We start from the raw sequence: 230,686 nt of genomic DNA, 5'->3' as shown, positions 1-230,686 counted from the left end.
CTGAGGGAAAGGAAATCCCTTATGCGGACAGAGATGGAAATATCCTAAGAAATGTATCGGAGAGATTTAAACCTGCCGATAGTCAAAAATTTTTCTTAAAAGGAGGAGGAATTGATAATCCAAAATATGACTACGAAGGTCCTGAAACCCTTCCATTTTCCGAAATGATTGAAGAAGGTTATAAATTGCCATTTTATGCCGATTTATCTACACTGCCGGAACTTGAAAGGAAAGTTATATGGGGCATGATGATAGGAGAAGAAGGAAAAACTAAAATACCCGTTTATAAAAATTATACTGATGCAGGATTCGATCCGAAAAAAGATGTGCTTCAGTGTTACGGTACCGGATGGACTTCAGCTGAATTTCTGCCTCAGGAGCGTCAGCTCTTTGGCCTTCCCGGAGGGTTCTTAAATGATTGGAATTTGAGAACCAATATAGAAGGGTTATACGTTGCCGGTGATGCTTTATTTGCATCAGACTGCTTTGGACATGCTGCAACTACAGGATATTATGCCGGAAGGCATGGAGCAAAATACGCTGAAACTGCAAGTATATCAGAAGTTAATCCAGTACAAATAGAAAAGGAAAAATTAAGAATATATTCTCCTATCAATAATGATCCTTATACAAGCATAGGATGGAAAGAATTAAACATGGGAATATCAAAAACAATGCAAAATTATTGCGGGGACATTAAAAGAGACGAACTTTTGAATATAGGATTAAAGCAATTGAAAGAATATGAAAAACAAGTTATTCCGAATACTTTTGCCTATAATCCTCATGAACTTGTAAGGCTTCTTGAAGTATTTGATATCCTTACCGTGTCTCAAATAATCATACAATCTTGTTTATCAAGAAAAACCAGTTCAAAGCCTCTCCATTTTAAAAGAGGCGATAATAATGGAGAAGACGAGAAAAGGTTTATTACATTGAAACAAGTTGATGATAAAGTGATAATAAATAAATTGCCTCTTAACTACTTCGGGGATTTAAAAGAGAATTACGAATTTCACAATAAAGATTATGTTGGGAGGAAAAAATAATGTATGAAATGCCTGCGGCAAATCCTATTATATATGAAAAAGAAAAATGTATAGGTTGTAACAGATGTGTGAATATATGCCAAGTAGATATTTTAATTCCAAATCCCGAAAAGGGTAAACCTCCCATTGTGTTATATCCGGGAGAATGCTGGTATTGCGGATGTTGTGTGATGGAATGTCCTGTGGAAGGAGCCATTACCCTTCGTCATCCTCTAATGAACCAAGCTCATTGGATAAAAAAAGATTGTTTAACAAATAAATTATAATAAAAATATAAGAAAGTGAGGGAAATTTATGCTTTTAAAAGAATTAACTCAATTATGTGGAGTAAGTGGATATGAAAAGGAAACAAGAGATTTTATCAAAAAAGCTGTTTCTGAATATGCTGATGAAATTTCAGTAGATGCTTTGGGTAATTTAATCGTGTTTAAAAAAGGTACAGGAAAAAATAAGAAGAAAATCATGTTAGCTGCCCATATGGATGAAATAGGAATCCAAGTAACAAAAATTGAAGAAAACGGAATGATCAAAATAAAATCATTAGGATTTCTCTGGCCTTATATGACATACATGAGCAGAGTCAAATTCAGAAATGGAATAACAGGTATAATATCCAGCACAGTTAAAGCAGAAGACATTAAAAATGATTTTACTAAACTATACGTAGATATCGGCGCCAAATCAAAAGAAGAAGCACTAAAACATGTAAAAGTGGGAGATGTCGCTTCCTATATCGGTGAATATGTCGAACTTAAGGATAATGACGTTACCGCAAAGGCAATGGACGACAGAGTAGGATGTTATATAATGATTGAATCATTAAAAAAGATAGATAACCCTAAAAATGATATTTATTTTGTGTTTACTGTACAGGAAGAAGTAGGCTGCAGAGGCTCGAAAGTTACTGCAGCAAGAATAAAGCCGGATTTGGGAATAGCTATTGATGTAACTCCCGCTCATGATTATCCGTGTGATTTGGAAGGAAGTAATACGGTAGGAGGAGGTACTGCCGTCAAGGTATCCGATACTTCTGTAATATGTGATGAATATCTTGTGGAAGAGATGGTTAAATGCTGTAAAGAAAATAACATAAAATACCAACTTGACGTTATTGCAGTTGGAGGAACCGATGCAAGTTCTATAAATCAGTCTAATTTTGGGGTAAAAGCAGCAGGTATATCCGTTGTAACAAGATATCCCCATGGCCCAAATTCATTGGTAAATATGAAAGATGTAGAATCTTCCATAGAATTACTTAGCAAATATGTAAATCGAGATTTTAATTTTGACTAAATAAAAAAAAGGGTGGTAAAATTTTTATTTACCATCCTTTTTATACAACTTTTATACAACGCTCTCTTATCTTTCTTCCATTTAAAAATATGTCAATACTTGTTCTTTTTAATCTTACTTATTGCTTCATATATGGCAATACCCATAAGAGATCCTGCACTATCAATCAACACATCTTTTATCTGAGCACCTCTGCCGGATACAAAAATCTGATGAAATTCATCGCTGATTGCATAAACAATGCAAAATGAGATAGAGATAATAAATATTTTAAATCTTCCCATCTTACTTTTTTTCATCAAATTTATTATCAATATTCCTAAAATTAAATAGGAAAAAAAATGAGCATTTTTCCGTATTAAGTGATTCGTTCTGTCAAAATCAAAATTTGAATTAGGTGCAGCTCTTTCTGCTGAATTTATAACGATTTCCGTTATCTTTTTGCTCAGAGCGTTAGACTTTGATACGGGTTGAGACGATAAAACAAAGATAATTGACAGCCAAAATAATATAACAACATAAAATATAATCCGTTTTTTGTTCTGATTCATTTTCATAATTCCCTCTATTGATTACTTTATTTATATATAATTTCATTTTATCATTAATTTGTCCTGATTCAAAGGAAAAGAACTGTTTTATTTGATTTACCGCTTGGTATAATATATGACATGAGTCCCTTCATTGTCTATATCTATGGAAGGATTGTTTTCTAAAGGTATTTCCGTTTCTATTTCATAACTGTCCCGGGATATTTTCAGACTCAATCCTCCGTTTTTCGGTTTAAAGAGTATGTCCGATAATGTAGCGATTGACTTTTCCTCCTCATTTTCCGGATATTTTGTTTTAATCAATTCGTCTCCGTCAATCTCAATAGAATAATACTCGTCTTTTCCGTTAATTTCCCCATCTTCGGGGACTTCGGAGGTAATAAAATCCGCTGTTCTGATTTCCTCCGTTACTTTATCCACGGCTATTCTTACATTTCCCTGCATACCCCTTTCATGTACAGATCTGTCGAAAATATTTTTTCCAAGAAAATATATATTGAAAACCAGCAGCAATACTACTGACAATAAGGCTAAGGATAATATCAATTCCACAAGAGTGAATCCCTTTTTCAATTTATTACATCCCCTATCCAATTTGTGCAAAACATAAAATCACTATCTACCTTTCTCATTTTATTGCGGAATATAAGTTGATATTGTATTTTTATTTTTATCATGTAAATTCACTTGAATTTTAATACCATCAGATTCACACTTAAAATCTTCTCCATTATCATCATGAAATTCTAACTTTAATGTATATTCCTCCCGATTCGAATCTTCTCCATTATTCTTAATTGCCTTTTCAATGTTTTCCTGAGCTTGAAAAATATACCGAGTTTTCTCCCCCGAAGAAAATATATTTTTCATATTTCCTGAAAGCACAGTTAAAAGTATAGCAGCAAGCATACCTACTATACCTATGGAAACCACTACTTCAATCAAAGTAAAACCCTTTCTCTCCAAGTGCATCATCTCCAATAAGCTATTTTATAGGCACTGCCGGAAGAACCATCTTCCTCTGAATCTGGCAGTGTTATTTTTATTTCTTTATTTGGTGAATCTATTCTGCAACCTCCTCCCAACACAATACTGCCTCCGACTATCCCCCCTGTAACCGATGCCCCGCCGCCGATGTCTATGGAAGCCTTCGGTGCATATATATTCATGGATCTTGCTCCTCCATTAATTGTAATTTTACTTCCCGCCGTAATCAAATCTCCATAAACACTTCCGCTTCCGCTGATATTTATTTCCCGGCTGTTTGAGTACAGGGATGCATATATTTGAGTTTCATTATCTACGTTAATTGTATTTGCGGAATTAGAATATATTTTAACATTATCCGTCTTCCCTTCTCTTTCATTTATTCCACCCTTAACTTTAAAATTATTATCCACATACAGATACAGCTTTCCGTCTCCGACAACTTCTATACGTCCTTGTTCTATATTTAAATTTCTTACTCTCAGCACTATGTCCCCATCACTTGTATCCACACGCAAAGTGGTATTTTGTATTATATTTATACTGTCATAATATCTGCTGCTTCCTATAACCGTGTTATTATTCTGCCAATATACTGTTAATATCCCATTCTCAGCGTGACTTTCAGGATTTTCTGTAGGCAACCCTTCGGACAAATCTTCGGGAAACTCAGGCAGTAAAGGAATAGGATAATTTTGCTTTTCAATGTACTCTACATCAGGCATCATTTGTTTTTTCCATTCGCTATTATCAACCTTAATCACATCATCATTTAAAGCCTCTATATTTCCCTCTATAGTAGGCCATCCTGAAATATGTATGGAACCCGGCTCCTCTGAATTACTTCCTATATTGCCTTTTACGGTTCCTCCCCGGATCTCAATGCTGCTGTTTCCAAATACCGCTGCAATTAACTCTACAGTTTGAGAATCTCCACTTTTATCTCCAGACATGACCAATTCCGCTTTTCTGTCTACAGTACTTTTATTATACGGAACTTTTCCCGTAGAAATTATATACAAATTATCTCCCGATTTAACTATACTTACCACAAATTCTCCTTCTCCGAATTTTACCGGCTCACTATAAAGAGGAAGGGATTCATTAAATTTCTTCAAAGCATCTCCGCTCATCTTTGATATCCAATCTGCAGTTCCTATCGCTCCGGATCTTGCTATATAGTAAGCTTTCACTTTTTTCTCTTGAATCAAAGTTTTGTTAAATTCTCCCCCAGCTACCGTAATCATAGTCAAACCAAATATTAAAATTATGCTTAATATCATTACAACCGAAAGAAGTATGTACCCCTTATCGTTTTTCATTGACATTTATTTAATCCCTTCATTTCTAATTATTATCATAATTTTATCACGGTTTTACTGCACTATCAACAACTTATGCATATTTGTATATTCTTTTCTCATAAGGGTAGCGTATATGCACCTTCGCTGGTTTAATATGTCTTTATACATTGTTTAAATATTTCACAATCAATCTGTCCAATTCCCTGCTTAATTTTAGTACCTCTTTACTGCTTGCATTACTGCCATCTTTCGGAATTTTTCTGTCCAATTCATTTTTCATCTTTTCAATATTTTGCTTTAGATTTTTTAAATCATTTACTTCTATCCGCTTTTCTTCTTGCTTTGTTCTCTTTTCTTTATATAAATCCTTATCTGCTGTTTTTATCATTTCTTTTAAATTATCAAAATATTCGGAACAAGCTATACCTGCACTGACATGAATATCAGCGTTAACTTCCATGGTGCTTTTATTAATCTCTTTTTCTATTCTTTGAATCACTTTATTCAAGCCTTTTTTGCCTTGCTTGTGTAGTAAAACTAAGAATTCGTCTCCACCATATCTTATTCCTAAGTCTTCTTTTCTTATACTCCTTTTAATTGCCTGTCCAACTATTTCTATTGCCTTATCTCCCGCTAAATGTCCGTAATTGTCATTAATTTTTTTTAAATTATCTATATCTATCAGTATTACGGAAATGTCTTTAAGCTCGGGATGACAAAAAAATTCACTATTCATTTGCTCCCAATAATTTCTATTATATAATCCTGTTGCAGTATCAATAAGGGCCTTATTGCAATTACAGCATTTATAGTTCTTTGGATTAATGACAATTATGTAATAAAGTTGGTCAGTAATATAAAATCCATCAATATTTACAAAATAGTTATCCGAAGTATACTGAATAGGTAAATCTACAGCTAAATTTTCTAAAATATTTAGTTCTTTAAGGTAGTCATAAGTCATCCGATATTCAATATTACTGTAACAAATCTTATGTTCCCGATTCATTACAATTTGAATTACCCCGTTGGTTTCAAAATTTCCCTCATGCATTACTGTTAACCTCCAAATTTACAATATGTTTTTTATTAGAACATATTATTCCATAATTTCGGATAAAATACAATTGTTCTAATAACGAACAGAGGTGATATATTATGAAATTAGTTTTAGATTCTAAAGAACACAATATCGCGGGCCCTAAAGTAAAAATCGCAAGGTTAAAAAGCAACATGACGCAAAAAGAGTTATCGATAAAACTCGAAACATTAGCTGTTTATATTGATAGAGCCAGCATTTCCAAACTCGAACACCAAAAAAGAATTATTACTGATATTGAATTAATGGCTTTATCTCAAATTCTAAATGTAAGTACCAACTATCTTTTGGGGTTAGAAGAATAATTTGTGTTCTAATAAAGAACATTATAACATTTATATTTCCTTTTGTGAACATAGCATTATATCTTTTTTCCTTCTATCAAAACAAAAAAGGCTTCTCTTAAAATATTGATAAATTAAGGAAGCCTCTTTTAAAACCTTTTTAACAAAACATGTTTCTTAACCTAATCTATGATTTAATAATCAAATATCTTTTCGTAACAATTAAAAATTCCTTTTCTAAACACAACCTGCCCTCTAAAAACATATCCGTTTCTTTTATAAAAATTAAGTGCAGAAAGATTCTCCGTAAAAGCATCAAGTCTAATAGATGAATATCTCTTCTTCATTATATAATCTTCCGCAGACAATAAAGTTTTATTGCCTATTCCCCGCCTTTGAAAAACAGGTTCTACACAAAACCTATGTATAACACATATTTTCCCTTTAGTGTTAGCCCAATTAACCGATTTATATTCTGGCTCCTGAGATTCATTAATTACTATCGAAGATATGGGAATATTATTTAATGTATCAAAAACTACAAATAAACTTTTTTCTTCTATATCATTCCTCAAGATTTCTTTAGTCGGATAAACTTCATCCCACTGATCTATATTCAGTTTTCTCAGGTGAAAAACAACATTTTGATATATTTTAAATATTTTATCTATATCATTCATTTCAGCCAATTTAAATATATAATTCATGTTTATCCCTTCTTCCTGATTTCTCTTTCAATAACTCATTTTGCATCTGTTATTTGAATATTATTTTTAATTTGATATTAAGAAAGGATTTCTTTCTTTTTACATCAAGACAAAAATAGTATAATAACATAAGATATTATATAAAATATAAAAGATCTATAAAACAAGGCAGGTGATCAATATCAATTCCTATTATACAGAAATATTAGAGGAATTAAACGAATGGAAAAAGAAAACAAGAAGGAAGCCTTCTATAATCAACAATGCTTCAAAGACTATACAAAATAAATTCAACAGCATTCTTCCAGAACCATATCATGAGGCTGTAACCGCAGCTATAAAGACCATGGTTAAAGCTGTACTTACAGGCTCCCAATTTTTAAGCAAAAAACCGTATCTCCAAATCTCTCTCCCCGAAAGGGAAAATTTAGTAAGAGAAAAAATAAACTTTTACAGAAAAACCGCAATGATAGAAGGAGCAGGTACAGGAGCAGGAGGCTTTTTAATAGCCCTTGCTGATTTTCCGTTGCTTTTAAGCATTAAAATAAAACTTCTCTATGATATTGCTGCTATTTATGGTTTTGACACGAATGATTACAAAGAAAGGCTATATATTCTTCACATTTTCCAACTTGCTTTCTCAAGTCAAGCCAAAACAAATCAGGTATTTTCAAAGATGGAAAACTGGGAGGAGTATTCAAAAACACTTCCTGATGATATAAATCTCTTTAATTGGAGAGACTTTCAGCAGGAATACAGGGATTATATAGACATTGCAAAACTCATGCAGATGCTTCCGGTAATAGGAGCATTGGTAGGCATGTCTGTAAACTCCAAACTTATAAATAAGCTGGGAAGCACCGCTATGAACTCCTACAGGATGAGAATATATGACTTATAAAGCAATAATCCCTATTGTTTTATATTTTTCTGCATAAGTACAGACAATGCAAGCTGTAACCTCCACACCTCCCCCTGTATTAATCATACTCCTCTTTTATTACAGTACATATCCTCTTAAGTCCCTCTTTAAGCAAACTCCTCGGGCATGCAAAATTTATTCTTAAAAATCCGTCTCCTCCATTTCCAAACCATGTCCCGCCATCTAAAGCAACCTTCCCTTTATGATAAACAAAATTTTCCAACTTCTTACCGCTTCTTTCGTATTCCCTAAAGTCCAGCCAACCTAAATATGTTGCTTGAGGATTAATGAGCTTAGCCTTTGGAAGGTTTTCAGCGAGATATTTATGTATAAAATCAATGTTTTCTTCAAGATAATTCAGCAGATGGTCCAACCAATCCTCAGATTTGTTGTATGCCGCTTCAAGAGCTACAATACTTAAGGGATTTTGATTCCCTATAGAATTTTTGTCCAAAACTTTTTTATATTTTCTCCTATATTCCGGGTTTGGTATGATAATATTGGAGATTTCCATTCCTGCTAAATTAAATGTCTTGCTTGGAGCAGTACATGTTATGGAATTCATTCTAAAATCTTCTCTAATGGAACCAAACATTATATGTTTATATCCGGAAAATACCAAATCATTATGGATTTCATCGGCTACTACGATTACATTATTTTTTAAGCAAATATCTCCTAATCTTATAAGTTCTTCTTTCGTCCAAACTCTGCCTATAGGATTATGAGGGCTGCAAAGTATAAACATTTTCACTTTAGGATCTCTTGATTTTTTCTCAAAATCTTCAAAATCAATTTCATAGTGATCATCATTAAATATTAATGTATTGTCTGCCACAGTACATCCGTTTTCCTTTATAGAATTTGAAAACGGATAATATACAGGATTCTGTATTATTACTTTGTCTCCCGGTTCACAAAAAGCTTGTATTAGATAATTAATTGCAGGAACCACCCCTGGAGTATATTCAATCCATTCCTTCTCAATAGTCCAACCATGGCGTCTCTTAATCCAATTGATTATTGCCTCAAAATAAGAATCCGGCCTGACACTATAGCCGTATATACCATGCTCGGCTCTTTTTACAATTTCATCGATAATAGGCTGAGCCGATTTAAAATCCATATCTGCTACCCAAAAAGGAATTGCGTCCGATTCACCAAATAAATGTTTTAAACTTTCTTGATCCCATTTTACGGAATTAGTTCCCGAACGGTCAATCACTTCATCAAAGTTATATTTCATTCACACTCACTCCCGCAAATTTATTATAATATAAATAATTTTGGTACTAATTGAGTCTCACAAGACTTAAGTCACGTGCTTTAATATTTATATATTATATACTAATATTAATACTTGTACAACAAATCAGGCATTAACTATTTATATCCCCGTATTTTTAAATCCCTTTCCTCTTACCTCTACGACATCGCTTGCTATAAAAAATGCTTTCGGATCTATTTCATCAATAATATGTTTTAATTTTACCGTTTCTCTGGAAGTAACCACACAATATATAACCTTTTTGCCCTCTTTTGTATAAGCACCTGAGCCTTCCAAAAAGGTAACCCCTCTGTTTAACTGCTTTAGTATGGTATCTGCCAATTCTTCAGGCTTATTTGATATTATGATTATTTTTTTCCTTACATTAAGCCCTGTTTGTACTTTGTCTAAAATCCTGTATCCTATATACATGGATATCAATGTATACATTGCGGATTTGTATCCAAATAACAAAGACGAAAAAGATATTACTATCGTATTGGCTGCCATCAATCCAGACCCGATATTTATATTATATTTGGATTTAAGTACGGCGGCTATTATGTCAAATCCCCCTTGACAAGTTCTGTGCCTAAACATAAGCCCCATACCTATTCCGTTAAATATACCGCCAAAAATTGCCCCCAGCAGTATATCCTTTACCGCTAAATATTGATTGATGTCCTTGGTTACAGTCAATAAAAAAGAAAAAACCAGCATGGAAATAAATCCAAATACAGCAAATTCTCTATCCACCAGTCTGCTTCCTATTAAAAAAATAGGAAGATTTAAAATGAATACCATAATACCTGCCGGCATACCTGTCAGGTACTGAATTAATATTCCAATGCCTCCTATACCGCCGCTTAGAAGTCTGTTAGGTACAAAAAATACATTAAACGCGACAGCACAAAAGAGATTACCCAACAGTATAAAAAACAATTTTCTTACTACATCTTTGGACTTATCATTTTTCAATTTTTCAATATAATTTGACATAGAATTTACTTATCCTTTCAGCACGAAATATTTTGTTTTTATAACTATATATTATTATAATATATATTGCCCACTAATTCACGGCTGAAGTCACGGATAAACATAAATATTTTTATTCAATCCAGGGCTTCGGAGGTAATAAAATAAGCTGTAACAAATTAGTTTTGCAACAGCTTATCTTACAAATGTACAATTCTATTTTGAGCTATCTTCCGGTATCCTAAGAGACAGGCAGGTAAGTCCGCCGTCCATCTTCTCAAATTCCGACATTTCAACTTCTACAATCTTAAAACCTGCATCAACTATGGCTTTCTTTGATTTTGAAAATCCCTTTGGAATTATAAGATGACCGTTCATTTTAACGCAGTTTGCAGAATAAGCTTCATCATCGTCTACTTTTATCATTTTAAATTTCTTAAATACATCATTATTCTTAAATTCACCGGCGGCAATAACTGTATTATTCCCTGCATAAATTACTCCCGTCTTAAGATGAAGTATTTGTTTTACCGGCACTGCTGAAGCGGTATACCCATATTTATTTAATATTGCCGTAAGCTGCCTTGCTCCTTCCGCATTCGTTCTCTTCGATTGTCCTATATAAAAGTGTTTGTCAATTCTCAGTATATCTCCTCCTTCAAGGCAGGCAGAACCCTCTAAATACTCGATATTGCTATAAAATTTCTTAAGAGTATCTATTATTTCCTTTTCTTCTCCCTTTCTTGAAGCAGCACCAGGTCTTGTAATTATGGCACACTTTTCAGTTACAACAGCTACATCCTCTACAAATGTGGAATCGGGATATCTTTCATCAGCTTCAAGTACAGTAACGGAACATCCGCATTCTTTTAGTGCTTCGATATAACCTTCATGTTGTTCTAATGCTTTTTCATAATCCGGTTTGCCGAGATCAGCGGTAGTTATACCATCAGCAAAATTTTTAGATGGCTTTCTCACTATTACATTTTTTATCATTCCAAACATCTCCTTTTATTTATAGAGCATATTTTTTAACTGTAATATTAATAAGCAAAATTCATGCCAATAATAAAATACCATAACAGAGCTACTTTTAATGAAAAACAAGGAAAATTTTTTTGCTTTTTAGCAAAATTTTTTTCTATTTCAAATTATATTTTAATAATTTATAATTAAGACTCTGTCTTGAAATTTTCAGAGTTTCCGCTGCTTCTGTAACATTTTTGGTATCTTTTAAAACTTTCTCAATAATACTTTTCTCATAGTTATCCACAAGCTCTGCCAGCGATTTTTCACCTGATTTAAAATCTGTATTAAGCCGATTATGTCCTCTTACGGAAAAAATATAATCCGGCAAATCCTCTACCATTATCATATCATTAGACGCTAAGTTAAAAGATGCTTCTATTACATTTTTCAATTCCCGTATATTTCCCGGCCAGGAATACGTTTTAAATATTTTCTTTACCGATTCGCTAAGACCTTTTATGGATTTACCCATCTTCTTATTATATTCTTTTATGAAAAAATCATATAAAACTTCAATATCATTTTCTCTATCCTTTAGATCCGGTAAATTGATTTGAACCACTCCTATTCTATAAAACAGATCTTCTCTAAGTTTATTTTCAGCAACCGATTCCAAAGGCGGCTCATTAACTGCAGATATTATTCTGACATCCACCTTTATACTATCTACAGAGCCAACTCTTCTTATTTCCTGATTTTCGATGGCTTTAAGCAGTTTGGCCTGCATAGACAATTCCATTGAATTTATTTCGTCAAGAAAAAGAGTTCCCCCGTTAGCGGCCTCGAACAATCCCCTTCTATTTTCCGCCCCTGTATAGCCGCCTTTTACCGTACCAAACAATATACTTTCAAAAAGAGTCGAAGGAATTGCCGCACAATTTTGTGATATAAAAGGTTTTGATACTCTCTTGCTGTTCTTGTGTATGGATTGAGCAACCATCTCTTTTCCTGTCCCCGTATGCCCGTAAATCAGAACCGGAGAATCCGTCTTGGCCGTTCTCAAAATAGTCTTCTTTATATTAATCATCTTCTCGTCATTAGTAACTATATCGTCTATATTATAATAATTATTTCTGTTCTCATCTATTTCCTTTAATTTTAATGATATACCCTTCCTTCGTTTGTCCGGATCAATATATAAAGAAACCTCAACAGCTCCTACTATCTTTTCTCCTGATTTTATGGGAAATGTAGAATTTACCGCATATATTTCAATTCCCTTATAATTAACAAGATGCTGTTCTTCATTTAAAATCGCATTACCCGTATTCAATACTCTCAGCATACTGCTGTTACGTTCATTTAATCCCGGATATATATCCCAAATGTATCTTCCCACAATCTCTTCATCGTAAAGGTTATATATATCCGTCCTATAGTTTCCAGAATACTCAATAATGCCTTTATCATTTATCATTACTATTGCATCAATATAATTGTACAAACTCAATATTTGTTTAATATAATTCTGCAACATTTGATCACCCTTTATTTTCACTTATACTTAAAATCCATCCTATATAAAGTATAAGATAATATACATAATATATCAACCAGTAAACATTATTCAAAAATTCCATAGTAAAACTTTCATTTAATATATTGGTTTTTTCTTGACAAATAATTAAATGATAACTATAATAATGACAGGGTGTCATATGACACCCTGTCATTATTATGAAGGGAGGATACAAATGCCTAAAACTACTTTTTATAATTTACCTCCTGAAAAAAAGAAAAGAATTTTTGAAGCAGCAAGAAAGGAATTCTCCAGAGTTCCTTATAATAAGGCATCTATTAACCAAATAATTCAGGATGCCAATATTTCAAGAGGGAGTTTCTATACTTATTTTGAAGATAAAAAAGATTTGGTTCAGTATATGATGGACGAATATGCTACAAAGTTGGTAATCCAAGGAAAGAAAACCTTAGAAAATTCTAACGGAGATATTTTTGCCACATTTACAGACTTATTCAATTTTACTCTTGAATACAGTATCGTAAGAGACGCTATGTCCATGTTCAAAAATATATTCGTAGGAATGCATACCAGTGGAGATTTTGCCATAAGTGAAACCTTTAATTTCAGAAATGAAATGGAAGATATTAAGGCTCTTATATCAAATATCAATACTGAAAATCTTTGTGTTGATAATAAAGAAGAGTTAAAGGACCTTTTGGAAATTCTCATTTGTATTATGAAATTTTCCATTTTACACGCTCCTACAACTTCGGAAAATTTACCTCAGGCAAAAGCTCATTTTTTAAATAAAATTAATATCATCAAATATGGCATATTGAAGGAGAGGAACTAATTAAATGTTAAGGATTTTTAAATATCTAAAGAAATCAATCATTCCAATCTTAGTAATAATAGTACTTTTGGCTATACAAGCAGTTACAGATCTGTCTTTGCCGGAATATACTTCAAGAATTGTAAACGTAGGAATCCAGCAAGGAGGCATTGATAATGCAGCTCCAACTATAATTCGAGAAAAAGAAATGAATAAAATTTTATTGTTTATGAATAATTCAGAAAAAGAGACGGTGCTAAAAAATTATACTCTGCTCAATCAAAAAAATTTAAGTAAAAATGATTTCAAGGAATATAAAGATGAATACCCTGCATTGAAATCTCAATCTTTATATAAGTTAAAAAACATAGATGAAAATACTTTGAAAAAATTGAATTCTACTATGAGTAAATCCATAATCATTGTCTCTCAATTAGAAACCAAATCGGATGAAGTCACCGCTTTAACCAAACAATTGATGAATGCTTTTCCTAAAGGAGCGCTGCCGAAAAATGCCGATATATTCGATATATTTTCACTTTTACCCCAAGAACAGCGTATCGAAATGTTGAAAAAGATAAACGATAAATTTGCCGGCATGTCGGATAGTATGATTGAGCAGGCAGCAACAGTCTATGTAAAAAACGAATATAAGGTTATCGGTATTAATACTGATAAAATGCAAAACCACTATATAACTTTTTCCGGTCTAAAAATGTTAATTTTGGCCTTAATAGGTGTAATAGCGTCTATTTTAGTTACACTTTTATCTTCCAGAGTTGCTGCAAAATTGAGCAAAAAGCTGAGAGAAGAAGTCTTCACCAAAGTAATTAATTTTTCCAATAACGAGTTTAATCGGTTCTCAACTGCATCATTGATTACACGAAGCACAAATGACATACAGCAAGTTCAAATGATGATGATGTTATTGTTCAGAATCGTAATCTATGCTCCCATTTTAGGCGTCGGCGCATTTGTCCGAGCAGGAAATGCCAATAGTTCTATGGAATGGGTCATAGGTATAGCCATACTTATAATTTTATTCTTAGTAATAGGATTATTCTCTATTGCTATGCCAAGATTTAAAAAACTGCAACAATTAATCGACAGGTTAAACCTGGTATCCCGTGAAATATTAACCGGTTTAACGGTTATTCGTGCCTTCGGCAATGAAAAACACGAGGAACAACGTTTTGATGATGTTAATCGTGACTTGACGCGAATCAGCCTGTTTGTAAACCGAATAATGACTATTATGATGCCTACTATGATGCTTATAATGAACGGAATTGCCGTATTGATCGTTTGGGTAGGTGCCGAAAAAATAAATGCCGGCTCCATGCAGGTAGGCGATTTGATGGCATTTATTCAATACACTATCCAGATAGTCATGGCATTTATAATGATTTCTATAATCTCCATAATTCTTCCCCGAGCTTCTGTTTCGGCAAAGCGTATTTTGGAAGTACTGGATACGGAAATTTCAATTAAAGATCCCGGAAATCCTCAACGTTTTGACGAATCCAAAAGAGGATACGTTGAGTTTAAAGATGTCTCTTTTAAATATCCTTATGCTAAGGAAGAAGTTTTAAGCCATATCAGTTTTACTGCAAATCCGGGAGAAACCACCGCTATTATTGGGAGTACCGGAAGCGGTAAATCTACGATTATTAATTTAATACCACGCTTTTTTGATGTAACTGAAGGTGAAGTATTGGTTAGCGGAGTAAACGTCAAAAATGTTAAACAGCATGACCTAAGAGACCAACTTGGATTTGTACCGCAAAAGGGAATTCTGTTCTCGGGAACCGTAGAATCTAACGTTAAATACGGTAAAAAGGATGCCTCTGCAGAAACAATAAAAAAAGCTGTCCGGATTGCACAAGCCACCGACTTCGTTGAAAGCAAACCGGATAAATACCAAAGCGAGATTTCACAAGGCGGAGACAATGTATCCGGAGGACAAAAGCAGCGATTGTCTATTGCAAGGGCGATTGCGAAAAACCCCGATATTTATGTATTCGATGATAGTTTTTCAGCCTTAGATTTTAAAACCGATGCTGCTCTTCGTCATGCTCTTAAAAAAGAAACCCAAAAATCTACCGTTATAATCGTTGCACAGAGAATAAGCACCGTCTTACACGCAGAACAGATTATAGTACTGGATGAAGGCAAAATTGTGGGAAAGGGCACTCATCATCAGCTCATGAAAGACTGTGAAATTTACAGACAAATTGCTTTATCACAACTTTCAAAGGAGGAACTTACAAATGAGTAATCAAAATAAACGTTATAATAAACGTCCCAGAAATATGATGAGCAGTGAAAAAGCTAATGATTTCAAAGGTACTTTGAAAACTTTGATTTCTTACTTATCAGTATACAAAGTCAGAATTGCCTTTGTCATTGTATTTGCAATAGGAAGCACTGTATTTTCCATTGTCGGTCCTAAAATTTTAGGTAATGCCACCACGGAAATCTTTAATGGACTTGTAAGTAAAATTTCAGGAGGCAAAGGAATCGATTTTAATAAAATCGGACAGATTTTAACGATGCTTATAGGATTATATATAGTTAGTGCACTTTTTTCCTATGTCCAGAGCTTTATCATGACAGACATCTCTCAAAAATTCACTTATAATCTCCGTAAAAGTTTATCGGAAAAGATTGATAAGATGCCCGTAGGTTATTTTGAGACTCAAACCCATGGTGAAGTTTTATCTAGGATTACAAACGATGTTGATACTTTGAGCCAAAGTTTAAATCAAAGTTTAATTCAGATTATCACATCCTTTTGTTCAATTATCGGATCATTAGTAATGATGTTGTCTATCAGTTGGCAAATGACTTTAGTCGCTGTTCTGATCCTGCCATTTTCAATGGCTATTATAAGTTTCGTCATTAAAAGATCCCAGGGATATTTTAAACAGCAGCAAAGTCATTTAGGCCATGTAAACGGTCAAGTAGAAGAAGTCTACGGAGGGCAAAATATCGTCAAAGTATTTAACGGAGAAGATGAAGCTATCAATAGCTTTTCAAAAGAAAACGAACAGTTGTATCAATCAGCATGGAAATCCCAATTTTTCTCCGGAATAATGCAGCCAATCATGTCTTTTGTAGGTAATATCGGATATGTGGGAGTATCAATTCTTGGAGGATATTTAGCAATTAAGGGAACTATTACAGTAGGTAATATCCAATCCTTTATTCAATATACCAGAAGTTTCACAATGCCTATCGGACAAATTGCTCAGGTATCAAATATGTTACAATCGGCAGTTGCCTCTGCAGAAAGAATATTTGAATTTTTATCCGAAAAAGAAGAGGTACAGACAGTTCCTAATCCTGTATCAATTAACGGGCTGAAAGGAAATGTGGAATTTAAAAACGTCAACTTCGGATATACACCGGATCGTACTATTATCAACAACTTCAATGCTAATATAAAAGACGGGCAGACTATTGCAATTGTTGGTCCTACAGGCGCCGGAAAAACTACAATAGTGAAACTCCTTATGCGGTTTTATGATGTGAACAATGGGGCTATTTTAGTAGACGGCCATAATATAAAGGACTTTAACAGAAGGGATCTTCGTAAAATGTTTGGCATGGTATTACAGGATACCTGGTTGTTTAACGGCACAATAATGGATAATATCCGTTACGGAAGATTAGATGCTACCGACGAAGAAGTAATTGCTGCCGCTAAAGCTGCCTATGTCCATCATTTTATACAAACCTTGCCAGAAGGTTATAATATGGTGCTTAACGAGGAATCAACCAATATTTCTCAAGGTCAGAAACAATTGTTAACTATAGCTCGTGCTATCCTGGCAAACCCTGAAATTTTAATCTTGGATGAGGCAACCAGTTCGGTAGATACTCGTACAGAACTGAGGATTCAAAAAGCAATGCAAAATCTCATGAAGGGCAGGACTACATTTGCTATTGCCCATAGACTGTCAACGATTAGGGACGCGGATTTGATTTTGGTAATGAATAACGGTGATATTGTGGAACAAGGTACTCATGAACAGCTATTAAAGGCCAACGGATTCTACACCAGCATTTATAATTCTCAATTTGAAAGTGCTGAGGTTATTTAATGATTGATAAATTAATGAAAGTATTCTACTATAGTAATAGCTGTATCATTTTAAAAAACATCTTTGCTTATACAATTATATAAGGGGGATAATAATATGAAACCGAAACTTATGGAACAAATTGAGGCTTTAAGAGGTATTAACGCAGTAAAAGTAAAAGAAGCAAGTGAGGCAGGTAAAAAAATAGTGGGAACTTATTGTATATTTTCGCCTCAGGAAATTGCCCTTGCGGCTGATGCAATTACGGTCAGCCTCTGCGGTACAAAACAAGAACCCATTGAAGATGCGGAAAGAGAACTGCCAAGAAACCTATGTCCTTTGATTAAATCCAGCTATGGTTTTGCTATTACAGATAAATGCCCTTATTTTCATTTTTCAGATGTACTAATAGCAGAAACGACTTGTGACGGGAAAAAGAAAATGTATGAATTAATGTCAAAATTAAAACCAATGTATATAATGAATTTACCGCAGACAGCTCAAGGGGAAGATGCTTTTGAACTTTGGAAAAAAGAAATGATACATTTGAGAAATTATTTGGAAGAACAATTCAATGTAGAAATCACGGATGAAAAATTGAGATCTGCTATAAAATTGATGAACAGAGAAAGAAAAGCAATGAAGAAGCTTCATCATTTAAATGCTCATAAACCGGCGCCAATGACGGGAACGGATATGATGCTGTCTCAATGGATAAAGGGATTTAATATAGATAAGGAATCGGGAATTGAATTAATAGAAGGCCTAATTGTCGAAGTTGAAGAACTCATGGAAAAAGGGATTTATGCTTTTGACGAAAATGCTGTTAGAATTCTTCTGACAGGTTGCCCTATAGGGAACGGATCTGAAAAAGTTTTAAAAATTCTTGAAGAGTCGGGTACCAGTGTAGTAGCTCTTGAAAACTGTTCAGGATATAAGGGCTTGGATACATTAGTTGATGAACAAAAAGATCCTATAGAGGCCTTGGCGGAAAAATACTTGTCTACCCCATGTTCTTGCATGACGCCAAACAACGGAAGGCTTGATTTAATTGAAAGATTGTCCGAAGAATATAAAGTCGATGGAGTTGTGGATTTGACATGGCAGGCCTGTCATACTTACAATATTGAGTCCTTTACTGTTAAAAATTTTGTTAAAGAAAAACTGAACCTTCCTTTTATACAAATTGAAACCGATTATTCCGATTCGGATATTGAACAATTAAGAGTAAGGATAGAGGCTTTTTTAGAAACCATAGGAAAAACTGCCTATAACTAATAGATAATGAAAATATGATATGAAATACAATGTATTTCATATCATATTTTGTTATAACCCAAAAGTTTTTTCTGCTAAATCAGTCTAAATACTTTAACCCATTTATTTTTTTAATTCCAAGACCAGGTTCATCATTTAAGGTAATCTTGGATTCTTCAAAAGTTGACCCACCTTCTATGGTATCTTCACTGCAAAGGAAAGGACCGTCTAAATCTATTTTTGTAATAACACTTTTGGCTGCTGCCAGATGTACTGCGGCATTTACACTTACCTTTGATTCCAGCATACATCCAATCATACATTCCGTTCCGTATATTTCCGCAATAGAGCAAATTTTAAGTGCATCATGAAGTCCCCCTGTTTTCATAAGTTTAATGTTTATAAGATCTGCCGCTCCCTGTTGAAGTATATATAAAGCATCTTTCGGGGAAAATACGCTTTCATCTGCCAAAACAGGTATAGAAACATTATCCCTTACAAATTTTAACCCCTCTACATCATGAGCCTCTACAGGTTGTTCCACAAATTCAATTTCCAGACCTTCATCTTCCATTTTTCTTAAAACCCTTACGGCTTCTTTTGGTTTCCAGCCTTGGTTAGCATCTATTCTAAGTTTTATATCATAGCCTACTGCCTTTCTTATAGTTTTCATTCTCTCTATATCAATCAGAGGATCCTTCCCTACCTTTATTTTTAAAGTTTTAAATCCTCTTTTAATAGCGTCCAAGCTGTCTTTGGCCATTTCTTCCGGTTCATTCACACTTATAGTTATATCCGTAGTTATTTCTTTTCTATGCCCTCCTAATAATTTATAGAGAGGAGCATTATACAATTGACCGTACAAATCATATAACGCTATATCTACGGCTGCCTTGGCGCTTGTATTTTTTACTATAGATCGATCAATTTTCTTCATTATCCCTTCAATGTTTTCTATATCCATTCCCATTATTGATTTTGAAATATAATCATTTATAGCTCCTACTATGGAACCTTTAGTATCTCCGGTTATAACTGCCGTAGGAGGAGCTTCTCCGTATCCTATATTGCCTGTATCCGTATGAACCTCTACAATTATATCTTCTATACTGGTTACAGTTCTTAACGCAGTCTTAAAAGGCACTTTAAGAGGAACTGAAATTTCTGCCACCCTAATATTTGTAATTTTCATATTCATTACCCCCATAATATTAAATTTATAACCCTGATAATTATACAAAAAACCAGCGAAAAACAAATCTTTTCGTTTTTCGCTGGTTTTCATTTACTCCGATATAGTTGTGCTATATCACATAAACAAAGCAGCTTTTCCTTTTAATATTTTACTTATAATATTTTTGTTTTACTTCCTGGTATTTTTTTAACGCATCCTTATAGGAAACCAAAATTGCTTTCTGGGATGTGCCATGATAGCGTTTTTTCAATTCCTGTTCTATATCGTCATCGTATTCATTTAATCTTTTTCCAATAAAAATTCCCCTTATAAAATTTTCAGTGATACTAAGAGTATGGGTACATCCTACATCTACTATCTCATCAGTTTCTACGTTCACTTCATAGGCCATATAAAATGAATGATATATTACACTAATGGCATTATCCATATTTGTCCTGGATTCACCTATAATATAAACCGTATTATCAGACATAACATCACCTTACATAATCGTCTTATATACTATAATCATCTACACCATATATAATATAATAACTTAAAGATTTTTTCAACAATTTTTCATAACACAAATCAAAAGGAGGAAAATAGATTTCCCCCTACATGATTCAAAAATTTTTATTTAACATTATTCTTGCCGCCGGTATCCAATCTCAGCATGCGTCGATCCATATCCTTATCCTTTTGGCGTTTCCATGAATGGAGTATTAATGCTGTGGTAACAACGCCGTAAGATATAAACATTCGGAAGTACTCTCCTATCATTGCCTGACCGGTAATATACTTACCTGCCATCGGCATAACAATAAACATCAAATGAAACAAAATCGTACCAATAATAGCATTTGGAATAGTAGCTCTGGCAACAGTCGCGCCTCCTACTAAAAGAGAAGCTGCCGCAAAAAGAGCTGCCTGATCCGCTCCATTATATGTGTTTAAAGTCCCAATGTTCTGAAGATAAATAATTTGTCCGTAACAAGCAAGAACCGTTGAAATTACTATTGATTGAATACGCGTTTTTTCTACATTGATGCCGGCAGAATCAGAAACATTCATTTCCAATCCTACTGCTCTCATATCATGACCAAGCTTCGTTTTTCTAAACCAGAAGGTAAAGAGACAAAGCAAGCCGATAATCATAAAAGTCCCGAGAGGTATATTCACGCCTTCACTTGCACTTCCTATGCGTATCATCCACAAATTATCAAAACCCTTAGCCGTAGCTAAATTTAAAGCATTACGCACGCCATATCCTCTTGAGAGCAGCATGCCGGGATTTTTGAAATTGATTAAAGAGCCGCATACATACAAAAGGAAGAACTGATAAATCCCCGAAATAAAAAGTCCCAACATCATGGAAGTAATCATTTCTCTTCCTTTAGCCCTATTTAATACTACTCCTCCAAAATACCCAAGAACAATGGCTATGGGCGTCGAAACAAGAGCCGCCAACATAAGGCCCCAAGCACCTCCTACACCCCAGTCATTTATAAATATCAGTCCAATCTGTCCTGCCATAGCTCCTAAAGTCATTCCAAAATTTATACCCATCCCTGCCATTATAGGAAGGAGCAACGATAAAACTAAGAAGGAATTCCTCACTAATCGTGTTACAATCTGGTCTGCCAAATAAATTCCGGAAAACTGCGAAAGCGGAATTGCTATTATACTGATGACCAAAAACAGTACCGGAACAGCGCTGCCGGTAAGCAGTCGGCCCATTTTTCTTTTATCATAGTTCATAATTTACCTCCTCCCCTTTCGAGTCAACGCATATACTATCATTCCATTAGAAACTATTATCCTGATAATTTCGGATATATCAATGTTAATGGCACTGTTGATTACTGACGGAGTCATTGTTAAAATACCTTGAAACAGAAGTGTTCCGATAATCACGTTACCAATTGACGCCTTATTAACAGAAGCTCCCCCCAGGAGAACTGCAGCAACTGACGGAAATGAAAAAGCCAGCGGAGAATTATACATTTGTATAAATCCAAAACTCTGTTCATAGACAATCATTCCAACAGCCGCTATCATAGTTGAAAGCATAACAGATATAATACGCATTTTATCAATACTTATCCCGGAGGCCCTTGCATAATCCGGATTAGACCCGACTGCAGTGATGGCAGTACCGGTCTTAGTTTTGAAAAATCCCCATACGATTAAAGACATAACAGCAAAAATTAAAATCATACCTGTAGGTATAGTTAAATAATTTGAAATATCAATTTTCAAAAAATTGCTAATCTGATGAAACCAGTAGTTCTCAACACTAATTGTTACACGAAGACCTTCCCCCTTAAATCCTTGAACACTCGCGGGATTTCTGAAGGGAAGAACCAGCCACATCATATTCATAAAAAATACGAAAGAAAATCCTACATAAGTGGCTATAATCATCTCATCACCTTTAACACGGTTTAAAAGCAATCCATAAAAAAATCCGAAAACAGCCGCAATAGCTATTCCTATAAGAAAGGCCATTAATATTCCTGCAAAACCTGCGAGATTAAGTTCAAGGCTGACTACAGCTCCAATCATTCCGGCTATTAATCCCACGGGAATACCAAAATTCAGTCCACACCCTGATTGAATCATAGGAACCATAGACAAAACCATAATTGCATTCATACCAAAACGCGTAATAACATCATTGAAAGAAGTATCAACTTCTTTGTTAGGCTCTTCTTTAATTCTTATTAATTCGTAATAACATCATTGAAAGAAGTATCAACCCTTACTCCAAAAAATGGAGCGATAACAAACAAAGACAGTAAAAAAAGTGCAATAATAATGCGGGGCCATCCAAATTTTTTTACGAATTCCTTTATCGCAACCATACTTTTTCACCTTCTTCATTAATCTGACATTCTCCGGACATTAAGAGTCCAAAATCAGTTGCATCAGCATCAGGCGGCAAAATTCCAAATACTTTTCCTTCACAAACGACAACAACCCTATCGCTTATAGAGCGAAGCTCTTCTAATTCAGAAGAAACTATAACTATAGTCGTTCCATTTTCTTTATTATATTTTCTTAGGGCATCCAGAACCAATTCTTTTGCTCCAACATCAATACCGCGAGTAGGTTCGGATACAAACAATAATTTGGGATTCATAGCAAAAGCTTTGGCAAGGCAAACTTTTTGTTGGTTACCTCCTGAAAGATTTCGTGCTAACTGACGTTCGCCGGTACATTTAATTTCCAATGCTTTAATATAATCCTGTGCACATTTTCTCATAGCCTTATCGTCTCTCCATTTAATAATTCCGCCTAAATAACTCTTAATAAACCTATTATGAACCTGCATTGCATTAAACCCGATATTCCAATCGATAGGCTCGTCCAAAAGCAAACCTACTCCTCGGCGATCTTCAGAAACAAAAGCTAAACCATTTTTAAGAACTTCAAATGTATTGTTCAGAGGGATTGGTTTATTTTCAAAATAAATCTCTCCGCCGGCTTCGAAAAGTCCCATTATTCCGTTAGGAATTCCCAACTTTCCCTGCCCGGCCAGTCCTCCAATACCAAGAATTTCTCCTCTGTAAACCTTCAAGGATAAATCCTTTACTACTTCTCCAGGCATATCCACCCAAAGGTTCTTTGTTTCAAAGATAACATCTTCTTTATTAATAGTATTAAAAGATTTAACAGCTTTATTTTCTTCTTTATCAACGTCTCTACCGACCATCCATTTGGCAATCTGATGCACGCTAACATCTTTCGTAGGCCTTTCCACCACCACCGCACCATCTCTTAATACAACAATACTATCACAAATGGATGTTATTTCACGAAGCCGGTGAGATATAAATATAATGGAAACACCCGAATCAGCCAATCTTCGCATAGATTTGAGAAGAATTTCAGCTTCCGATTCTGTTAAAACAGCAGTCGGTTCATCTAAAATAATAAGCTTAACTTTCTCTCTTCTGATTTCACGAGCTATTTCTATAAATTGCTTATAACCGACAGGTACCTCAGAAACTAAAGTATCTGTGCCCAATTGAACTCCCAACGTATCTATAACACTCGCTGCACTTTTTCGAATTTTGGGTAAATCTACGGTTTCAAGTCTCTTCCCCAAAATTTTGGAAATTACACTGCTTTTGGTTATTTCCATATTAAGCAATACATTTTCTGCAACTGTAAACCCGGGAATCAAAGAAAATTCCTGATGTACCATACCTATTCCCGCATTCAGTGCTTCAACGGGATTATCAAATTCAACTTTTTCTCCATTAAGATATATATTACCTTCATAGCCGCCGGTTTCAGCAATTACATTCATGCCAAAGAGTATATTCATTAAGGTAGATTTCCCGGCACCATTTTCTCCAACAAGACCTAATATTTTTCCTTCTTCAAGGGTAAAGCTTACATCTTTCAATACTTGGTTTCCGTTAAAATCTTTTCCGACATTTTCTAATCGAAGTAACTCATCTTTCATAGACAATAGATTCACCTCATCTTTGAATATAAATAATATTATTTTATAACCCATAGGAAAGTTTTATAAATGAGTTTTAAAAAAGGCTTCCTTAGTTTATTAATGCTTCGATAGAAGCCTTTTTTGTTATAATAATATTTAGAAACGGTCCTAAAGGACCGTTTCTAAATATTATTTTATATCCTTATATTTTTCAGGAACAACTTCTTTACTATTTCCTAAATATCCTTGGCCAAATACATAGGTGTCTTGATAAACAAGCACATGGTTTTTAATATCTTCTTTGTTAACACGATCATAGTACAGGGAACCATTCCAATCAGCTCCGGGAGTATATTCTCTGAAAGCATCGAGTACATCTTCAAGAGAACCTTTCTCCATTGTACCCTCCACTACATTTTTACCATATTCAACTAAAGCTTCCGTAGCTGTATATCCATAGGAGTAAGCCCATGTCCCCATTCTTTTAGCTCCGCCTTTTTCAACTACAACGTCCTCGACTTTTTTAAGAATAGCAGGCCAATCTCCCGCTTCTTCCTTCAGATCAATGCCAAACGCTCCCGGATATCCCATTATCGGTGAAGGAAGGTCAGGTTCAACAAATATGGCTCCCAGTTCTGCAACCCTCTTTAACAACGGCTCTGTCTGAGCATCATTTGTACAGAAGAAGGCGGTATCCTTGCCATATTTTTCAACCCATGCAGGCATCTTTTCAAGAATAAACTGTTGTGCGCCTGGAATTCCAACGTCACTCATTGGGTCCGGAGCTGTTTCAAATACAAACTTTAATCCTAAGTCTTTACAAGCTTGTTCCATGATATTTCTTCTTACTGACAATAGTTCTATACTCATATGTCTTGGAAAGGAAATGTGTACAAAAGTCTTTGCACCCATTTTCTTAGCGGCAAGAACTATAAGATACCCACGATTTATGTTGTCAGGGTCAACAACCAAATCTGCAGCCCCTTCAATCATCGCTGTATCTTCTTGAGAAGAATTCGCTAAAAGCAATATATCAGGTCTCTTCTCACGAATCTGCTGAAAAGCCGCAACAGTTCCGGGAACAGCTTGATTTACTACAATTGCTTTCATATCAGGATCATCGGAAAGACCTACAATCTGCGCAATAGTAGTTTCCTGCTCTTGCATAAAATTATCAGGATAGGTAACATGCTTTATCATTCCTCCCGAATCAGCATCTCCATACTTTTCAATCATGGCTTCAGCACCACGAAGCTCATCCTCACCTTGAGATACTGTTCCGGTAACGATACCAATATGCATTTTACTTTCTTCACCATCTGTGGAACCAGCCGGTGGTGTTTCTGATTTAGAGCATGCTATTAATCCAAATACCATAACAATGCTTAAACCAATTAACAATACTCTTTTAAACATTTATACTCCCCCTCACTATTTAGTTAAACCCATTTATAATACACGAATTCCACATTTTATAATTCCATTGTTAAGAAAAGACTAATTTTACGCAGAATTCAGTATTTTCTGTATTTTCGTTATCCTTGACCCACCATTTAAATTAATAATAAAACCATATAAACCCTTTATTATTTTTAATTTATTTTCATATTTGGAAATTATTTTAATAATACAATAAACATATATACATTGTCAAATAACAATATGAACAATTTCGCATAATATTAATGCCAATATCTGGTTTGAATTTAATTTTATACATCATATATTCATTTTTTTATATAAAAAGCAGTTTGTTAAGGTTCTGTTAAAATTTTATTACGAAATTATTAATATTTTATCACATTTATATTAAATATACAACCACTTTTATTCTCTATCTTCGTAAAAGAGCTTTCAATTAAAAAAACTGTTACACCCGGAACTATTTGGTTCGTTATGTAACAGCCTTTAATATTTTTTAAATAATCTTCTCAAATTCAATTTCATGAAGAATAGGGATATTATCAAAACCGTATAATGGTATTTGAGGTTTGAGTTTCCTTGATCTCTGTATTGCGTTTATATGTATTTCTTCCATATAAAAGCCTCTTTTCTGGTAGTATCTTATGGCCTTAGTATTATCATTAGTCGTTATAAGCCAGACCCTCCTGCATTTATTTTCTTTAGCTTTTTCGATTACCTTATTAATTAAATTTGATCCTATACCTTGGTTTTCCACTAAACTATCAAGAGACACTATCTCGCATTCACCATTTTCAATACTGTAAGTTATCACACCATCTATTTTCCCGTTTTCAACGGCTACATAACCTTCCAAGATATCTGCAAAATGTACTTTGCCTTTTGAAACTATTATTGGTGAACCCCAATTATCGGATATAAAATCAACCACATCTTTTCTTAATTCATCACAAATTGGAATGATTTCATACATAATTTATACCTTCTTTACATTTTTATATAACTCATACTTGAATTATTTAACATACTTTTCTACGGGGAAACGCAAAACCGTTTTTAATTTTTCAACCTTAGTCCTTCTCGGATCAGATATATATATTTCATGATGTTTATGGATATCATCCGTTATATCTCTAAGTTGATTATCGATAATAAACTCAGAGATTTTATCAATAGTACGGTTCTCGTCATCATATGCTCCGATATGCATCGCTTGTACACACAATCCCTCTGTAAATGTTTCGAATCTTGCCTTAGAAACATCTATAGATGGTTTCTTTCTTTTACATTCCTCAAGAGCCCATTCAAATATTTCTTGAGTTACAAATTCCGGCTGACGTATCATTGAAGTCCATAACCATTGAGACTTTGGCTTGTTCCAATCCAATTTTCCTCCATCACACCACCATAACCCTTCAAGAGGCGGTACCACATATTCAAAATATCCTTTTTTCTGTTTTCCGCTCATTTTAATAGTAAAAGTAAGAGAATACAGAATTTTAATACCCTCCTGATATTCTTGATCTTTCGGTTCTCCCTTTCCGTCAACCATGATAAAATTCATGGAAGGTATATTGACCAAAACCGGTTTTTCCTTTGGTAAGTATAAATCTTTGTATTCCCTTTTGTAATCCAACTTTTCAACAGCCATATTTATATCTCCCCTTTCAACAATATATACGTCTTTCGTGAAATGCCTGATTATATAGTATTTACTTCAATTATATCAAACAATTCTTGACATCTGTATGTCAGGAATTATTTAAAGTAACATTTTTAATATTCAAATATAAAATAATATTAAATATCATTAAAGGAAGTGGTTAACCCGTACATTATATAGAAGTTGAAAAAAATGTAAGAATTGCAATTCATGATTTAGATCCTAAAAGCAAAAAAACAATTATTTTGCCCTTATATTAAGCAAAGGAATAATAGGTTCCCAATTATATCCTTTCCAACATAGCGGTCACGGAATTTTTTATGATGAACGCGAATTGTTTAACTATATCTTTTTAGAATTTTTGCAAAAATAAATTAAATGTAAATTATATCAAAAACAACATTTTATGAATATCTGTAATAATCAAACCGGGTTTTAATTTTAAATCCACTTTTAATGTAAAGATTATATGCTCTGCCGTTATTACTGTCGACTTCGAGAGTTATATCTTTAATACCCATATTTATAAGTATCTTCAGTAACAGATTAAGCATCTCTTTCCCGTATCCTTTGCCTTGATATCTTTGAGAAATCCCCAATCCAAATATGGAAGCTTCCTCTTCTAAGTTGACATTACAAGTCCCAATAATTTCATCCCCTAAGATTGCCATATAGGAAATTATTTTAGGGGAATTTATTGAGTTGATTATCATACTTTTTTCATCCTCAAAACTGCCTCCGAATATGTCCGTATTCAAAGATATCATATCTTCTATTTTTTCTTGGGGAATTGGCTGCAAAGTTAATTTGGTATTTTGGTTTTTAAAGAACTCTCGATTATATACCATCAGATATTCCGAATACTCATATTTAGCATTTAATTTTTTCAAAACGCCCTTTGCATCATTGCCATTCGGCTCCTCAACAAAAAGTATCTCGGAAATTGAATATAATTTTAATTCTTCGATAGCTCTATTCAACAAAGTATCAAAATATCCCTTCCCTCTATGAGAAGGCAAGGTATATGCAGATATCTCCGCTTCTTTGGAAGTCGGAACAAACATAGTTAAACAACTTATCAATCTATCCTCATCGTATAATAAATAAAAACATTTTATTTCATGATTAAAATTTATTTCATTTGCTAAAAATAAGTCTCCCTTCAATTTTTCGTATTGTTGACAAATACGTTCAAGGTTTCTGATATCCTTTACTTGAGATTCATTTAAACATTCAAGTTCTAAAATTTTCATTATACATTTCCCCCGCTTCCAATCCAATATTATATCTTATATTTAATTATAAGATTCCGCTTTACTACAGATTAATATTCTTCTTTAATTAACTTAAAATCCTTATTTTCTACAGAAAAAAGTTTAGAAAGTTTTTTAGGTAAGATTATTTCTTTATCCTTTTTAATAAAAATACATTCAACCTCTTTGAAATTATTCAAAAATTTCTTTCCCTTTTCTGTTCCCAAAACAAAAATAGTCGTTGAAAGGGCATCGCAATCTATGGATTTATTTGATATAATGCTTACCGATGTAAGCTCATTGTTTACAGGGTACCCTGTTTTGGCATCAATAATATGATGATATTTGACTCCGTCTACTATAAAATACCTTTCATAATCTCCCGAAGTAACCACAGAGCTGTCTTCTACCTGAACTATCCCTGCATAACTTCCTGTTTCCCCAAAGGGATTTTGTAATCCTATCTTCCATTTAGTATTTTTCCCCTTATTTCCCACAGCATATATGTTTCCTCCCAAATCTATTATAGCCTTTTTTACACCATTGTCCTCAAGTATTTTTTTAACTTCGTCTGCCGCATAACCTTTAACTATACCTCCCAGATCCAATTTCATTCCTTTATCTTTTAAAAATACCTGATTATTATCAAGAAGCTCAAGTTTTTTATAATCTACCTTCTCCCTGGCAATTTCAATATCCTTTTTATCAGGTATACTGCTTCTTTCTATCTTTCCTTCTCCGTTTATGTTCCACAAATCAACCAAGGGCCCTATTGTTGGTTCATAAGCACCATTTGATAGTTCGGCATAATATTTCGCTTTTTTCAACACATAGTATACATCATTATGTACTTTTACAGGTACTATTCCCGCATTATTGTTTACCTTAGTTATATCGCTCGTCTTTATTGTATTGCTCATCCTGTTTTCAATTTCGGCTATCCTTTTAAATGCATTATCTAATGTTTTTTCATCTTTCTTATCATATATCTTAATGGTCATAACAGTATCCATCATAAATTCCGTTTTTTCTATACTCTTGTTCTCTTCCTTATGGCAGCCCGTAAATATCAAAGAAAAAGAAAGTATAATTATAGATAATTCTAATAAATATTTTTTATTCATATTGATTCCCTTTCTCACTATTTATTGAAAAAAGGCCCTAACTTATAGTCAGGACCTCATAATATTATTTGGCCTGTTTCAAAGCTTCTTTTGCTAATTCAATCATTGTATCTCTTGTACTTGTAGCACCTGATACTGCATCAAGTTTTAAATTTTCTACCCCATCATTATAAATTATCTGTTTTTGAAATTCCGTAATAGTATCAAATGCAGGAAGATGCTCATAATTTTCCGTAGATTTTATATCTCCTTTCTTAATTTTAACAGTCTCGGTTTTCTGCTTATTATCATCCCCGACTACAGGTTTCCCGTCCTTATCTAATACAGCCTTCGTTCCATCCATATCTTCTACGGCAACATCATGAAAATCAACCCCGGTAACAGTCCCATTTTTGACTACAATCTTGATCTGTGAAAGCCATCCGTGATTTGGTTCAGAAGCCTTTGCCTCATAAACTCCGTCTTTATAAACAGGACTATATGTTTCTCCCTTTTCAGCTTTTTCCAACAATTTTCCTACCGTATCTTTAAAACTACTTTTTGTACTTGTAGCACCTGATACTGCATCATAATCAATATTATCTAAATTTTTCTTATCTGTAAACTGCTGATTTAAATTTTTAATTACCTCCAAACCTTCCTTGTATTCATAATTATTTTCATTTTTAGCCTCTCCTGTCTGAGAAAAATATTCATTATAATCAAAGTCGGTTATTTTCCCATTTTCAACTTTCATGGTAGACAAGGAATAAATTCCATGATCATTAGCGGGCATTTTGATCAAATAATCGCCATCTTTTAATTCCTGTGTACTGCTGCTTTCTTTATTGGTATTCGCAGCTTGATTATCGGTAACCTTAGAACATCCGGAAAAAACTAATAATGCTAAAATTAAACTTAATGATATAAATTTTTTCATTTTCTCTCCCCTCTCTTATTGTCCCGGATGGAATTCATTCTCCATCAGTTATTTTTATTACCCTTATCATCTTCATTTAATCACCTCAAAACATCTTTATAAATATTCCCACAAAAATAATCGTCTCAAACAACAAATAACTTAATTATTATGCACTATCTTTGACTATTTAGATATTTTATACAAAATGGCAAAATATATGGTATAATTAAGACGTTAGTGAATTATTTTACTATAATTTATCTAATTAAGTAATATATGATCAAAATATTTAAGAAACTTTTATTATTTAATTCAATTGTAATATGAATAAAGAGGTGGAAAATGTGGAACTAAAAAATCGAACCTTTAAGGGCGGAATTCATATACCTCCTTTCAAGGAACAAACAGAATTACTCCCCTTAAAAAGAGCAAAGGAACCAAATTTTGTAGTTATCCCCCTTCAGCAACATATAGGTGCTCCTTGTGAACCTTTAGTAAAAATAGGAGAGAAAGTTAAAGCGGGACAAGTTATAGGCAGTTCACAGGAATTTGTTTCTGCAGTTGTACATTCAAGTATTTCAGGTACAGTTGCAGGAATTGAAACAAAATTAACTCCAACGGGAAACAAAGTAAAATCTATAATAATTGAAAATGATGGCACAAAGGAATCAGAAGGAAAGATAGTTTCTAATGCTTCTCTTGAAAATATGACTCCAAAGGAGATATTGGATATAATCAGAAAAGCCGGAATAACAGGTATGGGTGGAGCCGGATTTCCCACTCATGTAAAATTATCTCCTCCTCCGGACAAAAAAATAGATACAGTTATCTTAAATGGATCGGAATGTGAATCCTTCCTCACATCTGATGCCAGATTGATGATTGAAAAACCCGAAAATGTAGTCTTTGGATTAAAAGCAATAATGAAAGTATTGGGAGTCAAAAGAGGATATATCGGAATAGAAGACAATAAGACAGAAGCAATAAAATCCATTAAAAAAACCTGTGAAAAAGAAGAAAATATTGAGGTAGTACTTTTAAAAACCAAATATCCTCAAGGAGATGAAAAAAGGCTTATAAATGTAATTACAGGTAGAAAAGTACCTTCCGGAGGACTGCCAATGGATGTGGGTGTAATAGTGAATAATGCCGGAACATCAAACGCCATAGCCGAAGCAATTCTTGAAGGTAAGCCACTTTATGAGAGGATAATAACGGTAACGGGAAATGGAGTTAAGCAACCTCAAAATCTTATAGTAAAAATAGGAACATCTTTTAAAGACGTTATAAATCAATGCGGAGGTTACAATAAAAACCCGGGGAAAATAATAATGGGAGGTCCTATGATGGGAATAGCCCAAGTTACCGATGACGTTCCTGTAATAAAGGGAACTTCCGGAATATTAGTTTTAACCGAAGAAGAATCTAAACCGCAAGAGGTTTTGCCTTGCATAAAATGCGGAAAATGCTTGGAAGTTTGTCCCGTAAGATTGCAGCCCATTTATATAAGCAAGTATTCATTAAAAAAGCAATATGACAAGGCAGATGAATATCATGCCTTAGATTGTATTGAATGCGGATTGTGTTCTTATGTATGTCCGTCAAAGATACATTTAGTAGAGTCAATAAGATTAGCAAAAAAAGTAATTACCGGAAAAAGAAAAAAAGCAAGAAATGATGGGAGGAATTAGAAATGGACAATATTTTTAAAAATGAACTTACAGTGACATCATCTCCACACATATTGTCCAAAAATACGGTTCAAAAGACAATGTTGGATGTAATAATAGCACTGTTCCCAGCAGCAATAGGAAGTATATATTATTTTGGATTAGGAGCCCTCAAAATAATAACCGTATCAGTAATTTCGTCGGTATTCTTTGAAGCATTCTATCAAAAGATAGCTAAAAAACCAATTACCATAAATGATTGCAGTGCAATTGTTACAGGATTGCTTATTGCATTTAATTTGCCTTCAACGGCACCATGGTGGATACCTTTTATAGGTTCCGGATTTGCAATTATAATAGTAAAACAATTCTTTGGCGGTTTGGGTTCAAACTTTATGAATCCTGCATTAGCAGCAAGAGCAATGCTCTTAACATCTTGGCCTAATATTATGACTAACTTTGTATCGCCCGGTTCTGCAGATGGAATTGCTTCGGCAACTCCATTGGCGATAATGAAATACGGAGCAGCTGATGTAACAGCGTCGGCTACAGTGAAGGAAGCAGGAAATGCCCTTCCCAAATTGATGGATATGTTTCTCGGGAATACCGGAGGCTGCTTAGGAGAAACATCGGCTATTTTACTTCTTATAGGAGCTATATATTTATTGATAAAAAAAGTAATCGATTGGAGGATACCAGCATCATATATATTAAGCACTGCTGTATTCCTTCTGTTATTTGGAGTAGAAAGTCAAATGATACCATATCATATTCTCGGGGGCGGACTAATTTTAGGAGCTTTTTATATGGCAACGGATTATGTTTCATCGCCTGTTACTCCTATAGGACGTATTGTATTCGGAATAGGAGCAGGATTTCTAACAGCTTTAATCAGAACTAAAGGCGGATATCCCGAGGGTGTGTCTTATTCCATATTACTTATGAATATAGCTACCCCATTGATTGAAAAATTTACAAATCCTAAAGTTTTTGGGAGGGTTAACGGATGAAAGAAACGTTGAAACTTGGAATATCGCTTTTTTTGATAACAGCAATAAGTGCTATAGTCCTTGCAATAAGTAATAATATTACATCGGCAAAAATAGCGGAAGCCGACAAATTGGCTAACGATACGGCAAGGCAAGAAGCTCTTCCTCAGGGAGAAACCTTTAAATCCATAGAGAATAATAAATTAAAGGAAATAACAGAAAAAAATCCTGAAATATTAGAAATATTTGAAGGAAGAAAAGAAGACGGAAGTTTGGCAGGATACACCTTTAAAGTTTCAGTTTCAGGATACGGCGGAAAAATAGAGATGATAACAGGTATATCCTCTGAGGGAAAAATAACCGGAATAAAAATATTAAATCATGAAGAGACTCCGGGTCTTGGAGCCAATTCGACCAAACCCGAATTTCAAAACAGATTTAAAGATAAACCTACAGATAAAGAGTTAGTCGTAGTAAAAACTCAGCCCACATCTGACAATGAAGTGCAGGGAATAACAAGCGCTACCGTTACTTCAAAGGCAGTAGTGAAAGGTGCAAATACAGCAATAGATACATTCAATTCAAAATTTGCAGAATGATTCTTTAAGGAGGTGTACAGTTTGAGATTATCAAATATATTTTACAATGGAGTAATAAAGGAAAATCCGATATTCGTGCAACTTATCGGAATGTGTGCTACCTTGGCTATAACTACAAGTGCATTGAACGGATTGTCAATGGGATTGTCCGTTACAGGGGTATTGGTTTGTTCCAACTTTGTAATATCTTTGTTGAGAAATGTAATCCCCGATAAAGTTCGTATTCCCGCCTTCGTCGTAGTAATAGCAACTTTTGTAACTATGGTCGATATGTTTCTTAAAGCCTTTGCTCCGGCAATATACAGTGCATTGGGACTTTTCATCCCATTAATAGTAGTAAACTGTATAATATTTGCAAGGGCAGAGACTTTTGCCTCGAAAAACGGAGTAATAGAATCAATCGTTGACGGTCTCGGAATGGGAATAGGATATACAATAGCATTAGTAATATTGGGAAGTATAAGAGAAATATTGGGAGCCGGAAGTATATTCGGGATACCATTGTTCGGAGAAGGGTTTCAGCCTGCATTGATATTGATAATGCCGCCGGGAGCATTTATATTGTTGGGAACACTAATAGGAATTTTTAATTTGATAAGAAAGAAAAACGAAAATAAAAAAGACGTTAAACATAAAGAAGAATCCTACAATATTTAATATCATATACAGGAGGGAAATTCTATGAATTTGTTTACAATATTGATAAGTACTATATTCGTCAACAACTATGTTCTAGCCCGTTTTTTAGGAATATGTCCCTTTTTAGGTGTATCAAATAAAACGGAAACGGCAACGGGAATGGGAGTTGCGGTTACATTTGTAGTAACATTATCATCTATAATAACTTATTTCATACAAAAATTAATCTTAGATCCGTTGAAATTGGAATATTTACAGACAATAGTTTTTATACTTGTAATAGCTACATTAGTTCAATTTGTTGAAATGGTAATGAAAAAAACAAGTCCTACATTATACAAGGCCTTAGGTGTTTATCTTCCCTTGATAACAACTAATTGCATAGTTTTAGGAGTTGCAATATTAAATATTAAGGAAGGCTATAATTTAGTACAGACAATAGTTAATTCAATAGGCGCATCAGTAGGATTTGCTTTTGCCTTGATACTTATGGCATCTGTAAGAGAGAAGCTGGAACTTTCTGAAATCCCGGAAAGCCTTAAAGGTTTCCCCATAGCCCTTATTACCGCAGGACTTATGTCAATAGCATTTTTAGGATTTAAAGGATTAGTATAGGAGGTTATTTTAAATGAGTACAATATTATTGCCGGTAGCAGTATTGGGAAGTTTGGGCCTTATATTTGGCATCGGGTTGTCCTTGGCATCAAAGGCCTTCGAAGTAAAAATAGATCCGAGAATAGAAGCTATAAAGAAATGTTTACCGGGAGTCAATTGCGGAGCATGCGGATATCCCGGCTGTGAAGGATTGGCATCTGCTATCGTGGAAGAAAAAGCATCTATAGACGGATGCAAAGTGGGCGGAAAGCCCGTAGCCGAAAAAATTAAAAATATAATGGAAGGTTAACTATATAACTGTATAAAAGGAAGGAATAAATTTTATTCCTTCCTTTTATATGAACGTTAATAATTCTCAAAGAGTGTCAGCAGTCCGGAATCTCCAAACTTCTCTACCAACGTCTTCAGCCCCAATTCAATTTCATCTCTGCTATAATTATGAGATGCCAGGTATTCATCAGTTAAGTTATTTAACTTTGAATAAAAATCTAAACCTAATTCCAAATATTTTTTATTTTGTGGATCAAGTTTTTCATATAATAAATCCTCGGCTTCATTAATATCTCCCTGGTTTATCATATCTACCAACTGTTGATATAGATAATCCGTTTCTGTATATTCCCTCTCATCCGGCAACTGATAAGTAACCGAATCGCTGCCGAAAAAGAATTTTGCAATGGTTTTTATTAAATCTTTGATCATGCGTATAAGATAATCTTCCTTAATCATATATTAAAGCACCGCCTTATTTATCTTTACATATATTTTATTAAAAAATGGTTCTCATGATATTGACTTTATTTTACTATAACCATATATAATTGTCTATAATAAAATCAGTGATTGATGGATTTATCCATCAATCACTGATTTTATTGCTAAACATCTAAAATTCATCGTATACCATTTTAGATACTTTCCCTATTATCTCTCGCCCATCTTTATTGGTTTCGGTTTCATTGGTAAGGACACATATTATATATTCCCTATGAGGAAGGTATACTATTCCCACATCATGTTCAAGGCAGTCTAAATCCCCTGTCTTATGGGCTATTATAACATCTTCCGGCAAGTACAAGTCCAGTCTTCCCCTTACCTGCTGCCTTTTTAGAATATCCAGCATCATACGGCTGCATTCTTCATTTATGTTCTCGCCTCTGTATATAAGCTCTAAAATTAAACACAAATCATTAGCCGTTGTAAGGTTCTCCCTGCCTTCCTTTGCAGCCTGAGAATCCATCATTTTTCTCTGAAGCCTTGTATTTTTGAGTCCCATATCTTTTATTCTCTTATTTATATTATCCATGCCTAACAAATCAATTAATATGTTAGTAGCCATATTATCACTTATTATAATCATCAATGTCATTATTTCTTTTAATGTAAATTTATGACCTAATTCTAACTCTTTAAGGATACCGTCTCCGCCGGTTTTCATGTTCTCAGTCAATTCAACCTTATCATTTAAATTTAATGACCCTGCATTGACTCTATTGAAAAGTTCCGACATTATTGAAAGTTTAATTGTGCTTGCAGAAGGGAATACAAGATTTTCATTTATTTTTATTTCCTTCCCTGTTTTTAAATCCTTTATTGCAACGGCTACATTTCCTTTTTGATTTTTAATAAATTCTCTTATCTTGTTTTCCAGCATCTAAATCCTCTCCTTTAATCAAACAAAGCTCTAACCATAACAAGTATTACCGAACATGCTGTTACGGTTATACCATATTTAACCAAATTTTTCATATCCTTTGATCTTGCAAGTCCCATTTGTCCAATCATATCCGCTTCAGGATAAGCAAATGATGTAATCTGCCCCGATACAAGAAGTATCAATGCCCACAAAGAAGGTGATATGCTTAAATCCTTAACAAGAAGTTTAAACATATTATTCATTACTATATTGTCTGCGGTTGCAGCACCACCAACTCCAAAAATACCTGTCAAAGTAGTTACTAAAGAAAATATCACTTTATTTTGTGACTTAAGAAGAGGCTTTAATAATGAAACAAGAGCCTCAAAGGATCCTGCTTCGGCAATGAAGTTGATAAACGGGTTGAATAATATAAACATGATAAACAGCCACATCATACGGGAAGAACCTTTGATAAACGTCTCAATTAAATCATTAATCTTCAATTTCCCTACCAATCCCGTTATTATAGCCGATAAGACAATAACCAAGATTGCATATGAAGCCCCGCTTTGAAGGGTTATGCCATACACTATTAATGCAATCATAGATAAAATAAAGGCCAAAGTTGCTCTTTTGGTTTCTTGCTTAGCTTCATAATTTTCTTCTGCTTTTTCCACATTTTCATAGGCATAAATTCCTTTAGTTTTTTTCTGAATTCTGTTTGCAAATATATACGTTATCACCAATACAAGAATTGCCAGCGGAATCCCTACTTCCAATATATACTGTCCGTATCCTAAACCCGTAAGTCCCATAATTGTTACTACCTGCGGAGTATAAGGTCCTACAAACATTCCCGTAAGGCCTGCCCCTAAAAAAATCGTTGCAACAGTCGATGGAGTTATGCCAATTACTGCAACCAAAGGGATTATGATAGGAGCTATAATTGCATTTGCTCCTGCTAATGTACCAAGAAGTGATACAAGAACCATTGAACTTATCATTGTAGCCAATATCGCTTTTTTCTCATTGTTGACTCCTATTTTTTTCATAAGAGATTTAACTAAATATTCGGCTACACCTGTTTTTTGCAGAATTGCTCCAAGCCCTGAACCTAACATAATTATAAATCCTATCATACCTAAGAATGATCCCAGTGACTCAGCTAACACTCCTCCAAAAGATGAAAACGGCTGTTTTGTAAGAATAGCACTTAATATAACACTTATTGCCACATTTAATACAGGATTAATATCCTTAAATGATAAAATGATATAAATAACTAATGGTACTAAGCCAAAGATAGGTGATAAATTAAATATCATACTGTAACCCTCCCTAAAAATTTTTTAACAAAAAACCAGCGAAAAACAGGCTTACCTGTATTCGCTGGTTTTCATTTACTCCGATATGGTCTTTTTATTTACCATATCACATAAACAAAGCAGCACCATTTATTCATCACTTTAATATAATGAAAACATTTTCAATTCTATTTTACAACAATTTTGAATTTTTTTCAATATTATTTTTTTACAAAGAATAATGCATACTTTTTAGCATCGATATTTATAAATATAAAATTATATTATAAATATTAATTCTTTGACCGATTTTTATAAAACAAAAGTTAATAATTTTATTCTGTCAAAGCAATTTCAAAGATTTATGGGAATACTGACAACGTAGGGTTATTGCGAATATAAAAAAGATATATTATACTATCTCTGGTATCTAAAAATATTAGAAGGGTGTGTTAGAATATGAAAAAAAGAATAGCAGCAGTTATTATGGTAAGTATCATGATTTTGAGTTCCGCCACACAAGTCCTGGCTTGCACAGGAACAATCATCGGAAAAGATGTTTCTGCCGACGGAAGCACGCTTATAGGAAGAACCGAGGATATAGACAGCGCTCATACAAAACAGTTCGTTGTACATCCGAGGACTGAATATAAGTCAACAGACATATTTAAGGACCCTGTAACCGGCTTTAAATATCCTCAGCCTAAAGTATCTTATAAATATACAGCAGTACCAGATTCTGAAATAGAAGAGGACGGTATTTATGCAGAAGTGGGATCCAATGAATATGGAGTATGCATCGATGCGACCGTTTCCGCAAGTCCCAATGATACTGTCTTAAAATATGATCCATTAGTTGAAAACGGATTAAGAGAAGCTAATATTCCGACAATAGTACTGCCAAGAGTGAAAACCGCTAAAGAGGGAATAAAACTTGTAGCTTCAATAGTTGAAAAACAGGGCTCTGCAGAAGGAAATATACTTGTGATAGCTGATAAAAATGAAGTTTGGTATATGGAAATTCTCTCAGGACACAGATATGCGGCAATAAAGTTTCCTGAAAACGTTGCCGCGGTATTTCCAAATTGTTATATGTTAGGATATGTTAATTTGCAGGATAGTAAAAATGTAATTGCTTCAAAAGATCTTTTAACATTTGCAAAAAACCACGGATTTTATAAAGAATATAAAGGTAAATTTCATATTGCTCTATCCTACGGAGAACCTTTAGAGCAAGGAAACAGAGACAGACTCTGGGGAGCACAAAATTTGTTGGCTCCAAGCAAAAATATTTCTTATGATTCACAAGTATTTGATTTATTTATAACTCCGGATAAAAAAGTATCTTTAAAAGATCTAATGGAACTTCAAAGATACAGATATGAAGGAACTAAGATAGATGCAAATCTTCCCGAAAACAAAACAGTACGTCCTATAGGAACTGAAAGACAAGCAGAATGTCACATAATTCAACTAAAAGATAAATATCCTACAGAACTTGGAGGAATCATGTGGCTGGCAATGGGGAATGCCGAACATTCCGTGTATCTTCCTACTTACGGAAATATAAACGATACTCATAAAGCTTATAAAGTAAAAACAGCTAATTACAGTCCTGACTCAGCTTATTGGATATTCAGAAGTCTAAGTACATTATCAGAACTTGATAGGGATAAATACGGAAAATCCGTAAGAGAATACTGGAGTGATTATGAAGATAATCTTATTGCCGAGCAAGAAAAAACAGACAAAAAAGTGCTGGAAATCTATAATAAGGACAAAACCAAAGCCGCCGAATATACTACACAATTAGGTATAGACATTGCTGAAGATGCAATGTCAAAGGCTAAGACAATATATGAAGAACTTTTTACTTACGTATCAAGAGAAGCAGGCAGACCTAATAAGACACCTTTTGTGCCTTCCATTTCAGCTGTAGAACAAGACGTAGCAAAATAAAAGTCTAACCAATAATGGCACTGCTCTTTGCAGTGCCATTATTATAAAATCTTTAAGCTCTATTTACAGAACCAAATAGTACCATCTTTTCCTTTACTTTTGCCTTAATAGCCTCAAAGCCAGGTCCTAATAATTTACGGGGATCATAGCCCTTCCCTACTAAATCCTTACCATCTTCGATATATTTACGAGTAGCCTCTGCAAAAACTAATTGACATTCGGTATTTACATTAATTTTAGCAACTCCCAAAGAAATAGCCTTTTTTACCATATCATCCGGAATTCCTGTCCCTCCGTGTAATACTAAGGGAACATCTACGGTTATCTTTCTTATTTTAGCTAAAACATCAAAATTGAGTCCTTTCCAATTTGCAGGATATTTACCGTGAATATTTCCAATACCGGCAGCCAGCATTGTAACGCCTAAATCGGCTATTCTTTTACACTCAGCAGGATCAGCCAATTCTCCTTCACCAATTTTTCCGTCTTCTTCTCCTCCTATGGCACCGACTTCGGCCTCCAAGGAAATCCCTTTTTCCCTTGTGATCTTTATAAGTTCCTTTGTCTTCTCAATATTTTCTTCTATAGGATAGTGAGATCCGTCAAACATAACTGATGAAAAACCAGCTTCAATAGTTTTAAGGGCTCCTTCATAACTGCCATGATCCAAATGCAGAGCCACGGGTACCGTAATATTTAACTCTTCAAGTAATCCATTAACCATTCCGACTACGGTCTTATATCCTCCCATGTATTTCCCTGCACCTTCAGAAACTCCCAAAATTACAGGCGAATTGTTTTCTTGAGCCGTTAATAAGATCGCTTTGGTCCATTCCAAATTATTAATGTTAAAATGTCCCACGGCATATTTCTCTTTCATGGCCTTATTCAGCATTTCCTTAGCATTAACCAATACCATTTTATATTCCACCTCTCAAAATATTATTTAACAAAACTTTACACTTTAAAAAATCATAATATACTATAGCTCTATGTCTATTATAATTTATTATTAGTATATTTTACAGGCTTTATTGTAAAAATAAAAATTTTGTAATAATAAAACTACTACCCTGCTCTATTTTTCTGAATTATTAAATTCTTTAAATATTTTGGACAAAATCATATAACCTATATTAAAATAGAATTAGCGGAAACTAACATTATTAATAAATTTTTATTTAAAATTAGGAGGATGATGGCGTGGAAAACAAAACTATTGTAAAATCCGTAAGCAAAGAATCACTTCTTTTACTGATTGGAATTATTGTTTTTTTTGCTCTTTTTATAAGTATAATGGGTGCTACTAATACGTTTAAGACAATGATAGCTACTGCCCACGATCTTATCTTAAATACTTCATTTTTCATTATGGGGGTTGCAATACTGGCAAGTGCTTTTTCTGCCGTGTTATCCGAATTCGGAATTATTTCAATAATGAATAAAATTTTAAGTCCAATTATCAAACCTTTATTTGATCTGCCCGGAGTAGCCAGCCTTGGAATTATTACCACATACCTTTCCGATAATCCTGCAATTATTTCATTAGGCCGTGAAAACAATTTCAGAAAATATTTTAAAAAATACCAGCTTCCGGCTATTACAAACCTTGGGACAGCCTTCGGAATGGGATTGATTGTATCAACATTTATGATTTCTCAGGCAAAGGATGGAGAAAATTTTTTAGTTCCGGTTATTATAGGAAATATAAGTGCAGCCATAGGAAGCATAATAAGCGTAAGATTGATGATGAAACATACAAAAAGGATTTACGGTACCGAAGAATATGTAACATCAAAAGATGACAGTTCCTATGACATAATGGAATTCAGAGAAATAAGAAATGGAAGTGTATTTCAGAGATTTCTTGAGTCGTTGCTGGACGGCGGTAAAGAAGGTGTCAATCTGGGTTTATCAATTATTCCGGGAGTCGTAATCATCTGTACGTTTATAATGATGCTTACCAACGGTCCTTCTCCCGACGGAATGTATACAGGAGGAGCCTACGAAGGAATCAGGCTTCTTCCATATATAGGAGAAAAATTGAAGTTTATTTTAAATCCTCTCTTCGGATTTAAACACCCTGAGGCTATATCATTTCCAATTACGTCTTTGGGAGCCGTAGGTGCCGCTCTGGGCCTCGTACCAAAATTTTTAGAAGAAAACCTTATCGGTGAAAATGAAATAGCTGTATTTACTGCAATGGGAATGTGCTGGAGCGGATATTTGAGCACTCATGTAGCAATGATGGATGCCTTAAATATGAGGGAGCTGACGTCAAAAGCCATAATAAGCCATACCATCGCCGGATTGTGTGCCGGAATAATAGCTCATTTTATATACATAATATACGCTTTTATATTTTAGATATAATAGCCTCCAGTTTAACGTTATACACTTAATTGGATAAGTCATTTACTTTCAATAATAAATAATATTAAAAACGCTTATATCAATGTAACTTTTTTGAAGCCCATTTAAGTTAAGTATAAATTAATAAAAAATACTCATCTTCTTATAAATTGAAAAGAAAGATGAGTATTTTTATATCTTACATTCTCACTTTAAGGCTTCAATACCACTTTTATTGCTTCTCCGCTTCTTGTAAGCTCTACGGCTTTTTCTATTTCCTTCAGCGGCAGAACATGAGTTACAAACTTCTTTGCATCCAGCCTCCCAGACGTTATAAGAGAAAATGCCTTCCTTGCCTGTAAGTTACTGTATCCATAATGTCCTATCAATGTTAAGGTATTGTAATGTATAATATTTGTATCTATATTTGTCAATTTCCCCTTCGGCACTCCTCCGAAAAATATTACGGTACCTTTTTTACATGCCATCGATATAGCCTGATTTTGTGCATCGGTAGATGGGCAGGCTGATATTACTTTTTCTGCTCCCCATCCTCCTGTTATTTCTCTTACTTTGGCTACGGGATCTTCTTTTGACGAATTTATCAGATAATCTGCTCCAAATTCTTTTGATTTGTTTAACCTTTCTTCCGACTGCTCTATTGCTATTACCGCTTTCGCTCCTCTTATCTTTGCAAGAGCCGTATGAAGGCATCCTATCGGCCCCATTCCTATAATGGCCACAGTATCTCCTAAAGTTATGCTGCAGTTTTCCTGACATGCATAAACCGATGATAATGGCTCCGTGATAACTGCCTGTTCATATTCAAGTTCATCCGGAATACTAAGTACTACTCCATTTTTTAATACTTTTTCTTCAAGAAGCATATATTCTGCATAGTCTCCCTGGATTTCCGTACCTATAACAGTTAAATTCTCACATAATTCTTCGTATCCCAACCTGCATGCTTTACATTCATGACACGGTACTACAGGAGAAACATACAGCCTGTCTCCTGCTTTAAACTTCTTTACGTTCTTCCCTGTTTCAGCTACTTGTCCTGTTATTTCGTGCCCTATTATCTGAGGATATTTAACCTTATAATGTCCGTAAGTGATAGTTCTTATATCCGATCCACACAATCCTATAGCCTTAATTTGAAGTAAAACATCATTATCCCCGCATACTGGCTTATCTACTTCTTCATATCTTATATCTTTAGGTCCATAAAGAACCATAGCTTTCATTTTTTCTTTCATATTCAAGCCTCCTTACATTGTCTTAAATTTTACTTCTGAAGGATATTTCCACTTTTCAAGTTCTTCTTTGGGAAGAATATTAGGTTCTTTTAAGTTATTCAAAGTTAAAGTAATATAATAAATCTCCGCTATTTCTTCCAAATACTGAGCCTTCAGAAATGCATCCTCTATATCATTTCCCACTGCAATAGCTCCGTGGCTTTCCATAAGACACACGTCGCTATACTTCAATGTATCTGCAACATTTTGTGCCAGAACTTGAGTTCCAGGCCTTCCATAAGGTGCGACAGGTATCCTTCCGTTTTTACTACAGTTATTACATTCATATATTATCGGAGGTATTTCCTTCCCCAAAACGGAAAAAGCAGTCGCGAAGCGAGAATGAGTATGGGCCACTGCCATTACATCCTGTCTTGTCTTATAGATTTCAAGATGCATCAAAATTTCACTTGAAGGCTTATATTCCGTTTTCATTTCTATTACATTGTCATCCAAATCAACAACGGAAATATGTTCGGGAGCTAAAATCTCCCTTGAAACTCCTGAAGGGGTTATGACAACATATCCTGTCTTTTCATCTCTTATACTGAAGTTACCGGATTTATGTTTACACATGCCCGATTTATCCGCTTTCTTCGCTATTTTAACAACCTTCTCTTTTAATTCTTCAAGCATTTATTATCATTCCTTTCAAAATCAATTTAAATTTCATTTAGTCAAATATCCAATAATTTTTTCGCAAACTTCTTCCATTCCTATTTTAGTTACAAAAGCCGTACCTAAAACAACAGGTCTATTAACTTTAATATTATTAGGTCCTATTAAAACAATGACAGTGGGATCTAAAGCATTAAAGTCAGCCTCATATACGTTAACTCCTTTAACCTCCGCATCAATTTTTCTTTTTTTACAGTAGTCCTTTATAAAATCAACTGCAAATTCTGTTTTATGATGTGAAGTCCCTGTAGCAACTACTACCTTATTTTTCATACATATATCTCCTTTGAAATTAAAATTTACTAAACAAGGAAAGATGTCCGAATCTAACAATCAAGAACATCCGTCCTCGTCCAGGTTATTTCAATTTTCGCTGTATTGTTTATATTGCTTCTTTATATCATTTCTAGTCCATATCCACATGCCAGCATATATAATTAAAGCAATCAATCCTATTATAAATGTCTTGCTGCTAATCAATTTCAGCAATATCCATAATGTAACGTGGCAGCTCATATCAATTCCGGAAATCATTGTTGCGCCCTTCGGGAAAGCAAAATTTACTGCATGTCCTAAGGTTGTAGTTAATGCTCCCAAATCTGTTGCGATATAAAATACCCCGCACATCGTTATAATTGAATTTATCAGTCCTCTGAAAACATTCCCTTTGGTGGCTGCTACTGCCCAGATAACTGTAAAGGGAAGAACAGCCAAGTCTGCAAAAGGCAACATTTTATTATAAGGTAAAATAACCGATAATATTATGGTAATAGGTACCATCAGCAATGCTACGGCCATATTGGAAGGATTACCAATGACCACTGCGGCGTCTAAACCTATATAAACTTCTCTTCCCGGAAACTTTTTGGAAATAAAATTCCTGGCTCCTTCGGAAATTGGCATCAACCCTTCCATAAGAAGCCCTACCATTTTAGGCATCAGGACCATTACTGCTGCCATCTGAACTCCTAAGGTCAATGTTTTGGCTAAACTATACCTTCCCAAAGCTCCCAACAGTATTCCCAATACAAGCCCGATTGTAAGAGGCTCACCAAATATACCCATCTTTTCATTGATTGTTTTTTCATTAATTACTATTTTATTAAAAAATGGAATCTTATCTTCTATTTTATTTAAGGTATACATTATCGGGGCAAAGTTGACTGTTTCCCCATGAGGCAGAGAGATGCCGGGAAGCCCGAAATAATTTTCAACAACGGGTGCCGTCCAATCCGCAAGTTTAAATATAACTACGGTATTTATTAAAGTGGCTATTATGGCCAAAATCATATTATTATTTGTTGCATAATATACCATTGCTCCAGGAAATATCAAATGCCAATAATTCCAAATATCTACATCCATCGTTTTGGTGAAATTAAAATAAAGCAGAATCATATTAAATATAAAAATAATTGGAATCAAGATAGCCGCCAATGGTGTGGCAAAGGTTATAGCCGCTCCTACAGGCCATCCTACATCAATAATATTTAAATTAATTCCCAATGATTTAATTAAAGCCTGAGCCGCCTCTCCTACGGATTCACTCAATAATCCTATAACCAGATTTAATCCGACAAAACCTATTCCTATAGTTATTCCTGATTTAAAAGACTTTTTAAACCCTTGTCCCAAAATTAAGCCGAAAATAATCATAATAATCGGCAGCATAGTAGCTGCTCCTAAGTCAAGAATCCAATTAACACCTGCTTTTACAGCTTGTAAAAAATACATAATTTTACCTCCTTTTTTATTAGGGTATTATGGCATATTTAATGCCTTCCTGTCTGCCAATACTCTCCAGTGCATCAATTGTTTTTGATAATGGATATTCTCCCGTTATGAATTCACTTCCGTCAACCTGCCTTGTTGCAAGAATATCAAGAGCTTTTTTTATATGATAAGGGGTATGGTGATACATAGCTTTTATCTTTATTTCTTCATAATGAAACTTGACGCAATCAATTTTAAAATAAGTTCCCTTCTTCGTCCCTCCAAAAGTGAGTACCTGTCCACCCGGCCTTATCATATTTATTGCATTTTCCCAAGCTTCTGGATATCCAGTTGCCTCTATGGCCACGTCAACACCTTTTGATTCCTCCGTTATGTCTTTAATTCTTTGAGGATAATCTTTATAGGATGCATTTATTGTTTTTACTGCTCCAAATTTTTCGGCTTGTTTCAGCCTATATTCCGAAAAATCGGCAGCTATTACTCTTGCCCCCTTCAAAGAAGAAAGTTTTACAAACATCAATCCTATGGGGCCGCATCCTATAACTGATACTGTATCACCTAATTTAATATTGATTTCATCTATTCCGTGAAGTACGCAAGCAAGAGGTTCGACCAAAGCCGCTTCTTTATAATCAAGGTCATCGGGAATATGAAGATAGTTATATTTTAATATTTGACTCGGAATCACTATATACTCGGCATATGCCCCGTTTAAATACTGAAGATTCTCACATAAGCTATACTCTTTCCGTTTGCAAAAATAGCAGTGAAAACAAGGGACTGAATTAGCTCCAACGACTCTGTCTCCCACTTTAAAGTTTTTTACATTTTTACCTACTTCAACAACATCTCCTGAAAATTCGTGGCCAAATGTTGAAGGAACTTTTTGTATTATTGTCGGATGTCCTCTCCTATATGTTTTTAAATCCGTTCCACAAGTTGTAGCAGCTTTTATTTTTACAAGGATTTCATCATCACCCGGTCTCGGAACATCAATTTGTTCAAACCTTACGTCTTCTGGTTTATAAAATACTTGTGCCCACATCTTCTCTTTCATTTATAATTCCCCCATTCTATAATTCATTACAAATTTATCCACCATAGTTACTGCTTATCCATATTCCGCAAATATTCTGCAATCTTATTTATCAGTTCTTCCCTGCCAAATCCCGTTAAAAACGGAAGTCCACTGAATTTCTTTATACCTTTTATAACTTTATCGTTCAGAGGAGTAGTATAAACTATTACATCGGGTTTAAACATTTCAACATTTGTTTCAACCTCTATAACTTTACATTCCTTCACTTCAACGCCTAATCCCTTTTCTCTTAACATATCTCTGCAGCTCTCAGCAGCTACTGTTGATGTGGCAATGCCTGTCCCGCATACGGACAAAATCTTAAATTTTCTCACAGTCTCACCTCTTTTGGATAACACCTTCGAATTTTAACTATAAATTTTCGTTAATGATTTTCAATAATGCATCCACATTATTTGCTTTATAAATATCATTTAAAAGTTCGGTGTTTTGAATAATTTTCATCAATTTCTGAAGTAAATCTACTTGAGCATTGCCATCCTTCATGGCTAACATGAAAATTATCTTCACATCTACTTTATCCTTCTTTTCACCTCCCATCATATTAAATTCAACAGGATATTTAAGGGTTGCTACGGATATCATAGGGCTGTTAACATGCTCAACATCAGTATGGGGAATCGCTACCCCGAAGTCTCCTGATTGCAGTCCTGTAGGAAACACAGCCTCCCTTTTCAATACGTTATCTATAAATGATTTTTTCACATATCCTGCTTTTTCAAGTTTATCTGCCATCTCTTGAAGTATTACTGCTTTGTTCTTTTCTTTGACCTTTAATAATATAACTTTCCTATCAACTTTAAACTCAAATGCCACTTACTATAACCTCCTTAATTTCTGCCTTAGTCTTACATATTTGCAGTCTGTTAAATATTCTTTTATCATTTACCAATTTAAATAACCTCTTGAATTTTTCTCTGCCGTAATCATTAATGGCAAGCAGAAATATTATATTGATTTTTATATTTTCACACCATTCAATAGAATTTTGTAATTTTATTACTGCAATGGATTCTCTTTTTACTTCCGTTGGATCGCCGTGGGGTATTGCTACATACCTATTCAATAAAGTAGGAGATAAATTTTCACGTTCAAAAACCGACCATTTATATTCGGAAGTAACATATCCTTTTTGTTCCATGGAACAAAGTGCTTTATTCAATATTTCCTCCTTTGATTTAAAGCCTTTATCCACAAATATAAGATCATCCATAAAAAGTTCCTTTATAGAAACATCATTTATCTGACTTCTTTTATAATCAATTATGTCATCCTGTTTATCAATTATATTTTTAAGCAGTTTTACGCCCTTAAGGTTTACTATTTCTGTTGCTGAAATAAAAGGAATATTCCTTATATTTAAATCTATTGTTCCGACTATTGCAAGGATATTTTCATCATTAGAAAGTTGTTCCAAATCCTTGTATATATCATCAGTCAGGTATCCCTTACATATAAGATCTGCTTTTTTATCTAAATCAGGTAAACTATCCATTACACGTTTCTTTAATAATTTGGCCGCTCCATTTCCTGTAATGCAAATAAAAACAATTGCGGGCCTCAATTTACTATCTTCTTCCCCTGTAACTTCCAAATCATAATTGTGTTTTTCCTTTTCAATAGAATCTGCAATATTATCTAAAGTAGCCTCAGGAAGAACGGATCTTCTTATAGCTTCAATTACCATTAAGGTATTTACTCTTGAACAAGTCCTCACTGGTATACCTGTCTTTTCAGAAATTATTTTTCCGAAGCTCACAAGTGAACCCATATCCACAAGAAGAAGCACTCCTTTCCCTCTGTCTGCTTTTTTAACAATTGTTTCAGTTCTTTTAAGAGCTTCACTTGGGGATTCGTTAAAAGACATGTCCATAGAACATGCATGGTTTTCACCTATTAACTTAGTGGCAACATCAAGCATTGATCTTGCTACCTGGCCGTGAGAAAGTACAACTATTCCTATATAATTATCATTTAAAGTGTTCTTTTCGGAATATGCTTTTAAATACATGGCTATAAATGCCACTTCATCTTCAGGAATCTCTATATTAAGACACGAAGATGCTATTTCACACATTTCTTTAGCTTTACAATATTCTTCATGATATTTTTTTTTAATCTCCTTAAGTTGAGGATTATAAATAGTCTTATTATGAAGAATCCTTTCATAAGATGCGGCAAGGTGAGTTGCCAAGCAGTAATACAACGTTTCATCCTTATATTCGGGGCTGTCGTTTATGGTACTCATCATGCTGTCAACTGTATATATTATTTTGTGCCCTACTATTTGTTCCAAATCGTTTTTTATAATATTATGCCTGTTGCCCTTAACTTTTTGAACGAGCTGTTGGATATTTCTTTCAAGGTCATCTGCAATCAACTTGTTAATAATTTCTATACTTATATTTTGAGCTTTAAGTTTTTTATATCTGTCTTCTATTTCTCTGTATATATCAGCGGGAAGCGCATAAGAATTTTGTTCTGCTGCATCATTTCCCCATTCATTATTAGGAAATACTTCTAAATTCTTACTTATAAATTTGGATATATTCTTCCTATTTTTATTTATCTCTAATATTCCTTTAGCCACTTCACCGGACAGATGAGATATGTCTACGGTTACATATTTTGTTCTCTTTGAAATGTGTTCAAGAAATCCTCTTGCACATGCCACCTCTATATCCGATTTGAGTTGGCCTATATTACCTTTAGCATCATATAAAAGTAAAGCTTCAATTACATTTAACAAAACAACTATTTTAATATTGATTTTCATAGCTTCTTGTTTAAAAAAATTTATTATCATATTATATCTCTCTTCAAGAGGTCTGCTTTTTAAACCAGGAAGCTCTATAAACATAGGAATTCTTCTTCGAAATGTAGAAAGCAAATATGATTCAACATCTTCCGAAGTAGCAGCAATTATCATTATATTCACTTTTCTTGTCTCATCTACTTCTCCCATCCTTCTAAACCTGCCTTTGTCTATAATAGAAAATAATATTTCCTGACCTTCCGGAGGAAGCCTATGTATTTCATCCAAGAACAATATTCCTTTATCTGCTTTTTCTATAAGACCGATTTTATTAGTATCTGCACCTGTAAATGCCCCTTTGGTATATCCAAATAGCTGTGAGAGAAGAAGTTGGGGATTATCTACATAATCGGCACAGTTAAAAGAAATGAAAGGTGAATCTGCAGCTTTTATACCTGTCTCTATAGAAAATTTATACATACATTCTGCCAGTTCACTTTTTCCGACTCCTGTTTCTCCATAGATTAATGTATGTAATCCATTTGGCGGATACAGTATAGCAGCTTTAGCCAATTCAACCTGAGGCCTCAGACTTCCATTGGCCCCTATAAACGAATTGAAAGCCATATCCTTTTCTTCATTTCTTAGATTTATCCCATTTTTAGGGGAAGTTTTATTTACAACTTCTATTTTGTTTCTATTAATTTTAAATTTCTTTTCGTTCTTAATAAATTTCGATACGACATTTCTGCAAATTTTAAAACCTTTTTTGTTAAGTTGCAAAGTCAAGGCTCTTTCAGATATTGAAGGATCATCTTTTAATATTTCTTCTATGTTTTTTGTCAGTATTTCTCGTCTTCTTTCCCTACAATCTCCTATGCTGAGAGACTCTCTCATTTTCGATACCTTGGCTCTGCTGATGCCTAACATTTTTGCAATTTCGGAATCTGTCAATGGATTTCTTTTATCCTCTTCATTAATTAATTTGATTAAAAATTCCATCTTGTTCTCCTCTCCTATTTACATTATTTATAATAGCAATTACTATGCCATATAAGTGGTCATCTTTGATTAAAGACAGCATTATATTGGCAAACGTTTGTCCAAACTGGATTTGTAAAAATTTTTTTATTATTCAATATAACAGACTATTTCATTTAATGCCAATGTTATATAATTGTCTATTATATAAAAAATCTTTCGTAAACCTTATAAAACAAGTATAACGATGTAAAAAACCATGTTTTAAAATATTCATCTCATTTGCTTTATAAAACAAATGAGATGAATGGTCTTGATTGCATATTATCTTTAATGCATTTATCACCATTTTCTGACACCTATTAATCTTTTTTCTGACAGCCATATTGATTTTATTTGGCAGTCCAAATATCACAATATTAAGATTCCCAGCATAGTTGCAGTTTGTCAGTATTTTCGGAATATCTATGGTTTTTACATTGCTTTCTTTCTATTTATTGTTTATACTGGTATGGAATAAAAAAATGAGATTTAGCAGTTGAGTTATACAGTTCTAATCATATTTATATTGAGGGGGATAAAAATGGATTTTTCAAAAGTTAAAATAGAAATATATGTCCCGCAAGAATATATTGAAAGTTTAAGGGATGAGCTGACGAAAATCGGAGCTTGCCAAATCTGAAAATATGATCACGTTATTTCCTTTTCTAATGTACAAGGTTATTGGCACCCCTTGCTTGGAAGCAGTCCTTTTAACGGAGAAGTTGGTACCATAAATTTCGGTTCCGAATGTAAACTGGAAGTCCGCTGTCCAATTACGAAAGTTAAGGATGCAGTAGCTACAATTAAAAAAATTCATCCTTATGAGGAACCTGTAATCAATATTATTCCTCTGATAAATGATATGTTTGAAATTGAATAGCTTCATAAAATGAACAGAATATGGAATAAAGTATTTTAATCATTGAATTTTACTATATTTTGAGATAATATGTAATTAATCCATATTATAAAAGCGGAGGAGAAGAATATGGGAAATTCAACTATATTAGGTTCATTAGGCTTAGGGCTAAACATAGGTTGGGATTTAATAAAACTGGCCATTTTATATTTTGTAATAAAATATGCAGTTAAATCCGCTATAAATGAAAGTCAAATAAAAAGCAGGCAGTAAGTCAAACTGCCTACTTTTATTTTTTTATAACTTCTTTCCCGCCCATATACATTTGAAGAGGCTTAGGAATTGTAACGGAGCCATCTGCATTAAGGTTGTTTTCCAAAAATGCTATCAGCATACGGGGCGGTGCGACTACTGTATTATTAAGAGTATGTGCAAGATAGTTTCCCTTTTCTTTACTTCTAATACGAATACCAAGACGACGCGCTTGTGCATCTCCTAAATTTGAACAGCTTCCAACTTCAAAATATTTTTTCTGACGGGGTGACCAGGCTTCCACATCAATACTTTTTACTTTTAAATCTGCTAAATCACCTGAACAGCATTCTAAGGTACGTACGGGAATGTCCAAAGAACGGAAGAAGTCTACTGTAATATGATATAATTTTTCAAACCACTGAGGACTTTCTTCCGGTTTACAAACTACAATCATTTCTTCTTTCTCGAATTGATGGATACGGTATACTCCTCGTTCCTCAATGCCATGAGCACCTACTTCTTTTCGAAAACAGGGAGAATAACTGGTTAATGCTTGAGGAAGCTGTTCCTCATCTAAAATTGTGTCAATAAATTTTCCAATCATGGAATGTTCGCTTGTTCCGATTAGATATAAGTCTTCTCCTTCAATTTTATACATCATATTTTCCATTTCTGAAAAACTCATAACTCCGTTTACCACATTGCCGCGTATCATGAAAGGCGGAATATAATAGGTAAAACCTCTATCAATCATAAAATCCCGTGCATATGAAAGAATAGCGGAATGAAGACGGGCAATATCACCGCAAAGATAATAAAAACCGTTTCCACTGGTTTTTCTTGCACTATCAAGGTCTATTCCATTAAGTCTTTCCATAATATCAACATGGTATGGTACTTCAAAATCAGGAACAATGGGTTCTCCAAACCTTTCACGTTCAACATTTTCACTGTCGTCCTTTCCGATGGGTACGGACGGATCTATTATATTTGGAATAACCAACATTCTTTCCCGAATTTGACTCTCAATATTATCTTCTGACATTTTCAAATCAGCAAGTTCCTGTGCAACATCTTCAACTTGTTTTTTCTTTTTTTTAGCTTCTTCTTTTTGTCCTTTGGACATTAAAGCTCCAATCTCTTTGCTAATAGAATTCCTCTGACTCCTGAGAAAATCACTTCTTGTTTTTGATGCCCTAAATTGTTCATCTAATTTTATTACTTCATCTACCAATACAAGTTTTTCATCTTGAAATTTTTTTCTGATATTTTCTTTTACTATTTCAGGATTTGCCCGCAAAAATTTAATATCTAACATTTTTCTCCTCCTCATATACAGTATTTTAAATAAAAAAAACCTTCCAATCTCATATAATAAATATGGGACGGAAGGATCCGCGATGCCACCCAAATTGTCAGCACATAAGGCTGACCACCTCTAAAACGTGCAATAAAGGACACATTCCTTCGATTTTTCATCGACAGCTCTAAAAGTGGAAAGGCTTAAATTCTAACCGGTTCACAGCAAGCACCAGCTCTCTGAATAGATTTGTAAGCCGAAGTTTTTATCATCGCTCATATATATTTTTGTACTACTAAATTATATCTATTATATACAATTCGAAAATAATTTACAAGTAAAAAATCTTCTAAAACATGGTAATTGCTTTATCTCATCTTTAGTTCTTCTCTTCATTCTCCGCCTTTTTTAACATATCCCAGATTTCTTTAAATTTCTTCCGGAAATTAACCGGTTTCATCTCTTTGTTCACAAAAGCATGCTCGGTAAAACCTTCGGCTAACAATAAATTATCCTTCTTTCTTATAATATTATATTTTAAATTAAGCCTTACTCCTTCCATTTTTTCAATTTTAGTTTCAATAATGATTTCATCATCGAATTTAGCAGAATATATATATTTACATCCTGTTTCTATAACCGGAAGAAATATGCCCTGGGTCTCAAGGTATTCACAGGTATAACCCATCTCTCTAAAAAATTCGTTTCTTCCGACTTCAAACCATGTAAAATAATTTCCATAATAAACTACACCCATTTGATCCGTTTCTTTATATCTGACCCTTATGTTTGTACAATTTTTCACAAATAACCCGCCTCTCTTCATTCAGCATACAATCAATTAATAATACTCCGATGATATTATTATATCACTTCAATCTTTCTCAAACAATCAAATATATTTACTTGCTTCTTTAACACTAAGTTTCGATAGTTTATTATTCTGCAAAAAACTTCTTACCCATTCTTTATTAGTCTTTGAATATTCTCTTAATGACCATCCTATTGCTTTATTTACGAAAAACTCATCTGTATTGCAATTAACTAATATTGCCTTACTCAAAATATCAATATCAGTATTCTCTTTATATTTCAGTTGAAAATCGATAGCTACTCTTTTTAACCAAATGTTATCTGAATAAATCCATTTTAAAATAACGGATTTTTTTAGTTCAGGATATCTAAGGCACATATCTCCAACAATAGCATCGAGGCAATCTACACTATCCCACCAAGAATTTGTTACAATTAACTTTTCAATATTGTCAATATCTTTTGATATGAGTTTAGCTTTCAATAATAAAAGATAATCCAAAGCTAAATAATGAAATTCTCTTTCCGGCATGTTATAACACTTAAATACAAAAGACCAATCAATATACATATCTTTTTTGTGCTGCTTAAGAAAATCTTTACTTAATCTTGCTCGCTCTGGTTTTGGTATGCCAAGGAAATGAAATTTATCCTTCATATATGCAGACATTTTTATTGAATTTTCCGTATCATTGGAATTATAGAAGGTTTGAAAAATATCCATTTATAAACCTCTCTTTTCATCAAATTTACCTATATCATGAGTAAATTATCAATGTCCTTAAAATCATAATTATCTATTATTTCTTTATTTACAATATTATACTTATTTGTTATTTTGTATACTTTAGCATCTTCATCACTCTTTATGATTCTAAATTTATTATTTCTAACAACTAAAGCACAATTATTTTCTAATGCAATGCCAACTATATTTTGTGACTTCATCATATCATCAAAACCTTCCCTTCCTTCTTCATTATAATGGGGACAGTGAATCGCATTTATCAATCCTAAACCATTGGCACGAATATAATCCCAATGTCCCTCACTATTTCTAAAAGAATTACTATCGCTATGACCATATTTAAACCAGCATATTGAACCTGCATTAAGTCCGGTCCCCACCAACATAAATAATGTCTGCAGAAAAAATTTTTTTTGAATTTCTTTGTCTGCTATATCTGATGTTAAAAGTAATAGTGAATCAATCTTGCAGCCTAATTTATCACCATATACATAATTAAATATATCTTTAGGTTCATTCATTTGCTGTTGGTACAAACAAAGCCTTAGGGTTCTCCTTTCCTGCCAGTTTCACAATATATTCATCAATGAGAAAAGTTTCTAAATCCTTTAATTCCCCTCCACCAATTGCAACTATAGCTTCCATATTATAGTCATCCAAATAAATAGAATTTAGTTTCAAGCTTAATAACAAGGTTTTAATCAATCTATGACAATTTAATTAGAACAATATCAAATATCTTGATATTATTCAATGCATTCATCAAAATCAAAACAATTTATAAGGAAATTTATATAATTATTTACTTGAAAAAATTTCTGGAAAAGATCAGGTATTTGTGAGTATAACAATTAAGATTGCTACTTTTATTCCTCAATAGGTATTATAAATCTCTTTGAAAGAACTCTATTATCATGCGCTATGTGAAAGTTTCAATTCCTTATAGGTATTATAAATTTGGTTTTCGTGGTCATATTCCTGTTCTCTTTTATCAAGTTTCAATTCCTCATTAGGTATTATAAATCTGAATTTGAAAAATTGGAGGTGGAGTAGTGGAAAAGTTTCAATTCCTCATTAGGTATTATAAATACGATTGTATTCAAATATTTAAAAGCAAAAATATTATGTTTCAATTCCTCATATATATTCTAATTATTTACAATAATTCCACATCTTTATTATAAATAATATTATAAATTAATTCTAATTGTCAATGTACATTATACTATATTATAATATTATCTTATATAAAATTAATAAAAGTTTTACCTAATAAGTTGATCTTACATTATTACATATAATTGAAGCAAACTTTTAAATAAGACATCTATATTCTTAATGCCATTCATATGATTTTCTTATATACCTATATTACTTAAATATACAAAAATGTCATCAAACTTCAGTCTTCTATATCATTTGAAGTTGACGACAATTTTTGTATACATCAATATATATTTATTTCTAATATATTCCCTGTTCATTTAATTTGGATTTATATATCCCAACCAATTCATCCTCAGTAACATCCGTACTTGGTTTATCCAATATTATTTTTCCCCTATCAAGCATAATAATCCGATTGGAATAATTTATAGCATCTTTCATGTTATGGGAAATCATTACAGTAGTTATGGAACATTTTTTGATTAATTCTTTGGTCTTTTTCATTATAACTTTGGAAGTCTTTGGATCTAATGCTGCCGTATGTTCGTCAAGCAAAAGCAGTTTAGGATATTTCATGGTTGCCATTATAAGAGAAAGAGCCTGTCTCTGTCCTCCTGATAGAAATTTTACTTTTGTATTTAACTTATTCTCTAATCCCAAATCCAAATCTTTCAAAAGTTTTTTATATGAATTTATTTTATCCTTCTTTATTAATTTTTTTAAAGTAAATTTTTCTCCCTTTTTATCTGCTAAAGACATGTTTTCCAATATTGTAAGAGATGAGGCTACCCCCATAGATGGGTCCTGATATACTCTTCCTATATAAACGGATCTATCTTCTTCTTTTAAAGAAGATAAATTTATATCGTCCAGCATTATCTCACCGTTATCTGATAAAACACTGCCGCCTATCATATTGAGAAGAGTGCTTTTTCCGCAACCATTAGAGCCTATTATTGATACACATTCCTTTGACTCTATTTCTAAATTAAGCTTATCAAATATATTTATTTCATTTTCTGTTCCAATATTAAATGTTTTTGATAAATTACGTATTTTCAACACTTTTCTTCACCCCTCTCTTATTTCTTAAATCCGGTAAATGTACTGCAATATTATTATAAGCTATAAATATTATCACTATTATTGCATTTATCGCCCTGAGGGCATTAGGATCCAACCCCAAATCTATAGCAATTCCTCCTATAATTTTATATACTATGGCTCCCAATATAGCCCTTGTAGTATTTTTTACAGCATTTGAACTTTTCTTTATAGTATCTCCTATTATAATAGATGCAAGGGCAACTACAACAATTGAACTTCCCATTGTTATATCGGCAAATCCTTGAATCTGGGCCATTAAGCTTCCGCTCAATCCTACCAGTCCATTGGAAAGTACAAGTCCCATTGTTTTATATTTGTTACTATTTGCTCCAAGAGATCTTACGAGAATTTCGTTATCTCCCGTAGTTATTAGCAAATACCCGATTTCTGTCTTCAAAAACATATCCAATGAAACTTTTACCAGCAGCACTATAACTATCAGTACAAAAAGAGCTGGACCCATATCAAATATTGAACCGTATTTATACAGCGGAATATTTGATTTACCGTTTATTTTAAGATTCACAGAATACAATATGCTTAAAGTCAGTATCCCTGCTAATAAGGGCTTTATTTTTAACTTAATAAATAATATTGAAGTCAAAAGTCCTGCCGAGCATCCAAAGCAAAAAGACATGAAACTGCTTAATATAGGACTAACTCCCATAGAAATAAACTTCGCAAATATAAAAGCTCCCAATGGAAAAGTCCCTTCAACAGAAAGATCTGCAATGTCCAATACTTTATAAGTCAGTACCACTCCCATGGCTAAAACCGCAAATATCAATCCTTGTTCCAAAGATGTCAAAATCAGCGAATTCATTGTTTATCCTCCAGTTTCATCTCAAATTTATTTATCAACTATTACAGCATTTTTAAAAACTTTTAAATTCAAATCCAGGCCTAAGGCTTTTAGTGTTTTTTTGTTTACTTTTATTACGGTTTTATCTGCTGTGCCTACAGGTATAGATGATAAATCTTCTTTATCTACAAGTATTTTTTTTGCCATTTCTGCTGTCTGCTTTCCCAGTTCATAATAGTCAAGTCCATTTGTTGCAAGAATTCCATCATCTACTGCAGCCGCAAAGCTGGAAACGGAAATCATTTTATTTTCTATAAGAGACTTAGATACCAGCTCTATAGACGAAGCTACAGTATTATCTGTAATCAGATATAAGGCATCTACCTTTTTAACTATAGAATCTATTCCTTGTGGTAATTCATTTACATTGGTTACTCCAACGGTTACCACCTTTAATCCTGCTTCAGGAGCTAACTTTTTCACTTCTTCTATTTGTATTTCAGAATTCGTTTCACTTGTATTATACAATATACCTATGGTTTTTATATCAGGATCAATTTCTTTAAACATTTTCAATTGGGAGGCAATAGGAGCTGCATCAGATGTTCCCGTTATATTTCCCCCCACATTTTTCATATCATCAACTATTTCAGATTTCACCGGATCAGTTACCGCACTAAATAATATTGGAATATCGGAAGTTGCCTGCTTAGCACTCTGGGCTGCAGGAGTTGCTATAGCAAATATTAGATCTACTTTATCTTTTACAAATTTTTGAGCTATGGCAGATGATATTGGGATGTCCCCTTGAGCATTGCGGTAATCTATTTCTGCATTAACTCCAAGTTCTTTCAGACCATCTTCAAATCCCTTTCTCGTGTCATCCAAAGAAGGATGTTCAGATAACTGGCTTATTCCAATTTTAAATACTTTTTCTCCATTACTGCTCACTTCTTTACTGTCCTTACCACAACTTGTCATAACTAACGCGATAAGTAAAATCAATGTTACCAAACTTACTTTTTTCATTTAATATCCTCCTCTTATAATATTCGTTAGATCAAATTTATTCGGGCAATAAAAAAATCCTTCATTCCTATAAATACAGTCTTTAACTGTAATTATAGGGACGAAGGATTTAATTCCATTCCGCGGTACCACCCTTATTATGACAACACCGTCATCACTCAAATCGGACCTAACAGTCTTATCCCTTGTAACGATGGGCTTTCGGATTTGCCTAATAGAATTAATCGTTTAGCAAATCTGCTCAAGAGGGAATATTACATATCATCTTAATGTTGGCTTCCACCTTATCCAACTCTCTGTAAAAAAGATTAAATATCTTTCTCTCCATCACAGCATTTATTTATAATGAATATAATCATAATACTTTATCAATATGAAGTCAATACTTTCTAAACTTTTTTTAATAATTTCATAAATTTTTTTTAACAATGTAATAATTAAACATGGTTTCAATAACATTTAGACAAAAATTAAAAGAATATTAGGAAAGTTTCAACGTTAAAGTATCTTCTGCTATTTTAGAATAATGGTTGGTTTAACATTTGAAAAAACAATTCCGTTGTGCTATATTTACACTTATAAACAGATGATAATTAAAATAAAACAAGGAGGTTAATTATGAAAGAGAAAATTTCCTTTGAAAATTTAAAAGAGTTTAAAGACAATTTTGAAAGTGACAGAGCCAACAAAGTTGCAATGAATGCTGCAGCTACAAATGGAGTTATAAAGGCAGCAACAAATCCGCTGGTATTCAGTAATGTAAGACATAATTTTTCCATAAATTTGGAACAGGGAGACATTACCAATCAAAAACAAAGCGGAAGATGCTGGATGTTCTCTGCCCTCAACACTATGAGGTACAGAATTATAAAAAAATTAAATCTAAAGACATTCGAACTGTCTCAAAACTATCCTCTATTCTATGACAAACTTGAAAAATCCAATTATTTTTTGGAGAGCATACTGGAAACATTGGATGAAGAAACTAACGGAAGACTGATTTCATTCCTGCTGACAGCACCTTTAAATGATGGAGGACAGTGGGACATGTTTGTAAATTTGGTAAATAAATATGGTGTGGTGCCAAAATATGCAATGCCGGAAACCGCAAATTCCGAAAATACAAGAGAAATGGACGGTTATCTTACAAAACTTTTGCGACAGTATGCATGTAACATAAGAGAAGAATATAAAAAAGGCACGACGGTAGAAAACCTTCGTAAAGAAAAGAAGAAATACATGGAAAACATCTATAATATTTTGTGTATATGTCTCGGAGAACCTCCAAAGATTTTTGATTTTGAAGTAAGAGACGAAGATAAAAAATATATATGCGATAAAAACATTACCCCGGTAAAATTCTTTGAAAAATATGTAGGCATGAATCTTGACGATTATATAAGCCTTATAAATGCACCAACAGCAGACAAGCCTTATCATAAGACATATACAGTTTCCTATCTTGGAAATGTAAAAGAGGGAAGACCTGTAAAGTACTTAAACTTAGAAATTGATCAGCTTAAAAAGGCAGCAATTGCTCAGTTGAAAGATAATCTCCCGGTATGGTTCGGATGTGACGTTGGACAGAGCAGCCTTGGAAAACAAGGGATTCTTGATCTTGATGCTGTAAAAGTAGGTGAACTCTTCGGAACGGAATTCTCCATGACAAAAGCTCAGAAGTTAGATTATGGCGAAAGTCTAATGACCCACGCCATGGTGTTTATGGGCGTTGATCTTGACGAAAAAGGAAATCCCATACGATGGAGAGTTGAAAACAGTTGGGGAAAAGACGTTGGAAAAGACGGATATATGGTAATGAGTGACAAATGGTTTAATGAATATATGTATCAGGTAGTTGTAAATAAAAAATATCTTCCAAAAGAACTTCAAAAAGAGTGGGAACAGGAACCAGCTAAATTACAGCCATGGGATCCTATGGGCTCTTTGGCAGAATAACAAATCTAAAATTCTAAAAAGCATTAAAAAGATGATTACCTTGATTCAAAGGAATCATCTTTTTAATTTATGCCCAGCTTTTTGACCTTTCTACCGCCTTTTTCCAACCAGCGTACAGTTTTTCCCTCATTTTCGGAGTCATCATAGGCTTAAATTTTCTGTTTATGCCCCAATTCTGAACAATTTCTCCTTTTGATTTCCAAAAATCCACTGCCAGCCCCGCCAGATAAGCTACTCCTAATGCTGTTGTTTCCGTTACCTCTGGTATCTCAATATTAGCATTAAGTATATCAGATTGAAACTGCATCAGAAAATTATTGGAAGCTGCTCCCCCGTCTGCTCTAAGCGTCGTCAGGTTAATTTCCGAGTCGTTTATCATTGCATCTATAACATCTTTTGTCTGATATGCTATAGATTCAAGGGTTGCTCTTATTATGTGGTTTCTGTTGACTCCTCTTGTAAGTCCAACTATAATACCCCTTGCATGCATATCCCAATATGGCGCTCCAAGTCCAGTAAATGCCGGAACCAAATATACTCCGTTTGTATCATCTACTTTAGATGCAAAATAGTCAGAATCCGCCGCATCATGAATTATCTTCAACTCGTCTCTCAGCCACTGAACTGCAGCTCCTGCCGAAAATATAGAACCCTCAATGGCATACTCCACTTTGTTGTCTATTCCCCATGCTATTGTAGTTATAAGCCCACTTTGAGACTTGACTATTTTATCTCCCGTATTCATAAGCATAAAGCAGCCTGTTCCATAAGTATTTTTTACCATGCCCTCCTGAAAACAAAGCTGCCCAAAAAGTGCAGACTGTTGGTCTCCCGCTATACCTGATATCGGTATCTCTTCTCCAAACAATTCCTTATCGGTATTTCCATAAATTTCAGAAGACTGCCTTACCTCTGGAAGTATGGAAGAAGGAATATTTAGTTCTTTTAAAAGATTTTCATCCCATTTAAGGCTTTTAATATTAAAAAGCATTGTTCTTGAAGCGTTTGTATAGTCGGTTATATGAAGTTTTCCCCCTGTCAGTTTCCAGACAAGCCATGAATCAATATTCCCAAATAATATATCCCCTTTTTCCGCCCTTTGCCTCACTCCTTCTATATTATCCAAAATCCATTTTATTTTCGTTGCTGAAAAATAGGCATCAACTATAAGGCCTGTATTTTCCCTTATATAATCAGAAAGACCCGCTGCTTTTATTTTATCGCATAGATCTGCCGTTCGCCTGCATTGCCATACTATAGCATTATAAACGGACCTACCCGTATTTTTATCCCACAGAACTGTCGTTTCCCTTTGATTTGTAATACCTATGGAAGCAATATCTGAAGGACTCAACCCTACTTTTTGTATCGCCTCTTTTGCAGCTTCTATCTGGGTTTTCCATATTTCCTCAGGATTATGTTCAATCCAGCCGGGATGGGGATATATTTGAGTAAATTCTTTTTGAGACAAACTTATTATATTTCCCTTCTTATCAAAGAGAATGGCTCTCGAACTGGTAGTGCCCTGGTCTAATGCAAGTATATATCTTTTACTCATAACAAAATCTCCTCTGAATATCTAATCTTTTAAATTTATTTTTTTCAATCAATAACTTTTGTTTTCAAAAAATTTGCGATTACTTTGTCTAAACAAATACAGTACAAGCAATATTGTTGCAAATGTTATGACAGTTATAATCGTAAAAACATCTATATGCATCATATAATCAGAGATTCCATCGGGTAATAAATCTATCATCCACGCATAAATCTTGTCTCCAAAGAAAATGCCTAATCCAAAGAAGGTTTGATATACTCCCATTGTCATCTCACGAACATTCTTTGCATATGGTTCCATTACAACTCCAATCAAAATATTATAAGTCAATCCATATCCAAAACCGCTTAAAGCATGGGTAAAGAATATAACCCACTGATTTGTAGTAATAGTCAATGTTAATGAAAATATGCCACAAAGAGCAAGTCCAAGAATTAAGGTATTTCGAATACCTATCTTCTTTTTAAAATACAATCCTGCCAGAACGCCTGCAACTAATTGAAAACTGCTGTAAATAAAATCAATATATGCAATCAGAAAATCGCTCATTCCAATTTCTTTTAAGCGAACAAAAGCAACTAAATTACTACCGCTGGAACTGAATTTAATAAATGATACCAATATTCCCACTGCGCTTAGAATTAGCAAACGCTGATCACTAACTACTTTTTTGAATCTCTTTAGCGAAAAATTTCTTGTAGGTTCTTTATTATCTTTCACAAATAACAAAAATATTAATGTGATTAAAGATAAAACAGCACTTACTATCCACATTTCGCCATAATGCTTAATATTACCTTTAGTTGCTGTATATTGTATGGGGGACATAATAAATTCCGCCAATAATGGCGCAACCGACAAAATTGACACAGACATCATGGCTTGATTGCTGTCAAAAGTTTCGGCAAACAATACGTTAAACAAAGACAACATCGATGCGCTAATTCCCAATGCCAATGAAGACAATAATAATGAATAATAACCGGGTTTAAACACTACATAAACTGATGTAACCAGTACAGCACTAACCGCAAATAAAATCAGAGCTTTACGGGATTTAAAATAATCGCTCAGAGCAAATACAGGTAAGCGAATAAAAGTTGATATCAATCCATATGCAGCAGCAATATTGGCAGCCAATGTTCCTCCTAATGCCAGTCCTCCTATATCAACAGGTGCCATTGCATAAGCCTTACGATAAGAACGTACAATATTAACAGCAGACCAAAATAAAACCAATAAGATAAAAATCAAGCATTGATACCGTGTTAAATGATATTTTTTATACAAAAATATCGACAGTATAATCGTTGCTATAATAGTTATTCCATAAATTAAAATTTGATTGTCCATAATTCCTCTTTCCTCTTTATAAATTTTGTTAAAAAATAAATTTCAAGAAATCTTAGAGAATTAATTGTTATGTATAAAACAGCGTTCATATTAACGTTTTCCATAAGAACAAACATCTTCTCAAATATTTTTTTAACCCCATCCACAGCTGATATTACTATATTACTCGTCTCTTGTCAATTCAAAAAGGTTTAAGAGTCTTAAATTATTTCAGCTAAGATATTATTATGCTGTTACCACAATCTACTGAGAACATCTCATACTGACCTCCGCAATTATCTATTATTTGCTCAACTATCTGTTTTAAAGAATTTTCTCGGTATTCTTTACTTGTATTTGCATTTCCCTGAACAATTAGTATAACATTCTTTGTCTCCTCTGAAATCTTATATAGCTCTGAATCTCTAGCATCAAGATAAGCTAAAATATCATTCTCATCCCTATAAAGAAAATCACCTCTGACTGTTCTTTTTTCTCCTCCGCCTATGGGATAAAAAATTTCTTCACCTTCAGCAAAAGTAAAACATAATGTTTGTGAAATTTTATCATAATCATGAGCTCCGATAGATAAAAAATTTGAGATTACTTCCATATTGTAAATATCTACAATACTATTAATACGAGGCATATGTCCTCTATCCTTTATATTATTAATTAATGCTTCTGCCGTAGGCGGATATTTTTTTAAACTTCTGCCGGATTTTCTAATCATTGCCCTATATCCTTCCAATATCTTATTATTTTTTATTACAGTTTCATCATATTTTAAAGCTTTATTCTGTTGTTCTTGTATCCTCTGTTCAATTTTGGGAGATAAAACATTTTTTACGTTGACATTATGTAAAATTGCTCCCACAATATTCATTAATCCAAATAATAAATACCTTTTATCAACTTCAATCTTCATTTTTCAGTCATCCTCTCTCAAATGACAAATTTTCTTATGATAACTCCTTCTATTTGTTTCTCCGTAACCGTACACCAACAAGAACTGCAAAAAACAAAGCAGAAAACACAAATAAGATTAGTAACAAAGAAAAAGATGGTTTAATTAACTTAATATTAAGAAGAAAAATATGGGTTTCTACTACTACAAATAAATAAGTCAAAAATACAGTAAATGCACCTCCTATTTCCTCTTCCTTTAAACCCTTCATCCAAGAATTGTAGGAAAGCGAGCTCATTACAGTAAAAATCGGAAATACAAAAAACATCCATTTATTCATATTTCCATTTGGAATTCCATCGGCTGTCCAATGAATAACAATATCATTTCCAAGAAAAACTAAAGCAAGGACGGTCAAAATAATACTTATTAAAACTAAAACATCAGCAATATTTCTCCAAAATTTAATTGGTATTCTATTCTGCATATTGTCGCCCCTTGTCCACTTTTTATATATGTTATTATAACCTGGTAAATAATCTATTACTATTATATAATAATATTATAAAGAATATATAATCAAATAATGAGAGGATGAAAATTATGTGCGGTAGATTTTCATTGGATGTGGATATAGATTTTTTAATAGATAGATATAAAGTAATTAAAAAAATCGGTGAATTTAATTCTAAGGATGAAATTTTTCCAACGGATTTTTCTCCTGTGATAATAAACAGGGGGTATAATGAACTTAGAGTGTTAAAATGGGGATTTATGCCGAGCTTTGCTAAAAGACCTATAATTAACTCAAAAAGTGAAACTGTCGATATAAAGCCAACATTTAAAAATTCCTTCTATAACAAAAGATGTTTAATACCCGCAACAAGTTTTTTTGAATGGGAAAAATCCGGAGATAATAAAATAAAAAGGAGAATATATGTTAAAGGTGAGGATATTTTTTCTATGGCCGGATTATATAATATATTTAGAGATGATAATGGAGTTGAATATTATGCATTTACTATACTTACGACAGATTCAAACGAAGAAATGAAATCCATTCACTACAGAATGCCTGTTATATTGCCTAAAGATAAAGAAGATTTGTGGCTCAATATAAATATTAAGAATCCAGTGATTTTAAAAGAATTGCTGAAACCTTATGAGCAGAGCTTATTAATAAAATAAGCTCTGCTTATCATGATTTAGTATATCTACATAGCATCAGCAAAATATTTATGCAAACTTCCATTTATATTAATTCCATATTTTTTAAATGTTTCATCCAATGCCTTTAAAGTTATATAAACCTTTTCTTCATAGCAATTTTCTCCCATATGCCCTATCCTAATAACCTTATCCTTCAGACAATCAAAGTCTCCTCCTATCATTATATTGTGTTCTTCCACCATATGATTATATATATCGGAAAATGTAATTCCTTTAGGGATTAAAATTGCGGTAACCGTATTTGAATATCCGTCTATAGGATAAAGTTCCAATCCGGATTTCATTATAGCTTCTCTAACTGCAGTACCTATTTTTTTATGTCTTTCTATATAGTCTCCCTTTTTAAAAACTCTATCCAATGCACAATTTAGCCCATATATATCACTTATAGGAGGAGTATAAGGAAAGTATTTTTCTTCATACCAGTTTTTCCATATTGCCAGATTGCAATAGAAAGATGCAATGGGTGTTTTTCTGTTGAGGATAATATCCCAAGCTTTTTTACTGATACTTAAAAAAGTCAATCCAGGTGATGCGGATATACATTTTTGGCTTCCTCCGAGGACTACGTCTATTTGCCATTTATCCACCTTTAATGGTTCTCCTCCAATGCCTGAAACTGAATCCACCACAGTAATTATCCCATATTTTTTTAATAGCGGGCATATTTTGCTTACAGGGTTTGTAAGACCAGAAGGTGTCTCACAATGGACTAAAGTTGCCAATTTAAAGTCATTATCTTTTTCTAAAAAGTTTTCTAGTTCCTTTAAGTCAATGGATCTTCTATAATTTCCCTTAAAATATGTAATCTCTGCTCCGTATATCTTAGCAAAATCTCCGAAACCCTTCCCAAATATGCCATTATCTATACATAGTACTTTATCTCCAGGTTCAATTAAAGATGCACAGGCTGCTTCAAGCCCCAGTATTCCTTCGCCATCTAATATAAGTACATCCTCTTTAGTATTTAAAAGTTTCTTCAGCTTACCACAGGTTTCCTTGTAATATTCAAAAAAATTCACATCCAAATCCGGATTAGTTATACTCTGGGCCATTGCTCTTCTCACATCTTCATGAACCTCCGTTGGCCCAGGAGTCATTATTAAAGATTTTTTCAAAATAATACCTCCCAAAACTTATTAAACGTATCGTATCGCTTTAAAATTGTATTGTTTATAAATTTATAGTATCACTACAGTTTTGCTGTGTCAATAAAATTAACTATAGTGTAAATATTATATTGGGGAAAGTAAAGTTTGGGGATAGGATATCTATTTTAAACATGAAGAAACGGTAAAGTTTCAATTCCTCATTAGGTATTATAAATATTTATAACCCCGATGGACAAGTACAATATTTTATAATAAACTCTAAGCAAGGGAAGGATATTTCTAAATATAACCCGGAAGAGCAAGAAGTTTTATATCAAAGAGGTTCAATATTTAGAATATCAGACATTGTTGAAAATAATAGTAAATATTATATTATGATGGAGGAATATCATGAATAATAAAAAATTAACCTTTGAAGAGTTTATGAAATTGCCAGAGCAAGAGAAAGGAGAAGCTTATAAAAAACTTTCAGATGAAGATAAATTTAAAGCAAGATTAGGACAAAATCCAGGAGGAACAACTATAGGCTACAAACCTTTAAAGGAGGGAGAAAAAGAAAAATATCATAAAGAATTCATTCAATTTTTAAAAGAAAAGCATGGGATAGACATTTAGAAAGAAATAAGCACTCACTATTTTTATTTAGTAAGTGCTTTTATTATGCTTAATTTTCAGGAGGTGATTAGTGTGGCCGCAAGTGTACAGAGTTTCAATTCCTCATTAGGTATTATAAATCGCAGGTATTTTAAACGGCCATAGAGCTCTCCCGAAGTTTCAATTCCTCATTAGGTATTATAAATAACAAAGAAGGGAAAGAAACAAGGAAGAAGAAAGAAGTTTCAATTCCTCATTAGGTATTATAAATTTTTAATTTGATTGAAATGCTTGTAATATATTCCCAGTTTCAATTCCTCATTAGGTATTATAAATAATTCATGTTAAAAATAATTATGATATGCTATGGTAGTTTCAATTCCTCATTAGGTATTATAAATGCTTCTAAAAAGCTAAGTAATAGTTTTATATAGCTGGTTTCAATTCCTCATTAGGTATTATAAATTTTAAACCTCCTTTTAATAATGGCTATCTTAATTAGTTTCAATTCCTCATTAGGTATTATAAATCAGGAAACATCGAGCGAAATACGGCTATCAGATTGTTTCAATTCCTCATTAGGTATTATAAATCCATATTTTTAGCTTAGGTATTATAAATCCATATTTTTAGCTAAAGTTAGCCATTCATATTATTGCAATATATAAATATTTGTTAAATGAAATTATTTGTTATTTGCTATTAATCTGTATTTATCAGCCTTTTTATTATAAATTTTCAAATGTCGATCCCCCGATGTTTTTACCTTATTATAGGTCGACATTAGAAAAATATCGTAGGTTTATTTTTTTCACAGCCGATTATTTCCTTATTGGAATATTTGTTATTACTTAAGGTATATATAATTAATGAATCCTCATTCTTATCCATTTTGTTCTCAAGTTCAATTTTTAGTTTTTTTAAATCTCCTTCAGTAATTTCACCTTCAAATACTGAATTTTGAACCCAAGTTAAATATTTTCTACATGTTTTTAATGCTTTAGCTACTCTTTTTTCTCCAAAATCGTATACTAAAATAATATACATAATCTCACATCCCTTACCATTTAGCTATAAATGGTAGATATTGTTCATCTTCGGTTATAAATTTCTGCAATTTGTATGCTTCAAGGCGTATCAATCTTTTATAGCTTACACGATTAGGGAGATTCGGGTACTTTATTGTTGTTTCGAGCTTTTCATTAAATTCCTTAATAAATTTCATTCGTCCCTCATCACTAAGTATAATGCTTCCCAAATCTTTGTTAAAGTCTTTTTTAGTTATTATTTTCTTATTAATTACAGAAAATATTGTCCTATCAACTATTATAGGTTTAAAAATTTCTGCTACATCAAGGTTAAGTGAAAATCTTCTGTCATTTGTACTGTGCAGATATCCAATACGAGGATCCAATTGAGTCTGATACAGTTGGGATAAAACCAAAGTATAAAGCATAGAATTTCCAAAACTTATCAGAGAATTAATTCTATCTTTAGGAGGCCTTTTTGTCCTGGAAGTAAATGTAAAGTCTTCATCATCCAAAATTTTATTAAAACTTTTATAGTAGACCTGTCTTACATTGCCTTCAATTGCCATGATAGTTTCTATTGTACTCTGGAGCTGCAATGTATCAAGAAGATTTGTTATTTCTTCTATTTCCCCTTCTAGGTTAGAATTTCTCCTCTCATAATACTTCAAAACCTGCAGTATGTTTTTTATAGCACCATCGATGAATGTCTTAGCTATAATAACCCTTTTCTCATAATTTAAGTATGCCTCGCTTTGCTTTAAAATTACATAGCCGGAATTTAAATACTCTCTTGGATAAAAAGTACCCACATAATATTCATAGTAATTGAAAAGATGGATTGTAATTTTATTTGAGCATGCAAATTCAAGAAAGCTTTTATTTACATCAACTTCTCCAAAAATATAAATTGACTCTACGTTATTCACTGGAATATACTTTTTTCCTTCTTCTCCTTCGAACATTAATGTATTATCCTTTCGGCACAACCTGCCATTATTAAAAATAAACATATCCTTCTTCACTATTCCGACCTCCTTAAGAATAACAATATTCATTGTATCCACAATTATGGCAAAATTTACATTTTTCAACTTTAGGTGGAATTTCCTTTTGTATAATATCAACAATACTATTCTTCATTACCTCAAGTTCTTGCAAAGTCTCTTCATTTAAAATAACTTCTGTTCTCTTTTTTTCTTCAGGATAAAGCAACGCTCCTTCAGCATCTATTCCCGCATCTTTTAATACCTTAAGATAATAAAGTAACTGCCATTTCGATGCCTGACTGTACTTTGAAGTTTTTTTGGTTTCTCCTATTACAAGTTTTTCTTTAGTATTTAATATAACATCAAATTTGACATTACCAAATGCTATCTCCTTCTTATTCCTTTTATACGTTTGCTCATGGAGAAATCTTCCAAAATCTATGTTTTCATCATTTTGATCCGGAACAATATTTCTCGACATGAGCCACACTTCTCTTTTGCATATATTGTAATACCAGATTAAAGTACCGTTTACCTCCATAATATCACCTGAATCCTTAAAAAATTAATTATTAAACATGCAAAATTTGAATAAATATATTAGAAAAAGAACATACTGTCATCTTCTTCTCTTTTATAGCCTGTCATGTCATCATAATAACTACCTATTCCACTCCTCGGTATATAAAGTATTTCATATTCCGGAGTAACGGTAAATTTATCAAGTGTCCTCCAATACTTCTCCGGCATCGATATAAAATACTGCTGCATCTCCTTTCTAATAGGAATAAGTTTTTTCTGCCTTTCATTTATATCCTGTATTTCATAGCAGTTTTTATATTCTTTAAGCAAATTTTCAGCCTTTTCATCATACTCTATAAATACATCCAAATATCCTCTGTTTTCTTCTATTAAAGAAAAATGCCCTACTTCCCATTTGTCATTTTCGTCAAAATTCATTTCCTGTATCGATTTAATGAAATTCTTTGAAGGCTGCTGGGATTTTATATCGCTTATTTTTTTATAGTATTCATTTATAAGTTGCAAGTAATCTTTTTCTTCAACTTTTTCATACGGCCCCAAAATCTCGTCAACTACATTGATAGTATCCAATCCATAAATTTTTTCTCCGAAAGTCCTTCCGTCTTCTCCTACCATTTTTATTAGGTTTACATTTCCTATAAATCCTCGGTTATTTCTATTGCATCTTCCCGCACATTGTATTATTGAATCAAGAGGAGCAATGTCTCTATACACTTCATCAAAGTCTAAATTAACCCCTGCTTCTACTACTTGGGTAGTAACTAAAATGACTTTTTCTTTATGATCTAATTTATCCTTAACTGTAGCTATCCTCTCCACACGATGCTTAGGAATCAAATTTGTAGACAGATAATAAAGTTGATGTCCGTATTCATTATTAGACTTAAGCATTTTATTTATCAAATTATACAATTTAAGAGACTGATTAATTGTATTCACCACTATCATATATGACTTGTCCCCTATATTTTCGCCGAAATAATCGCAAAATCCCTCTAAAGTCATGTCTTCATCTAACTTGCATACAATTTGGGTTCTGTTAAACATATGAAAATAATCTTCGTAATTATCCAAAAGTTCAAAGGCTTTCGGGAAAAACAGAGGTTTTGTTGCTGTCATTATTATAATATGACAGTTTAGGTCCTCTGACAATTTATCAAAAACATAATTCAGCAGTTCAAAATATTTTATATTTACAGCTTGAACTTCATCCATTAGTACAATGGAATCCTTAAGGGCATAAAATTTTTTCAGCATTTTATTTCTTGCCCCTACAGCGGTTTCTAAAAACTGTACAAATGTGGTAACGATAACCCCACTCTCCCAATTTTCCATAAAAGTTTGATAATCCGCCGCATTGTAGATCTCATCATCCCGATCTTTTTCATAATTGCTCAGATGATGATGTTTCATAATATAATGATATTCATTATTCTTTACATTCTCATCAGCAATATATAAATCCCTGATGTCATTATAATTTTGGTCTATAATTGAAGTATAAGGAAGAACATATATGATTTTTTTTAGTTCAGGATTCAACTCTTTCAATTTCAATGCCGCAAAAAAACCTGCCATGGTTTTTCCAGAACCCTCTCGTGTCAAGGGTATGACACAAACTTTTTTATAATTATTTTATTAGCCTAATCAATAATACCTATTTCCTATTATATAAGTCTTTTAATTTAGCCTATCTTCGATGTGTTCTTCTAACTATTTAATTTCTGATTTTCTAATCTATACTTGATTTTTATCTCCCCAATTTTAAGAATCTAATTAGTCCATTTAGGTATAATATATTCTGTTATTAATTTTCCGAACCATTAAAATGATTTTTAAAAACATCTATTATTATATTTGCTATATTATCTTTATCCTTGTTACTCTCGACCTTTTTAGTAATTTCTTTTAATATATCCATAAACTTAGAAGAAAAACTTGATTCCATTAATTTTTTCAACCAGTCAATATCTCTCATAGTTTTTTTGCCTAAATAAACCTGTTCAAAAGCATATATTGTGATTTGGCCAAGTGTCATAACAATACTTCCAGCAACAATAGCATTAATCACACTAGCTCCTAAATTAATTCCTGGCACACCTTTTAAATAGGATACCGCATTTTTCCCTATTAAACTCAAAACTCCCATCTCTAAGATATGATTAATAAAGATATCTGAATCCTCCATCTTATTTATCTCAAATATTTTTGCAAGTGTATTTACAGTAGCGAGTTCTATAGGAGCTAACAAACTTGCATCTGGAAAAGGAATAGGTATAGCCCCTATTACAACAGCACTTGTTGTTGAAATACCTACCAATCCGTGAGCTAGAAATTTCTTCTGATTAAGCTTAAATGCACTTATATCTGCCTTTCCAGCCTCTATACCTTCAGGCATCAATGAATTTGTTAGATCTATAAGTTCATCAATTCCTTCGGGTGCAACAAAAATTTCTTCATTAATCTGATAAGTATCAGCCACGACCGGAATAATTCCTTTCAAGTTTTTCGAAAAGTGCTTTTGTCTCTCAAAAGCCTCTTTTACCATTTTAATATTCTCTTCTTTCTCTATTTGAGAATAAGATTTTGTTATTACTATTATTATAGGTACAGTCTTCCATATACTTACTGACTTAGATAACCTCTTAATTGTTTCGATAAATAGTTTTTTTGATGTCCCATCTACACAAAACCATATAAGATTAACTTGATTGTTTTTATAACCTTCTTTTGCACTTTTTGCTGACCATTTTTTTATTTCATTTATAGTTTTTCTCTGTTTTAAATATGATGGCTCCAAACCTGCAGTATCAATTAATCGAAAGGGAATTCCTTCCTTTTCATAAACTCTTACATCCTTAGTTACACCTTCTATTCCAACTCCAGTATCAGCTAATCTCTCTCCTAAAATCGAGTTAATTAAAGTCGATTTCCCTACACCAGAATTACCAATCAATAATACATTCCCTTTTTCCACTGCTGCTCTCCTCCAATCATACTTGATAAATTATATTTTATTAAAATATAATTTTGATTTTCTTTCTCTGTATCTTATTTGTAGAATCTAAAACAGCCACCACTATTTCTCTGTATACTTCTATTCTTCTCATATTAGGATATTTTATAAAATATCTGTAATATATTTTATAAAGGAGACCCTACTATGGATCTCCTTCTATTGTACTATTGATATTCTATTCTTTCTATACCCTTTCCTGAAATATAAATTCTATCAATGTATTTCTCTACAATATCTTTAGTAAGACTGTCTATGCTCCCTGCTTGTTTAAGCTCTTCATCTATTGCTTGGATACGCTTTTTATTTTCTTCTTCTGAATCTTGTATTTGGTTTTTTATTTCCATAAAATCTTCTCTTGAGATTTTGCCAAACTTATAATTCTCAAACTCTAGCCTTTTCTTCTTCAGTAGTTGGTCATTCTTATCATAAAGTTCTTTTTGTTCAGCTAGAAGTTTTTCTTTTTCTGTCTTATCTATATGAAACTTACTTTTTAGATCTTCAAATACTTCCCTTTCCAGGTCCTTATGGTGGGGGAGTTTTTCTTCTTGTTCAAGCATTCTACAATGATGGCAGTAAACATTTATGCTAGTTAATTTCCCTCCATTTGTACTTTTAGAAAATCTGATTTTATAGCCACATTTGTTACATCTTACAAAAGATGCTAAAGGGCTATTTTCATACTTGCTTTTACCCCATTTAAACTTAATATTCTTTTTTCTTGACTTCAAAATTCTATTAGCCTCATCATAGATCTCTTTATCTACAATAGGCTCATGATTATCATATACCCTTACCCAATCCTTTTCTGGATGGTGAATTACCTTACCTCCATCCAACTTACTTTTGGTTGACTTATTAAAAACAAAAGTCCCAGTATAGGCTTCATTATTTACTATTCTTCTAACCATACCAGCAACCCAAATTGTTTGCTCTACTGTTGATTCATGTCTAGTAGCATAGGAGTCATAACCTTTAATTTCTTTTCTTCTAGCTCTTGCTGTAATAACACCCTCGTTATTAAGAATTTTAGCTGTTTCATTTAGGCTATGTCCTTCTATAATCAGTTGGAAGATGTACCTAACATTATCAGCAACCTTTCCATCTACTATAAGCTTATAATTGTCCTCTGGATCTTTTAAATAACCATAGGGTGGCACTCCAGATGTGTATTTACCCTGCTTTTTAGCAACAAGTAAGGCTGTTGTCATTTTCTCTGAAATATCCCTACTATAATAATCATTAAGAAGGTTTTTAAACTGTATATCCAGTTCAGTTCCATTTTGAACTTCATTACTACTATCATAGCCATCATTAATTGCTATAAATCTAACTCCCATAAAGGGAAAGATATTTTCAAGATAGTCACCCATTTCTATATAATTTCTCATAAATCTTGACATATCTTTTACAATAATACAATTTACCTTTCCTTGTTTTACCTTTAAAAGAAGCTTATCTAGGCCAGGTCTTGAAGTAGTGCTACCACTATAGCCCTCATCAATATACTCTTCTATATTTGCCTTTTTAAGTTCTGGGTCACCGAAGATAAAGCTTTTAATAATATTCCTTTGAGAATTTATAGTGTCATCTGTATGGCTTAAATTTTCTTTTTCCAGTACAGATATCCTCAAATAAATAGCAAGATTAATCACTTGACCTCATCTCCCTTCCACCTAGAAAGCCTTTTAAGCTAATTTCTATTCTTTCATTATCATAGACATCAATTCTTTCAATATATTTCTGAACAATACTTTCATCTAGCTTAAAATCTTTATTGGAAAAGAGACTATCAAATAATCCTATCTCCTCTTCAGCTTGGGCTTCTATTGAAAGAATTTCAAGATCAAGATCACTTAAGCTTTTTTCATAGATGGTTAGGCTTTTTCTATTTAATTTTCTTTTTTCAAGATAGTCTTCTTTCTCAATCTTTCCCAAACTATAATCCTCATATAATCTCTTTAGGTCTGAATTAAGTTTTGAAATCTTAAGAGAAATAGACTTCCTATTTTTCTCTACTATCTCTTGTTTCATCTTGCTTATATCAATAATTCTATCCTTACAGTCCTTACCACTTGCTTCAATACTAAGGACACCCTTTAATCTTTCTAGCACTAGCTTATCTATGTCACTTTCCATTATTGAAATATAAGGAGTTTCAAGCAAGATACCATTGTTTTCTTCATTTGTGAACTTATAATAGTAAAACTTGGTACTTTTCTTATTACTTCTTACTCCATTTCTAACTAAAAGTAGGTTCGTATTTGCATCAAAAATTACACCCTTGTATTTGTTAATTGGATCTCTTTTCATATCATGTCTTGTTATTTTAAATTCAGATTTCTCTTTATTATTATCAAGTATCTCCTGGGCCATATTAAATACTTCTTCTGAAATAATTGCTTCGTGGGCATTTTCTACAACAATCCATTCCTCTTTAGGTTTTCGCCTATAATGACCAGACTTTTTCCCTTGGACATTTTCCTTAGTACCTTGAACAAGGCAGCCTGTATAAACTCTTTGCCTTAGCATATTGGCAATAGTGCCCTTTCTCCACTGTGGCTGACCTGGTTCCCTTATAATGTTACCTGTTTTATTATAGGTGCTTGATGTGGAAATATTTTCTTCATTAAGGTCTTTGGCAATTTTAAGTGTACTATTTCCTTCAATATACATGTTAAAAATTCTTTGGACTATTTTCATACTTACCTCATCAGGCTCTAACCTTCTACCACCGTCTTTTCTTACTACCCTATAGCCAAAAGGTGGATTTGAACCTATAAAGAAGCCCTGACTAGCATGAACCTTCCTGCTAGTTCTAACCTTATGGGATATATCCTTTGCATACATATCATTAATAAGGTTCTTTATTAGCATTTCAAAAGATAATTTTGCATCTATTCCTTTTTCTGTGTCAATCTTATCTATTACAGAGATAAATCTGACTCCCAAGAAGGGAAATACCTTATCTACAAGCCTTCCCATTTCAAGATGTTCCCTACCAAGCCTTGATAGATCCCTAATTATAATGCAGTTTATAAAGCCACTTCTAACATCATTCATCATTTCAATATAACCTGGCCTATCAAAATTAGTTCCCGAATATTCATAGTCTGTATAAACCTTAACTAGGGTCATATTTTCCTTATTTATATACTCTTGGCAGATTTCTATTTGGGCCTCTATTGAATATGATTTATTTCTCCACTCTTCTTTTCTCTCCTGGGAAAGCCTTGTATAGATTCCTACCCTAGATGAATTAATGGTTGCTTTCTCTTCTGTCTTAATTAAATCTCTTCTTGATACTCTAGCCATAAAGAGCTACCCCCTCTCTTTCAGTGGATAGTCCTTTTATAGCCATACTATTGAAAGATACAAGATTAGAAGTTTTTCCCTTTTTACTTCCCCTTAAAATCCTCTTTAATATATCTAGTTTTTCCATATCGTTAAAGAATACTGTTATTCTTGGTCTACCTTCTTCATCCTTTTCCCCTACCAATATACGATCAACAAAGAATACAAGGGTCTGCCTATTTATACTTTCAATGTTTTTATACTTTTCAAGGCCTGTTAGCCAGTTTTCCTTGGAATTAAGTATCTCTTCTAAATCATTATAGGCTTTCTTCCTATTTGTAATTTGTCTCTCTATTTCTTTTATCTTTAATTGATAGGACTTTCTAAAGGATCCAAATTCTTCTTCATCAATAAGTTCTTCTTCTAGATCCATATAAAGAGAACGTCTAAGGGTTTCATACTTTTTCTTTTCAGCAAGTAGGTCATCTAGGTCAAGGTCATATTCTGATTTACTTAAATCTTTTTCCTTAATTCTTGAAAATAATTCTTCTTGGTATTTGATATGCTCTTTTAAAATATAGTCTAGGGAAGTTAGGATATCCTCTTCCTTAATGCTATGCCTTGAGCATCCCTTTCCCCTATTATATAAACCACATATATAATATATTTTTTGCCCATCCTTCGTTTTTTGTTTCCTTCTCACTAATTGGTTGCCACAATCGGCACAGTAAAGAAGCCCGGTTAAAAAATCGGGTTTAGATTTTCTATTAAGAATATCCCTTTCCATCATTTTATTAGCCACATTAAACATTGTTTCTGTAATTATAGCTTCATGGGTTCCTTCAACCCTAATCCAGTCATCCTCTATAACCTTGATTTCCTTATTAGACTTATAATTTAGCTTGGTTCTCTTGCCCTGCTCCAGGTCTCCAAGATAAACTCTACTTTCAATAATTCTGTTTATCATCTTGGCCTGCCACTTGCTTTTATTACTGGCAAAGCCTGTAGTAAAGTTAGAACCATTACTCTCCTTATATGCCTGTGGAGTCTGGATTCCTAGTCTATTAAGTTCATCTGCTATGGCCTGTGATGAATAACCTTCCACCTTCATTTCAAAAATCTTTCTAATAACATGAGCTACATTCTTATCAACTACAAGATGGTTTTTTCTTTTACTATTTTTCTCATAACCATATGGGGCAAATGAGCCTATAAATTCTCCCCTTTGCCATTTTGTCTTTTGTGAGCTTTTAACCTTCATAGATATATCCCTGCAATAACTATCATTAATAAAATTTTTTATAGGAAGAATAAGATGTGTGTCATTTACATCAGCACTATCACTATCATAGTTATCATTTACTGATATAAATCTGACTCCCATTTGTGGAAAAATCTTCTGAAGAAATTTTCCCGATTCAATATAATCTCTTCCAAATCTAGAAAGGTCTTTTACTATGATTGTTTTGCAGCTTTTCTTTTCAAGGTCGCTAAGCATCTTTTTAAAATTTGGTCTTTCAAAGTTTGAACCTGTAAAGCCATCATCAATGTACTCCTTGATAATTTCAAATCCTGCCTTGTCAGCATAGCTTTTTATAAGCTCTCTTTGATTACCTATAGAATTACTCTCACCTTCATCTCCATCATCTCTTGATAAACGAAGATACATATAAGCCTCGGTCTTTTTCATCTCTACACTCTCCTTAATAAATTATTTAGGGTGCAATTTATTAAGGATTTCAGAAACTTTATAAATTTATCTTACCGCACTTATATATATCTGTCAGCCCTTAGATCCTTAATTCTAATCTACATAAATCTGATATAAAATCATCTATACTAACTTTTGTATTTCCTATACAGCAATTAACAAGAACATCTCCTACCTCTATAAAAACATTCTTTTTATCTTCAGGAATCTCTTGTAATTTTTGATCCAAATATGCTCCCACTGATTGTTCATCTTTATATTTTTCATTAAGAGAAGAAGAGTTTTGTTTTGTTTCTTTAATTTTTTCCATTTCCTTACCTCTTCTTTCTTTAAATTTTATTTAAGTTTTATGACATTGACAGGTGCTTTGGCAGCTACATAGGAATTTCACCTCTCCCCTTTTCCCGGCGGGAAGCAACAACGTATAGAAGTATCATTATCACCGTCTAGATTTTTGCAAAAAGTTTTGCCAATACTTTTTTGTAGCAAACTATTTATCGCTCACATCCTTATATCCCTTGCACTTAGCTTTATGCAGGTGTTCATTTAAACCAAAGTTTACCTTTAGCAGAATGGTCATGGCGTAGTTTCATACTGGCTCCTTAAACGGATAATGTCCTGTCTTGGTCTATTAAGTTGTCAAAGTTCAAAATATATAATTTATATTTTTATATAAGGGGCTGAAATTGCCCCTTATATATAACAGTGAAAAAAGCTCTCTTATGATTCGCCTTTTTATAAAATTTCTTATTTTTCTTTCCAATCTTCTAAAAGGACTTTTAGTTTCCTTAAGATTTTCTCTTTCCTCCTAAAGACTGCTCCTTGGCTGATATTTAGTTTTTTTGCCAGGTCTCTTTGGGGAATTTCTTCATAAAAAAGAGCCTGGATAATTTCCCTTTCTTCTGGGCTTAAATTATCCAAGGCTCTATTAAGTGCTTCTATTTGTATTTTTACTTCTACCAATTTCTCTAGGTCAACAGCTTTGTCTATTAGTCTTTCTTCCATGCTTCTACCTACTTCATCCGAAACAAATTCTGAAAAATATCCTAGCCTATTTTCCTTATCCAATCTTTTAAGATAGTTTTCTCTATTAGTTTCCTGCCAGTAACCCTTATAGACTTCTTCTGATACATCTACCTTCAAATCTCCAAGAAATAAATAATAATTCTTTTTATCTTTCATTTTCTTTCCTCCTATGAATTTAAATTTTTAAATAAAAATTCACTAGGAGGTGGTCCTCTAATCCCAATCATCTGTTCCACCCCAATTTAGGCATAAAAAAAGGACAGGTGGATAACCACTTGCCCTACTTAAGCCTTATATTTAGGTATTAAAAAACCTCTGCTTTTTAAAACAGAGGCCACCTATTATATAGAGTGTAACAGGCTTTGAGTCTCAATACAGTACCAAGGAAGTTCCAATTTTGTCCCATTTTAGTCTCACAAAAGTCTCACTTAACCTTCCACTGTATAAGCCATCTTATCTTCTGCTACCTTAAGATTCATATTTGACCTGTCTTCATAAGACCGATTAAAAATACTATATCCAAAAAGCATTACACCATAAATGATTATGGCTTTATTCATATACCTGTAGTAGCTAGATCTTGAAATTAAAAGTAATTCAGATATTTCTTCATTACTTCTTATTTTTTTCTCAAAATATTTATAAGCTATAATATCAGCATAAATTTCTCCTTTATTAGGATAAGTCCTCAATCTTGATAAGGCATCATCCATTAGCTTAAGTAAAAAAATACTTTGTTGTGTGCTTAAAAGCTGGCTTTCAACCTTTTCTATATCTATATCCTTATCTATTTCTAATACAGACAAAATAAGCTCATCTAAATGTCTTCTTTTTGTTTCCACAAATACCTGATCTAAGTTTTCTATATGGTCTTGAATATGGAAATCTACTTTACGATACAAGCTTAGGAGAAGTTTCATATCTTCCCTTAACTTTCTCTTATCAATATCTTCAAGCTTATATTCTCTAATTAATTTATTCAGTTCCATGACCTCTCCTCCTCATACCCAAAATATAATTTCTTATATACAAGTCCACTAAATCCCAGAATACCCATTCCGTAATATCCCAGGAATTTTCACTAGCAATCATTTCTTATCACTCCCTTAATATATTGTTGTAACTAGGAATATCCTTCCCATAAAGTCTTTTTCTTTGCCAAAAACTGCCTTTGTTATCCTGACTCCATCTCTTTTATTTCTTGTATCTTTGATAATTATAAGGTCTCCTTTTTTGTACTTAGCCTTAGTATCTATAAAAATTAAACTACCCTTAATTATTCCATAGGGTAAGATTCCCTCACTGTCATCTGCTATATAAGTTACCACCTGGCCTTTTGCCTTATATCCTTTAATACCTATAAGGTCTTCATATCTTCCAGGACCATAAGTATTTTCTTCTATTTCATCCTTTTCTTTTGCCATAGGCTTTCCCCCTATCTTGTTCCACCAGGTAAGGTGACTATTTCATTTCTATCCTTTGGTATCTTAATGTCCCCCATAAGACCTGCGTAGGAAATAGAATAATCTCCAAACCTTTCCCTAATTTTAAAGAAGGTGTCATCTAATTTTTCTTTTTTTACTAACTGGTCATAATCAGCATAGAAGCTTAATTGACTACCAGACCTTTCATCCCTTAGGTTAATAGCTCTAATGGTCAAAGCCCTAATGGATTTTTCCCAAGAGTAACTTTGAAGAAATAAATCATAGGCCTCTTCTGTTAATATTGAAGAAGCAAGAGATGGATTCGTAAGCTGCCTTTGATACTGTCTTGAAATTAAATCCTTATCCTTTACACTTATTTGAATACCTCCTGCTAAAAATCCATAAGACCTAAGGGACTTGGATACTCCAAAGGATAGCTCTTTAAAGACCCTATAGACTTCCAGATTATTTTCAAGGTCTTCAGTAGTGGTTATACCCCTTCCCACTGACTTTACAGGTGGCCTATAGTCCCTATCAGATACAGAACTTATGTCTCTACCATTGGCATAATTCCAAAGATAGACTCCATTAACTCCTAGCTTAGACCTAAGAAGGTCAGGATCTGCCTTAGCCAAGTCTCCTATAGTAAAAACCATAAGCCTATTTAATTTTTTCTTACTAGCCCTACCTACTCCTAAAAGTTCTTCCACTGGTAAATTCCAAACCAGGTCCTTAAAGCTTTCCTTAGGGATTTCAGTCACAGCATCAGGCTTTTTCATATCTGAACCTAGCTTGGCTAAAATCTTATTAAAGGATACTCCTACACTAACTGTAATTCCTAACTCCCTTTTTATTCTCTCCCTTATTTCCTCTCCTATGTCCCTACCACTACCATAAAGATGGGTAGATCCTGTTACATCTATCCAACATTCATCTATGCCATAGGGTTCTACCTGGTTAGAATAATCATAGTAGATCTCCCTGGCCCACCTAGAATGTTTTAAATACTCATCATAGTTAGGTGGAACTATTAAAAGATCAGGACACTTAAGCCTGGCCTGCCATATGGCCTCCCCTGTCTTTACTCCCAGGATCTTGGCCTCTTGTGATTTAGCTAATACTATTCCATGCCTGTCTTCTCTTCTTCCACATACGGCCAAGGGCAGACCCTTTAGCTTGGGATTAAGTTTAGCCTCTATGGAAGCATAGCAGTTGTTCATATCTACATGTAAAATTATCCTTTCCATTAGACTCCCTTGACAGTCACTGTCGGCTATTGTACAATAGAAATATATTCAAGCTTGTATTGTCTATTATAGGACAGTGAATGTCCTTTGTCAATGGGAATAAAAAATTTATAGAAAGAATAGGTGAAGACTATGAAATTTGGTCAAAAATTAAGGGTTCTCAGAGAAGAAAAAGGCCTATCTCAGGCTGAATTGGCAGAAAAAATTGGTGTCTCTTCTAAGACAATATCCAGGTATGAGTCTGGAGAATCTAATCCCAGATACCCTAAAATTTATGATGATATAGCTGAGGCTTTAAAAATCGATAAGCTTGAACTTTTAAGCGATGAAGATGCCTTTGTTCTTTCCATTAAAGAAAAGTTTGGCTCTTATGATGCTAACTATGCTTCCGATTTAGTAAATGGAATGGTGGGTCTTATGGCAGGTGGAGATATATCTGATGATGATAAGAGGGTAATCCTTGAAACCTTACAGGAAGCCTTTATTATTTCCAAGAAGGAAAATAGAAAGTATATCCCTAAAAAGTTTAGGCTTCTTGATGATGAAGATAAGGAATAGGGCCTATGGTGGACAGGTATGAATCAATTTATAAGGATGCTATCAAGTTAATAGAAAAGCATAATACTAGGGATCCTGAGCTTATTTTAAAGGAGAGAAATGTTCACCTTCTACCCTTTACTGGTGAAACCCATGCTCTAGGAATGTATGTAGTTATTAAGAGAAACTCCTTTGTCTTTTATAATCCTTCCATCGATGATGACTTTAAAAGAATGATGTTTGCCCATGAGTTAGGCCATGATCTCTACCATAGAGGGGAGGCTAAAAAAGGATTATCTGAGTTTACCCTTTTTGATGTTAAATCCTCTTTAGAATACGAGGCCAATCTTTTTGCCTCCCACCTCCTTCTAGATGAAGAGGAAATTATTGATTATGGAAAGATGGGATATGATTTGGAGCAAATAGCTCAAAATATGCGAGTTAATGTTAATCTTTTACTTTTTAAGTTTTATGGAATGAATAAATTAGGTTATGACTTTAACCTGGACAGGTCTTTAGACAGGAAATTTTTTAAGGATATTGATGGAAAAAAATAATTCCATTTATAAATTTAAGCTAGGAGGGGATTATTATGTTTATAGGATTGTTTTTAGGAATATGTCTAACCATAGCCATCCTCTTTGTAAAATTTTATAAAAATATTACCCTATTTTCTTTTAAAACACTGGCCTTTGGAGTAGATTTTTTTCTTATATTTTTCTACTCAATATACTTTTTCCATCCAAATGTTGCAGTAAAACTATTTGATGGTAAGCTACAATATCTTCTTGATATAGCTATTGGAGTCTTAGCAATACTTATATATGGCCTGGTAATACTATCTATCAACGATAGTTTCCCTACAATAAGTAGTTTACTGAATTTGTTTATAGCACTAGCGGGAACATCTATAGCAGTTCCTTTTGCTATTGGATTACTAAGTCCTGTAATTCAAATATTCATAACTGGCTTTACTTTTAATGGAGATATTATATTATCCCAGAACCATATGTTAAGTCTCTTTTTTAAATATCTACTATTCGGAATAGTTGCTCTTCCTGTATGGAGATATCGAATGAGTAAACTTGAGGAGATATAGAATATTAGGCATAAAGAAAGTGATTATAGAAAGTCTTATTTCTATAATCACTTTTTAATTTCATAAAAATCGAATGCATTTTTAAGAAACATAGAACCCTTCTATATCTCCTTTATCTCTCCTATAGCTATAGGGTGGTTTGCATCAGAATATTCTCTTGAAATATTTAAAAAACATATGATATTTATCTTTTCTGCTGACATAGTTATCCCTCTTCACATAATCCTTCAATCCAATCCCTTTTTACGATTTTTTTAAGCCAGGAATCTTTTATGGCATCATAGCCATAAAAGATTCCTGCCAGACCTCCGCATATAGCTCCAGTAGTATCAGTATCCTTGCCAAGATTTACAGCCTTAAGTAGGGCTTCCTCATAAGATTGGCTATTTAGAAGGCACCAAAGGGAAGCCTCAAGAGAATCTACCACATAACCTCCACTCCTTATTTCATCTTCAGCCAAATCCTTAAAAGCTGGATTTTCTAGTCTAGAGTAAGCTACTAATTCTGCTTTAAAATCGGTCTTATATCTGTAAAAATTAAAGGCCTTTTCTATTCCCTTTCTTATCCCTACTTCAAGACTTTTTTCTAGGCTTAAATAGTTCCCTATGGCAATATATATCCCGCAGCCTATCTGACTTCTCTTATGCCTATGGGTCAATCCTGATACATTATGAATAATTTCAAAGCTTTCCTCATAATCTAAAAAGTCAGGTCCATATTCTTTTTGCAGATAAAATAAAATTGGTAAAATCCTCATCAAGGATCCATTACCATTATCATACTCATCTTGACCCCCTGCCTCTAAGGCATTAGCTCCTTCTTTATATCTTCTTAAAGCCTGTAAAGTTGCTATCCCAATATCAAACATCTGTCCATGGGGAGTATAGGCTCCTTCTTCATACCAAGATAAAAACTTGTCCATTATATCTTCATAATCAAGTCCCTTTTTTAAGCTGTCCAAAAGAGCCAGAGTCATAGATGAATCATCGGACCAGGTTCCTGGAGGTTGATTATAGGTACCATATCCCCTCATATCTTTTACAGGATTTAGCCTTAAATTCTCCCTATCTTGAAATTCTACAGGCACTCCCAAGGCATCTCCTACTACCAAGCCCATTATTCCTGATAAAATATTATTAGACAAACTATCACCTACCTATTCTATATTTTCTAGCTAAAGTCCCTACCACTTATCTCTGATATGATTTTACAAAAGTTCTCCCACTCCTTGGGGTAGTCATTAGATCCAGATCTAATTATATTTCTTCCATCCCTTACCAAAACTATCTCCCATTGGGTCCCATCTAAAATATCATTGTTATCATATCTTCTTCTCCAATTAAGAATACTTGTTCCTATTAGATCATTCTTAAATTTTTCAAGAAGTTTCGTAGATAAAGTTATTAATAGGCTATCATCTTCATATAGAGAAGGCTTATGACAAACCCTTCCATCCTTGAGGTTTATATGAAATTCCTGAAATCCCTGATGATAGCCTCCTATAGAAATTTTAATTTCCTTTATTTTTTCATAGGCAAGATATATGGCATCTTCTTTTGTCCATTCCTTTTGACAGCTATTGCAATAGTATTCTGGGCTATAGTCTAGACAAATTAAGCATCCTCCCAGCTTGATCTTGCCTGTTGCTTCAGACATAATCATATCTCCACTGGTATAGCCATATAGTATTTTTGCTACATCTTTAGAATTGCAATAAGGGCATATCCTATAATTTATAGCCATTGTACCCCTCCAATCTCAGGCTGAGTTTTCTAAAACATGCTTTAACCATATATTAGCTTGATAATGTCACTCATTTAAGCTCGTTAGAATCCTCTTTAAATTTTTAATCCTACAATTTATTTCCTTATTTTCAGGGCTTATTTTTTGCAAGTCAAGATATTCATTCAGTGACGCTTCAAACTGTAGCCCTCTTAATAAAGAATCCGCAAGACAAAGCTTTGTATCAAAGCATTCTTTCTCTAGTTTAGCTTTGTTAGCTATCCAAATAGTCCTCATGGTATTTTTTTCTTTATAGGCTAACTTAATAAGTTTCTTATAGTCATCCTCAATCAAAGGTGCAGTACTATATAAAGCCTTATTGGCGAATCCAACTTCATGTAAGTCAAAGTCGTAGGAGTTAATATAATTTATTACATCCTTAGCTGAAAAATCCTTAATATCTTTTAGTAAAAATATTCCTGAATCCTTTTCTTCTGGTAAAAGATTATGAGGTATAGTGCATCCTATATCCATAAATAAAGATGTATTTTCTATAGATGCTGTAGCTTGATATGAGAACTTATCTGAATAAAATGGATTTAGGGATACAGTCTTCCAGGTATCTAAAAATTTAACATCTTTAGAAATGCCCACAAGATAATACAGATCTTCTCCCTCTACTAGCCATATTACATCATAAGATGTTATCGAATCTTTAAATGGTGGTTTAATATTTTTTCCTAAATTTATATAATAGTTGCCGTTGCAAGCATATAATGCTAATAAATACTCTTCTATCTTCACTCCATTCAATATACAAAAAACTAGGTCTTTCTTATAGTCTAAAGTTAATTTCACTTCTCTAGGGGGTAAATCTTCTATTTCGTCAAAAAACTTTTCTAACACTGCCTTGTGTTTTCTTACATTGGGGAATAGATCTTCTCTCTTGTTAAAGTCCCTATTATGTTCCTGGTATTCTTGATGCAGATACTCATGGTAAATTACTGATTTCAAGGTCTCTACATTTATTTTTTATCATTAAGGAAAGGGCTAATTTCTATTGTATTATCCCAGTATCTATATTCACCAAAAGAATATAATCGATTAAAATTTGACCATCTAATATTAGGTTTTATATATCCCTCGTTAAATCCATATTCTTTGATTACTTCATCTAGTAAAGCCTCTAAGTTATATTTCATTTCTTATCAAAGCCCCATTCTTCTCTCCTACAGAATCAATATTTATAGCATTTATCTGAGCAAAGAGTTGTAAAAATTCTTCTGCTAATTCCTCATCTTCTGTATCTTTTTTTATTAAGGCTAAGTCTCTTAGTATTTGAATCGCCTGTTCATCATTAAAGTACCTATGTAAGCCTGAACTCCACCTAGCCACTTCAGGTTGATTTTCATTTGCATGATAAGACCAAAATAGCATTTCTTCTGCTTCCTTTGGTGATAGCTTAATCTTGTATTTGGATTTAGTTGAGACATAGCCTTCTTCGTAATTATCTCCTTCATAATTTTCATCTACAAGAAATACACCAAATATAAATCTGTCTTCTTCTCTTGTGTTGGGAAGTCTAGTAGTTAAGACACATAGGCTATTATTTTGCACCTTGTTAAGTTTCATAGGTTGTCCAGCCCTCTCGCCCCTTTGTACTATGCCAGCCATTGCCTTCCACTCTCTTAACATCTGGCTCTCATAACAAACATAGGCTCCATTATTATGTATATCATCTAATTCTGATCGAGAAATTTCTCCATTTAAATAAGACAAACAGTCGGAATCTTTAGAAGAACACCAGGTTCTCTGTTCTATCTCTATATTATTTTTTATAATCTCATCGCTACAAACTCCATTAAAACCTATTTCTTTATCTGACTTACCACCATCACAATAATTGCATTTAAAGGCAATATTTTCTCTTGGGTAAATCTTTTCCTTTCTTTCTTTTTTCTCTTCTTTTGCAGGAGCTACTTTTAGTTTTTCTTTTTCTTTCTTAGCTGCTTCTTTCTTCCTTTCTTCTTCTAGTCTTTTTATGGCTTCAATTTCTTCTTTGACTTTAAGATTAAATTCCGTATCTTCTGTAGATAAATATCCATCAAAAGCATTAGGATATCCAAATTTCCTTTCATCATTAGAAAATTTAACTGTTATATATGAATCATCATTTTTTATAATAATTCCATCACCAAATATCTTATGGCTTACTTTCATATTTATTAAGTCCATTAAAGCCCCTCCTTTAATTCTTATATGTGCCACTTGTATCTACCTGATTTTCTGTTATTAATTTCTACCTAGTATTGTTTCCGGTAAATAGTATATTTTCCCATCCTTAGCTATAAGTTGAACATCCTCAGTATATAAAGTACTTGTATCATAATCATATATTTCACCTATGGTCACAGACTGTTCCTCAATCAATTTCACAGTATTTTCTGCCATTGATTTGTATTTAAATTCATCTTTAAAAAGGCTTGGAATTGTATATAATGCCCTATCTAATCCAAATCTTTTTATTCTTTTTTCTTCAGTCTCTATGTTTAAATATTTAATCATGTCCTTGTGCCAATTGGTAAGCTCTTCCCTTGCATCTATTACCTGTTGAGTATAAGTTGGTAGAAGTGCTACACATTGTTCCCTCGAAACCTGCCCAAAGTGTAATGCATACCTGAGCTCTGAAATCTTATATAAGACATCTAGCAATGATTTCTGATACATGTACCATTTTTGTATCTCCCCTAAATTCTCTTCGTATACATTATAATCAGGCTCTTTCTTTTGTGTATATTCAACAAGAGTTAAGTTGGCTTGTCCCAAAAGTTCCGTTCCTTTTACCTCTAGGCTGTCTAGTTGTGTAATTTTACTGAGTCTAAGTTCATTGTTTTCAAGAATTTCAACTTGAAAATTTGCTATCCTCTTAACATGAGTAAGAAGTGAAAACACCTTACTACGATATTCATTATCCTGAAACTCTATAACTTTTGATATGTCTTGACTAATTTTCCCAAGTTCAGTATTAATCTGTGTCATATAGTATTGTCCAACAACCATTGAGGCGACACCCATAGCAGCCGCTGCTGTATTTGCTAAAGCTGTAGGACCTTTAACGGCTACTAGGTTTGCATGACCTTTAATACCATCTGCACCATGATAAATACCACGAACAGCATTGTCCATAGCCTTAGAATCTGTCAACTTCGCACCTGCAGGAATTATTGCTCTATATAATACTTCTCCCTTGGCTTGAGTTGCCTGAACTGCGTTATGAGCCGCATTCCCCACTTGTGCAAATCCAGGTATTAAGTTATTTACATGTGCTAAAACTTTTCTATCTTTAATTTCTACAAGTTTATTCTCATCAATAACTTCCTCTGCAGGGAGCATTTCCATTTGAATAACTAATTCATTTCGTATGTTTTCATTACTAAATTCTAATCCTCTTTTTTCTTCATTAGGATTATCTCTAGATTTAAGTACAACATCTCGATCCCTTTTTAATTTCAAGGATAGTGCAATAACAATTATAATTAAAAAAATAATAATCTCTAGATACCCCATCTATTATCACACTCCTACCATTCTATATTTTCTCACTAAAATCCCTACCACTCACATCTGATATGATTTTACAAAACTTCTCCCGCTCCATGGGATAGTCATTGGGGCCAGACCTGATTATATTTCTTCCATCCCTAACGAGACTATCTCCCATTGAGTCCCATCTAAAATATCATTATCATCACAGCTTTTTTTAATTTAAGTATATTTGTCCCTATTAGATCTTTTTTAAATTCATCAAGAAGGTCTAGAGATATCGACTTAATAATTACAATAAATCCACAATAAAATCCTAGTCATATGTTGATAATTTTTTTAGCCATTTAACCATACACCCATCCTTAAAACACCATAACAAAGAACCTTCACTAAATCTATCAATCCTAATTACACCCATTATCAGGGCTAGAATACATCTATCATCTATTAATGCTTCTTTAACTTCACTCATCAATCTAATATCTAACTCAATATTATTTTCTTCCAGTATGGACTTATAATTTGTTAATTTATATTTTGGATGTTCCTCTGTAAACTTATAAAAATCCTCAATAAATTTATATATAAGGTCATCATAATCTACAAAAGGCATTTGTATTGGATTTTCTGAATTTCCTTTGCCCCTTGTATCAAATACCCATTCCCCTAATTTCTCTGCCTTTTGAATAGGCTCTATATATTTTGTTAATAGAGTAAATTGTTTTTTTATAAGTCTCACCCCTTCTCTATATCTCTACCATGCAGTTCTATCAACTGCCTCTATAGCTTTATTTTTTGTTGATATAAAATCCTTTTTATTATAGAGCGTTTCCATCTTTTCATAGATCTCTTCTGAATCACTCCAGTCTTTTATGGATATAGTATCCGTATAGATTCTTGTATATTTTCTACCTGGTTCCTTAGCTCTTTCACTTATTTTTATTCCACTAAGCTCTAATTCATTTAAAAATGTAATTCTTTCATCTGAATCTTCAAAAGGGCCAACTTCTAAAGTTAATTTTAGTTTCCCATAATACTCAGAAAACCAAAGGCAAATTGGAAACCCACCTCCCCAGCTGTCAGCTTCTGTTTTTCTTGCTTTTAGAAAAGATTCTAGCCCAAACCAAAAAACTGTATTTTTCTGAGTTACAGGTATAATTTCTTTGTGCTTTGAAATAAATTGATTGACAGCAACTTCAATGTCTATTTCATTTCCTATGGAATAAATCATATCAATCACGTCTTTATTTTGGATATAAATATCTTTACAAAGTCTTTTCAAATCTTCATCCATAAAATATTTCTCCTTTATAATAGATATGTAATAACTGACAAATGCCACAATTTCCTGTGATGTTCTTTCTTTATAATTTTCAACAATGAATTCCATTGTTTCAAGTAAATCACTATAACTTGCCCTAAAATAATTCTCACTGCTAGCTTCTTTCCCATCAAGAGTTAGAAATATGGGTATGATGGTATAGTCAGGAAAGTTATCTTGGATTACACAATAATATCTACTAAGTTGATTTGAATGTTCTTCAGAAAGTATTTTATTTTCAATAAAAATCACTAATCTTTGAATCTCTGATACCATTACCAAATCTATATTATACATTTCTCTGTAAACGCAAATATCCATGAAATTCATATTTTGTATTTTATAAACTAGGTTGATATTAGACAAAACCTCATCATTATCTGGTTTCATTAATACCTTTAGAAGGAATTTTTTTAATATTTTTTCATCAAAATTATGATTACCATTAGGATCTAAAAGCCATGCTAGGACATTAGAGTGCCTTATTTCATAGTCCTCTATTTTTAATATTTTAAATGGATTGAATCTGTTCAGCTTTGCCTTTATAAGTTCTAGTTTGTCATTATTTACAATAAAATTGATTATATCTAATTGTTGCAATTTCTAACCCCCTCTTTGGAAATCTTATCTACCAACCATTCATAATTATCTCTCCAAGAAGCTCTCATCCCATCTTTGTTTTTCCAAATTGCTTCTGGTCCTGTTGTTCTACTTAAATCTATTCTATACTCTCCAGCTATAGCCTCTATAACCTGGGCTGTTCTGTTTTTCCCTGCCTGATAGCAATTATTTATGTTTTTAGATTCTAAGATTACACCACAAAAGTTTTCCATTGAGCGTACTTTAAGGAGAATAGAAAGCTTGTTTTCAAAGAATTCTTCATCTATAGTTTCGTATCTATTTATTATGATGTATCTTTTATTATTTAACTCATTTAGCTTCTTAGAGTACAGATGAGGTAAAATTTTTTCTGCTTTAAAAATGTCATCCCCTTCTACTAAAACATAAATGATATTTAAATTTCCTTTTTCTTGTACATATAGAGACTCATTTAATTTTCTTGCCTTCTTTAAGACTTCCCAAGACTTGCCAAGTGGAAATTTTAGATGGTAGTTTTTATTAATTGACTTTTTTTGATTGATACTTGAATCTCTACTTGATCCACCATCATCTAGGGCTGTGTCATAAATATATATACTGCCTGGACAATTATTTTTAGGATTTTCTTTATCTCCATTAATAGCTACTAACTCTTTGCCATTTGGATTAAATCCGTATACATAGGCTTTAGGGTTTTTTACTAGTCCATCTCCGCCCATTGTAACGAAATTAAAGCAAGAATTTTCTATAGCCCTAGCCTTATTGTATTTGTACCATTTATTATAAACCACATTCCCGCCTGTACTGTTAATGATAAGATCTACATTTTGCAATCCGTATACCCTGGAAAATAGGGAATGATTGCAGTCATAGCATATGGTCAAGCCAATCTTATAACCCTTAAATAATATTGGTTCAAACATAGTCTGGGCCAGTTCATCATATTTGTCAAAATCAAAAGCTGAGTAGGATGTCATTGTATGTTTTATATATAGAGCTAATTCAGTCTCCTTTTCATCTGCAAAAGCATTGGCATATAGGCTAAAAATTGTGCCAAATTTATCTACACTGCTAATTATAATTGCCTTTCCTATTTCTTGGCTTAGGTCAAGACTTGCTTCATAGATTTTATCTAAATCGTCTTTATTTGTAAGATCCGATCCTTCAACCATAGAGACAAAAGGAAAATAAGAAAATTCTGGTAGAACAAATATATCAAATTTAGATTCTTTCAATTTTTCTATGGCCTTATTAAAAGCCTTCTCATTTTTTAATTCATCTGTCTGCAGATATAAACCTATCTTAAGTCCATCCTTAGCTTGTCCCTTTATTTTTATATCTTTTACCTCGCTAGCATTATCTAATCCTAATATCTTTTTTAGGCTAGCTTCTGCATCATCAGATTCAAAATCCATTTGACCATGCATTATTCTAACTAACTTATAGCCATTTTTATTGGCCTCTATATCCCTGACACTATCATAGTAGGCCCTTGCTTCATCCCTATTAAAAGGATGGTTATCTTTTGCCTGTATATCTTCGCAGGCCTTAATCCATAATTCCCTATCATAGGCTAACTTAATATTCTTATATGATAACAAGGCCCTTCTTCTAGCCTCAGTAAAGTGCTGCCTCTCATCATATTCTATTATGGTTTTTTCACTCTCGCATACAAAGTCACACCTTAAAGCTACATTTCTTTTAGCAAAAGTGCTGTCCCCCCTATAACTCTTTAGCCCTTCAAATATATCTATATAGCTTCCCTTTATTTCTTTAGGTGATTTTAGCCAAGGGAAAGTTTTCTCACATACTATATCTCCCTTGTAAATTTTATTAAGCAATAATTGTAGAGCATTTTTTTGTTCTATAACACCCTTGCCAGGTATTTTTATTCTCCTAGTAGAATCTTCTTCTAAATTGTTATTTTCGACTTTATTAGATTCAACTTTATTTTCTTCATTATTTATTTGACCTTTTTTAACCTTATCTCTCTTTCTTCCCCTTGTGGACTTTCCTCTGTAATCTATCTCGAATCCTAGCCTTTCAAAAAATTTTACTGTCTCCATACCGCCGCCAAAATCACTTTTTTTAATTTCCTTGCCATAGGCCACCTTATAGGCCATACCTCTAATATGTTTGGCGGGTAATTTCTGTTTATTATGTATGAGAAAGGTAACCTTTGGTTCAGGGTAGTCTGGATTTTCCCTATTAAAAATTTCTATGGCTTTTAAAACGTCTTCATATGTTATTTTAGTCCAATCAATCTTTTCCATAGTTCTCCCCCTTAAATCTCTATAACAAAATACTTTCTACTTCCATTTAAGTCTTGCCAAGTAAAACTATAATCTCCCTTTATGGAAATAAACTCTTTACCTTTATTGGGTCCAGTTGGTTTGAAAATGTCTCCATAAACCTTATATTCTTCCCTAAAACATTTATAGATTCCATCATTATTACGCCCTTCATAAAAAGGTCTATCTGATACCAAGGTTACTAGTGCATTTTTCTTAAATCCATTTTCTTTTAATTCCTCCATGAACTTTATATCTTTAACAAATGAGTACATCTGCTCAGGATACTGACCATTTAAAGGATGTTTTAATTCGATGGCATATTTCTCTGTCTTGTCATTATTGAAAATAGAGATGTCAATTTCTTTTTTAATGGTCTTACTATCTATTGAAAAATAAGATACATTTCTTTCAAACTGAATTTTATAACTATCTAGTTCTTTTCTTAAAAATATCCCTAACTCATGCTGAAAACTAAACTCATTGTATATTTCAATACTTTCCTTTTCTGTATAGGAAAAAAACTTAGCTATTAATCTATTTAAATCTAGCAAATTAATCCCCCTAACTTTTTCAAAGCTTCATATATCTTTGTTGATTAGAAGATGTTTTTTCTATTATCTTTACCTCTTTACCATCCATTCTCTTAATTTGGTTGAGAAATAATGTTCCAAGTAAAATCCTGTCACTTCTAGGAATTCTATTCCAAAGATATCCCTTAAAAAGATCTTTAACTAGAAAAACTTCACCTTTCTCCAGTTTTTTTGTTTCCTTAATAGCCTCTGCTAATAATTCATTAACATCATTCATGTTGTTCACTCCTCATATTAATAACTGTATAGACAACATTGTTAATATTATTATAGTATTTTTCTTTCCTCTTTACAATTGAATTAATAATAGACTTAAAAATATAGCTAAATTCCCCGGAATACTTAACTTTTTCACGCTGACATTTCCCTCATAGTGCGGTAATATAGATATATAAATTAAATACTTGGCTTAATGCCTGCTTTTAAAAAACTTTAATAGCAAGCACAGTAAGTGTAGACACACTTACGAGAAAATTGATGAAGCGGCCCCCTTTAGGCTCGCTTCTTTTTTATCCAATTTTCTACTTGTTCCTATCGGAATGATTTAGGGTTCCCCTAATACCCTGTTAAATATAAAAAAGAAAAGGAGAATTTATATGGCAAATAGGCTTAGAAAAAATGATATTCATGTAATGGTTACTGATGAAGAAAAAGAACTTTTTAAGAGAAAACTTGAAATAAGCAAGTCAAAATCAATGGGACATTTTATAAGAAAATGTGTTCTTGAAGCCCCTATATTTGTTATTGATATGAATATTTTCAGAAAGCTACAAACTCTTATAGGGAAAAACTCTAGTAACCTTAATCAAATTGCAAAGAGGGTAAATAGTACCGGGATAATCTATAGGGAAGATATTGAGGATCTTAAAAAAGAAAATGATGATATATCAAGAGAGATAATAAAAATTCAAAATATCCTAACAAGAAAATATATGAATGGATCTGATTGATATGGCTATTACAAAGATTCATCCTATCAAATCCACCCTCAATCTTGCTATAGATTATATTACTAGTAATGATAAAACCGATGAGCAAATATTAATAAGTTCGGATGGTTGCTCTCCTGCAACTGCCCATTTACAGTTTATGAATACTAGGGAGACCAATAATACTAGGGGAACAGTTTTAGCTCGGCATTTAATACAAAGTTTTGTCCCTGGAGAAGTAAGCCCTGATAAAGCACATGAGATAGGACTTGCCCTAGCCAAAGAAGTTCTAAATGGTGAATATGAATATGTACTGGCCACCCATGTCGACCGTAATCACATTCACAACCATATTATTTTTAATAATGTTAATTGGAAAACAGGAAAATGCTATCAATCTAATAAGCGAAGTTATCATAAAATAAGATCCCAAAGCGACCAGTTATGCAAAGAAAACAATCTAATTGTTATAGATGAGTATTATGAAAAATACAAGAAAAAATATAAGACTAGGAGAAAATCCTATAAAGAATATCAAGAGGATAAAAAGGGAAGATCATGGAAAAGTAGACTTCAATTTGATATAGACAGAGCCATTAAAAAAGCTAAGGATTGGGAAAACTTCCTCCAACTTATGAAGGAATATGGATATGAAATCAAACATGGAAAACATATTGCTTTCAAAAAAATAGATGGACAAGAGCGTTTTACAAGGGCTATGAGGATAGGGGAAGATTATACTGAGGAAAGATTAAAGGAACGAATCCTAGAAGAAGTCTCTGTAAATAGCAATAGGCCTAAAAGCCCTTTTAAGCCTTTAGATAAGATTATAGATATAAGTGCCAATGATAAGATTAAAATCTCTCCTGGCTACAAATATTGGGCTACAAAGCACAATCTAAGTGCCATGGCCGAAACTATAAACCAGGTCAGAAATGAAGGTCTTAAATCAAGAAGTCAACTTGAAAAGGCTCTGCAAGAAAAAGCAAGCCAAATCCAAAAGCTACTGACTGATATTAAAGAAATCGAAAATAATATTGACTCAAAAAATCAAATGATGGAAAACCGATATATCATAGAGCAGTATAAAGAAATCCATAAATATACTAAGGAAAATCCTGAAGACAAGGCTTTTCTTAATGAATATGGACCTCAACTTATGCTCTATAAAAAGGCAGTTGCTGAAAGTTTCCAGGGCTCTAATATTCTGCCCACTAGCAAGCAAATATATGAAGACCTTGAAAATCTTCATACAAAAAAAGAGTCTCTCATTGAGAAACTCAATCGCTCCCGCCAAGAGCAGGATAGGTTATATCAGTATAAGAAAAATTATGATAGTTATTTGGGTAAAGAGGTTGAGAGGTAAATAACCTATAAAATTAGAACTTATCATATATTTTCTTTAATCCATTTAGCTATATATTCAGCCATTAAAGGTGGAACCGCATTGCCTATTTGTGTAAAATTAGAAGTTCTTGATCCTTCAAAAAAATAATCATCTGGAAATGACTGTAGTCTTGCTGCCTCCCTTACAGAAATCGATCTATTCTGGTCTATATTAGGATGGATATAATAGTGTCCATCCTTTGCAATATGAGCAACTATAGTTTGAGAATAATTTAAATTATCAGCAACAACCTTAAATCTATCTAAGAAGGATTTTACATTTTTATGAGTAATAAGATTTTCTGGTAAATCAGAATAAATCAGTCTTTCCTTACCATTGTTCCACAAATCTACTGCAATTCTATATATCTCCAAATCCCTTTCATTATTAGGCCTTGCTATATGGTGAGTTAAGATATCATTATCGCTTCTTATTTTTGTATTTATTAATGCCTCTGTAGCTGTACTTGTATAGTTATAATTAGAATAAATTTCTCCAGCTTTTATTGGTGGTAGGTCCTTTAAAAATTCTAATACCCTGTAATTATTTTCTTTATCTTGTGGGTATTTAAATTCTTTAAATATTAAATCATCCCTTACGCCCATAATTATTACTCTTTTTCTTTTTTGTGGTACTCCAAAATCAAAAGAATTGAAGTCAAAAGATCTTATCTTATATCCAGCTTCATCAAATTGCTCTTTTATATCTTCAAATATTTCCCCATTTTTCGCAGTATAAATACCAGGAACATTTTCAAATACAAACATTTTAGGTTTATATTTCTTTAAAAATTCAACATATAATTTGTATAAATAATGCCGTTTATCATTATCATTATTTGCTCCTGTTCTTGATCTACCTATTACTGAATATGCCTGACATGGTGGACCACCTATAATTATATCCAAATTTTTTGATTCACTAATTTCAAGTTGTTTATTAATTTTTTCAAATAAAAATGGTAAGTTTTCATAAGAAATTTCACAGTTTATAACAGAATCTTTAATATAGCTAGGAATATTCTCAAACAATTCTCTTCTTTTTTCCATTCGTTCTTTTACAGATAAAGAATATGTTTTCTGATATTCTCTATAAATATCTAATTTGTTTTCTTCTTTCAAATAATAATAAGCCATTCTTGTTTCCAGCGTTTCTGCAGCTGACTTATTAGACTCAATATGAGCTATACCTTTATAACCCTGTCTAGCAAAACCTTCTGATAGGCCACCTGCTCCAGCAAATAAATCTAAATAATTCATTTTTCACCCCCTAGCTTCATTTTATCCTTTTAAAATGTTTTTTCTCTATCATAGTATTGAATATCAATCTTATTTCCTTTGCTTTTTCCTTAGAATTCAATATTACACCTAATTCTAAATTTCCATCCATGCCATTATAAGATAAGTTAGATGAAGTAATTATTGATTTTTCATTGTCTACGGTTAATACTTTCGCATGTAAAGACTGAGTCTCATTTTTTGCCCCAATATATTCATATACAAAAGCCCTACTAGTATCCAATCCAATTATCTTATCTAATAAGCCGCTTTTACTAGCATAATCATTCACATAAATTTCTACATAAATTCCTTGTTTGACTTTTTTCTCTAATAAATTAATTAAACTACCGGCATATTCACTTAAAGCATAAATAGAAAGAATAATGCTCTCTTGGGCACTTGAAATATACTCTTCAAAAACAATCTCTGTATCCCTTCCTGGTAATCCAGCTACACTTGGGCCTGACCATATTAATTGGATCTTTTCAGAATTTGAGCGACTATAAGCCTTGCCCATTATATATAAAAAATTTAACTTTTCTTCTGGTGATAAATTGGGGAATAATTTGTTTATTTCTTGAAAAACTATACTTCTTGACTCAGTAATATTAGTGGATATTTCATCTTTAAGGAAAATATCCTCAATAAAATATTTATGAGTAAAAAGAAGGTCTTCAAAAATATCTAGTTTTATAGATTTATTCCACATACCTCTTCCACCAACTTTTCAAAATATCCTTTGAATTTCTTTTCTTGAGTAGGTACAATTGTACGCCTATCCAAAAGCCTATTCCCATTTTCACAGGCTGTTTCTGGAATCATTAAACATGCATGACAAGCCGCTCCATTTAAGTTTTCATTACCTGGATAAGTCCTTAAACATCCAGGGTCTGATGAACATATCAAGGCATTTTTAAGTGCATTTATCAAAACATCTTGAAAATTACTCGTTTTACCCATTTCCTCTAAACCACCTAAGGTACCTTCTGAGTCGCCACTAGCAGTATATATTAATAGGCCGCACATGTTTTTACTATAGTATATTCTTTCCTGTAATTCTGTTGTCGAGTATCCACTTCTTAAAGATAACTCCCTTATCAAGACATGAGATAAACTATGAAGCATTACATAAGTTAAATCACGATTTTGCCTATATTCCCATCCCTTACTTTCCACATACTTCTTATATTCATTATCATAAATTTCAGATATGGCTTTAGAATCAAATGATGATAACCAGTTTTCAATTTCTTCTCTATTTAATTCTAAGAATATGCCTTCTCCACTAGTTCTTACTGCTGGTAGCCAACCAGTCTCCTTGCCTGCTAAATTTACAATACTTGCAAAGTTGTCATTATCAGGATCTGGAAAGCTGGCTCTAGTAAAACCTTTTAAAGCCATAATTTCCCTTACTTTTTCAATCCTAATTAACCTAGTAAAATAAACTCTTAAATACCCAGGCAGGTCTTCTTCACTAGCTAAAAAACTAGAATAATTTTTTGATACACTTTTATGATTAAGAATAGACCTGTATTCAGATTCTTTTATTTCACTGTATTCAGAAGCACCCTCTGCAATTTTTTTATAAATCTCTTCAAATCTATCAAAAGACATTAGTTCAGGATTTATTTTTTTATATGCTATCTTCAATCCAATCTTCTCTGCTGATGCTTGATCAAATTCTTCCCCAGTTATCTCTGCTTCACTTTTCTTATTATCGATATAGTTATCAACTTCAACCTTTTTTTCTTCAACTATCTGAAATAATTTGTCAGACCAAGGTGGTATCTCTAAAGCAGATCTTACAATGGAAAAATATACATTAGTAGCACCCCTTAAACTAGGAATAAGGTCGGCAGTGCACTTATCATTTGAGTGAGATGGTCTGTGGGCATGTCTCCCCATGCAAGAGTAGTCTGAAAATGTTTCTTTTAATAAAGCATCCCCCATCGTCTTTCTGGCCTTACAATTCTCATCATCACAAAACAAAATCAAAGAATTTAAAGATGATGTATAGGAAGATGACCTAAGTCTTATTTTTCCCTGACACTGAGTTGGTCCTCCATGTAGATATTCTCTATAGGGGAATTCATCAATATGCCCATTTTCACAAAACATGATAAATCTAGAAGGATAAGCCCTAAAACCACAGTCAGGACATCTGGGCCCCTTGCTATCGTATATCTCTGGATTTCCAGTTACTGACTCTGATAACTTAAATACTAGGTTACACTTAATATTAGAACAAACATGCCAGTCAGGAAATATAATAACAGGAAAAGAGTTTTTTCCTTGTTTTGGCTCTAAAAAATACCTAACTCCTAAATAAGAGGCTAGTTTATTGAAATATATCCTTCTATACTCTTCTCCATCATTATTCCAGTAGTTGATATCTAAACCCATAACCGAGTCTTCCTTGGCGTCTATAATGGAACCAGGTCCAAAAGTAGTTATTATTTGATTTTGACTTAAATTACCAATTTCCATTTTAATCCCTCCAAAGATACAGTCCAGCTTCTTTTTGAACATTCCTCATACTATTCAAGGTTTCTTTTTCATAATTATGCTTACCATATGAACCATAAGGCCTTAGTAACCTCTGAACTCTATTGGTCTTATAGGCTATGCTATTATAATAAAAATCATAATATAAATTATCTTCACTTCTTGAAAGTTTCTTCCACTCATCTAAGAAATAAACCAACTCTTCCTTTGCCTTTTCTAAGTTATTTGGATCTACAATTTTTACCCTTTCAAGAATCTTTTCTATTATTATATCTATCTTTTCTTTGTCTATATTTTCAATGTTTCTTGCCCCAAATTTATTTGTCCTCAATTCTTCAAATTCGTTTCTTAGCATTGCTATGAAAGAGGCATGTAAAGCTCTTTCCCTGGCTCTGGCAGAGAAGGGAGTAGCTGATGTTCCCTCAACATATCTATAAAGATGGGAGTGATAAGCTGTAAAGTTTTCATAATGGGACAAGTCTCTTGCCCTATAAGGATTATAAATAGTTACTACTAAACCAGGACTTTGTCTCCCTACCCTAGAAGTAGCCTGAATATATTCAGCAGTAGTTTTAGGCTGACCAGTCACTGCCATTAGTCCAAGCCTGTCCACGTCCATTCCCACTTGAATCATATTAGTTGCAACAGCTATATCTAAAACTTCCTTATCACTGCCAAGATTAATTCCCCTTTCAAGTTTTTCCAAAACTTGAGGAATTTCCCAACCCTTTTTTCTGGATGTTATCTCATCATAGTTTAGAAAAATCCTAGCCCATTCATCCTTATTTTTCTCCTTCAAGACTTTACTTCTATCTGGAATGTCATCCTGTATAAGCCTTACAGCTCCACCCAATTCTCTTTTACTATTATAATAGCCAATTAGGGTCCAATAGGCATCAATATAATCCTTGTAAATTGGATCTTCTTTATATCTATAGGCTGTCTGTAGTAAAACAGCATAAACACGCAGTATTGTTGTCTTCATAGAGGCAAAAGGTGAACTTACGCCTAAATACAGTCTAAATGGGTAATCATCTAAGGATATTTCCTTTGAAAAAAAGGAGTCATCTGAATCATGCCCACTAGGTGGAAATTGGTTGTGGGCTCTGCTGTATAAAGCCTTAACTTGTTCCTCTGCATTTTTAATCGTTGCTGTAGAAGCTATATATTTGGGTCTAATTCTTTTTCCACCAATATCAGCTGTACATAGGGCATCTATGGCCATTTCATAATTCCCATAGATTGTTCCTAGAGGGCCTGTTATTAAATGTAATTCATCTTGTAATATTAGCTCTGGTGGGTAAAAATTCTTACAAGGCTTTTGTTTTTGTTCAAACAAATGTCCCCTATGGGCACAGTTAGTTATCTCTTCTTCATCAGTAGATAAAAAGCTGCCACAATCTAGACATTCAACATCTCTTTTTCCAAATAATAAATGGACTCTTTCTTCAAAAGTTATTCTTGCAAACTTATCTACAGTCCCAATTATTATAGTAGGAGTCTTGCTATAAATTTCTTCGTCTATTAAATAAACAGGTATTGGCCTTTTATTAAAAAAGCAGGCCTCCCTAGGGCATTTGATAGTGAAACTTTTATTGAGAATATCTATCTTATAGGATTTCTCTTCATCCAAAATTTCTCCACAAGAAGGGCATTTTATAATCTGAGATTTAAGAGTTCTTTTCTTATAATTAGCCTGGCTTTGATTATTATATTGGCTTACTTCTAGATCTTTAAACTTATTTACAGTAACTCCACTACCAACCCAAAATCCAATGGAAAACTCCTTTTCCCCATATAGGCCTTCTTCTCTCATCCTAATCATTTCACAGGCAGATACAAGCTTTAATATTCTATCTCTCTGCTGGGTGGTAAGAAGTCTTAAGGTATAACGAATAATCACCGTTACACCGCCATCCTTATGGTATTCATGGCACTCATCCGAAGTTAATCTTCTATAAGCCATTAAAAAAGCAATGATACCTAAATAAGCCTCTGTCTTACCCCCACCTGTCGGGAAAAACAATAGGTCTAAAAGATCCCTATCCGCAGATTCCGGCTCTACTATGCTTCTAATATTAAGTAAAATAAAAGCTATTTGGAAAGGTCTCCAGTGTGAATGGTCGCCTAAATAGTCTCCTAAATCATCTTCTATATTTTCCCTTTTAGAAAATAAATTCATTGCCCTTGATAGATGCATAGCTTCATTCATAAAGGTAAAAGCCTGGTAGGCTTTTTTATTCTCTTTAATTATCCTTAAACCATCTATCATCCTGTCTAAATTTTCATTACATATTTTTATTTTCTCTTTTCCAACGGGCTTATAAGTTTCATCCTTCATGTACTCATGAGCTTCCAGCCTACTAATCCAGATAGCATAGTCTCCTAAAATATCCTCCAATTCACTGAAAGTGCTTTCCTGATTTTCACTTTTAGAAAACTTTAACATGGAGAAATATCCCCTATACTTATCTAAATTTAAATCTACACCATTTATTTCTTTTTCTGGAAGAAAATCGCTTGTAACTATTTTAACAGTATTTCCATCTACTTTATCCCATCTAGCAGCACATCCATAGCCACGTGCAAATATGGGCTTCTTATTAAAAAAGTAGTCTTCCTCTTCCTTCATTCCATGGGCTAAATTTTCCGATACAAAACCTAATTCATTATTTACCAGTTCTAACTCTACTTGAAAAATATTTTTTGACACATAATCTTTTACCTTATGCCTTCGATTTTCTAGATATATAGAAACCATTTTATAACCAGTATCTAATCTATGAACAATCCAAGACAAGTAAATATCTCTTTCAATATGCAGGCCTAAGATATTGCTTGATTTAACATTTATATTTTCTTGAAATTCCCTTGGATTTCTAGAGAAAGAGTATTTTCCTTCTTCCTCCCTGCCTATGTAATCTGCCCATTTCATATTTACTTCTATCCTGTCATTTTCTTCAGAAAGAAATACTCTTAGACCCAAGGAAGCTTGCTTGTTTTTACTTATATACAAGGTATCATCGCTTTCCATATCTTCAATTATGCCTTCCTCAGAATCATTTTCAGAAAAACTATCCCTATCTAAAAAAAATGAATAGTCTTCTCCCTCAGGAGATAATCGGCCCATAATATAGGAAGTTGTAGGACTTTCTCTTAGCTCTTCATCTTCCTCATAGGGGCCTATAAGGTCAGTCCTTAAAGAATCTATAAACTTTTGTCTTAAATCTTTGTATACAAGTCTCATTTTATCCCTCCCTATCTAAAATTCTTCTTTTAAACTTATGGCCAATTCCCCTCCAAACCTATCAAAAGAAAACATATTGGCCTCCTCTAAAACTCCTATATTCACATCATAATCAAAAGGGAACATTATACTATCATTAATCAGCTCATCAAGAGATAGATAAAGTTTATCTTTTAGATGAATCAGGGTGGCCACAATTAATATGATAGCTCTTTCATCATCCACCTTATGTTTCTTTACCTTATAAACTCCATGTTTAACAGGCTCAAGTACATTAATATCCCTCATTGTCCTAATGTTTTTCGGTATGGCATGGATTAATGTTGGCCTCTCACCCCACATATCAGTCATTTTTTCTCTTATAAACTTGCTTGATATTTCAACCTGCATATAATCTAATTTACCGACAATAGAAACTATATCTTCAAAGACCTTGTAGCTTATAAGCATCATACACCAATGAGCAACAAGCCTTAGGCTACTATTGTTTGTTTTAACTATTTCCCTAGCGTAAGCCTTAATACTTCTATTTTTTTCATCATCCTCAAGCCAAATATTAGATAAAATACTTACAGTTTTTCTTGTGTTTGTTGCTGTATCAATATGAAGGCCTATATATTCCTTTAAATCATCTTTGACTTTTTCAAAATCATCTTCATCTTTCATTAATTCTACTGTCTTATCTAAATAATCTAATGATATATTTCTTGACATTCCAACTTGCTTACTCATTTTTATTTTCTCCCTCTATCTTTATAAAAGGTACAATAACTTCCTCTATTGATGCTCCTCCATGGGACATTATCCTTTCTCCTTCAGCTGCTAAGGCTTCTTCCTCTCTGGATAATAAATATGAATAGTCCTTAGGTAGATAATATCCAGGATATTCAAGGAGCTTATAGTCCCTAGTTACTTCCTTAATTTCTGCATAATCTTTAATGATCATCATTTTTTGAGACTTGGTTTCTACTTCAACTCCCATACCTTTTGGTCTTCCAAGGCCCAAAGACTCTTTATTGCCATGGTCTGAACCTAAATAAACCTCAAAGCCAACCTTCAACAATTTTCCCACCAATTTGTTTAATTCACCTGCCTGGCCCATCCTTTCAATATCTGCATTATGTCCCTCTATACCATACATTTGCCTATGAACTAAATCGTCAATATCATTAATAATGATAGCTATGAAAAAATCTTTAAATGAAGGTTCAATTTGGTAGCCCCTATAATAAGAGATTTGAGATTCATCCATATATTCCTTAGCCTTCTTATAGAATTGCCTTTTTTCATTTATAAGACTAAAAGGATCTATAAGTTCCTGGGGTAGAAGGCCTGCCAAAAGGCTTTGTCTTGATATTGAAGTAACTGTTGGTATCATTGCAAATACATAGTCAGTCCTTGCCCTATAGTCTAGATGTTTTTCTAAAATTAGCCAGTCACTTATAGACATGCCATCTAAAACTATAAGGGCAGTTTTCTTTTCCCTTCTTAAAAGGTAATCCATGACCTTTGAAACCATTATGGGCCCCTTAAATGTGGATTTACCACTTAAAGACCCGAACTCTTCAAAAATAAATGTCTGAAAATCTTTTGTAATATCAATAAGGTCTTCCTTACTAAGCTTAAGCCTTCCTATAATTAAATTCCTTTTTGCATTTATATGAGCAATTTGAAACCATTTTCTATAATCACTAGGACTAGCAAGTAGTCTCTCTAAATCATTTTCTAGTTTCTTTAAATAGGACATTAAATGCTCTTTTTCATAAATAACTTCATCTAGAAAGCTATGGGTCATTTCTTCAGAACTATAATCTTCATAGGTATTTTCATAAACAAGAGAAATATGGTCCCAGTCTAAAGCTCTCTTTTCCTTTAAAACCATCCTGTTTAGCCTAGGAAAGATTTCACTGTAACTTAAATTACAAACAGAAAACCATTGTTTTATGTCATAGGCAATATAAAGATCCTCTTTTAAAATCAAGATAAGTCTTTTTATATGACCTGCCTTTATTTGACTCTCAAAGATATACCTAAATTCTTCTACATCCTTATATAAAATTATTCTATAATCCTCTGACTCTATAGCATCTAGTATCCTTTTTTCCCCTAGTATATTATCAGGGTCTTTAACCATAATATAATCCTTATAGGGTAAGCCTAGAATGTTTTTTATTTTCTCAACTAACATATCACTTCACCAACTCTGCAATAAAAACTGGAAGCAAAATAGGCACAAGGCCTTTTTTCTCCTCATAGTCTTTTTCTATTTCTATTAATTCCTTGTCTAAAGCCTTTAACTTTGAGTTCCTAATATTATCTATGCCTATTTTCATAGCCAAATCCTTTTTAACTTCTATAGAATGTTTGTATTTCCTATAGTTATCCTTATTTTTTAATTCATACTTATTTTTTAGATTCAAGAAGTTATCATAGGCAATTTCTTCAGCCTTTTTAGCAATTCTTTCATATAAGGATCTTTCTATCTTTGCCATTCCAATAAATTCAACATTATCCTCTTCCTTATACAATTCCTCCCATATTTTCCTGCCAGACATGGGCCTATATAACATCTTTTTAGTCAGGAAGAGAGGTATATAATCCTTATACTGCCTTTCCTCTCCTAAAGAAATCTGCCAAATAGTAAAATAGCCATCTTCGTTGGGAAAATTCTTAATTGAAAACCGAGGAACAGAGTCTAATATATGCCATTCCAAATCCTTGTTAATATGTTTTTCAATTAAAGGATTAGTCAGTGATAAGTTTTTCCTTGGCAAGGTCAAACCCTTGCTAGCTTGATAATAGTCTAATATCCTATTAAGATTCTTATCCAAATCAAAGTGACTTTCACTATAAGACTCATCAGACAAATCCTTATTATCTTTAATAATTTCCTTATATTGATTTCTTATTTCAACTTGTTTTCTAAATTCCTCTTCAAACTTATTTACATTATGGTCTATAAACTTTTCATCTCGGATAGATTTCATGTATATATCAGTAAAGTCCATTTCAGCCATTTCATTATCCAAAAGGTCAGATAACTTATCTATACCTGTTTCATCCAATATAGTGGCTAATTTACTTTCTAAAATGGACCTTACCCTATTTTCCACAGTATCTATATTTATAAAGTTATAGACTAGTACATCTTTATCTTGACCAATACGGTCTACTCTACCTATCCTCTGTTCTATTTTCATAGGATTCCAAGGAAGGTCATAGTTTATAACAATATTAGCAAATTGGAGGTTTAATCCCTCTCCTCCAGTATCTGTAGAAATTAGGATATTGTTATCTTCTTTAAATTCTAATAAAATTCTATCTCTTTCTTCCATATCCATAGATCCATTTAAAATAGATATGGAGTAGCCCTTATTGTTCAAAAATAACCTTAAATATTTTTGAGTCTCTACAAATTCAGTGAAGATAATAGCCTTCATTTCATTATCTTTGGAATAAAGTTCATCTAAATAGTCTAGAAGCCTTTCTGCCTTTGCATCTATGGCTTGATATTCAGCCTGCTTTGCCAGACCTAGTATCTCTTTTAAATCCTTAATTTCATTTTTAATATCTATGGAAGCTAGTTCCAAGGCCTGGCCCATACCTTCTTCAAAATCCATGTCTGCTAGATCATCAAAGGAGAGATTATGAATTTTTACCTGCTGGCTTTCTAAAATTTCTATCCTTCTACTAATGGAATCTTTAATAGCTGCAGTAGAACTGGTAACTAATCTCTGCATTAAGACCATAAGAAAACCTATATAGGATTTCTTCTCTTTTATTGCCCTATTGTATCCCTTTTTTACATAGTCAGTTACCATTTCATATAGATGGCTCTGGTTGCTGTGTTTTTCATCCCATTTAACCTCAACTAAGTGGGTTTTCCTATCTTTAAATAATCTCTTTCCCTTATTATCTATAGCTTCTCTCTTCTCTGTCCTTATTATATATTGGCCAACATTTTCCTTAATCAAGGATTGATAATTTGGAAAAGCATCCTGGTCCAATAATCCTAGCAGTCTAAGAAATTGATCAGTTTTTCCTGAATGAGGAGTTGCAGTAAGAAGGAGGAGATAAGGGCTTGCCTTACTAAGCATCTTCCCCAGTTTATATCTGGCTACCTGGTCTGAGCTTCCTGCCATCCTATGGGCCTCATCAATTATAATCAGGTCCCAATCCGCCTCTATGATAGAATAAATCCTCTCTTCATTATATTTTTTAATCTCATCCTGGGTCCATCCTGCCCGTCTTTCTATAGGCTTAATGGAATCCATGGGACTTATGATCTGATCAAATTGGCTATAAACTTGATCCTTGTTTATAATCCTTTTTATAGTCTCGTACTCAGAAGGCAATATTATATTAAAATATTCATCAAACTTTTCTTTTAATTCTAGGTTCCATTGAGAAACTAGACCTTTAGGACAGATTATTAGTACTCTTTTAACTAGGCCTCTGGCCTTAAGCTCCCTAATTATTAGACCTGCTTCAATAGTCTTACCTAGTCCAACTTCATCAGCTAAAACATAGCGAATTCTGGATTCTGATAGGGCCCTTTTGAGGACATAGAGCTGGTGGGGAAGGGGGATTACCCCTTCCTTTAAAGATGTTAGCATGCCTTGGGAAATTTCCTGCAAAAGCTTAAGTAATACTATCTTGTATTTAATATAATCCCCATCTATTTCCTGATCCCATTCCTCTAAGACCCTGTCAGCTGATAAGAATTCAATCTTCTTTTCCTCTGGATTGTAAACTTTCAGGGATGAATATCCCCATGTTTCAAAAACTTCTAAAACCTGTACTCTTTGTCCGTTTTCAATTTTCTTAATCCATTGACCCAATTCATACATTTTATCCCTCATCCACTAATCTATCCTAGAGGAAGATATATCATAGTACATTAGTAGCTTATCATCTTCCTGTAAAACATTTTCAGGAATTCTATCTCCCATTTTTACAATAAGTTTGTAATTCTTCTCTTTCCAAAGCTTTGCAAATCCCACCCTAATGGCCTCAGTCCTAAATCTCTTTAACTTGCCTTTAGAATTGAGATACTCTTCAAATTCCTTAAGTAGTTTCTTCTCCCTGAGTTTTTGAATATCACCTGACTTAGTTATATCTGGTATATACCATTTTTCTTCATCATCCTGCAGAAAGTTTTCCTGTAGAAGGTCTATTAATTCTGGCATCTTTTCATGCCTTGCTGGCTTGGCTTCTTTCATAAACTTAGGCTGGAGTTCACTATAGGTTTGGGGAGTGTCTAGTTGGTAATATAACCAGGCCAAGGCAGATTTTTCATCCTCTACAAACAGTGAAAATTGTATTTCAGGCAAATCAAATTTTATCCTTGCATTATCATATTCATTTACTTGGTCTGGAAGGAAATACATATTATCTCTTTTTATAAATCTTTCATCTAAGCCTCTAAAAAATTCTTGGATATCTAGGGGGATAGATACACCATTAACAACATGATAGGCAATCATCCTATCAAAAAGGGAATGGGCATCTCTTTCAGCTACCCTTTCTAAATAGGTCCCTCTTTCAATTACAACGGGAAGTTTTTCTAAGTGTTCTCTAACAAAGTCCCAAACACTTTCTTCAGTTCCTGCCTTTTTTATAAAGTTTTCAACAAATCCTTCCCTAGGCTTATAGGCTGAAATAACTAGGTCTTGCTTTACAGCAGATGAATAGTTTACCTGTTTAAAAGACCCCTGTTTTTTATCTAAAACCCTAACATCTGCAATTATAAAGCCAGCCCTTACTAATGACTCTTGGATGGCATTCCAAACTGAATTCTTAGAATTACTAAATTCTACAGTCATCCATCTATTAGGTTTTAAAACCCGATAATATTCTTTAAAGCACTGAGTCATTAAGGATTGATATTCAACTAGCCCTTTCCCTTGAACATTATTTACAATAGCCTCTGGCTCATTATTTGTTATTACTTTGAGCCAAGACTCCCATAAGAAATTCAATTCAGAGTAATTTAAATTGGCACCAAAAGGTGGATCTGTAAATATATAATCAATCGAATTTTGAGCAATATTTCTCATATCGCCTAAAGAACTAGTTTGGAGCAATACATCATTTGATTTAAATTTCGATATCATATTTAGAGGCTTAAGAATTCCTTTTCCTCCATGTAATTTTCTACTTATAAATTCAAACATATTTAATTCTTTTATTAAAGAAGGTATATATAATGTTCCAGAAAGATTTCCTGTTCTTTTCCCATATCTCGACATCTTTGTTCCCATCACAAGAGATGCAGTTAATAAAAATTTACTTGAATTACTATTACTTTTTTGACTAATGCAACTCATAATAGCTAAATTTCGTTTTGTATAATAATAATGAACATTAGTGATTCCATCTTTATCATTTCTTCTTGATTCGCTCCCGACAATCATTCTATCAGTCGGATACCAAGTTTTTAACTTCATAGATTCAATTTTCTTTATTAAGTCAAAATCAAATTTATCAGGTTTCTTTTCAAATCTTTTCTTCCCTACAAAATAATTAATTAAAACTGGCACTTGTTTTGATATATAAACATTTGTTTTTAAGTATTCATCATATATTAGTTCCATGGCTTTATCACATTCGTTTTTCTTTAGATTTGCTTTACAATTATTACATGTAAAACTATCGCTTACTGTACCATTATCATTGTCTACAGCTACATCCCAAAGATTAATATCGTTACTACAATTCGGACAAATTAAAACATCAGACCAAATAGTGTAGTTTATTTTTCCCTTTACTGGTCCTGCCATATCATATATCTGGTTACCATTTTCGTCCACATGATTGGTTTCATACATCCAGCCTAGCTCTTTTTCACATTCATCTAAAATCCTATTGGCTTCTTTTTCAAATTCCTCCACATCAACAGGTGTATTATAGTTATGGGCAATAAAGGTAGCTGCTGGGGACAGGTCATTAAGTATAGCCTTCCTTGAACCCCATTTGATATAGGGCATTTCTTTTTCAAGTTGAAGCTTGAATTCTAAATCAGCCTCAGGATTGCCGCACATTTGAGCAGCTACACCTGTCATACCAGTGCCACAAAAACCGTCAAAAACTATATCTCCTGGCTCTGTATAATGGAGAATATACCTCATTATAGCCTTGTGGGGCACCTTTGTATGATAGGAATGGGCATTATAAATAGGATGGTTTTTCCCTTCAGAAACATCTGCTGCAAAGGGCTCCCTATGGTAGTCATCTGTCTCTTCGTCATAGGGCTTGCCAAACTCCTCTATAAAATCATTAATAAAAGGGTTGGGGCAGGCTGTATAGTAGGGTGGAGCAGAAAGCTTTATTATATCCTCATCTTCTCCTAAAGGAAATCCTTCTATATCCCTTAGCTTGTCTAGTATTTCCTTGTTAAGAACCTTACCTTCTTCAAATTTCTTAGCCATTTTGCTCCTCCTCTTTTATTATTATGTTATAGTTGCTTGCTTCATCCTTTAAGATAATTCTTAGATTTTTAGGGTCCATATCTTTAATTTGCTGGTCTATAAAATCTGAAATTCTATTTTTTAAATTCTCAACTGTAGTTGGTCCGATTTTTAATAATTCTTTTGATAAGTCATCTAATTTTATTGTCACCTTATTTAGTTCAGAAAAAAGAAGGTTAAAACTTTTTATAAAATTAGGTTCTATAGCTTGTGGTAGCTTCTTCCCTTTAATAAAAGACTCTACTATTTCTTTTTCCTCTTTGTTGAGCAGGTCCATATTTTCTAAGACTAGAGGGTCTTCAATATATTGGATAAGTAGGTCTTCCCACTGGGAAAGCAGGTTAATAACTTCCTCTTCCAAGGAGTCAATCTTGTTATTATAGTCAAGATCTTCTCTTAGGTCCTTTAATTTACAATGCTTGCAAATGGGGCTTTCTTCAAGTTCTTTTACTTCCAAGTCATAGCAGATTTTTAAGTCTGACAGAGTTTTTTCAAGAGCAGATAATTGTCCTAAAGAAAATACTCCTTCTATATTTTTTAGTCTGTTCAAGTTGGTGATTTCCCTTGAGTTTTTTAATTCATTTAATTTAACAGCGGATTTATGGTTAAGTCTAAGCTTTTGGTGCTTTTTAATATAGTAATCAATATATTCTTTCTTTATTTCCTTTAAATCAGAGCTAATATTAAAGATTACACCTTCTAATTCTTTTCCATCTTTTAAACTGTCTCTTTGGTCCCTAAATCTTTCCTTTGCCTGGCTTATTTTTTCTGTAAATTGGCTAGGCAGGTCCATGGTTTCTATGTTAGATATATAGTTGATTAAGTTTCCAGTAGAATTCCTAAGATCTGTATAATTCTTAATAAGGTCAATGCTCTCTATTCCTCTTCCAATTTCTTCTATTCTCTCCAGGGTCAAGTTTAGGTTGTTGAATTTAGCTGGAGTGTTATACTTACTAGCAAATCCTCCAAATTCATCCACAACTATAGATATATCTCTTTCATATTTTTCTAAGAAATGGCCTTGGATAAGTGGCTCTCCCCAAAGGTTAAAATCATTATTTATTACTTGTTTGGTGTTTATAGCCTTACCAGCCCAATCAGAGCAGGTTTCTAGTATTTTGTCTAATCCTTTTTCTAATTCCTTAGGACTTGAAGCTAGGCCAGTAGGTAATTTTAAGATTTCTAATAGCCTGCTTATTTCCACCACTGCAGCCTCTTTAGGTTTTGATATATATTTAAATTCTTGCATATCCATATTGCCTAGTTTAGCTGTAAGTTCCATATTAGAGGCCGATAGGACCCTGTTATCTTTTAAGGTAATAGTTATATGGCCTGCATAGACCAAGGCTAGAAGAACAGGTGTAAAGTAGCCTAAATCTATATTGAACTTTTTAACCATGCTATTGTCATAAACTTCTTCTATAAAGTCTGAACGATTAAGGACTCCCTGCCTTGGTAGGTCTTTAACTAATTTTACTATTTCCATAGCATATTTGGAGCCTGTCACATCAATTTTACTATTCTTTATTAGGCCAAATGAATCTAGATATTCCATAACATCCTGGCTTAATTTACCTGCAAAACTCTTAATTACCCTCTCCAAAACCCCAGCCCTATTTTCTATGGTAATCTTATTTTTAAATTTAGGGAATTCTGGGTATTTTGCTTGGAAGCTGTTTTCCAAGGCCATGGAAGATGCTAGGTCAATAGAACTTTTTAAATCTGTTTGCAACCTAGATTTTCCTCCTGTTGCTTCTATTAAAGTTTTTTCACTACCTTGATGCACAAGGGAAAAGCAGGTGTTTTTATTGTCATTTAGCCATTTCAACAAATTCTTTCTATAGCTTTCTACCTTTTTCCCGTATATATTTTTTGTGTTTTGTTCTGCTGCATCCTGTCTCATGGCACTGGCTGCTGCAAAAAGACTTAAGTTTTCATGGAAGTCATCATTATTTATAAATTTAAATAGGACCTCATCTGATTCTGGATTTTCTATCTTAGATTTATCTAGATAAGGTGGTAGTATATAAATATAAAAATCTCTTGGGGGCTGGGCTGTAGATCTTTCAGTAGGTAGTCCCATAAAGAGATAACCCTCCCTGTATACATTTCTTGACTCCCAATTTAAGGTATACTCATAAATATCAAAGTTTGTCACATACTGCTCAGCATCCCAATCTAAGGCACTATAGATTAACCTATTAAAATATCTATTAAAATCCTCTGGAATCATCATGTCTACTTTTTGTTGGATTTTGGCATCATAGTCTATATCTTTTTTTAAATCTAGGAAATACTGGCCATTATCTTTGTTATGTTCAATAAACTGTCCGCTAACTAGGGTTATAACTTCATTTATTGAAGTCTGTACTGTTGCTAAAAGAAAATCAGCATCTAGTTCAGGCATATTTTCCATAAAGAGACAGAGGTCATCTCTTAAATCTTCAGCTGTTAAACCTATTCTAACATCTATGCCACTGGTAGTTAATCTATGAACGCTTAGGGCATAGATTATTTGTAAAGCCATATCCTTGTAGATTCCTTTCCCTTTTGGGAAGGTCTTCTTGATTTTCTCTTCTAAGACCCCGCTTTTCTCCATAACTTCTTTAACTTCAAACTCGGATTTTCTAGCATAATTATCTTTAATGAAGGTCCAGTATGAATCAAAGGATATTATTCCAGGAGCTTCCTCTGGGATATCCTTGTCCAATAAGGATTCAACCGTTAATGATATGGTCCTTAAGACTTCCCTATTTTCGGCTATATATACTCTATTAAATATATCTATGTAGGCAGGATGAATAGGGTAAAGGTCTACATAATCATCAATTCTTTCTGACATTCCTGAATAAAGTTTATGGTAGGGAGCCAGATGGTCTCTTACCATGGCTTTTTGCTCCTTGCTTTTTCCCAAAATTCTTTCTGCTACCACATAAGCAGTATCTTCTTTTCTAATTATGACCTGTTCAAACCTGTCTTTAACCCTATTAAGGGAATTAGCAACAAAAGAAAAAGTTGGATTGTCAAATAGTTGTTCTTGGATACCACAAATAAGCCTAAATCTAGAATCTTTTATAAACTCTCCCACTTCTCTTAAAAAATTTAAGTCTAGTATTAGTTCCTGTTCCTTGCGAGTCCTAAGATAATCTAAAAGCTCATCAACCACTAGTAAATATCCCTTATCTGGATACTTGTCTTCAAATTTATACATCATTTCAATTAAAGCTTCTTTGTTGTTTGTGATTTTATCAGCACTGGGAAATTCGAATTTAATACCTCTTTTTTCTAAGTCCCTTTCCAACTCTCCAGTTACAATATTTCTAAGGGAGTTACTTACTGATCCTATTTCAATTCTTAAGACTTCAAACTTACCAGCTATTTTCTCTGAATAGCTAGCAAACTTTTTATTACCTAGATAATTAAGATTATCAGCATTATTGGCAATGGCTGATATAAGAGACATTAGGTGACTTTTACCCGTTCCATAATTACCTACTATAAGTACTCCCTTATTATCTATTACCTCATCAAATTGTAGTTCTTCTAAGATGCCTCCATTAAATTTTTCTGCCATTTCATCAGACATAACATAAGATTCTACTAAGTTTTTAGCTTTAGTTTCATCATTGGCATCCTTTAATTGAATTACTGTTTGGATGGGATTAAAATTAATAATATCTGAATATTTCATTTTTAAGCTCCTCTCTACTTAATAAGAATAATCTTATAATCATCAATATTATATTTATGGTAGTCAGGTGAATTTATATCAGCGTATTCTAGCATTCTACCTTTTAGCCTGCCTGGCCATTCTACAAATATTAGCCTACTTCTAGATAAATTTATAAAGTAGCTTAGGATATTGAGTTTATAATCTGGGTTAAATAAGATGTCTATATTTTTCACCACAATATATTCTGTTTGGGCTTTGGCTAATATATTTGTTAGTTCATCTAAGACTTTACTATTTCTATATTCCATAGGGTATTCTTTAAGCTTATGACTTAAATCTAAGCCTAGATTAATTATGCTTAAGTCTTTTACTTCTATATGCCTTAAAAACTCATCAGCACTCATACAAAGTAGGCCTAGTAGCTTATTTCTCTTTATTAAATCTAAATCAAAGTTGTATTTTGTATATATTTCAGCCATATCAATAATCTTCCTCTATATTTAAGATTTTATTGATTACCTCTAACCTTCTCTTCCCACATTGTTGCTTTAAGACAGTAGTGAAAGTGCCATCCTTTACCATTTTAGAAGAATTGTTTTCATAGAGATATTTTATTGTTTTAATAAGAGTATTTTCATCTATTTGGTCAGACCAATATGAATCTACTACTCTATTCAAAACTTCTCCCAACTCTCTTTGAGTTTTATAAAACATTTTTATTTCCATATTGCACCCCGCAATTCTTATTAAAGTATTACTTAATTCTTATTTTACTATTACGCGCTTCATTTGGCAACAGTAAAAAAAGAGCAGGCCGAAGCCTGCCCATATCAAGTAGTCGCTAGTGCTACTATACTTATATCTCCCTATCCTTCTTCTTATCTCCTAGCTTATCTTGTAGCTTATCACTACTGTCCTTTGCAACCTTATCTTTAAGCTTATTAAGTTTTTCAATAGTAGACTCTTTTTTCTTGTCATTCTTATCTTTTATGGCATTTATTTTTCCTAGATTTTTTTCTTTACTACCTTCTGATATATTTAGCTTACTGGCTTCAGCCCATCTTATAAAGTCAATATCATGGAAAGATTTCTCTAGTGGGTAAGCTTCTGCAAAGTCATAATCTATGTCATACATGGCATTGGATAAGTCTGTATAAGCATCTACAAATCCATCTATTTTATTAAAAAGCTCTTTTTCCTTACTTGGTATTTGGGTTGATCCTACATCCCTTTCTCTACCCCTTGTAACATCATACTCTAGGTCATATATAAGTTCATCAAAGTAGTCATTAATTAGATTTACTCCATCATTTTGCATAAACTTATCATATAGCTCATCTAATAGCTTTGGATCTTCTATACCATTTTCTATGCTAATGAGAGCCTTAACAAAGCCTTCGTAGTCCTCATCTATCATTTTATTGAGTGCATCAATTGTTGAGCCTTCTTTTTTCTGCAAATAATTCGCCAAATAATTATCATTAGGCTCCTTAACAATAGATACACCTTCTATCTTGTCTTGATAGTTTGAATTATGGCTTTTAAAGCCACTAACATCTTGTGAAAAAGATAGGGTTTTCTCCTTACCTACTATAAAATGATCTAAAATCTCTATTTCAAATATTTCTGTCATATTTTCTAATCTTTGTGTCATTGCTATGTCCTCCTTACTTGGAGTAGGGTTACCACTAGGGTGGTTATGAAATACTGCAAATCCCTTCACATCTTGATAATCAAGTAAAGATCTAGCCATTATTTTTAAATCCACTATAGAAGAATCTGTTGATCCCTTAAAAAGTTCCTCAGTTCCAATTATCTTTTCGTCACTATTATAAATTAACATTCCAAAAACCTCTTGCTGATGATGTTGAAAGCCAATTTTTAGTAATTCCTTTATCTCTTCCACATTATCTATTACATTAAGATTTATTAACTCATTACTAGCAAAATAGCTGGCAAAATCCTCATATTTTCCTTCTAGACTGTAATCTTTTTCTTTGTACTCAGTTTCAGAGTCATTTGCCAACCCATAGGATATAGATGGATAGTAAGTTTTTCCTGCCATCCTTGATAAGAAACTATTATCTTCCTTGCCATAGCCAATGGTATCTATAACTTTCATTCCTATTTTTTCAAAATAATCTTTGGTTTCTTCCATTCTTTCATAGGGTGTTTCATTAGAAAAAGCTATAAACACCCTGTTAGCACCTGCTAATAAGCCTTCTTTAAGAGCTTCCTTTATGCTATTTTTCCAGCTTAGCCTAGTTCTTTTTAAATGGACAGGATGATTTTTTGTATTTACAAAAATAATAGTCCCAGTATCTTTAGTAGGTAAAGTTGTTGACTTTACATAGTCTACAAAGACATCGGGACCATCTATTGCTTTTTTATTATTTTTAATATTAGCTCTAGCATAATCTAAGAACTCCAAAAGTGGTTTTACATCATTATCTTGTCTTTTTATTTTCTCATAAAGTTCTTCCTTACTATTACAATTAAATTCTTTATATAAGTTATTTTTCATCCCTATCCACCTCCCAATCAAGGTCTGTAGAATAGATTTCAAATAATTCCTTTATTTCCTTAACCTTTTCATCTCCTGGATTGTCCCTAATATAGTCCACCATTTCGCTATAGCTATTTAGCCCAAAATATTCTAATAATTTATTTTTTTCACTAAGCATAATATTCCTCCTCAAAATTTCTATAATGTTTTTCATAAATTTTGTTTTTATCTTGCTCCCTTATACTTATCTTTTTCTCCATCTTCTTGGGATAGGGAAAATTCATCCTTAACTTTAGACTTATATTTTTCAAGTTTTCCAAGTGTAGACTCCTTATCATCTTTTTTAAGTCCATCTACATCATAGATAGATTCAAAATAGTTGCTACTCCTAAAATCATTGTCATACCTATCAGGGATGCCATCATTATCCATATCTAGGGAAAGTGGATCATAAAAATTTCCATCATCGTCAATTTCAAGCCCTAGTTTCTCTTTTAGGTCTTTTTCATTTACTCTAACAAAATCATTAAAGTCACCATGTTTAATATCTGCTAATAATAATTCAAGGGCTGTTTCTTTGCTTACTGCTTCACCACCTTCTCCTTCAAGATAATTTAGATGAGATACTTCCTTATCATCTACATATTGGGTTCTAGAATAGTCTTTAAGACTTATTTCATACTGGATTTCATGTTTCCCATCTTTTGTAGTAGTGTAGGCCAGGCCAATATGGCCTTCATCTGGGAAGAGGGTATTAAAATCTTCATAGGCATAGTCTTCTCCAAATTCCATATTGCAATAGTCAATTATTGCCCTTTTCACATCTTCAATAAGAGGATTTAGGTTTTCTAATTCCTCTACTTCTCCCATATCTAAAAGCTTATTAATTTCAGCCAGCCTTGCCACCTTATTCTTTAATTCCTCTTCTTTGTCAAAAGGCTTTTTTACTTCTTCTTTAGCTATTTCTAATTGTTCCTTTGTAGCTAATAGCTTTTCCTCAAATTGCTTCAAGCTATCTGGTATCTTTTCTAAGACATTATCCATCCTAGTAATATTCCCATCCCTATTTTGCCCTAGGTCTCCATAATGATTATTGGCCCCCTTTAAGTTAAAGTTATGCTCATTGGTTATGATATTGTAAGTTATCTCTATTGGAAAACCCCTATATTCACCTATGACTTTTTTATCATTAAGCTTTATTCCCTTAACTGCTTCTAAGATTTTATCTCCTGCTTCTTTTCTATCCTTAATAAGTTCATCTCCAATTTTGATAAAGGTAAATTTATTATCTCCTGCGGCTTGTGGCTCTATCCTAGCTATATCTTTTTTTGCTCCCTCAATTAACTTCTCATACCTTTCTATTTCTCTAGGATAGGTCTTTATAATCTTATCTTCTAAGCTATAAAGATTGCTCTTATAGTTTCCTTCCATCATTTTTAATTTTGTAACTTCAATATCTAAGTCCATTTTTTCTTTTATAAGGGGATTGCCTGTTGCTAGGGCTTTTATTTCGGCATAGGATAGGGTATTTTCATCAACATCTTCTGCTACCCTGGCAGGTGTCTTAGAGGTCATAATCTGAGATATAAATTTTTGCTTATTTTCTATGGTTTGCCAGAGGTAGCTATCAAAGGTGTTCTCAGTAACATACCTAAATATTTTAACCTTATCATTTCTATTACCACGCCTTACTATACGACCTGCTCTTTGCTCTAAATCAGCAGGTCTCCAAGGTACATCAAGATCATGAGTTGCTATAAGTCTTTCTTGCACATTTGTACCTGTCCCCATCTTTTGTGTAGAACCTAAAAGAATCCTTACCTTACCCTTTCTCACTCTTGCAAATAATTCATCTTTTTGCTTTTCTGTATTGGCATCATGGATAAAGGCTATTTCCTTTTCAGGAACTCCAAGAGCCAAAAGTTTATCTTTTATATCATCATAAACATTAAATGTCCCATCATTTTTGGGTGTGGACATATCTGAAAATACTAGTTGGGTAGACTTATTCTCTCTTGTCTTATCCCATATGGAAAAGATGTTTTTTACGCATACATTAACCTTACTATTTGGATCATCAGGTAATAGGGGATTAATAAGTCTTTGGTCAAGAGCTAGCTTTTTACCGTCATTGGTAATTTTAAGCATGTTATCTTCTTCTGGCTCAACCCTTCTATCTCTAACCCTATCTGCACGCTCAGAAATGCCTTTTAAGACCTCTTTCTGCTCCTGGGTAGGCATTGTTACTATAGTTTCATATTCAGCCTCAGGAACAGCCAAATCTAGCATATCTGCTGTTTTAATATCTGCTACTTCCTTAAACATTGCCATAAGCTCAGGTAGATTGTAAAATTTACTAAATCTAGTTTTGGCTCTATACTTATCTCCTTCAGGAGAAAGTTCAACTGCTGTTACAGTTTCTCCAAAGGTACTGGCCCAAGAGTCAAAATGGTGTAAGTTGTTTTTTTCTAATTCATCAAATTGTAAGTATCTTTGCATTGTATAGAGTTCAGTCATACTATTAGATACTGGGGTTCCTGTAGCAAAGACAACACCCCTTCCACCAGTCATTTCATCTAGATATCTACACTTCATAAACATATCTGAAGATTTAAGGGCTTCACTTTGACCTATTCCAGCTACATTTCTCATCTTTGTATAAAGAAATAGATTCTTATAGTTATGGGCTTCATCTACGTAAAGCTTATCAACACCAAGTTCTTCAAAGGTTACTACATCATCTTTTTTAAAGTCATCATTTAATTTCTTAAGTCTTCCCTCAAGTTTCTTTTTTGTATTTTGTAACTGCTTTACTGTGAAATTCTGACTTCTATCGTACTTATACTCTTCAATATATTGGAGTATTCCTTCTATTTCGCTTCTTATATGGTTCTCTTGGTATTCCTTACTCATAGGGATCTTTTCAAACTGAGAATGACCTATAATAACTGCATCATATTCTCCTGTTGCAATCTTACCTATAAACCTCTTTCTATTATTTGGCTGAAAATCTTTCTTTGTAGCAACCATAATATTTGCCCCTGGATAAAGTTCCATAAAATCCCTGCCTATTTGCTCTGTTAGGTGATTAGGAACTACAAATAAGGCCTTGCTACTCATTCCAAGTCTTTTAGATTCCATTGCTGAGGCTATCATTTCAAAGGTCTTACCTGCTCCTACTGTATGGGCAAGAAGAGAATTTCCACCATATAGAGTCCTTGCAACTGCATTTTTTTGATGGTCTTTTAGAATTATACTAGTATTCATCCCTTCAAAATGTAAATTAGAACCATCATATTCCCTATTACGTACTGAATTAAATCTTTCATTGTATATTTTTTCTAGCCTATGCCTTCTATCTGGCTCATTAAATATCCAGTTTTTAAACTCCTCTTTTAACAGTTCTTGTTTTTGACTTGCCAACATAGTTTCTTTCTTATTTAAAACAGAAGATGTACTACCATCTGGATTAGTTACCCTATCCCATACCTTAGTTTCCTTGAGGTTAAGAGCATCTTCGATTATTTTATAGGCATTTACCCTACTAGTTCCATAGGTCATATTGGCTAGGTCATTTCCCCTGTCTTTACTTTTACCTTCTATCCTCCATTCAGCAGTAAAAGATGAATACCTAACATTAATATCCCATCTTGCAAATCCTGGTGTCTTAAGGGTCTCAAACATAAAGTCTTCAACATCCTTAGCTGGTACCCAGGTTGCCCCTAATCTTACTGTAATTTCTGATGCTGTAAGGTCTTTAGGCATTACTTCTTTAAGGCTTTCTCTTTGCATCTTTAAATTACTTAGATTCTTTTCTATTTCCCTTAAATTTAAATTGTCTTCTTCATTTATAAAGCGTAGACTTCTTTCAGTACTAGTAATGTATTCCTCTAAGACATTAATTTTATCTCTTATATTTCCACTTAGATATTCATCTGCACTTACATAATTAAAGGCCATAGGATTAGCCTTTTCTTTCTCAGTGAAAGGTAGGGCATTATTTTCTCTATCAAATTCTTTAATATCAAGAAAGATTTTCCCCTTTAGGCTATCTACTAAATCTCTTTCCTTAATATCAGTAAGTTCTTCCATATAAGCTAAATCTACTCTGCCTTTTTCAGCAATAGAAAGGATAAGTGCCTCATCTGGACTATCAACATGGCTAACAGGAACTGCCTTCTTAATTGTCCTTTTTGTAAATATATCTCCTTTTCCCTTGAACCTTCCCTCTTCTAACTTTTCAATACTTGAAATAAGGGCAAAGTTACTATCCTCAGATAAAAGCCTAGTATTCATTGTTCCGTTTATATAGCCATGTTTCTCAGAAAAATCATCATAAATTTTATTAAGATGGTTCTGGCTTTCCCTTATTTTATCTTCACTTTCATCCTCAAGTTGAGAATCTATCACATTCCTAAGGGCTTTTCCTAAAGCTATATAATCCCTTATTTTTTCTAGATCCCTATCATTTTTTTCTACTTCTCTCATGATAGAATCTTCTCTCATGTAGATTTTTCCATCTTTTTCAGTAAAGGAAAAGTTCTTTACACCTTCATCAGCAGGAATAATTTCAGGTTCACTTTCTTCATTTTCTCTTTCTATCTTTATAGGCTCAATCTTACCTTTAATATTCTTAATTGCTTCAAAAAGATCTGCCTTTAAATCCTGATTCTCTTTTGGCATACAAGTTAGGGTCTTACCAAATCTGCCAGATACCTCTACCATTTGACCTAGTATCATTTCAGGATTTTCTATAAAATAATTATTATAGTAAAGGCCTTCATCGTCTCTTCCAAGTTCATACCAGGGTTCTTCCCTTTCTATTACTGAATCCTTCTTTTGAAGAAAGATAATATCACTGGTTACTTCTGTCCCTGCCATACCTTTAAAAGTGTTGTTAGGTAATCTTATAGCACCTAATAGGTCACACCTAGCCCCTATATATCTACGAATAGAATCATCTTTTTTATCCAGAGTTCCACTAGAAGTAATAAAGGCAATAACCCCACCACTTCTAACCTTGTCTATTGATTTTGCAAAGAAATAGTCATGGATAAGGAAGTTGTTTTTATCATAAGCCCTATCACTAACTTTAAATTCACCAAAAGGAACATTTCCAACTGCAAGATCAAAAAAGTTATTAGAAAATGATGTTTCCTCAAATCCTTTTACCTGGACCTTGTTTTCAGGATATAGTTTCTTTGCAATATTTCCTGAGATACTGTCAAGCTCAACACCATATACCTTTGATTCTTTCATGCTTTCAGGAAGGCTACCCATAAAGCTACCAACCCCACATGAAGGCTCAAGCATGTTCCCCTTTTCAAATCCCATGTTCTCAAGTGCCTGATAGATTCCATCTATAACTGGCTTAGGTGTATAGAAGGCTGTAAGAGTAGATTCTTCACAAGCCTCATATTCACTTGGATTTAAGTTTTCTTTAAGGAAATTCCTTGCTCTCTCCCATTGACCAGTTTTGCTTTCATCAAATACATCTGATAAGCCTCCCCAGCCAACATACCTAGCTAGTATTTCTTGTTCTTCTCTACTTGCTTCTCTATCCTCTTCTTCTAATCTTTTAAGAACTCTAATAGCATTGATATTGTTTTCTAACCTTTCTTGTGGTGGAAGGCTTTCTGCTAACACCTCATCTTTAATCACAAAGTTTTTAACCCTTGGTCTTTCTATGATTTCTTCTTGTATATCCTTATCATCTTCAAAGTTATCAAGAGAAAAAGTCATTTGTTCTACTTCTTTAGATTTTTCTTCATCAAAATCATAAAGCTCTGCCCTATAAAGAAATTCATTAAGTTCATCAATATCTTCAAACTGAAGCCTTCTAACTTGCCTTTCATCAAGAATATACTCATCCTTAAGTTCATAGGGAAGGATTTCAATGGATAGGATTTCCTCTTTTATAGCTTTAACAATAAAGGGATTATCCCACATTTTTATAACGCTATCTTTTGTAATAGGATTTTCTTTTAATTCTTCTCCTTGCATGAAAAGAATTTCTGGATCTTTTTCCTCTAGGTTCTCATCCCTAGTAGGACTATCAAGCTGCCCAAAAAACACCCTATGAATTTCATCTTCGCTTAATTGTTTTTTTAATTCGCTGTCTCTTAATTCCCTAAATGTCTTAGGAAAATCTTCAAGTATAAGTCTTTCTGCTCCAACTTCCCTAAGTTCCTTAAGATTGAAGTAACCCCATTCTGGTTCTATGCCTGCTACAAGGCCAAAGGCATCTTCTGTTTCAGGGTCATATTCTGTTAAATACCAGGTCCAATTGCTTCTAAAGGGAATAATATAGGCTGTATGGACTGTCTTATCCCCGGCTGATACTTCTTCTGTTTCTCCTAGACTAGGAACATTCTCTAAAATTTCTTCATTCATAAGCTCCTTTGGATTTTCTTTAGAGTAATATTTGGAAATAAAAAAGGAAGTAGATTCATCCTCTACCTCCTGGTCCCTATCTTTACTTATTTCTTCATCTAATTGTAAATGAACTCCTTCATTGCTAGTTCCCTCAACTGATGATTGAGATTCTCCATCAGCCCTACCCACTTCATCTGATCCTCTTCCTTTAACTTCTCTGTCAGTCCAAAGCTTTCCATCATCCTTGGTCTCTCCATCTCCATAAAGTTCCTGGCTGTCTCTTCTATTTCCAGTAAATGTTTCATCAGGCTCTTGTCTAGAAACATCTCTTGAAATAAATCCTCCTTCTCCTCTAGCAAGAAGCTCAGTCTGGCCTTGGCGAATCTGTGAGTTTGGTAGGTCTGGTCTTTCATCAGAGCTTCCTCTGATATTTCCTTCATCTTCAAGATTATCTCTTCCTGGCTTTGGCATTGTCCAAACATCATTTGATATTGACTCTCTATCTTCTCTTCCTTCTGGTATACTTCCAGCATTTCCTCGAAATTCATCATCTATCCCTCCTGTATCTTCTTCGTTATCTCTTTCTACTATGTTTTCATTGTACCGCTCTACTGGTCTTTTTGTCAGCACCTTATTTTTATCAATTTCTTTATCTATGGCAATTGTTTTTTCAAGCAAAGCTTCCACCATTGAATTTATTTCACTTCCCACTATTGTTAGGGAAATTTCATCAAGGCTTCCAATAACACTATTAATTCTAGCTATATCTACTGGGTAACTTATATCAAGCCTACTTGCATATCCAATTTTTATAGATTCTGCAAGAAAGTCATTGTAAGTTTTCCTATGACCTAAATCTACCTTAAGTTCATTTAAGATATAATTTCCCCTATTTATTACTTCTGTATATGCAATGTTTTCAAGAATTTCATCTATTGTCATATCATCTATTTCAGTCTTATTAAAAGCTCCATTATACCCTAAAACTTCCCTTAAACTATCCTCACCGTTACTTAATTCCCATAACTCAACCTGATTTGTAGTTCTTGATAGTGAAACTGTCTGGCTTAGATCAAAAATATAGGTTACCTTGCCATATTCCCCATAATTTTTATAAATGGGAATCCCTTTTTCTCCTCGTTTTACAGTTCTTCCAAATTTCTTTCTCCAAAAGTCAAATTCTCCACAGGCTCTTGCACTAGTATTCTGGTTATAAATACTAAGTTGGCTAGTAAAATCATACTTATAATTATTTCCAACAGTTTTCATTAAGGAAATATACTCATCACTAGAAGATAGAGCCTTTGATTTAATTTCTTGTATTAAATGTTCAAAGTCATTTATTCTCACCTTTTCCTCCTCCTTGCATATTTAAAATAAACTTATAAGCTACAATTATGAATTTCCTTTATTATTTCTTCTAACACATTAACTACTATGCTGTTACCAGCTTGCTTATAAAGGATACTAGACATACAGTTCTTTCTTCTTGGAAATATCTTTATAAGCTTATCAAAATCACTATCATCAAATCCCATTAACCTAAAGCACTCCCTTTCCGTAAGATATCTGTATTTATTATTTCCTATGGCTAGTATGCCAGAATTAGGGACTCTTACTTGCTTAGTGGATATGGTATAGCAAAAGTCTTCTATTACTTGTAACCTTCCTTTAAATTGTGGTTTATAGGATGGGTCATAGAGTATTTTTAACATTGAAGTTTGCTTAACTAAAAATATATCTCCATGCTTTTCCATTACATCTTTTTCTAGAAAGTCTGATAAACACTTGGTTTCTTGATGCCTTAGATTATCAAAATTAAAAGGATTACAGCCTAAATAACTAATAGCAAAAATCCTTTCTCTTTTTTGTGGTATACCAAAATCCATTGAATTAAGGATTTCATACTTTGTTTCATAACCTAATCTTTCCATTTCCTTTAGATAATAAAAAAAGGAAGCTCTCATATTTTTATCGAGAACTCCCTTTACATTTTCCCAGATTACCCATTTGGGTTTATCTTGTCTTTCTTCTATTATCCTTATTGTTTCAAATAAAAGACTGCTTCTTGTTCCACTTCCTTTTTCTCCCCCTTGCTTTTCCCCTACCCTAGAAAAATCCTGGCATGGACTACCATGCATTAATAGATCTATTTCTTTATCTGGAAGACTGTAACCACATATATTTCTTGGCTTATAGTTTTCATTATAAAGAGCATTATAGCTTTTTACACAGTTTTTATCTATTTCAACATAATCTACAATCTCAAAGGGAAGCTTGCTATTGATATAGGCCTTCCTTATTGCTCCTATACCTCCGAAAAGTTCTACAAGCTTCATCCCTTTAAAAGAACTCCCTTTATTTTATTTTCTACATCTCCTATAAAATCCTTTAATTCAGCTTTTCCCTCTGATATTTCATGTAGTTTTACTTCCCAATCTACTGTAGTATTTGAATTTTTAAGAAAATCTGCTACAAGAGATACTAACTCCTCTCCCTTATTTGTTGAAATAAGTTTTCTTTCTTCTCTTTTTATAAGCTCTTTCTGAATTAGGTTTTCTATTATTCCAGCTCTAGTAGCAGGTGTTCCTATCCCCTTCCTATCTATATCCTCCTTTGCATCTCTCCCAGCAAGTTCCATATCCTTAAGTAGGATATCCTCTGTATATAGCTTAGGTGGATTTGTATATTTTTCATTTATTTTTTTATCCTTAACCTTAAGCTTGTCACCCTTTTCTAGTCTTGGAAGAAGCTTATCTTCTTTTTTCTTAATATATGAAGAAAGATATTTAGTATAACCCTCATCTATTACTACTGTTCCCCTACTTGTAAATTCATAGCCTTCCACATCACAGATAATCTTAGTATTTTCAGTAATTAAGTTTCCTGATCTTGATGCTAAAAGTTTAACTTTAATAAGTTCAAAAACCTTTTCTTCTGAGCCTAGCAAACTGCTAGTATCAAAGTTTAAAGACTCACTTGTTGGAATTATGGCGTGGTGATCCTGGACCTTTTTAGAATCAAAAATACTCTTGAAGTTCTTTTCATCAAAATCATTGCCAAAAGAATCTACATAGGCCTTAACACTAGAGACCATATCATCAGTAAGAAATCTACTGTCTGTTCTAGGATAGGTTATAAGTTTCTTTTCGTATAAACTTTGGGCATAGTCTAGGGTCTGCTTTGCACTATAGCCAAAATACTTATTACACTCTCTTTGAAGTGTTGTTAAATCATAAAGCTTATCTGGTCTTGTTATTTTTCTTTTCTTCTCTACTTCCTTTATTTCAAGGTATTCAGGGATAGATAGTAAAAGTTTTTCTGCTTTTTCATTTTCATTGATCCTTGATGTTTCTAGGTCAATATCTTGTCCACTTATCTGGACTGTAAAATACTTTTCTTTTTCAAAATTTCTTATGGCCTTATCCCTAGCTACTACCATTGCAAGGGTTGGTGTTTGTACCCTACCAACTGAATAATTATTATTGTAAAGGCAAGAGTAATACCTGGAAAGATTCATTCCAACTAGCCAATCTGCTTGACTCCTTGCTAGTGCTGACTGATACAAGTTTTCATACTCTCTTCCATCTTTAAGATTATTAAAACCTTCTTTTATGGCCCTATCTTCCATGGATGAAATCCAAAGTCTTTTAACAGGTTTTTTGCACCTTGCCTGATTATAGACCAGTCTAAAAATAAGCTCTCCTTCCCTTGCAGCATCACAAGCATTTATTACTTCTCTGACATTCTTATCTGTTAGTAGTTTTTCTAAAATACCATATTGTTTCTTAGTGTATTTTGAAACTTCATATTTATATTCTTTAGGAAAGATAGGAAGATCTTCTATATTCCATTTTCTATATTTTTCATCATAACTTTCAGGATTATTCATTCTAATAAGATGTCCTACACACCAGCTTACAATATAATTATTTCCCTCCATATATCCATCTTTTCTTCTTTTAGCTCCTAATACTTTGGCTATAGTCATTGCTACACTGGGCTTTTCTGCTATTACTAATTTCAAAATATCTCCTCCCTTTAATTTTTGGACAAAAAAATAGCGACCCAGATATATTTACTTATCTGAGCCGCTATCATCTATCTATTTATCTTTCTACCAGGACTGATTAGGGTATTTAAGGGTAAATGTATATATAATTTTCATCTTGCCTTGGGTACTCTCATCATATTTAGCAGTTTTTGTCTTTAGATTAAACTCCCATCCCCTATGAACCTTCTTAAAATCCTTATAATCTACATCTTCAGTTTCTCTTATATATTGGCCATTTCTTTTTATTACACGAGTAAATCTCATCTTCATTCCTGTCATATCAATATCTTCCCCATCATCATAGGTCTTTTTATCAGGTAGGCTTACTAATTTTTCAGGATACCATTGATTAACCTTGACGCCTTCTGGAAGTTCCATATCTTTTAAATTGTTCTTATCCTTTTCTTTTTCAAGGCTTTCCTTTAAATCTCTTATATCATTTTCAAGACTTTCAAATTTCTCCCTATATTTCTCATTGTCTTTTACCAGCTTATCCTTCTCTTTATTTAGCTTATAAATTTTGTCATCAAGCTTATTTATTTCATAATTTAGCTTCTCCTTGTCCTTGCTTGATTGGTTTTTTTGATTTCTAAGTTCTTCTTCTATATCTGCTTTTGCTTTTTTTAAGGCTTCTATCTCCTTGTTCACTTTATCTAATTCTTTTCTTAAATCCTCTTCAAGTAAGTCCTTATCCCTAGCTAATTGTTCAATTTTATCCTCTAGGTTCTCAATACTATCCCTTAACTCATCTCTTTCTGCCTTAGAGCCTTCTATTTCCTTTTCAAGTTGGTCTTCTATTTCCTCTTTTTCTTTGTCTAATTGATCTATCTTGTCATTAAGGTCAGAGACTTTATTATCAAGTTCTTCTTTGTCTTTCTCATGCTCAGCCCTTTCTTGCTCTAGCCTGTCCTCAAGCTCTTTAATCTTATTATTAAGCTCTTCCTCTACTAGATCCTTTTCCCTTCTTAAGTCCTCAATATTTTTGTCTAATTCAGCAATATTATTTTCTAATTCTTCCTTGTCTTTCTCAGTTTTAGTTATTATATCTTCTAATTCTCTTTCAAGATTTTCCCTTGCTTCATTTAGTTTGTCAGTTTCTTCTTTTAAATCATCTATCTCTTTTTCAAGAGCTTTTTTATCTTCTTCTGATTTTTCCTTCTCATCTGCTAGTTCTTCTTCCAGTCTATCTTTAGCTTTTTCAAGTTCATCAATCTTATCTTTTAGGTGATCTATTTCTTCATTAAGTTCTTCCTTGTCTTTGGCAGCCTGGTCTCTTTCTTCTGCAAGTTCTTGTTCTAGATCTTCCCTTGCCTTATCTAATTCGTCAATCCTATTATTTAAGTCTTCTAATTCTTTTTCTAGTTTTTCTTTTTCAATCTTATCCTTTATTTCATTAGTTAGATCCTCAAATACATCTTCCAAATCATCTGTTTCACTATCTTTAAATTTATCCTTATCACTAGCCACATCCTTAAGGAATTCTTTGGCCTGTTCATTACAATCCACTGCTACTGTATAGATATCAAGAACATCTATATTATCGCTTTTTGCAAGGTTAGCTTCAGCTAAAGCACAAAACTTGCCCTTGGCAGCTGTTGTATCTTGTCCAACTCTATCATAATAAAAGCTTCCTTCAAGAACCTTTTTATTGTTATTCATGTAGTCATCAAGATCAATTTTGGGTTCATAAATACGGTTTGCCTCTCCATCTGAAAGAAGGACTATAATTTTTTTATCTCCTGTAGATTTTTTAAATATCATCCTTGCTTCATGAATTCCCCCTTGTGTAAAAGTCATATCTTTTGCAACAAGCCCATCAATAGCATTAAATAATTTGCTCTTATCTTTTTTTCGGAAAAAATCTGCTCCATCATTTTTATGATGTATTAAATCAGAAGCAAAGCTAATAAGTGCTATATTGGTGCTTATATTATGAGATTCTTGTTCCTTCCATATAGCCTCTGCCATATCCTTGGCTGACTTTTTTGCCTTTGTCATCTTAGTCCCACTCATTGATCCTGAAATATCAACTACAATAACCATATCAACTTCATAAGAAAACCTATCACCCTTATCATTTGCTAATACAGGGCTTGCTAACCCCAATATTATAGCAAGGCTTAGTAGGCCTGCTAGAATTTTATTAAATAATCCTGTTTTTTTACCCATTATATTAAATCCTCCTTTGTGTATTCTTTTTCCTCATCTTCTTCATAATTTTCTTCCGTCTTTGAACTAAAGAAATCATCATCTGGGATTTCATCATCTTCAAAATCTTCAAATCCACTGTCATTAGATTTTATAACCTTAAAGTAATAACCAGCTCCTCCTACTCCCGCTACTATAAGTAGAACAATTAAAAAAGAACCCTTAGAATCTTCTTTCTTGGGTTCTTCTGCTTCAGGCTCTGGTTCTTCTTTTTTTACAACTTCTTTTTTAGGTTCTTCCTTTACCTTATTCATCCCACTCCTTTCCTGGTCTTGCTCAATCATATTAAGCAAATCTTGCTCAGATACTTCTGTTAAAAGCTGAACATTTGAATCTGGCTCATCGTGATTAATAATCAGGTGAAACACCTTGCCGCTCTTTGTTTGAAAGGTAAGAAATTCTCTTGCATCAGCCTTGGGTCTTTCACCTACTCTGCCACTAGTGTCTATAAGATCTTCAATTTCGCTCCTCCTTGGATATTCCCTATTATCTGAACCTACAGACTCTGTGATAGTTCCTCTGGCTTGGCTTGGATCTGTTGGCTCATAAGGATTTTCCTTAGGAATAACAATTTCTTTATCAGTTTCATCTCCTCTCTCTGGCTTATTTACATCAATAAGAAATCCATTCCCTGTTTCTGCTGGATTTGGCAATGGCTTATTAACATCTACAGTGATATTGTCTTCCTTATCTCTTATTGGCTCTGGGCTGTTGACTTCTATTACAAACTCTCTTTCAAGCTCTCCACCTGAGTCTGAAGCAAAAGCCATAGCCTCAGATCCTATCCCTATAATAAATAGTAAGGCTAAGGCCAATAATGATCTTTTGATATTTTTTTTCTTAATATTCTTTTTCATAGGTCATATTCTCCTTTTCAATTTCATTAAATATTCTATTTTCATTTTTTCTTTCCTTGTCTTTTTCAGTAAAAATCTTTACTGCATCTAGAAGATTAATTTTTTGTTCATAGCATATGGTCATTATTTCTTGTCCAGCTATTTCTTCCTCTTCTAACCTTAAGAGTTCTAGTTCTTCTTCACTCTTTTTAATTTGTTCTTTAAGCTTTTCTTGGTCTTTTTTTATTTTCTTATATCTGTTTTCTGTTTTTTTATCCATCCCTTAAACCTCCTTCCATTAATAAGGGAATCCCCATCTTGCACTACTACCATAGTAGGCAATCCAGTCTGAAAGCTTGGTATCTTTTACAATACCAATGTTCTCTCTTATAATCCCATTTCCAACATAAATACCAACATGGCCATATTTTTTACCTGCCTCAGTATGGTTATGAGTAGGTACAGCTACCATCATACCTGGCCTAAGAGCTGATAAGTCACTGCTGTTACAGTACCAATAATATTGGTCATTTGCATTTCCTCCTGGTCTTGGAAAACCAGCATTTACATAGACATTGCTTACCCAGGCTGCACAATAACCACCTCCTGCAGTAGGTGTCCTATAGGCTGCTAATACAAGAGCCTTTTCCTTATCTGATAAATCAGGATTATTTACAAGTTCACCAATTATAGTGCTATCTGGAATAACAGGAGTAATACCACTACCACCAAAATACTCCTCCATATTTCCCCCTGTTTCAAGAAGACCTTCATAATGGGCAAGATTTTCATCATAGCCTGCAAATTCTTCCCTTGCAACTGTATCTAGCTCCTTTTTAGTAACTGTTACCTTTAGGATATACCAGTCATAAGGCTCCATTACACAATACATATCTTCTCCACTTCCATAACAAACCTGCCTATATCTGGTTTCAACAATAGTTTCATAATCAACCTTATACATCTTGTTAAATAGGTTTTGCAATTCGCCACTTAGACTAGATACATAGGTAATCTCTCCATGTTTGGCAGTAATGAAGCTTAAAAGCTCATGGATGTCATGTCCTACATCGGTATCTCCCCCTACTCGGTACTCATCATAACCTGGATAATAGCTTTCTATATTGGCAAGTTCATCCGCTAATTCATACTCAAGCTTAGTAAACTCACTATTTATATCTGCTAAAGTCTCTTCACCTGACAAATATGTGGTACTCATAATTTGGCTAGTTACAGATGATATTCCAGCTAGAAAAAAGGTTGAAACCTGGCTCAAGGTCATAAAACCTATAATGGCTATAGCAAGAAGAATAAGGATTCTTCTAATATTTCTTCTTATTAGTTGGGAAGTTCCTTTAAGAATATTCTCCATTCCCTTTTTAAGCCTCTCCTTGAAGCCTATTGCGATATTATGCTCTTCATATATTTTCTTTTTCATCTGCCTTCTTTTAAGCAGTTTCTTATAGGCAGTCTTTTTTTGAAAATCTTTTTGATCCTTAAGACCCTTGATTTCAGTCCTGTATTCAGCCCTTGCAAGGTTCTTCTCGTGCTTAATTTCCAGTTTTCTTTCAAGTTTTACAGGGTTTCTTCTTTGCCTTTGAAGCTTGTTTTGGGCCTGTCTTGTCATGCTTGCACCAAGATAAAGACCCTTTTGGCTTGCATCAACTGCAACATTTTCATCACTTCCTGACCTTAAATACTCAGATGCCATATAGCTGGTTCCTGAAATTCCTCCTACTAACCTGCCTAATTTGTCGTACTTGGGCTTATTATAAAGTTTACTAAGCTTTTTATCTTCTTGGATTAGCTTGCTTTTTCTTTTTCTATATTGCTTTTCTGCCCTTCCACTAAGCCCTTTAGCTTGGCTTGAAACTTTTTCTTTTTTTTCATCTGCCCCAGGTCCTTTAAGGTCTTTAATATCATCCGTAGTTAACTTTCCATTCTTGTTTTTTACTTCTTTTTGCTTGCTATAAATAATTTTCTTTTTTAAGTGACCCTTAGCTTGTCCTTGGGAATAAGGTTTCAAATTTCCTGAATCAGATTTATGGTCGCTATAGTCTTCTTCATGGCTTTCTCCCCCTGATTCATCTAAGGCACTAGTAACCTTTGCTTCCTCTTTAAATAAGGATTCTTCATTTGTATTTTTTTCTAGCTTTTCAATTCTAATATCCTTGTTCTTCAGATTTACTTTTTGTTTTTTCTTATTAACTAGATCTTTATTGCTAGATTCAAAAACCTCTAAAAGCTTGTAATCACCCTTTTCCCCTTCCTTGCTCTTATAGGTTTTAATATTTTCCTTCTTAGTTTCCTCACCTGTTTTTAGCCTTAATTTACTCTCCTTTTTTATAATTGAATCTTGGAATTTATCTTTCTCATGAACCCTCTTATCAAGATAGTTACTAATCTTCTTCCTATTACCAATATCAAGCTTTCTATTTTCTCTTATGGAGCCTTTTGTTTCCTTACTATCTGTAGTTAATTTACTGACCGCCTCATCTTTTAAAAGTTCTTTACTCTCTTTTTCAGTAAATTTATGCTTACTTTCCCTTATGGTAGACTCAATCTTTCTTTCTTTTAACTCCTCTAGATTTTTATTATTTATTTTAAGCTTGGTCGGAATAATAGATTCTGTTTTGTATTTCTCATCAGCTAAATCCTCTATACGATTTGGCTCCATAGGGATTTTATAATCTTCTTTTGACATATGCTTTTCTATTTGTTTTTGGGATGAGGAAAGCCCACCTTTTTTAGCAGTGGGCTTAAGCTCTTTATCAAAATTATCTAGCTTAGATTCTTTTTTTATTATGCTTTCCTGAAATCTTTCACCTTCCTTGGTTCTTTTATCCTGATAATCCTTTTCCTTTTTTCGATTAGCTATATCAAAGTTTTTTCTCCTTTTTCCTTTATTCTTATCCTTCATTTTCTTCCACTTCCTCTGGTTTGGTGGTCATCTTCTGATACAGGATAGTATCTTTAGGGAACTTGTCAACAAAGGGAACTATAGTATTTCCAAAGAATAAAAGCCCCTCTCCTGCATTAGAATTTGTTACATAGTTTAATTGAAAAGGAGAAATTTTAAGTTTCTTGGCTAGGATTTCCCTGTCTCCAGAAGCTTGATTAAGCATAAGGACAAAGTCTGTATTATCAAAGATATTTTCAATTTCAGCACTTCCTAATAAATCTTTTACGTTTTGAGTTATACCTGTTGGAACTCCTCCCCACTTTCTAAATCTTTTCCATATTTCAACTGAATATTGGGCAGTCTGCTGGTCCTTTAAAAGTAGGTGAAACTCATCAATATAGTATCTTGTTGCCCTATTTGATCCCCTGTTTGAAGAAACCTTGTTCCATACCTGGTCTTGTATAACTAACATTCCTATTTTCTTTAGTTGGTTTCCCAATTCCTTAATATCAAAGCATATAAGCTTTTTATTAAGGTCTACATTACTTCTATTATTAAATACGTTTAAAGAACCAGTAACATAGATTTCCATTTCTGTAGCTAGCTTTCTTCCTACACTTTCTTCTTGCTCCTGTAGAAGCTTATAAAGGTCGCTTAGTATAGGCATATTTTCAGGTTTAGGGTCTGCAAAATAATCCTTGTATATCTTAGGTAGACACCTATCTATTACAGACTTTTCAGCTGCAGTTAGACCACTACCCCCTACTACAAGTTCAAGCATACTCATTATAAAATTTGCCTTATCCTTTAATGGTGCGTCTCCATCTCCATAGTTCATATTAATATCAAGAGGGTTTAGATAGTCTTTAGACTTAGCTGAAATTTTAATAACCTCTCCATTAAATTGTTTTACAAGGTTTCCATACTCACCCTCTGGATCTGTAATAATCACATCATCATCTGTAACCAAAATCGCATTTGCCATTTCCCTTTTGGCTGCAAAGGATTTTCCAGACCCTGGTGTTCCTAGAATAAGTCCATTTGGATTTTTTAGTTTCTTCCTATCTGCCATTATAAGATTATGTGAAAGAGAATTAAGCCCATAATACAAGCTTGTATTTGAACCCATAAAAAGTTCTTCTGTTGTAAAAGGCATAAATACAGCAGTTGATGAAGATGTTAATTGTCTTTTTATTTCAACCTCATTCACTCCTAAAGGAAGAACTGACATATAACCTTGCTCTTGCTGATGGTCTAGTCTTTTTAAGGCACAGTTATTACGGTTACATATGGAAGAAATTTGGGCTATAGTAGTATCTAGCTTTTCCTTACTTTTACTTAAATTCATAATGGTAAAGGTTACATGGAACATTCTCTCATCCCTAGATTGAAGGTCAGTCAAAAGATTTTTTATATCACTTCCATATACATTAAGGTCTGATGGTATAATATCCATATCATAGCCAGCTCTTACAGCCTTTTTTTGTTCTTCTATCATCATCTTTTGAAGGTCTGTATTCTTTCTCTTTACCATCTTAATAGCATCTACCTGATCTATGGCATGAATATGAAGGCTTACATACATATTATCTTCAATAGAAAGAATTTCCGATAAAAACCTATCTGAAAGCTCACTTGCTAAAATCTGAAAATGACTTAGGGCACAGATATAATTCCCCATCTGCATATATTTAGGATTTATGAACTTGAATGTACTAGGCATTATAAGTTTTCTTGTGTCCCTATTTTCAAGCCCTTGTCCATCATAATCAAAGCTATTATCAGGATTTAGCATATCGTGAAGTAGTTTAAGTCTTTCAAGACCTACTAAGGTTTCAGCCCTTACCCCCATACTTTTTAAATTTGATAGGACATCTATCTCTATCCTCTCAAGAACAGATTTGGCTTGGTCATAGGTGTCTGCCCTTGTACTTACAACAACATACTTTGACTTTTTAAGACCATTGTTCCCCTTTGAAAGCTGGTCCTTAAGCATTCCCCTAAATTCTTTTCTTATCTCATCAAAACCATCCCCCTTACCTGGTATAGTAATTGCATTTTCCATTTCCTTAATTCTTCCTACCTGATTAACAAAGCTTAGTTGAAGCTCTGTTGTTGAATCAAAGGAATTTAAAAAGCCTGCAAATTGATTAAAGATAAGATCCCTATCTTCCTCAAGTGCAAGCTGATAATTTATATCCTCATATTTTATAACTTTATTGTACTTTCCCTCACCGATATAACATATACCATTCCTATACATCCTCTTATAGGGAATGGTATCTTCTATGGTATATCTTTTCTTTTCCTTCTTTAAGAAATCAAGAAATGAAGAGCTTTTCTTCTGACTAGACTTAATATTTCTTGTTTCCTTAGCTACTTTTTTTAGCTCTTTTTCCTTTTTTTGAAGTTTTTCTTCCTGTCTTTTTCTTTTTTCTAAATTTCTTTGCTGAATCTGATTTTTTCCCATTTATGTTTTGCTCCTCCTTCCTCATTTCTATAAATCTCTCCTTACTAACCCTAACTTTAGGTTGGTGTCTTTCATGAAGATATATATATTTAAGGTATTTCTCACTTGAAAGCCCATCCTTCTCATAAAAGACCACAAAGAAAATAGGGATAGTTAGTACAATCATTAAAAAGACAGCTAGATCATTACCAAGAACATTTCTCGTTTTTAGATATGTTGGAATACCAATAATACCTGCCACCCCAAACCCTATTAGCTGCCTTTTGGTCAGATTAAAAGCTACTTTTGTTTTAACATTGGTTAAATCTTTGGGTATCTGAACATAAGCCAATCTCTATCACCTCACTATTCCATTAGCTTTTTTATTCTTCTTCAATCTCATCTATGCTTTCTTCCAATTCATCAGGGTTGATATTTAATATTTTTGAACTTTCACCTACACCTTTTTTATTTTTCTTAAGTCTATCAAGTTCTGCAAGGTGGCTATAGATAGTAGCAATTTCATCTTCAATTTCATAAAATCTTTCATCAAAGTCTTCATAGTCATCTATTCTCATTTTTATTAAACTATTATGAGCCTTAGCAATTTCCTTCATAGACCTATTTAAACTCCATGTCTTTTCTTCAAGATCTTCTAAAAAATCCTCTGTATGATTAATTCTTTGTGTAAGCTCACCTAATTTCTTTCTACTTTTTACTTCAGAAACAAGAAGACCTGCCCCTGTAAGTGCCAAACCTATTATTAATCTTTTCTTTTTAAATTCCAAATTATATTCCTCCTATATTTTTAATGAGCATTCATTATGCTTTTTGCAATTGTTCCACTCTTTAACATCATAATTCCAAGAAGTACCGTATATCCAAGAACTCCGAATATGCTGGCATGAATATCTGTGGTTACATGAATCGTTTTTACAAGTACCGCATATATTCCAAGGCATATCATAAGAAACAATCCCTGAAGCCCTAGTGCAAATAATCCTTTGATATAATTTGTTCCAATCTGACCCCATTCTTTATTTCCCATAGTTGCAAATGGAATTGCTGATACTGAGCTATACAAGCAAATTTCAATCATTCTTCCATAAGTTATTACGGTAATTATGATTGATACAACCTGGATTGAAAGCTTCACCAGTGAAGTATCCATTGCTATCAGTATCAGATTCCATAAGCTTTCATCTTTTAGATGATCTATCATTGCGGCCACATCCATAGCATCAAGGGATGCATTTGTATTTATCACGCCCGCCGCCTTAGTTACTAGTGTCTGTGATACATCAAATACTGCCATCGAGAAAGTGAAAGCATTACTTACAAACCATACTGCTATCCACATCTTGATAATGTATTTAAAGAAATCAAATGTATCTGTATCAGAGTGCATATTATTTTTCTCCATGACCATGTTTATGAGTTCTATGCACAAGACGGCGGTTATGATAATTCCCGCTATAGGGATAACTACAGTATCGTTAATATTCTTTACAAAGCTGAACACTTCTGCATTCCAGCTACTTGGTGTTTTCCCGACTTCTGTAGCTACAAGACTTACATTCTCATTTATATCTAAGAACATTGCTTCAAGGTTTGCTTGGATAATTCCGATGAAAATCTCCTGAAAAAATTCAGTTATTTTGTCGAAAAGTCCAAACATATTTTATCTACCTCTTTCTTAATTAAGTGTATTTGCAAGTAAAGGTATAAGTTTCATTCCAATAAGAACAATACCTCCGCCTGCCATTAGCTGCTTGATCCCTTGTGATTTTGCTCCAGGGTTATCATTTCCATAACCCTCCATAAGGTTAATTACTCCCCATGCCCCTAAACCTGCACCAATTGCAGTAACTAAAGTTTTTAAAACTGCTATTCCTTCTGTAAAAAATGCCATATTATTTTTCCTCCTTATTTTCTTTTTCAATTTTATTCATATGTTTTACTATAAAATTCTTATATAGCTTGTCATTATTTCTTCTTTCCCTAATATAACCAAAGACATGGACAAGATCTCCAGCCTTTAGTTCCTTTGCTACTTCTGACCATTCACCATAAGCTGCACAGTTTGTATAGTGCCTTTTCCCATTCTTCTTTTCTACAAGGGAGAAATTTGTTACATTGATAGTTTCACCATCCCAGTCAAAAGAAGCTGTTTTTACCTCTCCTACTAGATTAGCTGTTACATTTTTCATATCTCTTTCTTTAAAATTTGCCATATTCTAATTCTAGCCTCCTCTTTTCTTTTTTGAAATAAAAAAAGCGACTGGACTTGTTTCTTATCCAATCGCTATAAATCAAATTTATTAACTTTGTTACTTTCTTTTTTGAAGGGCTTCTCACCTTAACCTTCATATCTTCACCTACAATCTTGTTATTATAGAATCTTTATTGAGCTTGGCCTTACCTTGTTTCTTCATATATTCTTCAATATCGAAGAAGTTTCTATCATCATAATCTTCAAGATGCTTATAATTTTTATGCTTGGTAATATCAAACTTCTCTGATAGAAATGGTCTTACACCTCTTAGTTGCATAATGCACTTGCTTCCATCCATTACAAAGAGTTCATCTTTAGTCATAAGTTCCTTGCCAGTTTTCTGATAGTTAAGCCCAAAAGACTTTTGATTACTTCTTGTTTCTGATGTATTGAATAGGTCAATAGTTTCCTTGCCTAAGGTTTCTGAAATCTCTTTTAAAGTACCATTCTCCTTTCCTCCTAAAAATAATGTGGTATCACAGTTACCAATAATAGTATCTGCATTATCTTTATATATGGCCTTTAGTTGTGATTGTGCTTGTAGAACTATGCAAGCACTTATTTCCCTAGAACGAATTGTCGCTATAAGCTTTTCAAATTTAGGGATTAGGCCAATATTTGCAAACTCATCAAGGAGACATCTAACATGAACAGGAAGTCTTCCGCCATAGACATCATCTGCCTTATCACAAAGTAGATTAAACATCTGAGAATAGAGAAGTGATACTACAAAATTAAAGGTATCATCTGTATCTGAAATGATGACGAATAAGGCTGTTTTTCTATCTCCTAGGGTATCAAGTTCCATTTCATCTTCACTCATTAGCTCTCTAAGTTCCTTAATATCAAAAGGAGCTAATCTTGCACCACAAGAAATTAAAATAGATTTTGCAGTTTTTCCTGCCGCTAGTTTATACTTGCGATATTGCTTAACTGCAAAATGGTCTGGATCCTTTTCTTCCAAGGCTTCAAACATATAATCTATTGCATTTTTAAAGTTTTCATCCTCCTCTCTAACCTCACTTGCATCTATCATGGCTAGTAGGGTTGTAAAGTTTTGTTCCTCCTTTGGAGTTTCATAAAATATATATCCTATAAGGGCTGTATAATAAAGTCTTTCAGCCTTTACCCAAAAATCCTCTCCTGCCTTTTCACCATCCCCCTTTGTATTTGCTATAATTGTCTGAACCAGCTTTAGAATATCTTTTTCACTTCTTAGGTAGGCAAAGGGATTATATTTCATGCTCTTATTAAAATTAATTGTATTAAGAGATTTTATTTCATAACCATTCACCTCTAACATTTTGCCACATTCATGAAGAAGACTTCCTTTAGGATCAGTTACTACATAACTTGAGTGTAGTTGCATCAAATTAGGTTTTACAAAGAATCTCGTCTTTCCAGAACCTGACCCACCAATTACAAGTACATTTTTATTTCTTGCATACTTAGGAATCTTTGGTCTACTATTCATGGTAATTCTTTCTGTTTCAGTTAGTAGAAGATTATTTCCAAAATCATCATCCATATATGGAGAAATATCCTTGGCATTACCCCATCTTGCAGAGCCATATTCAGTACCCTGCCTAAATTTCTTTGCATTTTTACCCTTGCTATATAAAATAAGTTTCACTATTCCAGCTAGGACAAGACCTACAAGCAAGTCCCTCGGATAAAAACTTGGAATATAGGTCATAGTTTCTATTTCCATGACCGCCTGGAATATACGGTCTATTAAGTCACCTCCTATATATGAATTTATATGGTGAGAGAGAATATCTCCTAAATAGAAAAATGCAAGATAGGGCATGTTCTTTTTAATAAATTCCTTCCCATCTTGCACATCAAATAAATCCTTTATGTCCTTTTTAATTTTTTCTACTATGCTCACAACCTCACCTCCTTAAGCCAGAGATTTCTTATCTTTCCTCACCTTTTTCTTTTATTTGACTATCTTTTTTTATAGTGTTATTATTAATAACTTTTTCTTTATATTCACTAAGAAGTGCAATAGTTGATTTCTTCTTTTTATTCAACTGCTTGTCTGAAAATCTTATAGGCTTTCCTTCAAGAATAAATTCAGATATATTAAGGAAATTCAAATCTTCATCATGGGGAATAATTTTAAAGACAGCATGGATAAAATGGCTTTCTCCCCCCAGCTTATAGGTCTGTCCATATACAGAAAGATTAAGAAATCCCTCATCATCTATAAGAAAATCTACTCCATTTTTAAAATCAGCAAGCTCTGCCAGCTCATATATATCCCATAGATTTATATTAATAACTTGCAAATCTTTATTTCTATGGCCTATATCCTGGTACTTATGAAGGACTACACAATCATAGTTATCTAGCTTTCTTAATTCCCCTAGAATCTTATTTATTTCTTCATTATGTTTAACTAAATCTCTTTCATCACAATTTATACAACTTTTCTTATTAAGCATTATCATCCAAGACCACCTCCTTCTAGATTTCTCCCATCTCTTTAAATAAGGAGAAAAGATATGCTCTTCCCTCAGGTCTAACTACTGTATAGACTCCGGGTTGTCCATTATATTTATTGATATAATCTTTTAATTTAAAGTAATCAGCTGCAGTTGAGTAATATCTTAGTTTCCCTTTTTGATTTCTATAAAGATAACCCCTATCAATGAGTATATTTATAAATCTATTTTGAGAAACTCCTAATTCTTTTGCAGTATCCCTAAGGCATATACAGTCACCTAAATCCATAAACTTATCAAAGAATTCTCCCTTGGGAATAAGACCTTCTAATTCTTCTGTCCTAGCTTCTATTTGTCTTAAGGCTACAAGATAGCCCCTTGCTAAAAGTTCTTGATCATTCATTTCCTCCTGTCCTGAAAAATATCCACCATGCTTTCTAATTGAAGGTAGAACTTCACTTGTTACCCAGTTTTTAAATCTTATGGCACTTTCAAGTTTACTTCCAAAAATCAGTGCATACATTCCAGACTCATTTATTACTATCAAATTCCTTCCTTGACCTGATACGGTAAAACACCGTTTCAGCTTATCTTCCTCATATACATGACTTGCAATCGCATCACTTGGTCTTTTGTATCCTAGAGCCTGGGCTATATCCATTCCTACAAACCATGGTTCATTATCTATAAGCATTGTCCTAACCTGTCCAAATTCAAAACTTTCAAATGTTTTTATTTTATTCATCTCTTTCACCTATCTTTCACCTAGAAGTAACTCTCTAGTTTTATTTAATTTTAATTTTCCTATTTCTCTTCTTATGTCCTCTCCTGCAATTTTTACTGGAATACACATCTCCCTAATTCTTGAATATATCCTTTCTTTATCAATATCATTACTTCCACTCATGATTACACCTAAGGGAATATTTGTTGAAATAATAGTGGGTTTCTTTGCTTCATATCTGGTATTGATAATCTGATAGACCATTTCATTTATATATTCTGTATTTCTTTCAATTCCAAAATCATCAAGAATGAGAAGTGGTACACTGCATAAGAGCCTGTAATATTCATTTTTATCTATATCAAAGCCACGCTTTTCAATATCATTTATTATCTGAGGGATATTTCTCATCTTCACCCTTATCTGGTATTCTTCAATAATTTTATTAGCAATACAAGCTGCTAAATATGTCTTTCCTGTTCCAACATTCCCATGAAATATAAGTCCATTATTATTTTTCGCAAGTTCTTTAAAGTTCTTAACAAAATTCTTTGCTATAATAACTTCCTGTCTTTCAGGCTCTATAATCTTTTCAAAACTATAGCTTATTAGATTTCTGCTAGTAGCAAAACATTCTTCTTTAAGCCTTCTGATGTGGTTTGCTATTTCTTCTTCCTTTCTCTTAGCCTCTGTTTCCCTATCACATCTACAATTTCGACTAAATATTATTTTTTTACTACCAAGACAAGCAAGGGGTTCTGAATCTATTTGTTCACCACATTGTCTACAATAAACATGGCCATCTCTTTCATGAGCCCTATTTGCATTAAAAGAAAATCCTACTCCATCAATTTCAATTATTTTTATTTTATCTTCCATTTTATCTACCTCTCTAATCATTTAAGTTCCATTCACTTTCATAGTCCGAGGGATCTCCCGTATAAGATTCCTCCCTCCTAAGCTTTCCTTCGCTCTTATCTTTTAAATACCAGGTCATAATTGTTGAAGCATGGTCTTTATAGGTTTTTCCTGTACTTTGCATATAGGCTGATAATCTTTCAATATAATCATTAAGATTAGGGATTTTATCTTCTAGTTTCATTTCTTCTTCATTAGAAATAATTACATTTAAGAAGGTTCCTTTTTTATCCTTCTCACTAAAATCAATATAACTATTATCAATCTTATTATTCTCTATATAGTTAGGTTGTCTTTTTGATAAGTCTAGACTTTCCTTTTTTGCCACTCTTGAATTATCAAAATCACCATTCTTGACTTGTCCTTTTGACAAGTCTTGATTTTCCCTTTTGATTGATCTAAGCTCTTCATTTCTAAAAATACTCATAAAATCTTTGACATAAATTTTAGTAGGATTACCCTGGCCTGCCCTCTTTTTTGTAATAAGACCAATCTTCTCAAGATCTTTAATAAGTTTTACTGCCTTTTTAATACCACAAGCAAGTTGTGCGGCTGTTTCCTCAACAGTAAAGTAGATATAAACCCTTCCATTTTCATCTACCCAGTTATTCTTATAAGATAAGGTACTCCTTGACAGATACATGGAATAAAGCACCTTAGCATCTATTGATAGGCTTTTAAACGTTTCATCTTCAATAAGAACTATAGGTAAGCGGATAAACCTAAAGCTTTCAGCGTCTCTCCCATAGAAATAATCAAAATCCATTCACTTCACCTCATCTCAATAAAAAAAGACATCTAAAATTTCTCTTAAATGCCTCTCTCCTTATCTTTCTTGTTGCTGGTGTTTTTCTTTCACCTTGTCTTTAACTACTGTATTTTTCACTTTCACCTTAAACTTATTTAAAATATCCCTTGTTGAATTTCTCTTATTTTCTTTCTTTTCATATCTTTCTATAGCTTTTTTAAAGGCTAGATCCATAGCCTTAGTATCTTTTGCCTGGAAGAATACAGAGTATAGTCCTGCCTCCTTATTCTTCATTACAGAAAACCTTACTCCATATCGGTTAAGTTGTTTTTTAAGTTCCTTGACTTCACCTTTTTGTAGTTCAATATTTTCAAGCTGACCTTTTTTAACCATATCCTTAAGTCTCCTTGAATTAGTCTTCCTTTTCTCACTAAGATAGTCAGCAAGTGGTTGGCTTTTTTCAGCTGCATCTTCCATAATCTTTTTAATTGCCTTAAAGATTGCTTTTGCTGAATACTCTGCAACCTTAATCTCAATATTTATAGCCTTATTATTGACTTCGTCATTTACCATGCAGGTAACCTCCTTTCTAGGGAAATAAAAAAAACGGCCCAGACTTTTATATCTGAACCACTAAGATTTATTAAAAGATTTCATGTATTGTTATAATATTAATTATTAACTAGCTCCTCTTTAAATATTTTTGTTAAATGATTTAATGAGTAGTTTACACGATTTGGTTTAAGCCAATCATCTAAAAACATAATAAGCTCTTCCTAAGATCTTAAAGCATCCTCTGCTATAGCATATATATAAAACCTTATTTAGTATCCATAGTTATATACTACCACCATTTCTTGTTTTACGTATTGATGTTTATCCCATGGTTCATTTTTTTGTACATATGGTGAAAACCTTTATAGATATAGGTTTTATCCATATTTAACTGATAATTGCACTTAAGCTCCTTTCAAATTTCACTTTGTTTCTGAAATAAATATCTCAGTCCTTCTTTGCTACTATCATTATCATTATTTCTAATATCATTAGTTATAGACTCACCATTATATATATCATAACCATAAGGCTCAGTAATAAAAATACCTTTCCCATTTGAGTAGGAAAGCAATTCTGACTGATAGGACTTCGATGTATCAACAGGTATCTTTCCACTTAAAGTTGTCTCCTCTCCCTTGGCTATTATATCTTCAATAGAAGCCCTCATCTTTCTAAGATCACTCATAACCCTTCCGCAGAAATCATTTGGAACTTGAACTGTATATTTTAAATAAGGTTCTAATATTTCAGTTCCTGCTTTTCGAAGAGCTTCCCAAAATACATATGGTGTTAAATTCCTAAAGTCAGAGGGGGTACTTACTGGGCTATAGTATAATCCGTAGTCAAAAGTTACCTTTAAGTCTGTAACTTCCCATCCATAAAGCCCTTCTTTACAAGCCTTCTCTACAGCATCTTTTACTGCATTTTGAAATGAATTATTTAAATATCCATAGGACACCTCTGTCTTATATAATAATCCTGACCCTATTGGTAGTGGTTCTATTGACAGTCCAATAGATGCCCAATAAGGATTTGGTGGAACCTCTATATGGATTACTGCTTTAGAGTTTCTCTTAGGTCGTTCTTTATATATTGTTTTCAATTCACCAAATTTAGCATCTATTTTGTATCTGTTTTTAAGTAGTGATTCTATTATTTCCATTTGAATATTTCCAAATAGTTTCAATATGATTTCTCCAGTATCTCCGTTAATTTCACAATCTAGAAATGGATCTTCTTCAGTTAATTCAAATAACGCTCCTATCAGTTTACTTCTTTTACTTAAATCATAAGGTTTAATTGATGCCCTCAATGCTGGTTGGGCTATCTTTATATCTAGAACCCTATCATATTTCTCACCAATAAAATCACCTATTTTAAGAGAATTAGCATTAGAAATAATAGCAATATCCCCGCTATTAACCTGATCTACCTTTACAATTTCTCCATTCATAATTGATTCCAGACTTTTTATTTTAAAGGTTTCCTCTGTGTCATTTATGGGAACTTCTTGACGTGTCTTTATATTCCCACTGAATACTCTTAAGAAAGTAATCTTACGCGATTCTTCATCCCTATCTATCTTATAAACATACGCAGATAGGTTATCTGTAATATTATCATTATTTACAGGAAGATAGTTTGTAATAGCAAATAGCAACTCATCAATCCCAATATCTTTTAAAGCAGAACCATGCAAAACAGGATAAAGATTGCAACTATTTACCTCATCCAGAAATACATTATCATACTCTTTTTCTGTAATGACATCGCCATTTATATATTTTTCTGCTAGATAATCATTTATATCCAGTAACTTCTCTATTATTTGACTTTGAATTACTTTATCATCCCTTACATTTGTCAATTCAAAATCACCTTTATCTTTTATTTTAACTGATTGCATTATTGCAAGATTAGGAGTTAATTTCCTCTTTATCTGAGTATATATTTCATCTAAACATACTCCCTTTCTGTCTATTTTATTCACAAATATGAGTGTTGGAATATTTAATTTCGCCAAAGTATTAAAAATTATTTTGGTTTGAACTTGAATTCCTTCTTTCGCCGAAATTACTAAAACAGCTCCATCTAACACTCTCAGGGTTCGTTCGACTTCAGCTATAAAATCCATATGTCCGGGGGTATCTATGATATTAACCTTTGTATCATTGTAATTAAATGAAACTGTAGATGCTCGTATAGTTATCCCCCTATCTCTTTCCAGTTCCATTGAATCTGTTATTGTTGTACCATTATCGACCCTTCCTATTTTATTAATTGCACCACTTTTATACAATAAACCTTCTGTAACAGTTGTTTTTCCTGCATCAACATGTGCTAAGATTCCTATATTAATAATTTTCATTTTATACCTCCATAATTATATAAAAATCCCCTGTGATAAAATACTCTCTTCACAGGGGAACTTATTTTTTATATAACTGCTTAAAGTAAATATAACATACATAATTAGATACAACACCATGGTTTTATATCTATAACCTAATTAATGCTATATAATACATAAAAATATAAATTTATTATTATGAGAATATTTCTAAATAAAAGTACAATTAATAAGCCATACAAATATTATTTTGCACGGAAAATGTACTTGTTCTATTTTATTAATAGTTATTTAAAAATACTATGCCTCATATGATAAAACTCCTTTAATTAATACTACATATTATAATATTTGTTTTTATTATATTTGTCAAGGAAGATTTGATCCCTTAACGCATTTAACTTGTCATATTACTAATAACTCGTAGAGATTTTTATAGGAATTCATCTTTACATGATATATTCAAATCTTAATTTTCCAGATTAGATGATGTTGACCCTCTGCCCAATAATTCTCTAGGAAATATTCAGGTTCACCAAACCTTTTTCTCCATATTTTCTGTGCATTGGAATATCCACTATCCATACAAAACTCTTTGATTCCTTTACATTGTAATTCTTGAATCATAGCATTCAATAGTAAATTACCTATACCCTGTCCTTGGTAATCTGGTCTTACAAAAACTGTACCTATTTCATAAAGGTTCTTATATTTTCCATGTGTACAACTATTAATTAGGTCACTGGCAGGTCCATATTCTATTGTACCTACTATACAGCCCTCATATTCTGCTATTAGGAAACATCTAAGTTCTCCATTGCTCTTTAGATCATTTTCTAAATATTGCTTCTTAGATTCAATTTCTTCCTCTAAATCTTCTACCATTTCTTCGATACCTTCCTTGATAAAGGTATCGACCACTACAATTTTAAAAAATTTAACTAATCGGTCTTTGTCATCTTCAGTTGGTCTTCTAATCCTAATGTGCATCAATTAAATCTCGCCCCTTTAATCACTCTATACTTAGTCTCTTAATAGCCTGCTCTACATCAGATGTGAAAAAAATATTTTTTCCTTTATTACATTCATAAATAAAATCTTTCAAACTCTTACTTGTATATATAGAGAAATCTCCCACGATCATGACAAATCTTGTTTCAACCATGGTGCATACTCTGTTTTCTCATATCCATAAGACCTCCCTAGATAAGAACAACGGCCTTCCTCACAAGTAACCGTCACATTTACTGTATAAGGTTCGGGTAGTATTGGACTTTGTTTTGTTATGTAAACTCATCCACTTTATTTCACCCTGATGTGGCTTCTGTTCGCCAGTTCGGGATTTTGCCTCTAGTTTCCTTCAGATTCCATGTCGCTGTGGATAAATTTACTTTTAGCTAAAGGTTCCTACCAAATAGCTTTTACCATCAAGTTGTTGCCCATGTTGGGCACACAAATAAAAAGGAGTAGCAAATGCTATCCCTTTTTTCAACAATCGCGCCCTTTTGTTAAATTAAATTATTATTGAACAATTAACATAAACTGGTAGAATCTTACGTATGTATTCAAGTTGCTAAGTCACGACCACCTTTGTAGGGAAAAGAGAATAACGGCAGTGAGAGATCCACCCAGAATTGCTGCTCCATGTATATCATGAAACACCAACAGAGTTATCACACCAATGAAACCACCTATACTAGATAGGGTGCCTAATAATTTTTCTGGATTTTTCCTTTTCATGATAATTCCTGTAAGAACCCCAACCATAATGAAGAGTCCTATTGATACATAGATTCTTCCACTTGCAAAACTGACAAGACCAACAACAATATAAAGACTTAACAAGAGAGAAAGTGGATTTGCTACCTTTTTCCTACTTATCAATGTAATAATATATAATCCACCTAATAGGCCACAAAGACCTACTGATGCTCCAGCGCCATATGGTTCCCATGCATAGCCTGCAATCTCGCCAATCAAACCTCCCGCTAAATAAAGAAAAAGAAAATCAATTTTTCCATATAATCGTTCAACTTCAATCCCGATTACTATAATACACACTATATTGAAAATGTACTGTCCCCAACCATCGGAATGGACAAGTAAGGGTGTTATAATCCTCCACCACTCTCCAGATGCCAATCTTTCGGGGTCACGACGAAGTATGTTCAATACTTCAGGTTGAAAAAATTGAAAAATTGTTACAATGGAGGTAATTAAAACAATGACCATTGTCAAGGACAAGAAAAACTTGTTGTTTTTTATTGTTTTACCGTACATATATCTTCACTCCATTAAATTACCCTAATTCCCGTATTAATCGCTTGAATGTGTAGTATGCTGGTTTCGGTGAGTAATCATCTCGCATAACCCCAAATTGATGGAATAGATCATCTATGGAACTATTAGCATCCCGGAGTCCGAAAAGTTCGAAATGTGAAATGTTAAGTTCACTTCGTAAACTGTAGACTGTACGTATCACTGTTTCGAGTACCTTTGATTGATGTTCATAAGACCTATCTAAATCAGAAATAGACTTTTTCCCAGTAGACCACCCGTTTTCAGTAATTCGTATAGGAACTGAATTTGGTATACCAGCCTTAACGAGATCCACTTCCCTTAAACTACGAAGTGTATGTTCCACGACAGAAGGCACTTCCTGTAAAGCGAGAGTTTGCTCACCAAACACGTCTACATAAAAATTATGTCCAATAAAATCAACATATTTAACAAATTTATCATTTCCTTCTTTAGTGAGATTCTCCCAAAAGTATGGAACTGATGCATCACCGCTTGGTACCGAACCAAATCCAATATTAATTGGGAGTTTAAGCTTTTGGGCTTGCTTTTTCGCTACAACCACTCCTTCTACCAATGCTTGAATAATATGCGGATTCGACCCCTCCATAAACGGTAAATTAGGTTCGTTGGTAATTTGAAGGGAGCCCAAATGTGAGCCAAAATCGTTTATTACTTTTTTAATAAAATTAAGCCAATGATCAAGTTCTATATCCGACCCTTGTTTCTTTGTCCAATCACCTAATACTATACACAAGTCTCCCAATAAACTATCATCGCGAAAAAATGCTATATTGGATAACATTTCAGATTCCCATTCTTTCGTATAAACAATGTACATTCTCGGAATTACCCTTTTTGCATCCCCTTGTAAATCCTTTAAAGCTAGTTGAATCTTATCAAAATCATCAATAGGTCCTTTAGCCAACCCAGAAGGTGTACCTACCGCACCTAATGGGTAAACTCCAAACGTTAAACTAGTTGGATTCATATACTCTACACTTCCTTTCAGATAATCAATTTCGATTACTTTAAATTCACCCAAGACAACAAATTATAATACCACAATCCACTCCGTTTGATGTGCAGCTCTAATTCCACAACTGCGCCTGATTGCTTAGTTATTATTCTTTATTTGATTGTCTGTATATAACCATTACCACATATAAAAAATTGAGGATGAATACTTTATATCTACGACATCAAAAGAATTACCATTTAAAAGATTATTTACTTTTCTGTCTAAGCCTGCCTCAGTCATCGCAGTAAAGGTTTTTACATTCATTTATCATTCTCCTAAAATTAATAATTTATTAAGTAATCTGTCCCATTTGTTGAACTAGTCTTTTATAAAATGGCTTTTACATTCCCAATTCCACATCTTTCATCATTCAATTCTGTAGCAATTTGATTAATCGCTATCAGGTCAAATGATTACGCATTGTAATAAATTCCCACATCTATATCAGAATCTTCTGTATGGGTGCCTCTTGCACATGAACCCCTAATATAATACCTCTCACGCAAGGCCAAGAAGATAATTTCTCTGTTACCATTTGAATAGCATTGTCTACCATACTAATACACCCCTTTAATATCAAAAGCTATAGTCCCTTTTATTGGTCCACTTACAATTTATCAGTACTAAAAATAAAATAATTATCGTTCCAGCATACCCTTTCATTAACACTTCCAGTGCCTCCAGGCTAGGTATATCAAGAAAATTACTTGGTTCATCCATTAATAATATATTATAACTACCCATAAGCTTTTTGGCCAGCATTAATTTAATAATTTCGCCCCCACTTAAACAGATGGTTTTTTGTTAATATCCCCATCTTTAATTCCCATGGAAGTGAGTAATGAGCGGTTTTTGGAAATATTGTAATCACAATCCTCCTGTATAAATTCCATAACCTTTCGATTATGGTTATATTTATACCCATTTTAGGAAAATTAGCCTACTTCTGCCTTAGGGGATATTGATATACCATCTTCATGGTTTAATATCATTTCGATTAGAGTTGTTTTCCAGTACCATTTTCTCCAGTTAGTGCCACATTTGCCCCGATAGGAATTTGGAAGGAGGCTTTTTTAAATAGCACATTATCCCCAAAGTTCCTATTCCCTTCTTCTCCAATAATAGGGTAGGGATTATGAAGTTCAAATGCCTTGCTCTGTTTAAAACGAATAGCGCTGACGTTTTCTAGAGCTTTTATTTCCCCCAAACCTTCAATTCTCTGCTCAATGGACTTAGCAGCATTATGCAATGTTTCTTGCTTGTTTCCTATAGTTTTCTGATGGAATATTTATTTTACTGGCTTCTACCATTCCCTTCCCTAAAAGGATGTGCAACATTCATTTCTACATATTTTTCAATAATACTATCAAAATCGGACCCTGGCATCTTTTCAATAACTTCCAGGTTAGATTCTAAAAATCCAACAGGAGCAAAACGAAAATTACCTTTTGATAAATTAACTGTCCTTATTTTTCTTGCACAATCAAATACATCTTGAAATATATAATGATGAATTTGTTGCACTCCCTTAAATGTTCCTACTTCAAAGGTATCTATTATCCCGTCATCAAAAAGTTCATAAGCTCTTTTTTGTTAATTCTGTATTTTCCCACATAAATCATACCTCCTTTTCATATAACATATCTCTTGTTCCATATTCCCCCTGTTATTCTATAAACTCTTTTGGGATTATGCCTTCTGAAAATCTTACTCTTTTATGTAAGAAGTTATCAGCTTTTAACTATTAAAATTATCACTAAACCCAAAAGATTTGTTGCACATTTTTCTATATCCACGACGCAGTTTATAAACTACACGCTTCTTTAATTATAATATATTTTCATCTTTTAGTTCTTTTATTGCCTTTTTCACGGCTGTTTTTATTACAAAATATAGGATTATTGCTGGTATTCCTAGGTATAAAGGTAATGAAATAAAAAGTGAAGGTAAAACATTAATCATATGAGTTCACTCCTTTAATTTCAATTAAGTTCGCTTAATACTACATATACGTAATTATTATTATTATTTTAAATGTAATTATACTAACTAATTGTCAACTATTAAAGAACTAATATTCTTGCCCCCTCTCATACATTGCTTACAGCAATCAACTTTAATTACTCTAAGCAATACACAAAATATATTTATTTAAAGTTCCTGAAACCCTTGGTTTCATAACATTAACTGCACCCATCACTATTATGACACGTTCCCCTGTAGGAGCAATGATTGAAAATACTTCCTTATTATAATTCTTAGAGATATTCTCCTGAACCCTTTTTAAAATGCTGTTTCTCATATTATTAATTTCGTTTTTTTCTTTATCCGAAAACTCGTCCTCTCTTATCTTATTGAGCTCGGAATATCCGACAAACTTTTGTTCAAATGGCTTAACTTTTGATGCACTTACTTTGTCAGAAGCAATTAACGTGGAAAAAATTTGTTGATGAATCCAATACGCATCTTTTTCATCATATAATAATAGGATTTTCTTACGTAAAAGTATTAATGTTTTTTCAATTGAATCTTCATCATCCATAAAAGCCTTAAAATCTTCTCCAAATCCTAATGATTTATATTCATTATAAATATCCGTATAATTTTCTTTAATATTTTGTTTTTGCTTATTCAAAATTTGAAGTTTCCAATACATGTCATCGGATTTATTTATTTTATTTTCGTGATATGACATTGGAAGATACTTTTCAAAATTTTTCACTCTGCTGTGATGAGACAAAACCGCATTATAAGCAATAAGGGGAAGAACTCCCTTCCCCATACCCCGGTTAAACATAACATATGCCGTAAAAACAGCCGATATGTGAGCATGATTCCCTTCCGGTTTTTCTCCTTTCTCCCTTTTAAAAAGTCTGTCTTGAAAATATGTCGTATACTTGCCAAAGTCATGACCGCAAGCAACGATTTCATTTATTTCAGAGTATTCCTTATTCCCATAAATCAGCGAATATTCCTTTACCTGAGATAAATGTACGATAAGTTTCATATCAGGATGAGAATAAAATTCCATATTATCACCTTCACATAAATAATATATTTTCAGATTTATATGGTTCATCACTGGCCTTTACAACATAATAATCATTTTTCAATTTGAAGTCTATTTCAATTCCCCTATGATCAAATATATAGGTACCGCTTTTTTTTATTTCCCTGTTCTCATCAAAGTCCCTAGGCATACGTTCCTTTACAAGCTGATAGTTTTCAATCTTTATATTCTCTATCTCCTCTGACGGAACAACGGAACTTATCGGCACATATTCATTACTTTTTTCGGAATACATTTCACATCTTCGTACATTTTCAACATCCCCTTGAAAAAATACGGTTCCCAGACACGGAGGATAAACGAATTTATTCTTTATAAGCCGTTCCTGAAGCTCTTCCATAAAACCTTCTTCGGAAGCAGCATATATTCTGTAAGATACTATACTGTCATCATTACAACCTGTGATAATTTCAAAAGGAATTTGAGTATGCTCGTCGGGAAAACAAAGCTGCGATGCAGACGTAGCCTTAATATAATTCAAAGTTTGAGTAAGGCTTCGGGTAGGTCCGTTTTTCTTTACAGCAACATGAAGTTTATTAGACGACAGTACTTTATAATAGCTGTCCCTCTCATAGCCCAAAATGGAAGCAATGAGACCTTCCACCGTAGTACGGGGAGGCAATGAATAAGACAAAGAGGATGAATTGGTATAAAATTTTCTGAAATGAGCAAATCTCCCTTCTATGTTAAACACTACACCTTTCATAGCAGTCACCTACTGTACTTTTATTATATTGAAATTTTCCAAAGCCTTTTCCAATAATATCTTTTCACCCTTATTTTTCAAAGATAAAGCTTCATCATAAAAATAATATATCTTATTAATGCTGTCCTTGTTTTCATTCAAATAGGCTATAAGCCTTGTTATATCCAAACTGCACTCATTAACATCTCTGATACTTGAATCTTTGGGATTTAATTCAATATAGCTTCTCAAATCTCTCAAAATCGTTTCCGTATCTTTAAATTCGAGTCTCAAATAAAATCTCGGATACTGCCCTATCTTGCTTCGTGTTGCAAGAAGAGGTATTGCCTTATATAAAGCTTCATCCAAAAGGAAGATATCCTCTTCCCTTAAATTTGTCTTTTTTGCCCTTTCTCCGCTTATTACTCCCGAAAAAGCTATCATGGAATATTTAACTCTGTAATCCTTCCCTATGGCACCTTGTTTATTGGTATCTGAGGATGCAAAATGAGAAGTTATGCTGGATTCAAGAAGTTCCACCTTGTTGAGAGAATATCCCCAGTTAAACTGTACCGGCCCTGTTAACGCTTTATTATCTTTTGACGTTATAGTTGCTCCGAACAACCTGACATCTATAAAAGTATTTTTTAGTTTTTCAAAGGAATCCTTATCGATTTTCCCATCCCCCACGAACTCTTTGACTCTTGCGGCAGAGGTAACAGGTTCACCGTCAACCTTCTGAACATATAAAATATAGCCCTTATCATTAAGATAATCTCTTATATACCTTTTTAGTCTTAAGTCAGATACCAGGTTTAGACTTCTTTCATAATCCATTCTCGGCCTGTTCTCTTCGTCAGGATCCCCATTGGGATTGGTAAGCTTAGCATCGTAAAGATACAAAATTTGACCGTTATTCATCTTTCTTTTCCTCCCTTTTCTTCATGGTTTCATATGCATATCCAGAAAGGATATAGTATAAATTTTCATCCTTATTATATTTCCAATTCTTTTCGTTTAATCCCATCAACATCTTATGAGCAGAAAAAATAGCTTCCGTATACCTTAATATTTTCTCTTGCCTAAGTTTATTTAAAATTTCATTTGACAACCTCTTAACTTTTACAAAATCCATACCGTTAAAATTAATCTTATTCAATATAGGTTTATAGGTACCGCTATTATCTGTTGCAGCTGCCTTGCTGTTTTGACTTCTTCCTACCGCTCCGACTAAGCATCCTAACAAAAATAGGCTTGCCTGCTGCTCATCATATCCCATATCAGCTATATATCCTTTATAATTGTCTTTAAGATTCAATTTAGACACATCCATGGTCTCACTCCTTTTTACATTGCCCATATTCTCCAAAAATAACATGTAATATAATCCGTCAGAAATCCTAAAATCTATAAAATCCCTGCTGTTTGGGCTTGAAACATTATAATCTACTTGTTCAAACCAGTTTATCTTTAAGCACTCGGTAATATTTGAAATAATTTCTCCTCTATTGAGTCTCCTTCCATAAAATAGAGCTTCGTAAATATTCAGCACGTTTTGATACTGGGTCGGAGCCTTTTGACTCAGCCTTATGGGAGTCATATAATAAATAAGATTCAGCCCTCTCTGATATTTTCTTTTAGGTATCAGCTGAAAATACTTTTCAAATGTGAACTGAGCTTCATTTATGCTTTCTCCTATTTTCTCAAAAATACCCGGATCTATATCCTTAATAAGTTTCAATATTTTTGTAGCCTGATTCATTTTTTTATAAAAAGCAAAATTTATGAGATAATGATTGCCTTCACCGACAGCTTCATTCAACTCCTGCAAACCATATTTGTATATTTTTAAATTTTCAATATTATTGGCTGTATTTATGGTTTGTTTAAGTTTATCGCTTAACCTATATAAATCCTTTTGTTTAAACTCATAACTGCTATAAATAATATGGGGAATTATATATACATCCAGTTTGGAAATCTTCCCTTGCATATGATTTTGAACAAATTTTTCTCCTGTAAGGAGCTTATCCTTACAGCTTTTACATAAAACCATATTTTTATCGTAATTCTTTCTGTCAAAATTGTTGGCAAAAATCAACTGATTTGTAGTATAGTATTTTATACTCATCTCACTTAAGTCTGATGTACATTCTTCTTTGGAACCGCAGAAACTGCAATATAATTCCTTACTCTCCATTGAACTTCGTTCTTGAACTGTAAGCCTTTTTTTCACCAAATCCCTATACCATTTTGAAGAACCTACAGCCTGTCCGTCAATACTAAGAGTATAAAGCCCTATTTGCTTTTTCTTTGCTCCCTTGGACTTTTCAAGATATTTTTGAAGCTCCTTCTGTAAATAACTTTGAACTTCCTTATACGGCTTTGATTCGTCTTTATATTTTTCATATATTTCCTTGAGACTTTCTGATATCACTCCAATTTTATACCAATCCAGCATATACCTGTACTTTGGAGTTACATCCTCCCCGAAATCATAATAAAATTCATCAGTAATTAAATTTAGTTTTTCTTTTATATCAGCAGGAATTTCCTTTTCTGCAAGCTGACTTACTACTTCGGAAGTAAGGGAAACGGAATTCGTAAAAGTAACGTACCATTGATTTGCGTTAGGCCCTCCATCTCTTCCCAAATTCAGATATTGCGAAACGGTATTTTCATCCATTTCTTTTACTTTAAAATTAACCTTTTTATTGGCAGTGTCAAAATCTATAATAACTATTTTCTTCGGATTATTTTTGTCATCCTCAATATTAACCTTAACGATTCTGCTGTCAATTATGTCCTGCTCGGCAAGAATCTTTTCGCCTATTTCGATTATCTCCTCCAGCATATCTTCACCTCCTCTTATCCTCGTTTTAATTTTATTTATCTAAATCATTTTTTATAATAAGGCCGAAACCTTGAGAATTCTTACTTCCAAGGCCGGCACAAAAAGCCATATCCATAAGCTCCTTGGAGCCTTCTATCTCAAAAATTCCGGTATAACCTTTTATGATAAAGTCCTTATATTTAATAATCTTCTCATGAGGAGTCCCTCGCGGCACAATCGAAAATTCACTGTTTTGGGGTGGTTCGTCATACAAAGCCTGATACTTGTTAATCAGATTTTTTTGTATGTTAGTAGAAAATTCCTTTTCGTATGGATTATAATAATAAGTTTTTTTACTGTTTTCAAAAGTTACAAAGGTACTGTAAGTTGTTATGGGAGACATGGTTTTTATTACTTCTTTCTCGGATATTTTCTGCTTGATAAGCTCTACCTTTGATATTGATGTCCTGTTCTGACTCACATAGATAAAATCTTCCGTATTAATTATTGAATTAAAAACATATTTGAAAAACTCATTATCAATCGAAGAAAAATATATGCTGATATCCTTTGGAAATACAAAATGCTTTTTTTCTCTGTCAACCAACAAAGGTTTTTCCAATACATTCGAAAAACTAAAAAGTTTATAGCTTCTCTTATTGTATGTATATCCTTTATTGTGCATAAAATCAGCAAAGGAATCCTCATTTATAAACTTATATAAAACTCCCTGAATTATATAATTGTAGGACATAGGCAAAAATATCTTATCATTCGATGAAAAAGTTATTTTACAAAGCATGCGCATCATCTCCTATGGTTTTTTATATAAACCGTATTTTAAACAATATTCTTTAATTTAACATAATTTTGGCTATCTGTCAGCTGCCAAGTCTATAATTTCTGCATATATTTGTATGTTCAAAGTAATTATTCTACAACATTCCAAATATTCCTTCCTGATTTTTTAACAATTAAATGGTGACAAGGCATATGAATAAAGCACCTTATCTACCATTATTATATTACCAAACAACAATAACTTTTTAGATCTCAATTATCTTCTTAAATTCTTTATAATATTTCTTTAAATCTCTTTTTAAAGAGTTATAATCATTCGAATCATCAGAAAATTCAAAATGATTTATTGAATTTCTTTTCTGAGAAACCTGATAGGAAAGTTTAGCAATTTCAGGATCCAATCTATCTGCAATTCTTTTTACTTTTCCTTTTACATCCGTACTCAAATTTTTCTCGGTTATTGCCTCTGATTTTATCATAAGAGCAATTTTGGCAATTCTTTCCCTATTATTTCTATCCGTTTCATTACATACATATGTCCTTATGGTCTCTTCCAAAGCAGTAAAACCTTGTTGTATTAAATTATTTTCAATAGACCACTCTACTACATTCAGGCCAATTTTTAAATTATCTTCAGTATTGAATTTTTGAATTTTATATTCAATTTTATCAAATAATGGTTTTAAAGATTTTATATAAAATTCGCCTTTGTTTTTAAAATCCTTACAAATAAGCTATGAAATATTTAAGCTTTACTATAGTTCTATTAAAACACAAAGTTAGCAGCTGGACAGGAGAGAAAATCATACATTTACATTCTACTGTAGTTCTATTAAAACTATTAGTCCTATAGTTACTACTACAATAAATAATAAATTTACATTCTACTGTAGTTCTATTAAAACTTTTGGCTGCATAAGAATTTAAAACTTGCTTATACTCATTTACATTCTACTGTAGTTCTATTAAAACTTGGAAATTCTTTCATCTTTGGATAACTCTTTCTTTGATTTACATTCTACTGTAGTTCTATTAAAACATGGTCCTTGCTGCTATAGAAAAATATGTCAAGAAAAATTTACATTCTACTGTAGTTCTATTAAAACTTATCCCATTTCTTTTCATACATTGTTTTACTACTTATTTACATTCTACTGTAGTTCTATTAAAACCTGCATATTCTGCCATTTGTTTTGTTGTATACGTTATTTACATTCTACTGTAGTTCTATTAAAACCATAGGCAATTGCTCCAAACCCATTTTTAATTAGTGAATTTACATTCTACTGTAGTTCTATTAAAACGCGCCTTTGGTGTCCCTGTGAATGTAGGAAAAGCTAATTTACATTCTACTGTAGTTCTATTAAAACATATAAAAAGCTGAAAGAAATAAATGATAAATGTGAAATTTACATTCTACTGTAGTTCTATTAAAACAATAGGTCATATAACTCTTTCTGCCCTTTTCCTACGTCATTTACATTCTACTGTAGTTCTATTAAAACCCTGCCATGTACATTATGCATCATAAATAATCCCGTATTTACATTCTACTGTAGTTCTATTAAAACTCTCCAACATCTGTCACAAGAGCATATTTAGAAAAATTTACATTCTACTGTAGTTCTATTAAAACACATATATGTCAAGGCAATTGAAACAATTAATTGAGATTTACATTCTACTGTAGTTCTATTAAAACTGAAACGTGGCTTACAGCGCAAGAGTGCCTTGATTAATTTACATTCTACTGTAGTTCTATTAAAACCAAGATACACCAAATGCAAAGGACCCGAAGTCAATAATTTACATTCTACTGTAGTTCTATTAAAACAATTTTGAATAGGTAGCTATAATACAGTAATTGCAAATTTACATTCTACTGTAGTTCTATTAAAACGAGGACGTGAGAGAATATGCGAACAAAAACAACTTGATTTACATTCTACTGTAGTTCTATTAAAACGTGTTTGAAAGTGACGACTACAAAGAAGCTACAGAAATTTACATTCTACTGTAGTTCTATTAAAACACTAATATTTTATATCTTTTGTTTAGATACAAGGGCATTTACATTCTACTGTAGTTCTATTAAAACGCATTCTTGAATGTCCATAAATTCTATATCTTCCATATTTACATTCTACTGTAGTTCTATTAAAACTTAGCTTCGAATGTGTCAAATTTCCTGTCGTTGCAATTTACATTCTACTGTAGTTCTATTAAAACAATTTTTCCTAAGTGTGCGGCTACAGTATCAGGCTCATTTACATTCTACTGTAGTTCTATTAAAACCTTGACGTAAAAGGGGCTAAGCCATTCCTTGTTAATAATTTACATTCTACTGTAGTTCTATTAAAACTCAATTAGAAATGATGATGGCTATCATTGACCAAAATATTTACATTCTACTGTAGTTCTATTAAAACGAAAAATGCCCGAAGGTGACGGTATTCTCTTAGTTATTTACATTCTACTGTAGTTCTATTAAAACTCATTCTTCTTTCCCCTCCTTTAATCTATCTTCATAATTTACATTCTACTGTAGTTCTATTAAAACTAAGAGATGAAATATATAAAACTCTAAATCAAAGGCATTTACATTCTACTGTAGTTCTATTAAAACGCAACCATACGGGATATAGCCGATTATCTTGGGGATATTTACATTCTACTGTAGTTCTATTAAAACCTACAGAAGCCGGAGATTTATGGGGCAAAGATCTTAATTTACATTCTACTGTAGTTCTATTAAAACAGCTGTGGACTTAAGCCGTTCAAATCATTTATTATTATTTACATTCTACTGTAGTTCTATTAAAACGGTGCCTTTCTTATGTTTAAAAGGTAGGTGATAAAAATTTACATTCTACTGTAGTTCTATTAAAACAGTCGGCGGGGCAATTGATAGGCACACAATTTAAATAATTTACATTCTACTGTAGTTCTATTAAAACAATAATAAAAGTTGACAGTAAACCGGGTATAAAAAGATTTACATTCTACTGTAGTTCTATTAAAACTTAGAGAGACATGGAGTTTTCTACCTTGCTTAGACTGATTTACATTCTACTGTAGTTCTATTAAAACGTAGCTGAAAATATTCAGTTAAAAATTTTTCTTCTTTATTTACATTCTACTGTAGTTCTATTAAAACTCTGCAAGACGCTTTAGACTACTATAAGGGAAAACAATTTACATTCTACTGTAGTTCTATTAAAACCTGTCTAACCCAATTCTCGTACTCCATAGTTTCTTTATTTACATTCTACTGTAGTTCTATTAAAACTAACAACTCCAAATCCTCGGCGTTTTGATTAAACCAATTTACATTCTACTGTAGTTCTATTAAAACGTAAACTCTTCTTCGCTGCCATCTACTCGTTTTTTTATTTACATTCTACTGTAGTTCTATTAAAACTCCTGGGGAAGGAAAAGAATTTGCCCTCGTAAAATTTATTTACATTCTACTGTAGTTCTATTAAAACTGCCAGTGCTTTTTCACTTAAAGGTATGCTGTTCTCCATTTACATTCTACTGTAGTTCTATTAAAACTGTTCTTTTGCCCTAAATAGGTATTCAAGCCCCAAATATTTACATTCTACTGTAGTTCTATTAAAACTGTAGTAAGTGTAACCAAATATAGTCCCTTTTTCACATTTACATTCTACTGTAGTTCTATTAAAACCTTTGCTGTAGCCTGCGTTCCGTAGAAGCCTATCTCATTTACATTCTACTGTAGTTCTATTAAAACTTTTCTCTTCTAAGAGAACATTCAATCGTTCTAATTATTTACATTCTACTGTAGTTCTATTAAAACCAAATACTATACTGCCGGTTGCCTTTTTCTGTTTGTATTTACATTCTACTGTAGTTCTATTAAAACGCTGTATATGCGGGCAGGCTGGAGAAATTCATCATATTTACATTCTACTGTAGTTCTATTAAAACGAAAGTTCGGTTAGATTGATTGCCATGTTTTTCATCATTTACATTCTACTGTAGTTCTATTAAAACCCCGTTTGTTATTAGTTATTGATATTACCCAATTTGTGCTCTATATTTTGTCGATAATATAATATTTATAAAATTAATATATATAACAGCATCAAAATAAAAAAATATACTAACTTATATATTGAAACTTACAGGTTTGTCAATACTCTATGTTTTTTGCGCTACTACACATCGACAAGCACTTAGAAAAAATTAGACGTTTTATCATCAACAATTCCTAAAAATTCTTTTTGCAACCATTTCTCATCTCTGCTTTTAAACAAGAGTACTGAATCTTTATCATTTCTAATATATTCATTTAACTCCATCCTTAATTTCATACAATTTAATTCAGTTAAGTTTCCTTCAAATACAGATTTTTGGATGTGAGTAAGATATTTTTTACATATTTTAAATATATTTTTTGAAACTTTAGCACCTTTTTTATCCATAACTATATCATATACAAGTATTATATACAAATTTATCACCACCACATTTTGAAGGCTTCATATTCTTTTTCCCCAATAAGATGCTTAATTAATTTATAGCATTCAAGTCTTATTAGATATTTGTAAGATACATCTCTCCCCAATTCTTTATGAAATATAGTATTTTTCAATCGGTTATCATATTCTGCCAAAATTTTTCTTTTAGCATTTTCTCTTAAATATAAAAAATTTGAGTCCTTATCAAAATCATTTTCTGTAATTTGATTTTTGTTAAGCATTGAAAATATCATTCTATCAGCAATAAGCGGTTTGAATATTTCAGACAAGTCTAAAGATAAAGAAAACCTTCTCGTCCCAGGTTGATGTAAATAACTAATTGTTGGGTTCAGTTGTGTTTTGTAAATCTCACTCAACGTTGTGGTATAAACTAAACTATTAATAAATGAAATTAAAGAATTGACCATATTATCAGGAGGCCTTTTAACTCTTTTGTCAAATTCAACATTCTGTTTTATAATATTATTCCATGATGAATAATATATTTTTCTTATATTTCCTTCGATTCCCATTATTTCTTCTATGCTATTTCCATCATCTATTGTATTTGCCAATAATTCAATTTGACTCATAAATTGTTCTAATTCAACACCTCTTCCATTATAATATCTTAAATTTCTATAAATATTATGAGCAGAAGCATTTAAAATTTTCCTTGCAATTACAATCCTTTTTTCATAGTTATCATAATGCCTAACCTGATTAACTAACAAATATCCGCTTACATTTGTCTCTCGAGGATAATAACTTCCACTATAAAAACCATAATAATTGAAAACATGTAGAATAATTCTATTTTGAGATAGAAAATTTAATACTTTTGTATTTAAATTTACTTCTCCAAATATATAAATTTCATCTGCAACTTCTACCTTTAAATTTTTAGACTCACCATTCGTACCAGTAATGATTATATTATTATCTTTTCTCCTTAGATCTCCGTTATTTATAATATAAAATGTCTCTCCCAATTTCACGCTGCACCTCCTTATATAAAACAAATCTCATAATAAGCACACTTTTTACATGTTTTTTTATTAATTATCTCCGGAGGTAAGTCCATTGCAATAATATTTTGAATATCATCAAGTACATGCAACAACCCCTCTTCCTCTTTTTTTGTTAAAAAAATATCTTCTCTTTTCCTTAAGAGCGGATAATCCAAAACCCCCTTTTCAATATCTACACCTTTATTTCTCAGTATCCAAATATAGTATTTTAGCTGCCACTTTGAAGCAACATCAATCTTCTTAGATTTTTTAATTTCGTGTATAATTTTCCAATCCTTTAAAAAATCTATATTAATAGTTTCATCTATCAAAATACTCTTTTTTTCTCGCCCGTAAGAATTTTCATCAATTAACTTGCCCATGCCAACAAGCTCACTGTTAAATTCCATATTAATTTCTTTGTTGAAATACCATAATTTCCTTTTGCAAACAAAATAATAATATACCATTACACCGGTTATATTTTTCATAATACACCTTCTTAAAACATATTGGTGGATCTAATATTTTTATTTTTGTCTTCATTTGAAAATAAAATACCAATTTCATTGTCATATTTGCATCTTACTATGGGTATACTTTCATATTTGTTTATTCTTAACTCTTTTTCTTTATAATCCTTCACTTCTTCACCCCTGATATTAACGGTGAAACCCATAAGTCTATCTTTTGAACTTATCTTCCTGAGTTTCAAGCCTTTTTCTTCTCTTTCATTCATACATTCATCAAATTTTTGGTTAACAATTGTAATACATTCATTGATTATATCTATATTTTCTTCATAAACTTTTAATGGAATAACCGTTTCACTGTCAATGTTTCTAAATTTTTTTTGTACTTCTGATTTCTCCTTTTCAAAATCCTCTATACTTTGTAAGTAATCTATATTTTTACAAAGTTCTTTATAATAATCAGTATCTTTTAATTTATCCATTGAATATACTTCATCTACCATATCCATTTTTTCCTGTTCAGTAAATATTCCCTTTTTATTTATGATATATTTTCTTGACAAATTGAATATGTCTTTATCTATAATCCTACCTACACCGCTGCATTTTTTATCATCAGTACCTATAAAAACATGACAATTAAATTCATCATTATCAAGTTCACGATTTCTGTAACATCTTCCCATTCTTTGGAATAGTCCAGCCAAATCAGATAATTCCGTAATCAATAAATCAAAATCAATATCCAAAGAGGCTTCAACAATTTGAGTCGAAATCCATATGCCATAATTTTTAGATTCTTTTTTCCCAAGATCTGTTATCTTTTTTTCTTTATCTTTTCTATCACTTAATATAAATCTCGCATGTAAAAGGTTTATATTTTGAACTTTGTCTTTCTTAAGATTAATATATATTTCCTGTGTCTTTTTCACCGTATTACATATAACCAATACTTTATTTTTATTATACAGTTTTTTTATATACTCAGAATTAATATCTTCTTGTATAACTTTTATTCTATGTCTATTCATTGTGGTATCTATGAAAGGCCCTTCTTTTGGATATACAAATTCTATTTTTTCATCTTTTAAAATTTCAACTATAAATTTAGGAAGTGTAGCTGTTAAAATAGAAAATTTACCACCTATCTGAGTTATATATTTTATACCAACTATCAAATATGATAAAAGCAAAGGAGAATACATCTGTATTTCGTCTATAACAACTTTAGAATATGACAGAGTTGCCAGCTTAGGCTCAAAGCCTTTATACCTGTAAACAAAATCAAAGATTTGATCAATAGTACATATAGTCAAAGGCAAAGATAGTTGCTTCGTTTTATTGAAATATTCTTGTATATCTATTTCTACTTCTTTTTCTCTTTGGGTATTAAGATATATGCTCATTATGTCAGAATGCAGAAGACCTACCTTGTTGCTAAAGTTATCGGTCACAATATTTTCTACAATCCTTTTATATATAGAGTTTATTGCTGTTTTAATCGGCAGTGTAAAAAAACCTTTATTGTTTCCAATCCACAGTAAACCTGCTTCCGTCTTACCCATTCCTGTTTGGGCTGCTATAATAGTATTCTTGTCTCTATTTTCAATCATAAATTTTTGTAATTTATTCCATTCAGAGTTTGGATTTTTTCTTTTCCAATTATTTAATAGATTTTCCATCCCTTCTAATAAGAAATTATTTTTATTTTCCACAGGCAGATGGGCACTGGCGGCATAATCAATTCTATTTAGCAATCCTTTAAGCATAATATACTTAAAAAATTTTTCTTCTCCATTCCTTCTATATATCCTATCTTTTAAAATAAAGAACTCTTCTTCTATAGTATCATTCAACATCACTTCTTTAAATTTGTCATACTTAAAATCATCAATCTCATTTTGCATCAACTCAATTTCATCATCAACATCTTTAAGACTAAAATCAAGTTTTCTGTCGTGATGATAGCCTACTGTATGAAATAACACTGATATATCTTCTTCACTATATCCATTGCTCTCGAGCTCTTCATAATTTATAAAAGCCAGACTCAATATGCCATGAGGTATTTCTGAATCATCTCTTTTCCCATGTTTTAACCTATTTTGAAATTTTCTGTTGATCTTGCCCAAATCATGATATACACATGCCATATACAGCATATCCCAATCTACATTTAGATTAGGATATGCTGACTTTAGTAAATTATAGTTTTTCAGCAATTGATCAGTATGTTCCTGTATAGTTTCTTTGGGATTAGTCTTTGCCAAAAATTCTTTCATAGATATTCCTCCCATCAGATAGCAAATAATACGTTCCCGTCTTCGTCCATTGTAACAATTTTTTTTCTTAAAACCGATATATTGCCGCCGTATATAACCTCTACCTTATTCCATTTCCTAATAATCTTAGGTTTTTTGGAAGTACCTAAATTGAGCAATTCATAATTTCTATTTAATTTATATCTCGTACCTGATATACTTACGCCTTCTTCTTTGTTTTTAAGTCTTATTTTCTCCAGTTCCTTTATTGGTATATATGCGCTGTAACCTTTACCAAGATGTTCATCCAAACGAACTGTATCCTTAATTTTACCCTCTATTATATCTACAACTTTGACTCCATTGATTATAGCTATATCTTCTCTTCTACCTAGAGAAGGATATTCCGTAGGAAACAAAAAAGCTTTTTCTATTTTTTCAACAAGATTTTGATCTATGGGTATAATGTGTATTAGAAGCTCCACATCAACCAACAGTTCAACAGTAGAAACACCTCTACTTATGCCGTATTCTCCGACCTTTAACTGATGTCTGCCATTTTCATACTTTTTGCCGTTACTAAATTCATATCTCGTATAGAGATCATTAACCTTAGAATTATACTTTCCTACCACACTTATTCTCATATCATTATACTCTTTAAATCCACATAGCTCATGAACCATACCTATTATTGTAGAATAAGGCGGCAAAGGATAAGTTTCTTTTAACTGAAAACTGTTAGGTTTTTTATAATTCACCATATCCTGCTGTAATTTAATTCTAATTCCCTTCATAGTAATCATCTACCTTTGCTTTAAGTTTATTAAAAAACTCAGGCATTGATAAAGATTTAAGTTTTGATTTTATTTCATTGTCATTGTCAAATTTTCCCTCTACTAATCCACAATAAGTATCTTTTGCTATATTATCATATAGAACTCCTTGTATTTGGTTTACTAAAATCCTGTTGTCTTTAATATTTATTACATTTTGAAAAACAGGATTTTTAATATCATATACTCCTCCTATAGCAAATAAAGGTTTTAAATCTTCTCTTCTACCCCTTATATCTCTATACAAAAAAGCCACAGTATCCAGAAGTTTTTTAACCCGCCTTGTCTTTTCACTATTCGGTAATTCTATACTATATTCTTCATCAATTCCTATCTGATCCAAATCAGCAACAATCGTATAACGGTAATAAGACCTGTGTATTTCTGCCTGAGCAATATTCATATCATCTTTAAGTCTATCTGCCAATCCTTTGTTGGTTAAAAAATCCAAATCGCCTTTAAAAGTTTCAAGAGAAATTGCATTTGATATTCTGATCTTCGCTGAACGTTTTTTTCCTCCGGTACCTTTTTCAGTCTTTAAGTATCCAAAAAAATCTATTTCTGGATATTCATCAATAGTTGCACTTTCATCAAATTGAATTACCTTTTTCTCTCCACTACCTTCGGCTTTAACAGGTGCATATTTTTCCCCCAATTGTTCTCCAATGTTATATCTCAGTGCTTGTCTAGAAATATAAGTATACTGGTTACCTTTTCCTCTTGACATTTTCTTCAGTGAAGCAACATTTCCAACCCCTTCACCATAATTTGCACTCTCCGCCTCAATAATCATAGAAATAGCTAAACCCTTCGGTTTTAAATTATTTATCATCTTTTCCTACCTCCATATTTTTTATATTATCTTGACCTTCTATTAATCCGCTGGTAAAAGCATAACCTACTGTTTTAAAAGCATCCTCATCTTTTAAAACTTCCAATAATATTGGGGGGACCGATTTTTTAACATATAAATAACAATTAAGTACTGTATCCATAAACATGTCTACATCATTTACCTTCAAGGCATTTAAAAGTCTATATGATATACCGCTTAGTTTATCTGTATTTTTCCCATAACCTAAACGCAAATTTTTTCCTTCATCTCTGCCTTTATCTACAATATAGTTTTTTACTTTTTCCATGTATCCTAACCTCCTCATAAAATTATAGTTAATCTTCATTACGCTATTTATTTGTTTCCCATAAAAATAACAATTGTTATAATCCGTCAATTTGTACAGAAGCATCTTATGCATTAATAAGTACAAATTCTGGCTGTTAAATAAACTGTCCAATACTATATCATAAATATTAAAATATGTGTTGATTTCCTTATATCCGCTTGATATTAAATTATTCAGTTCAGTTTTGCACTTATAAATTAATTCCAATATATTTTTTGTCAAAATGTTAAATCTATATTTTTCGTTCACATACCTGACTACTTGCACATCTGCCAATTCATATTTAGTGCTTTCTGTAAATTGTTCCTTTATAGACTCAACCAATGCCCTGTATGTTAATGATCTGTTAGTATCCGTTGTCTCCAAAACTTCCGTTTTAATTTTACTATTAATACCAATTGCATTTGACATAGAAAAGTTGTCATTTACATATATTCCGCTATCAATAGCATAAGAAAAACCCGCCGGTACACAAGAATATATTAATTTGCACAAAGGGCATACAGATATATCATTGTTGAAATTCCAAACATGAGATGCCTTTCGCTTCACATCAAACCCAATAGCATTTAAAAAGCCAAGGTCATTTGTCATATCCTTTATTTTTTCATCGCATGTAAAGCAATCATATTTGTACTTTGACTTGTCTTCATTAAAATAATCCATTGCGGGCTTTACAAAATATTCTTTATAATCCTTGTACATATCCTTTTCTTTTGTCTGAGGATTTAAAAAACATATACCATTCCATGCCTTGTTAATAATGGAATATATTACATTCTTTGCTGCCACATATTTTTTGACATCTCTTCTATTTAAATAATTAATAATTTCCTTCAAAACATCAAAAGTATTTCTCACATCCGGAATAATATCCTTTAAGTCTTGGTTTTTTTTTACCTTCAATGGTGTAAGCTGCTTTTCCAAAGATAACATTTCTTCCTTCGTTCCCAGAAATTCAAAAGCAGCCAAATAGCTGTTACTCTTTATGAATTTTTTGGCAACATCAGAGATGTATTTATTTAAGGTTTTAAGTGCTTTGTCATCAAATCCTTCAAATTGTTTCTCCTCATAATATTTAATTGTATTTTCAAAAGAAATGATTTTATACCAAGTCAGATTTTTCTCATAAGTAGAGATAAAATAATTAAAATACTTTTCCTCAAAATTTTCTAATACTTCAATTTCAAATTCCAAATAATCTTTGCCAACTACAACTGAATCTTCAGATTTTTTTAATATATTATAAAAACCAACTAATCCACTGTTAAACAACCAGTCATCCAGGTAAAATCTAATTTTCCCACTCAATCTATCACCTCCTATAATAAATCTAACATTCCAAACCCGGAACTTTTAAGCCCTCCCACTCCACTTTTATACATATAATCTAATATGTATGGTTTGGCATATATATTTATTTTGCATAAATTGCCTAAAACTTCAATTCCATAATTTTTAACTTTTACATTCTTATTGCTTAAAACTTCAACTTTTGTCTCTTCAACATCAAGAATACGATCTTGTCCAAATTCTTCTAACAGTTGAATCCTCAAATTGTTCAAAAATAATATTCTTCCATTCTCATCATTCAAAGAAAAATACCAGGTTTTTTTATTATCTCCATTGTGTTCTCTAACTACAACGGGAGATAAAGAAGTAAACGACGCCTGATTATCATATATTTTCTTTTCTCTCATTATATTTATTTTATTGAGTTTTAAAACGTTTTCCTTGATCTTATAAGTTCTCTTAACATTCTGCAAAAAAGCATTATAAAAATGTATAGAATCCTCTAAATTTGACGTCGAAAACTTAAAAATTATTTTTTTACTTGGTATTATAATTTTGTCCCTTGTAAATTCAGCATCTTTCATATATAATGCAAAACAATATGATTTTCTTGCAGTTCCACTTTCAAACAATTTTTTGTAATAATTTTTATTATAACTTTCTAAGTTACTTTTAATAATAGAGATAAATATTCTGTTTTTATCTTTGTCAATGCTGCCTTTTTCTAACAAAAATTCTACAATAATTCTCATATTAATTCACCTCCTTTTATCCATTGTAATTTTATCTTAATATCTTAGATATACAATATAAATTTGTATATGTCAACAATTTTTTAAATTTAGATTTTACAATATAAATTGCAAGTTTAATTGCCCAGTAAAATTTTGCCAGTTATATTAAATTACCATTTGATTCGCACTTTTATATCCAAACATACGTCTAGGATAGTTATTGATCCAATTTTCTATCCTTTTTATCTCTGATTCTTTTAGTTTATCTATATTTGTTCCTTTAGGAACAAATCGCCTGATCAGTTTGTTGGCCACTTCGTTTGATCCTCGTTCCCATGCGCTGTATGGGTGTGCATAGTAACATGTCGTTCGTCTTTTCCCATCCTTAAGGCATGTTCTTTCTATTCCATCTTTATTTAGAAATTCTCCTCCGTTATCCATCGTTATGCTTTTAAAAATATTACTGAATTCATCTTTATATTCTCTCTCTATTCTATCTATTACTTTCTTCACTTCTTCCTGAGTTTTATTATTCATTTTAAATATCTTTTCCTGACGGGTTTTTCTTTCTGTTAATACCAACAAACATGCTTTACCACTGCCTACAACGCTATCCATCTCCCAGTTCCCGTATTCGTCCCTTTTTTTTACTTCTTCCGGACGTTGTTCTATACTTCTTCCTTTCAGATTATTAAGGGCTGCTTTTCTCACTCGCTTATATTCTCGCTTTTTACCATTTTTCTTTACCGGTAAATCCTTATTACTAATATTTTAGAAACAATCCTTTGTCTATATAATTATATAGCGTCTTTGTACAAATGTAACTTTCAAATACAAAACCTTTTTCTTTTATTTCTCCTATTACAGCGTCCGGAGAATATTTCTCATCTTTAATCTTTTTCTCTATGTGGCTAACTAATTTGTGATCTTTTCCTATTTTAAGACATCTTCCTTTATTAGCTGCACATTCCTCGTGAACACGCTGTCCTACATCTGCACAATACCTAATCTCTTTTGTCAGGCTACTATTACTTTCTCTTTTTATTTCCCATTCTATACTTCTGCTGTCACGATCCATCTGAATCCCTATTAAAAGTGGGGTTAACCCCGCTTTTAATAGGGATTCAATTTGATATCTTTCTTTTTCCAAAATCTGTTTCCATCTTCTTTTATTTGTGGTACTATTATTTTGATCCATAGTGGTTTCCTCCAGTCATTGTGTTGTGTTCTCAACTTCATTATAACTGGTTTCTAACCTCTATGGGTCTTTTTTTTATTTATTTGGGCAATTCATTATACAACTTATCATTTAGATTTTACAAATCAAACATTTAACTGCTCAAAAATTTAGTTTACTTAGATAGTAAAAATATTCTGTGCACATATGGTTTTACAACTGAAACAACTTATCATATTTTTAACATTTACCTTTTTAAATAATTATGCTATATTAATAAATATAGTAAATATATTAATAGAACTAATAATAGAATGTAAATTTGTATTTTTATCTGAATTTAGTTAATAGAACTATATTAGAATTTCTGGTAAATACTTTCTTAATATATTCTGAATTTTTATTTTTGCATAAAGTTTTCACTGAAAATTATGATTTTTTACATTTATTTGAATATCTATAACCTCTAAAATCTATATTCTTAAATTTGCATAAATAACAACATATTATAAATATTCTACATCATCCCATATATTCCTTCTTATTTCTCATAAATATGCCAATATTTTTCAAAATCCAAAATAAAATATTGGCATAAAAAATTCTCCTTTCTGACTTAAATCTTATTGTGATTTTCGCCAAAAAAGAGAATTTCTTCTTACAAAAATATGCTTTTTTACACTGCTTCATCATTCCCATTAACCATAATATATCCATTATAATCTTAAAAACCCAATAGCAATCCTCCCGTTACATCAACCACAGAACCGACCGCAAGGGCACACTGTTCGCTTGCCAAAAAAGCTACCATATTTCCAATTTCCCAGGGCTCGCCCACACGTTTAATGGGTGAACGGTTAATACGCTGTTTAAATCCTTCCGGGTTATTTTCCATTTCTTTAACCAATCTTGAATTCATAACATGCCCCGGCATTACTCCGTTTACACGAATTCCATACTCCGTTAATTCCACGGCCAATGCGTGAGTCAAGCCCCACTCGCCTGCCTTATTGCTCACATAAGCAAGACGGCCTTTTGTAGTTGACATCATAGCGGCTTTTGAAACAACATTAACAATCCATCCTTTCTGCTTTTTGGGAACAACTCGGCGGGCAAATTCCCTTGACATCAAAAATTGTCCTGTCAAATTATCTTTTAAGCATTTGTTCCATTCCTCCAAACTGATATCCGTAACCCTATTCGTATATACCTTGCCGGCATTATTTATAAGTATGTCTACCCTATCAAAGTATTCTTCCGCAGCATCAAAGATACTCTTAACATCTGCTTCGTTTCCTACATCGCCTTGTACACATATAGCCTTACAGTCATATCTGTTCATCAGTTCTTTAGAAAAGGCTTCACTGTTTGTGGAATCACTATGATAGTTTATAACAAGATTTGCACCTTCTTTAGCGAATGCCTCACTAATCCCTGAGCCTATGCCTTTAGACCCTCCGGTAACTATTACCGTTTTTCCTCTATGACCTAAATCCATATTCTTCTCTCCCATCTTTATAAATAATCCCTTATCGTCATAGGAAATATTATATATTCATGCCTAATATAGATTTCTATTAATTTCTTCTAATTCTTCTTTAGCCAACGGTATATAACTTGTAGCTAAAACAGACTGCAATTCATTGTATACTTCTTCCGCGAACTCCTTTATTTCATTCTCACGCATTCCAAAATCCCTCAGTTTTTTTACCGGCCAGATTTTATTCAGTAAATTGCTTAATTCATCAATAACATTATCAGTATTACAATTTAAAATTTCAGTCAAACATTTACACAAATTTTTTATCTTCCCCTCAGGATTCTTGGAATAATATTTTCTTAAAACTTCACAGAAAAATTGATAATTACTTTCTCCATGTGCCACATGATATCTTCCGCTCAGCGGAAATGCAAGGGCGTGTACCGCACCGCAACCTGCATTGCCAAAAGAAATTCCCGCATAATCGCTTGCCAACAAAACATCTTTTTCAATATCTTTTCTCTTTTCCTGCCCTTCATTGGCTATTACAAGAAAACTTTTTACTATTGTTCTAATGGCAGCCATTGCAAAAATATCCGTATAAGGAGTAGCATTGGGTGATAAAAATGATTCTACACCATGGATTAAAGCATCAATAGAACTGTAAGCAAAAAATCTATAAGGCAAAGTTGATATCAGCTGAGGTATGAGCACCGCGGCATCTGCAAAATAAGCGTCATAAGCCATTCTGACCTTTGTTTTTCTCTGTACGGATGTGATTATCGCCGACCTTGTAACTTCGCTTCCTGTACCGCATGTAGTCGGTATCAATATTAATTCCTTTTCCCGAATAATTTTGGACGGGTCATCAAAAATTTCTTCTGCGGATTCAAAAAATTTAAGGGATAATAATTTTGATATATCTATAACGGTTCCCCCGCCTACAGCTATAACACGTTTATAACTCATTCCCTTTGTCTTTTTTAATATCCCATCTACCATCACATCCGACGGCTCACCGTTTCCGAACTCTTCTTGAAATATTATCTTACAAGAGAGGTTGAGGCCTTTCATAAAAGGTTCATAAATAAATCTTTGTGTAACAAGTAAATCTTCTTTATCTATAGGAAAATTCTCTGTAAATTCTTTAAACGTATCAAACTCATATATATCAGGTACTATTCTAAACTTACTCATTTTTCTCTCCTCCGTTTTCTGCTTCCTTATATATCGAATTTTATCATTGCTTTAAGAACGTCCTTTTTTATTGTAGCATCAAAAGCTTCCTGCCATTTTTCAATAGGAAAGCATTTACTGACCAATTTCTCAAATTTATCAGGATACCTGGAAAGAACATTCAGAGCCCCCGTCCAGCTGGACGGCCTTGAACTGCGGCCTGCAGTAATATACAACTGATTTTTATAAATATATGACATATCGACCGTATACATATTTGACTCCAGACTTGGCACTCCGCCTATAACAATACGCCCCATTTTTCTGACAAGGTGCAAGGCCGTATCAAAAGCCTGATTTGAACCTATAGCATCTACCGAAATATCGGCTAAATCTCCACTGCATAATTCTCTCACTCTTTCATCTAAATTGTCTATATCATTAGTAAGAACGGAACAGCCGAATTCTTTAGCAGCTTCTAATCTATGACTGCTATGCCTTGTCCCTATCATAATCACCTTAGCACCGGCGGCTAAAGCTACCAAAGAGCAACACAAACCTATTATCCCAGGACCTATGATTACAATATTTTCGCCACTATGAATATGTCCCCTATCATAAACAATATGGTAGGCACAAGCTAATGGTTCGGCAAGGGCACCAACCTTTAATGACACATTTTCAGGGAGTAATCTGATATTTCTTTCAGGCACGATTACATATTCTGCAAAGCTACCGTTTATAGCAGAGCCGAGCCCTTTTCTGCTAGGGCACATATTCCAATCTCCGGAATGACAATAACGGCAGGCACCACAGTTATCAACGGTTGTCTCATAGACAACTTTATCCCCTACCTTCGTACGAGTTACACTTTTTCCCACTTCCACAACAATTCCACTGGCTTCATGACCCAAGATTACCGGCGGTTTAAGCTTAGCAGAATCTCCAACCGCATCAACTTTCATTAATTTAATATCCGAACCGCCGCATACTCCGGCATAAGCAACCTTTACTTTAACCCAATTATCTTTATCAACAACCGGTTCGGGGATCTCTACCACATTCATATCATAAGCTTTTTCCGTTAGCCTCATCAATGCTTTCATAATTGTCCTATTCTTCCTTTCTTTTATATTACTTTTCTATTTTTTAAAGATATTTCTTTTACTTTTTGAACATAATCATCCGGTAATGGTTTAATGTTCTTCCCCGTTGCCAATAGTATTAAATACTGCTCACTCGTCCTTTCAATGTTATCATTAACTATCATTGCTTTTTCCATTGTAATTCCTACCCCAATGACACCATGGTTTTCCATAATAATGCCTGCTCTTGTTCCTATTGATTTTCTTATGTTTTCAGCAAGCTTTAAAGAACCGGCAGGTGCAAAAGGAGCTATAGGTATCTCACCGCCCAAATAACTTACGCTCTCCAAATCAATAATTGGCAATTCGCTAACACCTTCTATGGAACCAATTAATGTACCATACTTTGAATGAGAATGTATGATTGCATTAACTTCCGGTCTTTCTAAAAAAATATATCTATGCATAGTAACTTCCACAGAAGGTTTGTATTTTCCATCAACAATATTTCCTTCCATGTCTATTACACAAAGATCAGCAGCAGCAAGAGTTGCATATGCCCTTGAGGAAGGAGTTATTACAAACATATTTTCTCCTTCTACTCTTGCACTGATATTTCCTGCAGTTCCTAAGGAATAACCCCTTTCGGCCATCATTTTTACTCCCCACATTATCTCTTCTTTCGCTTTTTGTATTCCATTACACATTATACTTACACTCCTTTTTATAAATACATTCTTATATACTCTTAAAATATTTATCCTTTATGCTTTTCCATGTTTTAATCTTTGTATCAGTAGTTATTTGAAATATTATCTCCATTCCTTTCTTCTCCATTTCGTTTAGCATTTTTGCATCACTTTCATTTAGTGCTATGGTGCCTTCCACAGCTATTCTTCCTGGACCGCCTGCGATTCCGCCTACTTGCAACTTACTGTAATCAAAGCCTTTAATATATGATTTATAAGCCGTAGAAACTCCGCTAAATAAAACTAAAATCGGACCGATTTTTCCAAACTTGTCCTCTTTCCATAAAGAAACTGCTTGATCAACAGTAATGGTTTCAACTTTGACTCCAGGGGGGGCAGCCATAGTATATATCTGAGTCATCAATGGGTCCTTAGCAATATTATCATCAACAATAATGATTTTTTTTGCTTCCGTAACTTTAACCCACATTGTAACCACTTGCCCATGAATCAGCCTACTATCAATACGTACTAAACTTACTTCAGCCATCTGTTCCATTCCTCCTTAAGAATACTTTCCACTTTTATATATATTTACTTTTTCCATACAAGCTGCGGTTCCTGATTATTTACATATCTGATAATTTCGTCGCATATCATACGGGACTGCCATAAATAAACGTCATATGTCCAGCCGGCAATATGAGGTGTTATTATCACGTTATCTCTGTGTAAAAGAGGATGATTTTTAGGGCAAGGTTCAATCCACATGACATCCATAGCCGCCCCAGCTATTTGATTATTATCCAAGGCTTTGATCAATGCTTTCTGTTCTATAACACTGGCTCTTGATGTATTGATTAAAAATGACGTCGGTTTCATCTTTTCAAACCAGGTAGAATCTATTAAACCTATAGTGGAGTCATTTGCCGGAAGGTGAATAGTTATTATATCGGAATTTATCAATAATTCTTCTAAATTACAAGGTTTTACACCTGCCTCCTCTATGATCTTTTCGGGACAAAACGGATCATAGACATTAACATCCATATTAAAAGTTTTTGCGATTTTTCCAACTTTAGAACCTATGGCTCCGAAACCGACTATTCCCAAAGTTTTCCCATATAGTTCCTGACCTGACGGTATTATATCCCTTACAAAAATTTTATCATTTTTCCATAAGACATCTTTTTTTCCCTCAGTCCTGTATATATCCTCTACTTTGTCTCCCAAAAGCGTACCATCATTTATTTTGCTACAGCTCATTCCGATATTTCTTACAAGGGCAAGCATCAATCCCACTGTAAATTCAGCTACGGACTGCGCATTTCTTCCCGGGCAATAAACCAACGGAATATTCAATTCCCGGGCTGCCTGACAATCAACATTTACCGGAGTGCCACGACCACAGCCTAAAAGTTTTAATCCGGCACTTTTCCACTTTTCTAAACATCTGCGGGTAACCAAGTCTGAACCGATATATATTATCTCACATCCCATGCATTGTTCCATCAACTCTTCCTCTCCTACAACTCCTTCATTCAATAAACTTCCGACTTTTTTAATGTCACAGACTTCAGCTACTCTGTCATAATAAGGTTGCTCCAATTTAGTACCTAATGCTAATTTTATTTTCATTATTCCACCTCTTTTTGATACTCTGTTAATTTTTTTAATAATCTCACCGTTATTACATGTATCAGATGGATTGTCTCTAAAATTTAGAAACAATCCATCTGAACATACGAACTAAAACTTATCGGATTATACAAGAATACCAAGAAAACCTAATATAAAAGTACCAACTAATAGTGCAAGCATTGCATTTAACATTTTTCCGCCTTTTTTAAGATATTTATACAACAATAGGATTACAACAAGTACAGGTATACCGGGTAATATTGCATCCAATAATCCTGTCTGAAGGTTCAAAGGTGTCCCGCCTGTAGGTATCATAATACCAAGTGTTACCTTAACCATTGATGCTGACATTCCACCCATTGCAAATAAGCCTAAAACGCCAAAAAACGATATAATCTTTTGTATCTGTCCTGACTGAAGCAAATTACTTGCTGCCCTTGTCCCAAGCCGATATCCCAAATGAACCAAATTATAACCTTCAAATTGAGTAATCGCAAGAAGAATAAGTATCGGAACTACTGCAGCCCACCAATATCCTTTTAAGCCATAGGCAACAAATAACGATAAAATAAGCGGTCTTAAATTAACAAGATTAATAGTATCGCCAATACCGGCAAAAGGTCCCATTAAAGCATTCTTTACGTTAATTACTGTTTCTTCAGGAACGTCTTCTCCTCTAGCCTTCTGTTCCTCCATAGAAATAACTATACCTTCTATAAGAGTGCCGCCTATAGATGCCTCTGTATTGTAAAACAGCAAATGTCTTTGGATAGCTTTACGTAATTCATCCGGCTTATCTTTATATACTTTTCTAAGTATAGGGAGTATGGACCATGCAAAGCAAAGCCCCTTCATCCTTTCAAAACCGTCTGACATGAAAGCGGTAATCCACCAACGATGATAACAGGTAGTAATATCCTTCTTAGTCACCACTTTATATTCTTCAGATCTTTCGTCGTTCCTCTTTTTAAGAAGGTCAAAAATCCCTTCCTCATTATTATTGTCCTTGGTTCCATAGCGATAATCAAGATATGCGATAAATATAGCAACTATGGCTACTACCATTGTTCCTACCTGCGTATATTGAACAAAGAAAAAACCTACAAAGAAAAACGGCATTAAATCGCTGCGGCCTATCATTTTCATAACCATAGCAAATCCAATCGCAGGCATTGCTTTACTTACCACACCCAATCCTGCCGTCACCGTAGCCGGTAGTACTGAAGCCGCATTAGAAAGCCAGCTTCCGCCGAAATAAAGAATTAAACTCATAGGTATCCACATGGTAATGATCTTCTGAACAGCCGGGAATACTATATGAGCTAAAGTTATCCCTTTAAAATTAAGCTTTTCGGCACATTTATCCGCAAAGCTGTACCAGAATGAATATAAACTTTTATTAAGGGTCCAAAGTTGTGCGAATAACAATGAAACAGGCACAGCTAATGCTATTGCCACATCGGGATTCATTCCATAGGCAATAACACATGTCGCAGGTACAATACCTGCTGCTGCCTGATCTGCAGGTGCCACGCTCCCCGCATTTATAAAAGCTAAATATGCAGGCATTATAGTAGCTCCGATTATCATTGCCGTTGGAACATCTCCAAGGATTAATCCGACTAAAAGAACATTACATAACGGAAATCTAAAAAAAGATTCGGTAATGGTTCCAAGATAAATCGAACTAAGCCAATAACAGCCGCCCAATAAAATCGATTGTAATACTGTCATATCCTTTCCTCCTATTCTTTTCATTTAATTAAATATTAGTTATAACGATCTTTACGATTAACAAAATATTCCTACCACTTGACTCCGTTACGCTTTTTCGTTTTTTTTATTAAATTCTTCTATGAATTCCGTCACATTCTTTATCCCCTCCCTTCCGGCATTTTCTATTTGTTTAAGCAATTTTTTTCCTGACATAGACTTTCGTGCAAATACTGCCTCGATTACCATAGGCAAATTAACGCCGCTTAATGATAAAACTTCTACGTCATATTGTTTAATTGATAAAATTAATTGGTTAAAGGGAGTTCCTCCCGTAATATCCAAAAGGACAAGCGAACCTTTGGGAAACTTTTTCAAAGTCTCAATAAATTCATTTCTGAAATTTTCAGCTGTATCTCCGGCTTCCAATGAAAAAGCTGCCAAATTTTCGGATTCTCCTGCAATTAACTTTGTGGATTCAATTAATGCCAATGCTAACGGCCCATGGCTCATAACGATTATGCCGGGTAAATCAGCCTTTATTTCGTAAGGGCAATTACTTTTCACTATTTGTCACTCCCTTCCACTTTCGGTATCATCTTTAATATAAGGCCTTAAAGGATTTATTTTTATAAAAATTTAATAATACCTCCGCATAATTTTCCACGACTAGTCGTAAATCTATCCCCTATTATTACATCCGAAAAGGACCATATAATGTTTAATCTTTTCTTTATATCCCTCAACTCCACAATCAATCATTTCAATAAGACTCGGAAACTCTGTTCTTTCAAGATATTCTTTAGCCCCTAAGGCTCCGGCGGTTTTTAAGTCCGTACCTATATTTACTTTCGTTATGCCGGTCTCGACGGCTTTTTTCAGATTTTCATCCCCTGAAGATGAGCCACCGTGAAGAACCAGAGGCACCTTGCATATTGCTTTAAGTTCTGCTAACCTTTCAAAATCAAGATGAGGTGTTCCTACATATCTTCCGTGGGCTGTTCCTACTGCAACTGCAAGGCAGTCGACACCTGTTTTGTTTATATATTCTACGGCTTCAGAAACTTTCGTGAGACCATTATCTCTATCATTATCGTAAGTTATACCTTGTCCGACATGTCCCAATTCAGATTCTACCGAGACACCGATTGCATGAGCCATTTTAACAATTTCCCTGACCTGTTTTATATTATCTTCAAAGGCCAAGCTTGATCTATCTACCATTACAGAGGTAAAACCATACCTAATTGCTTTAACCGCAACCTCATAACTTTTACCGTGATCGAGGTTTAATGCTGCGGTAACTTCCGGATATCTCTTGCTAAAAAACTTTGCTGCTTCTGCAATAAGCTCAAGATCTAAAGCATCGTAAACATCCATTATTAACGGAGATTTAAGCTCTATTGCAGCTTTAAAACCCGCCCCCACAGTCTCCAAATTATATACATTAGGTGCTACAACCCCATATTCTTCTGCAGCAGCTTTATTCAATATTTTATCCATTGAAACAAACATACAATTTTCCTCCTTATTTACTTATGAATTAGTTTTATCTAAATTAATCTAAAGTTAGCGACACTCTATAGGTCCCCGGGGTAGATGCAAGCTCAAAGGCATGCTGGCAGTCATCCATAGGTATCTTCTGAGATATTATCTTGTCTACTTTAACAACTCCCGAACCTAAAAATTCGGCTGCAAGTTGATAATCCGACGGATCAGAGTTATATGTTCCTATTAATTCCATCTCTTTATAGTGAATTTGATTTGCATTTACATTAAGTTCCGGTACCGGATGCCCTGATGCGAAGAAGAGAATTCTTCCTCTGGGAGCAAGTACCTTTAAAGCCTGGTCATTTACCGTTGTATTGGCAACAGCAAGTATTACAACATTCACTCCTATACCCTTTGTGAACCCCTTGATTGCCGAGTTTAAATCTTCTTTCATTGGGTTTACAGTCTTAAGACCGATAGACTGAGCAAGCCGACAGCGTTCTTCGCTGATCTCGCTTACAATAACATCTCCGCCAAAAACTTTTGCAACCTGTGCATTTACCAACCCTAAATTACCGGCTCCTATTACCAATACCTTATCTCCCGGGGCAATTCTTATACGTTTAGCTCCATGTATACAGGTAGATATCGGTTCAACAAAACCCGCTTCTTCATAAGAAATACTTGAGTCTACCGGATACAACCTTCCTGATTCATATGCCGCATATTGGCTGAATCCAAAGGAACCGCTTACTCCACCAAATTCCACTTCCTTAGGCTTATTTATACACCTATCCGGATGACCTGACCTGCAAAAATGGCATTCTCCGCAACCTCTGGAGCCCTGTCCGCCGAATACAACGTGAGTCCCTATTTTCAATGCCGGATTTGTAACCCCTTCTCCTAATTCAACAATTTCTCCAGCCATTTCATGTCCAGGTGCCCAGGGAAATTTTCTTCCCATGGATTTCCTAAGTCCTTTCCAAGTTTGCCAATCTGTCGTACATATATTACACTGATGTATTCTTACAAGTACCTGTCCTGGCCCCGGTTTAGGAATATCCATTTTTCTGATAGTTACCTTGCCTATATCCTCCATTACCATTACTTTCATTTTGCCTTCCATTTTAAAACTCCTCCTAATAATATTAATGTTTACTATTTACCGCTGATTTATATATTCAGCAAAATTTTCAGTCTTAGACAGTGCTATTATTAATAACATTCACCTCTCTTCAATAAAAATTATTAATACGACTATCTTTATATAAAGCAATATTTATGCCAAAACGTGTCGTATAACCCTGTCAAATTTCATTACATATTGTCTCTTTTGCCCTTTTACCATAAATAACTATTGTCTTGCTTTATGATGTATGGTATAGTTTATTTAAATAAAAATCATAAGTTTTGCCTATTTATCAACAATAATAATCATAGCTAATCTATAAATACTATCCGTAATGAAAAAAGAATAACTTTAATATAAAGAAGTGTGGAAAACCTTATCTGTTATATTTTGGTGAAAAGGGTGATTTTATGATGAGAAGGGTAGAAAAAATAGAAGAATATGTTAAGGATGAGTGTAGCCGAAGATTTAATTCCGGTATTTCTTCCGGAATAACGGCTTCTGAAGCTGCAGAAGCTCTGGGAATTAACAGAAATGATGCATCTACAGACTTAAACAAACTTTTTTCAGCAGGTAAGCTAATCAAAAAAGGGAAAAAACCTGTAGAATTTTTCCCTTCGGAAAATAAAGCAGATATATGTGATACAGGACTCAAAGTTCATGAGTCCAAAACCAATAATGCCTTAGATTATATAATAGACAACAGCCCAAGCCTCTGTTCAGCTTTTCAATTGGCCAAAGCTGCTGCATCTTATCCTCCCCACGGTTTGAACACACTTATCACTGGAGAAACGGGAGTCGGTAAAAATTTTTTAGCAGAGGCTATGTGGCAATATATTTCGGATAAAAAAACTTTCCAAAATAAATCCGACAACATTCCTTTTATAACCTTCTGCTGTGCCGAGTATGCAGATAACCCTCAGCTACTTCTCTCACAGCTCTTCGGATACGCAAAGGGTGCTTTCACCGGTGCCCTTAGTGATAAGGAAGGCTTGGTTGAGAAAGCCGACCATGGAATACTTTTCTTGGATGAAGTGCATAGGCTTCCTTCAGCCGGTCAAGAGCTGTTATTTACATTAATCGATAAGGGTACCTTTCGCAGAATAGGAGATACTGTCGATCGTCATGTGGATGTGATGATAATTTGTGCTACTACGGAAGATATCTCCACATCTCTTCTGAAAACATTTATTCGACGTATTCCGGTTCATATATATGTGCCAAAATTATCGGAGCGTTCACCTAAAGAAAGATTACAACTGGTAAATTCTTTTATTGTTCAGGAAGCAAAAAGAATAAATCTTCCTATCTGGGTTTCTGGTAACGTTTTAAAGTTACTGGTTAACTATACTGGCAAAGGAAATATTGGGGAGCTTAGAAATATTATTAATCTTTCCTGTGCAAAAAGTTATCTTAGTTTTTTATCTAATAATGACAATAATATAACTGGTACAGAAAGTTCGGACCAGAGACTCCGTCATCTACAACTAAATATATACGACCTTCCTCAGAAAGTTTACCAGCAAATAAATTCTGCACATTATATGGAAAATCGCTTTGATTCAAAGATATTTAGTGAAGGGTTTATGTTTTATCCCGACAATTTCAATAAATCCCTCTCTCTTTCTGATGAAGACAAATACTCAATTAATTTATATTATTTTATTGAAAAAAAGATTCAAGCTTACAGAAATTTACATCTTAATAATAATGAAGTGGAGCTGCGCGTCGCTCAGGACTTGGATTCATATCATAATAATATTATTCAGAGGATGATGGTTTCTGAAGATTATGGCTCAAAGTTAATAGATTCGATTATTTCTCCCATTTACAGCGAAGTAGCTGATGAAATTCTTGAAATTGCTTCTAAACGTCTTGAAAGGATATATTCTAAAAGTCTGTCTATAGCATTTACTTTGCATATACAACAATTTTTAGAAAGAATAAAAACCGGTGAAATAATTTATAATCCCAACTTAGAAAATATACGCAAAGTACATGAAAGAGAATTTAAATTCTTAAAGGAAATTGAAAATCCAATTTCCCAAAAATTAGGAGTGTCAATTCCTGATGACGAATTAGGATTCTGGGCTATGTTTTTAAGTCATCATGATTCTTCTTTGGACTCTTCCATGGAGATCGGGTTAATTGTTGTCGGCCATGGAACTTCCACTGCCAGCAGTATTGCAAACTTTGTTAATGAGGTAATGTCCATAAACTATGTTTATGCTGTCGATGCTCCACTGCAAAAGTCCTTTTCCGACGTTTTTAATGATCTTTGCAAACTTGTTTTAAAAGTAAATAAAGGAAAAGGTGTTTTGCTTCTAGTAGATATGGGATCTTTTGTGAATATGGAGGATGACTTGATTAATGCTACGGGAATTCCTTGTAAGATTATACCCTTGGTAAGCCCGATTTTAGTATTAGAAGCGGCAAAAATTGTACTTTCTACGGAGGACTCCTTATATACTGTCTACAAAAGAATTTATCGTTCATACTATGAATATTTTGTTAATCAGTTCAAACAATCCGTTAATAAGGCCGGAAGTCTGCCGTCAACTAACAGTAAAAAGTCGGCTGATATGAAAAACGTCATTCTTACTGTTTGTACAACAGGATATGGAAGTGCTTCTGTATTAAAACAATTACTTGCAGAAAAATTGCCTCAAAATATTAGTATTGAAATAATTGCACTAGCAATCGATCAGGATATAAATACATATGTGCAAAATCTTCATGGAAGAGTAAAACTAATAGTCGGCGGAATAAATCCTCAGATTCCCGGGGTTCCTTTTATCGGTGCAGAATCTGTATTTACGCAAGAAGGATTAAATAAAATAAAGTCATTCTTAAATATGAATTGTTTCACAACAACAACAGAAATATCAGATACCGTTATGACAAATGATGAGGCTTTCAACCTAATTAAGCAGAGATGTTCTTATTTTACTCCATCTATTGATTCAACAGTAGCAATGAATGCCTGCATGGCTTTTTGCGATGGTGTAAAGAAAAAAATAGTTTCAAAACCATATACAAGTAATTATTTTGTTAACATATCCTTACATTTTCTATGTATGCTTGAACGTATACACACTAACCAAGCAGATCCAATGCCTGAGTGGGGAAATTCAATAATCAATCTAAATCATTCCCTATATATAGAAATTAAGAAGTTATTAAACCAGATATGCGAACCGTTGGGTTATCATGTACCTAAAAGCGAAATATGTTATTATCTCAGGTTATTGTAAGCATTGTCAACCGTTTTTACACCCATACCTTATTTCTAATATAAAATATCCGTTTTTCTCTCTTTTCTCCACCTCACTATCATGGATACAGTGCTGATAAGCATCAAAGCAATATAAGATAATTCTAAAAAATATTTTGGATAAAAGATGCTTGTCATATAATGTATCAAATAATTTAATAATATTACAAAAACAAATAACGCTATAGGCAATTGAATCCCGATTAAAGTTATATAGTTGTTTCCTATACTGGAAACCAGCATGGATATCAGTGTAAGGGTAAAGGATAATATATAAATTCCTATTACCGTAAGATATATATACTGAATAAATGTTAAATTATACCAGGAAATAATGGAATTATATATTGAATTTATATTTGAATTAAAGAACATGGATGTATTATTTGTAGAGTATATACTAAAAAAGCATATAAACTGTAAAGTTACAATTATAGCAGATGCCAACAGCCCCGCAATTATCTTCTTTTTAAATATTTTTCTTCCTGTTTTAGATGTATATTGAAGATAGCTTATTCTGTCTTTATTATCTCTTAAATATATCGGCGTTATCATAAACATTACACTTAGCAATATAGTTGCCGCTACGGGTTTTATTAAATTATCATAATTAAAAAATACCACATCAGTAAATACAGAAGTCTCTAAATTTTTTTCCAATATCTCCTTAATTCTTGCCTCTTGTTTTTCATTTGATGCCTTACTCATCATATAATCTTCTCTATTTCCATAGACTTGTATATACTCTTCCCTCCAAGGCAGTTCCCAAAATACATCTACTTTCCTTTTAAAGATTACATCATTATTTAATTTTTTAAGTTCTTTATTATTTGTATCCATATTGACAAAATCGTCATAATTCATTATTCCTGCTCTTTTAAAATCTTCCTTCGATTGGATATACCCATCCGCTTCCCTTTTGGCTTCTTCATATTTTACTTTGAAATCCTTAAATTCCTCTTCATCCATAAACTCTCCATAATCGTCTTCCATCTCTACAAACATATTATAAATATCTAAGGGCGGTCTGCCGTTTGGAAATACGCTTATTTCAAATTCGATAAACAAAAAATACATGATGATGTTTATCAATATCAGCAATATGACAGACTTTATATTAAATATCTTCTTCAATTCGTTTAAAATAATATCCATTTATTTCACCTCGCTATATCTTGTCTTTTAAATCTATTAATTGATAAAGTCCCAAGAATCAGCAACAATACTGACCATATACCCACTGTAGCTAATTCATAATATTTAAAAGTTGTAAAAGCACCGCTTTCCATAAACCATATAAAAGGATTCATGATTAAAAAGAAAGGAGTAAACCCACCTATAAATATAGCATTACTGTTTCTTGGAGCCATTCCCGGAACAATTAAAAACAACCCGAATATTATGGCAAATATAACGAATACAATATAATTATTCTTTATTGCCCTTGCTATTATAAAAGTGATTCCGATAAAAAGTAACATACACGCAAAAATCACCCCTATACCGGCAAATAAATATTGTACAAAGGACATGTTCCACCAAGACATATATACGAAGTCGTAATCAGCGTTAAAATAACTGCTTATAGGAACATTCCAAAGTCTCGAGTAGTCAAAAGTCATAAAGTACAAACCTAAACCGGTAATCAAGATAATTCCCGCTGCCAATATACTGGAAACTATAGCCGCAGATATCTTGTCCAGAATAAAATTTCTTCCCCTTCTTGTGGTATAAGTTATGGCCTCTGTATTATTTTCAAATTCATAGTTTGTCAAATAAGATGTGATAAGCACCGTTAATATGATTATCTCAAATATAATGCTTTTAAATAAACTTTTAAACAATAGAGAATGCATTCTATAAATCTGACCTATATAGAACAAATTTTTATGTTCTTTATTGTTGACCAACTGATGAAATCTTTTATTAAAATCCCTATACTCATTTCTTACGGTATTTGCAGCTTCTCCCTTGAGTCCGTATTTACTTATTTCATTCTCGGCTTTTTCCATAATATCAATGTTTGAATAGACATCATCAATTTCTCCGATTTTATAATAATAGGCTTCTACTATTCCCAGTTCTCTGATAAATTCTATTTCTTCTTTATCGTATATATCCTCAATGCCATAGTTATGATCATCATAAAATTCCGATACACTATTGTAATTTTTCGATTCCCTTTCGTTTACAAGTATATTTAATCTCTTTAATCCTTTGTCATAATACGATTTAAATCCGGATATCATTTTGTCATCTATTTTATAGCCGAATTTATTCACAATCTTATTTAAAACTTCTAAATCCTCTTTAATATATGAACTTTTAAATATTATGGTAGAATTAAAAATTATAAAAAGGATTAAAAGCCCTATTATAATCGGAGAAGTTATAACTTTTTTAAATTCATTTATCCTTATATTCATGTGATATTTACTCCTCTTTTATGATTTCATCTTTATATACATAGAGAAACACATCCTCTATACTTGGATTTACAGAATCCCAGGAATTCTCCGGCCTATCTTCAGATATAAATCTGACTTTCATCTTGTCATCTTCTTGCTTTTCCGAGAGAGAAAAATACTTATTTCTAAAGCTCGGAACTTCATCAAACTCAACCTTTGTTTCATAGACCATTCCTTCAAGGATTTTGCATATGTTTTTTAAAGTATCCTTATATAAGATTTTCTTATCCTTTATCATAATTATTTCATTAGCTATGGACTCTATGTCAGAGACAATATGGGTAGAAAGAATAACTATTCTCTCCCGGGACAATTCCGCCAATAAATTTCTGAAGCGTACCCTTTCCTTTGGATCTAATCCGGCCGTAGGCTCGTCTAATATTAAAATCTTAGGATCATTTAGCATAGCTTGAGCTATACCGACTCTCTGAATCATTTCTCCCGAAAACTTTCTCATCTTTTTATTTGCAACATTTTCAAGACCGACTAATTTTAAAAGCTGTTCTATCTTTTTTTCTGCTTTCTTTCTGTCTATTCCCTTTAATGCAGACAGATAGCGAAGAAATCTTTTAGGGCTGTAATCTTTGTAATACCCAAACTCCTGCGGCAAATAGCCTAATATGTCTCTATAATCATCTCCCATTGCAGAGATTTCGGTACCATCATAAAGTATTTCTCCTTCATCCGGAAAAATCAAGGTAGTCAGCATCTTGATCAAAGTAGTTTTCCCTGCTCCGTTTGGTGACAATAAACCATATACACCATTTGCAAATTCAATATTTATGCCTTTAAGAACTAAAAACTTGCCATAACTTTTACTTACATTGTTCACAACCAACATCTAAACCATCCCTTCTTTATTTCTAAATACAATAAGTGCTTTAAGGTTTTTTATATATACAAATACAGAACCAAGGGTTACCATAATCCATGTATATAAAGAAATACCATTTAGAAACTTTATATAAAAATCAACTTTAAATATATATAATGATAAATTGAAGATTATCCAACCTAATATGATAAAATACTTTACATATCTGTTTTTAACCCTATTTATGGTAAACAGAAAAACTGTAGAAAAAAGAAATAATGATGCTATGGAGATTATGAAAGCTTTTAAAAAATCTATTTTTTCATATACATATGCAACTATATATATAAAGAAAGAGTTAAACAAAATGCATATAACGCTGAATATGAGCATTCTAAAAGCCGATATCTGATATATATTGTATTTGCATGTCATCTCTATCTCACAGGTTTTATTCTGTTTTGCATTAATAAAGCTTAAAAGGGACATTGTCAGATATAACACAGGAGAAACCATAAACAGGCAGGCATATATACCTCCGATGTTTTCCATATAATACATACTGCTGCTTGTAACTACAGGAAATAAAACAGAAAATATCAATAATATAATAAAGATAATCTCCAGGCCGTCATGAAATAAGTATCTGATTCCTATTTGCCTATACATATTTTTTAAATAGAAATAAAATGATTCTTTCCCTTTTAATCCCTGTTCCGTAATACTGTCTATTTCAGCCTTTACCTCTCTTTCACTCGGCATATCTATCTTCATATACTATCCCTCCTCAAATTTTCTTTTAATCTTCTTAATCATGGAATAATATCTTGTCTTGACTGTAGACTCCGGTATTCCCAATACATTTGATATTTCCAAAAATGTATAATCCGTAAAGAATTTTAATCTGAATATCTGTTGTGCAGAAGTATCCAATCTGTTTACTATACTGACTATCTTCTCAACATCTGCTTTATTTTCTAATGTAATTCCTATATCTTCTTTGTCGTATATATCAAATTGGTCAATAGATACTGTCATGCTGTTATATCTGTAATATTTGGAACGATAATAATCCACCAGACGATATGTTGCAACTTTATACAGCCAAGTTCTAAAAGAAGCCTTTTTCTCGTCATAACTATATATTGATTTCAAAAGATTTATAAATATTTCTTGAGTCAAATCCATAGATAGTTCTTTATCCATAGTCTGCTTATATACATAGGCATATATTTCCTTATAATATATGGAAATAAGTTCATTAGCCGCATCTTTATCCGATTTCTTTTTTATCTTTCTTATCAGTTTTCTATCTCTGTCCATTTCTCACCACTTATTCTTATGTTTTATAATCTCCTAACTACCTATTATTATATCCGTAATAGATTTCTAAATAGTTTTATTTCACTGAAAAAAAACAGCCATGTTACCAACATAGGTTTAACATGGCTCAATATGAATAAATCATTATCCCGCTACTTCTATACTATCATCAGCCTCAAAAAACATCCACAAACTAACCTCTCCTCCTATTCCATTCATTCCAAAATGCTATATATCCATTCCTCTCAAATTCGTCTGCCGGAATATTCTTAGGCAAGGATTTCTTATAATACTCTTCCACCACATTTACAAAACGCAAAACTTCCTCTTTATACTGAAGGTAATAAATATATACGATGTTTCCCTTTTCGGTAATGAGCCTTATCATTCCATCATCATGCAGAACAGTCCAATCAACTCCGTTATCACATCCGCTGATTTCCACCTCATCTAAGGTTTCGTTCGGAATCATAAAAAAACCGCAGCAAGGCAGCATCTGTTCTCCTTTTGTTAGTAAATGGTCTTCAGACAATGTCTTTAACATTCTGAGCGCTGCCGCACTGGCAGTACAGGAACAGGATAATTTTTCTTCTCCTATAATTACTTCTATATCACCATGAAGGCATAAGTCATCAGGATCATCCTTCTTTCCATCTATCCAATAAAGATTATTTACTTCTATTTTAAAATCCCTGTTATCTCTAGAAATACTATCATGAAATTCTCCCCATACATTTGTGAGGTATCTTTCTTCAGAAGCAAATAGGTAAAGCCCTCTGTCATCATATAAATGGAAAATACAATTACTATTTATATCTATAATAAAAACAGATGAACAAAAATCCATTTCTCCACCTATATCCGATAGGATAATTTTCGGAAAAAGTTTTTCTATATTCACCTTTTTTACATGATAAATATGTCTTGTACAAGTGTAGATTTCTTCATCTCTGTGCATAGGTAAATCATCCTTGTTTATAGGAAACTGCCATTTTAGTTTATATGTATCGTATTCGGTTATACCTATTAAAGTACTCTCTAAAAATTTCTTTTCTGCTTCATTATCTTTTCCATAGGAATCCTCGTAAACGACCAGAAGATTATCGCTATATTTCATAAAGTTGTACACTTCTACTGCTTTTTGAAGACATTCTTCTACATAGGATTCATTTAAACTGCCGTCTTCTAAATATTGATAACCCCTGCTTAAATCTACATGAAGCATAGACTTATGCCTCAGCTGAAATAAAACTTTGTCGCCCGTTTCATATTGTCTTAAAATATTTTCTAAAATGTCCTTTGGTTTTTCTTGGATTTTCAATACCTATTCACCTTCCTGTTTTATTATCAAGTCCGCACCAACAACGGCAGTCACTGCCATGTCATTTTTAAAATTTTCAAATTATATTCTTTATGATTAATTTCTGCAACATATAATCTCTTAAAAAATTTGTGCATTTATGTTTTAATTATATACTTTTAAATAACCTTTTAACAATATAAAATTAATATACTATTCCATATCATGAACAAGAATAATTTGTTAGCCAATGTACTATCGATTACAATGGTTCTAGACAAAAAAATCAGGCAAAGGATATATCCCTTGCCTACATTACTTTATTCTGCCTTATCTAAATCTTTTATAATTTCTTCGTACATCTCAATGTAATTATAAGAAACCGGTTCTCCGTTTTCATCTGTCTCCTCCTGATCTTCTCCTTCATCCTCTCCGCCTTGGATATATTTAATAAGCTTTCCCTCGTCGTTCATAAAGAATATGGACGGAAGATACTTCAGTTCCGTTCCCGCAATTTTGCTGATATGATCCCAACCCTCGGAAGTCATACCAACTGTATAGAACGGATAATACGTCATTTCTTTCTCGGAATTAGATGAGGATTCCTGATAGTCTCTCAGAACATCCGATTTATAATAATCCTGATAATCATGTACCATTGCTATAATCTGTGCATCTGCACCATTCTTTTCAATGTACTCCTGGAAAGGTATTAATCCTTTAAGATTTAATTTGGTCCAGGGGCACCATGGAGCACCGGCATAAACCAATGTAATTTTCTTTTCCTTAACTTTTGCATCAAATGCCTCTTTTGTGAATTCTTCCATATCATTTTTTTCAAAACTTATAAGGGTTTCTCCCGTATCGTGAATCGTTCTGACATAGAACTTATTTCCTAACGCTTTCCTCAATTTAGTAATTGAAGTATATGTTTCTCCATCAATATTGTAAGCGTCTAATTTGGCCTCCACTCCATCCACCAGTACTTTATGCGGCGAATCAATAATATTAGCATCTTTTAAATCAATTTCCCGTTTGTCATATTCACTTTGCTCATAGGGTACTCCTGTTGTAATGATGATAGCATTTTGTTTTTCATCAAAACTGATATCAAATTTAGCCTCAGTACTGCTCAAAGCAAAAGCCACATCTCTAAGTCTGACTCTGGTAACTGTATAGGGCCCATCTTCGTCTTCAAGATTCAAAACGGCTCTGCGAATTGGCATAACCTCTCCTGCATCATTCAATGTGACCTTTTCATCAAAAGATGCCGTGGGCATTTTTTTGCTTTCTTCTTCAGCAAAAACTCCCATTGGAAATACTGATAGAATCATAAGTACTGTCAGTATTACCGCTAATTTTCTGGTTCTTTTCATAAAACAACTCCCCCTTTAATATAATTTAATTAGCTAATCGCAGAATAATGCAATTAGTATGAGTACTACATTTTATTAACATTTATTATTTCTGTAAATATTTTTAATTTCCTCTAATTATTCATCGCAAATTCCGACATATAATTCAAACCGGAGATACAGCCCTTTTATTATCTTTTATAAATAAAAAGACCTCTTTGGGTTCAAGAAATTTCTCTACCCTAAGAGGTCTCCTTTTTCATATTAAACAGTTTATTTCAAAACATTTTTTTCAAAAATCCCATATACAACAGGCTTCTTATCCTGCACCATTACTTTCCCCTTAGCTATTACAGTGTCTACGTCAAGATTTTCATCTAACAGACACAAATCCCCATCCATATTTGCTTCAATTCTGCCTTTATTATTCAACTTTAATATTCTTGCAGGATTTGACGTAATTGCTCTTATTGCCGTTTCAAGAGATATGTTTTCACGATTAACACATTCCTTTATTGCCTTGATTAAGCATGTCGATTTACCGATTCCTATTCCGACATACTCCTTTTTCTCATTAAATATCGGCATACTGCCCTGACCGTCAGATGAAAGTGTATAATTGTTCTGGTTCACACCCTCTTCAAGCAATCTCTTAAGTCCCTTGCTGAATCTTACTTCTCCGTCTGTCTCTTCCCAAAAATCGGGATCTTCGTTTCCGGTAAAATCTATATATCCTCCATCTTTAGCATAATTAACACATTCTTCAAAAAGTTCGGGATTCCTGTTTACATGAGTCGGTAAAAACTGAGTAATAGGTATCTCCGTTTCTTTCAATGTTCTTTTTAAAAAATCAATCTTTCTTGGTCCGTCACCTAAATGAATATTAATAATACCTGCCTTCCCCGAAAGCATTCCTGCAACTCTCGCATCTGCCACTGCTCTTATAAATTCTTCAAATGTAGGCTGAGAAGATCGGTGGTCCGATAAGGCGACCTCTCCTATACCGATAATTTTATCAACAACCATTATATCCTTCATAATTTCTCCGGTTATTGTTTTTAAAGGCAACCTGTATGAACCGGTGTATATATACGTAGTTATTCCTTCTTCCTCCAATCCTCTGGCCTTTGCCAAAAGAGATATCGTATCCCTGGCCATTCCGTCTGTTCCCAGACAGCCGACAACAGTAGTAACTCCTGCAGAAGTAAGGCCCGTCAATGTAACTTCGGGAGTCCTTGTAGCAAATCCTCCTTCCCCTCCGCCTCCTAAAATATGAACGTGGCAATCAATAAAACCCGGAACTAATGATTTACCTTTTCCGTCAATTTCTTTCACTTCGACACAGCCCTTTGTTTCTATAGAAATATTATCATCTACCGCCGCAATTTTATTTCCCAGCAGCAAAACATCTTTGACGCCTATATGCTCAGGCTTATAAACGTCCGCATTTCTTATTATTGTGATCATAATTTTATTCCTCCCTATTCTTACTATCAACCTAATTTACTGTAAGCCCACGGATACGGCAATAATTATTGCAATAGTACCCAATAAGAAAAAGAATGCCTGCATTTTAATCTGAAATTTCGCCCATTTGGACCAATCTATTCTTGCAACACCCAGTACTCCGACTAAACTTGCGGAAACAGGGGTAAATGCATCCAAAAAACCTGCCCCAAGCTGATATGCTAAAACGGCAATCTGTCTCGGGACACCAACTATGTCCGATAAAGGGGCCATGATCGGCATCGTAAGCGCGGCCTGGCCTGAATTCGATGTAACGACTAAATTGAACAAACTTTGGAATATATACATACTCCAAGCGCCTACAACTGCGGGCACGCCTCTTAAAGCATTTCCCACACCGTACAAAACCGTGTTTAAAGCCGACGGAACATTAGCATCGGAACCTCCGAGGACTAAAAGTATCCCCTTTGCCATACCGACAACAATTGCCGTACCGGCTAAATCGGCAACTCCCTTTTGGAAAGATGATGCCATATCATTTATCGTCATATTATTCAATTTAAATATAACTGCTATAACCCCTGCTGCAAAACCCATAACAAAGAATTGAGAAGCTATTTCAGGTATATAATAGGATTTTGCAGTAACGCCCCAAATAATCCAAATTAAAACTGCCAGCATTTCAAGAAGTATCAGCTTATGACCAAGGGTAAACTTCATTTCTTCTTCTGTTACATTTTCTATTCTGTTTCTGAAATACTCATCATTGTTATAGACTACGGAAAGTTCCGGTTTCTTTCTTATCTTTTCAGCATATGCCATCATATATACCGCCGACAGAGCCGTTATTATAAACCACATTATAAGTCTGAACGTTGCACCCGATAATACCGGTATACCCGCAATTCCCTGTGCAATAGCCACACTGAAAGGACTCATCCAGGAAGCTGCATTGCCAACCTGAGAAGCCACAAAAGTAACTGTAACAGCAACAATTGAATCATATCCCAATGCAATGACAAAGGGTACCATTATTATCGCAAAAGGAATAACCTCTTCGGACATGCCGAATGTTGCTCCTCCAAGAGAAAATATAAAAAACAATAATGGAAGTGCAAGTCTTTCAAGCCCTCTTGTTTTTCTTATAAAAGCATGGATTCCGGCATCAATTGCTCCTGTTTTCATAATAATTCCAAAGGAACCGCCAACAACTAAAATTAATGCTACTATTCCCACTGCAGAACCGTATTTGTCTCCGGTGACAAGACCTTCAAAAACATAATTCATAAACCCGAAACCGTTAAAATCATCTGTACCCCATACATTTGCAGTTTTATGTAACTTTTTGCTTGTATCATATATGGATCTGCCGTATTTTTCATACAGAACATCATCTGTTAATCCCAAATCATCTAATTTAGATTGATCCCAGGTTTTAGGATCCGTCTTAACGAATTCTTTTAAAGCCTTTTGGTCAACTCCGATTTGTTGAAGAGCCTCAGCATCATTAGATAAATCTTTTAGTTTCACAGATAAAAAATCGGTATTTAAGTTATAACTGTACCTGAATGTATCCGCCATTAATACAGTCTTGGTTTTTACCTCTCCGTTAGAATCTTTGTATTCAATTTCATGTACACTAAATTTCCCCGCAGGAATAATAAATGTTAAGACCCAGCAAATAAGCACTACCACAAAAATGATTGCATAAGTATGAGGTGTACGTATTTTTGTAAAGTCTCTTCCATTTTTTTGTTGTGTTTTAGATTTCTTAGTCATGCTATTTCCTCCTTTTACATATACACAAATTGCAAATTGATTTGTAACCATTAAAATTTCAATATAAATTTCATGTCAATTTTCATTTGAATATTATTTCCAAATAATTCTTTTAATATTAATCGATTGCAGTAATTCTTCATAAATCAAAACCCTATCTTACGATAGGGTTCTCAAAACGTCTGAGCACCGACCTTTTATTATCTTTAAAAACCAAATCTTTTACTGTTATTATATCTCTTATAAAAATTTTAGACAACAGATATTAAAAAATATTTCATTCTCTAAGACATATTCAAATCAGCTGACCTAACTAATTTTTGGGGTACCCTAATCCCTTCTAAACAAATCCCTTGTATAAACTTTATCTTCAACATCCTTAATTTCATCAGTCATCCTGTTTGCTACTATTATTTCAGATACATTTTTAAATTCATTCAGATCTTTTATTACTCTTGAATTATAGAAATTATCCGCATTAAGAAACGGCTCGTATACTATTACCTCTATGCCTTTCGCCTTAATCCGCTTCATAACTCCCTGAACGGCAGACTGCCTGAAATTATCAGAATCGGTTTTCATAGTCAATCTATATATCCCGACAATCTTTGGATTCTTAGATAAAATCATCTCCGCTATATGATCTTTTCTTGTTCTGTTAGCATCCACTATAGCCCTTATTATATTATTGGGTACATCTTTATAATTAGCCAGTAATTGCTTTGTATCCTTTGGAAGACAATACCCTCCATAGCCGAAAGAAGGGTTATTATAATGATTTCCTATTCTCGGATCCAGCCCGACTCCTTCTATAATTTGCTGAGTATTTAATCCTCTGATTTCTGCATAGGAATCCAACTCATTAAAGAAGGCTATTCTCATTGCAAGGTACGTATTAGCAAATAATTTAATTGCCTCAGCTTCCGTAGAATCCGTAAATAAAACTGGAATATCCTTTTTAACGGCACCTTGAGCTAATAAACCGGCAAATTTCTTTGCCCTCTCGGATCTTTCACCTATAATGATGCGCGATGGATATAGATTGTCATATAAGGCACTGCCTTCTCTCAAGAATTCCGGTGAAAATATAATATTTTCCGTGCGAAACCTTTTTCTTATATTTTCCGTATAACCTACGGGTACGGTAGATTTAATTATCATTACTGCATCAGGATTAATAGACAATACATTTGTAATCACGGATTCTACTGTATTTGTATCGAAGTAATTTTTATCCGGATCATAATTAGTCGGCGTAGAAATGATAATATACTCAGCATCCTTGAAGGCTTTATATTTATCAGTGGTAGCTAACAAATTTAATTCCTTTGCCGATAAAAACTTCTCTATTTCTTTATCTATAATCGGAGATTTTTTGTTGTTGATCATATCTACTTTTTCCTTAACTATATCTAATGCTGTAACTTCATTGTTCTGGGCCAACAAAATCGCATTTGATAAGCCTACATAACCTGTTCCCGCTATTGCTATTTTCACCTTTATTCCTCCTAAACAATATTAGTTGATGCCCCCTGTTTTCCTCAGAATGGCTTCCTTCCGTCGAAAAAACTACAGCTTCTGTAATACTTCAAATCCTTTTTCCATAAATTTCGGTATGTACTGTCTTTTATACCGTTTGTAATATAGCTGAAGGGATGTTTAAAAGAATATATTAAATAGCCGATCATCTCGGAAGGATCTCTAAAACATTCCCAATCACAGGCTTTGCAGAATGGCTTCTCTTTCACAGCTTTTATATCCAAGTCGTAAAATTTACCCATACTTTCGTTTCCTCTGTAGCCACAAGGATATGTATTTCCGTCCTTTGCATCAATGAAAAAGAAATCAATACCGCCCCTGCAGGGAATGGAGAAATCTTCATCACCTTCAAATTGTCTAATCAAGGAATACAGCGATACCAGCGGTGTAAAGATTCGTATCTGGGAACGGTACTTTGGAATGGTATCCATTAGAGCTTGGAATATCTGTATTTTTTCTTCTTTGGAAAAATTAACGACAGGATTTATAGAGGTTGCACCATAAACGGCTTTCATTTTCCGGTCATCACCGTTGACATTCATAGGATAACAAGCATTAACCATACTGAATCCCAGGCTTATAACAAACTGATAAAAATGCTCAAAAGCTTCTTTAAACTCCTGATAAAAAACTTCCTTATCCGTCATCTTCGTGGATATCTTATCCAAACCGCCGGTATTTCTATTGATTCCGAGATTGGCAGCAGGATAAATACCATGCCCATGAAAAATAGGCAATGCTTTTTCTATTCCCTGAATAACACCTTTTAATCCCCGCATCTGTTCGTGAGTTTGAGCATCGGCCGAATCTATACTAATCCAGAAATTACGGAGCTTAGTTTTTGACAGCCGCTCTGCAAGCCGATGAATTTTATCCGTATAGCCAATACTATCCGAGTTAGTAAACATATAACCGTTGGTACCGGTTCTGATAAATTGAATATTGCGGTCGGATGCGTATTGAATCAGCCGAATAAGGGAGTCTTGATAGAGAAATGGTTCTCCTCCCGTAAAAGAAATTGCTTGGACGTTTTGCCGTACTGCTGAATCAATAACTTTGCAAATCTCGTCTTCCGATAATCTGGAACGGGGATATGTTTCCGTTTTTCTCATGCTGCATTGAGGGCAAGTACCGTTACAATTGTTTGTATATTGGATTACCACTTGTCCCGGAATTCTTCCATTCAATACAGAACGCAAATTATCGATTTGAAAAACAGGATTTTTGGTATGTTTCATCATTTACTCCTTTCTGTTCCAATATTTCATGATAAGTATTGATAAGCCCGTTAAATATTTTATCCCATGACCTGTTAACGCTAAATTTCCGTCCATTTTTCTTAAGACGATTCCTGAGATCGGCATTTTCTATAAGGTTATCCATACATTGTACGAGTTTCTCAGGATCCCTCGGTGAAAACTTAAGTCCGGTTATTTCATGTTGAATGATTTCTCCGACGCCGCCGGCATTTGCCCCAATAACAGGAAGCCCGGAAGCCATAGCCTCTAAAACTACATTACCGAAAGTTTCTGTAGAAGAGGGACAAATGAATATATCACAGGAAGCATATATTTTCGAGAGTTCTTTTCCCTTTTTGAAACCGGTAAATATAGTATCTTTCGGGAACATCTCCTTACATTTTTCCAGATATGGACCGTCTCCTGTGATAATCATAGCAACTTTGGTTCCATATTTTCGATGGATATCTTGATAACTCTCACTTAAAATATCAAGATCCTTTTCGTAGGATACTCTTCCGACATAAAGGAAAGCAATCTTATCTGAAATTCCGAGCTGTTCTCTTAACTGATTACTTCTATACATAGGATGAAATTTTTTATAATCGATGCCTCGTGAAAATAATCTCGTATTATAGATGCCATGATTATATAAAAGTTTTTGAGCCACAACCGAAGGACATAAGGTCATATCATTTTGTGTATGAAACCATTTCATATAGTTCCATATAGGCTGCTTTAGAAAATTAACTTTATAGTAATCCGCATATTGGGAAAAATTTGTGGTATAGTTTGATACAGTTGGAATACCATGTTTCTTACCGTAATTCAGACCGGAAATTCCCATATTAAATTCCGTCATATTGTGAATGATATCAGGTCGAAAATCCGAAAGAAGAGAAGAAATCCTAAAAGAATTCGGAAAGGCAACTCTGGACTCAGGATATAAAAAGAATCTAACGCTATAGAATTGTTCAATATTTTCATCAGGTATCTCCGTATTATATTTTGGTACAAATATTTTGTACTGGATTCCCATTGAATCATAATATTGAATAAGTTTATTTAGAGTATTAGTCACTCCATTTATCTGTGGTAGATAAGTATCAGCAAATAAAGCGATTTTCATAGATATTCCCCTTTCATTAATAATAAGAATGAAGTGCCAATTCAGTTTTCTCTGAAGCATTGGAAGAATGCTTCATATAACATATGATGGATTCACAAATCCATATAGTGCTTAAAAAAGCATAATCCAGATCTTTTTTCATACTGTCAGGCTGAGAAAAATAGGCTTTGCGCATTTCGGTTACTATAAAAACTATGTTCCTTTTAGGTTTCATCTTGCTGGGCGACATCGTAAACCCATGTGTAAATCGAATTATATACAGCTTAAAATGAAGCCTTAATTCATATAAAAAATGCCGGATTTTTTTGTTGTATATTTCTTCACTTAAATGATAATAGCAAAAGAAATCGCATACATAGTGACAAATCTCACCTAATTCCATTGAAAACTCTTCTGACGATGTTTCTTCCTCCTCCATAATACGATTGAATTTATCACAAACAATAAAAAGACAATTTTCTAAAGTATGGGCATCGTGTTTTAAAAGCGGCAAATCGGGCTTTATATTGCCATAAGCAAATGCCCGCCTATCTATTTTCATTTCTCCGGAAAAGTGCTGATATAATTCTTTAGATATGAAAAGATGCGTAAAAAAGAACATATATCTGCCTCCCTTCTTACTCTGTCTTTACTATAAATATAACAAAGTAGTTAAAAGTATATGTTAAATTCACTTTATGTTTATGTAAAGTATAAAGTTAACCGCAGAAATATATTAAGTATTCAACATTTTTTAAATTCTTACATCTATTTATGGTATAATATTAATAGTCAATTGATTTAGCACAATGCGATTGACTATTCGGCGATTAATAACTTTTATTCACTCTGCACCCCTGCAGAGTGATCTCTTTTTAACTACCATAGAGAATACTTGATAAAAAAATTCTATGGCTGCAATTATCAACATTGCAGCCATAGAATTTTTTTGTTAAACAAGGCATCTGCCCGTAAATGTTGGTTTTAACACAATTTGAGGACAAAAAAACAGCACAAGAGAACCGTCCCCGTGTGTTCTCTTGTGCTGTTTACGTCGCTAAGCTTTTTGGGCTGCTTTAGAAAAGTACAGTCCCATCAATAGAAACGCTGCTGCGAATAATAGTTGCATGAAAATTTCATATCTTACGTCCGAAAAGGAATTAGCTTGCATATCATTTATTTTCACATAATAATAAGTTGGAAAAAATTTTGCTACAGTTAAAACATTCTTTCCCAAAAGCTGCTGTGGAACCATTACTCCGGATATAAACGAAGTCCCCAAGGATAATACTGTGGAAATGGCACTTATTGCAAATTTGTTCTTAACAATATTATTTATTAAAAATGTAAGGCACAGAATTGTAAATGAAAAAACCGCTAAATTAGCTACATACATACCTAAATTTACTTCTCCGATATATTTCCCCCTTAGAACAATACTTCCTAAAATAAAAATCAGTGTAATCAAACCGGCTAATGATAATTGCCCCAAATATATCTCCTCATTAAACCGTAAAAATCTCTTTGAAGATATTTTCCTTCTGCTATCAACATTTTCATTCATAAAGTCATTCATTACCAAGCCCATTACCATAATATAAATGCCTATAATTACATAGCTGGTAAAATTATAATAATACCTAAACCATTGAACGGCACCTTGGTCTTTAACCTTTCCTCCGTCTTTCATCAGGTTTACCGTAGCTTTTTCATCTAAAGCTGTGTTTACATCGCTTAAATTAAACCTGCCATTTTCATAAGTTGCGTTAATGAAGACAAAAAACTTATTGAGCTGTGTTTGAATTTGTACAGACTCCATTTTTCTGTCATCCCTATAAACCTCAACAGCCTTTTCCTTATTTATTACCCTTTCTTCAAAATCTTCAGGTATTACTATTACGGCATCTGCTATGCCTAAAAAAATCTCCTCCTTTATGGATGATTCATCCGAGCCAACCTCAACTATATTGTTCTTTTTTATTAAATATTTTTTTAACTCTCCTGATAATTCACTTTTGCTGTTGTCAATTATTCCTACGTTTAATTTAGTTTCCACAAAATTAGCTTCTCTCTGTGAAGTACTGGAACCGTTTAAAGCAGCTATTATAAAAAATATAATAGTATATGAAAGAATAGCCCATTTATTTCTTAATGCTATTTTAATAAAATACTTATATACTGTCATAGTTCCGCCTCCTTAAGAATATATAGGATATGGAAATCAAAACTATAGAATAAACGGATAAAAGGAAAATTCCTTCTCCTACACTTTTAGTACTGTCCAATAAATTTATCCTATACAGGTTATTTGTTATTATAGATATGGGATTTACTTTACCTAAAACAGGAACCCTTGTATCTATCATTGTTTTAATATCAGGTCCCATCATACCGGACAGGAAGGACAAAAATAATGTCAGAGCTATGGAGATTAAGGTTTTTACATTAACAGATTTTTTATTAGAAACACCTATAAATACTCCTAAGGAAACTCCGAATAAATTCCCCAATATTATAAAGATACTGCTGTATTTCATTTCTTTAAATAACTCAATCTTTAAAACATATTTTATAAAAATAAGAAGCAGTCCGTTGGACAGCAGGTTTAATGCTAATGCCACTATGATTCCAGCTAATAGAAAACTGTGTTTTTTTAGCGGCGTAACATTAATCCTGGCACCTATATTAGATAAATTAGCTTGGATGAAACTAACTGTTTCAATCCCGGTAAAAACTCCATAGGTAGAAAACATTGCAATCAATGAATAAAATATAATAATCATGGAATTTGCCTTTTGATTTCTGTCCAACACATAGTTCACATTAAAGTCATAATTTTCAATAGGCCTGTTCAGTTTTTCCATTTGTTTTATCTGTTCCACTATTTCCCTTATTATAGTTTGGTTTATGCCTGATTCTTTTACAGTTATATTTAAGTCATTGTCTATAAATCCGTCGATTTCTCCGTTATCCAGTTTTTCCTTTATCTCATCCCGAGAAATTTTATGAATCTTTAAAAGATCGGTTTCTTCTAATATATATGATATCTTGTTACCATCTTCTATACCTACATCTATATCTTCCAATTTCATATTTATCATTCCGTTAAAGGCCGTATAGAAAAAAACAGCTAAGATTAGGGGGTATAATACGCTCCAAAATGAAAATCCCCAGTCCCTTATTGAACACTTCCCTTGATATATGCAGTTTCTTAATAGACTTTTCATATCAATCCCTAAGCCCCTTTCCTGTCAATTCTAAGAACACATCGTTTAGTGTGGGCAATTGGCTGTGAAGTTTTGTATAGGCCAAATTATTTTCCTTTATAAATTCCAAAAGATTGGTCAGGTTATTAGTCCCGTTTTCAAATTTTATAATACAATCTTTCCCATCTTTTTCTATATCAATTACATGGGGTATGCTTTTCATTTTTTCAATTGTTTCATCTTGAATATTCAGAAATTCGGCTACTATTTTTTCAGATGTAGTTATCATAGCCTTTAATTCTTCTGTCGTGCCGGAAACCAAATCCTTTCCCTTATCCATTATAATGATTCTGCTGCAGATCATCTCTGCTTCCTCTAAATAATGAGTCGTATATATAATCGTGCTGCCTTCTTTGTTTAATTCCCTTATTCCGTTTAATATAAAATTTCTGCTTTGGGCATCCACCGCAACAGTCGGCTCGTCTAAAAAGATAAGCTTAGGCTTATGGGCTATCCCGCAGGCAATGTTTAGTCTTCTCTTCAAACCACCGCTTAACTTTTTTGGATAAAATTTAATATAGTTATTTAAATCTACAAAATCTATGGCTTCTTCAACATATTGTTTTCTTAAATTCTTATCATCTACATATAATCCGCAAAAATAATCTATGTTTTCCTTTACCGTTAAATTTTCAAAAACCGAAACCTCCTGGGGAACCACTCCGATTTTTCTTTTTATATCATAAGAATTCGGAGTCATTTTCTTGCCGAATACTTCTATCTCTCCTTTATCAAAGTTTAATAAGGACAGAATAGAATTTATAGCCGTAGTCTTTCCGCAGCCGTTAGGTCCTAAAAGCCCTAATATTTCTCCTTCTTCCACTTCCATATTAAAATGGTCAAGGGCGATTAATTCTTTATATCTTTTTACTAAGTTTTTCACTTTTACTATCATCTGCTTCACTCCTTCCGTTCGATCTTGATATTATTGTATGATTTTTAAAGAATCTATTTTAGTGTATAAAGTTATAATCTAATATGACATTTGTCATAACTTAAATTGTATTTAATGATGAATATTAGTATAATTAAAATACAGAGTAAAATTCAATATATTTTAAATTTTACAGGAGGACTGCTATGAGAATCTTATGGGAAAAGGCAGTTGTTGCAACATTTTGCTTATATAATACCTATAAAATAAAACCGGATGGAAATTTAGCTTTTTATTTTCTTATAAGCATTATTTTCTCTTTAATGATGGACTTGCTAAACAATAAAAAAATTAAAGCTATTATATATATTTCATTTGCAATGATCTGCTTCTCCGATACTCTGTTCGTCTTTTATCTGCCTTTAATTCTTTACAATATGTATTTAGATTTCAGCACATATATCATATTTTCCTTACCTCTGATTTTTATGAATTTTTCTTTATCAAACTCTTTTATTTCCGTTATTTCAGTCTATCTTGCAGCCATGACAAAAAAGCATAAACTCATTTTAGATGAAAATAAAACGGTAAGAGATAAATTAAAAGGAGAAACTCTTTATTTGGAAAAATATAATAAGCAGTTAAAAATTGATAAAGAGAAAGACGTTCATATTGCCATCCTTACGGAAAGAAACAGAATTGCGAGGCAGCTCCATGATTCGATAGGTCATGTAATAAGCAGCAGCATATTGCAAGTGGAAGCCCTGAAAATTATATCTACTGAAAATAATATAATAAAAAATCTTAATACCCTCCAAAACACCTTAAAAAACGGCATGGAAGATATCAGAAAAAGCATACATAATCTATATAATGAATCTTTGGATTTGGAGAGCCAAATTGAGAAACTCTGCAATAAAGTGCCCACCATAGATACCGAAATTATATATAGGATTGAAGACAATCTGAGCTATAATTTAAAATTTGACATTCTGTCCGTTGTAAAAGAAGGCATTACAAATTGTATTAAGCATTCCAATGCTACAAGGCTGAGAATAAGTTTATTCAGCCAGCCGAAATTTTATTCAATTATAATAAGGGACAACGGAAGTAATTTCGACAAAAAAACTTTACTTTCAACTAAAGGAATCGGGCTTGTTTCTATGGAAGAAATAGCCAATAAATATAACGGCTTTTTGAATTATAAATTTGACAATGGATTTAAAATACATTTAACTTTAATGAAAGGATAATGTATATGAATATTATAATTATAGATGACGACCCTTTGGTGGTAGAATCTTTAAAGACAATTATAAACGCTAGCGGAATCGATATATCGGCCGTAGGATATAACGGCTTTGAGGCCGTAGAACTTTATAAGAAATACAAGCCGGATTTAATTCTTATGGACATAAGAATGGAAAAAATGAGCGGAATAGATGCAACGGAAGAAATATTAAAAACAGATCCTCATGCCAGAATCCTGTTAATAACTACATTCCAAGATGATGAATATATCGGAGCCGCTCTTTCTTTGGGATGTAAAGGGTATATATTAAAGCAAAATATTAAAGGCATCATTCCTGCTATAAATGCAGTTTATTCAGGGAATTTAGTTTTTGATTCAAAAATTGTATCCAATATTAAAAAGTATTCCAAAAAAAATATGGATATAGGTTTATCCGAAAGGGAGTTGGATATTTTGCTTTTGGTGGCAGAAGGATTGAATAACAAAGAAATTGCGGAAAAACTTTTTTTAAGCGAAGGAACCGTCAGAAATTATATTTCCAATATGCTGGATAAACTGTCCTTAAGGGACAGAACTCAGTTAGCTATTTATTATTATAAAAATTTGAAATAGACAGATTACGGAGATATAAATAAATTTCATGTCGTCAATTGTGATAATTTCCGGCATGAAATTTATTTTTCTTTATGAGAAAACAACCCGCCTATCCGGTATTTATGAGGTATAATACTTTCCGCTCTTCATAATGTGTATAAATTCTATGATTTTACCTTCGAGTATATTAAAAATCCTTTCACCTTTTTCTTTTGAAGCTAACGTGGCATCTCCTGTTAAGGCATTTTCAAATATCTCTTTTCCTCTGTTTTTATAACGTACTTTTATAAGAGGTTTTTTAGTATTTTTAGTCGCTTTATCCATATTAACAAGTTTCTCATCATAATATAAAATTGCGGATGTTTCATCTTCTCCGGCATGACCCTGGCCTGTAGTTATGGTAAGTATCTCTTTCGAATAATCAAGCCACCAATTGATTACAGCCACATCCAAGCCCAAAGGCACAAGCTTTTCACCTGCAAGATTGAGGGCATTTATATTTCCGCCATGGCCGTTGAAAAATATAATTTTTCTCATGCCGTTATTAAACATGCTCTTCCCAACATAATATAAGTAATTTGCCATTACCTCCGACGGAATATGTACGGTTCCGGGATACATGGAAAGGTCATAGCTCTGTCCGTAAGGGATTTCTGGTGCAATCCATACCTCGTCTCCGATCTTTTTGTCTATCCTCTGGCAAAACAATCGCGGAGAAAATATATCCGTCCCGAGAGGAAGATGATGACCGTGGGCTTCCACAGAACCTACAGGAACAATAACCAAATCTGATTTTGATAAATTTTTTTTGAAATCGTCGCTTGTATAATTAACTATATACATTTCGATAAACCCTCCCCAATATAAATTCAAATCTACTTCCGTCCGTTATGGACAATGGACATCCGAATACGCACGTTCCATAATCTCCTGAACGACTTCTGTTTTTGCATCCGCATAATTTTGAATGTATTTCCATTTACGCTTAGCAAGTTTTCGTTTGGTCTCAGCATACAGCTGCCTATCACTTTCGTGGTTTCTCAGCCAATCACGGAAACGCAGCATCCGCTCAATTTCAGAGGCCCCTTCACTGAAAACATGTAAATTGATGTCTGTATCCGGACCTTTAAACAGCCGATGCTGATACCAATCCGGTTCCCGTATCCGCAAGATGTAACCGGCAGCTTCCAAATCCGGAATATAAGACGGTTCATCCGCAGAATCTTCCACGACCAATAATATATCGATAATCGGCTTTGCGCATAATCCCGGAACCGAAGTCGAACCTACATGCTCTATCAGCTTTGCTTTACTGCCGAGTGCCCTTCGGATTCTATCTGCTTCCCGCTCAAACAAAACAGGCCAATTAGTGTCATATTCATTGAGGGTAATTTCCGCATTATGCAGCTCTCGTTTACCGACAGTGACTTGCTCCATATATTTATCCCTATCACTTGCTTCACTCATTATAAATACCTCCCGTCTGTTACTTTATAACTACAACATCACTTTATTAGAAGCTTTTCCAATATTCTAACCAAGGTTCTTTGCAGGTACAAGCATTAACACTTTCTTCTTTATCCTCACTCTCATATATAGTTCCTAAAAAATTAACAAATCCTTCGATACCCCCACATTATCAATTACATATACTCCATCTTCGTTGATACAAACAGGTTTATGATTAATTAGTACAGTTTCGTTTGCTTCAACAAGTTCTTTGTAAGATATAACATTTCTTTTCAATAAATTACCGCAATCTTTTTTCTTGGTTATAGTAACAATCCAATTGTCACCAAAGTCATAATCGTAAATAAGCTTCTTTGTTACAGGAAATAGCTATATTCTCTTCTTGAATTGCTATAACCTTGTCGGTTTCTAATCGCTCCAACAAACTCTCAGTACCTCTTATCCGTCTATTTATAACTTATCCAACAATCTGCTATAACAGTTCTACAATGTTCCAAATATTCCTCCTTATTTTTTATAAAAATCACAGCAATAAAACCTTATCTTATAATATCCGGACTAAAGGTGATATATTGATGAATCAAGCTAAGATTTTAAATTTGAGTGAAAGGCAGTACGAATTTACAGAAAAAGCACCCAAAGAAACATTAGGTAAGTATAATATTATAATACCATCTATTAAAAATTGTTAAATCCTTAATAAATGCTATAGGCTATCTCTTCTGTAAATCCAAATTTAATTTATGTACAAATGTATTATATAATTATATAGAAATGGGACTATTTTTAAATATAAATAATAAAGATTTATCTGTTAAGAAAAACGAAAAGAAATGAAAATATAAGATATTAGGGAAAGTAGTCTTAAACAATCGAAGCTGGATAAATAACTATCCGGGGCGATTGTTTAATTATAAATATACAAATCATATTTTCGCTATCTAAGTAACTAAAATTTTCGGACAATTAAACTTGCAATTGACCAAAAATAAAGTCTTTTCAATGACTTTAGCGATTTTTTTATTCTACAAGTGTCAAAGACCCGATAATTATGAGATGACATTATCACAAGATAATAACAGATAAAATAAAAAATCCTTGACATATATAAATATCTATGTTATATTATAAAGGTATTATAGATGTATTTATAGATATCACATGTTTTTAGAGATTATATAAGTATCTGTATATATAATTTGTAAAAACATGTGATTTTTTTAAACTTGCATTTGAATATAAATAAAATTTAGGAGGTACCCAATGAGCAAAGGTACAGTAAAATGGTTTAACTCAGAAAAAGGATTTGGATTTATTACAGTTGAAGGCGGAAATGATGTTTTTGTACACTATTCTGCAATTCAAGATGACGGATTCAAATCGTTAGACGAAGGGCAGACAGTAAGCTTTGATGTTATTCAAGGAAACAAAGGCCCGCAGGCTTCTAACGTTAACAGAATATAATTAGTGTTTTAGCTTAAAGCCATTAAAATCCGGGATATCCCGGATTTTAATGGCTTTAAGCATCTTTTTCGGCAAAGCTCAATATACTCAGAGAAATCTGGGACGCGGATATGCGCCTGTTACGCAAAGCAGGCATTAACAGTACCACCATTAATGTGTTTTCGTAAGCAAAAATCCGGCCTTCTGAACACGAATACTATTTTGACGAGCTGGACGAAATAGTGGAGATGTTCAGCCATGAAAACCACGATATTATTTTTGCAACCCCTACGGCAGCGCTGCCCGCGTGATGTTCAAAAAATATCCGGAGGTTGCCCGTACCGATTTTTACGGATATCGTCACAAATTCGGGCAGGGCATCGATTCAGTCCACACTCAAGGACCTTTTTATCTTTGGAACCTTTATCGTACATTGCTGATCCTGAGGTATGATTTACAGATAAGGTAAGATAGCATTAAAACGCCAGTTTATTTGACTAAAAACCATAATTTCTTAGCTAATTCCTATAAATTATTCAATAATCTCTGATAATTATTCTATAATATTCCAAACATTCCTTCTTACTTTTTTATAAAAATTACTATCGGAACTATTATTTTCTTTGCATTTTAAATAGGGTATAATATATATAAATAAGTTCCTGTAACCTTATCCTTTAAATAATATTGAGATGAGAAACTTATTCTCTCGTTCATAAGAAAGGAGAAGTAAACGTATACAAAAATGAAGATACTTTTAATAGGAGACATTCACGGGAATATAGAAGCACTCGATGCTGTTTTAACAAAAGAGGTAGATAAGATAGGCAATGTCATTGTACTCGGGGATATTGTTGGATATATGGCAAATCCTAAAGAGGCCATAGATAGTGTAAAAGACTTTGATTGTATATTAGGAAACCATGATTATGCAATGTGTAATACTGAGATGATCTGGTGGTTTAATTCTGTAGCAAGGCAAGCTTTAACTTGGACTAAAAAGCAATTGAGGGAAGAAGATTTCACGTTCTTAAAGGGATTACCTTTTCAGAGAATTTATAAAAATGAGAATTTTACAGTTGTTCATGGTTGTCTGGGAGATGACCCTTTTGAATATTTATTAGATATTTATCAGGCGGAAAAAAATTTTAAACTAATGAGTACCGATTTACTATTTGTAGGCCATACACATGTGCCTATAATTTGGCAAGAAGATAGTTTGGAAAATATAAAAGAGTTTACAACAATTGATTATGATAAAGAAATATTGTTAGATGAACATTTAAAATATATTTTTAATATAGGCTCGGTAGGGCAACCTAGAGATGGAGATTCAAGAAGTTGCTATGTAATATATGATACGGAAAAATATTCTATTTGTTATAGACGTCAAGAATACGATATAAACAAAACCGTTCGAAAAATCGCAGAAAATAATTTACCGAGATTCTTATATGAAAGGTTGACGTTAGGGGTTTAGCCTGTATAAATAATTTTGTATAATTTCATTCTTCAGCTAATAATTAGTTAAAAGATATAAAATAATAAAATGTAATATTTAATCGATAATTGTTTTTAAGGTTATTTGACATAGTGTATCTTGCCTTTTACTAGATAATAATTCGCTTTCTAAGCTATCAGTCTTAGAATTTACTTTATTAAATCTTTTCATTATTATCCATTTAAATCAGTCCCTTTTTTTTTATTAATTACATCTTACAAGTTTTAATTCCGATACATCCTATGTTAAGGTTCAACGCCCAAGCTTATAGAGTTTTTAGATAGGTGTAAAAGATTTCAATACATCCTATGTTAAGGTTCAACATATTCGTCAAATGCGGTTGTTTTGAAGGTAGTATATTTCAATACATCCTATGTTAAGGTTCAACCTGGAAGAGGATTTGACGAAAACGGCAGCATCCGCAATTTCAATACATCCTATGTTAAGGTTCAACATTTTAAGCTCAAAATTGGTGTGTTTTTTGATGCTCTCATTTCAATACATCCTATGTTAAGGTTCAACCACTAAATTACACATTCATCATTTACATAAAACCTCTTAACACCTGTTACTTTCTTGATTTTATATTTATTTTCCCAACCGTTTTTCATAAATTTATTTATACATATATTATACCTATAAAATATGTATTTTTCAATAACTTAGTCTATATAAAATTAAAATTAGGTTGGGAAAAACCATAGAACAATAATTTGATATTTTGAATTCTATAGTCAAGTTGATTATATTCTGTAGATAAATAGCCCATCTTCTGCCTACATGTATGGGTTTTAACATGGTTTTAAAGATAAAAGCAACACAGAAGAACCGTCCCCTTGTGTTAATTGTCTAAAAAGGATTTCATTATTTCTAATACTTCCAATTCATTTTTGGCGTTTTTTATTTTCTCTAGCGCATTATCATCTTGGAAAACTTCTGTTAATTTTTGCAACATTTTTAATTGTTCCTTCGGTTCTTTTATAGCTAACATAAATATAATATTTATTTGTAATTCATCATCAGAACCCATATTTTGAAAAGTTACGGGCTTATTTAATATTCCTATAGCAATACTGGTTTTATTTACATATTTCACATCTGTATGCGGAATAGCCACCCCCATATTTTTAGTTGATATTCCCGTTGGGAAATTTTTTTCTCTTTCTATTATTGCCTCCGTGAAACCCTCATTAACATATCCGCATTTCAATAGTTTTGTGCTCATCTTTCTTAATGCATCTTCTTTATCCTTAGCATTAAAATTTAATATAATTAATTCTTTATTCAATATTACTTCTTCCCTTGTATCAGATTCATGAACCATATTTATACCTCCATATACTATTTTATAAATTGGATAAAACTTTATTTATAGATTTTATATTCTCTTCTATTTTCCCATCCTTAAAAACTTCCCTACCCAAAACTACAGTGTCTGCTCCGGCATTGTAAATATCGGAAAGCTCAACTTTAGAAATACCACCGTCAGTCCATATTTTAAACTTCCTATGATTAATACGGGATAATTTCTCTACTTTATCAAGCATCTTTCTAATAAAAAGCTGACCGCAACAATCCGGTTCAGCAGTCATTATGAGAACCATATCTATATCATCACTCATATATAATATTTGTTCAATGGGAGTCTTAGGATTAATCGCAAAACCGGCTTTTATGTTTAAAGATTTTATCATATTCAATATTTTTCTTGGATAATTACAGGCTTCAATATTAACAGTTATCGAATCTACGCCAATTTCAGCTAAATCATGTAAATAATTTTCCGGATGATATCCCATTATATGAATAGAAAAAGGTATATCCGTTATCTCCCTTAAATTTTTTATAGTTCTTAATCCAAATGTAATATTAGGTATAAAATTTCCGTCTTCTATATCAATATGAAGATTGTCAATTTTCATATTTTCAAGACGCCTAACTATCGTTTCCAGATTTATTTGATTTGCAGATGCAATTGATGGAGATATATTCAGCATATTATGACTCCCTTCTATAACTTAGTTATTGAAAATACTTAACTCTTTTGCAGCAGGACAAGCATAAATGCTTGTCCTGCTACGTAAGTTTAAAATTAGTTTTTTAAATTCTCCCTGAATTTTTTTACCCTATCCATAAATTCTTTCACTCTTGTAACATCTACCGGATTTTCAAATACTCCGTCTTTCTTAAATGTTGTTCCTACAATTGCTCCGTCAGCAATGCTAAGCTGCTCTTCAACATTATTCAGTTTTACCCCCGTATTGGCAAATACAACTGTCCCCGGTACTGCCTCTTTTACCTTTTTTAGTATCTGCGAATCGGTTTCTGCTCCCGCAACTAATCCGGAAACGCATAGTGCATCGGGTTTTGTATTAAATACAGTTGATTTTGCAATATCAATAATATTTCTATCACCAAGATATCTGGCAGCCTCCGGTACAATATTGAATAGCAGTTTTACATCTTCTGCTCCGATATTATGCTGATGTCTTACTACATCTCCACAATTAGTATTCCAAAGCCCAAAATCGCTGGCATAAACTCCCGTGAATATTTCCCTTACAAATTTAGCTCCTGTCGCTGCCGCTAAGTTAAGCGATTGTTTTGGATCCCAGAGTACATTTACTCCAAACGGTATCTTAACATCCGGCATTAATTCTCCGATAATTCTTGCCATAGATGCAACCGTTTCAGTCCTCACATCTGTTAAATATGGCAAGCTAAATTCGTTTGAAAACATTACGGCATCCACTCCGCCTTCCTGCAAAGCTAACAAATCATGTCTCGCTGCTTCTATTACTTTTTCTATTCCGCCTTTCTTATCAAAAGACGGATCTCCCGGTAATGGCAGAAAATGACACATCCCTATTATAACCTTATCTGTTCCCAATGCTTCAATCGTCCACTTTCCCATGAATAACTCTCTCCTTTACCATTTATTAATAAAAATTAATTCTATAAACTTTGCTTCAATTAAATTTTGGAATACCGAAAAAGAAGAAAAAATATCTTTATTTTATTAATCCATACCTTTCTCATTTGTTGATTCCACTAATTTTTTGTCTTCATATTTCTTGCTTATTATTAAAAAAGCCAATACCAGTAAAACTATAATTACTGCCCCTACTATCCTTAATGACATTATCTTGGATATAATCCACGCAAATATATTCCCGGCGGATAATGCCGTAATAGCTTGTGCTCCTTTTGGAAATGCAAAACCGGTTTCAATTGCGCTTTGAGTTATTATAGGTGCAAATGCACTTGATAAAAGCAGTACAATTGCCATCATTATAGTTCCGCTTATAAGAATTCTTAGAAAATTGCCTTTATGAATTGGCGTTGCCATACAAACAAAAAATGCTGTTGACGCTAAATCCGCAAGGGGCAAAGTAGTATTATTAGGAAGTATAGAAGCTAATATTAACACGATAGGAATTAACAATATCCCTACAGCTATAGTAGTTGGATGTCCCACTGTTATCGCTGAGTCTAAACCAATATAGAATTCACTGCCCGAAAACCTTCTCTGTAGAAATTCTCTGGCAGACTCGGATATCGGTACCAGACCTTCCATAATTATTTTTACCATTCTTGGCAATAGTAGCATAATACCAGCCATAGCAAATGCCATTTCAAGTATGCCTTTTATATCATAATTAACAATTAGTCCAAATAATATCCCTAATATAAAGCCTATAATCATGGGTTCTCCAAATATGCCGAGCTTTTCGTTTATGGTCTTTGCATCTGCCTTTATATCCTTTAAACCAGGTATTTTATCATACAGCTTGTCTAACAGTATAAAAACCGGTACCGTTGATGCTGCAAATGCTTGAGGTATGGATACCCCCGGTACCCCAATAACCTCTTTAATTTTGGGAGCGCTTATATCTGCTATTTTTAAGGATATAGCCGCATGAGCCGCCGCTGCAATAAAACCATATGTTAAGCTGCCTGTTATAGTACTTACTAAAGTTCCCGTGAATGCATAATGCCAGTAATTCCAAATATCCACATTTACTGTTTTAGTCAACTTAGTAACTAACAGAACTACATTAACAATTAATATAAACGGAATAATTAGAGCGCCAATCTTTGTTCCAAAAGCTACAGCTGCTGCAGCAGGCCACCCTGCATCAATCACACTGAAGCTAAGATTAAATTTTTTCACTAAAATATCTGTTGCCGGTCCAACATATTTAAATAACAAATCAAGAACCAAATTTAAACCTATAAAGCCTACACCTACGGTTATTCCGGACCTAAGTGATTTTGCCAGCCCATTTCTAAAGATGAGACCAACAATAAAGATTATTATAGGAACCATAATCATTGAACCCAAGCTACTAATAAAATTGAAAAATGCCATTTAATAAACCCCCTTACTTATTTTTTTAAAATCTCAATTATTTTTTTGCGGGTTTCTTCCACACCTACTCCACTAATAAAGGAAATTGCCTGCAGTACGGGCACACCATAATCCTTTTTTAAGTTAGCAGAAGAAATTATTAAGTCAGCATTGTCTTTATGAGAATCTATTTCTGAAACTCTGCATTGAATGATACTGGCATCGATTTTATTATCTTCCAATATCTTTTCTACTTTTGAAGCTATAATAGTTGAAGTAGCAATTCCTCCGCCGCATGCAACAATAATTTGTTTTTTCATTTTGCCTTTCCCTCCCTTCACAATAAAATTTAACTGATAAATCTGAAACTATTAAAAGATTTTATTTCTTTAATGACATTAAGTAATAATTTTATAGCCATATCAATATCTCTTAGGTCCGCAACTTCTATAGGAGTATGGGAATATCTCACCGGAATAGATAAATTCCCGGTAATTATCCCATTTTCACCTTCTATACATATAAAACCTGTTTCAGTGATTACTCCTGTTATAACCTCTCTTTGAAATTTAATATCATTTTGAACAGCTACCTTTTCAATAAATTCGGTTAATTTATAACTTGGTATAATGCCTGCTAAAGTGCCCCTCCCATGAAAATTCATATAAGTTATTGCAGGCCCTTTTCCTAATACAACATCAGAAGCTGTACAGTTTAATTCCGGGGTATCAAAAGATGGCGTAATATCTATTCCTACAGCTATATCCGGCTTTATTTTCCTTACCATAGGCATAATCCCCCTAATATTGAACTCCTCCTGTACACTGGCTACCAAATACACTTCCGAATTTAATTCATCAACTTCTTTTGAAAGCTCTTCCGCTAACCGTAATAATACTGTGCATGCCGCCCTGTCATCTAATGCCTTAGAACATACTAAATCCTCATTTAGCTCGGTAAATGAAGGTTTAAATGTTGCAAAGCAGCCGACATGTATACCTCTTTCATAAACGTTTACATCTGAAGATGAGCCAATGTCTATATACATTTCTTCAACTTCCGGTATCCTGCTTTTTTCGTCCTGTTTCATTATATGATGAGATTTCAGCCCAATAACACCGTTAACTTTTTTACCTTGGGAATTAACTACTACTACATGAGTCCCCGGTAAAGCTTGTCTGTTTACTCCTCCTATTCTTTCAAACCTCAGAAAACCATTTTTCTCTACCTTTTTTATCATAAGACCTATTTCATCCATATGGCCAAAAACTAATACTTTCGGAGCATTTTTCACCTCTGATGATATGTGACATACTATATTCCCCAGATTATCAATTGCCACATCATCTGTTATGCCTTTAAACTTTTCGTACATATAGCGAGCTACTTCTTCTTCGTGTCCTGAAACTCCGGATAGCGATGTCAGTTCCTTTAATATTGTTTTTATGTCATTCATTTTCGTGTTACCTCCTTATAATGTAATTTCATTATTAAAGATATTAAATATTTTTCATTTTACTTTTGACATTTTATGATTGTATTAAATGATATTTGATGATTTTTAATGATATCAACTGATTTATTTTGATTATATCATAACCCCATTTTCATTGCAAGCGTTTTTTATATCCTATCAATATATTTTCTTACAAAATAAAATCCTCTTTTCTAGTTTAAATCTTAATTTGATTTTCCTAGAAAAGAGGATTTTATTTTGTAAAAGCATAGATTTATTTAAATTATTTATACACTCTTTTTTTCTGCAATGCAGATTTTTACATTAGTATTTCTAAATTTAGATAATTCTTTTTCGGAAATATTAAAGTCAGTAACAATCACATCAACCGAATCTATATCACAGACCTTCGTAAAAGCGACATTTCCGAATTTACTGCTATCCGCCAGTACTATTACCTCCTTTGATATTTCAACGATACTCTTCTTAATATTACTTTCTTCTATATTAGAATTGGTTATGCCTCTATCAACATCTATGGCGTCTGCTCCTAAAAATGCTTTATCCACATTTAATTCTTTCAAAATATTTTCTGTAAATGGTCCTATTAAACTATATACACCTTTTCTGTGTTGACCTCCTAATACCACTAAATCAATCCCATTAGCTTCACTCAGCACATATGCGATCATCAAATCATTGGTTATTACGGTAATATTGTTGAGATCTTTCATCTGCCTTGCAAGTAGCAATGTAGTTGTCCCAGAATCTAATAATATTGTTTCGCCTTGTTTTATAAAATTAACTGCATATGCACCAATAGCCTGCTTTTCATCAATTTTTTCTTTTTCTTTAATCTCATAAATAGGCTCAAATCGTGTCCCCCTTGTCAAACTCATAGCACCTCCATGAGTCCTGGTAATAAACTTCTCTTTTTCTAACATTCTTAAATCCCTGTTAACGGTTGCCTTGGACACTTTAAAATGGTCACATAATTCCATAATAGTTACCACTTTTTTATCATCTATATATTCGGCCATATTATACAATCTCTCACCTTTTAACATAAACGGATTCTCCTTTTGTTTAATATCACGATTTACGCAATAAATTTGATATTGTTTGATTTGTTTTGATTGTATCACAGCCAAACTTTTAAGGCAAGTAACTTATTTATATCATCGGTTTTATATAAAATTTCCATTTATTTGAGCAATTAGTAATCAAGAAAAATGTCAGATTAGAAGAATATTTATAACTGTTCATATTAACTATTTTGCAGCTGATTAATTACTTTAACTAAATTCTTTACTAAATGTTCATGATATATTTTCCCCTTATCTTTCGATGATTTTGTCGGTTCGCCTGTGACTCCTCCGGCTTTTTCTACATTTTTTCTTGCTGATTTTACAGAAGTGGGTACATAGCATAAAGTATCATGAGAATATGAAGGATCAACGGAGTATAATTCTTTTTCTTCTATCGGGTTATCCGCTGCTTTATCAATTTGTACCAAGTTTTCATATCTGTAAAGCATATGTGAACTTTCTATTTCTTCAGCATGTCCTACCGGTCCGAAACCAAGCTCTTTGACTATATCCTTTGACATATAGGCCGGATCAAATATTTTTATTTCTACATCCAGTTCTCTTTGTGCTTTTTCAGCAGTTAACTGCATCCAAATCACATTCACTATTCTATGGCCATTTATAAGCAAAAATTTTTTTATTCCATGTACTGATAAAGATTTGACTATATCAAAAAGATATTCTGACAATATTTCCGGTCTGATAGTAATTGTACCTGGTAATACCATATGATGGGGACTCCATCCAAACCACAATGGAGGCACAATTAACGCATTAGTTTTTAATGCCGCATCTTCCGCCAATGTAATAGCTATATAGGTATCTGTCCCCACGGGTAAATGCAACCCATGCTGTTCGGTGCTTCCCACAGGTATTATGGCAACTCCCTTGCTTTTCTTTATCAATTCTTTAACCTCTTCCCAATTGTTCTCTTGTAGCCAATTTTTCATATAATTTCCTCCCAACAATAAATAATTTATATTAATCAACAAATCTTAATATTTTAAATATTACATTTTCAGTTTACAATGTCATTTAAATTATTAATGTGTTTGAGAATACATTTAATACATTTATTGATATTTAAAACCATGGAAAATAATTTAAAAAAGATAATAACCCATTGTTTAAAGCCATATATAACCTATAAATGGATTATTATCTTTTTTATATAATAATAAATTATTTAAGTATCCCTGTTTTTTCTCCTACTTTTTAAATAGATTGCTATAAGCCCAAATATGCCTTTTCCACTTCAGGATTATTCAATAATTCTTGTCCGGTTCCTTTTAATACCATTTTCCCCAGTTCTATAACATAACCGTAATGGGCACTGCTTAAAGCCAATGTTGCATTTTGTTCTACAAGTAAAATAGTCTTGCCCATATTCTGTATTTTATGAATTATATCAAAAACTTCATCAACTATTATGGGTGCCAATCCCATAGAAGGTTCATCCATAAGTATCAGCTCCGGATTTCCCATTAAGGATCTCCCTATAGCCAGCATCTGCTGCTCTCCTCCGGACATAGTTCCCGCCAACTGCTTATATCTTGATTTTAAGACCGGAAAGAGATCGAGTACCCAAGCCAAGTCCTCTCTTATTATTTCTTTTTTATCTATACGATTGTAAGCCCCCATCTCCAGGTTCTCCATTACAGTCATCTGGGGAAAAATATGCCTTCCTTCAGGTATAAGGGATATTCCCATTCCAACAATTCCGGAAGTTTTCAACTTACTAATATCCCTATCCTTCCAAGTAATACTACCGCCTAAAGTTTTAACCACACCCATAATACAATTTAAAGTAGTAGTTTTCCCTGCTCCATTCCCGCCAATAAGAGTTGTTATTTTCCCTTCCTCAACCGTTAAAGATATTCCATGGAGTACCTCGGTAGCCCCGTAACCGGCACTAATTTCTTTTATTTCGAGCATTCACATATTCACCCTTTCCTAAATAAGCGCTTATTACATCTTTATTGTTGCGAACTTCCTCCGGTCTGCCATGAGTAATTACCTTTCCATGGTCAAGAACAGAAATCATATCACATATATTCATAACTAATTTCATATCATGTTCAATTAATATAATCGTATATCCCTTTTCCCGAAGTCTATCTACAATGTTTAACAGATTTGCCTTCTCTGTGGGATGCATCCCTGCAGCCGGTTCGTCCAGAAGTATTATTTTAGGCTGGGCAGCTAAAGCCCGAGCAAATTCAACCAGCTTTTGTTGACCGTAAGACAAATTGCTTACAGTTTCCTGAGCTTTTTCCTCTATGCCCATAAATTTCAGAGCTTCTAAGGCCTTTTCCTTTGCAACCTTTTCATAATGCCGGGATTTTTTGCCATTTATCATAATTGAAAAAACCGGAGTTGGCGTATGAATATGTTGACCTATCATCACATTATCCAAAACGGACATTTCTTTAAATAATCTTATATTTTGAAAAGTACGGGCAAACCCTAAGGAAACAAGCTGATAGGGCTTTACATAAGGTAGCTCTTTTCCTTCCAAGGAAATAGTCCCTGAATCAGATCTGATCAGCCCGGTGATTACGTTAAAAAGAGTTGTTTTACCTGCTCCGTTGGGGCCGATAATTCCATGTATAGTATTTCTATTAACCTGAATATCAATATTATTTAAGACCTGCAATCCGCCAAATCGTACAGAAATTCCCTTTATAGTCAAAATATTTAATTCAAGAGGCATCATATATCACTCCATATTTATTCATTAATCTTATTATTCTTCCTGTAATTCTTTTTTATATTGTCCATAATCCCCACTAAACCGTTAGGCATATATATTACTGTAAAAATAAGGATAAAACCATATATTATTAATCTCGTTCCTTGAAAAACTCTTAAAAGCTCAGAAATAATCGTTAATACAAAGGCTCCAGCGATTCCTCCTAAAATCGTTCTGTTTCCTCCTATAACGGACATACATAAAAATGCAACCGAATCATCAAATGTAAAATTATCCGGACTGGCTACACCAGAGAAAGCTCCGAATAATCCTCCTGCTAATCCTGCAAACATAGCGCTTATTACAAAAGCCGCAATTTTATAATAATTTACCGGCACGCCCATAGCTTCGGCAGCCAAATCATCTTCTCTGACAGCGGAAAAAGTTCTTCCTATTTTGGATTTTGCCAGACGGACTGCTATATAAGTGCCAAGAATTACAAAGATCAGTATTAGGTAGAAAAACTGTCCTTCCGATGTTATTTTCAATCCGAAAATCTCAGGATATGGTATTCCGGTAAGGCCAGCCGCCCCTTTTGTAACCGGTGTCCAGTTAAGGAGGACAAGTCTTGTAATTTCGCCAAATCCAACCGTAGCCAATACTAAATAAGGGCCTGATAATTTCATAGCCGGAATACTGATAATCAATCCGCAAGCTGCAGTAGCAACTGTACCAATAATAATTGCAACTAAAAACGGAAAATTAAAATTCATCATCATAAGTGCCGATACATATGTTCCAACTGCAAAAAAACCCGCTTGTCCCATAGATGTCTGGCCTGTATATCCGCTTAATAAATTTAAACCTATAGTCACCAATGTATAAATACCAGCTAAATTTATAATGTGCAAATAATAAAGGTTATTTATATAAAGGGGCAGGGTCAAAATCAGTACAGAGACAGCTATCATTAAAAAAATCTTTTTGTTTTTTTTCATTTTAGCACCACCAAACTATACTTTTTGTCCTTTCTTTTTTAGAAATAATCCTGAAGGCCTTAACCACAATACTAAAATCAGTAAAACAAATGTAATAGCATCACGATAACCGGAACTTATCTGTCCGCCTACTACAGCCTCAATAATTCCAATGAAAAAACCTCCTGCAATAGACCCCGGCACAGAACCCAATCCGCCAACTACCGCAGCAACGAACCCCTTTAATCCTATACCTGCTCCCATATTAAAAGTAATGAAGAATATAGGAGCTATTAAAATTCCTGCCGCTGCACCTAATGCAGCACTTATTGCGAAAGCTACCCTGTCTGCTCTTTCAGTATCAATACCCATAATCATGGCGGCATAACGATCCTGTGCAACCGCCCTTAATGCTTTCCCTTCTTTAGTTTGTTTCAAAAGATACTGAAATATGATCATTAATAAAAGCCCTACTACAACTATTAAAATATTCTGAGGTGTTATATTTAAAATTCCCGTAGTTACAGGTTTCGTACTTACAGGTGACGGAAGAAGTTGTGCATCAGGTCCCCAAATCATTAACGCAAAATTCCTTACGATAATTGATACGCCTAAAGTAGCAATTATTACATTAATGGGAGGTGCTTTTCTTTGACGTAACGGCCTCAGAATCAAATATTGTATCAGTACTCCTACTAAAGCCACAACAGCCATAGAAATAAATAAAGCAGGTGTGAAACCTAAATTAAATACTTGATAAAGTGTAAAGCCTACATATGCCCCCAACATTACCATATCTCCTTGAGCCCAGTTAAGGACAGATGAAGCTGCATATATAAAACTATAGCTGAGAGCCACTAAAGCGTATATTGCTCCTATAGGCAAACCATTTAAAATAAATTGTAACAAGTCTTTCACTTCCTTTAAATGTTATGAAAGCAATAATTATTTTTCTCAAATCAGAAACGTTTTTATTCATTATCCATTATTTAGTTTCAACTGCTTTAACAAGTGTAAATTTATTTCCATCAATTTTGGTGATTAACAGTCTTTTGCCTATATCGTCTCCTTGTTCGTTAAATGTAGGATTTCCCGTAACCAATTCCAATCCCTGTGTATTTCTTATGGCATCTCGTAAAGCTTCCGGTTCACTGCTGTCAGCCTTTAATACCGCATTTGCTATAATATATACCGTGTCATAAGCTTGTGCACCATGAGGAATCGGATCTTCATTATATTTTTCTTTATACTTCTGAACAAATTCTTTCACTGTGGGAATATCCGCATCCGGTAAAAATGTCTGAGTCAATATTAATCCCTGAGCAGCATCTCCTCCAAGTTCAATCAATTTTTGAGCTGCCATACCACTTGCTCCGAAAAGCTGAACATCAAGTCCCAATTGCTGTGACTGATTGCTTATCAGTGCTGCTTCCGTATATAGACCCCACATAAAGATTGCCTGGGCCCCGTTATCTCTTATCGTTATTAACTGCGGCTTAAAATCTTTATCCCCATTATTATAAGTAGGATTAGCTACTAATTCTAAGCCGTATTTTTCTATAGCATTTTTTAAAAGTTTTGCTCCGCTTTGGCCATAATCATCGGAAGCTGTAAAAGTAGCAACTTTAGTAATGCCCAAGTCTTCCTTTGCATACTTAACTAAAGCATCCGCCTGAAAGCTGTCGTTTGCTGCCGTACGGAAAATCCATTCATTCCCCTGTTCTGTAATTGAAGCTCCAGTTGAACCGGGAGTTATCTGAGGGATTCCTGCTCTTTCTGTAACTACCATATCAGCTAAAGTTGATGAACTGTTGATAGAAGCAATGATTACATTTACTTTGGATTCTTGAATTAATTTATTTGTGGCACTGGAAGATTTAGTAGGGTTCCCCTCATCGTCTTGAAAAACAGCCTCTAATTTCCATTCCCCGGCTAATTTGTTTTTATTAATTTCATTAACTGCTAATTCAACAGCTTTTCGCTGTCCCTGCCCTAATTGAGCCGAACCTCCCGATTCAGGTCCCACAACACCTATTCTTAAAATTTTTTCTGAAGATTCTTGACTGCTACTACAAGCAGTCAAGGTATTGGCTACAACAATTAAAAGGATCAATAAGAATATTTTCCCTCTCTTTTTAACATACATAAATCAATCCCTCCTCCATTATCTTTTGATATCTCGCCTTATAATTTTTTCAATTTTATCAACATATCTTATTCTTTATCAAATTCTCCTTTCTATAATAAATTTTCGATATTATTTAAAAAATCTCAATAATGCAAATATTATATTTTTATTGTATAATATTGATTATATTATTAATGTGTTCAGGAATACATTTTCATAGTATTTATTATATAATATTTAAATTAGAAAAACTTCTTATGGGGGTGATTTTTTGTCTATATATAATGCTGAATATACTATAAACTATGAATACCGAAATGTCCTTTTAACCCATTTTAAGGATATGGGTGAAATCATTGATTTTAACAAGGATACTTTAATCGAGTTTGAATATAAAAAATTAAATTATATATATTTAATTCTGAATGGTATAGTTAAACAATTTTTTTTGGATTCCAATGGAGTTGAAAAAACAATATTGATATTAACAAAAGGAGATATGTTTGGTGAAATAACAATGATTCAAAATGATTATGACCGTGTTATTACCAGAACTTATTCTCCTGTTAAGGTTTGTAAAATTAATAAAGATATATTTTATGATTACTTAAAAAATAATCCTTATATATACGATAGCATTTTATTAATGATTACCACAAAGTTCAGAATATTAATGTACCAGATTTATGATAAAACCTATTTAAGTACAAAAGAAAGGCTGTTTTCCCTTTTAAGAAGACTGTCCGTCCAGCATGGTTCCCTCAAAGAAACAGGTTATGAAATAAATTTAAATCTTACCCATGAAGAATTAGCTACTATGATCGGCTCTACAAGGAGTACTGTAACTAAGCTGTTAAAGACATTAGAATCTGAAGGTAAAATAACAAGGAACGGGAAAAAGATAATATTTCATTAACAAAGAACAAATAAATACACAAAAAAGTTATATCTCGAACCATATTCTATCCCTAAAGAAAATGCCTTATCTTTCTTTAGGGATTCTAAGAGGCTCAGGCGATAAGGCGATAAAAATTTTATACATTTCTTTTCTTTCTAAAACAGCTCGTTGAAAATATATTTCTTTAATATTCATTGATGAGTATTAATATATAATTCCACTATTTTTGCTGTTAATTCCAAACAACGAAAAATTCATCCAACTATGCAAATATTGAATAATCATCATCGATTTTGAATCTGCATTAATCATTCTTATTATCTGTAATCCAATTTCTTTTACGTTTTCATCAGATAATATATAATTCTTCAAAAAAATCTAATGAAGACTACTCATTATCAGTGTTTTATCAACATAATCAGAAATACTAGCCTTTAAAAACTGCTTCTTGATAAAAGGATAGTAAGAACATTAGATCTTCATTCTTTACTCTTCAATAATTTTTTCTACATAAAAATTTTGTAACCTCGATATATATAGGATGCGCATATAACCTATCTATAAAAATTACATATAAAAGACATTACATTTATAAATTCTAGAATATTAATTTCTTACACCATGAGTTTCTTAACCTCATCCTTTAACACCCAGTATACCGTTAAGAAGGCACTTCAAGGTGTCCTCTTGTGTTATCCCAAATTCTTCTTTTAGTGATCGAATCTTTCTTTTATGAGAGTAGTATAATTTTTTGATTTAGCAATGTTTATAATATTCTTATTTTCTTCCATTTTATCAATTATATCAACTAAATATATTACCGAATTATCAAAATATGAAGTATCAATCTTATCTAAATCTAAATTAGCTAAATCAGTATCGTTAAAATTAAAGTTATTAAAATAAAGGCTAATACTCACTAACATTATATGAAAAGATAAATTTTTTATTGAGGCTCCGTATTTATTATTAATAATATCTTCACTATGAGTTTTTTCCTTAACGTATTGGCTAGTTTTTCTAAATAACAAACATGCCTTTAAATATGCTCCAATGTTAATAGAATTATTAAATATTCTTTTATAATTATCATCAGTTTTTAACAACGATGTAGGATTTGCTCTAGCTATATGTGGTCTCTTAAATAAGAGGGTTTCTATATATTGTGCAGTCTTTGCTATATTAAAAATTTTTGCTCTTTCTTTATTTTGATTTTTGTAATAATTTTTCCGTCTGTCATAATAAAAACCTTTACTTAAAAAGTAGTTCTCTATATCTCTTTGTAATTCATCAGTTGCTCTTAAATCAGCAGGTCTAACCTCTGTTTGACTATTTGTAGAATAAATTATTTTATCCATTATTTTTTCATCATCTGTTTTTATTAATTTAATAAGCACAGAACGATTATCACTTAATTCGTCTCTACTCAAATTTTTAAAATGATTATAAATACAGAATGTAGTTTGAAGTCCATTAACAATCTGGATATTTTTAACCCTCAATTTATTGTCTGGTAAGGGGACAATTTCATTAGCTAATATAGTAATACCATTATTCAGCCACCAAAATTCTAAATCAACGTCCTTATTTAAAGTATTCATCATTCCTCTATTTACAGCAACCTTTCCTTGAAAATGCCGTATATTATTCTCAAAAATGCCTTCTCTTATTTTTCCGTCATCTTTAGTAACAAATTTAAAGTAGTCTACTATATTAGATAAAACAACATACCCTAAACCAATTATTCCATCAAAAGTTGAACTGAAATCTGCTTTAAATTTTAATATCAATTCATTTTCTTCTGGCTCGATATAAATTTTTCTTAATTCATCCGCTCCATAATATTCAATAATAGAATTAGTAACCGACGATTTCTCTATTAGAATGTTCCTTATTGATTCTGCTTTATTTTTTACACCACTTGATATTTGAGATGTATCACCCTTTGAAGCATAAACTACTTTTATTACCACATTATTGCTAGTAATCATTACCTCATCAAGCGTTTTCCTTAGCAGTAAAATTCTATCTACTAACAATGGATTATATTTTTTTATTAGATTATCATGTCCCTTTTCATAATCAAATATATCTTGAATAGTAAGACTTAATGTGTCAAAAACTCGTTCCTTAAAGCTGCTGGAATCTTTTGCTTGAATTATATATATTTCTAGCTCTGTTTTTCGATTTAATTCACCATTGTTTTTTAATTCATCTAATTCCTCGACTGTATTTAAATTAGAGTCATTCAGTAAAATTATAATGCTATCTATTCCACCATCATTTCCACCATCAACAATACTATTTTCAATATCATCAAAATCTATCTGTCTATTCTTTAATATTTGTGATATTGAAAATACTTCAAAAAGTAATAAGTCATCTAACCCATTTTCATTCTTAAACCTTTTTATTATAGAATTAATTAATCTTAGTTTATTACTCATATTATCCTCCTTACTATTTATTTCAAATATATAAACTACCATCTAGCATTTAGAATCTATAAATATTAAATTTTTTGCTTTATCCACGTTTACCGATCCTCTAATTAGATATTTATACATATATTTCATTATTTTTAAATAGTGATTCTGAGTATAGATTATTATTGTTTATTCTTAATCTTAAAAATTCTTGTATCTCTTGTCTTCTCTAAAGTTGATTAAAATATTACTAATATTACTATCGGTTATTTTCTATGATAAAACAATTTTTCTTTTATATTTACAAAATTAAACATAAAACAATACTCAATAATAACTGATATAGAGCAACATGGCTCACCACTCATCCCCATATTTTATATCCATTCTTCCAAAATTTTCAGCTTATCATCATCTTTAATTAAACCAAATAAAATATCCAAAATTCCCATATACACCTTGCATTTAAAATCAGCTGGCATTTGGGAAAACAAACTACCCGTTTCGGAATAGGATAAAATCGGACAAATACCACAATATGGCTGATATACACAATCACTGCAATAAGGTATTGTTTCAAGACATGAAGCAGAGCATACGGCCTTACATACAGGAGATTTTACAATATCGGCAAAATTTAAACTATCAACATTACCTATATAAAAGCTCTTATCTCCCATTTCTGCCAACATTCTTCCCTCATCACATGTATAGACCCCTCCATCATAGTAATAAGCAAGCTGACCTATACCAGCACCACACGGTGATCTCAATTCCATATAGTTAATAGGCCTTCTTTCAAGTATCTTACGTAACAAAATGACTGCATGTCCTTCTCTCATTTTTACTCCATTTTCATTAAGTTCAACAATATAATTAAGAGCCTCTTCATAAAAAGAAACAAATTCATCTGCATTATACCCTATATCCTTCCATCTGTTCTTAGCAAAACCCAATTTAGTCAAGGGTCTTAAAAATATATCATAAAATCCCAATTTCAAATAAGCATTTACTATTTCCCTCGGATTAAATATACTATAACAAGTTGTAGTCTGTATAGCACTTATAGATAACCCTCTTTTTCTAATCTTATCTACAGATTTTTTCATTGACAGATAGGAATTTCCCATTACTGCCGGTCTATTTTTATTATGCAAAGTTTCATCTCCGTCTATAGAGGTAGAAATATTAAAATTATACTTACTAAAAAAGTCAAGCATCTCCTCGTTTAGAAGCATAAGATTAGAAACTATATTATATTCAATTACCTTGTCTCCTTTAATACTCTCTGCATACTCTACAATAAATTTAATTGTATCAAAATTTAGTAAAGGTTCCCCACCTTGAAATTCAAAAGTTAAATACTCTCCACCAGAACTCATTGCGATATTTACAGCTTTTCTTGCAGTATCAATACTCATATTAGAAGACTTGTCGGCTGATTTTGCACTAGCCTGACAATAAATACATCTTTGATTACACCGTGTAGTAACAACAAAAATATGCAGTGATGTATGATAAAAAAGATATTCCTTATATCCCCTTACAAAATGATAGTTATCATTGATAAACAGTTCCTTATCTTTTGACACTAAAAACCCCTTACGAATTAACTCATCTTTTTTCAGTTCATTGATATTATCCGAGTCAAATAACAACATTCCCAATTCTTCTTTAGATAAAAAAGAATAATAACCAGCATCATTAGTAATCAAATAATCTTCCCCATGTTTCTTAAAATTGAAATAATTATACATTCTAATGCCTCACTTTATAATATTCACTTTAGGTTTCATAACCGCAAATGTAGAATTAAAAAATCCTCCGCATTGATCTTTTCCTTGACAAAAATCACACTCATCAGCATACTTTACTTTATTTTTAGAAATACTTTTTCGGCATAAACTCCAAATACTATGATTGACATAGCATAAAGGAAAATTATACAGCTGGCATTTTATCCCTGCTAAAAATAAAGTCATTGCTGCATCCTTAATATAAGTTTTCGTCTCATTCAAATCAATCCATACATTTTCTTTGTTTGCAAAAGCATTGCCTAAAACTTCCAAAGACATAAAATTTACTCTAATAATATTTGGAAAGTTTTTTGCAATAAATCTTGATATTTCACTCAAGTGCTTATAATTATACTTCATTACAACAACTCTAAGTTCAACGGCTACGCCTAAGGAGAGTAAATTATTTATACCTCTTACAGTTTCGCCAAAACTTCCTTTAACCCTTGTTATTCCCTCATGACCATTAGCATAAGATTCATACAGAGGAATTCCCACAATCAATAAATTAGGTATTGACTTAGAAAACTCTCTCGCATAATTCATATCCGAAAAACTTCTCCCATTACTTAAAAGCAAAAAATCAGTATTATTTAATTTTTCCCTGCATCTCTCCAATATTCTAATAAGATCATACCTAAGTAAAGTAGGTTCTCCTCCTGTTATACAAAGAAATTCAATATCATCAGGAAATTCATTAATCTGAGCTATCAAAGACTCATAAGTAATACCAATATTACGCCTCCTCATATTTTCAGAATCTGGACACATAATGCAGTTAGAATTGCACTTATTAGTTACAAAAAGAACCCTCTCTTTTATATCCTCATCCATATTTATATCAGCACTCCCATAAAAATAAATACAATAATCCCTATAAAAATAAAAATAGAAAATGGCATAAGCCTTACAATTTTTAAATAGATTTCTGGATTTTTTTCTCCCCAAATAGATATGGCTCTTGCATCTTCTTCTGAAATTCGAGACTTAGTAGTTTCATCAGTAAATATAACTATGCCATTCTTATTGGTTCCAAGTAAAGTAATCACTGACTCATAGGAAATGACCATACCAGCCTTTACTTCTGATGCCAATACTTTTTTATAATTATAAGTTTCCGTAAAAAATCTAATAATCATTATTATAGCCATAATAAAAACAGACATTAAGCTATAAGAAAAAATATCTCTCAATCTCTGTCCATTATAAATGGAAAACATAACATTAACACTAATAGAAAAAGCAAAAATAATATAATATGCCTTCATGTTATCCTTTAAAGCCGAATAAAACGCGCTAAGCAGAAAAAATATTATTAAAGAAAAAACATATCTATTATTTAAATAATATTCTCCCCCTATTCTCAACAGGATGTTAAAAAATAAATTTCCTATTGAAGAGCCGGTTAAAAACCTTATAAAAAATTTTATAATGGTATTACCACTTATGTTATTATTAGTTAATTTCTGCTTCAATAAAGCCGGTTTCACAAAACTTAAAATAATACTTTCCAAAACCACATATACATAAGCAAGGCTGAATATAATCGCAAATAAATATATTCCCGGGAAAAACTTTTGATTTATATAACGATAATAATCATAAGGTATAAGATAAACCATAAGATCCATAAGCTTAGCATCCCCGGCTGCCCAAATTCTAAAGGCATAAAACAATATGCTGAAAATTATAGTAATAGCTATATTAATCAAATACTCCTTTAAAAAATAATTATTAAAGTATCCATATTTAAAAAAAACAAAAGGAGTTCCTATAACTAAAACAGTTAAAATTATTTTATTATATATTTTGCCCCTTTTAAAATCAGTAACAGAAGAAACTATTCCAACAAAAAAAATTAAAATCAAAAGAACTATATTAATAAAACTAACCATTTTTTATTTTTCCTCTATTGCATAATGCCAATACATAATTACAAAATTCGTCTTTGATCTCAATATAGTCCCTATCGTTACAATCAAAGTTACAAACCATTTTGTTTCCGTTTTTTTCAGCATATATTGAGCATACTTGTGAAAAATCAATTATCCCTTTATAAATATTGTCCATTGAATAAACACCTAAATTGAGCTCAATTTCTTTCTTCATTTTTCACCTCAAACCAATCATGTGCTATATTTTCTAACTTATATCCTTCATCATCAATTTCATCTTCAACATTTCCTGTGGATAGACATTCACTGTGAAGAGCCCTAGCCATTATAATCTCACGAATATTTTTAGTCTTTTTATATACTATTTCCCTGACAGATTGATTCAAAAGTTCATTATAAAACTCTCCTATATCTTCTTCAGTGATCCGCTCACTCATATCCTTTTTCTTTATTTCAACTATAATATCTTTTTCGTCCATCTCAAGAAAAATATAATAGTTCTCAATAAATGCATATGCCGCTTTCATACAAGATTCAATAGAATATATTCTTTTATCAAGATAAAGCTTAACCATTCTGTCAATACGCTCATATTTTTTATTCATAATTCACCTTCATTCTATAGGCTTTGTGTCAGGAGGAATCTGCGGTGTTTGAAATACCGGATGTTCTTCTACAGCAGGTACTTTTGGTGTCGACGGCTGCACGGGTTGTGAATTATGTGCAGGTGCTGAATTATGTGCAGGCGCAGACGAATGAGATACATGTGAATCATGACCTCCCGATCCCGATTGATGAGATGTATGAGAAACATGTGACTCATGTGAACTATGACCAGGATAAGAACCTGAGCTATGGGAACTATGAGAACTATGGGAACTGTGAGAACTATGAACTGCAAAAGCCTCTTGAGTAAGCATGATCCCTGTCAATATCATTAATGATCCCACAAATATTACCTTACTTCGATCTACGTTACCTTCTTCTTCATATAAAAAATCATAAATACTTTTTTTGATTTCAGGAAAATTAATCAATCATAGAACCCCCTTTATTAACTCCATGCTGCCAAGTACCTTTAAAGGCCTTTCCATTTGCAAAATAATATATTCCTTCACCATCCATATAATTATCAAGCCATTGTCCCACATACTTATCCTTGTTTTTAAATATATAAGTACCATTTCCATTCATTTTATCCTTTAGCCAAGAACCTTCATATCTCTCTCCATTTGGCCATGAAAAAATTCCCTCCCCGCTTCTCACTCCATTGAGAAATTCTCCTATATAAGTTCCATTTCCCTTATATATAAGCTTCCCCTTTCCTGCTATGGAGTCAGAAATAAAGTTTCCTATATATTTATCCCCATTTGACCAATATTGAGTTCCTATACCATTTTTATGCCCATTTACAAAATATCCTTCATATAATAAATTTCCATCAGTTCCATACTTCCTTGCAAATCCGTTAGGTTTTCCGTTTAAAAACTGACCTCTATATTCAACAAAAGTATTACTTGAATCATACTTTTCTTCAAAACCGCTGTTTATGTATATACCTCTCGAATAATCATTCCAATACACATCCATATCCAATGATTCAGCAATAAATCTTGTCGGTATATACGTAATATCGTTTATAATTTTAGGAGCAGTATCAAGTGTCCTTAAACTGTTATTTACATAAGCATTTTTAGAATCAATTTTAAGCTCTACTAACTTGTCCTTTTGAGAGATCAAAATCTCTCTTGATGCAGAATCCCATTTCACTTTAGCTCCTAAGGCTTCGAACAGGCCTTTCATAGGTACAAGAACTTTTCCGTTTTCATTTAATATGGGTTCATCAATTTTAATTTCCGAACCGTTATAAAACAGTTTGATATCGCTTTCCGCAAAGCCAAAAGAAGCAAATATCAGGATAAATGCTAATACTAAACTGAGCTTTTTCATAATCCGTCCCCCTTCACTGTCACATTAAATTTATAATAATTCACATAAAGACTTAATAATTATAAATCGTTTTACAATTTATAATTCTACAATATTCAAGATATTCCTTCTTATTTTTTCATAAATATTATAATATCTTTTAAAATCATATATGTTCGAATAAAAAGCATCTAGATGTTTCTCTTCCGCTAACATTTGTTTTAAACAACATATCCGAAAATAATTCTTCAAGTTTCTTATAGAAAACACCAAAACAGCTGCATTATTAAAAATAATATAGAAAAACCTACTATTGTACTAACCTACATAAAACGAAAAAATGCAAAAAAGACAAATGAAACGT

The 230,686-nt window shown here is 32.9% G+C and carries 209 protein-coding genes, 2 pseudogenes, 3 CRISPR repeat arrays and 1 other annotated feature (1 of these 215 cut by a window edge); of the genes and pseudogenes, 34 read left to right on the top strand and 177 right to left on the bottom strand.

The genetic code is table 11. The features are described from left to right. The 3 genes in view from PP176A_RS01020 to PP176A_RS01010 are tightly spaced (at most 28 nt apart) and all read left to right on the top strand, a layout consistent with a single transcriptional unit that may run on beyond the window. Nucleotides 1-1,049 carry the 3' portion of an FAD-dependent oxidoreductase gene (locus PP176A_RS01020; protein ID WP_071138576.1) on the top strand. It extends 883 nt beyond the left edge of the window, so 1,049 of the gene's 1,932 nt are visible here — the last part of the coding sequence; the start codon falls outside the window, past its left edge; it ends in the stop codon at nt 1,047-1,049. Continuing rightward, nucleotides 1,049-1,315 (top strand): 4Fe-4S dicluster domain-containing protein, encoded by a 267-nt coding sequence (locus PP176A_RS01015; protein WP_071138575.1) that lies wholly within the window; start codon nt 1,049-1,051, stop codon nt 1,313-1,315. Before PP176A_RS01020 ends, PP176A_RS01015 begins: the two co-directional genes overlap by 1 nt. Nucleotides 1,316-1,343: 28 nt before the next feature. Then, on the top strand, nt 1,344-2,342 hold the full coding sequence (locus PP176A_RS01010) for a M42 family metallopeptidase (protein ID WP_071138574.1): 999 nt from the start codon (nt 1,344-1,346) through the stop codon (nt 2,340-2,342). A 92-nt stretch (nt 2,343-2,434) separates the two neighbouring features. On the opposite strand, the gene PP176A_RS01005 is transcribed toward PP176A_RS01010, so the two are convergent. From PP176A_RS01005 to PP176A_RS00985, 5 genes are all read right to left on the bottom strand, one after another. Next, a complete protein-coding gene (locus tag PP176A_RS01005) occupies nt 2,435-2,893 on the bottom strand; it encodes a VanZ family protein (RefSeq protein WP_083381714.1) in 459 nt (152 codons plus the stop codon). A gap of 96 nt (nt 2,894-2,989) precedes the next feature. After that, the gene (locus PP176A_RS01000; RefSeq protein ID WP_071138572.1) at nt 2,990-3,466 is read right to left on the bottom strand and encodes a prepilin-type N-terminal cleavage/methylation domain-containing protein; all 477 of its coding nucleotides are present in this window, start codon (nt 3,464-3,466) and stop codon (nt 2,990-2,992) included. A gap of 60 nt (nt 3,467-3,526) precedes the next feature. Continuing rightward, nucleotides 3,527-3,859 (bottom strand): type II secretion system protein, encoded by a 333-nt coding sequence (locus PP176A_RS00995; RefSeq protein WP_071138571.1) that lies wholly within the window; start codon nt 3,857-3,859, stop codon nt 3,527-3,529. Nucleotides 3,860-3,864: 5 nt separating this feature from the next. After that, nucleotides 3,865-5,208 (bottom strand): DUF7305 domain-containing protein, encoded by a 1,344-nt coding sequence (locus PP176A_RS00990; RefSeq protein ID WP_071138570.1) that lies wholly within the window; start codon nt 5,206-5,208, stop codon nt 3,865-3,867. 136 nt (nt 5,209-5,344) lie between these two features. Beyond that, entirely contained in the window at nt 5,345-6,238 is an 894-nt protein-coding gene (locus PP176A_RS00985; RefSeq protein ID WP_071138569.1) for a diguanylate cyclase, read from the bottom strand. A 104-nt stretch (nt 6,239-6,342) separates the two neighbouring features. On the opposite strand from PP176A_RS00985, the gene PP176A_RS00980 reads away from it, so the two are divergent. Continuing rightward, nucleotides 6,343-6,588 (top strand): helix-turn-helix domain-containing protein, encoded by a 246-nt coding sequence (locus PP176A_RS00980; protein ID WP_071138568.1) that lies wholly within the window; start codon nt 6,343-6,345, stop codon nt 6,586-6,588. A 173-nt stretch (nt 6,589-6,761) separates the two neighbouring features. On the opposite strand, the gene PP176A_RS00975 is transcribed toward PP176A_RS00980, so the two are convergent. Further along, nucleotides 6,762-7,274 (bottom strand): GNAT family N-acetyltransferase, encoded by a 513-nt coding sequence (locus tag PP176A_RS00975; protein WP_083381711.1) that lies wholly within the window; start codon nt 7,272-7,274, stop codon nt 6,762-6,764. Between the two features lie 172 nt (nt 7,275-7,446). Between PP176A_RS00975 and PP176A_RS00970 the strand changes: the two genes are divergently transcribed. After that, on the top strand, nt 7,447-8,175 hold the full coding sequence (locus PP176A_RS00970) for an EcsC family protein (protein ID WP_234958735.1): 729 nt from the start codon (nt 7,447-7,449) through the stop codon (nt 8,173-8,175). A gap of 79 nt (nt 8,176-8,254) precedes the next feature. Here the strand turns inward: PP176A_RS00970 and PP176A_RS00965 are convergent, their stop codons facing one another. From PP176A_RS00965 to PP176A_RS00950, 4 genes are all read right to left on the bottom strand, one after another. Continuing rightward, complete coding sequence (locus PP176A_RS00965; RefSeq protein WP_071138567.1) at nt 8,255-9,442, bottom strand: MalY/PatB family protein; 1,188 nt, start codon at nt 9,440-9,442, stop codon at nt 8,255-8,257. Nucleotides 9,443-9,583: 141 nt separating this feature from the next. After that, entirely contained in the window at nt 9,584-10,462 is an 879-nt protein-coding gene (locus PP176A_RS00960) for a YitT family protein (RefSeq protein ID WP_071138566.1), read from the bottom strand. A gap of 195 nt (nt 10,463-10,657) precedes the next feature. Next, on the bottom strand, nt 10,658-11,437 hold the full coding sequence (locus PP176A_RS00955) for a dimethylarginine dimethylaminohydrolase family protein (protein WP_071138565.1): 780 nt from the start codon (nt 11,435-11,437) through the stop codon (nt 10,658-10,660). Nucleotides 11,438-11,582: 145 nt separating this feature from the next. Further along, on the bottom strand, nt 11,583-12,947 hold the full coding sequence (locus PP176A_RS00950) for a sigma-54 interaction domain-containing protein (RefSeq protein ID WP_071138587.1): 1,365 nt from the start codon (nt 12,945-12,947) through the stop codon (nt 11,583-11,585). A 217-nt stretch (nt 12,948-13,164) separates the two neighbouring features. Between PP176A_RS00950 and PP176A_RS00940 the strand changes: the two genes are divergently transcribed. The 4 genes from PP176A_RS00940 (at nt 13,165) to PP176A_RS00925 (ending at nt 19,127) form a co-directional block, all read left to right on the top strand. Beyond that, nucleotides 13,165-13,785, top strand: coding sequence for a TetR family transcriptional regulator (locus PP176A_RS00940; protein ID WP_071138563.1), 621 nt, complete (start codon nt 13,165-13,167; stop codon nt 13,783-13,785). 4 nt (nt 13,786-13,789) lie between these two features. Further along, entirely contained in the window at nt 13,790-16,042 is a 2,253-nt protein-coding gene (locus PP176A_RS00935) for an ABC transporter ATP-binding protein (protein WP_071138562.1), read from the top strand. Next, nucleotides 16,035-17,870 carry an ABC transporter ATP-binding protein gene (locus tag PP176A_RS00930; RefSeq protein WP_071138561.1) on the top strand — a complete coding sequence of 612 codons (1,836 nt, stop codon included), beginning with the start codon at nt 16,035-16,037 and terminating at the stop codon, nt 17,868-17,870. The genes PP176A_RS00935 and PP176A_RS00930 overlap by 8 nt, the downstream gene beginning before the upstream one ends. A 96-nt stretch (nt 17,871-17,966) precedes the next feature. Next, nucleotides 17,967-19,127, top strand: a complete 1,161-nt coding sequence (locus tag PP176A_RS00925; protein ID WP_071138560.1) for a double-cubane-cluster-containing anaerobic reductase — start codon at nt 17,967-17,969, stop codon at nt 19,125-19,127. A gap of 79 nt (nt 19,128-19,206) precedes the next feature. On the opposite strand, the gene PP176A_RS00920 is transcribed toward PP176A_RS00925, so the two are convergent. From PP176A_RS00920 to PP176A_RS00870, 12 genes are all read right to left on the bottom strand, one after another. Next, entirely contained in the window at nt 19,207-20,298 is a 1,092-nt protein-coding gene (locus tag PP176A_RS00920) for a dipeptide epimerase (RefSeq protein WP_071138559.1), read from the bottom strand. A gap of 151 nt (nt 20,299-20,449) precedes the next feature. After that, the gene (locus PP176A_RS00915) at nt 20,450-20,776 is read right to left on the bottom strand and encodes a DUF3870 domain-containing protein (protein WP_071138558.1); all 327 of its coding nucleotides are present in this window, start codon (nt 20,774-20,776) and stop codon (nt 20,450-20,452) included. A 143-nt stretch (nt 20,777-20,919) separates the two neighbouring features. Further along, entirely contained in the window at nt 20,920-22,044 is a 1,125-nt protein-coding gene (locus PP176A_RS00910; protein ID WP_114217655.1) for an ABC transporter permease subunit, read from the bottom strand. Between the two features lie 3 nt (nt 22,045-22,047). Continuing rightward, entirely contained in the window at nt 22,048-22,941 is an 894-nt protein-coding gene (locus PP176A_RS00905; RefSeq protein ID WP_083381708.1) for an ABC transporter permease subunit, read from the bottom strand. Nucleotides 22,942-23,009: 68 nt separating this feature from the next. Beyond that, entirely contained in the window at nt 23,010-23,150 is a 141-nt protein-coding gene (locus PP176A_RS16460; protein ID WP_234958731.1) for a hypothetical protein, read from the bottom strand. Beyond that, nucleotides 23,138-24,760, bottom strand: coding sequence for a sugar ABC transporter ATP-binding protein (locus PP176A_RS00900; RefSeq protein ID WP_071138556.1), 1,623 nt, complete (start codon nt 24,758-24,760; stop codon nt 23,138-23,140). Before PP176A_RS00900 ends, PP176A_RS16460 begins: the two co-directional genes overlap by 13 nt. A 171-nt stretch (nt 24,761-24,931) precedes the next feature. Next, complete coding sequence (locus PP176A_RS00895) at nt 24,932-26,158, bottom strand: DUF3798 domain-containing protein (protein ID WP_071138555.1); 1,227 nt, start codon at nt 26,156-26,158, stop codon at nt 24,932-24,934. A 502-nt stretch (nt 26,159-26,660) separates the two neighbouring features. Then, the gene (locus tag PP176A_RS00890) at nt 26,661-27,137 is read right to left on the bottom strand and encodes a GNAT family N-acetyltransferase (protein WP_071138554.1); all 477 of its coding nucleotides are present in this window, start codon (nt 27,135-27,137) and stop codon (nt 26,661-26,663) included. Between the two features lie 42 nt (nt 27,138-27,179). Next, nucleotides 27,180-27,815, bottom strand: coding sequence for a GyrI-like domain-containing protein (locus tag PP176A_RS00885; protein ID WP_071138553.1), 636 nt, complete (start codon nt 27,813-27,815; stop codon nt 27,180-27,182). Between the two features lie 416 nt (nt 27,816-28,231). Further along, the gene (locus PP176A_RS00880) at nt 28,232-29,080 is read right to left on the bottom strand and encodes a GNAT family N-acetyltransferase (RefSeq protein ID WP_071138552.1); all 849 of its coding nucleotides are present in this window, start codon (nt 29,078-29,080) and stop codon (nt 28,232-28,234) included. 71 nt (nt 29,081-29,151) lie between these two features. Further along, the gene (locus tag PP176A_RS00875; RefSeq protein WP_071138551.1) at nt 29,152-30,204 is read right to left on the bottom strand and encodes an FAD:protein FMN transferase; all 1,053 of its coding nucleotides are present in this window, start codon (nt 30,202-30,204) and stop codon (nt 29,152-29,154) included. Between the two features lie 64 nt (nt 30,205-30,268). After that, nucleotides 30,269-31,123 carry a hypothetical protein gene (locus PP176A_RS00870; protein ID WP_071138550.1) on the bottom strand — a complete coding sequence of 285 codons (855 nt, stop codon included), beginning with the start codon at nt 31,121-31,123 and terminating at the stop codon, nt 30,269-30,271. A 326-nt stretch (nt 31,124-31,449) separates the two neighbouring features. Between PP176A_RS00870 and rsxC the strand changes: the two genes are divergently transcribed. The 6 genes from rsxC to PP176A_RS00840 are packed head-to-tail and all read left to right on the top strand — an operon-like array spanning nt 31,450 to nt 35,906. Further along, a complete protein-coding gene (rsxC, locus tag PP176A_RS00865; protein WP_071138549.1) occupies nt 31,450-32,796 on the top strand; it encodes an electron transport complex subunit RsxC in 1,347 nt (448 codons plus the stop codon). Between the two features lie 2 nt (nt 32,797-32,798). Then, nucleotides 32,799-33,785, top strand: coding sequence for an RnfABCDGE type electron transport complex subunit D (locus tag PP176A_RS00860; protein WP_071138548.1), 987 nt, complete (start codon nt 32,799-32,801; stop codon nt 33,783-33,785). Then, nucleotides 33,782-34,363 (top strand): RnfABCDGE type electron transport complex subunit G, encoded by a 582-nt coding sequence (locus tag PP176A_RS00855; RefSeq protein WP_071138547.1) that lies wholly within the window; start codon nt 33,782-33,784, stop codon nt 34,361-34,363. Before PP176A_RS00860 ends, PP176A_RS00855 begins: the two co-directional genes overlap by 4 nt. A gap of 21 nt (nt 34,364-34,384) precedes the next feature. After that, nucleotides 34,385-35,020, top strand: a complete 636-nt coding sequence (rsxE, locus tag PP176A_RS00850; protein ID WP_071138546.1) for an electron transport complex subunit RsxE — start codon at nt 34,385-34,387, stop codon at nt 35,018-35,020. 24 nt (nt 35,021-35,044) lie between these two features. Next, nucleotides 35,045-35,617: an electron transport complex subunit RsxA gene (gene rsxA / locus PP176A_RS00845; protein ID WP_071138545.1), complete on the top strand. Its 573-nt coding sequence runs from the start codon at nt 35,045-35,047 to the stop codon at nt 35,615-35,617. 13 nt (nt 35,618-35,630) lie between these two features. Beyond that, nucleotides 35,631-35,906 carry an RnfABCDGE type electron transport complex subunit B gene (locus PP176A_RS00840; protein WP_071138544.1) on the top strand — a complete coding sequence of 92 codons (276 nt, stop codon included), beginning with the start codon at nt 35,631-35,633 and terminating at the stop codon, nt 35,904-35,906. Nucleotides 35,907-35,962: 56 nt separating this feature from the next. Here PP176A_RS00840 and PP176A_RS00835 read toward each other — a convergent pair whose 3' ends face one another. From PP176A_RS00835 to PP176A_RS00825, 3 genes are all read right to left on the bottom strand, one after another. Beyond that, nucleotides 35,963-36,346, bottom strand: coding sequence for a DUF6483 family protein (locus PP176A_RS00835; protein ID WP_071138543.1), 384 nt, complete (start codon nt 36,344-36,346; stop codon nt 35,963-35,965). A gap of 157 nt (nt 36,347-36,503) precedes the next feature. Further along, nucleotides 36,504-37,271 (bottom strand): serine hydrolase, encoded by a 768-nt coding sequence (locus PP176A_RS00830; RefSeq protein WP_071138542.1) that lies wholly within the window; start codon nt 37,269-37,271, stop codon nt 36,504-36,506. Between the two features lie 14 nt (nt 37,272-37,285). Beyond that, nucleotides 37,286-38,581 carry an SLC13 family permease gene (locus PP176A_RS00825; RefSeq protein WP_071138541.1) on the bottom strand — a complete coding sequence of 432 codons (1,296 nt, stop codon included), beginning with the start codon at nt 38,579-38,581 and terminating at the stop codon, nt 37,286-37,288. A 438-nt stretch (nt 38,582-39,019) separates the two neighbouring features. Here PP176A_RS00825 and PP176A_RS00820 point away from each other — a divergent pair, with 438 nt between their 5' ends. Then, the gene (locus tag PP176A_RS00820) at nt 39,020-40,519 is read left to right on the top strand and encodes a C69 family dipeptidase (protein WP_071138540.1); all 1,500 of its coding nucleotides are present in this window, start codon (nt 39,020-39,022) and stop codon (nt 40,517-40,519) included. A 52-nt stretch (nt 40,520-40,571) separates the two neighbouring features. On the opposite strand, the gene fba is transcribed toward PP176A_RS00820, so the two are convergent. Next, nucleotides 40,572-41,438, bottom strand: a complete 867-nt coding sequence (fba, locus tag PP176A_RS00815) for a class II fructose-1,6-bisphosphate aldolase (RefSeq protein WP_071138539.1) — start codon at nt 41,436-41,438, stop codon at nt 40,572-40,574. Between the two features lie 284 nt (nt 41,439-41,722). On the opposite strand from fba, the gene PP176A_RS00810 reads away from it, so the two are divergent. Next, complete coding sequence (locus tag PP176A_RS00810; RefSeq protein ID WP_071138538.1) at nt 41,723-42,886, top strand: CD0519/CD1768 family membrane protein; 1,164 nt, start codon at nt 41,723-41,725, stop codon at nt 42,884-42,886. A gap of 197 nt (nt 42,887-43,083) precedes the next feature. Here PP176A_RS00810 and PP176A_RS00805 read toward each other — a convergent pair whose 3' ends face one another. The 8 genes from PP176A_RS00805 to PP176A_RS00770 form a co-directional block, all read right to left on the bottom strand. Further along, nucleotides 43,084-44,130 (bottom strand): zinc-dependent dehydrogenase, encoded by a 1,047-nt coding sequence (locus PP176A_RS00805; RefSeq protein ID WP_200795933.1) that lies wholly within the window; start codon nt 44,128-44,130, stop codon nt 43,084-43,086. A gap of 12 nt (nt 44,131-44,142) precedes the next feature. Continuing rightward, nucleotides 44,143-44,805: a class II aldolase/adducin family protein gene (locus PP176A_RS00800; RefSeq protein WP_071138537.1), complete on the bottom strand. Its 663-nt coding sequence runs from the start codon at nt 44,803-44,805 to the stop codon at nt 44,143-44,145. A gap of 33 nt (nt 44,806-44,838) precedes the next feature. Next, nucleotides 44,839-45,120, bottom strand: coding sequence for a hypothetical protein (locus PP176A_RS00795; RefSeq protein ID WP_071138536.1), 282 nt, complete (start codon nt 45,118-45,120; stop codon nt 44,839-44,841). Between the two features lie 90 nt (nt 45,121-45,210). Further along, nucleotides 45,211-46,581: a PTS galactitol transporter subunit IIC gene (locus PP176A_RS00790; RefSeq protein ID WP_071138535.1), complete on the bottom strand. Its 1,371-nt coding sequence runs from the start codon at nt 46,579-46,581 to the stop codon at nt 45,211-45,213. Nucleotides 46,582-46,600: 19 nt separating this feature from the next. Further along, entirely contained in the window at nt 46,601-47,638 is a 1,038-nt protein-coding gene (locus PP176A_RS00785; RefSeq protein ID WP_071138534.1) for a zinc-dependent alcohol dehydrogenase, read from the bottom strand. A 47-nt stretch (nt 47,639-47,685) separates the two neighbouring features. Beyond that, complete coding sequence (locus PP176A_RS00780; protein ID WP_071138533.1) at nt 47,686-47,994, bottom strand: PTS sugar transporter subunit IIB; 309 nt, start codon at nt 47,992-47,994, stop codon at nt 47,686-47,688. Between the two features lie 37 nt (nt 47,995-48,031). Beyond that, nucleotides 48,032-48,496 (bottom strand): PTS sugar transporter subunit IIA, encoded by a 465-nt coding sequence (locus tag PP176A_RS00775; RefSeq protein ID WP_071138532.1) that lies wholly within the window; start codon nt 48,494-48,496, stop codon nt 48,032-48,034. Beyond that, nucleotides 48,486-51,437, bottom strand: coding sequence for a sigma 54-interacting transcriptional regulator (locus PP176A_RS00770; RefSeq protein WP_071138531.1), 2,952 nt, complete (start codon nt 51,435-51,437; stop codon nt 48,486-48,488). Before PP176A_RS00770 ends, PP176A_RS00775 begins: the two co-directional genes overlap by 11 nt. Before the next feature lie 712 nt (nt 51,438-52,149). Here PP176A_RS00770 and PP176A_RS16300 point away from each other — a divergent pair. Both PP176A_RS16300 and PP176A_RS16140 read left to right on the top strand, forming a co-directional pair. Next, on the top strand, nt 52,150-52,338 hold the full coding sequence (locus tag PP176A_RS16300) for a hypothetical protein (RefSeq protein WP_200795932.1): 189 nt from the start codon (nt 52,150-52,152) through the stop codon (nt 52,336-52,338). 108 nt (nt 52,339-52,446) lie between these two features. After that, nucleotides 52,447-52,590 carry a DUF6019 family protein gene (locus PP176A_RS16140; protein ID WP_159429020.1) on the top strand — a complete coding sequence of 48 codons (144 nt, stop codon included), beginning with the start codon at nt 52,447-52,449 and terminating at the stop codon, nt 52,588-52,590. 16 nt (nt 52,591-52,606) lie between these two features. On the opposite strand, the gene serS is transcribed toward PP176A_RS16140, so the two are convergent. The 8 genes from serS to PP176A_RS00730 form a co-directional block, all read right to left on the bottom strand. Continuing rightward, on the bottom strand, nt 52,607-53,890 hold the full coding sequence (serS, locus tag PP176A_RS00760) for a serine--tRNA ligase (RefSeq protein WP_071138530.1): 1,284 nt from the start codon (nt 53,888-53,890) through the stop codon (nt 52,607-52,609). Between the two features lie 361 nt (nt 53,891-54,251). Then, a complete protein-coding gene (locus PP176A_RS00755; protein ID WP_200795931.1) occupies nt 54,252-54,677 on the bottom strand; it encodes an acyl-CoA thioesterase in 426 nt (141 codons plus the stop codon). Between the two features lie 87 nt (nt 54,678-54,764). Continuing rightward, complete coding sequence (locus PP176A_RS00750; RefSeq protein ID WP_071138528.1) at nt 54,765-55,409, bottom strand: DNA alkylation repair protein; 645 nt, start codon at nt 55,407-55,409, stop codon at nt 54,765-54,767. 29 nt (nt 55,410-55,438) lie between these two features. Then, nucleotides 55,439-55,969 carry a Type 1 glutamine amidotransferase-like domain-containing protein gene (locus tag PP176A_RS15755; protein ID WP_200795930.1) on the bottom strand — a complete coding sequence of 177 codons (531 nt, stop codon included), beginning with the start codon at nt 55,967-55,969 and terminating at the stop codon, nt 55,439-55,441. Then, nucleotides 55,947-56,078, bottom strand: coding sequence for a Type 1 glutamine amidotransferase-like domain-containing protein (locus PP176A_RS16000; RefSeq protein WP_143037617.1), 132 nt, complete (start codon nt 56,076-56,078; stop codon nt 55,947-55,949). Before PP176A_RS16000 ends, PP176A_RS15755 begins: the two co-directional genes overlap by 23 nt. Before the next feature lie 819 nt (nt 56,079-56,897). Further along, on the bottom strand, nt 56,898-57,665 hold the full coding sequence (locus PP176A_RS00740) for an ABC transporter ATP-binding protein (protein WP_071138527.1): 768 nt from the start codon (nt 57,663-57,665) through the stop codon (nt 56,898-56,900). Next, the gene (locus PP176A_RS00735; protein WP_071138526.1) at nt 57,649-58,530 is read right to left on the bottom strand and encodes an ABC transporter permease; all 882 of its coding nucleotides are present in this window, start codon (nt 58,528-58,530) and stop codon (nt 57,649-57,651) included. Before PP176A_RS00735 ends, PP176A_RS00740 begins: the two co-directional genes overlap by 17 nt. 27 nt (nt 58,531-58,557) lie before the next feature. After that, nucleotides 58,558-59,538, bottom strand: coding sequence for an ABC transporter substrate-binding protein (locus tag PP176A_RS00730; protein ID WP_071138525.1), 981 nt, complete (start codon nt 59,536-59,538; stop codon nt 58,558-58,560). Nucleotides 59,539-59,631: 93 nt separating this feature from the next. Then, nucleotides 59,632-59,878, bottom strand: a binding site (T-box leader). A 278-nt stretch (nt 59,879-60,156) separates the two neighbouring features. Between PP176A_RS00730 and PP176A_RS00725 the strand changes: the two genes are divergently transcribed. Next, the gene (locus PP176A_RS00725; RefSeq protein ID WP_071138524.1) at nt 60,157-61,494 is read left to right on the top strand and encodes an aminopeptidase C; all 1,338 of its coding nucleotides are present in this window, start codon (nt 60,157-60,159) and stop codon (nt 61,492-61,494) included. Between the two features lie 67 nt (nt 61,495-61,561). On the opposite strand, the gene glpK is transcribed toward PP176A_RS00725, so the two are convergent. The 4 genes from glpK to PP176A_RS00705 form a co-directional block, all read right to left on the bottom strand. Beyond that, nucleotides 61,562-63,052 (bottom strand): glycerol kinase GlpK, encoded by a 1,491-nt coding sequence (glpK, locus tag PP176A_RS00720; RefSeq protein WP_071138523.1) that lies wholly within the window; start codon nt 63,050-63,052, stop codon nt 61,562-61,564. Nucleotides 63,053-63,100: 48 nt separating this feature from the next. Continuing rightward, nucleotides 63,101-64,234 (bottom strand): MFS transporter, encoded by a 1,134-nt coding sequence (locus PP176A_RS00715; protein ID WP_373419494.1) that lies wholly within the window; start codon nt 64,232-64,234, stop codon nt 63,101-63,103. A 385-nt stretch (nt 64,235-64,619) separates the two neighbouring features. Further along, on the bottom strand, nt 64,620-65,312 hold the full coding sequence (locus PP176A_RS00710) for a B3/B4 domain-containing protein (RefSeq protein WP_071138521.1): 693 nt from the start codon (nt 65,310-65,312) through the stop codon (nt 64,620-64,622). A gap of 49 nt (nt 65,313-65,361) precedes the next feature. Next, complete coding sequence (locus PP176A_RS00705) at nt 65,362-65,778, bottom strand: DUF1648 domain-containing protein (RefSeq protein WP_071138520.1); 417 nt, start codon at nt 65,776-65,778, stop codon at nt 65,362-65,364. Nucleotides 65,779-65,885: 107 nt separating this feature from the next. Here PP176A_RS00705 and PP176A_RS00700 point away from each other — a divergent pair, with 107 nt between their 5' ends. Further along, nucleotides 65,886-66,479, top strand: coding sequence for an SOS response-associated peptidase (locus tag PP176A_RS00700; protein ID WP_200795929.1), 594 nt, complete (start codon nt 65,886-65,888; stop codon nt 66,477-66,479). Nucleotides 66,480-66,505: 26 nt separating this feature from the next. Here PP176A_RS00700 and PP176A_RS00695 read toward each other — a convergent pair whose 3' ends face one another. Continuing rightward, the gene (locus PP176A_RS00695) at nt 66,506-67,639 is read right to left on the bottom strand and encodes a pyridoxal-phosphate-dependent aminotransferase family protein (protein ID WP_071138518.1); all 1,134 of its coding nucleotides are present in this window, start codon (nt 67,637-67,639) and stop codon (nt 66,506-66,508) included. Nucleotides 67,640-68,023: 384 nt separating this feature from the next. Between PP176A_RS00695 and PP176A_RS00690 the strand changes: the two genes are divergently transcribed. After that, nucleotides 68,024-68,248: a hypothetical protein gene (locus PP176A_RS00690; protein ID WP_071138517.1), complete on the top strand. Its 225-nt coding sequence runs from the start codon at nt 68,024-68,026 to the stop codon at nt 68,246-68,248. 90 nt (nt 68,249-68,338) lie between these two features. Beyond that, nucleotides 68,339-68,820: direct repeats of the CRISPR family, unit length 30 nt; unit sequence AGTTTCAATTCCTCATTAGGTATTATAAAT. A gap of 190 nt (nt 68,821-69,010) precedes the next feature. Here the strand turns inward: PP176A_RS00690 and cas2 (PP176A_RS00685) are convergent. The 13 genes from cas2 (PP176A_RS00685) to PP176A_RS00625 all read right to left on the bottom strand — a co-directional run bounded on the left by cas2 (PP176A_RS00685) (nt 69,011) and on the right by PP176A_RS00625 (nt 82,505). Then, nucleotides 69,011-69,274: a CRISPR-associated endonuclease Cas2 gene (gene cas2, locus PP176A_RS00685; RefSeq protein WP_071138516.1), complete on the bottom strand. Its 264-nt coding sequence runs from the start codon at nt 69,272-69,274 to the stop codon at nt 69,011-69,013. Nucleotides 69,275-69,287: 13 nt separating this feature from the next. Beyond that, nucleotides 69,288-70,280, bottom strand: coding sequence for a type I-B CRISPR-associated endonuclease Cas1b (gene cas1b, locus PP176A_RS00680; protein WP_071138585.1), 993 nt, complete (start codon nt 70,278-70,280; stop codon nt 69,288-69,290). A gap of 13 nt (nt 70,281-70,293) precedes the next feature. Continuing rightward, nucleotides 70,294-70,785 carry a CRISPR-associated protein Cas4 gene (gene cas4 / locus PP176A_RS00675; RefSeq protein WP_071138515.1) on the bottom strand — a complete coding sequence of 164 codons (492 nt, stop codon included), beginning with the start codon at nt 70,783-70,785 and terminating at the stop codon, nt 70,294-70,296. Nucleotides 70,786-70,844: 59 nt separating this feature from the next. After that, a complete protein-coding gene (gene cas3 / locus PP176A_RS00670; RefSeq protein ID WP_255401372.1) occupies nt 70,845-72,392 on the bottom strand; it encodes a CRISPR-associated helicase Cas3' in 1,548 nt (515 codons plus the stop codon). A gap of 202 nt (nt 72,393-72,594) precedes the next feature. Continuing rightward, a complete protein-coding gene (locus PP176A_RS00665) occupies nt 72,595-73,764 on the bottom strand; it encodes a GTPase (RefSeq protein ID WP_071138513.1) in 1,170 nt (389 codons plus the stop codon). Nucleotides 73,765-73,970: 206 nt separating this feature from the next. Continuing rightward, nucleotides 73,971-75,458, bottom strand: coding sequence for a recombinase family protein (locus PP176A_RS00660; RefSeq protein WP_071138512.1), 1,488 nt, complete (start codon nt 75,456-75,458; stop codon nt 73,971-73,973). After that, nucleotides 75,451-77,118 (bottom strand): recombinase family protein, encoded by a 1,668-nt coding sequence (locus PP176A_RS00655; RefSeq protein WP_071138511.1) that lies wholly within the window; start codon nt 77,116-77,118, stop codon nt 75,451-75,453. Before PP176A_RS00655 ends, PP176A_RS00660 begins: the two co-directional genes overlap by 8 nt. Next, complete coding sequence (locus PP176A_RS00650) at nt 77,111-78,787, bottom strand: recombinase family protein (RefSeq protein WP_071138510.1); 1,677 nt, start codon at nt 78,785-78,787, stop codon at nt 77,111-77,113. Before PP176A_RS00650 ends, PP176A_RS00655 begins: the two co-directional genes overlap by 8 nt. Before the next feature lie 100 nt (nt 78,788-78,887). Beyond that, on the bottom strand, nt 78,888-79,118 hold the full coding sequence (locus PP176A_RS00645) for a hypothetical protein (protein ID WP_071138509.1): 231 nt from the start codon (nt 79,116-79,118) through the stop codon (nt 78,888-78,890). 437 nt (nt 79,119-79,555) lie between these two features. Beyond that, nucleotides 79,556-79,990: a sigma-70 family RNA polymerase sigma factor gene (locus PP176A_RS00640; RefSeq protein ID WP_071138508.1), complete on the bottom strand. Its 435-nt coding sequence runs from the start codon at nt 79,988-79,990 to the stop codon at nt 79,556-79,558. A gap of 272 nt (nt 79,991-80,262) precedes the next feature. Then, entirely contained in the window at nt 80,263-80,823 is a 561-nt protein-coding gene (locus PP176A_RS00635) for a hypothetical protein (protein ID WP_071138507.1), read from the bottom strand. Between the two features lie 117 nt (nt 80,824-80,940). Further along, complete coding sequence (locus PP176A_RS00630) at nt 80,941-81,258, bottom strand: hypothetical protein (protein ID WP_071138506.1); 318 nt, start codon at nt 81,256-81,258, stop codon at nt 80,941-80,943. A gap of 11 nt (nt 81,259-81,269) precedes the next feature. Next, nucleotides 81,270-82,505, bottom strand: coding sequence for a DNA polymerase Y family protein (locus tag PP176A_RS00625; RefSeq protein ID WP_071138505.1), 1,236 nt, complete (start codon nt 82,503-82,505; stop codon nt 81,270-81,272). Nucleotides 82,506-82,637: 132 nt separating this feature from the next. On the opposite strand from PP176A_RS00625, the gene PP176A_RS00620 reads away from it, so the two are divergent. From PP176A_RS00620 to PP176A_RS00610, 3 genes are read left to right on the top strand one after another with little or no spacing between them, the layout of a single operon-like run. After that, nucleotides 82,638-83,063, top strand: a complete 426-nt coding sequence (locus PP176A_RS00620) for a helix-turn-helix domain-containing protein (RefSeq protein WP_071138504.1) — start codon at nt 82,638-82,640, stop codon at nt 83,061-83,063. A 5-nt stretch (nt 83,064-83,068) separates the two neighbouring features. Continuing rightward, a complete protein-coding gene (locus PP176A_RS00615; protein ID WP_071138503.1) occupies nt 83,069-83,599 on the top strand; it encodes an ImmA/IrrE family metallo-endopeptidase in 531 nt (176 codons plus the stop codon). 35 nt (nt 83,600-83,634) lie between these two features. Further along, nucleotides 83,635-84,141 (top strand): hypothetical protein, encoded by a 507-nt coding sequence (locus PP176A_RS00610; RefSeq protein ID WP_071138502.1) that lies wholly within the window; start codon nt 83,635-83,637, stop codon nt 84,139-84,141. Nucleotides 84,142-84,346: 205 nt separating this feature from the next. On the opposite strand, the gene PP176A_RS00605 is transcribed toward PP176A_RS00610, so the two are convergent. The 10 genes from PP176A_RS00605 to PP176A_RS00560 all read right to left on the bottom strand — a co-directional run bounded on the left by PP176A_RS00605 (nt 84,347) and on the right by PP176A_RS00560 (nt 94,431). Next, nucleotides 84,347-85,285: an ADP-ribosylglycohydrolase family protein gene (locus tag PP176A_RS00605; protein WP_200795928.1), complete on the bottom strand. Its 939-nt coding sequence runs from the start codon at nt 85,283-85,285 to the stop codon at nt 84,347-84,349. 26 nt (nt 85,286-85,311) lie between these two features. After that, nucleotides 85,312-85,884, bottom strand: a complete 573-nt coding sequence (locus PP176A_RS00600) for a hypothetical protein (protein WP_071138501.1) — start codon at nt 85,882-85,884, stop codon at nt 85,312-85,314. Between the two features lie 66 nt (nt 85,885-85,950). Continuing rightward, nucleotides 85,951-86,877, bottom strand: coding sequence for a hypothetical protein (locus tag PP176A_RS00595; protein WP_143037616.1), 927 nt, complete (start codon nt 86,875-86,877; stop codon nt 85,951-85,953). A gap of 177 nt (nt 86,878-87,054) precedes the next feature. Further along, nucleotides 87,055-88,098 (bottom strand): hypothetical protein, encoded by a 1,044-nt coding sequence (locus tag PP176A_RS15995; protein WP_143037615.1) that lies wholly within the window; start codon nt 88,096-88,098, stop codon nt 87,055-87,057. Nucleotides 88,099-88,155: 57 nt separating this feature from the next. Continuing rightward, nucleotides 88,156-89,430, bottom strand: a complete 1,275-nt coding sequence (locus PP176A_RS00585; protein ID WP_071138499.1) for a hypothetical protein — start codon at nt 89,428-89,430, stop codon at nt 88,156-88,158. Nucleotides 89,431-89,722: 292 nt separating this feature from the next. After that, nucleotides 89,723-90,148, bottom strand: a complete 426-nt coding sequence (locus PP176A_RS00580; RefSeq protein ID WP_083381706.1) for a DUF6508 domain-containing protein — start codon at nt 90,146-90,148, stop codon at nt 89,723-89,725. A 15-nt stretch (nt 90,149-90,163) separates the two neighbouring features. Then, nucleotides 90,164-91,330 carry a PDDEXK-like family protein gene (locus PP176A_RS00575; protein WP_071138498.1) on the bottom strand — a complete coding sequence of 389 codons (1,167 nt, stop codon included), beginning with the start codon at nt 91,328-91,330 and terminating at the stop codon, nt 90,164-90,166. Further along, nucleotides 91,318-93,603, bottom strand: coding sequence for a nitrilase-related carbon-nitrogen hydrolase (locus PP176A_RS00570; protein ID WP_071138497.1), 2,286 nt, complete (start codon nt 93,601-93,603; stop codon nt 91,318-91,320). The genes PP176A_RS00575 and PP176A_RS00570 overlap by 13 nt, the downstream gene beginning before the upstream one ends. Before the next feature lie 11 nt (nt 93,604-93,614). Beyond that, the gene (locus tag PP176A_RS00565; RefSeq protein WP_200795927.1) at nt 93,615-94,175 is read right to left on the bottom strand and encodes a hypothetical protein; all 561 of its coding nucleotides are present in this window, start codon (nt 94,173-94,175) and stop codon (nt 93,615-93,617) included. Between the two features lie 19 nt (nt 94,176-94,194). Then, nucleotides 94,195-94,431 carry a single-stranded DNA-binding protein gene (locus PP176A_RS00560; protein WP_071138495.1) on the bottom strand — a complete coding sequence of 79 codons (237 nt, stop codon included), beginning with the start codon at nt 94,429-94,431 and terminating at the stop codon, nt 94,195-94,197. Between the two features lie 379 nt (nt 94,432-94,810). On the opposite strand from PP176A_RS00560, the gene PP176A_RS00555 reads away from it, so the two are divergent. Beyond that, complete coding sequence (locus tag PP176A_RS00555; RefSeq protein WP_071138494.1) at nt 94,811-95,164, top strand: plasmid mobilization protein; 354 nt, start codon at nt 94,811-94,813, stop codon at nt 95,162-95,164. A 1-nt stretch (nt 95,165) separates the two neighbouring features. Further along, on the top strand, nt 95,166-96,509 hold the full coding sequence (locus tag PP176A_RS00550; protein WP_071138581.1) for a relaxase/mobilization nuclease domain-containing protein: 1,344 nt from the start codon (nt 95,166-95,168) through the stop codon (nt 96,507-96,509). A gap of 23 nt (nt 96,510-96,532) precedes the next feature. Here PP176A_RS00550 and PP176A_RS00545 read toward each other — a convergent pair whose 3' ends face one another. The 67 genes and pseudogenes from PP176A_RS00545 to PP176A_RS00230 form a co-directional block, all read right to left on the bottom strand. Further along, complete coding sequence (locus PP176A_RS00545) at nt 96,533-97,789, bottom strand: DNA cytosine methyltransferase (protein WP_071138493.1); 1,257 nt, start codon at nt 97,787-97,789, stop codon at nt 96,533-96,535. A gap of 16 nt (nt 97,790-97,805) precedes the next feature. After that, complete coding sequence (locus tag PP176A_RS00540; RefSeq protein WP_083381716.1) at nt 97,806-98,519, bottom strand: phospholipase D-like domain-containing protein; 714 nt, start codon at nt 98,517-98,519, stop codon at nt 97,806-97,808. Next, a complete protein-coding gene (drmB, locus tag PP176A_RS00535; protein ID WP_071138491.1) occupies nt 98,501-100,297 on the bottom strand; it encodes a DUF1998 domain-containing protein in 1,797 nt (598 codons plus the stop codon). Before drmB ends, PP176A_RS00540 begins: the two co-directional genes overlap by 19 nt. A 1-nt stretch (nt 100,298) precedes the next feature. Further along, a complete protein-coding gene (gene drmA, locus PP176A_RS00530; RefSeq protein ID WP_071138490.1) occupies nt 100,299-103,562 on the bottom strand; it encodes a DISARM system helicase DrmA in 3,264 nt (1,087 codons plus the stop codon). A 15-nt stretch (nt 103,563-103,577) separates the two neighbouring features. Then, nucleotides 103,578-104,294 carry a hypothetical protein gene (locus tag PP176A_RS00525; RefSeq protein WP_071138489.1) on the bottom strand — a complete coding sequence of 239 codons (717 nt, stop codon included), beginning with the start codon at nt 104,292-104,294 and terminating at the stop codon, nt 103,578-103,580. Then, nucleotides 104,287-105,750: a PglZ domain-containing protein gene (locus PP176A_RS00520; protein WP_071138488.1), complete on the bottom strand. Its 1,464-nt coding sequence runs from the start codon at nt 105,748-105,750 to the stop codon at nt 104,287-104,289. The genes PP176A_RS00525 and PP176A_RS00520 overlap by 8 nt, the downstream gene beginning before the upstream one ends. 1 nt (nt 105,751) lies before the next feature. Then, nucleotides 105,752-108,412 (bottom strand): DEAD/DEAH box helicase, encoded by a 2,661-nt coding sequence (locus PP176A_RS00515; protein WP_071138487.1) that lies wholly within the window; start codon nt 108,410-108,412, stop codon nt 105,752-105,754. 15 nt (nt 108,413-108,427) lie between these two features. Beyond that, on the bottom strand, nt 108,428-110,992 hold the full coding sequence (locus PP176A_RS00510) for a DNA methyltransferase (protein ID WP_071138486.1): 2,565 nt from the start codon (nt 110,990-110,992) through the stop codon (nt 108,428-108,430). Further along, complete coding sequence (locus PP176A_RS00505; protein WP_071138485.1) at nt 110,985-114,722, bottom strand: DUF6079 family protein; 3,738 nt, start codon at nt 114,720-114,722, stop codon at nt 110,985-110,987. The genes PP176A_RS00510 and PP176A_RS00505 overlap by 8 nt, the downstream gene beginning before the upstream one ends. Before the next feature lie 14 nt (nt 114,723-114,736). Then, the gene (gene brxF, locus PP176A_RS00500) at nt 114,737-115,183 is read right to left on the bottom strand and encodes a BREX-3 system P-loop-containing protein BrxF (RefSeq protein ID WP_071138484.1); all 447 of its coding nucleotides are present in this window, start codon (nt 115,181-115,183) and stop codon (nt 114,737-114,739) included. Between the two features lies 1 nt (nt 115,184). Continuing rightward, complete coding sequence (locus PP176A_RS00495; RefSeq protein ID WP_071138483.1) at nt 115,185-115,430, bottom strand: TIGR04540 family protein; 246 nt, start codon at nt 115,428-115,430, stop codon at nt 115,185-115,187. A 130-nt stretch (nt 115,431-115,560) separates the two neighbouring features. Continuing rightward, nucleotides 115,561-117,228 (bottom strand): JAB domain-containing protein, encoded by a 1,668-nt coding sequence (locus PP176A_RS00490; protein WP_071138482.1) that lies wholly within the window; start codon nt 117,226-117,228, stop codon nt 115,561-115,563. Next, nucleotides 117,218-117,388, bottom strand: a complete 171-nt coding sequence (locus PP176A_RS15990) for a hypothetical protein (RefSeq protein ID WP_159429017.1) — start codon at nt 117,386-117,388, stop codon at nt 117,218-117,220. Before PP176A_RS15990 ends, PP176A_RS00490 begins: the two co-directional genes overlap by 11 nt. Nucleotides 117,389-117,435: 47 nt before the next feature. Further along, a pseudogene (locus PP176A_RS00485) lies at nt 117,436-123,249 on the bottom strand (helicase-related protein); the annotation flags it as partial. A gap of 1,718 nt (nt 123,250-124,967) precedes the next feature. Next, a complete protein-coding gene (locus tag PP176A_RS00480) occupies nt 124,968-125,924 on the bottom strand; it encodes a DNA cytosine methyltransferase (RefSeq protein ID WP_071138480.1) in 957 nt (318 codons plus the stop codon). Then, a complete protein-coding gene (locus tag PP176A_RS00475) occupies nt 125,921-127,612 on the bottom strand; it encodes a DNA topoisomerase 3 (protein ID WP_071138479.1) in 1,692 nt (563 codons plus the stop codon). The genes PP176A_RS00480 and PP176A_RS00475 overlap by 4 nt, the downstream gene beginning before the upstream one ends. A gap of 90 nt (nt 127,613-127,702) precedes the next feature. After that, nucleotides 127,703-129,808 carry a VWA domain-containing protein gene (locus PP176A_RS00470; RefSeq protein WP_071138478.1) on the bottom strand — a complete coding sequence of 702 codons (2,106 nt, stop codon included), beginning with the start codon at nt 129,806-129,808 and terminating at the stop codon, nt 127,703-127,705. Further along, a complete protein-coding gene (locus PP176A_RS00465) occupies nt 129,808-130,704 on the bottom strand; it encodes a CD1107 family mobile element protein (protein ID WP_071138477.1) in 897 nt (298 codons plus the stop codon). The genes PP176A_RS00470 and PP176A_RS00465 overlap by 1 nt, the downstream gene beginning before the upstream one ends. Then, entirely contained in the window at nt 130,688-130,963 is a 276-nt protein-coding gene (locus tag PP176A_RS00460) for a hypothetical protein (protein ID WP_071138476.1), read from the bottom strand. The genes PP176A_RS00465 and PP176A_RS00460 overlap by 17 nt, the downstream gene beginning before the upstream one ends. A gap of 18 nt (nt 130,964-130,981) precedes the next feature. Then, nucleotides 130,982-133,603, bottom strand: a complete 2,622-nt coding sequence (locus PP176A_RS00455) for a CD1108 family mobile element protein (RefSeq protein ID WP_071138475.1) — start codon at nt 133,601-133,603, stop codon at nt 130,982-130,984. Then, nucleotides 133,593-136,055 (bottom strand): VirB4-like conjugal transfer ATPase, CD1110 family, encoded by a 2,463-nt coding sequence (locus PP176A_RS00450; RefSeq protein WP_071138474.1) that lies wholly within the window; start codon nt 136,053-136,055, stop codon nt 133,593-133,595. The genes PP176A_RS00455 and PP176A_RS00450 overlap by 11 nt, the downstream gene beginning before the upstream one ends. Beyond that, complete coding sequence (locus PP176A_RS00445) at nt 135,958-136,386, bottom strand: PrgI family protein (RefSeq protein ID WP_071138473.1); 429 nt, start codon at nt 136,384-136,386, stop codon at nt 135,958-135,960. The genes PP176A_RS00450 and PP176A_RS00445 overlap by 98 nt, the downstream gene beginning before the upstream one ends. A 31-nt stretch (nt 136,387-136,417) precedes the next feature. Beyond that, on the bottom strand, nt 136,418-136,822 hold the full coding sequence (locus PP176A_RS00440; RefSeq protein ID WP_025642405.1) for a hypothetical protein: 405 nt from the start codon (nt 136,820-136,822) through the stop codon (nt 136,418-136,420). Between the two features lie 20 nt (nt 136,823-136,842). Beyond that, complete coding sequence (locus PP176A_RS00435) at nt 136,843-137,712, bottom strand: VirB6/TrbL-like conjugal transfer protein, CD1112 family (protein WP_025642403.1); 870 nt, start codon at nt 137,710-137,712, stop codon at nt 136,843-136,845. A gap of 18 nt (nt 137,713-137,730) precedes the next feature. Further along, nucleotides 137,731-137,946, bottom strand: a complete 216-nt coding sequence (locus tag PP176A_RS00430) for a Maff2 family mobile element protein (RefSeq protein ID WP_018579567.1) — start codon at nt 137,944-137,946, stop codon at nt 137,731-137,733. A gap of 1 nt (nt 137,947) precedes the next feature. Then, a complete protein-coding gene (locus PP176A_RS00425) occupies nt 137,948-138,268 on the bottom strand; it encodes a single-stranded DNA-binding protein (protein ID WP_025642399.1) in 321 nt (106 codons plus the stop codon). Between the two features lie 144 nt (nt 138,269-138,412). Continuing rightward, nucleotides 138,413-140,194 (bottom strand): VirD4-like conjugal transfer protein, CD1115 family, encoded by a 1,782-nt coding sequence (locus PP176A_RS00420; protein WP_025642397.1) that lies wholly within the window; start codon nt 140,192-140,194, stop codon nt 138,413-138,415. Between the two features lie 34 nt (nt 140,195-140,228). Beyond that, the gene (locus PP176A_RS00415) at nt 140,229-140,765 is read right to left on the bottom strand and encodes a hypothetical protein (protein ID WP_025642395.1); all 537 of its coding nucleotides are present in this window, start codon (nt 140,763-140,765) and stop codon (nt 140,229-140,231) included. A 16-nt stretch (nt 140,766-140,781) separates the two neighbouring features. Further along, the gene (locus PP176A_RS00410) at nt 140,782-141,504 is read right to left on the bottom strand and encodes a BRO family protein (protein WP_025642393.1); all 723 of its coding nucleotides are present in this window, start codon (nt 141,502-141,504) and stop codon (nt 140,782-140,784) included. Between the two features lie 9 nt (nt 141,505-141,513). After that, nucleotides 141,514-142,362, bottom strand: coding sequence for an ATP-binding protein (locus PP176A_RS00405; RefSeq protein WP_051403574.1), 849 nt, complete (start codon nt 142,360-142,362; stop codon nt 141,514-141,516). Nucleotides 142,363-142,375: 13 nt separating this feature from the next. Then, nucleotides 142,376-143,167 (bottom strand): replication initiator protein A, encoded by a 792-nt coding sequence (locus tag PP176A_RS00400; RefSeq protein ID WP_025642390.1) that lies wholly within the window; start codon nt 143,165-143,167, stop codon nt 142,376-142,378. Nucleotides 143,168-143,227: 60 nt separating this feature from the next. Then, nucleotides 143,228-143,722, bottom strand: a complete 495-nt coding sequence (locus PP176A_RS00395; protein ID WP_025642388.1) for a PcfB family protein — start codon at nt 143,720-143,722, stop codon at nt 143,228-143,230. Nucleotides 143,723-144,119: 397 nt separating this feature from the next. Further along, nucleotides 144,120-146,075, bottom strand: a complete 1,956-nt coding sequence (gene tet, locus PP176A_RS00390; protein ID WP_025642386.1) for a tetracycline resistance ribosomal protection protein — start codon at nt 146,073-146,075, stop codon at nt 144,120-144,122. Nucleotides 146,076-146,519: 444 nt separating this feature from the next. Beyond that, nucleotides 146,520-146,942, bottom strand: coding sequence for a GNAT family N-acetyltransferase (locus PP176A_RS00385; protein ID WP_200795926.1), 423 nt, complete (start codon nt 146,940-146,942; stop codon nt 146,520-146,522). Nucleotides 146,943-147,069: 127 nt separating this feature from the next. Next, nucleotides 147,070-147,201, bottom strand: coding sequence for a DUF4180 domain-containing protein (locus PP176A_RS16695; protein ID WP_369800228.1), 132 nt, complete (start codon nt 147,199-147,201; stop codon nt 147,070-147,072). Between the two features lie 434 nt (nt 147,202-147,635). Next, nucleotides 147,636-148,337 (bottom strand): rhomboid family intramembrane serine protease, encoded by a 702-nt coding sequence (locus PP176A_RS00380; RefSeq protein WP_025642384.1) that lies wholly within the window; start codon nt 148,335-148,337, stop codon nt 147,636-147,638. A 19-nt stretch (nt 148,338-148,356) separates the two neighbouring features. Then, the gene (locus PP176A_RS00375; RefSeq protein WP_025642383.1) at nt 148,357-149,346 is read right to left on the bottom strand and encodes a hypothetical protein; all 990 of its coding nucleotides are present in this window, start codon (nt 149,344-149,346) and stop codon (nt 148,357-148,359) included. A gap of 165 nt (nt 149,347-149,511) precedes the next feature. After that, nucleotides 149,512-149,640, bottom strand: a complete 129-nt coding sequence (locus PP176A_RS16565) for a hypothetical protein (RefSeq protein WP_255371037.1) — start codon at nt 149,638-149,640, stop codon at nt 149,512-149,514. Between the two features lie 149 nt (nt 149,641-149,789). After that, entirely contained in the window at nt 149,790-149,882 is a 93-nt protein-coding gene (locus PP176A_RS16790) for a nucleotidyltransferase domain-containing protein (RefSeq protein ID WP_425329678.1), read from the bottom strand. A 491-nt stretch (nt 149,883-150,373) separates the two neighbouring features. Further along, nucleotides 150,374-150,583, bottom strand: coding sequence for a hypothetical protein (locus tag PP176A_RS16785; protein WP_025642379.1), 210 nt, complete (start codon nt 150,581-150,583; stop codon nt 150,374-150,376). 86 nt (nt 150,584-150,669) lie between these two features. Then, nucleotides 150,670-150,900 carry a Fic family protein gene (locus PP176A_RS00360; protein WP_425329677.1) on the bottom strand — a complete coding sequence of 77 codons (231 nt, stop codon included), beginning with the start codon at nt 150,898-150,900 and terminating at the stop codon, nt 150,670-150,672. A 303-nt stretch (nt 150,901-151,203) separates the two neighbouring features. Then, a complete protein-coding gene (locus tag PP176A_RS16560; protein WP_255371036.1) occupies nt 151,204-151,338 on the bottom strand; it encodes a hypothetical protein in 135 nt (44 codons plus the stop codon). A gap of 163 nt (nt 151,339-151,501) precedes the next feature. Further along, the gene (locus tag PP176A_RS16135) at nt 151,502-152,407 is read right to left on the bottom strand and encodes a CRISPR-associated endonuclease Cas3'' (RefSeq protein WP_159429016.1); all 906 of its coding nucleotides are present in this window, start codon (nt 152,405-152,407) and stop codon (nt 151,502-151,504) included. A 10-nt stretch (nt 152,408-152,417) separates the two neighbouring features. After that, nucleotides 152,418-153,152, bottom strand: a complete 735-nt coding sequence (cas5b, locus tag PP176A_RS00350) for a type I-B CRISPR-associated protein Cas5b (RefSeq protein ID WP_071138471.1) — start codon at nt 153,150-153,152, stop codon at nt 152,418-152,420. A gap of 9 nt (nt 153,153-153,161) precedes the next feature. Then, the gene (gene cas7b, locus PP176A_RS00345; protein WP_071138470.1) at nt 153,162-154,052 is read right to left on the bottom strand and encodes a type I-B CRISPR-associated protein Cas7/Csh2; all 891 of its coding nucleotides are present in this window, start codon (nt 154,050-154,052) and stop codon (nt 153,162-153,164) included. After that, nucleotides 154,045-155,985 carry a TIGR02556 family CRISPR-associated protein gene (locus PP176A_RS00340; protein WP_071138469.1) on the bottom strand — a complete coding sequence of 647 codons (1,941 nt, stop codon included), beginning with the start codon at nt 155,983-155,985 and terminating at the stop codon, nt 154,045-154,047. Before PP176A_RS00340 ends, cas7b begins: the two co-directional genes overlap by 8 nt. Nucleotides 155,986-156,016: 31 nt before the next feature. Beyond that, entirely contained in the window at nt 156,017-156,766 is a 750-nt protein-coding gene (gene cas6, locus PP176A_RS00335; RefSeq protein ID WP_159429015.1) for a CRISPR-associated endoribonuclease Cas6, read from the bottom strand. A gap of 244 nt (nt 156,767-157,010) precedes the next feature. After that, complete coding sequence (locus PP176A_RS16690) at nt 157,011-157,322, bottom strand: hypothetical protein (protein WP_071138467.1); 312 nt, start codon at nt 157,320-157,322, stop codon at nt 157,011-157,013. A 186-nt stretch (nt 157,323-157,508) separates the two neighbouring features. After that, a CRISPR array of direct repeats spans nt 157,509-160,782; the repeat unit is 30 nt; unit sequence ATTTACATTCTACTGTAGTTCTATTAAAAC. A 182-nt stretch (nt 160,783-160,964) separates the two neighbouring features. Continuing rightward, on the bottom strand, nt 160,965-161,243 hold the full coding sequence (cas2, locus tag PP176A_RS00325; protein ID WP_071138466.1) for a CRISPR-associated endonuclease Cas2: 279 nt from the start codon (nt 161,241-161,243) through the stop codon (nt 160,965-160,967). A 5-nt stretch (nt 161,244-161,248) separates the two neighbouring features. Next, entirely contained in the window at nt 161,249-162,247 is a 999-nt protein-coding gene (cas1b, locus tag PP176A_RS00320) for a type I-B CRISPR-associated endonuclease Cas1b (RefSeq protein WP_234958729.1), read from the bottom strand. Between the two features lie 11 nt (nt 162,248-162,258). Next, the gene (cas4, locus tag PP176A_RS00315; protein WP_071138464.1) at nt 162,259-162,750 is read right to left on the bottom strand and encodes a CRISPR-associated protein Cas4; all 492 of its coding nucleotides are present in this window, start codon (nt 162,748-162,750) and stop codon (nt 162,259-162,261) included. A gap of 11 nt (nt 162,751-162,761) precedes the next feature. Continuing rightward, complete coding sequence (locus PP176A_RS00310; RefSeq protein WP_071138463.1) at nt 162,762-165,014, bottom strand: CRISPR-associated helicase/endonuclease Cas3; 2,253 nt, start codon at nt 165,012-165,014, stop codon at nt 162,762-162,764. Between the two features lie 14 nt (nt 165,015-165,028). After that, nucleotides 165,029-165,790: a type I-B CRISPR-associated protein Cas5b gene (gene cas5b / locus PP176A_RS00305; protein ID WP_234958724.1), complete on the bottom strand. Its 762-nt coding sequence runs from the start codon at nt 165,788-165,790 to the stop codon at nt 165,029-165,031. Further along, nucleotides 165,777-166,661: a type I-B CRISPR-associated protein Cas7/Cst2/DevR gene (cas7i, locus tag PP176A_RS00300; protein WP_200795924.1), complete on the bottom strand. Its 885-nt coding sequence runs from the start codon at nt 166,659-166,661 to the stop codon at nt 165,777-165,779. Before cas7i ends, cas5b (PP176A_RS00305) begins: the two co-directional genes overlap by 14 nt. Next, nucleotides 166,651-168,324, bottom strand: coding sequence for a type I-B CRISPR-associated protein Cas8b1/Cst1 (cas8a1, locus tag PP176A_RS00295; RefSeq protein ID WP_071138461.1), 1,674 nt, complete (start codon nt 168,322-168,324; stop codon nt 166,651-166,653). Before cas8a1 ends, cas7i begins: the two co-directional genes overlap by 11 nt. An 11-nt stretch (nt 168,325-168,335) precedes the next feature. Then, on the bottom strand, nt 168,336-169,058 hold the full coding sequence (gene cas6, locus PP176A_RS00290; protein ID WP_071138460.1) for a CRISPR-associated endoribonuclease Cas6: 723 nt from the start codon (nt 169,056-169,058) through the stop codon (nt 168,336-168,338). Nucleotides 169,059-169,205: 147 nt separating this feature from the next. Next, nucleotides 169,206-170,238, bottom strand: a pseudogene (locus tag PP176A_RS00285) (IS30 family transposase). A 703-nt stretch (nt 170,239-170,941) separates the two neighbouring features. Further along, nucleotides 170,942-171,715, bottom strand: coding sequence for an SDR family NAD(P)-dependent oxidoreductase (locus tag PP176A_RS00275; RefSeq protein ID WP_071138458.1), 774 nt, complete (start codon nt 171,713-171,715; stop codon nt 170,942-170,944). 63 nt (nt 171,716-171,778) lie between these two features. Further along, nucleotides 171,779-172,894 (bottom strand): iron-containing alcohol dehydrogenase, encoded by a 1,116-nt coding sequence (locus tag PP176A_RS00270; protein WP_071138457.1) that lies wholly within the window; start codon nt 172,892-172,894, stop codon nt 171,779-171,781. A 26-nt stretch (nt 172,895-172,920) separates the two neighbouring features. Beyond that, the gene (locus PP176A_RS00265; protein WP_071138456.1) at nt 172,921-173,979 is read right to left on the bottom strand and encodes a zinc-dependent alcohol dehydrogenase; all 1,059 of its coding nucleotides are present in this window, start codon (nt 173,977-173,979) and stop codon (nt 172,921-172,923) included. A 23-nt stretch (nt 173,980-174,002) separates the two neighbouring features. After that, nucleotides 174,003-174,665, bottom strand: a complete 663-nt coding sequence (locus PP176A_RS00260) for a class II aldolase/adducin family protein (protein WP_071138455.1) — start codon at nt 174,663-174,665, stop codon at nt 174,003-174,005. A gap of 31 nt (nt 174,666-174,696) precedes the next feature. Further along, complete coding sequence (locus PP176A_RS00255) at nt 174,697-175,197, bottom strand: PTS system mannose/fructose/N-acetylgalactosamine-transporter subunit IIB (RefSeq protein WP_071138454.1); 501 nt, start codon at nt 175,195-175,197, stop codon at nt 174,697-174,699. A gap of 44 nt (nt 175,198-175,241) precedes the next feature. Then, nucleotides 175,242-176,285 carry an NAD(P)-dependent oxidoreductase gene (locus PP176A_RS00250; protein WP_071138453.1) on the bottom strand — a complete coding sequence of 348 codons (1,044 nt, stop codon included), beginning with the start codon at nt 176,283-176,285 and terminating at the stop codon, nt 175,242-175,244. A 126-nt stretch (nt 176,286-176,411) separates the two neighbouring features. Next, on the bottom strand, nt 176,412-178,022 hold the full coding sequence (locus tag PP176A_RS00245; RefSeq protein ID WP_071138452.1) for a PTS system mannose/fructose/sorbose family transporter subunit IID: 1,611 nt from the start codon (nt 178,020-178,022) through the stop codon (nt 176,412-176,414). 87 nt (nt 178,023-178,109) lie between these two features. After that, nucleotides 178,110-178,568: a PTS sugar transporter subunit IIA gene (locus tag PP176A_RS00240; RefSeq protein WP_083381700.1), complete on the bottom strand. Its 459-nt coding sequence runs from the start codon at nt 178,566-178,568 to the stop codon at nt 178,110-178,112. A 114-nt stretch (nt 178,569-178,682) separates the two neighbouring features. Next, complete coding sequence (locus PP176A_RS00235) at nt 178,683-179,516, bottom strand: class II fructose-bisphosphate aldolase (protein WP_071138451.1); 834 nt, start codon at nt 179,514-179,516, stop codon at nt 178,683-178,685. 43 nt (nt 179,517-179,559) lie between these two features. Further along, nucleotides 179,560-180,618, bottom strand: coding sequence for a zinc-dependent alcohol dehydrogenase (locus PP176A_RS00230; protein ID WP_071138450.1), 1,059 nt, complete (start codon nt 180,616-180,618; stop codon nt 179,560-179,562). Between the two features lie 416 nt (nt 180,619-181,034). On the opposite strand from PP176A_RS00230, the gene PP176A_RS00225 reads away from it, so the two are divergent. Next, on the top strand, nt 181,035-183,875 hold the full coding sequence (locus PP176A_RS00225; protein ID WP_071138449.1) for a sigma-54-dependent transcriptional regulator: 2,841 nt from the start codon (nt 181,035-181,037) through the stop codon (nt 183,873-183,875). Nucleotides 183,876-183,910: 35 nt separating this feature from the next. Here the strand turns inward: PP176A_RS00225 and PP176A_RS00220 are convergent, their stop codons facing one another. The 16 genes from PP176A_RS00220 to PP176A_RS00145 all read right to left on the bottom strand — a co-directional run bounded on the left by PP176A_RS00220 (nt 183,911) and on the right by PP176A_RS00145 (nt 202,447). Next, a complete protein-coding gene (locus PP176A_RS00220; RefSeq protein WP_071138448.1) occupies nt 183,911-185,050 on the bottom strand; it encodes a hypothetical protein in 1,140 nt (379 codons plus the stop codon). Nucleotides 185,051-185,055: 5 nt separating this feature from the next. Continuing rightward, a complete protein-coding gene (locus PP176A_RS00215; protein WP_071138447.1) occupies nt 185,056-186,321 on the bottom strand; it encodes a hypothetical protein in 1,266 nt (421 codons plus the stop codon). A 7-nt stretch (nt 186,322-186,328) separates the two neighbouring features. Next, nucleotides 186,329-187,204, bottom strand: coding sequence for an ABC transporter ATP-binding protein (locus tag PP176A_RS00210; RefSeq protein WP_071138446.1), 876 nt, complete (start codon nt 187,202-187,204; stop codon nt 186,329-186,331). Then, entirely contained in the window at nt 187,205-187,951 is a 747-nt protein-coding gene (locus PP176A_RS00205) for a hypothetical protein (protein WP_071138445.1), read from the bottom strand. Nucleotides 187,952-187,954: 3 nt separating this feature from the next. Continuing rightward, nucleotides 187,955-188,500: an RNA polymerase sigma factor gene (locus tag PP176A_RS00200; RefSeq protein WP_071138444.1), complete on the bottom strand. Its 546-nt coding sequence runs from the start codon at nt 188,498-188,500 to the stop codon at nt 187,955-187,957. Nucleotides 188,501-188,693: 193 nt separating this feature from the next. Continuing rightward, on the bottom strand, nt 188,694-189,821 hold the full coding sequence (locus PP176A_RS15730; protein ID WP_083381698.1) for a DUF3885 domain-containing protein: 1,128 nt from the start codon (nt 189,819-189,821) through the stop codon (nt 188,694-188,696). 299 nt (nt 189,822-190,120) lie between these two features. After that, a complete protein-coding gene (locus PP176A_RS00190) occupies nt 190,121-191,176 on the bottom strand; it encodes a hypothetical protein (protein ID WP_071138443.1) in 1,056 nt (351 codons plus the stop codon). A gap of 252 nt (nt 191,177-191,428) precedes the next feature. After that, the gene (iadA, locus tag PP176A_RS00185; protein ID WP_071138442.1) at nt 191,429-192,622 is read right to left on the bottom strand and encodes a beta-aspartyl-peptidase; all 1,194 of its coding nucleotides are present in this window, start codon (nt 192,620-192,622) and stop codon (nt 191,429-191,431) included. Between the two features lie 36 nt (nt 192,623-192,658). Continuing rightward, on the bottom strand, nt 192,659-194,401 hold the full coding sequence (gene yfcC / locus PP176A_RS00180) for a putative basic amino acid antiporter YfcC (protein ID WP_071138441.1): 1,743 nt from the start codon (nt 194,399-194,401) through the stop codon (nt 192,659-192,661). 330 nt (nt 194,402-194,731) lie between these two features. Beyond that, entirely contained in the window at nt 194,732-195,898 is a 1,167-nt protein-coding gene (locus PP176A_RS00175) for a nucleotide sugar dehydrogenase (RefSeq protein WP_071138440.1), read from the bottom strand. A 44-nt stretch (nt 195,899-195,942) separates the two neighbouring features. Then, entirely contained in the window at nt 195,943-197,178 is a 1,236-nt protein-coding gene (locus PP176A_RS00170) for a radical SAM protein (RefSeq protein ID WP_071138439.1), read from the bottom strand. Next, complete coding sequence (locus tag PP176A_RS00165) at nt 197,141-198,307, bottom strand: glycosyltransferase family 4 protein (protein WP_071138438.1); 1,167 nt, start codon at nt 198,305-198,307, stop codon at nt 197,141-197,143. The genes PP176A_RS00170 and PP176A_RS00165 overlap by 38 nt, the downstream gene beginning before the upstream one ends. A 16-nt stretch (nt 198,308-198,323) precedes the next feature. Next, nucleotides 198,324-198,908, bottom strand: a complete 585-nt coding sequence (locus PP176A_RS00160; protein ID WP_071138437.1) for a zinc dependent phospholipase C family protein — start codon at nt 198,906-198,908, stop codon at nt 198,324-198,326. Between the two features lie 435 nt (nt 198,909-199,343). Next, nucleotides 199,344-200,471 (bottom strand): ABC transporter permease, encoded by a 1,128-nt coding sequence (locus tag PP176A_RS00155; RefSeq protein ID WP_071138436.1) that lies wholly within the window; start codon nt 200,469-200,471, stop codon nt 199,344-199,346. Beyond that, nucleotides 200,458-201,513 carry an ABC transporter permease gene (locus PP176A_RS00150; RefSeq protein ID WP_071138435.1) on the bottom strand — a complete coding sequence of 352 codons (1,056 nt, stop codon included), beginning with the start codon at nt 201,511-201,513 and terminating at the stop codon, nt 200,458-200,460. The genes PP176A_RS00155 and PP176A_RS00150 overlap by 14 nt, the downstream gene beginning before the upstream one ends. Before the next feature lies 1 nt (nt 201,514). Next, the gene (locus PP176A_RS00145) at nt 201,515-202,447 is read right to left on the bottom strand and encodes an ABC transporter ATP-binding protein (protein WP_071138434.1); all 933 of its coding nucleotides are present in this window, start codon (nt 202,445-202,447) and stop codon (nt 201,515-201,517) included. A gap of 185 nt (nt 202,448-202,632) precedes the next feature. On the opposite strand from PP176A_RS00145, the gene PP176A_RS00140 reads away from it, so the two are divergent. Together PP176A_RS00140 and PP176A_RS00135 are read left to right on the top strand one after the other, a co-directional pair. Continuing rightward, nucleotides 202,633-203,679, top strand: coding sequence for a sensor histidine kinase (locus tag PP176A_RS00140; RefSeq protein ID WP_071138433.1), 1,047 nt, complete (start codon nt 202,633-202,635; stop codon nt 203,677-203,679). A 5-nt stretch (nt 203,680-203,684) separates the two neighbouring features. After that, the gene (locus PP176A_RS00135) at nt 203,685-204,290 is read left to right on the top strand and encodes a response regulator transcription factor (protein WP_071138432.1); all 606 of its coding nucleotides are present in this window, start codon (nt 203,685-203,687) and stop codon (nt 204,288-204,290) included. Between the two features lie 102 nt (nt 204,291-204,392). On the opposite strand, the gene PP176A_RS00130 is transcribed toward PP176A_RS00135, so the two are convergent. The 3 genes from PP176A_RS00130 to PP176A_RS16130 all read right to left on the bottom strand — a co-directional run bounded on the left by PP176A_RS00130 (nt 204,393) and on the right by PP176A_RS16130 (nt 206,018). Then, nucleotides 204,393-205,115, bottom strand: coding sequence for a creatininase family protein (locus tag PP176A_RS00130; RefSeq protein ID WP_071138431.1), 723 nt, complete (start codon nt 205,113-205,115; stop codon nt 204,393-204,395). A 45-nt stretch (nt 205,116-205,160) separates the two neighbouring features. Further along, complete coding sequence (locus tag PP176A_RS00125) at nt 205,161-205,739, bottom strand: GrpB family protein (RefSeq protein ID WP_071138430.1); 579 nt, start codon at nt 205,737-205,739, stop codon at nt 205,161-205,163. Between the two features lie 135 nt (nt 205,740-205,874). Continuing rightward, complete coding sequence (locus PP176A_RS16130; RefSeq protein ID WP_159429014.1) at nt 205,875-206,018, bottom strand: hypothetical protein; 144 nt, start codon at nt 206,016-206,018, stop codon at nt 205,875-205,877. Nucleotides 206,019-207,005: 987 nt separating this feature from the next. Between PP176A_RS16130 and PP176A_RS00120 the strand changes: the two genes are divergently transcribed. The 3 genes from PP176A_RS00120 (at nt 207,006) to PP176A_RS00115 (ending at nt 208,665) form a co-directional block, all read left to right on the top strand. Continuing rightward, entirely contained in the window at nt 207,006-207,206 is a 201-nt protein-coding gene (locus PP176A_RS00120; protein WP_071138429.1) for a cold-shock protein, read from the top strand. A gap of 173 nt (nt 207,207-207,379) precedes the next feature. Next, the gene (locus PP176A_RS16685; protein ID WP_200795935.1) at nt 207,380-207,496 is read left to right on the top strand and encodes a beta-galactosidase; all 117 of its coding nucleotides are present in this window, start codon (nt 207,380-207,382) and stop codon (nt 207,494-207,496) included. Nucleotides 207,497-207,930: 434 nt separating this feature from the next. Beyond that, nucleotides 207,931-208,665 (top strand): metallophosphoesterase family protein, encoded by a 735-nt coding sequence (locus tag PP176A_RS00115; protein WP_071138428.1) that lies wholly within the window; start codon nt 207,931-207,933, stop codon nt 208,663-208,665. A gap of 248 nt (nt 208,666-208,913) precedes the next feature. Next, a CRISPR array of direct repeats spans nt 208,914-209,208; the repeat unit is 30 nt; unit sequence ATTTCAATACATCCTATGTTAAGGTTCAAC. A 319-nt stretch (nt 209,209-209,527) separates the two neighbouring features. Here the strand turns inward: PP176A_RS00115 and PP176A_RS00110 are convergent. From PP176A_RS00110 to PP176A_RS00050, 13 genes are all read right to left on the bottom strand, one after another. Beyond that, nucleotides 209,528-210,010 (bottom strand): PTS sugar transporter subunit IIA, encoded by a 483-nt coding sequence (locus PP176A_RS00110; RefSeq protein WP_071138427.1) that lies wholly within the window; start codon nt 210,008-210,010, stop codon nt 209,528-209,530. A 22-nt stretch (nt 210,011-210,032) separates the two neighbouring features. Next, nucleotides 210,033-210,683 (bottom strand): ribulose-phosphate 3-epimerase, encoded by a 651-nt coding sequence (locus tag PP176A_RS00105; RefSeq protein WP_071138426.1) that lies wholly within the window; start codon nt 210,681-210,683, stop codon nt 210,033-210,035. A 95-nt stretch (nt 210,684-210,778) separates the two neighbouring features. Further along, entirely contained in the window at nt 210,779-211,600 is an 822-nt protein-coding gene (locus PP176A_RS00100; RefSeq protein ID WP_071138425.1) for a BtpA/SgcQ family protein, read from the bottom strand. A gap of 105 nt (nt 211,601-211,705) precedes the next feature. After that, a complete protein-coding gene (locus tag PP176A_RS00095; RefSeq protein WP_071138424.1) occupies nt 211,706-213,058 on the bottom strand; it encodes a PTS galactitol transporter subunit IIC in 1,353 nt (450 codons plus the stop codon). A 17-nt stretch (nt 213,059-213,075) separates the two neighbouring features. Then, complete coding sequence (gatB, locus tag PP176A_RS00090) at nt 213,076-213,357, bottom strand: PTS galactitol transporter subunit IIB (RefSeq protein WP_071138423.1); 282 nt, start codon at nt 213,355-213,357, stop codon at nt 213,076-213,078. A gap of 29 nt (nt 213,358-213,386) precedes the next feature. Further along, nucleotides 213,387-214,493, bottom strand: a complete 1,107-nt coding sequence (locus tag PP176A_RS00085) for a M42 family metallopeptidase (RefSeq protein ID WP_071138422.1) — start codon at nt 214,491-214,493, stop codon at nt 213,387-213,389. Nucleotides 214,494-214,780: 287 nt separating this feature from the next. Then, complete coding sequence (locus tag PP176A_RS00080; protein WP_071138421.1) at nt 214,781-215,560, bottom strand: DeoR/GlpR family DNA-binding transcription regulator; 780 nt, start codon at nt 215,558-215,560, stop codon at nt 214,781-214,783. A 200-nt stretch (nt 215,561-215,760) separates the two neighbouring features. After that, entirely contained in the window at nt 215,761-216,531 is a 771-nt protein-coding gene (locus PP176A_RS00075; protein ID WP_071138420.1) for a creatininase family protein, read from the bottom strand. A gap of 277 nt (nt 216,532-216,808) precedes the next feature. Further along, entirely contained in the window at nt 216,809-217,516 is a 708-nt protein-coding gene (locus PP176A_RS00070; RefSeq protein ID WP_071138419.1) for an ABC transporter ATP-binding protein, read from the bottom strand. Beyond that, on the bottom strand, nt 217,494-218,297 hold the full coding sequence (locus tag PP176A_RS00065) for an ABC transporter ATP-binding protein (RefSeq protein WP_200795934.1): 804 nt from the start codon (nt 218,295-218,297) through the stop codon (nt 217,494-217,496). The genes PP176A_RS00070 and PP176A_RS00065 overlap by 23 nt, the downstream gene beginning before the upstream one ends. 14 nt (nt 218,298-218,311) lie before the next feature. After that, nucleotides 218,312-219,271, bottom strand: coding sequence for a branched-chain amino acid ABC transporter permease (locus PP176A_RS00060; RefSeq protein WP_071138417.1), 960 nt, complete (start codon nt 219,269-219,271; stop codon nt 218,312-218,314). Nucleotides 219,272-219,286: 15 nt separating this feature from the next. Further along, complete coding sequence (locus PP176A_RS00055) at nt 219,287-220,159, bottom strand: branched-chain amino acid ABC transporter permease (protein WP_159429013.1); 873 nt, start codon at nt 220,157-220,159, stop codon at nt 219,287-219,289. Between the two features lie 76 nt (nt 220,160-220,235). Then, nucleotides 220,236-221,396, bottom strand: a complete 1,161-nt coding sequence (locus tag PP176A_RS00050; protein ID WP_071138415.1) for an ABC transporter substrate-binding protein — start codon at nt 221,394-221,396, stop codon at nt 220,236-220,238. 253 nt (nt 221,397-221,649) lie between these two features. On the opposite strand from PP176A_RS00050, the gene PP176A_RS00045 reads away from it, so the two are divergent. Next, complete coding sequence (locus PP176A_RS00045; protein WP_071138414.1) at nt 221,650-222,294, top strand: Crp/Fnr family transcriptional regulator; 645 nt, start codon at nt 221,650-221,652, stop codon at nt 222,292-222,294. Between the two features lie 692 nt (nt 222,295-222,986). Here the strand turns inward: PP176A_RS00045 and PP176A_RS00040 are convergent. The 8 genes from PP176A_RS00040 to PP176A_RS00005 form a co-directional block, all read right to left on the bottom strand. Then, nucleotides 222,987-224,723 (bottom strand): AIPR family protein, encoded by a 1,737-nt coding sequence (locus PP176A_RS00040; protein WP_159429012.1) that lies wholly within the window; start codon nt 224,721-224,723, stop codon nt 222,987-222,989. Nucleotides 224,724-225,079: 356 nt separating this feature from the next. After that, complete coding sequence (hxsB, locus tag PP176A_RS00035; RefSeq protein WP_071138412.1) at nt 225,080-226,459, bottom strand: His-Xaa-Ser system radical SAM maturase HxsB; 1,380 nt, start codon at nt 226,457-226,459, stop codon at nt 225,080-225,082. A 9-nt stretch (nt 226,460-226,468) separates the two neighbouring features. After that, nucleotides 226,469-227,332, bottom strand: coding sequence for a His-Xaa-Ser system radical SAM maturase HxsC (gene hxsC, locus PP176A_RS00030; RefSeq protein ID WP_071138411.1), 864 nt, complete (start codon nt 227,330-227,332; stop codon nt 226,469-226,471). Between the two features lie 2 nt (nt 227,333-227,334). Then, on the bottom strand, nt 227,335-228,393 hold the full coding sequence (locus tag PP176A_RS00025; RefSeq protein ID WP_071138410.1) for a prepilin peptidase: 1,059 nt from the start codon (nt 228,391-228,393) through the stop codon (nt 227,335-227,337). Then, on the bottom strand, nt 228,386-228,607 hold the full coding sequence (locus tag PP176A_RS00020; RefSeq protein WP_071138409.1) for an HxsD-like protein: 222 nt from the start codon (nt 228,605-228,607) through the stop codon (nt 228,386-228,388). Before PP176A_RS00020 ends, PP176A_RS00025 begins: the two co-directional genes overlap by 8 nt. Then, a complete protein-coding gene (gene hxsD / locus PP176A_RS00015) occupies nt 228,591-228,998 on the bottom strand; it encodes a His-Xaa-Ser system protein HxsD (RefSeq protein ID WP_071138408.1) in 408 nt (135 codons plus the stop codon). Before hxsD ends, PP176A_RS00020 begins: the two co-directional genes overlap by 17 nt. Nucleotides 228,999-229,007: 9 nt before the next feature. Further along, a complete protein-coding gene (gene hxsA3, locus PP176A_RS16680) occupies nt 229,008-229,430 on the bottom strand; it encodes a His-Xaa-Ser repeat protein HxsA3 (RefSeq protein WP_071138407.1) in 423 nt (140 codons plus the stop codon). Beyond that, nucleotides 229,423-230,343 (bottom strand): copper amine oxidase N-terminal domain-containing protein, encoded by a 921-nt coding sequence (locus PP176A_RS00005; protein ID WP_071138406.1) that lies wholly within the window; start codon nt 230,341-230,343, stop codon nt 229,423-229,425. The genes hxsA3 and PP176A_RS00005 overlap by 8 nt, the downstream gene beginning before the upstream one ends. Nucleotides 230,344-230,686 lie beyond the last annotated feature (343 nt).

The organism is Sporanaerobacter sp. PP17-6a (genome assembly GCF_900095615.1).
GTDB classification, from domain to species: Bacteria; Bacillota; Clostridia; order Tissierellales; family Acidilutibacteraceae; genus Acidilutibacter; species Acidilutibacter cellobiosedens.
This window is presented reverse-complemented; position numbering and strand designations above follow the sequence as displayed.

Bases quoted from the DNA above. Each gene is read 5' to 3' on its own strand.
- PP176A_RS01015 (WP_071138575.1), top strand. From the start codon at position 1,049: ATGTATGAAATGCCTGCGGCAAATCCTATTATATATGAAAAAGAAAAA.
- PP176A_RS01010 (WP_071138574.1), top strand. From the start codon at position 1,344: ATGCTTTTAAAAGAATTAACTCAATTATGTGGAGTAAGTGGATATGAA.
- PP176A_RS01005 (WP_083381714.1), bottom strand. From the start codon at position 2,893: ATGAATCAGAACAAAAAACGGATTATATTTTATGTTGTTATATTATTT.
- PP176A_RS00990 (WP_071138570.1), bottom strand. From the start codon at position 5,208: ATGTCAATGAAAAACGATAAGGGGTACATACTTCTTTCGGTTGTAATG.
- PP176A_RS00985 (WP_071138569.1), bottom strand. From the start codon at position 6,238: ATGCATGAGGGAAATTTTGAAACCAACGGGGTAATTCAAATTGTAATG.
- PP176A_RS00980 (WP_071138568.1), top strand. From the start codon at position 6,343: ATGAAATTAGTTTTAGATTCTAAAGAACACAATATCGCGGGCCCTAAA.
- PP176A_RS00975 (WP_083381711.1), bottom strand. From the start codon at position 7,274: ATGAATTATATATTTAAATTGGCTGAAATGAATGATATAGATAAAATA.
- PP176A_RS00965 (WP_071138567.1), bottom strand. From the start codon at position 9,442: ATGAAATATAACTTTGATGAAGTGATTGACCGTTCGGGAACTAATTCC.
- PP176A_RS00960 (WP_071138566.1), bottom strand. From the start codon at position 10,462: ATGTCAAATTATATTGAAAAATTGAAAAATGATAAGTCCAAAGATGTA.
- PP176A_RS00955 (WP_071138565.1), bottom strand. From the start codon at position 11,437: ATGATAAAAAATGTAATAGTGAGAAAGCCATCTAAAAATTTTGCTGAT.
- PP176A_RS00950 (WP_071138587.1), bottom strand. From the start codon at position 12,947: ATGTTGCAGAATTATATTAAACAAATATTGAGTTTGTACAATTATATT.
- PP176A_RS00940 (WP_071138563.1), top strand. From the start codon at position 13,165: ATGCCTAAAACTACTTTTTATAATTTACCTCCTGAAAAAAAGAAAAGA.
- PP176A_RS00935 (WP_071138562.1), top strand. From the start codon at position 13,790: ATGTTAAGGATTTTTAAATATCTAAAGAAATCAATCATTCCAATCTTA.
- PP176A_RS00930 (WP_071138561.1), top strand. From the start codon at position 16,035: ATGAGTAATCAAAATAAACGTTATAATAAACGTCCCAGAAATATGATG.
- PP176A_RS00925 (WP_071138560.1), top strand. From the start codon at position 17,967: ATGAAACCGAAACTTATGGAACAAATTGAGGCTTTAAGAGGTATTAAC.
- PP176A_RS00920 (WP_071138559.1), bottom strand. From the start codon at position 20,298: ATGAAAATTACAAATATTAGGGTGGCAGAAATTTCAGTTCCTCTTAAA.
- PP176A_RS00915 (WP_071138558.1), bottom strand. From the start codon at position 20,776: ATGTCTGATAATACGGTTTATATTATAGGTGAATCCAGGACAAATATG.
- PP176A_RS00910 (WP_114217655.1), bottom strand. From the start codon at position 22,044: ATGAACTATGATAAAAGAAAAATGGGCCGACTGCTTACCGGCAGCGCT.
- PP176A_RS00905 (WP_083381708.1), bottom strand. From the start codon at position 22,941: ATGAATGCAATTATGGTTTTGTCTATGGTTCCTATGATTCAATCAGGG.
- PP176A_RS16460 (WP_234958731.1), bottom strand. From the start codon at position 23,150: ATGGTTGCGATAAAGGAATTCGTAAAAAAATTTGGATGGCCCCGCATT.
- PP176A_RS00900 (WP_071138556.1), bottom strand. From the start codon at position 24,760: ATGAAAGATGAGTTACTTCGATTAGAAAATGTCGGAAAAGATTTTAAC.
- PP176A_RS00895 (WP_071138555.1), bottom strand. From the start codon at position 26,158: ATGTTTAAAAGAGTATTGTTAATTGGTTTAAGCATTGTTATGGTATTT.
- PP176A_RS00890 (WP_071138554.1), bottom strand. From the start codon at position 27,137: ATGTATGAAATCATTCCAATTTGTGATGAATTAAGAAAAGATGTGGTT.
- PP176A_RS00885 (WP_071138553.1), bottom strand. From the start codon at position 27,815: ATGGCTGTTGAAAAGTTGGATTACAAAAGGGAATACAAAGATTTATAC.
- PP176A_RS00880 (WP_071138552.1), bottom strand. From the start codon at position 29,080: ATGAAAATTTTAGAACTTGAATGTTTAAATGAATCTCAAGTAAAGGAT.
- PP176A_RS00875 (WP_071138551.1), bottom strand. From the start codon at position 30,204: ATGAATAAAAAATATTTATTAGAATTATCTATAATTATACTTTCTTTT.
- PP176A_RS00870 (WP_071138550.1), bottom strand. From the start codon at position 31,123: ATGAAAAAATTTATATCATTAAGTTTAATTTTAGCATTATTAGTTTTT.
- PP176A_RS00860 (WP_071138548.1), top strand. From the start codon at position 32,799: ATGGACAATATTTTTAAAAATGAACTTACAGTGACATCATCTCCACAC.
- PP176A_RS00855 (WP_071138547.1), top strand. From the start codon at position 33,782: ATGAAAGAAACGTTGAAACTTGGAATATCGCTTTTTTTGATAACAGCA.
- rsxA (WP_071138545.1), top strand. From the start codon at position 35,045: ATGAATTTGTTTACAATATTGATAAGTACTATATTCGTCAACAACTAT.
- PP176A_RS00840 (WP_071138544.1), top strand. From the start codon at position 35,631: ATGAGTACAATATTATTGCCGGTAGCAGTATTGGGAAGTTTGGGCCTT.
- PP176A_RS00835 (WP_071138543.1), bottom strand. From the start codon at position 36,346: ATGATTAAGGAAGATTATCTTATACGCATGATCAAAGATTTAATAAAA.
- PP176A_RS00830 (WP_071138542.1), bottom strand. From the start codon at position 37,271: ATGCTGGAAAACAAGATAAGAGAATTTATTAAAAATCAAAAAGGAAAT.
- PP176A_RS00825 (WP_071138541.1), bottom strand. From the start codon at position 38,581: ATGATATTTAATTTATCACCTATCTTTGGCTTAGTACCATTAGTTATT.
- PP176A_RS00820 (WP_071138540.1), top strand. From the start codon at position 39,020: ATGAAAAAAAGAATAGCAGCAGTTATTATGGTAAGTATCATGATTTTG.
- fba (WP_071138539.1), bottom strand. From the start codon at position 41,438: ATGGTATTGGTTAATGCTAAGGAAATGCTGAATAAGGCCATGAAAGAG.
- PP176A_RS00805 (WP_200795933.1), bottom strand. From the start codon at position 44,130: ATGAAAGAAAAAATGAAAGCTATGGTTCTTTATGGACCTAAAGATATA.
- PP176A_RS00800 (WP_071138537.1), bottom strand. From the start codon at position 44,805: ATGCTTGAAGAATTAAAAGAGAAGGTTGTTAAAATAGCGAAGAAAGCG.
- PP176A_RS00795 (WP_071138536.1), bottom strand. From the start codon at position 45,120: ATGAAAAATAAGGTAGTAGTTGCTACAGGGACTTCACATCATAAAACA.
- PP176A_RS00790 (WP_071138535.1), bottom strand. From the start codon at position 46,581: ATGTATTTTTTACAAGCTGTAAAAGCAGGTGTTAATTGGATTCTTGAC.
- PP176A_RS00785 (WP_071138534.1), bottom strand. From the start codon at position 47,638: ATGAAAGAGAAGATGTGGGCACAAGTATTTTATAAACCAGAAGACGTA.
- PP176A_RS00770 (WP_071138531.1), bottom strand. From the start codon at position 51,437: ATGGAATTTTTAATCAAATTAATTAATGAAGAGGATAAAAGAAATCCA.
- PP176A_RS16140 (WP_159429020.1), top strand. From the start codon at position 52,447: ATGGGAAATTCAACTATATTAGGTTCATTAGGCTTAGGGCTAAACATA.
- serS (WP_071138530.1), bottom strand. From the start codon at position 53,890: ATGTTAGATATTAAATTTTTGCGGGCAAATCCTGAAATAGTAAAAGAA.
- PP176A_RS00750 (WP_071138528.1), bottom strand. From the start codon at position 55,409: ATGGATATTTTTCAAACCTTCTATAATTCCAATGATACGGAAAATTCA.
- PP176A_RS16000 (WP_143037617.1), bottom strand. From the start codon at position 56,078: ATGGAAGCTATAGTTGCAATTGGTGGAGGGGAATTAAAGGATTTAGAA.
- PP176A_RS00735 (WP_071138526.1), bottom strand. From the start codon at position 58,530: ATGAATTCGCTGATTTTGACATCTTTGGAACAAGGATTGATATTTGCG.
- PP176A_RS00730 (WP_071138525.1), bottom strand. From the start codon at position 59,538: ATGAAAAAAGTAAGTTTGGTAACATTGATTTTACTTATCGCGTTAGTT.
- PP176A_RS00725 (WP_071138524.1), top strand. From the start codon at position 60,157: ATGAAAGAGAAAATTTCCTTTGAAAATTTAAAAGAGTTTAAAGACAAT.
- glpK (WP_071138523.1), bottom strand. From the start codon at position 63,052: ATGAGTAAAAGATATATACTTGCATTAGACCAGGGCACTACCAGTTCG.
- PP176A_RS00715 (WP_373419494.1), bottom strand. From the start codon at position 64,234: ATGGCACCTGTTGATATAGGAGGACTGGCATTAGGAGGAACATTGGCT.
- PP176A_RS00710 (WP_071138521.1), bottom strand. From the start codon at position 65,312: ATGAAGATTGAAGTTGATAAAAGGTATTTATTATTTGGATTAATGAAT.
- PP176A_RS00705 (WP_071138520.1), bottom strand. From the start codon at position 65,778: ATGCAGAATAGAATACCAATTAAATTTTGGAGAAATATTGCTGATGTT.
- PP176A_RS00700 (WP_200795929.1), top strand. From the start codon at position 65,886: ATGAAAATTATGTGCGGTAGATTTTCATTGGATGTGGATATAGATTTT.
- PP176A_RS00690 (WP_071138517.1), top strand. From the start codon at position 68,024: ATGAATAATAAAAAATTAACCTTTGAAGAGTTTATGAAATTGCCAGAG.
- cas2 (WP_071138516.1), bottom strand. From the start codon at position 69,274: ATGTATATTATTTTAGTATACGATTTTGGAGAAAAAAGAGTAGCTAAA.
- cas4 (WP_071138515.1), bottom strand. From the start codon at position 70,785: ATGGAGGTAAACGGTACTTTAATCTGGTATTACAATATATGCAAAAGA.
- PP176A_RS00655 (WP_071138511.1), bottom strand. From the start codon at position 77,118: ATGGCTAGAGTATCAAGAAGAGATTTAATTAAGACAGAAGAGAAAGCA.
- PP176A_RS00650 (WP_071138510.1), bottom strand. From the start codon at position 78,787: ATGAAAAAGACCGAGGCTTATATGTATCTTCGTTTATCAAGAGATGAT.
- PP176A_RS00645 (WP_071138509.1), bottom strand. From the start codon at position 79,118: ATGGAAAAAATTAAAGAAACAAAACAAAACTCTTCTTCTCTTAATGAA.
- PP176A_RS00640 (WP_071138508.1), bottom strand. From the start codon at position 79,990: ATGAAAGATAAAAAGAATTATTATTTATTTCTTGGAGATTTGAAGGTA.
- PP176A_RS00635 (WP_071138507.1), bottom strand. From the start codon at position 80,823: ATGGAACTGAATAAATTAATTAGAGAATATAAGCTTGAAGATATTGAT.
- PP176A_RS00630 (WP_071138506.1), bottom strand. From the start codon at position 81,258: ATGGCAAAAGAAAAGGATGAAATAGAAGAAAATACTTATGGTCCTGGA.
- PP176A_RS00625 (WP_071138505.1), bottom strand. From the start codon at position 82,505: ATGGAAAGGATAATTTTACATGTAGATATGAACAACTGCTATGCTTCC.
- PP176A_RS00620 (WP_071138504.1), top strand. From the start codon at position 82,638: ATGAAATTTGGTCAAAAATTAAGGGTTCTCAGAGAAGAAAAAGGCCTA.
- PP176A_RS00615 (WP_071138503.1), top strand. From the start codon at position 83,069: ATGGTGGACAGGTATGAATCAATTTATAAGGATGCTATCAAGTTAATA.
- PP176A_RS00610 (WP_071138502.1), top strand. From the start codon at position 83,635: ATGTTTATAGGATTGTTTTTAGGAATATGTCTAACCATAGCCATCCTC.
- PP176A_RS00600 (WP_071138501.1), bottom strand. From the start codon at position 85,884: ATGGCTATAAATTATAGGATATGCCCTTATTGCAATTCTAAAGATGTA.
- PP176A_RS15995 (WP_143037615.1), bottom strand. From the start codon at position 88,098: ATGGACTTAATAAATATGAAAGTAAGCCATAAGATATTTGGTGATGGA.
- PP176A_RS00585 (WP_071138499.1), bottom strand. From the start codon at position 89,430: ATGGGGTATCTAGAGATTATTATTTTTTTAATTATAATTGTTATTGCA.
- PP176A_RS00570 (WP_071138497.1), bottom strand. From the start codon at position 93,603: ATGGAAAAGATTGATTGGACTAAAATAACATATGAAGACGTTTTAAAA.
- PP176A_RS00560 (WP_071138495.1), bottom strand. From the start codon at position 94,431: ATGAATGATGTTAATGAATTATTAGCAGAGGCTATTAAGGAAACAAAA.
- PP176A_RS00555 (WP_071138494.1), top strand. From the start codon at position 94,811: ATGGCAAATAGGCTTAGAAAAAATGATATTCATGTAATGGTTACTGAT.
- PP176A_RS00550 (WP_071138581.1), top strand. From the start codon at position 95,166: ATGGCTATTACAAAGATTCATCCTATCAAATCCACCCTCAATCTTGCT.
- PP176A_RS00545 (WP_071138493.1), bottom strand. From the start codon at position 97,789: ATGAATTATTTAGATTTATTTGCTGGAGCAGGTGGCCTATCAGAAGGT.
- PP176A_RS00540 (WP_083381716.1), bottom strand. From the start codon at position 98,519: ATGTGGAATAAATCTATAAAACTAGATATTTTTGAAGACCTTCTTTTT.
- drmB (WP_071138491.1), bottom strand. From the start codon at position 100,297: ATGGAAATTGGTAATTTAAGTCAAAATCAAATAATAACTACTTTTGGA.
- drmA (WP_071138490.1), bottom strand. From the start codon at position 103,562: ATGAGACTTGTATACAAAGATTTAAGACAAAAGTTTATAGATTCTTTA.
- PP176A_RS00525 (WP_071138489.1), bottom strand. From the start codon at position 104,294: ATGAGTAAGCAAGTTGGAATGTCAAGAAATATATCATTAGATTATTTA.
- PP176A_RS00520 (WP_071138488.1), bottom strand. From the start codon at position 105,750: ATGTTAGTTGAGAAAATAAAAAACATTCTAGGCTTACCCTATAAGGAT.
- PP176A_RS00515 (WP_071138487.1), bottom strand. From the start codon at position 108,412: ATGTATGAATTGGGTCAATGGATTAAGAAAATTGAAAACGGACAAAGA.
- PP176A_RS00510 (WP_071138486.1), bottom strand. From the start codon at position 110,992: ATGGCTAAGAAATTTGAAGAAGGTAAGGTTCTTAACAAGGAAATACTA.
- PP176A_RS00505 (WP_071138485.1), bottom strand. From the start codon at position 114,722: ATGAAATATTCAGATATTATTAATTTTAATCCCATCCAAACAGTAATT.
- brxF (WP_071138484.1), bottom strand. From the start codon at position 115,183: ATGGCTGAAATATATACAAAATACAACTTTGATTTAGATTTAATAAAG.
- PP176A_RS00495 (WP_071138483.1), bottom strand. From the start codon at position 115,430: ATGGAAATAAAAATGTTTTATAAAACTCAAAGAGAGTTGGGAGAAGTT.
- PP176A_RS00490 (WP_071138482.1), bottom strand. From the start codon at position 117,228: ATGAAAAATAACTTATATAAAGAATTTAATTGTAATAGTAAGGAAGAA.
- PP176A_RS15990 (WP_159429017.1), bottom strand. From the start codon at position 117,388: ATGCTTAGTGAAAAAAATAAATTATTAGAATATTTTGGGCTAAATAGC.
- PP176A_RS00480 (WP_071138480.1), bottom strand. From the start codon at position 125,924: ATGAAGCTTGTAGAACTTTTCGGAGGTATAGGAGCAATAAGGAAGGCC.
- PP176A_RS00470 (WP_071138478.1), bottom strand. From the start codon at position 129,808: ATGGGTAAAAAAACAGGATTATTTAATAAAATTCTAGCAGGCCTACTA.
- PP176A_RS00465 (WP_071138477.1), bottom strand. From the start codon at position 130,704: ATGAAAAAGAATATTAAGAAAAAAAATATCAAAAGATCATTATTGGCC.
- PP176A_RS00460 (WP_071138476.1), bottom strand. From the start codon at position 130,963: ATGGATAAAAAAACAGAAAACAGATATAAGAAAATAAAAAAAGACCAA.
- PP176A_RS00455 (WP_071138475.1), bottom strand. From the start codon at position 133,603: ATGAAGGATAAGAATAAAGGAAAAAGGAGAAAAAACTTTGATATAGCT.
- PP176A_RS00450 (WP_071138474.1), bottom strand. From the start codon at position 136,055: ATGGGAAAAAATCAGATTCAGCAAAGAAATTTAGAAAAAAGAAAAAGA.
- PP176A_RS00435 (WP_025642403.1), bottom strand. From the start codon at position 137,712: ATGTTTGGACTTTTCGACAAAATAACTGAATTTTTTCAGGAGATTTTC.
- PP176A_RS00430 (WP_018579567.1), bottom strand. From the start codon at position 137,946: ATGGCATTTTTTACAGAAGGAATAGCAGTTTTAAAAACTTTAGTTACT.
- PP176A_RS00425 (WP_025642399.1), bottom strand. From the start codon at position 138,268: ATGGCAAATTTTAAAGAAAGAGATATGAAAAATGTAACAGCTAATCTA.
- PP176A_RS00415 (WP_025642395.1), bottom strand. From the start codon at position 140,765: ATGATAATGCTTAATAAGAAAAGTTGTATAAATTGTGATGAAAGAGAT.
- PP176A_RS00410 (WP_025642393.1), bottom strand. From the start codon at position 141,504: ATGAATAAAATAAAAACATTTGAAAGTTTTGAATTTGGACAGGTTAGG.
- PP176A_RS00405 (WP_051403574.1), bottom strand. From the start codon at position 142,362: ATGGAAGATAAAATAAAAATAATTGAAATTGATGGAGTAGGATTTTCT.
- PP176A_RS00400 (WP_025642390.1), bottom strand. From the start codon at position 143,167: ATGGATTTTGATTATTTCTATGGGAGAGACGCTGAAAGCTTTAGGTTT.
- PP176A_RS00395 (WP_025642388.1), bottom strand. From the start codon at position 143,722: ATGGTAAATGACGAAGTCAATAATAAGGCTATAAATATTGAGATTAAG.
- tet (WP_025642386.1), bottom strand. From the start codon at position 146,075: ATGAAAATTATTAATATAGGAATCTTAGCACATGTTGATGCAGGAAAA.
- PP176A_RS00385 (WP_200795926.1), bottom strand. From the start codon at position 146,942: ATGGTAGAAGATTTAGAGGAAGAAATTGAATCTAAGAAGCAATATTTA.
- PP176A_RS16695 (WP_369800228.1), bottom strand. From the start codon at position 147,201: ATGATCGTGGGAGATTTCTCTATATATACAAGTAAGAGTTTGAAAGAT.
- PP176A_RS00380 (WP_025642384.1), bottom strand. From the start codon at position 148,337: ATGTACGGTAAAACAATAAAAAACAACAAGTTTTTCTTGTCCTTGACA.
- PP176A_RS00375 (WP_025642383.1), bottom strand. From the start codon at position 149,346: ATGAATCCAACTAGTTTAACGTTTGGAGTTTACCCATTAGGTGCGGTA.
- PP176A_RS16565 (WP_255371037.1), bottom strand. From the start codon at position 149,640: ATGAATGTAAAAACCTTTACTGCGATGACTGAGGCAGGCTTAGACAGA.
- PP176A_RS16560 (WP_255371036.1), bottom strand. From the start codon at position 151,338: ATGATTAATGTTTTACCTTCACTTTTTATTTCATTACCTTTATACCTA.
- PP176A_RS16135 (WP_159429016.1), bottom strand. From the start codon at position 152,407: ATGGAATTTTATTCTCATCCTGATATGAAACTTATCGTACATTTATCT.
- cas5b (WP_071138471.1), bottom strand. From the start codon at position 153,152: ATGAAAGGTGTAGTGTTTAACATAGAAGGGAGATTTGCTCATTTCAGA.
- cas7b (WP_071138470.1), bottom strand. From the start codon at position 154,052: ATGAATAACGGTCAAATTTTGTATCTTTACGATGCTAAGCTTACCAAT.
- PP176A_RS00340 (WP_071138469.1), bottom strand. From the start codon at position 155,985: ATGCTGGAGGAGATAATCGAAATAGGCGAAAAGATTCTTGCCGAGCAG.
- cas6 (WP_159429015.1), bottom strand. From the start codon at position 156,766: ATGCTTTGTAAAATAACTTTTTCATCGAATGATAAGATATTTTTGCCT.
- cas4 (WP_071138464.1), bottom strand. From the start codon at position 162,750: ATGAAAAATATAACCGGTGTAATGGTATATTATTATTTTGTTTGCAAA.
- PP176A_RS00310 (WP_071138463.1), bottom strand. From the start codon at position 165,014: ATGAAAGAATTTTTGGCAAAGACTAATCCCAAAGAAACTATACAGGAA.
- cas5b (WP_234958724.1), bottom strand. From the start codon at position 165,790: ATGAAGGGAATTAGAATTAAATTACAGCAGGATATGGTGAATTATAAA.
- cas7i (WP_200795924.1), bottom strand. From the start codon at position 166,661: ATGATAAATAATTTAAAACCGAAGGGTTTAGCTATTTCTATGATTATT.
- cas6 (WP_071138460.1), bottom strand. From the start codon at position 169,058: ATGAGAATTATTGTAGAATTTTTGTTAGAAAAAGGCAGCATTGACAAA.
- PP176A_RS00275 (WP_071138458.1), bottom strand. From the start codon at position 171,715: ATGGATTTAGGTCATAGAGGAAAAACGGTAATAGTTACCGGAGGGTCT.
- PP176A_RS00270 (WP_071138457.1), bottom strand. From the start codon at position 172,894: ATGAGTAAGTTTAGAATAGTACCTGATATATATGAGTTTGATACGTTT.
- PP176A_RS00265 (WP_071138456.1), bottom strand. From the start codon at position 173,979: ATGAAAGCATTGATGAGGCTAACGGAAAAAGCTTATGATATGAATGTG.
- PP176A_RS00260 (WP_071138455.1), bottom strand. From the start codon at position 174,665: ATGTGTAATGGAATACAAAAAGCGAAAGAAGAGATAATGTGGGGAGTA.
- PP176A_RS00255 (WP_071138454.1), bottom strand. From the start codon at position 175,197: ATGGCTGAAGTAAGTTTAGTACGTATTGATAGTAGGCTGATTCATGGG.
- PP176A_RS00250 (WP_071138453.1), bottom strand. From the start codon at position 176,285: ATGAAAATAAAATTAGCATTAGGTACTAAATTGGAGCAACCTTATTAT.
- PP176A_RS00245 (WP_071138452.1), bottom strand. From the start codon at position 178,022: ATGACAGTATTACAATCGATTTTATTGGGCGGCTGTTATTGGCTTAGT.
- PP176A_RS00235 (WP_071138451.1), bottom strand. From the start codon at position 179,516: ATGTTTGTTTCAATGGATAAAATATTGAATAAAGCTGCTGCAGAAGAA.
- PP176A_RS00230 (WP_071138450.1), bottom strand. From the start codon at position 180,618: ATGGAAGGCAAAATGAAAGTAATGGTAATGGAGGATATAGGCAAGGTA.
- PP176A_RS00225 (WP_071138449.1), top strand. From the start codon at position 181,035: ATGAGAAGGGTAGAAAAAATAGAAGAATATGTTAAGGATGAGTGTAGC.
- PP176A_RS00220 (WP_071138448.1), bottom strand. From the start codon at position 185,050: ATGGATATTATTTTAAACGAATTGAAGAAGATATTTAATATAAAGTCT.
- PP176A_RS00215 (WP_071138447.1), bottom strand. From the start codon at position 186,321: ATGAATATAAGGATAAATGAATTTAAAAAAGTTATAACTTCTCCGATT.
- PP176A_RS00210 (WP_071138446.1), bottom strand. From the start codon at position 187,204: ATGTTGGTTGTGAACAATGTAAGTAAAAGTTATGGCAAGTTTTTAGTT.
- PP176A_RS00205 (WP_071138445.1), bottom strand. From the start codon at position 187,951: ATGAAGATAGATATGCCGAGTGAAAGAGAGGTAAAGGCTGAAATAGAC.
- PP176A_RS00200 (WP_071138444.1), bottom strand. From the start codon at position 188,500: ATGGACAGAGATAGAAAACTGATAAGAAAGATAAAAAAGAAATCGGAT.
- PP176A_RS00190 (WP_071138443.1), bottom strand. From the start codon at position 191,176: ATGAAAAGAACCAGAAAATTAGCGGTAATACTGACAGTACTTATGATT.
- iadA (WP_071138442.1), bottom strand. From the start codon at position 192,622: ATGATCACAATAATAAGAAATGCGGACGTTTATAAGCCTGAGCATATA.
- yfcC (WP_071138441.1), bottom strand. From the start codon at position 194,401: ATGACTAAGAAATCTAAAACACAACAAAAAAATGGAAGAGACTTTACA.
- PP176A_RS00170 (WP_071138439.1), bottom strand. From the start codon at position 197,178: ATGAAACATACCAAAAATCCTGTTTTTCAAATCGATAATTTGCGTTCT.
- PP176A_RS00165 (WP_071138438.1), bottom strand. From the start codon at position 198,307: ATGAAAATCGCTTTATTTGCTGATACTTATCTACCACAGATAAATGGA.
- PP176A_RS00160 (WP_071138437.1), bottom strand. From the start codon at position 198,908: ATGTTCTTTTTTACGCATCTTTTCATATCTAAAGAATTATATCAGCAC.
- PP176A_RS00155 (WP_071138436.1), bottom strand. From the start codon at position 200,471: ATGACAGTATATAAGTATTTTATTAAAATAGCATTAAGAAATAAATGG.
- PP176A_RS00150 (WP_071138435.1), bottom strand. From the start codon at position 201,513: ATGAAAAGTCTATTAAGAAACTGCATATATCAAGGGAAGTGTTCAATA.
- PP176A_RS00145 (WP_071138434.1), bottom strand. From the start codon at position 202,447: ATGATAGTAAAAGTGAAAAACTTAGTAAAAAGATATAAAGAATTAATC.
- PP176A_RS00140 (WP_071138433.1), top strand. From the start codon at position 202,633: ATGAGAATCTTATGGGAAAAGGCAGTTGTTGCAACATTTTGCTTATAT.
- PP176A_RS00135 (WP_071138432.1), top strand. From the start codon at position 203,685: ATGAATATTATAATTATAGATGACGACCCTTTGGTGGTAGAATCTTTA.
- PP176A_RS00130 (WP_071138431.1), bottom strand. From the start codon at position 205,115: ATGTATATAGTTAATTATACAAGCGACGATTTCAAAAAAAATTTATCA.
- PP176A_RS00125 (WP_071138430.1), bottom strand. From the start codon at position 205,739: ATGAGTGAAGCAAGTGATAGGGATAAATATATGGAGCAAGTCACTGTC.
- PP176A_RS00120 (WP_071138429.1), top strand. From the start codon at position 207,006: ATGAGCAAAGGTACAGTAAAATGGTTTAACTCAGAAAAAGGATTTGGA.
- PP176A_RS00115 (WP_071138428.1), top strand. From the start codon at position 207,931: ATGAAGATACTTTTAATAGGAGACATTCACGGGAATATAGAAGCACTC.
- PP176A_RS00110 (WP_071138427.1), bottom strand. From the start codon at position 210,010: ATGGTTCATGAATCTGATACAAGGGAAGAAGTAATATTGAATAAAGAA.
- PP176A_RS00105 (WP_071138426.1), bottom strand. From the start codon at position 210,683: ATGCTGAATATATCTCCATCAATTGCATCTGCAAATCAAATAAATCTG.
- PP176A_RS00100 (WP_071138425.1), bottom strand. From the start codon at position 211,600: ATGGGAAAGTGGACGATTGAAGCATTGGGAACAGATAAGGTTATAATA.
- PP176A_RS00095 (WP_071138424.1), bottom strand. From the start codon at position 213,058: ATGGCATTTTTCAATTTTATTAGTAGCTTGGGTTCAATGATTATGGTT.
- gatB (WP_071138423.1), bottom strand. From the start codon at position 213,357: ATGAAAAAACAAATTATTGTTGCATGCGGCGGAGGAATTGCTACTTCA.
- PP176A_RS00085 (WP_071138422.1), bottom strand. From the start codon at position 214,493: ATGAATGACATAAAAACAATATTAAAGGAACTGACATCGCTATCCGGA.
- PP176A_RS00080 (WP_071138421.1), bottom strand. From the start codon at position 215,560: ATGTTAAAAGGTGAGAGATTGTATAATATGGCCGAATATATAGATGAT.
- PP176A_RS00075 (WP_071138420.1), bottom strand. From the start codon at position 216,531: ATGAAAAATTGGCTACAAGAGAACAATTGGGAAGAGGTTAAAGAATTG.
- PP176A_RS00070 (WP_071138419.1), bottom strand. From the start codon at position 217,516: ATGCTCGAAATAAAAGAAATTAGTGCCGGTTACGGGGCTACCGAGGTA.
- PP176A_RS00065 (WP_200795934.1), bottom strand. From the start codon at position 218,297: ATGATGCCTCTTGAATTAAATATTTTGACTATAAAGGGAATTTCTGTA.
- PP176A_RS00060 (WP_071138417.1), bottom strand. From the start codon at position 219,271: ATGAAAAAAAACAAAAAGATTTTTTTAATGATAGCTGTCTCTGTACTG.
- PP176A_RS00050 (WP_071138415.1), bottom strand. From the start codon at position 221,396: ATGTATGTTAAAAAGAGAGGGAAAATATTCTTATTGATCCTTTTAATT.
- PP176A_RS00040 (WP_159429012.1), bottom strand. From the start codon at position 224,723: ATGAGTAATAAACTAAGATTAATTAATTCTATAATAAAAAGGTTTAAG.
- hxsB (WP_071138412.1), bottom strand. From the start codon at position 226,459: ATGTATAATTATTTCAATTTTAAGAAACATGGGGAAGATTATTTGATT.
- hxsC (WP_071138411.1), bottom strand. From the start codon at position 227,332: ATGGATGAGGATATAAAAGAGAGGGTTCTTTTTGTAACTAATAAGTGC.
- PP176A_RS00025 (WP_071138410.1), bottom strand. From the start codon at position 228,393: ATGGTTAGTTTTATTAATATAGTTCTTTTGATTTTAATTTTTTTTGTT.
- PP176A_RS00020 (WP_071138409.1), bottom strand. From the start codon at position 228,607: ATGAAGAAAGAAATTGAGCTCAATTTAGGTGTTTATTCAATGGACAAT.
- hxsD (WP_071138408.1), bottom strand. From the start codon at position 228,998: ATGAATAAAAAATATGAGCGTATTGACAGAATGGTTAAGCTTTATCTT.
- PP176A_RS00005 (WP_071138406.1), bottom strand. From the start codon at position 230,343: ATGAAAAAGCTCAGTTTAGTATTAGCATTTATCCTGATATTTGCTTCT.